This window comes from Luteibacter yeojuensis (assembly GCF_011742875.1).
GTDB classification, from domain to species: domain Bacteria; phylum Pseudomonadota; class Gammaproteobacteria; order Xanthomonadales; family Rhodanobacteraceae; genus Luteibacter; species Luteibacter yeojuensis.
Genome location: NZ_JAAQTL010000002.1, coordinates 1 through 226,112, shown reverse-complemented (window position 1 = coordinate 226,112; position 226,112 = coordinate 1). Strand labels below are relative to the sequence as shown.

Sequence of the window (226,112 nt, the reverse complement as noted above, 5' to 3'; positions counted from 1 at the left end):
GACCATCGGCGTGCGCCAGCCCGTGGCGATGCCCCAGAAGTAGAAGATCGCGCCCAGCACGGCGACCAGCGCGAGGTCGTAGCCGTACGGGATGTAATCGTGGCCGCCGAAGGTCTTGCTGCCCGCCCAGGAGACGAAGGCGATGACCGGCAGGTAGACGATCAGCCACCAGGCCCCCTTCATGTGCTTGCCGAATTCGTCCCAGCCGGTCTTGGCCGTGTAGTAGAAATACAGCGGCAGCGCGACGACCATCAGCAGGATGATCTCGCCGGTAAGCGGCCACTTCGCCCAGTACAGCAGTTCGGTGGCGAAGATGAAGGCGAGCGCGGCGAGGACCGGCAGCCCGGGGATGCGCAGCGGGCGCTTCAGTTCCGGCGCCGTACGACGCAGGGTCATCACGCTCACCGGTCCGGTGAGGTAGGAGATGATCGTCGAGACCGAGATCACCGCCGCCAGCGTGCCCCAGCCGCGGAAGAAGAACAGGAAGATGAAGCTGACGACGAGGTTCAGCCACATCGCCGGGCGCGGGATGCCGAAACGCGGATGGATGTGGCCGAAGATCTTCGGCAGGTGACCGTTGCGCTCCATGGCGTAGATCATGCGCGCGGTGGTGGCCGTGTAGGTGGCGCCGGTGCCGCTCGGGCTGACGAAGGCGTCGGCGTAGAGCAGGATGGCCATCCAGTTGATCATCAGCGCGGTGGCGAGCTGCGCGAAGGGCGAGGCGTAGTCGAGGCCGGCCCAGCCGTTGCCGAGCTGGTCGGGCGGGACGGCGCCGATGAAGGCCACCTGGAGCAGCACGTAGACCACCGTGGCCAGCAGGATCGAACCGATCACCGCCAGCGGCACGCTGCGCCCCGGGTTGCGTGCTTCGCCGGCGAGGTTCACCGGACTCTGGAAGCCGTTGAAGCTGAAGACGATGCCCGAGATGGCGACGGCGGTGAGGATCGAGGAGATGTTGATCGCATGCGCGCCGCCATGCGCGCCGATATGGAAGTTGCCCGGGTTGTAGCTGGTGGCGATGAGCGCGATGGCGGTGGCGGCGGGCACCACCAGCTTGAAGACCGTGATCGCCGTGTTGCTCTTGGCGAACATCTTCACGCTCCAGAAATTGAGGAAGAAATAGACCATCACCAGCACCACGGCGATGGCGAGGCCCGGCGGGGTCAGTTCGCCGTGGCCATTGGTGACCACATACAGGTCTTTCGTCCAGGACGCCCATTCCCACGGCCAGGAGGCCATGTACTGAACGGAGGCCTCGGCCTCGACCGGAATCACCGAGACGATGGCGATCCAGTTCGCCCAGCCGGCGATGAAGCCCACCAGGGAGCCGTGCGAGTAATGGCCGTAGCGGACCATGCCGCCCGATTCGGGGAACATCGCTCCCAATTCCGCGTAGGTGAGGGCGATGAAGAGGATGATGACGGCACCGATGATCCAGGCGTAGATCGCGCCGGGGCCGGCGAGCTGGGCGGCGTGCCAGGCGCCGAACAGCCAGCCTGAGCCGATGATCGAGCCCAGGCCGGTAAGCATGAGGGCAAAGGCGCCGACGTCGCGGCGGATAGCGCTATGAGACATGGTGACTCCGGTCGAACGGGACAGGGCGGAGCCCGGGCCCGGGGGCGGCACAAGGGCCGGATGATGACAGCCCCGGCTCTCCCTGTCAGCCCGTGGTTGCCGTCCCCATGTGTCGTCGCATCGATATACACTGACCGACGCGGTAGGGACGAAGGGGGTCGGATGCGTTCGAAGTGGGTCGCCATTGGCATGTTGTTCCTTGCCCTGTCGGCATGCGGCATCGCCGCAGCCGAAGAGCAATGGAGCGACAAGGGCCGGCTGATCGATTCCGAGTCGTACGACCGTACCGCCAAGGGTTTCTACTTCACGCTGTACCCCGGCGAGGATCCCGTGGAAGCCGTGCGGCGCTGCGCCATAACCATGCGCGAGCTCGGCCACCTGGCCTCGGTTTCATGTTTCGCCTACACGAGCAAGCAGCGCTTCGACACCCGTCGTGGGAAATTGCGGGTGTGCTATACGGCCGTCGCCAACTGGTGGGGGGAGGACGAACCGGTCCGCGTCGAGACGGTGGACCGGCTGCCGCGAATGTGTCCGGCCCGTTGATCAGGGGTATCCCTGTAGGAGCCGCTATAGCGGCGAGAGCGGTCTTGCGGCCAAGTCGCCAGGTTTTCTCGCCGCTATAGCGGCTCCTACACGAGGGGATTCGGCCTCGCCGCTTCATTGCTTCGTTGGCTTTTCGCCGCTATGGCGGCTCCCACATTCGCTTTGCAGGCGGCGGTTTCCAGGGTCAGCACTCGATGACGTTCACGGCCAGGCCGCCGCGCGAGGTTTCCTTGTACTTGTCCTTCATGTCGCGGCCCGTGTCGCGCATGGTGGCGATCACCTTGTCCAGCGACACGTGGTGCTTGCCGTCGCTCTTCAGCGCCATGCGGCTGGCGTTGATCGCCTTCACCGCGCCCATGGCGTTGCGCTCGATGCAGGGAATCTGTACCAGGCCGCCGATGGGATCGCAGGTCAGGCCGAGGTTGTGCTCCATGCCGATCTCCGCCGCGTTCTCCACCTGGGTGACAGTGCCGCCCAACGCGGCGGCGAGCCCTCCCGCGGCCATCGAGCAGGCCACGCCCACTTCTCCCTGGCAACCGACCTCGGCGCCCGAGATCGATGCGTTTTCCTTGTAGAGGATGCCGATGGCACCGGCGGTGAGCAGGAACTCGATCACGCCGTCTTCCGTCGCGCTCGGACAGAAATGCCGGTAGTAGTGGAGCACCGCCGGAACGATGCCCGCCGCGCCATTGGTCGGCGCGGTGACCACGCTGCCGCCGGCGGCGTTTTCCTCGTTCACGGCGAGGGCGTAGAGGTTCACCCAGTCGAGGATGGTGAGCGGATCGCGCAGCGAGGCTTCGGGCTGTGCGCGCAGTTCGGCGGCCATCGCAGGCGCGCGGCGGTTGACCTTCAGCCCGCCCGGCAGTACGCCGGGGGAGCGCAGGCCGCGGGCCACGCAATCCTGCATGGCTTTCCAGATCGTCAGCAGGCCCGCCCGCGTCTCGGCTTCCGGACGCCAGATGGCTTCGTTACGCATCATCAGCTGGGCGATGGTGAGCCCGTTCTCCTTGCACAGCGACATCAGCTGGTCGCCGGTGGAGAAGGGGAACGGCTGTTCGCTGGTGTCGGCGACGATGCGGTCTTCCGCCGCCTCGTCGGGGTTCACGACGAAGCCGCCGCCCACCGAGTAGTAGTCGCGCGTGGCCAGTTCGCTGCCTTCCGCGTCGTAGGCCGAGAAGCGCATGCCGTTCGTATGGAACGGGAGCTTCTGCCGCTTGTTGAAGACGAGGTCGCTTTTCTCGTCGAACGGGATCTCGTGGCGTCCGAGGATGCGGATGCGCTTGCTGGAGCGGATCCGCTCCAGGGTGGCCGGAATGGTGTCCGGATCCACGCGGTCGGGCCATTCGCCCTCGAAGCCCAGCAGCACGGCCTTGTCCGTGCCGTGGCCGCGGCCGGTCATCGCCAGTGAGCCGAACAGTTCGCAGCGCACGCGTGCCACGCGTTCCAGCACGCCTTTCTCCTCCAGCCAGTGCTCGGCGAAGCGCGCACCGGCGCGCATCGGGCCCACGGTGTGCGACGAGGACGGGCCGATGCCGATCTTGAAGAGGTCGAAGACGCTGACTGCCATGGCGGGTGCGGAGGTAGGCTGTGGGGTGACCGGTTATTCTACGCCTCCGCGCCTTGCGACCCCATACATCAGCGAATGTCCCGATTCATCCTCTTCCAGCGCGACGACTGTCACCTCTGCGACCAGGCCCTGGCCGTGCTCGCGGAGGCACGCTTCCCGGATTTCGACTCCGTCTGGATCGACGACGACGAGGCGCTCGAGGCGCGGTATGGGACGCGGGTGCCGGTGCTGAGGCGCAGCGACGGGGTGGAGCTGGACTGGCCGTTCGATGTGGCAGCCCTTCGTTCCTTTGACGGGACGCTGTAGGAGCCGCTATAGCGGCGAGGGGACCGCCTCACCGCTTTCATCGCTCCGCGGGCTTCTTGCCGCTATAGCGGCTCCTGCGGGAATCGTCAGCGGCTGGTCTTCAGGCGCCGCAGGATTTCCTCGCGCGCCTCGCGCAGGATCGAATCGCGGTCCAGGCTGGCCACGATGCCGGCGACCGCGCGTTTCGCGCCGTGCTCGCCCCACGATTTCCCGGAAACCAGGTAATGTTCGGCCGCGCGTCCGATCAGCACCGTGGCGTACCAGCCCAGGGCGCCCTGCGCCGCGGCGGTGACGACCACCGACAGGCCGCCGCTGATGCCTTTCAGTGCCGAGGCCACCAGCTGTACCCCCCACACCGCGCCCATCAGCGCGGCCAGCTGCGTGGTAATGACGGCGACGAGGCGTCCCGACTCGCTGCGGGTGAGCGGCAGGCCGTAGACGCGGCCGAGTTGGACCACCATCGCGGCGTCCAGGCCGCCGGCGAGCAGCAGGTCGGCCACGGGGACGGGGTTGAGCGCCACGGCCACCGCCTTGGCGATGCAGTACTGGCGAATGACGCCACCGGCGACCTCGCGCCGGGTGGCGGCGATGCGCTCGCTCACCTGGTCGGTGAGCCGGCCGGCGAACAGGCCGGCGTTGATCGCCGATAGCGCCTTGCCCTCGCGGTCGGCGATGGCGAGCAGTCGTGCCCGCAGCGCCGATACATCGGGCACCCGTGCTTCGCTGCTTCGCCGCTCGCGTCCCGTGGCGTCCACCTCGACGACGTCGCGCGGCGAGGGCCGGGCGGCGACGGCGATGACATCCTCGGCGCCGACCAGTCCGGCGGCGTGTTCGCGCAGGCGCGCCAGCAGGCCGTCACGCTCCTCGTCGCCGTAGCGGTCCGCCTTGTTGAGGACGAGCAGCAAGGGGCGCCGCGTCGCGGCGAGCGTGCGCAGGGCGTCGCGCTCGTCCCTCGTCAGGTCGCCGTCGGCGACGAAGACGACGAGGTCGCTGACTTCCGCGACCTCGAAGGCCAGCTTCTCCCGCGCCTCGCCGCCGAGTTCGTTGATCCCCGGCGTGTCGATGAGGACGAGCCCCGCGCTGGCCGCTTCGTCCAGGCGAGCCGCGTCGGCTTCCGTCGTGGTGCCGTGGAGCACACCGACCGCGAAGGCGTCGCGCCCGAGCAGCGCGTTGCCCAGCGCCGACTTGCCGGCCGATACGCGACCGAAGACGGCCACGTGCAGTTCCTCGTTCTCGAGCCGGTCGAGCATGCGTTCGACGCGCTGGAAATCGGAGGCCATCGATTCGCGCACGTCGGCGGGAATCGATGGATCCGCGAGCAGGTCGCGCAGGCTGGCGGCGACGGGACCGCCGCGCTGGTCGGTCGCGGGCACGGCGTCGCCGCCGCGGCGAAAGCGGCCGGCAAGACCGCGCAGACGTTCGCGCCAGGCCGCCATGCGCCGTTTACTTCGGCAGCAGGTTCAGCGTGCCGTTGACCAGCACCTCGTCGGCGATCGTCGAGGTGTCCTTGTAATCGCCGCTGCCCACGCCGAAGTCGAGGCGCTTGAGCGTGCCGGTGACGGACAGGCGCGCGCCACCGGCCGCCGGGTTGAAAACCACCTTGAGCGCCACCGGCTTCGTGATGCCGTGCAGGGTGAGGTTGCCGTTGGCGACGACGTTGCCCCTGGCGTCCTTGGTGAAGCCCGTGGTGACGTAATGCGCCTTCGGGAATTTCGCGGCGTCGAAGAAATCCGCGCCGGGCAGGGCGCCGTCGCGATCGTTGTCGCCGGTCTTCGCCGTGGCGACATCCACCGTCACGTCGAACTTCGCGGTGGCGAGGTTCGCCGGGTCGTAGCTGATGGCGGCATCGAACTTGCCGAAGCTGCCGTCGAACTGCTGGCCCTGGAACGTTCCGCTGAAACCGAGCGTGCTGCCGGGGCCGACCTTGTAATCCGCCGCGTTGGCGGCGAAGGGCAGGGCCAGCGCAAGGCCGAGGACGGACAGGCGGCGGATCGTCGGGGTCATGGGGTGTCTCCGGGAGAGGGGGAAGTGCTCCGCTTCGCGCGGCCGAAGGGCAGCATGCGGCGGAGGGTGTCGTCGCGATCGACGACGTGGTGCTTGATCGCACCGCCCACGTGGGCGACGAGCACGAGGAGCAGGAACCAGAACAGGGACTCGTGTACGGATTCGAGGATTTCCGACAGGCCGTCGTTCTTTCCGACCAGCGCAGGCAGGTTGAACAGCTTGAAGTACTGAAGCGGAAAGCCGTGGGCGGAGTTGAAGGCCCACCCGCTGAGCGGGATGCAGACGATCAGCAGATAGAGCAGGCCATGCACGATGTGCGCGGCCGTGCGTTGCCAGCCGGGCGCCGGTTCGTCCGGCGGGCGCCGGTCGAACGCGCGCCACAGCAGGCGCAGGAAGAACAGCGCGAGCACGGTGAGTCCGATCGACTTGTGCAGGGCGAACATGTCGATCTTGTGCAGCGATGGCTTCAGTCCATCCATCCAGAAGGCGAACGCGCCGTTGCCGAGGATCAGCAGCGCCATCGTCCAATGGAAGGTCTTGGCGACGGTACTCCAGCGGATAGGGTCACTGCGCAGTGGCATCGTGGGTCTCCTTGTCGTCGTTGCTGCCGGCTTCTCCGCCGCGGATGGCTTCGATCTCGAGCCATACTGCCACGTCGGAGCCTATCGATCCGCGATTGGCGGTCATGCCGTAAGCCGTGCGGTCGAGCGTCACGTACGCGGAGAACCCCGCGACGGTGTGCATGCCGAATATCGTCCTGCCCACGCGATTCACCCGGAAGGGAATATCCAGCGGAAGGGTGATGCCGCGCAGGGTGAGCTTGCCGTGCACCACGCCTTCGTCGTCGCCGCGCTTCTCCACCGCGTCGCTCACGTAACGCGCCGTGCCCGCACGCGCGCTGTCCAGCAGGTTCGAGCCCCGCACGGCCTTGTCCCAGTTGGGGTCGCCCATGTCCACGGAGCCGAGGTCGATGGTGGCCTCGACGGACGATTTCGACCAGTCGTCCCGATCGAACACCACCTTGCCTTCGGCGATCCGCAGGCGCCCGAACGAACGCGAGAACCCATTGTGGTCGACGTTGAAGACCACCTGGCTGTGCACGGGGTCCATGCGGTAAGTGACGGGCTCCGCACTGGCCAGCCCCGCCGCGAACGCGAGGACCGGGAGTGGCAGTAATCGGGCGTGACGCATACGTGATGGCCTGTCGCACGGGGCCGCGACGCGGCCTGGAGGAGTTAGTGTGGCGCGGACGGCGCCAGGTTGTCAGCCCACCCGCGGCGAACGCAGCGTTCGCTCAGCGGTCCCGAAGCGCCTCGCCGGTCAGTTCGGCGAGATGCCGGAGCCGGGAGGCGCCGGCTTCGCCGAGCAGTTCGCGCATGCGCTCCCCGGCGTCCTCCTGGTCGAGCGTCCGGCGTTCGGCGAGCGTGGCCGCCAGCGCGCGGCCGAAACTGTCGAAGATCAACGCATAGGCGAACGCATGCAGGACGCCGCCGCCGAGGGTGCCCAGCCCGGGGAAGGCCTTCAGCGCGTTGCCCGCCACGGCGAGCGCCACCGACGTGCCGGTACGCAAGGTCATGCGGACCTGGCGGAGAAGGTTGTCGATCTCCACGTCGGTGACGCGCACATCGTGGAGTGCCGCCAGGGCCCGCACCATGCCCGTGGCGAGCGCGCCCTGGATCACCAGGTCGCTGCCGGGCGCGACCGCGGCCATGGCGCCGACGACGGCGCGCCGCGCATAGCGACGGACGATGCGTTCCGCCTCCACGCCGCGCCATGCGCGCTCGCGCTCGCCGGTGCGCTCGTGAAGCCCGGCGAGCACGGCGTTCTGGCGTTGCGCTTCCAGCGCGGCGGAGCCGGGTGCGAGCAGCTGGCGCAGCGCGTCCAGCAGCGGCTGCACGTTGGCGGCACGGCGGCGCGTGACGTCCTCCGTGCTTCCATCGGGCAGGCGGCGCGTGAAACGCTCCTCGCCGCCGGCGCTGATCGCGAGCACCGCATCGGGAACGCCACCGGCCTGTTCGCGCACGCGCGACAGGATCCGTGCGAGTTCGTCGGGCGTCCACTGGTCGGCCTTGTTCACCGCAAGCAGCAACGGTTTGCCGAAATCGCCGAGCCAACGCAGTTCGTCCCCTTGCGTCCGGGTGAGGTCGCCGGCGCACACGTAGATCACCGCGTGCGCGCGCAGCGCTTCCTCGCGCGCCAGTCGCTCGCGGGTCTCGCCGTCGGCTTCCGACGAACCGGGTACGTCGGCGACGGTCCAGGGCGCGTCCCACGCGGAAGTCTCGTAAGTGACGACGTCGCGCGTCGTTCCGCCGCGCGCGTCCCGCTCCGGCGAGGCGCCTGGCACGAGCGCGGCGATGAGGGTGGACTTGCCGGTGGAGATCTCGCCGAACACGGCCAGGTAAGTGCGGTCGCTCTCGCGCCGGCGGTCGAGTTCGCCGAGCTCTTTGCGAAGTTCCTCAACGTCGGTGTCCGCTTCGCGCAGGCGTTCGATGCGCGCCTCGAGCGAAGCGCGGTCCGGTGCGACGACGGGCGTGCGCGGTTTGCGCGGACGCAGCCACCAGACGCCTAGACCCGCGCCGGCCAGCGCGACGAGCAGCAGGACCCCGCCCACGAGCCAGCGCATGCCTGTCGGGAGGCCCATGAAACGCTGGGCCAGGGCCAGCGCGCGATCGAGTGCGGCCAGCAGCAGCCAGGCGAGGGCGAGCAGGCCGACGGCGGCCAGGAGGAGACGGAGCCGGGAGGACATGCCCGCATTCTAGACGCATGCCGCCGGGGCGATGTCGGCGGATGCCTACATGCCGCTCCGGGTAGCGCCGATTGCCCGTGCCGGCCTGCATGGCATGATCGGGAACGCACCAGGAATCCGCGTATGCATGTCACGCTCCTCCCGAGATGGATCCTCGCGGTCGTGGTCGGTTCGATCATGGCGCTCACCGTGCAGGCCGCCACGATGCCGCCCGTGCCCACGCCGCAGTTCCGCAGTTATGGCCTGCTCGAAGGCCTCCCCAGCAGCAAGGTCCAGGTCGTGGCCCAGGACAGCCAGGGCTTCATCTGGGTCGGTACGTCGGTGGGGCTTTCCCGTTTCGACGGCGTGCAGTTCGCCAGCCCGGGCATCGGGCCCGACAAGGCCCATCCGATTCCCGCGGGGGGCGTAACGGCCCTGCTGGTGGATTCCATCGATCGCGTGTGGATCGGTGGGGCCGATTTCGGCCTCGGCCGCTACGATCCCGCCACGAGCACCTTCGTCCAATGGCGCGACGGCCTTGTGGACGACGACGTGCGCGCGATCGCGCAGGCACGCGACGGATCGATCTGGGTCGGCACCAGCGGCGGCCTCATGCACATGCAGGCGGACGGCAGCGACATGCAATACGTCGCGCCGGGTGCCGACAGTCCGGCGTCCGCCTCGGTGCACGCCTTGCACGCGTCCGACGATGGCCGCGTGTGGATCGGTACGGACGCGGGCGTCGACGTGGTCGATACGGAGGGCGGCATCTCTCGCGTGCCGTTCGAAGACGGAAGCCATCCGCGCGTGCAGCGCATCGACGGCCACGCCGCGGAACTGCGCTTCGCGACGGAGCGTGGCCTTTACCGCCTCGCTCCCGACGGGCTGCTGCACCGCGACCGCAGGCTTGGGGGATCGCCGGTGAACGCGTCGCTGGCGGACAGCCATGGCACCTTGTGGGTCGCCGGTTCCGACGGCCTCTCGATGCTCGACCGCTACGGACGCCTCCACGCGGTACGGGGAGCCTGGACCGCGCAGGGCGGTCTGCCCGGACGAACCGTGCGCGGCATGCTCGAGGACCGCGAGCACGGCCTCTGGTTCGCGTTGAGCGACGGCGGCCTCGCCTACCTGGGCCCCGCCTGGGAAGACTTCACGCGTTTCGCGCACGTGCCCACGGATCCCTTCAGTTTTCCCGGCCGCACCGTCACGGCGGTGGCGGCGCAGGGCAGCACCAAACTGTGGGTGGGCGGCATGCACGGCTGGATACGTGGCTTCGACCCGGCCACGGGCAGGACGTCCGAAGGATTCGACATCGCCCCCACCCGTATCCAGGCGCTGCTGGAAGTGCCGCGGGGCTTGCTGATCGGTACCGTGAAGGGCCTCTCCGTGGGGCGCCACGGACAGACCTGGCCGCTGCTGCGCGGACTCATCGATCATCCGGTGACGATGATGGCGCCCGGTCCCGACGGCACCGTGTACGTCGCGGCGCAGGGGCAGGGGCTGTTCCGCCTGGATGCGCACCTCGCCCGCGCGAAAGCCATTCCTTTTGCCGCGGCGCGCCGCGGCATGACCGAGACGCGGCAGATCGAGGTGGTGGGCGACGAACTCTGGCAGGCGAGCCTCGCGGGCCTCGCGCGGCTGGACCGCGCGTCGGGCGAAATGCGCTTCGTCACCGGCGTTCCCGCGGGGCGGATCAACGCCTTCGAGCCGGACGAGGACGGTTTCTGGATCGTCCGCCCGGACGGCATCGAGCATTACCGCTGGGACGGACGCATCGCCCAGCGCGACCGCTGTGTGAAAGGCGCGGACGGCTTTCCCTCCGCCGACATCCTCAACGTCCGCCGGGACGTGGCCGGACGGCTCTGGCTCAACGGCGAAACCGGCGTGTGGCGCTTCGATCCGGGCACCGACAAGTTCCGGCCGTTCGGCCTCGCCGACGGTCTCGCCAACGGCGAGTTCACGCATGCCGGCACGGTGCTCCTCGACGACGGCACCATGTACGGCGCCACGCTTGGCGGCCTCGTCGGCTTCCGTCCCGACCGCCAGCGCGATCATACCCGCAAGCCGGCGATCGTCGTCCTCGGTGCCACCGTGTCGCGCGGCGGAGCACGCGTGCCGCTGCCCATCGACGAAGACATGCTTCGCCTCGGGTGGAACGATCGCGAGCTGATCGTGCGTGCGCGTGCGCTCTCCTACGTCAATCCCGACCGCAACCACCTCGTGTTCTCGCTCGAACACGAGGGCGAAACCACGAAGCTGCGCACGGGCAAGGACGGTCTTCGCAGCTTCGGTCCGCTCGCCCCCGGCGTCTACCGGCTCTCGATTTCCGGGGCGGGACGCGACGATGTCAGCGGCGTGCTGGCCCACCCCCTTACGATCGTCGTCGACTCGCCACCGTGGCGGCGCTGGTGGGCGTGGCTCACGTACGCGCTGCTCCTCGTCGCGGTCGCCGTGGCCATCGTCGTGAACACGCGCCGTCGCGTGCGCCAGGCCATGCGGCTGAAGCTCGCGGAGCAGCAACGGCGGCTGGCCGAGGAAGCCAATGCCGCGAAAACGGATTTCATGGCTACGCTGGGCCACGAGATCCGGACGCCGATGACGGGCGTGCTCGGCATGGCCGAACTGATGGCGAGCACACCGCTGGACGACACGCAGCGCGCCTACGTCGAGGCGGTGCGCCGTTCAGGCACCACCTTGCTGCGGCTGGTGAACGACGCGCTCGACATCACGCGCATCGAGGCCCGCCGGCTGTTGCTCGAATCCGAATGCGTCGTGCTCCGGACGATGACGGACGAAGTGGTCGCCCTCGCGGCGGGCAATGCGAAGGAAAAGGCATTGAGCCTGTCCTCCGCGCTCGACGCCAACGTGCCGGTCGCGGTGCGCGGCGACGCGATCCGTCTTCGCCAGATCCTGCAGAACCTCGTGAACAATGCGATCAAGTTCACCGAGTGCGGCGGGGTGTCCCTGCACATGGCTTATGAGGGCGGGTCCCTCGTGATGACCGTGACCGACACTGGGCCGGGCATGTCGGCCGAACTCTGCGCGCGCGTTTTCTCGCGTTTCGAGCAGGGCGGTTCGCCGCAACGTTCGCAAGGCTCGGGGCTCGGCCTGGCGATCTGCTACGAACTCTGCACGCTGATGGGCGGGAGCATCCGCGTACGCAGCGAGCTGGGCAGGGGTACCGCCTTCGTCGTGCGCCTGCCGCTGGAACCGTGTCGCTGCGGCGATTGCAGCGCGCGCCTACCGCTACCCGCACCCACTGTCGCGGGCAGGCGCGTGCTGCTGGTCGAGGACGATCCGGTGGTCAGCGACGTGATCGCCGGCCTCTTGCGCGAACGCGGCCACATGGTGACGGCGGTCGGCGATGGCCTCGCCGCCATGATGGAACTTTCGCGCGAGCGCTTCGATGCCATGCTGCTCGACCTCGACCTGCCCGTGGTCGACGGTTTCCAGGTGGCACGCATGGTGCGGCGCATGGAAGCGGTGGGGGACATCCCGATCGTCGCCGTCACGGCCCGCTCGGCGGGCAACGAAGTGGCGACCGTGAGGGACGCAGGCATGGATGCCCTGCTGCGCAAACCGATGACGGGCAACGACCTCGACGCCACGCTGGAGCAGGTGTGCACGACGGCAGACGCCTGACACCCCCTGTGCCCCTGCGCAGGCGGGGGCCCAGCGGCTTTCCCCCTGCGCCACCCCGGCGTACGCCAGGGAAGCGCGCTACCCGAAGCGCCTGAAGTAAGCCAGCGCCCCTACGATCAGCAACGACGTCGGCAACAGGTTCGCGAGCAGCGGCGGCAGGCCATAGACCGTGCCGAAGTTCACCATCGCGCCTTGCAGGAAGTACCAGCCGATGGCGAGGATGATGCCGATGAAGAGGCGCTTGCCGAGGCCGCCGGAGCGCAGCGAGCCGAAGGCGAAGGGCATGGCGCAGAGCACGAGCACCAGTGTGTTTACCGCGAAAAGCGCGCGGCCCCAGAAGGCCACGGCATAGGCACCGGGGTTCTGCCCGTTGGCTTCGAGGTAGCGCATGTTGCGGCGCAGGTCGCTCATCGAGAGGTATTCGGGGTGGATCACCGATTGCTCGAGCACGTGCGGGTTGAGCTTGGAGGCCCAGGTCTGCGTGTCTTCATGCGTGGAGTGCGTGCCCGCGGCGTCGAGCGACGTGGTGCGCACGTTGCTCATCACCCAGTGGTTGCCGTCGTGGATGGCGCTGTCGCCGTGCGAAAAGGTCTTCACCTGGCCGTCGGGGGTGAAGTCGTAGACGCGCACGTCCACCAGTTTCACCGTGGCACGGTCGCCGTCCTGCGTGGCGATGGCCGACTTGGCGTTGATGATCTTGCCGCCGTCGCGCGCCCACAGGCCGCTGCTGGTGGAGCCGAGGTTGCTCGAGCGCATGCGTACCTGGATGGCCTGCGCGTGCTGGTCGCCGTAGGGCGCCACCGTCTCGCCCATGACGACCACGGCGAGAGTCAGCACGGCGACCACGCCCGCGGCGGACATGGCGATGCGCAGCTTGGACATGCCCGCCGCGCGCAGCGCGGTGAGTTCGCCGGTGGCAGCGAGGCCGCCCAGGCCCAGCAGGCCGCCGATGAGGGCCGCGTTGCTGAACATCTGGTACAGCCGCCGCGGCACCGTGAGCATGATGTAGGCGATGGCATCGTAGAGCGTGAAGCCGTTCTTGCCGATGTTGCCGAGCTGGCGCACGAACTGGGTCAGGGCGTCGAAGCCGGTGAGCACGAGCCACACGAGCAACAGGGTGCCCAGGACGCTGAAGCCGATCAGCCGGTCGGCGCGTTTGACGGTCAGCGTGGCCATCACGGGGCTCCCTTCACGCGTCGGGCGGTGTTCTGTCGCCAGAAGTACCAGGCGGCCACGCCGAAGACGATGGCATGCAGCAGCCAGATGGGCGCGGAGGTGTGCAGGTGGCCCTTGATGATCTGCGCGCGGGCGATCAGCTGCCATACGACGTAGAGGAAATAGGCCAGCACGGCGATGAGCAGGCGGCCGTAGCGGGCGTCGCGCGGCGCCTGCCGCGACATCGGCAGCACCATCATCATCAGCACGAGGGTGCTGACGGGGGCTGCGAAGCGGGACACCAGCTCGCCCAGGTTCTCCGGGCTGAGGGACTTGAACAGGTCGGTCGTGGACGCCTCGTGCGACGGATCGGTGTCCGCGTCGTCGTCCGCGATGTTGGAGAGCGAGATGTCGTTGCGCTCGTATTTCATCCGCCGCCAGTTGTCGCCCGTCAGCGGGATCTCGAACTGCCAGCCGTCGAACAGGGCCAGGAAACGGTTCTGGCCGTCGCTTTCCTGGTACATCCGGCCGTTCTTCGCGTTCACGACACGGACCTGCGGCCTGCCCTCGCTGTCGGTGCGGTCGGTGGCGAGGAAGGTCTTGCCCAGCACGGTGCCGTCGCGGCTCAGCGTGTCGACGAAGATGATGCCGCCCTTGCCGGGCAGCTCGGTGAAGCGGCCGGCATCGAGGCCGGCGGCGATCACGGATTTGTTGGCGGCGGCGATGACCTGGTCCGCCGTACGCGACGCGAGCGGCCCCAGCCATAGGGAGACCAGGCCGACCACGAGGGTGGCCGTCACGGCGAGCAGGGTGACCGGGCGGAGCATGCCGCGCGGGCCCATGCCGGAGGAGGCCAGCACATGCATCTCGCTCTCGCGGTACATGCGGCCCAGGGCGATCAGGGTGCCCAGGAAGGCGGACATGGGCAGGAGGGTGGAGAGCAGGTCCACCATCTGCAGGCCCAGCACCTCGAACATCACGCTTGGCTGGATGCTGCCGTTGGCGACCTTCTGCAGCACGGTCGCGAACGCGCCGCCGGCGAAGATCACCAGCAGCACGATGGCCGTCGCGAGGACCCCGTAGGCCAGCTCGCGCAGGAAATAACGGTCGAGGATGCTGAGCATTTGATAGAATTGGCGGTTCGTGCCGCGTCAGTCCCTGCCGGCAAACCCTAAGTCTAGCCTGTCCGGGCCCCGGCGGGCTTTCGCAGGACAGTTAGCTATGACGGTTCAGTTCAGCCTCGGTTCCCATGCTCCCGAAACGACCGCCACCCCGGTGGCCGTGGTCGGCGTCTATGAAAATGGGGTCCTGACCAGCGCGGCGGCGCGTATCGACACGGCCGCGGACGGCGCCATCAAGCGCCTGGTCGAGGCGGGCGACGTCACCGGAAAGGTGGGCAATGTCGTCACCCTGCTGCATCCCTCCGGCGTCGCCGCCGCCCGCGTGCTCATCCTCGGCCTGGGCGCGCAGAAGTCCTTCGATGCCGCCCGCTACCAGCGGGTGACCGCCGAGGCCGCCCGCGCCATCGGCCGCCTGCCGGTGACCGAGGCGGTCAGCTGGCTGCCCGAGATCGACGTTCCGGGGCGCGACGCCGCCTGGCGCGTACGCGTCGGCGCCCTCGTCACCGATCACGTGTCGTACCGCTACACCGCCACCGTGAAGCCGCGCGACAAGGCCCAGCCGGAGCTGGCCTCGATCGTCCTGGTCGGCCCGGCCGAGGGCGAGGCCGGCCTCGCCGAAGCGCGTGCGATCGCCGAGGGCGTGCGCTACGCCCGCGAGTTGGGCAACCTGCCGCCGAACATCTGCAACCCCGATTACATCGCCGACCAGGCCCGCGCCTTCGCCGACGCCCATGAAGGCGTCACTTTCGAGGCGCTTGACCGCGCCGACATGGAACGCGAGGGTTTCGGCTCGCTGCTCGCCGTGGCACGCGGTTCCGCCAACGCACCCCGCCTCGTGGTCCTGCAGTGGAACGGCGGCAAGGAGGGCGAGCGCCCCTACGCCTTCGTCGGCAAGGGCATCACCTTCGACACCGGCGGCGTCAGCCTCAAGCCCGGCCCGGGCATGGAGGAAATGAAGTTCGACATGTGCGGCGCGGCCGGTGTGCTCGGCGCCTTCGTGGCCGCCGTGAAGCTGCGCCTGCCGGTGAACCTGGTCTGCGTGGTGCCGGCGGTCGAGAACATGCCGGACGGCGCGGCCTATCGTCCCGGCGACGTGCTGACCAGCCTGTCGGGCATCACCATCGAAGTGCTCAACACCGACGCCGAGGGCCGCCTGATCCTCTGCGACGCGTTGACCTACACCGGCAAGCGCTTCGATCCGCACACCATCATCGACGCCGCCACGCTCACCGGCGCCTGCGTCGTCGCACTCGGCAAGCACGCCAGCGGCCTCATGACGAAGGACGAATCGCTGTCCGCCGAACTCCTTTCGGCCGGCGAAGCCACCCTCGACCGCGCCTGGCGCCTGCCGCTGTGGGACGACTACCAGAGCCAGCTCGACTCCGGCTTCGCCGACGTCGCCAACATCGGCGGCAAGTACGCCGGCGCGATCACCGCCGGCTGCTTCCTCGCCCGCTTCACGGAAGGCCGCCGCTGGGCGCACCTCGACATCGCCGGCACCGCCTGGGAGGAAGGCCGCAAGGGCCTCGCCACCGGCCGCCCGGTGCCGCTGCTGACGCAGTGGCTGCTCGATCGCGTCGCTTCGGCCGGCTGATCCCGCAACGATGCCGCGCGCCGATTTCTACCTGATCGACAAGCCGCGCTTCCGCGAGGATCCGCTGCTGCTGGTCTGCGAACTCGCGAAGCGCGCGTTCGGTGCCCAGCAGCCCACGCTGATCCTCACGCGCGACTTCGAGCAGGCCGAAGCGATCGACGAGTACCTGTGGGCGTTCGACGAGGACGCCTATATTCCGCACCAGCTGGCGGGCGACGACGAAGACGGGAACACGGCGGTGTTGATCGTGCCGCCAGGCGTGGAAACGCCGGACCGCCCCATGGTGATCAACCTGCGCGACACCTGCGCGCCCGGCCGGTTCGACCGCGTGCTCGAAGTGGTCGCGGCCGATCCCGCGGAGCGCGAAGGCTCACGCGCCCGCTGGACGCAGTACAAGCAGGCCGGCTTCGAAGTAAACAAGCACGACATGTAATCGTGCCGTGACGTATTGAGGCCATTCGTGTAGGAGCCGCTATAGCGGCGAGGAAATCTTGCCGTAGTGTCACGAGATTGCTCTCGCCGCTATAGCGGCTCCTACACGAAGCTTCAGCCCAGCTTGCGGGCCTGGTCGCGCATGGCATCCGCCTGGCGGGTCCAGTCGGCGATGCGCTGGCGTTCCTGGTCCACCACTTCGGCGGGCGCGTTCGCCACGAAGTTCGCATTGCCCAGCTTCGATTCGCACTTGCGGATCTCTCCTTCGACGCGCGCGATCTCCTTCGCCAGGCGCGCCTTCTCGGCGCCCACGTCGATGAGGCCTTCCAGCGGGATCAGCACGCGCATGCCGCCGACCACGGCGACCGCCGCGGCGGGTTCCTCGCCGGCGACCCACACCGGCGATTCCACGCGGCCGAGGAAGACGATCTGCGCGGCGAACTTGCCGGCGCGTTCGCGATCGGCGGCGTCACCGTCGGCGAACAGCAGCGGAATGACCTTGCCCGGCGCGATGTTCATCTCGGCACGGATGCGGCGCACGCCCGTGAGGACGTCCTTGACCCATTCGATCTCGGCCGTGGCGGCCTCGTCGGTGGGAACGTCGGCGGCCTCGGGGTAGGGGCGCAGCATGATCGTGTCGCCCTCGATGCCAAGCAGCGGACGCACGTACTGCCAGATCTCCTCGGTGACGAACGGGATCAGCGGGTGCAGCGCGCGCAGCAGCGTCTCCAGCACGTGCGCCAGCGTGTAGCGCGTCGACGCCACGGCCGCGGCGTCGCCGCCGTTGAGCGCGGGCTTGGACAGTTCGACGAACCAGTCGCAGAACTCGTTCCAGGTGAATTCGTACAGTGCCTGCGAGGCGAGGTCGAAACGGTACAGCGCCAGCTGCGCCTTCACCGTGGCGAGGGTCCGCTCCAGGCGGGTGAGGATCCAGCGCTCGGCTTCCGTCGAGGGGTTTGCGGGGGCGACCCGGCCTTCGCCGAGGTTCATCAGCACGAAGCGCGAAGCATTCCACAGCTTGTTGACGAAGGCCTTGTAGCCCGCGCAACGCTCCAGGTCGAACTTGATGTCGCGGCCGTGCGTGGCGAGCGAGGCGAAGGTGAAGCGCAGCGCGTCGGCGCCGAACGCCGGGATGCCCTCGGGGAATTCCTTCCGCGTGGCCTTCTCGATCTTCTCCGCCATCTTGGGCTGCATGAGTCCGCGCGTACGCTTTTCCAGCAGTTCGTCGAGGCCGATACCGTCGACGATGTCGAGCGGGTCGAGTACGTTGCCCTTGGACTTGGACATCTTCTGGCCGTCCTTGTCGCGGATGAGCCCCGTGACGTAGACGTCCTTGAACGGCACCTCGCCGGTGAAATGGTCGGTCATCATGATCATCCGGGCGACCCAGAAGAAGATGATGTCGAAGCCGGTGACCAGCACGTCGGTCGGCAGGTAGCGGTCGAAGCCGCGTTCGGCCTGCGCCTTCGGGTCGGGCCAGCCCAGCGTGGAGTGGCTCCAGATGGCGGACGAGAACCAGGTTTCCAGCACGTCGTCGTCGCGGCGCAGCGTGCCCGTATAACCTTGCGCGACGGCGGCGGCCTTCGCTTCCGCTTCGTCGCGGGCGACGATCAGCGCGCCGCCGTCGGTGTACCACGCGGGAATCCGGTGGCCCCAGGTGAGCTGTCGGCTGATGCACCAGTCCTGGATGTTGCCGAGCCAGTGGCGGTAGGTGTTGATCCAGTTCTCGGGCACGAACTTCACGTGGCCCTGCTCGACCAGCTCGAGGCCGCGGGCAGCCAGCGTGTCCATCTTCACGAACCACTGCCAGGTAAGGTAAGGCTCGATCACCTGGCCGGTGCGGTCGCCGCGCGGCACCTGCAGCTTGTGCTTCTTCGTCTCGACCAGCAGGCCCTGCGCTTCCAGATCGGCGAGCACGGCCTTGCGCGCGACGTAGCGGTCCATGCCGCGGTACTTCTCCGGTGCCGCGTCGTTGATCCGCGCGTCGTCGGTGAGGATGTTGATCATCGGCAGGTCGTGGCGCTGGCCGATGGCGTAGTCGTTGAAATCGTGTGCCGGCGTGATCTTCACGCAGCCCGTGCCGAAGTCCTTCTCGACATAGTCGTCCGCGATGATGGGGATCTGGCGGTTCGACAGCGGCAGCGTCAGCATGCGACCGACGAGGTGCGCGTAGCGCTCGTCTTCCGGATGCACGGCCACGGCCACGTCGCCGAGCATGGTCTCCGGACGCGTGGTGGCGACGACGAGCTCGCCCGAGCCGTCGGCCAGCGGATAGCGGATCGACCACAGCGAGCCGTCTTCCTCCTCGCTGACCACCTCGAGGTCGGAGATGGCGGTCTTCAGCACCGGGTCCCAGTTCACCAGCTTCTGGCCGCGGTAGATCAGGCCTTCCTCGTGCAGGCGCACGAAGGTCTCGACGACGGCCTTCGACGGGCCCTCGTCCATCGTGAAGACCTCGCGGCTCCAGTCGCCGGAAACGCCCAGGCGGCGCATCTGCCGGCCGATGGTGCCGCCGGATTCCTTTTTCCACTCCCACACGCGGGCGATGAACGACTCGCGGTCGAAATCGGAACGCTGCTTGCCCTCCGCGTTGAGCTGGCGGGTCACCACCATCTCGGTGGCGATGCCGGCGTGGTCCGTGCCGAGCTGCCACAGCGTGTCGAAGCCGCGCATGCGGTGATAGCGGACCAGCGTGTCCATGATGGTGTGCTGGAATCCATGGCCCATGTGCAGCGTGCCCGTCACATTGGGCGGCGGCAGCATGATCGTGTAGGGCGTGCCTTTGCCGGACGGCTTGAAATAACCGTTGGACTCCCAGTGGGCATACCACTTCGACTCGATCTGGCTGGGCTCGAAACTCTTGTCCATGCGTGGGCTCAGGGCGTAAAGACCGCCATTGTAGGCGATACTTGGCGGATGACTGAACTCGAAGCGGCCGCGATCCTCGGCGCGGAAGGCCCTTTCGCCCGCGAAGTGCCGGGTTTCGCGCCCCGCGAGGCCCAGCAGCGCATGGCCGCGGCCGTGGCCTCCGCCATCGCGGAGCGCGACCTGCTGGTGGCCGAGGCGGGGACGGGCACCGGCAAGACCTTCGCGTACCTCGTGCCGGCGCTGCTGTCGGGGCGCAAGGTCATCGTGTCCACCGGCACCAAGGCCTTGCAGGACCAGCTGTTCTTCCGCGATCTGCCGCGCGTGCACTCGGTGCTGGGCAGCCGTGCCCGGCTGAGCCTGCTGAAGGGGCGGGCCAACTACCTATGCCTCCACCGCCTGGACCAGGCCGTGCGCGAGGGCAATCCGGACCGCCAGCTCGTATCGCAGCTGTCCGCCATCCGCGCCTGGTCGGCGCGCACGCGGCGCGGCGACCGCATGGAAATGGCGGATATTCCCGAGGACTCCCCGGTCTGGCCGAGGGTGACGTCCACGCCGGAGAACTGCCTCGGCTCGGAATGCCCGTTCTTCGAGGACTGCCACGTCGTGAAGGCCCGCCGCGAGGCCATGGAAGCCGACCTCGTCGTGGTCAACCACCACTTGCTGATGGCCGACCTGGCACTGAAGCAGGAGGGTTTCGGCGAGATCCTGCCGGGCGCGGACGCCTTCATCCTCGACGAGGCGCACCAGATTCCCGAGCTGGCCGGACAGTTCTTCTCGCAAAGCGTCAGTTCGCGGCAGCTCGTCGACCTCGGTCAGGACGCGCTGGCCGAGGCGCAGGGCGTCACCGGCGCCATGAGCCAGCTGCTCGAGCCGGTGGAGGCGATCCAGGACCTGGTGAAGCGCCTGCGCCTCGCGATGGACCCGCTCCCTGCGCGGGGGCCGTTCGGCGCGCTCGATCGCGAGGCCGTCGTGCATGACCTGCTGGGCGAATTGCGCGACGTGATGGCCGCGATGGCGGACCTGCTGGCCTCCCTGGGCGAACGCTCGCGGGGGCTTGCCCATGTCTTCGAGCGCGCGCAGATGCTCAGCCTGCGGCTCGACCGCATCGCCGAGGAGCATTCCGCCAGCGATGTCCGCTGGTACGAGACCTGGCCGCGCGGCTTCGCCCTGCACGCCACGCCGCTGGACCTCGCCTCGCCGCTTCGCGCGATGCGGATGTCCACCGACGCGGCGTGGATCCACACCTCCGCCACGCTTTCCATCGCCGGCGATTTCGGCCACTTCTCGCGTCAGCTGGGTCTCGAGGATCCGCACACGCTGCACGTGGAAAGCCCGTTCGATTACAAGCGTCAGGCACTCGCCTATCTGCCGAAGGACCTGCCGGACCCTGCCGCGCGGGATTACACCGATCGCGTCGTCGCGGCCATCCGCCCCGTGCTGGATGCGTCCGACGGCCGTGCGTTCCTGCTGTTCACATCGCATCGCGCGTTGCGACGCGCTGCCGAGTTGCTGGAGGGGCGCGTGCCCTGGCCGCTGTTCGTGCAGGGCACGGCTCCGCGCCACCGGTTGCTCGAGGCATTCCGCGCCAGTGGGCGCGGCGTCCTGCTCGGGGCCGCGAGCTTCTGGGAGGGCGTGGACGTATCGGGCGAGGCGCTGAGCGTGGTCGTGATCGACAAGCTGCCTTTCGCGATGCCCGACGATCCGGTGTTGCAGGCACGCCTGGAGGCGCTGGAAGAAGCGGGCATCAATCCGTTCATGGGCTGGCAGGTGCCCACCGCCGTGATCGCGCTCAAGCAGGGGGCCGGCCGCCTGATCCGCGACGTGCACGATCGTGGCGTGCTGGTGCTGTGCGACCCTCGCCTGAGCACGAAGGGCTACGGCCGCCTGTTCCTCGCCAGCCTGCCGCCGATGCCGCGCACGCGGGAACTGGCGGAGGTGGTGAATTTTTTCGCGGCTCCCGCTGATTAGCTGCTTGCGGGCATCTCGTTCGCATAGAAAACCACCACCGTGGCGCCGCGCGGGCCGGCCGTGCCGCGGTGTATCGCGTCAAGGGTTTCCGTCAGGCAGTCTCCCGGCTTCATCACCTTGTGGCTGCCTTCCGGCGTCGACACGACCAGCTCCCCCTCGACCAGGTAACCCGCATTTGGCACGGCGTCCCGGTGCAAGGGCAGGGAGGCGCCCGGTTGGACGGAAATGCGCAGCATGCGCATGTCGCCGTGGCCGTCGTCGAGCAGGTGGGACGGTGTGCGGAGCGTCTGGTCGTGGAAGGCGACCTCGGGAGTGGTCGTGGCGGCGATGGCCGCGCCGACCATCAGGGCCAGGGGCATCGCTAGCTGGACGGGAAGCATCGTGCTCTCCTCGATGGGGGGTGACTGCATCCTCCACGGAACGCCGCGGCGCGTCATGAGAACACTCTCATTTCTCACTCGGGCGCATGCACCGCATTTCGCCAGTGCTTGCCCGCGTCGAGCCAGATTCGGACCACGCCCGCCGCCGTTCTCCGCGGGACCATCCGGGCACGACAGGCGATAAACGGGGAAGGCCATGTTCCGCTGGATGCAATCCATTACCGCGAAAGTGCTCGGCATCGGGGTGCTCGCGCTCATCATGCTCATTCCGCTCTCGCAGGCCGACGGCCTCGTGCGCGAGCGTCAGGCGATGCGCAGAGCCGCTTCCACGAGGGTCGCCGAAGGCTGGGGCGGGCACCAGACCATCGGTGGCCTGGTGCTGGGTGTGCCCACGCGGCGCGAGGTGCGCGGCAGCGACGGCAAGGTGGTGAGCGTGCGCGACGGCACGGAGATCGTGCTCGCCGACGAACTGACCACCGTGGCCGACCTCGCCGTCGAGGAGCGGCATGCCGGCATGTACAAGGTTCCCGTCTATACGGGCGAGGTGACCCTGCGCGGCCGCCTGTTGCCGGAAGACCTTCGTCGTTTCGCCGCGGACGGCGGTGCCGACTGGTATCCCGGCAAGGCCGAACTGCGCCTGCTCATCGCGGATACCCGCGGCCTCCAGGCGATCACCGCGCTGACCGTGGACGGGCACACGGCCAGGCTTTCCTCGTCCGCGGCGCGTATGGGGCCGTACACGGTCCTCGCCACACCGGTGGCGTTCGACCCGGACCGGCAGACGCCGATGGACTTCGCCGTGACATTGCGCATCGCCGGCACCGAGTCGTTCTCCGTACTGCCACTGGCGCGCACGAACAGCGTGCGCGTGCGTGCGCCGTGGCCCGATCCCAGCTTCACGGGCGCACTGCTGCCGGGCAGGCGCAGTATCGATGCGAAGGGCTTCGACGCCGCCTGGCAGGTGCTCGACCTCAACCGTACCTACGGCCAGCACTGGGACGCCGCGGATACCGACGTCTCCGACCGCCTCGCCGCATCGGCCGTCGGCGTGAAGCTGTACCAGCCCGGCGGCGTGTACCAGCAGAACGATCGCGCCGGGAAGTACGGCCTGCTGTTCATCGCGCTCACCTTCGTCGCCTTCTTCCTGTTCGAGGTGCTCAACGGGCTGCGTCTTCACCCCGTGCAATACCTCCTGGTAGGCGCCGCGATGATCAGCTTCTATGTCCTGCTGCTGGCCTTGTCCGAGCAGATCGGCTTCGGGGCGGCCTATGCGGTGGCCGCTGCCGCCGTGGTGCTGATCGTCGGCGGTTATGCGATGGCGGCGCTGCGCGCCCGCAAGGCGGGCATGGCCCTCGGCGGCGTGCTCGCCCTGGTTTACGCCATACTGTATGGCCTGATCGGTGCCGAGCAGTATGCGTTGCTGATCGGATCGGTGGTGCTCGTCACCGTCATCGGCCTGCTGATGTACCTCACCCGCCGCATCGACTGGTACGCGCAGACCACGCCGCCCCCCATGCCGGATACGCCATGAACTTCCTTGCCATCGAAACCTCCACGGAAGCCTGCTCGGTCGCCCTCGTCCACGGCGACGAAGTGATCGAGCGCAGTGAAGTGGCGCCGCGCCGCCACGCCGAGCTGGTGCTGCCGATGGCCGACGACCTGCTGGCCGAGGCGGGCCTGAAGCGACAGGCGCTCGACGGCATCGCGGTCGGTCGCGGTCCGGGTGCGTTCACCGGCGTGCGGCTCGGCGTGTCGCTGGCGCAGGGCATGGCGATGGCGCTGGACGTTCCGGTCGTCACCGTCTCTTCCTTGCAGGCGCTTGCGCTGGAAGCGCCGGAGGACGATGCGTCGATCCTGTCGATCATCGATGCGCGCATGGGCGAGATCTACGTGGCCGCGTGGCGCCGCGACGACGATGGCGGCATCGTCCTGCTGGATCGCGAACGCGTGGACACGGCCGCGATGCTGGCGCTGCCCGAGGCGACGGCATGGCATGTCGTCGGCACCGGTTGGGGCACCTACGAAGCGGTCCTGCGTGGGCGCATCGCCGCGCCGATCCGCTCGGCGGACGGCGCGCGTTATCCGCAGGCCCGGCATGTCGCCGAAGTGGCGGCACGCCGCTTCCGCGCCGGCGAGGCGGTGGCGCCGGAGCTGGCCCTGCCGGTCTACCTGCGCGACAAGGTGGCGCTCACCCTGGTCGAGCAAGGGAAGGCCTGAGGTCTCAGGCCGCGGTCCGCGCAATGCGCGCCTCGCGCGCGATGCGGTCGAAGAAATCCGCGCTGCGCTCGATCAGCGTGCGACGTTCGCGGTCGATCGTGATCCTGTGGTAGCTGTCGGCCAGGAGGAGCATCTCGACCGGCCCGCGCACGTGCCGGGCGACGAGGTCGGCGTTGCCCGGGCTGGCCACCTCGTCGTCGAGGGCGTGCGCGATGAAGCAGGGAGCCAACACGGCAGGCAGCCGTCGGCGCACGTCGCGCGCTAGCTTCACGGTTTCCGCCAGCGCGTGCCATGAGTCCCCGTCGCGGTCGATCGGGCCGGCGGGACCGGAGGGCATGCCGCGGCCGAACGACTCGCGCAGGCGCTCATCGCGAGGGCCCTGCGGCGGCCATTGAAGCAGGCGGCGATCGCGCCCGATGCCCAGCCGCTTGAACAGAGGGAGCAGGAAGGCGATGCGTGTGGCCCATCCGGCGGACCAGCCGTCGTAGCGGAACGTCGCGCCGTAGACGCCGACGCCTGCCACCCATGTGGGCTGCATGGCGGCAAGGCGCAGCGCGAGCAGGGCACCCATCGAGGAGCCAGCCACGAAGACGCGGTCCACCTGCCCGCGCAAATCGTCGGCGGCGGCCTCCACGCTGGCGTACCAGTCTTCCCAGCCCGAGGCCAGCAGCTCGTCCTCGTCGCCGCCGTGGCCCGCCAACTGCACGCCCACGACGGTGAAGCCGGCACGGTTCAGGCCCTTGCCGAGCAGGCGCATCTCGTCCGGGGTGCGGCCCAGGCCATGCACCAGCAGAACCCCTTCGCGCCCACCCTCGAACCGGAATGCCGGCGACCTTCCCACCTTGAACCTCGTCGTCTCCTCTACAAGGGGGAATGTTGCCCGCAGGCAGTTTCAGCCGCCTTTCTCCGCCCTCACACGGAACGGTCCTGGCCGGTGGACGACGTCGAAATCGCAGGAAAATGCAGTTCCACGCGCAGGCCGCCGGAGGCCGCGTGCAGGAACGTCACGCGCCCGCCGTGGCGCTCGGCGATGCTCTCGACGATGGCCAGCCCTAGGCCGGTGCCGTCCTCGTCGACGCCGGGCACGCGGAAGAAGCGCTCGCCGAGCTGGTCGAGGAAAGCGTCGTCGACGCCGGGCCCGTCGTCCTCGACGGCCAGCAGCACGTCGTTTTCTCCACAGGCGAGGGATACCGTGACGACGTGGCCGCGCCCCGCGTAATGGAAGGCGTTGTCCACGAGGTTGTCGATCGCTTCCTGCACCTGCAGCGCGTCGCCACGAATGAGGCACGGCACATCGGCACCTTCGTAACCCAGGTCCACGCCAGCGGCGAGCGCCTGGTGCACGCGCATGGCGACCGCTTCGGGAACCACCGTCGCGAGGTCGATCGTGGCCATCCCGTCGCTGTCGGGCAGGTCGGGGGACTGCGTCCGGGTGAGGGCGAGCAACTGCGCCGACGTACGCGCGGCGCGTGCGGCGAGGCGTTGCACGTGGGCCATCGCATCGTCGCGTTGCGCGGGATCGGTCGTATCGGCCAGCCGCTCGACGTGCAGTCGGATACCGGCCAGCGGCGTGCGCAGCTGGTGAGCGGCATCGGCGATGAATCGCTCCTGCAGGCCGAGCATGTTGCGCATGCGTGCGAACAGGTCGTCGATGGTGCGGGTCAGCGGCAGGATTTCCACCGGCACGTCTTCCTCGCCGATGGGGCCGAGGTCGTGCTCGCGGCGGGCGAGCCGCGAGGTCAGCGGCTCCAGCACACCCAGGCCGTGGCTGACCCCGAGCCAGACGAGGAAGAGCACCGCCACGATCAACAGCGCCTGCATCGGCAGGGTGAGCAGGAGGATCTCGCGTGCGCGCGCATGGCGGTCGCGCAGGTTCTCCGCCACGGTGATCGTGAGCGTGTCGCCCGCATCGTGCCGGTTCGGTACACGCATGGTCGCCGCGCGGAGGGGGCGATGGCCGAGTTCGGTATCGTAGAGCCTCGGCGGGGCGTCCACGGCGACGTCCGGACCGCCGAGGCTCGCGTTGCTGATCACCCGCCCATGGCGAGCGCTGGTCACCGTGTAGTAGTTGCGGCCGTTCGGATCGTATTCGAGGAGAAAGCGCGCCTGCTCGGTCAGCTCGCCGCGCAAGGCGTCGCTGTCGATCATTTCCGAGAGCGTGAGCGCGTTGTCGGAGAGCGTGGCGTCGTGCACGCGGTTGGAATACGCCAGCGCCACGAAGTAACCGATGACGGCGTCGAGCAGCAGCACGCCGAACACCGGGACGAGCAGGAAGGTGAGCAGGCGCCGCCGCAGGCTGGGGCGTGCCGGTCGCCGCGGCGCCGCGTTGCGGCGTTCAGGCATCTGCGGTTTCTTCGAGCAGGTAGCCCAGTCCGCGGATCGTGCGCACGTTGGTGCCCGAACCGTGAAGCTTCTTGCGCAGCCGGTGCAGGGCGATGTCCAGGCCGTTGTCGGTCAGGTCCTCGTCCCAGTTGCACAGCGCCTCCACCAGCTGGGCGCGACTGGTGACCTTGTCCGCGCGCATGGCCAGCGCCTCGACGAGACCGAACTCGCGGGCGGTGAGGTCCAGCGCGGTGTCGCCGATCCAGGCGCGGTGGCCAGGGATGTCGAGGCGCAGCTTGCCGATGCGGAATTCCGGCGTGCCCTGGCTCGTGAGGCGGCGGAGCAGGGCACGCACGCGGGCATCGAACTCCGCGAGGGCGAACGGTTTCACGAGGTAGTCGTCGGCACCGAGGTCGAGCACGCGCACGCGCTCCTTCAGGCCTTCGCGCGCCGTGATCACCAGCACCGACAGGCTCGCCCCGCGCTTGCGCGCGCGCGCCAGCACGTCGCTGCCGTCGAGCAGGGGCAGGCCGAGGTCGAGCACGAGCAGGTCGTAGTCGTGGTCGCGTAACGCGTGATCGGCGCTGGCGCCGTCGGTCACGTAGTCGACGGCATGGCCGCCTTGTTCGAGCGAGGCTCGTACCGCCGCGCCGATGGCGGCATCGTCTTCAGCAAGGAGGATGCGCATGGGGGGCAAGGATACGCTCCGGAAACGGACCTGCGCATCCTGTCGTGGCAGGCTTTCAGGCCGCTTTCCGACGAAACGAGCTTCCCGGAGCCTCCCGGCCCATGCGCGGTGCCGTCGCCACCGGCCGCTGCCGCAGCGAGTCTGCCGGACTCAGGACGCGATCAGGCGCACCCTGCCGCGGTGCACCCCGTCGAAGCCCAGCGTCGTCAGGTCTTTCACCCGTTCGACGTTGGCCGGCACGTCGCCTGGGTGATCGCCCGCGATCGCGATGACGCGCGCCCCTGCGGCGAGTCCCGCGTCGATGCCGGCCTTCGCATCCTCGAACACGAGGCAGTCGATCGGGGCGGCCCGCATGCGCCCGGCGCCCAGGAGATAACCCTCCGGGTCGGGTTTACCGCTGGTCACCATCTCGCCCGTCACCATGCGCGGCGGCGGAACGATGCCGGCCGCACCCAGGCGTGCCTCGGCCAGGGGTGTATCGGCGGAGGTCACGATGGTCCACGTGTCGGGCGGAAGCGCCGCGAGGAGTTGCCGCGCGCCGGGAATCGGGACGATGCCGTCCAGGTCCTCCAGTTCTTCGCGATACAGGCGTTCATACACGGCGTCGACATCCATGCCCGGCTTCGCGAACATCCTCACCGAGTCGAGCATGCGCACGCCGTGCAGGCGCGGCAGCACATAGTGCCAGTCGATGTCGTTTTCCTCGCACCAGCGCTTCCAGATCCTTTCGACCACCACGCGGGAATCGACCAGCGTGCCGTCCATATCGAAGAGCAGTGCCTTGGCTTCGACGACCGTTCCCGGTTCCAGTCGCATGGTGCCTCCGGTAGCGTGAATTCCTCCACGATACCGCATGCCCCAGGGAATGTAGGAGCCGCTATAGCGGCGAGAAGCCCCGCCCCCCTCGCCGCCATAGCGACTCCCATGGAACAAGGCTCAGTGGGACGTCTCGACCGCGTGGTTGCGGATCGCCTCGGCGACGATCGCCTGCACCTCCGCGTTGGCCTTCTGCGCGGCTTCCGCCTGGCGTCGCGCCGCGATCGCGCGCTTCTGGCCGATCGCGGCGCGCTGCTTGTCGAGTTCGGCAATGTCCTTTGCGATATCCGCCTGTTCCTTGCCGATGGCCGCATGGCCCGCGGCATAGGCGACCGGATCGCGCGAGCCCGAGGGATCGGCCTGCCGTGAAACCAGTTCCGCCTGTCGCATCGACAGCTTCGCCATTTGCGCGTTGAGCACCGCCTGGCGCTCATCGATCGCGGCCTGCTTCTCGGCGCCATCCCGCGCATCGTCGGCGGGTACCCTGGCGCGATCGTAGGCTTCGCGGATCCGCTTCACATAGGCGGGATCCTTCAATACCCAGGCCCGGCTGCCATCCCGGTACCACGCATAGTCGCCGGCGCCTTCGCGCTGTGCCCTCGCGCGACGGATGTCGTCGTCGCTGCCGTTCACCACGCGGGTGATGGCGTCGCTGAAGAAGATGAAGGTCTGGTCGTACGGATGCTCGCCGAACCCCGCGAGTTCCGGCACGGGCGGTGCGGCGGGGGGCGCCGGTGCCATCGGCGCCGCGGGTGCCGCGGGCGTGGGTGGCATCGGCGGCATCGGCGGCAGGGGTGTGGGCGAGAGGCGCGGCGTGGGCGGCATCGGCACCGGCGAGGGGCGGGAGGTCGGGGAAGGGCTTGCCGCGACGACGGTCGGGGCCGCCTTCGCGGCCGCCGTGGCCTTCGGCGCGGGTGCGGCCGCCAACGAGGGCCTCGCCGCCACGGCGGGCTGTTCCTGGGTGCCGTCCGCGGCGACGACCCGCCAGGGAGTGACACCGATAAGGGCGACGATCGCGACGAGTCCGAACGTGAGCAGGCGCGGCGGCGCGTCGGTGGCTTGGCCGAGCATGTCGATTCTCCTTTTCAGGGTACGGAAGGTTGGCGATGCACCGGGTAGCGCATGGTGCGGGTGGGGCGCCACGCCGAGGCGGAGCAACAGACGTCCATACGTCCGCGGGGCTTGCCTGCCGCGCGACACCACCAGGGCATCGCAGGCGGCCTCGCGGCACAGGGCGTATTCGCGCATGGCGACGTGGACGATGGGATGGAAGAAGAACAGCGTCCGCGCCAGCACCGGTATCCAGCCGAGCAGCAGGTCGCCGCGGCGCACGTGCGCCAGTTCGTGCATCAGCGCCATGTCGAGTTCCTCGTCGTCGAGGCGGTCGTCCAGTGGCAGCAGGATGGTCGGACGCCACAGGCCGATCACCTGCGGAGAATCGACCTCGGCCGAGACCGCGAGACGCGGCGAGCGGCGCAGGCCGAGTTCGCGGGCCCGGCGTGCGCACAGCGTGTCGACGCGGACGTCGTCGTGCGGCATCGCGCGGCGGACCACGCCGGCAAGGCGGTAACCCCGTATGGCCGCGATGCCGAACTGGACGAGGACCGCGGCTATCCACGCGGCGAGAAGCACCGAGGTCCAGGAGACGGTCGGGGCGGTCGCCACGTCGATGTCGGGCGTCCCGGCGGCGGCGACCGCGAAGCCGGTAGTGGCGACCGGTACCGGCGCGGCGGGCGCGGGCAAGAGCGGCAGGGCGACCGGCGTCGGACAGGCAAGCCCGATCACCAGCTGCGCGCCGAGCAGCCACCACAGCGCGCTGCGCGCGGCGGCCGACAGTGCCGGCATGAAGCGGCAGGCGGCATAGACCAGCGCGGCCAGCAGGATCGCCTGCAGCGACGCATAGGCGAGGCGGGAGAGGACGGTGTCGAGTAAGGCGTCCATGTCAGCGCCCCTTCCGTCGCGACTGGAGGGTGCCGACCAGCGCCTCGAGCTCCGCCAGCTCCGCGTCACTCACCTGGCCGCGCTCCGACATCCACGCGACGAAGGGCGATACCGAGCCCTGCAGGGTCTTCTCGACGAACCGGGCGACGGCACCGGTCATGACTTCGGCGGCGCCGTTGGTGGCGCTGTAACGGAAGCTGTTGTCGATCTTGCGGCGCGTGAGGTAACCCTTCGCACGCAGCCGTTCCATCATGGTGAGCACCGTGGACCGCGCCAGTCCGCGCGCCTCTCCATAGCCCGCGCATACCTCGGCCACGGAACTCTTCGGCGCCTCCTCGATGTATTGCAGGAGGGCCAGCTCCTGGTCGCCGATCGTCTTCTTGCTCATGCCGCCGCTCCTGACTACAGGTGTAGGCAGGATGCCCCTGACGACAGCTGTAGTCAAGCATGATTCGCGACGAGTATTTCGGAACAACAAAAACCCCCACCTCGCGGCGGGGGTTTTCGTTACCTCCTGGCTTGCGGTGGACGCTCCACCGCGAAGGATCAGGCGGCGGCGTCCTTCAGCTTCTTGAGCGGACGGACCTTGACCTTGACCGAAGCGGGCTTGGCGGCGAACCAGCGCTCTTCGCCCGTGAACGGGTCCTTGCCCTTGCGCTTCGGCTTGGCAGCGACGGCGACCGAGGTGATCTTGAGCAGGCCGGGCAGCGTGAACGTGCCGGCGCCCTTCTTGTGAACCGAGGCGGAGATCGCGCCTTCGAGCGAGGCCAGCACGGCCTTCACGCTCTTGCTGTCCACGCCGCTCTGCTCGACGATGTGCGAGACGAGCGAGGACTTCGACAGCGGATCCTTGATGGGCTTGAGGGCGGCCGGCGCCTTCGTAGCCTTGGCGGGAGCCTTGGCAGCCTTCTTCGCCGCCGGTTTGGTGGTCTTGGCCATGGTTATCCTTGTCACTTGATTCGAATGAGGCGGCCTTTCCGGCCGATGCCCAGCGGGCGACTCACTCTAGCGTTGCTTTCGTCCGCTGAAAATAGGGTCGACGAAGATTTTTCGCATTTGTCAGCCCCTTTTTACAGGGTTCCCGTGACGCAATGCGGAAAAAGGGCGGCCTGGGGCGTCCCTAGATGCCCGCATACCACTCGTAACCGTTGTCTTCCCAGTACCCGCCGTTGCCCTCGCCGATGTCCGCGAAACTGGCGACGACCTCGATCCGGCGGAGGTACTTGGCGTGCTTGTAGCCCAACTGCCGCTCCACGCGCAGTCGCAGCGGCGCGCCATTGCCGACGGGCAGCGACGCGCCGTTGAGCGCGTAGGCAAGCAGTGTCTGCGGGTGCCTGGCCTCGTCCAGGTCGATGCTCTCGTAGTACGGCGTGTCTGCTTCGTAGTTGTCGAAGCAATGGAAGACGACGTAACGGGCACCGTCCTTCGCGCCCACATGGTCGAGCAGGGCGGACAGGGGCGTACCCGTCCACTTGCCGATGGCGCTCCAGCCTTCCACGCAGTCGTGGCGCGTGATCTGCGTGCGCGTTCCCAGCGCCTTCAGCTCGTCGATCGAGAGCCGCGCGGGACGGTCCACCAGCCCGTCCACTTCGAGACGGTAATCGGCAAAGCCGTTGCGCAGGAGCGCCTGGTAGACCGGCGTGTCGGGCATCGTGCTGCCGTTGGGCTTGAAGACGGCCGAAATATCCGCTTCCGTGTATTCCTTCGCCAGTGCGCGCGAGGGCGAGAGGAAGCGCTGCACGCGCCGCGTCACGGCCTCGGCGGATTCGAGCACCCTGGTGCCGGTGTCGCTCTCGGAGATGCGGTCGCAGCCGGCGAGCGCGGCACCGCCGAGGGCGAGAAGGGTCTTGCGCATGAAACCGCGGCGGTCAGTCATGGCGTGTCGTCTCCTTGTCCTCGCTGATCCGGTACCAGCCCGTGATCATGCCGCGCAACTGGTTGAGGGGGCCGCTCACCAGCACTTCGAAGACGTGGACCAGCACGAAGGCGACGAAGGCGGTGGCGATGATGAAATGGATCGTCCGCGCGGACTGGCGTCCGCCGACCAGGTCGACGAGCCAGTGCAATACGGCATCCATGCGGGGCGACATGGCGATGCCCATGAGCACGATGCCGCCCCCGAAGACGAAGATGGCGACGAGGTAGGCGAGTCGCTGCAGCACGTTGTAGCGCACCGCTTCCTCCCCATGCGGATGCCGGAAACGCAGATGGTCGACGATCGAGCGTCCGATGCCGCGCCAGTCCCTGCGGGTGGGTACGAGGTCCTTCGCGAGATGCCGGCTGAGCAGCGACCAGGTCACGTAGGCGATGCCGTTGGCGACGAACAGCCAGGCGAAGAAGAAGTGCCAGCGCCGTCCCATGGCGAGCCAGCCGGGGCCGGGAATGGTCGCCCACGAGGGAAAGCCCCGGGAGCGCCACTCGCCATTCACCTTCGACGCGCCGAGCACGCCCGTGGTGTCGAAGGCGTGTTTGCCGATATGCGTGGTGCCGCGCGGGTCGCCTTGCGCGTCCGTACCGCCTTGCAAGGAGAGCACCGCCTTGCCGGGATCGGAACGTTCTCCCCAATACAGCGCGGGATGCGCGTTGAAAATCTGCAATCCGCTGCCGAGCAGCACGAAGAGACACACGACGTTGATCCAGTGCATTACCCGCACGGGCCAACGGTGGCGATAGACGAGTCGAGTAGCGGTCATGGGAACTCCCGGGGCGACTGACCTGGAGTATGACCGTATGTCGCCGGGTTTTCTTGCACGTCGTGTCCGAACGGCGCTTTCAGATCCCGGGTGGCTGTCCGGGGCGAGAGCGCAAGAATCTGCGGTCCGCGTCGCCGGCGGAGTCGTCCAGAAGGCCCGCCGCCACGGCGCGGCGCAGGTCCGTCTCGTCGTCCAGGTCCTCGCCCAGTTCGTCGGCATGGACGGTGCGCGGTGCCGTGCCCCTCCACAGGGCGCGGAATCCCGCGTCGCCTTCCAGTTCGATCGCGCGCGAGAGCGTCGATGCGCGGAGCATGACCGGCACGCCCGCTGCGTCGCCGTAGGCGGTGACGGTATCGCGGTCCTCTCGGTGGGCCGCGATCAGCGCGTCGAGGTGCCGTGTTTCCAGCGCCGGTTGGTCCACGACGCAGACGAGCGTCGCCCGCTCGCGACCCGCGAGTTCGGTGGCGGCGAGGCGCAGGCTCGACGCCATGCCGGTCGGCCAGAGGTCGTTGAGGACGAACTGCACGTCGAAGCCGGCAAGGGCCGCGACCACTTCGTTGCCGTGCGCACCCACCACGACGATCGTCCGTTCGGGGGCCGTCGCCAGCACCAGCCTCGCCACCCTCGCGACGAGCGTCTCGCCGTCGCGGGTCAGGAGTTGCTTGGGCCTGCCGAGGCGGCGGCTGCCGCCGGCGGCGAGGATCACCGCATCGTGCGGCATGGTCATGCCTGCCGCGCGCGGTCGCGCTGGCAGATCTGGGCGAGGATGGACAGCGCGATGCCATGCGGCGTCTGTGCGCCAATGGGAAGGCCCGCGGGCAATTGCAGGCGATCGAGCGCATCCTCGTCCACGCCGTGGTCGCGCAGGCGCTGGATGCGTGCGCCGATCTTGTTCCGGCTGCCGAGCACGCCGACGGCGAAGGCCGGCGAGTCGAGCGCATGCGCAGCGACCAGGTGATCCACCTCGGCGTCGTGGCTGAGGGAATAGACGGCGGTGCGGTCGTCCAGGACGAGGTCGGCCAACGCCACCGGCAGCGACCGCGCATCGTATGCGGCGAGGGTCGTATCCGGTGGCGGCGAAGCGGGCCCGTGTGGCCGGAGCAGCACGACGTCCACACCGACCAGCGGCGCCAGGCGTGCGACCGCCAGCGTCACCGGATCGCCGCCCACCGCCACCAGCCGCAACGGTGGCCGGTGGACGACCGCATAAGTGGCATCGTCGCCGGCCTGCGCGCCGTCCCCGATGCGCCAGTCGCCCGTTGCGGCGTCGACGAGCGACGTGACGGTGCGCCGCTCACGCCGCGCCGCGCCCAGCGCATGGACGTAAGCGGACGGTTCGCGCAGTTCACGGACGAAGATGCCGATACGTCCGCCACAACTGAGCTGGATGTCGACCACGTCGCTGCCTACACCGTAATCGAGCAGGCGGGGCCGTCCCTCCGCCAGCGCCAGCGCCGCCTCGCCCGCCACGGCGGCTTCCACGCAACCGCCCGACACATAGCCGGCGACGGTGCCGTCGGCCGCGATCGCCATCTCGCTGCCGACCGGGCGGGGCGATGGCCCCTGCACGGTCACCAGCGTCGCCAGCGCCACGCGTCCCCGGTGCGCGAATTCCCGCAGCAAGGGCAGCAGGTCCTCCGCGAGGGCATAGTCCGGCCAGGCCGGCCAGACGGGAGCGGTGGAGGTGTCCAAGGCACTCATGCGCGAAGTCTGGCACGATTGCGCCAGAAGGGGCGTGACATGACGGAAACACCCGTCTCACGCCCTCCATGTTCCCCTAAGGCGACCATGTCCCCACTCATCGACCGCCACGGACGTACCAAGCGCAAGCTGCGGATCTCGCTCACGGACCGCTGCAACTTCCGCTGCACCTATTGCATGCCGGAGCACCCGGACTGGCTGCCTCGCGCCAGCCTGCTCGCGCGCGACGAAATCGTGCGCCTGGCGGGGCTGTTCGTCGATCACGGCATCGACCAGATCCGCCTCACCGGCGGCGAGCCGCTGTTGCGCCACGACCTGCTCGAATGCGTGCGCGACATCGATGCGCTGCGCGAGCGCGGGCTTTCGCGGCTGTCCATGACCACCAATGCCTCGCGCATCGCCCCGAGGGCGCGCGAGCTGGTGGAAGCGGGCATCGACGACTTCAACGTGAGCCTCGACGCGATCGACCCCGGGACGTTCCGGCGCCTGACCCGGCGCGAGATCGCTCCGGTGCTCGACGGCATCGACGCGCTGGCGGATGCGGGCGCGAAGGTGAAGCTCAACGCCGTGGTCATCCGCGAGGACAACGAAAAGGACATCGTGCCCCTGCTCGAATGGGCGATGGCTCGCGGCCTGCCGCTGCGCTACATCGAGTACATGCCGCTGGATGCGCCGGGGCGGTGGAAGCGCGATGCCGTGCTGTCCGAGGCAGAGATCCTCGCCGCCATCGGCGCGTCGCATCGGGTCGAAGCGCTGCCGCGCGGCCACGACCCGGCCACCCCCTACGTCGTCGACGGACACTATCCGCTCGGCATCATCTCGACCGTCTCCAATCCTTTCTGTTCCACCTGCGACCGTCTGCGGATCACCGCGACGGGCGAGTTGTTCACCTGCCTCTTCTCGCCAGTGGGGGTGCCCCTCGGGGCGCGCCTGCGCGACGGTGCCGACGACGAGGCGCTGGGCGCGCAGATCGCCCGCGCCGTCTGGCTGAAGGACGCCGGTTATGCTTCGCGCCCCGGTCCGGTGGATCGCCCGCTGACCATGCACGCCATGGGTGGTTGAACCATGACACCGATCGTTTTCGAACTCTTCGCCAACCTCGAACGACTGGCCGGCGCGAAGGAGTGCCGCCTCGATGCCGTCGATGACGTCGCCACCATCGGCGATGCGCTGGCGCTGCTTGCCCGCGAGCGTCCGGAGCTCGCCGGCTCGCTGGATCGCTGCGCCTGCGTATCCGGCGACGCCATCGTGCGCCGCGCCGATGCCGTGCCGTCGGACGGACGGATCGCGCTGTTGCCGCCGGTGGCGGGAGGCTGAGCATGACGCACGAGGTTCTCTCCCATGATCCGGTCGCGGTCGAACCGCTGCTCGAACTCGATGCCCATCCGGAATGCGGCGGCCTGGCGCTGTTCGTGGGCACGGTGCGCGACCACCACGAGGGACGTGCGGTGCGCCACCTCAAGTACACGGCGCACGAACCGCTCGCGGCGAAGATAATTCGCGAGGTGGAACACGTTACGCGCGAGCGATACGGCGTACCGTACATACGAATCGTCCATCGCCTGGGCGATCTCGCCATCGGCGATATCGCCATCGTCTGCGTGGTCCGCGCGCCGCATCGCGCGGAAGCCTTCGATGCCTGCCGCTACGCGGTGGATGCCGTAAAGCACGGCGCGCCGATCTGGAAGGAAGAGTTCTACACGGACGGCAGCAGCGCGTTCGTCGAGGGTTGCTGCATCCGCGACGACCTGGAAGAGGACGCCCCGGCGGTGCATCGCCACCACTCCCATACGAGCCACGGATGAAAGACGTCAGCCAGAAACCGGATTCCCTGCGTATCGCCCGCGCCACCGCGACCCTGCATGCGCCCGCCGCGTGCATCGATCTCCTGCGCAGCGGCGAGACCGAGAAGGGCGATCCGCTGAAGACCGCGCGCGTCGCCGGCATCCTCGCCGCGAAGCGCACGGACGAGCTGATTCCCCTCTGCCACCCCCTGCCGATCCATCGCGCCGACGTCCACTACGAACTCGGTGAGACTTCCGTGCGCGTCGTCGCCGAGGTGCAGACCATCGGCCCCACCGGTGTGGAGATGGAAGCGCTCACCGCGGCGAGTCTCGCGGCGCTCACGCTCTACGACATGCTCAAGCCTTACGCCGAGCCGGAAGAGCTACACATCGAGGATTGCCGCCTGGAACGCAAGACGGGCGGCAAGTCGCATTACCGCCGCACGCTGGCGCAGGCACGCAGCGCCGCCGTCGTGGTGCTTTCCGACACCGTCGCCAGCGGCGCCAAGCGCGACACCGCGGGTGCCTACGTGCGGGATGCGCTGATCGACGCCAACTTCGATCCCGTCGAATACGCCGTCATCGCCGACGATGCCGACGTCCTCGGCAACCTGCTGCGCTCGCTGGTCGAGGGCGGCGTCTCGCTCGTCGTCACGGTAGGCGGCACGGGCCTGGGGCCGCGCGACATCACGGTGGACACCGTCCGTCCGATGCTCGAGGTGGAGATCCCCGGCATCATGGAAACCGCGCGGGCTTTCGGCCAGAAGCGCATGCCCTTCGCGATGCTGTCGCGCGGCGTGGCCGGCTACGTGCGCGACACGTTGCTCGTCACCTTCCCGGGCAGCCGCGGCGGTGCGAGCGAATCGCTGGCCGCGACGCTTCCCGGGCTGATCCACCTCCTCGAGACCGGCCGCGCCGGCGGCAGGCATCCGGGCGGTTACGGGGAGGGTCCCTGATGGCCCTCCTGCCCATCGTCGAGGCACTCGCGTGCTACCACTCCGCTGTACGCACGCTGCCGACGCATCGGGTACCCCTGGAACTCGCGCTCGGCTCGGTGCTCGCCGAGGCCCCCGAAGCCCGTATCTCGTTGCCGCGTTTCACGCAGAGCTCCATGGACGGCTACGCGGTGCGGTCGGCCGACGGCTGTTCCACCCGGGCGTTGGTCGGTACCGCCGCGGCGGGCGCGCCGGCGGAGGTCACCGTGGGCCCCGGGGAGGCCGTGCGTATCCTCACGGGCGGCATGCTGCCGGCCGGCGCCGATGCGGTGGCCCGTCAGGAGATCGTCGAGCGCACGGGCGATGGCATCCTGTTGCGTGAAGCCGTGCACAAGGGCGAGGCGATCCGTCGCGAAGGCGAGGAACTGGTCGCGGGTACGCCCATTGCGGAAGCCGGGCAGCGGATCACCGCTGGCCTCCTGGCCGCCTTCGCCATGGCCGGCATCGACTCGGTCGAGGTTCACCGCCGTCCGCGCGTGGCCGTGCTCGTGACCGGCGACGAGGTGATTCGCGTCGGCGAGCCGCTCGCTCCCGGCCAGGTCTACGATGCCAACGGCCCGCTGCTGCGCGCATGGTTCGTCGAGAACGGTTATGGCGAGCCGGTGGTGGCTTACGTTCGCGACGACGAGGTCGCGCTGGAAGAAGCCATGAGCGCGGCCCTGGACAGCGCCGACTTCATCGTCACCAGCGGCGGCGTCTCCGTCGGCGACCGCGACTTCGTGCCTGTGGTCGCGGACCGGCTGGGTGTGCGCGAGATCTTCTGGAAGGTGGCGCAAAAGCCGGGAAAACCGCTCTGGTTCGGCATGCGCGACGACAAGGTGCTGCTGGGCATGCCTGGCAATCCCGCCGCGGTGCTGGTCTGCCTGGCGGTCCACGCACGTGCCGTGCTGGCGCGTCTCGAAGGCGAGACGGCGGAACAGCCGGCGTGGCGCCGCGGCATGCTGGCTTCGGCCGTGGAAGCGGATAGCGAACGCGACCGGCTGGTGCGCATGCGCCTCGACATGAGCGGCGGCGTCGCCTCGCTCGAACTGCTGCCTCGCCAGGAATCGCACATGCTGAGCAACCTGGCTTCCGCACACGCCCTGGTCTGGCTGCCGGCGCGCCAGGAGACTTTCGCCGCGGGCGAAGAAGCGTCCTGGCTCTACATCTGAGCGCCACCGCCGGCGCGCTTCCGAAGGATCCGGGACGCGCGTCGGCGGGCAGGCGCGATTACCAGGCCTTCACGTCCGAAACGACCACCGTGTAGTCCTGCATATCGGCGGAATAGCGGAACAGCCGGCCGAGGTCGAAGTCCACGCTCTTGCCCGGCTCGATGTTCGAGGTGCCGGCGGGCCAGCCCTGCTTGCTGGCGATGACCTTGCCCGAGGCATCCTTGGCGTCGATGCGGATCTGCGCGGCGGCAGGCTCGGCGCACTTGTTGACCAGGTTGCCCTTCATGCTGAAGCGCGGCAGCCCCGAGCCCTGCGTCAGCTTCACGGCAAAGCCGTCGATGGCGAAATCCTTGGCGGCGCAGGCGGCCTGGGCGGACAGGGGAGCGGCTGCGAACAGCACGATGGCGATGGCGAGCTTCTTCATGGGGTGTTACCTGTCGATAGGGAAAGGGCTACACCCCCACGGGGAGGGCGTTAGCCTTCGTATCGGCAGGTCCCCGAAGGACTTTAGGCCAGGCCGTTTGGCCTATAGCGCCACGGCGGCGAACAGGTCGTCCATCGGGCTTTCGACGGCTTCCGGCTCGAACCAGCGCCGCACGGGCGCGAAGCTGCGCCTGTGGGCCTCGCAGGGGCCCAGGCGGTCCAGGGCCTCCAGGTGCTCCGGCACCGCGTAGCCCTTATGGCGGGCGAAGCCGTAACCGGGATGCAAGGCGTCCAGGGCCGTCATGTGCCGGTCGCGGCTGACCTTGGCGAGGATGGAGGCGGCGCTGATGGCCGGTTCCGCGCCGTCGCCGCCGATCACGGCCCGGCCCTGACAGGGCAGCGTGCGCGGAAGGCTGTTGCCGTCCACCAGCGCCATATGCGGCGTCAGCGACAGGCCCATCAGGGCGCGGGTCATTCCCAGCATGGTGGCCTGGAAGATGTTGACCCGGTCGATCTCTTCGCGCTCCACGAAGATCACGCAGTGGGCGAGGGCGCGCTCGACGATGCGGGCGTAGAGCTTCTCGCGCACGGCTTCGGCCAGTTGCTTGGAATCGTCGAGCCCCCGGATCGGGCGGGCGGGATCGAGGATCACCGCGGCGACCACCACGGGTCCGGCCAGCGGGCCGCGTCCGGCCTCGTCCACGCCGGCGACGACGAGATCGCGGGCGAGCTGGGAGGTGACGTTACGGCGGCGGGGCATGGCGGGGAGGGTACTGTCGGGGCGCAGCAGGAGCAAGTCGTGCAGGGGCCGCTACAGCGGCTCCTGCTGGGAGGAACGGGGCGCGACGAGGTCGGCCAACGCGTCGGCCGCGTGGTCGGACGCGCGGCCTTCGAGGCCGCCGCGAAGTTCCTGGTGGAGGTACTCGAACGCCGCCACGATGGCGCCACGCCGTTCGCTGTCGGCGAGCAGGTCGAGCGTGGCCCGGGCCAGGTTGTCCGGCGTGCATTCGTCCTGCATGAACTCCGGCACCAGCCGCTCGCGGCCGAGGCCGCAGGCGCGGGCCAGGATGTTCGGCAGGCTGTAGACATCGGTCTTCAGCATGTGCAGGGCCTTGGCGATGCGGTAGCTCGTGGGCGAAACCCGATAGCCGACCACCATCGGGCGCTTTGCCAGCATCGCTTCCAGCGTGGCCGTGCCGGAGGCGAGCAGCACGGCGTCGGCGGCGAGCATGGCCTCGTGCGCGCGGCCGTCGACGAGCAGGGGCGGCGTGCCGGGAAACCCCTGAAGGAGCGTGGCGAGACGTTCGTGCACGCGCTCATTGGCCGCGGGCACGACGATACGCAGGCCGGGCATGGACGCGGCAACGCGCCTGGCCGCATCGATGAAGGTGGCACCGATGCGCTCGATCTCGCTGGGCCGGCTGCCGGGCAGGACGGCGAGCACGGGCGCGTCATGGGGGAGTCCGAGCGCATCCCGCGGCTTGTCGCGCTCGGACACCATGGGAAAGCGGTCGGCCAGCGGATGGCCGACGAAACGCGCGTCCACGCCGTGCCGTGCATAGATGGGAGGCTCCATCGGGAACAGGCAGAGCACGCGGCGGGCGGAGTGGCCGATTTTCTCCGCGCGCTTCTCGCGCCACGCCCATACGGACGGACTGACGTAATGCGCGGTGACAAGGCCGGCTTCCTTGAGCTTGCGCTCGACGGCGAGGTTGAAATCCGGCGCGTCGATGCCGACGGTCAGTGCCGGCCTGGCGGCAAACAGCTTCGCCAGCAGGTCGCGGCGCAGACGGAGCAGGCGAGGAAGGTGCTTCACCACCTCGGCGAAGCCCATGACCGAGAGTTCGCGGATGTCGTACCAGGACTCGAAGCCCTGCGCGAGCATGCGCCTGCCACCGATGCCCACGAAGCGGGCGCCGGGGAAGCGGTGGCGGAGGGCCACGATAAGATCGGCGCCGAGCTGGTCGCCGGAATCCTCGCCGGCGATCAGCGCGATCAGCGGGGCGTCGGAAGGAGAACGGGTTTGCTGCATGGTGCTGGGTCTCCCGCAGCCTGTGGCCTCTCAGGCACTGGGCCCCTGCCTCGGCAGGGGCGACGGAATGGTGCTCGGCGGCGTCGGCGCCATGGTAGCGCCGGCGGTCGTTACCTCGCGAGCGCCCGTTCGCTGCGATCGATGAACTCGAGCATCTGGCGTACGTCCTCGCTGGCTTCCGCCTGCGTCATCAGCTGCTCGCGCGCCTCGGCCAGCGGCAGGCCGGCCATGTAAAGGGTGCGGTAGGCGCGCTTGATGGCCGCGATGCGCGCGGTGTCGAAGCCGCGGCGCTTGAGGCCCTCGCTGTTGATGCCGCGCGGACGGCCGCGCGTCTCGTTCGCCATCATCACGAACGGCGGCACGTCCGAACCGACGAGGCAGCCCATGCCGATGAACGCGTGGGCACCCACCTTGCAGAACTGGTGGACACCCGAGAAGCCGGAAAGGATCGTCCAGTCGCCGATTTCCGCGTGGCCGGCCAATGCCGAATAGTTGGAGAACACGACGTTGTTGCCGATCTGGCAGTCGTGTGCCACGTGCACGTAGGCAAGCAGCCAGTTGTCGTTGCCGATGCGGGTGATGCCGCCGCCGTCGCCCGTGCCGCGGTTGATCGTGACGAATTCGCGGATGAGGTTGCGGTCGCCGATGACCAGTTCCGTGCGCTCGCCCTTGAATTTCTTGTCCTGCGGCGGACCGCCGATGGAGGCGAACTGCGAGATGCGATTGTCCCGCCCGATGACGGTCGGACCCTCGATCACCACGTGCGGACCGACGGTCGTGCCCTCGCCGATGACCACGTCGGCACCGACGACGGTATAGGCACCGATGCTGACGTTGTCCGCGATGCGCGCGGACGGATCGATCTGCGCGGTGGCATGGATCATTTGTCGCTCCTGGCGGCGCACATCAGCTCGCAGCAGGCCACGACCTTGCCGTCTACCATGGCCTTGGCCTCGAACAGGCCCATGCCGCGGATGAGACGCTTGAGCGACACCTCCATCACCAGCTGGTCGCCCGGGGCGACCACGGCGGAGAAGCGCGCGTTGTCCACCTTCACGAGGTAGAAGAGCGGGCTGCCGGAATGGCCGTCGACCTGGCTGGTGATCTGCGTGAGCAGGCCGGCGGTCTGCGCCATGGCCTCGACGATGAGCACGCCCGGCATCACCGGGTGCCCGGGGAAATGGCCCTGGAAGAACGGCTCGTTGATGGTGACGTTCTTGATCGCCGTGATGGTCTTGCCGGGATCGATCGCGACCACCCGGTCCACGAGGAGGAACGGGTAGCGGTGCGGCAGGAGCCGCTGGATCTGCTCCACGTCCACGGGGAGCGTCACGGCAGCTTTCATTTCGGTCATTGCCCTTTGTCCTTTTCCAGCGCCGCCAGGCGGCGCACGTACTCGTCTAGATGTTTCATGCGCGCCGCGTTGCGCCGCCACAGGCGGTTCTCCTGCAACGGGGTGCCGGACGAATACTCGCCGGGCTCCCTGATGGATGCGGTCACGAGGCTTTTGGCCGTGATGGTAACCCGGTCGGCCACTTCGAGGTGCCCGAGGATCCCGGCGTTGCCCCCGATGAGGCAATACCTGCCGATTTTGGCGCTGCCCGCCACGGCGGAACAACCGGCCATGGCCGTATGCGCGCCGATGTGCACGTTGTGGGCGATCTGGATCTGGTTGTCGAGGCGTACGTCTTCCTCGAGCACGGTGTCTTCCAGCGCGCCGCGGTCGATGGTCGTGTTGGCGCCGATCTCGCAGTCGTCACCGATGCGTACGCCGCCCAGTTGCGGCAGCTTCACCCAGCGGTCGCGGTCGAAGGCGATGCCAAAGCCGTCGGCACCGATGACGGCGCCCGGATGGATCAGCACGCGCTTGCCGAGGGTGACGCGGATCACGAGCGTGACGCGGGCGACGAGGCGGGAATCCGCGCCGACGACGCAGCCCGGACCGATCGTGCAGTGCGGGCCGAGGATCGCGCCCTCCTCGATGACGGCGCCCTCCTCGATGACGCAGCACGGGCCCACGCTGGCCGTCGCATGCACGCGGGCCGAAGGCGAGACCACGGCGCTCATGTGGATGCCGTGCGGTGCCGCCGCGTGCTTCTCGAACAGCGCGGCGATCTTTGCGTAGGCGACGTACGGGTCCTTCGCCACCAGCGCGGCGCCCTTGCGCAGGGGCAGGGCGTCGGCGCCCAGCACCACGATGCCCGCCTGCGATTCGGCCAACTGCGAGGTGTATTTCGGATTGGACAGGAAGGTGAACTGGCTCGGCGTGGCGGTCGCCAGGGTTCCGACGCCGTCGACCGCCGTGGCGGGATCGCCGTGGGCTTCAAGGCCGAAGCGTTCGGCCAGTTCGGCAAGGGTGTATTGCGGACTTCCGCTCACGGAAAACTCCCAAAAGAAAGGGGTGGCGTTTGGGCCACCCCTCGATTCTACAAGGTCTTCGACTGAAGCCCTGTTTCTGTAGGAGCCGCTATCGCGGCGAGGGCAGCTTGCCTTACCGCTTCATCGCTTCGTTGGCTTCTCGCCGCTATAGCGGCTCCCACAGGGTCGTTAGAACGTGTTGCCGAAGGTGAACTGGATGCGCTCGACGAAGCGGCTGTCGGCATCCTTCTTACGGAACGGCACGGCGAAGTTGATGATCAGCGGACCGATCGGCGCCTGCCACTGCAGCGAGAGACCCGTGGAGGCACGCAGCTCGCTGGCGTTGAAGGCGCTGTAGTCCTTGTAGACGTTGCCGACGTCGACGAACCAGGAGACGCGGGCCGTGTTCACGTCCTTCAGGAAGGGCAGCGGCAGGAACACCTGCGCGGTGCCGAGCACCTTGAACGCGCCGCCGACCGGCTGGCCGTAGCTGTAATAACCGCCGGTGCAGCGACCCTTGCTGTCCGGCTCGCGGGTGCTGCTGGCGCCGTCGCAGAGGCGGGGACCCAGGGTGTTGTCCTGGAAGCCGCGCACGTCGCGCACGCCGCCGGCGTAGTAGTTCTCCCAGAAGGGGAAGTCGATCTTGTCGCCCTTCTTGTAGATCTGCGCGCCGCGGGTGCCGTCCGGGTTGATGACGTAGCCGTCGTGGTCGTAGGTCTGGCCGTAGGTCTTGCCGTAGCCCACCTGGCCGTCGAGGTAGAGCACGAAGCCCTTGCCGATGGGCCAGTAATGGTTGGCTTCGCCGAACAGCTTGTAGAACTGCACGGTGGAGCCTGGCAGCGCACCCGACACGGACGCCGTGAGCTGGCCGCCGCGGGTGGGCGCCCAGTAGCTGTTGCGGGTGTCGTGCGAGTAACCCAGGCTCGACGTCCACGAGTGGATCGTGCGGTTGCCCAGGGCATTCTGGTAGGCCACCAGCGCCGACGGCGTGTAGATCGACGTGTTGATGAGGTTCGAGCTGATGCCCAGGCTGGTCGACACGTTGTCGAAGTCGGTGATCGGAATCGATACCGTGGTTTCGAACGACTTGGTGCTGTACTGGTAGTTGGCGAGGTCGGTATCGCCGTAATCGAGCTTGCTGTAGCCCAGGTTGTAGCCGATCGCGATGTTCGAATCGGTGAGGTACGGGTTGGTGTAGCTCGCGTTGACGCGCTTGTAGTACGTGCTCGTCTCGGCCGCGATGGAGAAGCGGTCGCCCGTGCCCAGGAAGTTGTTCTGCGACACGGAGGCCGACAGGATGATGCCGGAGTACTGCGAGTAACCCACGCCGAACATCAGCGAGCCCGCGGACTGTTCTTCCACCTTGGCGGTGAGGTCCACCTGGTCGACGGTGCCGGGTACCAGCGCCTTGTCGATGTCCACCGTCTTGAAGTAGCCGAGGCGCTGCAGGCGGGTCTTCGAACGGTCGATGGCGCCCTGCGAGTACCACGCACCCTCGAGCTGTCGCATTTCGCGGCGGAGCACCTCGTCTTCCGTGCGGGTGTTGCCCTGGAAGACCACGCGGCGGACGTACACGCGCTTGCCCGGCTCGATGAAGAGCGTGAGGTCGGCCGTGCGCTTGTCCTTGTCGAGCTTCGGAATCGGCGTGACCTTCGCGAAGGCGTAACCGATGTTGGCGAGGATGCCCTTGATGGCATCGGTGCTGGCCTCGATGGCGCCGCGGTTGAAGGTGTCGCCCTTGTGGATGAAGACCAGCTTGCGCAGGGTCTCTTCCGGCAGGATGAGTTCGCCGAGCAGCTTCACGTCGGAGACGGTATAGACCTCGCCTTCCTTCACGCTGGCGTCCACGTACATGGCGCGCTTGTCCGGGCTGATCGCCACCTGCGTGGAATCGATGCCGAAGTCGGCGTAGCCGCGGTTCATGTAGTAATTGCTGAGCTTCTCCAGGTCGCCGGAAAGCTTCTCGCGCGAGTACTGGTCGTCCTTGGAATACCAGGACAGCCAGTTCGTGGTGTTCGACTCGAACCCGTCGCGAATGGCCTTGTCGGTGAAGGCCTTGTTGCCGATGACGTTGATCTCCTTGATCTTCGCCGCCTTGCCTTCGCGGATCTCGATGTCGATCGCCACGCGGTTGCGATCGAGCCGGGTCACGTGCGGGTCGACCGAGACGTTGTACTTGCCGCGGTTGTAGTACTGGCGGATCAGTTCCTGCTGCACGCGGTCGAGCGAGAGGCGGTCGAAGGTCTCGCCTTCGGCCAGGCCGATCTCCTTCAGGCCCTTGCGCAGGTCGTCTTCCTTGATGTCCTTGTTGCCGCGCAGCGTGAGCTTGGCGATGGCGGGACGCTCGACGACCTTGATCACCAGGATGTCGCCCTGGCGGTCGAGTTCCACGTCGCTGAAGAACTTGGTCTGGTAGAGGGCGCGAATGGCGGCCTGCGCCTTGTCGTCGCTGAGGGTCTCGCCCTTCTCGATCGGCAGGTAGCTCAGCACCGTGCCCTGCGCGATACGCGTCAGGCCGTCGATGCGGATGTCGGAGACGACGAACGGCTCGAAGGCGGCAAGCGCATTGGCGGACAGGGAGGCAAGCAGGATCAGGGCGGCGATACGCTTCATCGTCGATTCCGTTGGGTTAATTCCAGTCGACGGCGGACGAGGCCGGCAACCGAAGAGGAGCACGCGCGAGGCTCTGGCCTTGCGTCGTTCGGCGCAGGGCGCGGGTGCGCCAGGAGCCTGGGTGATACGGTTGCGTCGCGAGCGGGTGGCTCACGAGACAAGCATTCGTTGTATGTCGTTGAAGAACGCCAGCCCCATCAACGTGAACAGCAGGACGATCCCCACGTACTGGCCCGCGACCATGGTGCGCTCGCTGACCGGACTGCCCTTGATCAACTCGATAAGGTAATACAGCAGGTGTCCACCGTCCAAGACCGGGATCGGCAGCAGGTTCAGGATGGCCAGGCTGAGCGAGACCAGGGCGAGGAAGTTGAGGAACCAGCCCAGGCCGCGGTTGGCCGAATCGTTCGCGACCTGCGCGATGCCGATGACGCCGGAGAGGTTCTTGGTGGAGGCCTCGCCCGACAGCATCTTTCCGATGAGGTTGAAGGTGGAAGCGGTACCCGTCCAGGTCGCGCGCAGCGATTCGCTGAAGGCACGCACGGGTCCGTAGCGCAGGGTGGCCTCTTCCAGCGGCTGGCGGGCCACGCCGATCAGCCAGCGGGTGGGCTGGCCTTCTTCCGACTTCATCCGGGCCGTGATGTCGAAGACTTTCGTCTGTCCGTCGCGCTGGACGGCCACGGCCAGCTTGGGCGAGATGGCCGCCTGCGCCGGCACCAGCTTGGTGAAGTCGTCGAAATCCGACACCGGCTTGCCGTTGACGCTGAGGAGGCGGTCGCCTGGACGGATACCGGCGAGGGACGCCGGGTCGCCCTTGACCACCTCGCCGACCACGGGAGGCGCCTGCAGGTTCATGCCAAGCTGGGCGAAGCGCTTGCCGATGTCGCCGCTGGCGTCCAGGCGCTGGAGGGGCAGCACGACATCGCGCTGCGCGCCGTCGGTGCCTTTCACGCGAACGGGCAGGGGCTCGTTGCCCAGCAGCCCATTGGCGAGGACCTCGGTGGCCTCGCTCCAGTTGCCGACGGGATCGCCGTTCATGGCGATCAGCCGGTCGCCCGGGCGGATGCCCGCCACGGCGGCGACGGTGCCCGGGCCCGCGGTGACGATCGGCGCCACGTCGGGTTTTCCGATCATGTACATCGCCCAGAAGGCGGCGATGGTGAAGATGAGGTTGAACGCGGGGCCCGCGGCCACGATGGCGATGCGCTTCCAGACCGACTTGCCGGTGAATTCCTGGGCGCGTTCGGCGGCCGGGACATCGCCCTCGCGGGCGTCGAGCATCTTCACGTAGCCGCCGAGCGGAATGGCGGCGATCTGGTATTCGGTGCCGTCCTTCGCCACGCGGCGCCACAGCGGACGGCCGAAGCCCACGGAGAACCGCAGCACTCGCACGCCACAGCGTCGCGCGACCCAGTAATGGCCGAATTCATGGAAGGTCACCAGCACGCCAAGCGTGACCAGCAGCCAGAACACGGAACCTAGGACGGGGCTCATCGGGGAGGGAGGGTCTCGGTGGAAAAACGTTTGGGTGGAGCGAGTTTAGCAGTAAGCGCGATGGAGCACGCCCCTGGCGGCCCGACGCGCCTCGGCGTCGCGGGCGACGAGGGTCTGGACATCGACCACGGGTTGGGCCGGCAGTTCCGTGAGGACGCGCTCGACGATCTCGGCGATGCCGAGGAAGGGGAGGGAGCCGGCCAGGAAGGCCGCCACGGCCACCTCGTTGGCGGCGTTGAGGATGGCGGTGGCGTCGCCGCCTTCGCGCAGGGCCGCGAAGGCCAGGGCGAGGCAGCGGAAGGTGTCGGTGTCCGGCTTCTCGAAGTCGAGACGGGCATGGGCGGCCAGGTCCAGCGGGGCGACGCCTGCCTCGATCCGTTCGGGCCAGGCCAGGGCACAGGCAATGGCCGTGCGCATGTCGGGATTGCCCAACTGGGCCAGTACCGAGCCGTCGACGTAATCGACCAGCGAGTGGACCAGGCTTTGCGGATGGACGACCACCTCGATGGCATCCACCGGCGCGGCGAACAGGTGATGGGCCTCGATGACCTCGAGCCCCTTGTTCATCAGCGTGGCGGAATCCACCGAGATCTTCCGGCCCATCGACCATTTGGGATGCGCGCAGGCCTCGTCGGGCGTGATCCGGCCCAGCTCGGCGCGTGTGCGGCCGCGGAACGGACCGCCCGAGGCCGTGAGGATGATCCGCCGCACGCCGGCCCGGCCGAGGTCCGGCCGGCCGCCGGGCAGGCACTGGAAGATGGCGTTGTGCTCGGAATCGATGGGGATGAGGTCGCCGCCGCCCTGGCGCAGGGCCTCGAGCAGCAGGGCGCCGGCCATGACGATGGATTCCTTGTTGGCCAGCAGCAGGCGCTTGCCCGCGCGGGCCGCGGCCAGCGTCGAATCGAGGCCCGCCGCGCCCACGATGGCGGCGACCACGGTGTCGCAGAGCGGCCCGGCGGCCGCGGCGGTGACGGCGTCGGCGCCGCTGGCGACCTCGCAGCGCACGTTCGCGGCCGCGAGGCGGCGGGACAGGTCGGCCTCCATCGCAGGGTCGGCGACGATCGCGAGATCCGGGCGGAATCGCTCGCAGAGTGCGGCGAGTCCGGCGGTATCGCGGTTGGCCGCCAGCACGCTGGCGCGGAAGCGGCCGGGATGCCGCGCGATCACGTCGAGCGTGCTGCCGCCGATGGAGCCGGTGGCGCCGAGGACGGCGACCTGGCGCACGGCCATGGCTCAGAGTCCCAGCAGGAGCTTGCCGGCGGCGAACACCGGCAGGGCCGCGAACACGCTGTCGAGGCGGTCGAGCAGGCCGCCGTGGCCCGGGAAGAGGCTTCCGGAGTCCTTCACGGCCGCGTGGCGCTTCATCAGGCTTTCGAAGAGGTCGCCCACCACGGCGATGCCGACGGTGACGACGCCGAGCAGCACGAGGCCCACGAGCTGGCCGCCGCCGCGCACGCCGAGCAGGTAGCCACCGAGGAGGGCGACGAGGCTACCCGCCAGGATGGCGCCGTAGACGCCCGCCCAGGTTTTCCCCGGACTGATCCGCGGAGCGAGCTTGCGCCGACCGAAATGGCGGCCGCTGAAATAGGCGCCGGTATCGGCGGCCCAGACGATCACGAGGGCCAGCAGGGTCCACCAGTGACCCTTCGGCCCCGAGTGCAGCAGGATGGCCGATGCGAGCGTGGGGACGATCACCAGGGCGCCCGCGCCGAGCTTCAGCATGCGGTTCTCGGCATTGGGCGCGGCCGCGAACGTGAAGTGGCGAAGCCAGAAGCAGCAGCCGATCCACCAGGCCACGCCGGCCAGGGTCAGCACGGCAAGCAGGCCCGGCGTCCAGACGAGGAGCAGGGCTATGAAGATGGCGGCCGCCGCCGCGACCACGGTACCGCGGCCCGCCGGCGTGCGGCAGCCGGCCAGCAGGCTCCACTCCCAGGCGGCGCCGACGAAGACGAGGGCGACGACGGCCGCGAAGTAGACCGTCGGCGGCAGCAGGATGAGCGCCAGGACCAGCGGGATGAGGATCGCGGCAGTGGTGATGCGTTGCTTCAGCATGGGATTCCAGCGTCAACCCGTGACCTGTTCGCCGGTGCGCCCGTAACGGCGCTCGCGGCGGGCATAGTCGTCGATCGCCTCGGTGAGGCAGGCCTGGTCGACGTCGGGCCACAGGGTGTCGGTGAAGTAGAGCTCGGCATAGGCGATCTGCCAGAGCAGGAAGTTGCTGACCCGGCGCTCGCCGCCCGTCCGGATGAAAAGGTCGAGCGGGGGCTGGTCGGCGAGACAGGTATACCCGTGGAGGCGCTCCTCGTCGATCTCGTCGGCGCGGTACTCGCCGCGGCCGACGGCTTCGGCGGCGAGACGTGCGGCGTTCGCGATGTCCCAGCGGCCGCCGTAGTTCACCGCCACATTGAGATTGAGCGCGGTGTTGCCCGCCGTGCGCTCCATCGCACCGAGCATGCGCGCGCGCAACTCGGGTGCGAAGGCCGCGAGGTCGCCGACGAAGCGCACGCGCACGCCGTTGCCGTGCAGTTCGTCCACTTCCTTGTCGATCGCCTTGAGGAACAGTTCCATCAGCGCCGACACCTCGGTGGCGGGGCGCCGCCAGTTTTCGCTGGAGAATGCGAACAGCGTGAGCGAGGCGATGCCGCGGCGCAGGCAGAACTCCACCGCTTCCTTCACGGCCTTCTGTCCCGCGTGGTGGCCGAACGTGCGCGGGCGAAGACGCTGCTTCGCCCAGCGGCCGTTCCCATCCATCACGATGGCCAGGTGGCGTGGAACCCGGTCGACGGGCTTCGCTGCCATGGACGGCAACCGATGGCGCGTCAGAGCGCCATCAGCTCCTTTTCCTTTTCCTTGACCACGTCGTCCACTTCCTTGACGAACTTATCGGTCAGCTTCTGGATGTCGTCGTCGGCGCGCTTCTTGTCGTCTTCCGTGATCGTCTTGTCCTTCAGCAGCTTGTCGACGTGCTGGATGGCGTCGCGGCGTACGTTGCGGATGGCGATCTTGGCCTGCTCGCCTTCCTTCGCCACGCTCTTCGCGAGTTCCTTGCGGCGCTCCTCGGTCGGCGGCGGGAAGTTCAGGCGGATATCCATGCCCATGGTGGTGGGCGTGATGCCGAGGTCGGAGGCCATGATGGCCTTCTCGATCGGCCCGACCATGCTCTTGTCGAACGGCTTCACCGACAGCGAGCGCGCGTCCGGCGTCGTCACGTTGGCCACCTGGGCCAGCGGGGTATCGGTGCCGTAGTAGGGCACCTTGATGTTCTCGAGGATCGACGGATTGGCGCGACCGGTGCGGATGGTCTTCAGGTCGTGCTTCAGCGAGTCGATGCTCTTGCCCATGCGGGTCTCAGCATCTTTCTTGATGTCGTTGATCATGGGTTTCATCCGGTGGAGCGGGTCAGCAGGCGAGTATAGCAGTGCGCCCGGCAGGGGCCGTGGCGGCGGTTCAGCCGGCGTCGACGAGGGTGCCCACGGACTCCCCGCGCATGATCCGCATGAGGTTGCCCGGCTGGGTCATGTCGTAGATGCGCAGCGGGAGCTTGTTCTCGCGGCACAGTGCGATGGCGGCGGTATCCATCACCTCGAGGCGACGCTCGATCACCTGGTTGTAGGTAAGGTGTTCGTAACGTTCCGCGTCGGCGACGCGCTTCGGGTCGGCGGAATAGACCCCGTCCACCTTGGTCGCCTTCAGCAGCAGGTCGGCGCCCACTTCCACCGCGCGCAGGGCGGCGGCGGAGTCGGTCGTGAAGAAGGGATTGCCGATGCCGGCGGCGAACAGGGTCACGCGGCCTTTCTCGAGGTGGCGGATGGCACGGCGGCGGATGAAGTCCTCGCAGACCTCGTTGATCTTGATGGCGCTCATGGTGCGCGCTTCGCCGCCCAGCTTCTCGATGGCGTCCTGCATGGCCAGCGCGTTCATCACGGTGGCGAGCATGCCCATGTGGTCCCCGGTGACACGATCCATGCCCGCGGCGGCGAGGCCCGCGCCGCGGAAGATGTTGCCGCCGCCGATGACGACGCCGATTTGCACGCCCGCATCGTGGACTTCGAGGATTTCCTTCGCGAGACGGCCGATCACCTCGGGGTCGATGCCGTAGTCCTCGCTGCCCATCAGGGCTTCACCGGAGAGCTTGAGCAGGATGCGGCGGTGGTTCAGCGGGGTGCTCATGGGGAGTCTCCAGATTGTGTGGGGCAAAACGGGCGTAGTCTAACCTGACGTGGGTTGTTGCAGGAATGTGAAAAACCGTCGCGGATCGCAGTTTCAGGCGCTGGAGTCGCTGGGCTCCTGCCTCCGCGGGAGCGACGGATCGTCCCGTACACCTCCCGTCGTCCCTGCACAGGCAGGGGCCCGGCGTCTCCGCCCCGCACGACGAAAAAAAGGCCGCGATCGCTCGCGGCCTTTTTTCGTGACGCTCGAGGGTGGCTTACGCCAGACCCGCCTGCTTCATCACTTCGGCGGCGAAATCGTCCACCACCTTCTCGATGCCTTCGCCGACGGCGAGGCGCTCGACCTTGATGATCTCGGCGCCGGCCTTCTTCAGGGCCTCACCCACCGTGATATCGGTATCGATGACGTACGACTGACCCACGAGGGTCACGTCGGCAAGGATCTTGTTGACCTTGCCCGAGACGATCTTCTCGAGGATCTCGGCCGGCTTGGCCTTTTCCTTGTCCGTCATCTTCGAGAGCTCGATTTCCTTTTCCTTCTCGAGGAAATCGGCCGGGACGTCCTTCTCGCTGACGAACTTCGGATTCATCGCGGCGACGTGCATGGCGATGCCCTTGGCCAGCTCTTCCGAGCCGCCCTTGAGCGCCACGAGCACGCCGATGCGGCCGCTGTGCGAGTAGGCACCCAGCACGCCGTCGGTCTGCACGGTGGCGACGCGGCGGACGTCGAACTTCTCGCCGATCGTGAGCGTCAGCTCCTTCGCGCCTTCCTCGACCGTACCGCCGCCGAGCTTGGCGGCCTTCACCGCCTCGATGTCGGTGGCGCCGGAAGCGAGGGCGACGTCGGCGACGTCCTTGGTGAACTTGATGAACTGGTCGTTCTTCGCGGCGAAGTCGGTTTCGCTGTTGACTTCGACCATGACGCCCTTGCCACCCTGGGTGGCGACGGCGACGAGGCCTTCGGCGGCCACGCGGTCGGCCTTCTTGTCGGCCTTGGCCATGCCGTTCTTGCGCAGCCATTCCATCGCCGCTTCGATGTCGCCGTTGTTTTCGACGAGCGCCTTCTTGCACTCCATCATGCCGACGCCGGAACGCTCGCGCAGGTCCTTGACGAGGCTTGCGGTGATCTCAGCCATGGTAATTCCTCAAAGGTTTGATGGCGCCGCGGCGGTCTTGCCGCGGCGCCGGGGTGATGCGAAAGGTGCGGGGCGGGGCGCTTAAGCGCGGGCGCCGCGACCACCCTCACGGCCGCCTTCGCGGCGCGGTGCACCCTTCTTGGCCGGGGCGCCGCGACGCTCGCCGCGCGGGGCGTCGTCCTTGGCGACCGGGTTGCCTTCCTCGTCCAGCTCCACGAACTCGTTGGCATCGCCACGGGCGGCGTTCGGAGCGGCGGCCTTGCCTTCCAGGATGGAGTCGGCGGCGGCGCGGGCGTACAGCTGGATGGCGCGGATGGCGTCGTCGTTACCCGGGATGGCGTAGTCGACGAGGGCCGGGTCGTAGTTGGTATCGACGACGGCGACGACCGGGATGCCCAGCTTGCGGGCTTCCTGGACGGCGATGTCTTCGTGGCCGATGTCCACGATGAAGAGCGCGTCCGGCAGGCGGTTCATGTCCTTGATGCCGCCCAGCGAGTTCTGCAGCTTCTCGCGCTCGCGGCGACGGGCCAGCACTTCGTGCTTCACCAGGCGGTCGAACGAACCGTCGGTTTCGGCGGCTTCCAGTTCCTTCAGGCGGGCAACCGACTGCTTGACCGTGCGGAAGTTGGTCAGCATGCCGCCGAGCCAGCGGGCGGTGACGAACGGCTGGCCGGCGCGGCCGGCTTCCTCGGCGAGGGCCTCGCGGGCCGAACGCTTGGTGCCGACGAACAGGATGGTGCCGCCCTTCTGGGCCAGGCCCGAGAGGAAGTTCATCGCGTCGGTGAAGAGCGGAAGCGTCTTCTCGAGGTTGATGATGTGGATCTTGCCGCGGGCGCCAAAGATGTACGGAGCCATCTTGGGGTTCCAGTAACGGGTCTGGTGACCGAAATGGACGCCGGCTTCCAGCATCTCGCGCATGGTGACTTGTGCCATGGAATACTCCTGGGCGAACCGCCTTGGCGGTTCTATGGGGGTTGGGACCTCCACGCATCCCCGGCTTCGACCCGGCCCCTTGAGGACGGGCACCCCGAAGGCGGTGCCGATGCGTGTGTGGCGTTGAAGCGATCGCTTCGCGCCGGGACCAAGGGTGGCCCCGTGCGGTTACAATCGCGCTTCGATTTGCCGCCGTGGTCGTCCTCTGGACGACTGCGCCGGACAGCAAAACTCGCTAATTGTAGCCCGCGGAGCCTTCCGGTCGCAAGCCGAGGGTGGAATTCCGGCAGGGGCGCCGCCACCTCGGGTGGCAGGCCCAATCCCCTGAAGGGCAAAGGAAAAGAGAGATCGTATGGCCGTCGTACCGAAGACCCCCGAAGAAATCCAAGCCATGCGCGAGGCCGGCCGGCTGGCCGCCGAAGTGCTTGCCATGCTGGTGCCCCACGTGAAGCCGGGCGTCACCACCGAGGAACTGGACCAGCTCGCCCACGACCACATCGTGAATGTGCAGAAGGCCATTCCCGCGAACGTCGGCTACCGCGGCTACCCGAAAACCACCTGTACCTCGGTCAACCACGTGATCTGCCACGGAATTCCCAGCCCCAGCAAGGTCCTGAAGGACGGCGACATCGTGAACATCGATGTCACGGTGATCAAGGACGGCTGGCATGGCGACACCAGCCGCATGTACTTCGTGGGCACGCCCAGCGTGCTGGCGAAGCGCCTGGTGGAAACCACCTTCGAGGCGATGATGAAGGGCATCCAGGCGGTCAGGCCGGGGGCCACCCTGGGCGACGTGGGCGCCGCGATCCAGAAGCACGCCGAGGCGGCGGGTTTCTCGGTGGTGCGCGAGTACTGCGGCCACGGGATCGGCAAGGTCTACCATGACGAACCCCAGGTGCTGCACTACGGCCGTCCGGGTACCGGCCTGGCGTTGAAGCCCGGCATGACCTTCACCGTCGAGCCGATGATCAACGCCGGGAAGCCGCAGACGAAGTCCCTGCCGGACGGATGGACCGTGGTCACGAAGGACCATTCCCTGTCCGCGCAGTGGGAGCACACCATCGCCGTGACGGAAGACGGCTTCGAGATCCTGACACCCTGGCCCGACGCCGCCTGACTTATCCCTGTAGGAGCCGCTATAGCGGCGAGGGAACCTCGCGACACCGTGGCAAGATTCCCCTCGCCGCTATAGCGGCTCCTACAACGGCCCCATAGGATTCCGATGTGACGCTGCCATCGCTTCCGCGCCTTCCGAAAGTGGTACCGCGCTCCGGCGTGTCGCCCGAGGCCCGGCGTTCGCTGCGTCAGCTGCTGGGTGACGTGGACCGCGCGCTGGCCGTCGGCTTCCAGGAAGGTGAGGATGCTTCGGCGCTTGCCCGCCGCCGGGCGGAGATCGTCGACCGGGTCGTGGTCCACGCGTGGCACGCCAGCCTGGGCGACGGTGCCGAGGCCGCCTTGTTCGCCGTCGGCGGCTTCGGCCGCGGCATGCTGTTTCCGCGCTCCGATGTCGATCTGCTGGCGCTGGTCGACGGGAATTCTCCCGCGCTGGCGCGTGCGCTCGAGCACTTCTTCGCCTGCCTGTGGGACATCGGGCTGAAGCCCGGCCACGCGGTGCGCACGGTGGAGCAGTGCCGGGAACTGGCCATCCAGGACGCGAGCGTCTTTACCAGCCTGCTGGATGCCCGGCGCCTCGTCGGCCTGCCGTCCCTCGGCAACCGGCTGCGCGGCATCCTCGACGATCCGGCCATCTGGCCGCCGCGCGCCTACCTTGCGGCCCGCCTCGCCGAGCGCGACGCCCGCCACGCGCGTTACGACGATACGGCACAGAACCTCGAACCCAACCTCAAGGACGGGCCCGGCGGCCTGCGCACGCTCGACGCCATCCGCTGGCTGGGCCGGCGTCTCGCGAACGCGCCGGACTTCGACGCGATGGTGGCCGAGGGCCTGCTCGAACCGGTCGAGGCCACGCGGCTGACGCGTGCCGAGGAAACCCTCCGCCGCTACCGCTACGCCTTGCACCTGGAAGCCGGGCGCGCCGAGGAACGGCTGCTGTTCGACTACCAGCGCGCGCTCGCCGCGCGCCTCGGCTTCGAGGACGAGCACGCGAAGAACCTCGGTGTCGAGCAGTTCATGCAGGGTTATTACCGGGCGGCGACGCAGATCGAGCGCTCGGGTACCCAGCTGGTGGAGCGCTTCGAGGAAATGCTGGATCCGGCGACGGAACCGCAGCCGGTCGGCAGCGACTACGTCCGCTACGGATCGCGGATCGCGCCACGCAATCCGCACCTGTTCGTGCGTCGTCCCTCGTCGCTCGTGGACATCTTCATCGCGCGGCTCGACGAGCCCGGCATCACCGGCTTCACCGCGGAGACCATGCGCCGCATCCAGCACGCCGTATCGCAGCATGGCGAATCGCTTGCCGACGATCCGCAGGTGCTCGGCGCCTTCCTTTCGCTGCTGCGCCGTGGCGCGCCCGCCGTGGATGCGCTATGGCGGATGAACCGGCATGGTCTGCTCGCAGCCATCCTGCCCGCGTTCGGCAAGGTGGTCGGGCGGATGCAGTACGACCTGTTCCATGTCTATACCGTGGACGAACACACCACGCGCGTGCTGCGCACGGTGGCGCGCTTCGCCGATCCCGCGGCGCGGCGCGAGTTCCCCATCGCCTGCGAAGTGTGGCCGCACCTGGAGAAGCCCGAGCTGCTGCTGCTCGCCGCGCTGTTCCACGACATCGCGAAGGGACGCGGCGGCGATCACTCGGTGTTGGGCGAGGAGGAGGCGCGAGCCTTCTGCGCGCGGCTGGGGCTGCCGGAAGAGCAGGTGGAACTCGTGGCCTGGCTGGTCCGCCACCACCTGTCGATGAGCACCACCGCGCAGCGCCAGGACATCACCGATCCCGAGGTCGTGCACCGCTTCGGTGCCGAAGTGGGCGACTGGGAGCATCTCGACCATCTCTACCTGCTGACGATCGCCGACATCATCGGTACCAGCCCCAAGCTCTGGAACGCCTGGAAGGACCGTCTCCTGGCAGACCTCTATACGGCCACGCGCTTCGCCTTGCGCAGCGACCTCACGCCGCCCGCCGACTCCGCCGCGCGCGTGCGCGAGTGCCGCGAGAAGGCGATGAGCGTGCTCGCGACCGAGCGCGTCGATACGGACGACATCGCCCGCGTCTGGGCCGAGTTCCCCGATTCGAGCTTCCTGCGCCACCGTCCCGAGCAGATCGCATGGCAGACCGCCGCCATCCTGCGCGCCCACGGTGCGACGCCGCTGGTGGAGGTGCATCCCTTCTCCGTGCGCGGCAGCACGGAGCTCTTCATCTACACGCCCGACCGCGACGGCCTGTTCGCCACGGTGACGGCCGTGCTGGACCGCCTGCGTTTTTCCGTCATGGAGGCGCGCGTCCTGGTCTCGAGCACGGGCAAGGCGCTGGACACCTTCCTCCTGCTGGAATCGGATTCGCAGGCGCCAGCGTCGCTGCAGCGGGCGGAAGAGCTGCGCGCACGGATGCGTCACGCGCTCGCCCAGCCGGCCGGCCACGGCCCGGCGAAGCGCGGGATCTCCCGTCACCTGCGCCATTTCCAGATGGCGCCGCGGATCGAATTCGTCGACGCCGGCGAACGCACCCAGCTCGCCCTCGTGTGCACCGACCGGCCCGGCCTGCTTGCCGCCGTGGCCCAGGCGCTGGCCGAAGCGGAGGTGCGCGTGCATGATGCGCGCATCGCCACGTTCGGCGAACGTGTCGAAGACTTCTTCCAACTCACCGATCGCAGCAACGCGCCGCTCTCGCCCGACCGCCGGGATATCCTGCGGACGTGCCTGCTGCGCCACATCGGCCCCGAAAGCCCCAGGACTTCCGTACATGCAGATGCAAACGCTTGAATCCCTCATCGACGACGCCTTCGAGCGCCGCGCCGCGCTTACCCAGAACGAAATGGAGGGCGATCTGCGCGACGCGGTTGAGCAGGTTCTCAACCTGCTGGAGTCCGGAGAGCGCCGCGTGGCCGAACCGGACGGCAAGGGCGGCTGGACGGTCAACGCCTGGCTGAAGAAGGCGGTGCTGCTGTATTTCCGCATGAACGGCAACCGTGTGGTCGACGGCGGTCCGTCCAGCGCCTTCGACAAGGTGCCGCTGCGCTTCACCGAGGGCGACGCCAACGAATTCGCGAACCTCGGCGCGCGCGTCGTGCCCGGCGCGCTGGTTCGCCGCGGCGCCCACATCGCGAAGGACGCCGTGCTGATGCCGAGCTACACCAACATCGGTGCCTACGTCGGGTCCGGCTCGATGGTCGACACCTGGGCGACGGTCGGTTCCTGCGCGCAGATCGGCGCGAACGTGCACCTGTCCGGTGGCGTCGGCATCGGCGGCGTGCTGGAGCCGCTGCAGGCGAACCCCACCATCATCGAGGACAACTGCTTCATCGGCGCGCGTTCCGAGGTGGTCGAAGGCGTGGTGGTGGAGAAGGGCTCGGTGATCGGCATGGGCGTGTTCCTCGGCCAGTCCACGCGCATCTACAACCGCGCTACCGGCGAGATCAGCTATGGCCGCGTGCCGGCGGGCAGCGTCGTGGTGTCGGGGAGCCTGCCGGCGAAGGACGGCAGCCACAGCCTCTACGCGGCGGTGATCGTGAAGCAGGTGGACGAGAAGACCCGCGCCAAGACCGGCATCAACGAACTGCTGCGCAGCGGCGACTGAACCATGACCGTCATCGTGTATGGCCTGCCCACCTGCGATACCTGCAAGAAGGCGCGCAACTGGCTGACGCGCTTCGGCGTGGCCCACGACTTCGTGGATTACCGCGCGAACCCGGTACCGGCGGCGACGCTGAAAATCTGGGCGGAGAAGGTCGGCGGCTGGGAGAAGCTGGTGAACAAGGCGTCCACCACGTGGCGGACCTTGTTGCCGCAGCGGAAGGACCCTCGCACCGATCCGGAATGGACCTTGTTGCTGAAGGAGTATCCGGCGCTCATCAAGCGGCCGGTGGTGGTGGAGGGCGACGATGTATCCGTCGGCTTCACCGACAACGGCTTCAAGAAGCGCTTCGGCAAGTGACGTTTCGTCTTCTGCTTTTCCCTGCCCCCTGATCGGATCGAGCATGTCTCCCGTCCTCGCATTGACTCGCGACCTCATCCGCCGCCGCTCGGTCACCCCTCAAGACGCCGGCTGCCTGCCGCTGATCGCCAGCCGCCTGGAAGCCGCCGGCTTCCGCATCGAGCACCTGCGCTACGGCGACGTGGACAACCTCTGGGCGACGCACGGAAGCGACGGCCCCGTACTCGCCTTCCTCGGGCACACCGATGTCGTGCCGAGCGGTCCGGAAGAACGCTGGGTTTCGCCGCCGTTCGAGCCCACCGAGCGCGACGGCCTGCTTTACGGCCGCGGCGCGGCCGACATGAAGGGCTCGGTCGCGGCCATGGTCGTGGCGCTGGAGCGCTTCGTCGCCGCGAATCCCGGCCATGCCGGTACCGTCGGTCTGCTGTTGACCAGCGACGAGGAGGGCGTGGCACTGCACGGCGTGCGCGAAGTGGTCCGACATTTTGCCGCGACCGGCCAGCGGATCGACGCCTGCGTCGTCGGCGAGCCGTCGGCGAAGGCGCGGCTCGGCGACCTCATCCGCGTGGGGCGCCGCGGTTCGCTTTCCGGCACGCTCACCGTGCGCGGCGTGCAAGGCCACGTCGCTTATCCCGAAAAGGCCACGAATCCGATCCACGCCTTCGCCCCGGCGCTCGCCGCCCTGGTGGCGGAACGCTGGGACGACGGCAATGCCGACTTCCCGCCCACCTCGTTCCAGGTGTCCAACATCAACGCGGGGACCGGCGCCAACAACGTCATCCCCGGCGAACTCGTCGCGCTGATCAACTTCCGCCATGCCACCGCGAGCACCGCGGACGGGCTGCGCGAACGTGCCGAAGCCATCCTGCGCACGCACGGCGTGGACTTCGCCATCGACTGGCACCTCTCGGGCCACCCTTTCCTCGCACCGCCCGGCGGCCGCCTGCGCGAGGTCGTGGTGAACGTTTGCCGCGACCTCTGCGGCATCGATCCCGAGCAGAGCACGGGTGGCGGTACCTCGGACGGGCGCTTCATCGCACCGATGGGCGCCGAAGTCGTCGAACTCGGTCCGGTCAACGCCACGATCCACAAGGTGGACGAGTGCGTGTCGATCGCCGACCTCGAGCGGTTGCCGGACCTCTACGAGGCGATTTGCCAGCGCATGCTGGACTGAACCGGTCGTCAGCGTCGCTTCGGAAAGACGGCCACCATGCCGGCATAGGGCTTGGTCATGAAGGCGGGCGCACCGGCGTATCCCGTTTCCGGCGTATAGAACTGCGAGATCGTGCCGTCGAGGAAGAGCGCGTCGCGGCAGCCGATCTCGTCGCGGAAGAGGCGGGCGAAGCTGTGGAAGTTCACGGGTGCGCGGCTGACCACGAAGACCACCTCCCGGGGTGTCTTCGCGCAGACTCCGCTGCGCCACTTCATGCTGTCCGAGCCGTTCTCGAACTGCGTGTTGATCTCGCCGTCGATGACGAGCATGGGCCCGGACTGCGTGGCCCAACGCGGTTTGCGGCCCGCGGCGTGGAAATCCTCGCTGGTGCGCACTTCCGCGCTGCCGTCGTCGTACACGGCGAACACGCCGTTGGGCAGCAGCGAGAAATTGCCCGAGCGGGGGTTACCGTGCGTCCGGTTGAGCGGCACGATGGTCTTGCCGTTCTCCACATAGAGACCCAGCGGCCTGAATTCGCGGTCGTAAATGCCGGCATTGGCGGCGAAGGCGAGCGGGCGGCCCTTGGCGGACGTCCAGGTCTTCAGCGCCTCGAGGCCGCCGAACGGCTGTCCGTTGTCGGGGTTGCGCCAGTAGAACTCGATGTCTTCCTTGCGGGTGTCGACGGTGACGGCGAAGTAGGACTGGCTGTCGAACGTGAGTTCGCGGCCTTCGACGGCATCGGCCGGGTTCGCGCAACCCGCCAGCGCGGCGATGCAGCCGGTAGCGAGGAAGCGGAACGCGTGGCCGAGCGGGCGGGGGAGGAGAAGATGGAGCATCCGGGCATGTTCGCCGGGCCCGGCGGCTGGCGCAAGCTGCGCTGCGGCGCTGTCCGGGAACAAGGCGTAAACTTCAGGGTTTTTCCCCCACGCCTTCATCGCCATGCCCTATACGCCCATCGTTGCCACGCTCGGCTACGTGTTGTCGCCCGACGGCAAGCGTGTCCTCATGATCCATCGCAACGCCCGCGCCGACGACCAGCACCTGGGGAAGTACAACGGCCTGGGTGGCAAGATGGAGCCGGGCGAGGACATCGCCTCGTGCATGCGCCGCGAGATCCGCGAAGAGGCGGGCATCGAATGCCTGGAGATGAGCCTGCGCGGCACGCTGAACTGGCCGGGCTTCGGCAAGCAGGGCGAGGACTGGCTGGGCTTCATCTTCGTCGTCACCCGCTTCGACGGCGAACCGCTGGCGTCGAATCCCGAAGGCGCCCTCGAATGGGTGCCGGTCGACGCGCTGGACAGCCTCCCCATGTGGGAAGGCGACCGCCATTTCCTGCCGCTCGTGTTCGACGGCGACCCGAGACCGTTCCATGGCGTGATGCCCTATAAGGATGGCCGGATGGTCTCCTGGTCGGTCACGCGGCTGTAGGAGCCGCCATAGCGGTGAGGGTCTCGCCCTCTTGTAGGAGCCGCTATAGCGGCGAGGGAAACTGGCCTCGCCGCTTCTTCGCCCCGTTGGCTTCTCGCCGCTATAGCGGCTCCCACAGTTAGGGCGAGACCCTCGCCGCCATAGCGGCTCCTACAAGAGGGCGGCTCGTCAGCCGGTGGTCTCGATCCGCTCCACGCGCCGCAGTCCGCGCGGCAGGACGCCGCCCCGCGTGGCCCGATTGCCGCCGTATTCCACCAGGTCGGCCCACTTCAGCGTGAGCTTGCGCTGCCCCGCGTAGAGCGTGACCTCGCCCTTGCCCTCGGCGACCACGGCGACGCCGACCACGCGCTCCTCGCCGGAAGCGAGCTTCGCCTTGGGGATCTCGATGAGCTTGTTGCCCTTGCCCTTGTCGAGTTCCGGCAGTTCGGCGACGGAGAACATCAGCAGGTGGCCTTCGCTCGAGACGACCACGATGCGATCGCGCGACGGGTCGGCGGTGATCGCCGGTGCCACCACGCGCGCGCCGTCGCTGAGCGAGATGATCTGCTTGCCCGCCTTCTGCCGGCCGGTGAGGGCCTCGAAGCGGGTCACGAAGCCATAACCGAAGTCGGTGGCCAGGACGATGCGGGTATCGTTGTCCGCGGCCACCAGGGCGTCGAAGCGCGCGCCCGCCGGCGGACTGAAGCGGCCGGTGAGCGGCTCGCCGTTGCCGCGTGCCGAGGGCAGCGTATGCGCGGGCGTGGCATAGGCGCGACCGGTCGAATCGATGAAGGCGACCTGCTGGGTCGTGCGTGCACGGGAAATCGCCAGCAGGCTGTCGCCGTCGCGGTAGGACAGGGCCTCGCCGTCGATCTCGTGCCCCTTGCCGGCGCGCACCCAGCCCTTCTGCGACAGCACCACGGTAACCGGCTCGGAGGCGACCAGCGCGCTTTCGTCCAGCGCCTGGGCGACGCTGCGCTCGATCAGCGGCGAGCGGCGCTCGTCGCCGTACTTCTCGGCGTCGCCGCGCAGCTCTTCCTTGATGAGGCCCTTGAGCTTGGCCGGCGACTTCAGCAGCACGTTGATCCGCGCGCGCTCTTCCTCGAGCTTGTCGCGCTCCTCGTTGATCTTCATTTCCTCGAGGCGGGCCAGCTGGCGCAGCTTGGTTTCGAGGATGTAGTCGGCCTGTTCCTCGTCGAGGCGGAAGCGCGCGATGAGCACCGGCTTCGGCTCTTCCTCGGTACGGACGATGCGGATCACTTCGTCGATATTGAGGAAGGCGATGCGCAGCGCCTCGAGCATGTGCAGACGGCGCTCGACACGGCCCAGGCGGTGGTTGAGGCGGCGGGTGACCGTGTCCGTGCGGAAACGCAGCCACTCGGCCAGGATCATCTTCAGATCCTTGACCTGCGGACGACCGTCGAGGCCGATCATGTTCAGGTTGACGCGGAAGCTCTTCTCCAGGTCGGTCGTGGCAAAGAGGTGCTGCATCATTTCGTCCACGTCCACGCGGTTCGAACGCGGCACCAGCACGAGGCGGATGGGGTTCTCGTGATCGGACTCGTCGCGCAGGTCTTCCAGCATCGGCAGCTTCTTCGCGCGCATCTGCGCGGCGATCTGCTCGAGGATCTTCGACGGCGATACCTGGTGGGGCAGGGCGGTGATGACGATGTTGCCGTCGTCGCGCTCGTAGACCGCCCGGGCGCGGACCGAGCCCGTGCCGTTCTGGTACATCGCCAGGATTTCCTTGCGCGGCGTGATGATCTCCGCCGTGGTCGGGTAATCCGGACCCTGCACGTGCTCGCACAGGTCGGCGATCGTGGCATCGGGATCGTCGAGCAGGCGGATGCAGGCGCTGGCGACCTCGCGCAGGTTGTGCGGCGGGATGTCGGTGGCCATGCCCACGGCGATGCCCATGGAGCCGTTCAGCAGCACGTGCGGCACGCGCGCCGGCAGCCAGGAGGGCTCTTCCAGGGTGCCGTCGAAGTTCGGCACCCAGTCGGTGGTGCCGTGGCCCAGTTCGGACAGCAGCACCTCGGCGATCGGGGTGAGGCGCGATTCCGTGTAACGCATGGCCGCGAAGCTCTTCGGATCGTCCGGCGAACCGAAGTTGCCGTGGCCGTCCACCAGCGGATAGCGGTAGGAGAACGGCTGGGCCATGAGCACCATGGCCTCGTAGCAGGCCGAGTCGCCGTGCGGGTGGAACTTGCCGATCACGTCGCCGATGGTGCGCGCCGACTTCTTGGGCTTGGCGGTGGCACCGAGGGCCAGCTCGCTCATGGCGTACACGATGCGGCGCTGGACCGGCTTCAGCCCGTCGCCCACGAAGGGCAGGGCGCGGTCCAGCACCACGTACATGGAATAGTCGAGGTAGGCCCGCTCGGCGTACTCCTTGAGCGGGATCTGTTCGTAATTGGCTTGCAAATTCATGGGCTTGTGCATCCGGCAGGCGCGCCACGGCGCGTCGATAACCGGACGATGTTGCCAGAAAGCGGTCTCAGGAGCGAAGACCGGCAAGCGCGGGACAGCGGATCACCTGTGGGAGCCGGCTATGCCGGCGATCCCGCGGCAACGGGCAAGCTCGCCGCGGGCACTCATCGCCGCTGAAGCGGCTCCCACACAAGGCACTCAGTTCAGCGGCTTGCCCGCGTCCACGTCCTTCAGGAACGCGACCAGTCCGGTGAAATAGGTCTTCTGGTCGTCGTACATCGCCAGGTGCCCGCCCTGCGGGCAGAGCAGGAAGCGTGCATCGGGCATCTTCTTCGCCATGGCCGCCATGTACTTCGGGTCCATCGTGTCGTACTGCGCGCCGATGACCAGCGTCGGCACCTTGATCCTCCCGAGGTCGCGGCTGCGGTCCCAGTGCAGCAGCTTGCCGCTGGCGCCCAGTTCGCTGGGGCCCTGCATCGACACGTAGATCTGCTGGTTGATGTGCCCGAATGCGCGCTCGACGGGCTCCGGCCACTGCGCCGCGGGCATCCGGAGGATGTGCTTCTCGTAGTGCATCGGCATCAGGATGGCCATGTAGGCCGGGTCGTCGGTCCTGTGCTCCGCTTCGAGGCGCTTGATCTCGGCGAGCTTCTTCGGGTCCATGGAAGGCATCAGCACCTTCTGGGCGTATTCGTTGTACGCCGGGATGCTGTCCATCATGTTCGAGATGACCAGCCCCTTGAGGTGCTGCGGGTACTTCAGCGCGTACTCGATCGCGAGCACGCCGCCCCAGGAGTGGCCGAGGAGGTAGAAGTTGTCCTTGTCCAGGTGCAAGGCCTTGCGCACCTGCTCCACTTCGTCGACGAAGCGGGGGATTTCCCACAGCGAAGGATCGGTCGGCTTGTCGCTGAAGGCCGAGCCGAGCTGATCGTAGTAGTAGTACTCGATGCCCGCACCCGGGAAGTAACTGTCGAAGGCTTCGAAGTACTCGTGCGTGGCGCCCGGACCACCGTGCAGCAGGAGGACCTTGATCGTCGGATTGTTGCCGACCCGCTTTGTCCAGACCCGGAACTTGCCCTTGGGCGTGTCGATGACGATGGTCTTCTGGCCACCGGAGAGGACGTCGTCGCGGCCGGTGTTGTCGAAGTAGGAGGCAGGAGCGCTGGCAGGCGGCGTGGCGGCGTGTGCGCAGAAAGCGGCGAGGGCGAACAGGGCGGCAACGAGAAGTCGGCGCATGGGACGTACTCCGGCTAGGGTGCGGACATCATCCACGGCTCTGCCCCGCACGGGCAAGTCGAGGCCTCGAAGGCACCCGGACCGGTCACCCATGCAGGAACCGCTACGGCGGCGAGGAACCCTCGCGAAACCGCGGCGAGATTTCCCTCGCCGCCATGGCGGCTCCTACAACGCCGCAGCCGTCGTCAGAGGTCGAAATCGGCTTGCACGGGAAAGTGATCGGAAGGATAGCGGCCATCCTTCGACGTAGTGATCGTCTCGATGGACTTGGCGGTGACGCCGCTGGAGAGTATCCAGTCGATCCGCTTCGTCGCCTTGCCGGTGAAGTCGTGGAAGGTCTCGGCCGGACCCTCGCGCTTCGGGGCGGTATCCCATGCGTCTTTCAGCGATGCCGTGATCACCTTGTGCGATTCACCGCCCGGCACGGTGTTGAAATCGCCGGTCACGATCACCGGCACGCCTTTCGGCAGCTTGGCGATGAACTCCGCCAGGAGCCTGGTGCAGCGTGTGCGGACGTCTTCGTCCTGGTCGCGATAGGGTAGATGGGTGTCGAGCAGATAGAAGCGTTTGTGGTCGGACAGCCGCTCGAACAGGGCCCAGTTCACCATGCGCGGCATGATGTTGCCCCAATCCATGCTCGCGGGCTTGTCGGGCGTGCTCGAATACCAGAAGTCGCCGGACTTGACGAGTTTCAGGCTGTCCTTCCTGTAGAAGATGCCCATGTGTTCGTCGGTGTGCTTGCCGTAACGGTCGCGGCCGAACCATGTGTACTCGGGCAGGCGTTGCACCGTGTCGTCGCCCTGCTGCTTGTACAGCTCCTGCGTGCCGATCACGTCCGGATGCATCTGGCGGATGGTGTCCGCGAAGAGGTCGCGCCGGAATTCCCAGCCGTTGGGACCATCCTTGCCTGTCATCGTACGGACATTGAAGGTCATGACCTTGAGGTCCGCGGCGACGGAAGGCAGCGCCAGTGCGGCAAGGACGGCGGCCAGGGCGATTCGGGAAAGACGAGTCATGGGCATCGGCTTCTACTGGATGGTCTCGCGACTATAACGGCGCGCGGAAGCTGTTGTCGTGACGTTTCAGCCAAGTCGCAAGAAAATGCTTTCATCTTCATGCGATGCTCGCGCTTTTCACGACCAGGGAAGGAGGCGGTATGCGCGGTGGAGTGCAGGACGTGGGGGCTTACAACTTCGATGAAACGAAGACGCTGGTGTTCTCCGGTGGTGGGAATCGGTGCTGGTGGCAGGCGGGGGCGGTTCGACGACTGCTCGATCACGGCCTGGCGCTTCCGGGGCAACTCGTCGGCACCAGCGCCGGCGCCGCCGTGGCTGCATCGTTCCTCGCCCAGGGCGACGGGACGGCCCTCGAGGCCTGCCTGCGCTTGTTTGCCGGGAACCCAAGAATCTTCGACTGGTCTGGGCTCGCTCGGCTAACGTTGAAGTTCGCGCACCAGGAGGTCTACCCGGCATGGATCGATGCATTCATCAGTACGAAGACATTCGATACGCTGCGCCATGCGTCGTCGCGCCTCGTGGTCGGCTTGACGCGACCGGCACGCTTGTTGGGTACAGGGGGATCCGTCGTTGCCGGAACGCTCGCGTACTTGTTCGACAGATACCTGTGGAACAGCATCCATCCGCGGCTTCCCGCACGAATGGGCCTGCGCCAGGACTTCATGGTGCTCAACGACTGCGCGGATATCGAGTCGGCGCAGTCGTTGCTCGTCGCCGCCGCATCCGCGCCGCCCTTCATGTCGGCACGCCATGTGGGTGGAGCGCACGCCATTGATGGCGGCTACACCGATAATGCCCCGATTCCTCGTCAGTCTGACGGTGAGCGCGCCGGCACCCTGGTGCTGCTCACCCGCCACTATCCAGCGCTGCCCATGCTCTTCAAGTGGGAAGGTCGGACCTACTGGCAACCGAGCCGGCGAATTCCCGTATCGACCTGGGACTGCTCTCCAGGGACGACGGTGCGCGATGCGTACGCCTTGGGGGCGCAGGATGCGGCTTTTTTCCTGAGCCACAAGGTCGCGGACGGCTGATCGCCGGATGCGCATGACGAATTGGCCTTTCCCTGCGGTTATCATCGACGGTCGCGGACCGCGTTCATGCGGTCGGGAGGCTGGAATGACGAACGATCCGAGCGCGTGCACCGCACCGGCGAATGGCCGCAAGATCGTATTGGTCGTGGTCGCGGTGGCCTTCATCGCGTCGGCGACGACGGCGATGCTGGCCTTCACCGCCTCGCATCGTGCGCGCGACAGGGATGCGAAGGCGCTTGCGGCCGATACGGCGGACCTGCGTGGCGAATTGAACATCTGGCACGCGCAGCTGGCCGACGCCCGGGGTGCCGCACCGGCTTCGCGTGGTCCTTACCTCGACAGGCTGGTCAGCCGCACCAGGGAGCTGTCCGCGTGGAAGCCGCGCACTCCGTGCGGCCGGGATGCCCGCGATCGGTTGGTGAGGGCGATGGAGGATCGCGCGCGGGTCTTGCTGAGCGATGCCGCCGACGCGAGTCTGCCCGGGGAAGGCCAGGTGCTCGAGACGGCATTGAGCAAATGCGAGGCCGAAAGGGGCAGGGACGTCACGATCTGATCCTCTCGGCATGGGCTGTTACGCCCGCATAACATGGTTCGTGGTAACGGTGGCTCTCCAGCAGAGGCTACCCATGAACAGCGAGATTGTCGTTGCCGCGCCATCCGACCTGACACGCGTGAACGTGGCACTTCGATCCGATATCCGTTATTGGACCCGCGTTCTGGGCGTCAGCGAGCTGGCATTGCGCAGCGCCGTCAAATGCGTCGGTGAACACTCCTGGGACGTTAGGGCGGAACTTCGCCGCAGGCGCCGCCCGTGAACGACGAAGGCAGGCCGTTCCGCATCTTCATCTTCTATCCCGGCATGAACGAACGGGTGTGGCGAGTCGTCCTGCCCGGCGGTGCGAAGCATCTGTTTCCGACCGAGGGCAGGGCGGTGGAATTCGCCCTCGCTTCCGCGTCCTCGGTGACGACAGGACGCATGCGACGTGTGGAGGTACTGAAGGAAACGTTGTCGGGCGGCTGGATGGTTCTCGCGCGGCCGGCGGCCATATAGCGCGATGGGTTGACGCGCGCTCGCGATTCAGCCGCGGCACTGAATCATGATGTCCCGCTTGGGCATGATGCCGTGCGCCGGCGTGTAAGGCTTGGCGCTGTAATTGACCTGGGCCCCCTGGATGCGATCGACGATTTCATAGGATCCGTGGCACAGGCCGGCGGCCTTGTTGTAGCAGTCGCTCATGTCCTGCGAGCCGCTGTCGCAGGACACCAGGTAGCCCTGGTCGCCTTCGGGATGCGTCATATGTCTTGTTCCGGCGCAACCGGCCGAAAGAACGGCTACGAAGCCCAGTAGAGCGATTCGCATACTTCTTCCCCTGAATGTTTGCGCCAGCACGCGCGCAGATGAATGCGCGACGCGACGAAGATGCACGATTTTCCGTGAAAGGGGAAGTTGGGAAATGGTGGCTCGGGACGGAATCGAACCGCCGACACGGGGATTTTCAATCCCCTGCTCTACCAACTGAGCTACCGAGCCACAAGTGCCTGCAACGGTCGTTGCGGCGAGTGGAGCCGCGTATTAGACCGGAGTCGAAAAGGTTCGTCAAGGCTGTTCGGGCGTCCCGGCGGGGGGCTTCGGCTGCGACCGCATCAGCATGGCCGCGATGTAGGCATGGACGTCCGATTTGGTCACGAATCCGGTGTGGCTCTTGTCGATGGCGTCGAAGTTCGTGGCGATGAAGGCGACCGGGCCGGCCTGGGCTTCCTCCTTGCTGAGCTTCCCGTCGCGGTTCTTGTCCGCCACGTCGAAATTCTTGTCGAGGGCCATGACGCTGCGATGGATGCCGCTCAGGCCAGCCTGGGCGAACGCGAACGACGGCAGGGCCACGGCGAGCAGTGTGGCGACGGACAGCGAAATCGGTCGGATCACGACGAACTCCTCCAGTTGAGTATCACTTGCCCGATTCGGGCGGGACGTATCCGGCGGGCTGGGCGACATCGCCGCCGAAGAAATACTTTTCCATTTCGCCGCTCAGGAACTGGCGCGTCTTCGGATCGAGCGGCGAGAGGCGCATCTCGTTGATCAGCATGGTCTGGTGCGAGAGCCACCCGGCCCAGGCTTCCTTGGACACGTTATCGTAGATGCGCTTGCCGAGCTCACCCGGCCAGGGGGCGAAATCGAGGCCTTCGGCCTCGCGGCCGAGTTTTATGCAATGGACCGTGCGGGTCATGGGGCGATCTCCGGAAGATTGGCCAGCAGCGTCCGCACCGGGGCCGGCAGGCCGAGCGAGGCGAGTTCCTCGCGATCGCACCAGCGGCGGTCGTCGCGGTCCGCCACGGTGGCGAGCGGGGCCGCATGGTCGAACAGGATGGGCGATACGTCCAGCCTGTAATGGCTGAAGACGTGGGTGAAGGCGGGGAGCGGGTCGGCCTCGCCGATGCGCGCGAGGCCGGAGGCGACCATGCCGGCCGCATCGGGATCCGTCGCTTCAGGCAGGCTCCACAGGCCCGACCAGACGCCCTGCGGCCCACGCTTCTCGAGCAGCACGCGGCCCCGCGCGTCGCGCAGGAGCAACATGGCGAGCGAGCGGGTGGGAATCTTCTTCCCGGGTTTCGCGGTGGGCAGCACGCCGGTGAGTCCGTCGCGGTGGGCGACGCAGGTTGCCGCCTGCGGACACAGAAGGCAGAGCGGCTTCGCCCGCACGCACACGGTGGCGCCGAGGTCCATGATGGCCTGCGTGTAATCCGCGATACGCTCGGCCGGGGTGTGTTCGGCGGCGTGGCGCCAGAGTTGCTTCTCGATCGCGCTCTCGCCGGGGAATCCGGCGATGCCGTGGTAGCGAGAGAGCACCCGCTTGACGTTGCCGTCCAGGATCGGAAAGCGCAGCCCATGCGCCTGGGCGAGGATCGCGCCCGCCGTGGATCGCCCGATGCCGGGGAGGGCCATCAGGGCGTCGAGCTCGCGCGGCAGTTCGCCGCCATGCCGCTCGACGCACAGCTGCGCCGCGCGGTGCAGGAAGCGCGCGCGACGGTAATAACCGAGGCCGGACCAGAGGGCCAGCACGGTGTCCTCGTCGGCCGCGGCCAGCGAGGCGAGCGTGGGCAGGCGTTCCACGAAGCGCTGGAAGTAGCCGACGACGGTGACCACCTGTGTCTGCTGCAGCATGATCTCCGAGAGCCACACCCGATAGGCGTCGCGCGGATGCTGCCAGGGGAGGTCCTTGCGTCCGTGGTGGTCGTACCAGCGCAGCAGTTCGCGGGCGAAGACGTTCATGGCGCGCTCGCGGTGGAAGCGGCTTCCGCGGGTACCGACGGCGTTGCGCGGATGCGCAGGCCCTTCATGTGCACGCTGCCGATGTCGAGCGTCTTCGCCTCGATCGTGCCCAGCAGCGGCGGCAGCGTGGGCGGACCGCCGGACTGGATGCCGCTCCACCATTCGGTGAAGCCGATCGGGGGTACCCGGATATCGGTGCGGTCGTTCTCGCCGTCGAGCTTCAGGGCCACGTAGAGCGGGTCCCGCTGGTTCGCCGGGGTGATCTTGAGGAGCATCCCGTAAGGTGCGCCCGCCTGGCGCGTCACGCGCCCCGAGAGGGAGGCGCCCACGTCGGCGCCCCCGCGCCAGGTGGCGTCGCCGCGCAGGCTGGCGGTGAAACGCGGCTCGCTGGAGAGCCGCAGTTCGGCGTCTTCGAGCGTGAGGACGCCACGCGCGAGTACGGGTGTCGTCTCCAGTTCCAGGGCGTAGGAGGTGCCGTCCGCGGTCCTGGCCGCGAGGGCGACGGCGAAGGGAAGGCCATTCGCGAGCCGCCCCGCATCGATGTCCACGTCGGAGAGCAGCAGTTCATTGCCGCGCAGCAGGGTGCCGCGTTCGATGCGGAATCCCGCGTCGACCGCCGGCAGGATCGCGCCCGCGGTCGACGGACGCGAGGGCAGGGTATCGAGGTAAGCCGCGAGCGCGTCGAGGTCGATGCGCGCGCCTTCCACTTCGAGGCGCGAGATGCGTGCCTCGCCTCCCATCAGGGTGTGCCAGGGCAGCACGAGTTTGCCGCGCGAGGCCGCCAACAAGGGCGTGCCGGCGCCGCTGGCGCGCACGCTCACGCCTTCGAGTTCGAGCGCGGGCTTTGGCCACAAGGTGGGGCTGGCCGGATTGGCGAGGGTGAGTTCGAGCCCGACGGCGCGGGCGCGCGATTGCAGGAGCGACGTGAAGCGTTCCGGTTGCAGCAGCACGTACATGGCGACGAACGCCGCCAGCAGGACGACGACGATGAGACCGCCGCCGGCATAGAGCCCGATCCGCAGGGGGCGGGTCATCGCCGCGATCCTTGCATCGGCCGTCTCACTCAGCTTCCGATGCTGGCCGGAAGCAGGCCATCCACGAAAGCCTCGGCGTCGAACACGCGCAGGTCGGTCGCCGTCTCGCCAAGGCCCACGTACCGGATGGGAAGACCGAACTCGCGGGCCAGCGCGAACATCACGCCGCCCTTGGCCGTGCCATCGAGCTTCGTGACGACGAGGCCGGTGACGCCGGCGGTGTCGCGGAACTGGCGGACCTGGCTGATCGCGTTCTGCCCGGTCGTGCCGTCGATCACCATCAGCACCTCGTGCGGCGCGCTGGCGTCGAGCTTCTTCATGACACGGCCGATCTTGCCCAGCTCGTCCATCAGGCCGCCCTGCGTGTGCAGGCGGCCGGCCGTGTCCGCGATCAGCACCTGGGTGCCGCGCGAGCGCGAGGCCTGCAGCGCGTCGAAGATCACGCTGGCGGAGTCGGCATCCTGGCCCTGTGATACCACGGGTACCTTGTTGCGCTCGCCCCACGTCTTCAACTGCTCAACCGCCGCCGCGCGGAACGTGTCGCCCGCCGCGAGCATCACGCTGCGGCCTTCGTCGGCGTAGCGCCGGGCGAGCTTGCCGATGGTGGTGGTCTTGCCCACGCCGTTGATGCCCACCGTGAGGATCACGAAAGGCGTGGCGGTGGAGACATCGAGCGGCAGCTCGACGGGCTTCAGGAGGGCGACGAGCTCGGCGCGCAGGGCCTTGAGCAGGGCGCCGGCGTCGGCGAACTCGCGCTTGTGCATGCGCCGGCGCAGGTCCTCGACCAGCCGCGAGCTGGCCTCGACGCCCACATCGGCGGTGATCAGCGCGGTTTCCAGTTCGTCGAGGAGGTCGTCGTCGAGCTTCGGATGGCGGACGAAGAGGGACGTGAGGCTCTTCGCAAAACCGCTGCCGGACAGGCGCTCGCGCCAGCCGCGCCGCGCCGGCTGTTCCGCTTCGCGGGCGGCCTCGACGACGGCGGACTCCTCGGTCTCGGGCTCGACCTCGGGCGCATCGGGCTCGGGCTGCGCCGTTTCCGCCAGCGCCTCCGAGATGCCGGCGGTGGCCTCGGCGGAGGCGGGATCGGCCATGCGGTCGGCACGGTCTTCCGGTACCGCGGGCTCCATGGCCGCCGGTTCGGTGGTCTTCTTCTTCCAGAACTTGAGCATTGCGCGAGGGATTCAAAGACAATACGCGAATGCTATCACCCTCGCCCTCACTGGCCGCTGAGCGATGACCGCTCCCGGCCGCATCCGCGTCATCGGCGGATCCCTGCGCAATTCGCGGATCGAGGTGCCCGACCTGCCGGGACTCCGGCCCACGACCGACCGTGTGCGCGAAACACTGTTCAACTGGCTCCAGCCCGTGGTGGAAGGCGCCCGCTGCCTGGACCTGTTCGCCGGCACCGGCGCGCTTGGCCTCGAGGCGCTGTCGCGCGGCGCCGCGGCGGTCACCTTCGTCGAGCGCGAACCGCGCCTGGTCGCGGCGCTGAAGGCGAACCTCGTCCGGCTGAAGGTCGCCGCGGAGGTCGTGGGCGACGATGCCACGCGCTGGCTGCGCGGGCGCGCACAGCCTTTCGACCTCGTCCTGCTGGATCCGCCGTTCGCGCTCGATGCGTGGACCGATACGGCGCGGGCCCTCGAGGACGGCGGTTGGCTGGCCCCGCGCGCATGGATCTACGTGGAGGCGCCGCGTGGCGCAATCTTCGCGCTGCCCGACACCTGGCTTCCTCATCGCCAGGGTCAGGCTGGGGATGTCGCTTACACCCTCTATCGCCGCACACCGGCCGATCCGTTAAGCTAGCCCGCGTTTCCTCGACCCGCCCGTTCATGACTCCTTTGCCGGCCAATCCACGTCTCGCCGTCTATCCCGGCACGTTCGATCCCATCACGAACGGTCATGCCGACCTCGTGTCCCGCGCGGCGCCGCTGTTCGATCGGATCGTGGTGGCCGTGGCGGAAAGCCGGAGCAAGGGTCCCGGGTTCAGCCTCGGCGAGCGCATCGCGCTGGCGCGGCTGGCCCTGGCCGACCTGCCGAACGTGGAAGTACGCGGCTTCGATTGCCTGCTCGCCCACTTCGTCACGGAGATCGGCGCGGGGGTGATCCTGCGCGGACTGCGCGCGGTATCGGACTTCGAATACGAGTTCCAGCTTGCCAGCATGAACCGTCACCTGATTCCCCAGGCCGAGACGCTGTTCCTGACGCCGGCGGAACAATACAGCTTCATCTCCTCTTCGCTCGTGCGCGAAATCGGTCGTCTCGGTGGCGACATTTCCGGATTCGTGCATCCGGCGGTGCAGCAGGCCATGCGTCAACGCTGGCGCAACTCTTAACCTAAAGGTGATCATCATGCGTAAGCTCATCCTCGCCGCGTCCGTGGCCCTGACCGCCACGCTGGCCCTCTCGGCCTGCAACAAGTCCGAAGACACCGACCAGGCTGCCACGCAGCAGGAAGTGGCCGTCGCGAAGCCGACCAACCCGGCCGACACCAAGGCCTGGAGCCAGTACTTCGGCCAGATCGTGCGCAAGAACATGCAGGGCATGACGGCCGACCGCCCATTCCCGTACTTCGTGCCGGCCGGTGACGACCAGGCCGGGCAGGACGGCCGCGCCCGCCAGCTCGAGAACGTACAGGGCACCGTTGCCCGCGGCGTCACCCCGGGCAACATGCTCGTCTTCGGTGGCCCGGAGTCGGCCAAGACCGCCGATCTCATGGTCGAGGCCTTCAAGGGCGCGAACCCGGGCTCGTTCAAGAACGTGATCGTGCTCTTCATCGGCGACCAGGCCGACCAGCAGCGCGTGGCCGACGCGGTGGCCCCGAGCGGCGCCACCTTCCGCTTCGTCGCGATGTAATCGTTGGAGCCGCTATAGCGGCCGGAAGTCTACGGAGCGAATAGGCGGCGAGGCCGGTTTCCCTCGCCGCCCTGGCGGGTCCTGCCGTGGCGCAGGGCCCGGCGGGTGCTAAAATGCCCGCATGTCCTTGATGATCCTCGACACCTGCGTCAACTGCGACGTCTGCGAGCCTGTGTGCCCCAACAAGGCCATCTCGCTCGGCGAGCAGTATTACGTGATCGATCCCGACCTCTGCACGGAGTGCGTCGGCCACTTCGACAACCCCCAGTGCGTCGAGGTCTGCCCGGTGGAGTGCATCCCGCACGACCCCGACCGGATCGAGACCCGGGAACAGCTGATGCTCAAGTACGAGCACCTGATGGCGAAAGCCTCCTAACGGCCGCGGGTTCTCACGCTTCCACGCGCGTCATGGGTTAATCTCAGGGATAGAGATATCCCTTCCGGAGAGTTTCCCATGCTTCGTGCTCCGTCGTGGCGCGCGCTCGCCGCGAGCTTCCTTCTCGTCCTCGGTACCGGCCAGGCCGCCGCGCTCGAAGCGCCGGCCGCAGCCCCCAAGGGCCCCGGTCATGCCGCCATCGCCAGCGCCAATTACCTCGCCACGAATGCGGGCTTCGAGGTCCTGGGCAAGGGCGGCAACGCATTCGACGCCGCCATCGCGGTGGCGTCCACCCTGGCCGTGGTGGAGCAGCAGAGCTCCGGCATCGGCGGTGGCTTCCTGGCCCTGCTGCATCGTGCCTCCGACCGGCGCGACATCTTCATCGATGCGCGCGAGACGGCGCCGAAAGCGGTGGACATGAAGGTCTATGTCGGCAAGGACGGCAAGCCGAACCGCGACGTGTCCACCACCGGCCCGCTTTCGGCGGGCATTCCGGGCGAACCGGCCGGACTGGCCTGGATCGCCGCCCACTACGGCAAGCTGCCGCTGTCCGTGTCGCTGGCGCCCGCGATTCGCATCGCGAAGGAAGGCTACCGGCCCGACAAGCGCTTCATCGGCGCCATCGAGGACCGCATGGACGCCCTCGCGCGCTATCCGGCCTCGGCGGCGATCTACCTGCCCGGCGGCAAGCTGCCGTCGGAGGGTTGGACGCTGCGTCAGCCGGAACTGGCCCGGACGCTCGAACGCATCGCCGCCGGCGGCGCCGACGGCTTCTACAAGGGCGAGACGGCGAAGCTGCTGGTGTCCGCTTCGCGCAGCGCGGGCGGCAATTGGACGGCTGCCGACCTCGAAGCCTACAAGGTGAAGGAGCGCGAACCGCTCCGCGTGGACTACAAGGGCTATCGCATCGTCACGGCGCCGCCGCCGTCTTCCGGTGGCGTCGCGATCGCCGAGATCCTCAACATCCTCTCCGGCTACGACCTGACGAAGCTCGATGCCGCGCATGCCGCGCACCTCACCATCGAATCGATGCGCCGCGCGTTCCGCGACCACAACGAATACCTGGGCGATCCGGACTTCGTGAAGATGCCGCTCGACATGCTCCTGTCGAAGTATTACGCCGACGGCCTGCGCGCGACCATTTCCCCGGACAAGGCCACGCCCTCCGACCTGTTGCCGACGGCGATGGCGCCGGAACCGGGCATGCACACCACGCACTTCTCGGTGATCGACGCCGACGGCAACATGGTGGCCTCCACGCTTACCGTGAACCTCGAGTTCGGCTCGGCCTTCGTCGCCAAGGGCACCGGCGTCGTGCTCAACGACGAGATGGACGACTTCGCGCTGGTGCCCGGGCAGCCGAACGCCTTCGGCCTGCGCGGCGCGCTGGCGAATGCGCAGGAGCCGGGCAAGCGCATGCTGTCCTCGATGTCGCCGAGCTTCGTCTTCGGTGCCGACCGCACGGCGGTGATCGGTTCGCCCGGCGGTTCCACGATCATCACCCAGGTGCTCGAAGGCATCCTGGCCTTCGTGGACGGCAAGAGCGCGTCGGAAATCACGGCGCAGAAGCGCTTCCATCACCAGTACCTGCCCGACCGGGTCGACGTGGAGCCCGGTGTGTTCGACGAGGCCACGACCAAGGCCCTCACCGACATGGGTCACGTCTTGCGTAACCGCTCGCCTTGGGGCTTCATGAACGTCGTTACGTGGGACCACCGGACGAACACGCTGGACGCGGCAAGCGATCCGCGCCGTCCGTCGGGCCTCGGCAAGGTGCAGTGAGGCTGGCGGCATGAAACTCTGGTCACTGATCGGCAATTCCCAGCGGCTCGACGGCGGCGCCATGTTCGGCAACGCGCCGCGCGCCATGTGGTCGCGCTGGATCGAGCCGGACGCGCAGAACCGTATTCCGTTGGCATGCCGCTGCCTGCTGGTCACCGGCCTGGACGGGCGTAACGTGTTGTTCGAAACGGGCATCGGGGCGTTCTTCGATCCGGCCATGCGCGAGCGCTACGGCGTGGTCGAGGACCGCCATGTGCTGCTCGACTCGCTGGCGGAGGCCGGCCTGGGACACGAGGACATCGACGCGGTGGTGCTGTCGCACCTGCATTTCGACCACGCCGGCGGGCTGCTGGCGCCCTGGGCCGAAGGCGAGCCGGCACGCCTGCTGTTTCCCAAGGCGCGCTTCATCGTGGGTGCCTCGCATTGGCGACGCGCACGCGATCCGCATCCGCGCGACCGTGCCTCGTTCATTCCGGACATCGTGCGCCTGCTCGAAGAAAGCGGGCGGCTGGAACTCGTGGAAGAGGGCGGGCTGTCGTCGCTGGGCGACGCGGTGCGCTTCGCATTCTCCGAAGGCCATACGCCGGGACTGATGCTCGCCGAAGTAGGCGGCGTGGCGTTCTGTGCCGACCTCATTCCCGGCCGGCCCTGGGTGCACCTGCCGGTGACGATGGGTTACGACCGGTGGCCGGAGAAGCTCATCGACGAAAAGAAGGCCTTCCTCGACGACAAGATCGCCCGCGGCATCCGGTTGTTCTTCACCCACGACCACGGTTGCGCCGTGGCCGGCGTGACCAAGGACGACAAGGGCCGCTACGTCGCGGTCGATGCGATGGAACGCATGGCCGGCGTCGATGCCCGGGTGGCGGCATGAGGAACGGCGCGCGGCACACGGGGGTGGCCTGGAGCGCCCGGCTGGCCGGTGCGGCACTGCTGCTCGTCGGCCTCGGGCTCATCGCCTGGAACGAACGCCGCGTGATGGATTACACGGCCGCGATGACGCGTCACGGCGCGCCGATTCTCGACCTGGGTGCCGGTGGCCGTCCCGCGGCGGGGCAGTACGGCGCACTGACGAGGGTCAGCGGCATGCCGCTGATCGTCGACGCGCCGAACGATTCCGAATTCAACGTACGCGCCAACGCACCCATCCTCATCCGCCACGTGGAGATGTTCCAGTGGCGCGAGATCACCGTCGGCGGTGCCACGCACTATGAACTCGACTGGGTGGATCGTCCGATCGACGCATCGGACTTCGCCAGGCCCGCAGGGCATGTGAACCCGGGCGCGTTTCCTATCCAGGGGCGCGAGTTCGAGGCGGGCCAGGTGAAGCTGGGCAACTTCAAGCTCTCCGAGCGTATCCTGCGCGCCTTCCCTGGCCGCGTTGCCGTGCCGCCCGACGAGAAAGCGTTGCCGCCGAACCTCGCCGCCACGTTCCAGCGCTCGGGCGATGCCCTGGTCACCAGTGTGAAACCCGTCAATCCACGGCTCGGCGACCTCCGCATCAGCTGGGAAGCCGTTCCCCTTCAGCCGATGACCGTCCTGGCACGTATCGACGGCGACACGCTGGTGCCGGCGCCCGATCGCGACGGCGGCAACGGTTTCGATGTGCAGGTCGGCGAGCGCAGCCTGCTCGACGTGCTGCCCGCGCTGCCCGAACCACCGCAGGCGGTGCTGCTGGTGCGCCTCGCTTCGTTCCTGCTGGCGATCGCCGGCGCCTGGTTCCTGGCCGTCCACAGCCGGTTCGACCGCGACCTGCTTTTTTCCGTCGGTATCGGCGTGATAGTGGTGTCGGCAGTGGCCGGCGTCATGTGGCTCGGGGGCGATGCGATGTCGGCGAGCGTGTGGCTGCTCTTCGCGGTGCTCGGCGCCGGGTTGGCGATCTGGCGCGTGCAACAACGCACGGCGCCCCCTTAGGCGCCTTTGCGTGGGCGCCGCTTCAGCGGCGATGGGTGCTTGCGGCAAGCGTGCCCGCCAGCGCGAGATCGCCGGCATAGCCGGCTCCCACAAGGGGCCTGGTCTGGCTCTTACAAGGTACTTCAGGCTTCGGCGGTGGCCGTGCCGTCGGCGAACGAATAGACGTGGTCGGCCCAGGCGGCGGCTTCGACGTAGATCGTCGCCATGGCGGCCACGTGCTGTTCGCGCAGCGCCGAGTCGCTCTCCAGTTCGCCCTGTTCCCAGTGACGGATCTGGTCGAGGATCGATGCGAACGGACCGGTGCCGTCGAGCAACGCCTCGCGGATCTCGATGGCCAGCGGCAGGTGCTCCAGCACATAGGCCATCGACACGTTCATCAGTGTGTCGAGCAGCGAGAACAGGCCGGCCGTGAATGCCATTTCCTGGAGTTCGGGTTTCACCGCGCGAGCGAGCTTCTCGCACATGTGCGCGCGGATGAGCGCGAGGCGCAGCAGTTCCGGCGGACGTTCGTCCATGCCGGAGACGGCCATGGTGAATATCCAGTTGCGCATGCGGTTCACGCCGAAGAACACCGCCGCCTGTTCCACCGACTTCAGTTGGCGGGGCAGGGCGAAGTAGGCGGAGTTCACGCAACCCAGGAGCTTGTAGCTGAGGATGGCGTCGTCGCGGATGATCTTGCCCAGTTCCACCGGCCCGTTGTCCGGATCCTGCAGGGCGCCCATCAGGCGCAGGACGCCGAGCTTGCTCGGGGTGAGCCGCGGCATGTCGACCCGCTCCGGACGGAGCAGGTACTTGCCCTGGAAGCCGTCGACTTCCTGGTCGGCATAGTCGACGAAGGTTTCATGGGTGTCGACGCCGGTGACGATCACCTTGACGCCGAAAGCATGGACGTAATCCATGTGCGCGCGCGCCGCGAGCGGGTGGCGATGATCCACCGCCACCTTGGCGAACTGCACGATGCGCAGCAGCGCGTCCACGCCGGCCCGGTGTTCCGGGTCGGCGGGCAGGTTGAAGTCCTCGAGCATGAACAGGCAGCCGTGGCCCTTCAGCTCGCGCAGCTTCTCGAGGAGCTGTTCGTCGGTACCCACGTCGGCGCTGATGCTGGCACCCAGTCGGGCGTTGTGGCGCAGGATGTCGGCGTGTTGCAGGAGCAGGTCGCGCGACATGTGCAGGAAGGCGCGGTTGTCGCGCACCAGGCGCTTCAGGCTGCCATCGGCGATGGCGCTCAGCGTGGCCTGCGTATGCGCGAGTGCCGCGGCGTCGATGTCGCTGCCGATGGGGCGTGGGAACAACAACTCGTACGCGAACAGCGATTGCTTCCTGTCCAGGATCGGCACGCGGACGATGGGGAGGATGCCGTCGTCATTCACTGCGGTCAGCTGGGTTACTGCCATTGCCTACTTCTTGCATCGTGTGGGGGGATGGAGTGTCGCTGTTTCGTGGCGGTCAGACCTGTGCAAGCGTCGCGGAACGGAGTTTCACCTTCGCCACGCCGTTGGGGCCGTAGGTGGAGCCCCCTGGCGTCTCGCCGGTCAAGACCGCGAGCGCCTGGCGCACGTGACTCATCCGTTGGCCGACGATGCGGCCATTCACCTCGTTGATGTTCCTGCACTCGCGCAGGCGTTCGACCGCAGGTGCCCAGCGCGGATCGCCGAGGCTGTCGATACCGGCGGCTTCGCTCAGCTGCCGGCGCTCGACGTCGAGCTTCTCGATGCGGTCGAGCAGGTTGCCCTTGGCCCGGCCCGCGGTCTCGAGTGCCACGGTATCGCCCTGGTCGAGCGCCATGCGCTCGTCGATCAGGCTGGCATGCAGGGCGTCGACCTCACCGGCGAGTTCGCCCATGACGGCGGCGAGCGCCGTATCGAAGTCCTGGCCCAGCGGCCGGCTCATGCCTTGACACCGCCCATCTGGCCTTCCATCGCAAGAAACTTGCTGGCGATGGCCTGGGCGTCGGGCTTGTAGGTGCCATCGGCGAGGCGGGAGCGGATTTCCTCCACGCGCTTCGTATCGATGCCCTCGCCGCGGCTGGCGGCGTCGAGCGCCTTGGCCGAGTCGGTGATCTTGACGCTGTCGTCGCTTGGACGCACCGTGCCCGCGCCTTGCGCGGACCCGGCCGAGCCGGCGGCGGAGTGCTGGGAGCGCAGCTGGACCTGGGGCTGCGGCGCCTGGAGGCCGGGTTTGATGGTGTTCGTCATGGGTATATCCCTCGGAGCTTTGTTCCGTCAGAGCCTGTATCGGCGGTCCATCGGCGAACTTTAACCGGGCCTAGGCTGCGTAATGTGACAGGAGTCGGATTTCGTTCATGGCAGCACGGCGACCGTTCCCGGTCCGCTCACGATCGCGTCGAGCACCTTGCCCGAGGTCGCGTTGCGGACCTTGATCCTCGTCCCGGTGTCGCCGGCGCCCATGGCCACGCCGTCCGCGTGGATGGTGACGCCCTCCACGCTGGCCTCCATGCTCACCGCATCGCCGGTGCGTACGGCCTGGCGGCCGGCGAGCATCCCGGGGGTGAGCACGGTGCCGGCGTTGAGCGGGCGCGCGAGCGACCGGCCATCGACCTGGTCGAGCGCGGCCACGTAGCCATACGCCAGTCCGGCGACGTCGCGCTCCTCGATATGGACGTCGGCCGCGCCTATGCCGTCGCCACGGGCCAGCGGGCGGCTGGTGACCAGCACGTTGGTGAACATCTTCACCCGGACCGGCACCCGCACCGTCCAACCGCCGGCGACGGGGCAATGGACGGCGACGCTGACCCGCGCGGTGAGCCGGCGATTGCCGGACATGGAGGCTTCCAGTGGCGCCGGGCAGTCGGCCAGCTGCAGGCGGCTGTCCAGCGGCGCGGCTTCGGCCGTCATCCGCGCACCCGGCAGGGTGCGGTGCTGCTGCAGCCAGGTCACTGCCGTCGTGCTCACGGTGTCGAGCGACTGCGAGGCCGTCGCGGGAAGCGCCACGCAGAGCAGCGTGGCAAAGATCATGGCGCGCACCCGCACCGTCATTCCTGCGCAGGCAGGGATCCAGTGGCTCATCGCTCCGTAGAAGACAAAGGCACGGGATTCCTGCCTGCGCAGGAATGACGGGCGCGGGGGCGTGGTGGAGCGACGAATCACGCGGCGCGCTCGGCCATCGAAGCGGAGAGGCCCTGCACGATGGCGTCCAGCTCGCGGGTGAGGCCCGGGAGCATGTGGCTGGCGTCGGCGTGGCGGCCTTCGCCGAGGGTGATGGCGTACTGCGAGGCGAGGGCGGAGAAACGTTCGCCCGCGGCGCGCACCGCATCCGCCGAACCGTCGGTGCGAAGCGCCCGTAGCTGGTCGATACAACGCATCATCGGCGTGGTGTCGAGCCAGCGACGATCGAGGCTGGACGGATCGCGCGAGGCCAGTTCGAGCGCATAGCGCAGGCCCTGGCTGGCTTCGCGAATCATCTGGCTGAGGCTGGCGGCATCGAGGTTGCCCTCGGTTTCCAGGCGGGCGAGGCCGAGACGATGGGCGAGCACGACGGCACGCGCCGAGGCGTCGGCCTGGCGGCGGGCTTCGTTGCTGACGCGGCCGAGCGTGGATTGCGTCGCCTGGATGGCGGCGACCCGGCCCTGCAGCGTGCCCATGCCTTCGCGCGCCGACTCCAGGCTGCCGCGCGCGCCGCGCACGGCCTCGTCCACGCGGCCAAGCGACGCCTGCATGCCGGCGATGCCGGACTGCGACTGTTCGAGGCGGCGGAGGCTGGTCTGCACGGCATCGTCGAGCTGGCCGGAGAATTCGCCCACGGCCTGGGTCACTTCGTCGATCTCGGCGGTGGCCTGGGTGGTCTTTTCGGCGAGCTGCTTCACTTCGTCGGCCACGACCGCGAAGCCGCGGCCGGCTTCGCCGGCGCGCGCGGCCTCGATAGCGGCGTTGAGCGCCACGAGGTTGGTCTGATGGGCGATGTCCTGCACCGTGGCCGTGAGCTTGCGGATGGCGGTGAAGTATTCGGAGAACTGCGCGTGGTTGCGGCTCATGCCGGACAACGCGCTACGCAACAGTCGCAGCTGGCCGTCGAGCTCGGCGGAGGTCGCCTGACCCTGACCGCTGGCATCCGCCATGCCGGCGACACCGGCATGGGCCTGGTCGAGTGCCGTCGAAATCCTGGCGCTCGCGTCCGTCAAACGTCCGGCGGTATCGCGCGCGCCCTCGATGGCCGTGCCGAGTTCGAGCAGTGTCGTGCCGAGCGCCTGGGTGTTGGTCAGCGCCATACCCTGCTGCTCGATGGCCTGGATCGTCGTCGCCGCGACCGTGCGCGGTTCCGCGGGCTTGAGCAGGGCGCCGAGCGCGCTGGCGGCGGCAGGGTACTGTGCGGCCAACGTACGGACACGCGCCGTGTCGCCGCTGGCGGCGGCATGGGCGAGGAGGCGGACGTGCTGGCTCCAGAGGAGGGTCATGGTTTCGCTTTCGCTCTGCGGATGGTCGGCCCAATAGATCGGTCGGGGCCCGTCTTTCTTGAGCCATGCAATCCATATGCCATGGCAACAACCGCAGGAGCCGCTATAGCGGCGAGGCCTCTTTCCCTCGCCGCTATAGCGGCTCCTACAGAAAGCCGTCCCCTGGCCGATATGGTTCGCGACACTCCTTTAGATACCCGTGCAGCCCATGGCCCGACCGCTCCTCGACACCGTGGATACCTTTACCCGCCTGGCCGGGCACAACCGCGTGGCCATGCTGCTTTTCCGCCTGGGCGACCGACAGGCCTTCGGCATCAACGTGTTCAAGGTGCGCGAGGTACTGCGCCGGCCGCGGCTGGAACGGATGCCGAGCATGCACGAGCTGGTTTCCGGCAGCTTCGACTACCGCGGCAACACCATCCCGGTGATCGACCTTGCCGCGGCCATGGGTTATCCGCCCCTCGCCACGGTGGATACGGCGCACCTCATCGTCACCGAGTTCAACCGCTCGGTGCAGGGTTTCCTCGTCTCCGACGTCGATCGCATCGTGCATGTCGACGGCTCGCAGATGGCGGCGCCGCCGTCGGCCCTGGGCTACGGCACCCGTGTGAACGCGGTCACGCGCCTGGAGGGCGATCTCCTCGCCATCGTGGACGTGGAGCAGGTACTGGCCTTCGTCGATCCCCGCGCCGTGGAAGTATCCGACCGCGTGCAGCAGGCGGCCCAGGTCCAGCACGCCGGCAACCGGCGGCTGCTGGTGGTGGACGATTCCATGGTGGCGCGTGCCCAGCTGGTCGACCTGTTCCGCAAGCTGGACCTCGAGTGCGTGGTGGCGAAGGACGGCAGCGAGGGCCTCGAGCTTCTCCGTGCCCTCACCACGGGGCCCGTCGACGAGCGCGTGGCGCTCGTGGTCTCGGACATCGAGATGCCGTCGATGGACGGTTATGCCCTGACCCGCGCCATCCGCGAGGACGCCCAGTTGCGCCACCTCAAGGTCCTCCTGCACAGCTCCCTTAGCGGCGTATTCAACGAGGCGATGGTGGCGCGCGTGGGCGCCGACCGCTTCATCGCCAAGTTCCAGCCCGACATACTGGCGACCGCCGTCCTCGACCTCCTGCCGGCCTGACAAGACCCGGGATTCTGTAGGAGCCGCTATAGCGGCGAGGGCAATCTCGCCCGGGCGTCGCCAGATTTTCCGCCGCTACAGCGGCTCCTGCCGGCGGGGGCGGCGGTTACCCGTCGTTTCGGGCTGGTGCCGCGCGTCGGATTTCCGGCGCCTGCGCCCGCCGCCTGGCGATTCGCCGCCGGAAACGGCGCCACGAAGCCATTTCACCTCCGTGCCCCAAGCGTGGCACGCGAATTGCTCGAACCCCTCGCCAAGGTCACGAGGGGGATAGAGCCCATGATCGACAAACCCGATGCATTGTTCGGCGTTCACGCGCAGGCCCTCGGCCTGTGGCAGCGCCGTGCCGAGGTGATTTCCTCGAATCTCGCCAACGCCGACACCCCGGGGTTCCTCGCCCGCGACCTCGATTTCCGCAAGGTCATGCAGGCCGCCACCGGCGCCACCGAAGGCAACGCGCTGCCGATGACGGCCACCGAGCCCGGACACATCGGCGGCAATCCCGCCGTCGCCCTTGCCGAGGCCGACAAGCTCGCCTACCGGGCGGAGACCCAGCCGACGATGGACGGCAACACGGTCGATACCCAGGTCGAGCAGGCCCAGTTCGCCGCCAACGCCATCCACTACCAGGCGTCGCTCGGCTTCATCAACGGCCAGATCCATACGATGCGCCTGGCCATCACCGGATCCGCCTCATGAGCCTGCTCAGGATTTTCGACGTCGCCGGTTCCGGCATGGCCGCGCAGTCCGCGCGCCTCAACACCACCGCCAGCAACATGGCCAACGCCGACAGCCTCGCCAGCAGCGAAGCGGCCGCGTACCACGCGAAGCAACCGTTGTTCTCCGCGGTGCAGCAGCAGGTCAACGGGCAGATGGAAAACGCCGGCGTGCGCACGCTGGGCGTCACCGAGAGCCAGGCACCCATCCAGTCGCGCTACGAGCCGTCCAACCCGCTCGCGGACGCCAACGGCTACGTGTACTCGAGCAACGTCAATCCGGTCGACGAGCTGGTCAACATGATCTCCGCGTCGCGCTCCTATCAAAACAACGTCGAAGTCATGAACAGCGCCAAGCAGCTCATGCAGAAGACGCTGGACCTCGGCAAGTAAGGGCCCTCCCATGGCAGTCGACTCCGTCAACGGCAATGCCTCCTCCCAGCAATCCTCTTCGAGCCAGCTGCAGCAGCAGACCCTCAGCCAGTCGGATTTCCTCAAGCTCATGGTCACGCAGATGACCAACCAGGATCCGACCAAGCCGATGGACTCCACGCAGATGGTGGCCCAGATGGCGCAGTTCTCCCAGGTGGCCGCCACCCAGGAACTGCAGCAGTCGTTCGACTCGCTCGCCTCGAACCTCACCGGCGACCAGTTCGTGCGCGCCGCCTCGCTCGTCGGCCAGGAAGTGCTGGTGCCGTCCACGGCCGGGAAGCTCACCGACGGCGCGCTCGCCGGTGCCGTGAACGTCGGCAGTTCCGGTACCTACGTCAACGTGCAGATCAAGGACCAGGCCGGCAATGTCGTCCGCACGATCTCGCTCGGCCAGCCCGACGCGGGCCTGGTGAAGTTCTCCTGGGACGGCAAGTCCGACGACGGTACACAGCTCAACGATGGCGTTTACCAGATCTCCGCTACTTCCGGCGGAACCGCGATCGACACGTTCGTTCGCGGCAAGGTGGAAGGCGTGGGTGCCTCGGGCACCGACGGTACGTACCTGCAGGTGGCCGGCTACGGCGGCGCCCTGCTGAGCCAGATCGCGCAAATCCTGTAAGTCCAGCGAGGAATACCCACCATGCCATTCGAAATCGCCCTCAGCGGCATCAACGCGGCGTCTTCCGACCTGGAAGTCACCGCGAACAACATCGCCAACGTCAACACCGTAGGCTTCAAGGGCTCGCGCGCCGAGTTCTCCCAGGTCTATTCCGTGGCCGGCGAGAACCTTTCCGCCAACGCCGCGGGCAGCGGCGTGCGCCTGACCAACATCGCCCAGCAGTTCAGCGACGGCAACCTCACCCAGACGGGCAACTCATACGACTTCGGCCTCAGCGGCGCGGGCTTCTTCACCATCCGCGACGGTGCCGGTTACTCGTACACGCGCGCCGGCAACTTCCATCCGGACGACCAGGGCAACATCGTCACGTCCACCGGCCAGTACGTGCAGGCGTATCCGCCGTCGGCCGCCGGCGGCTTCGACATCAGCGCGCTCACCGACCTCAAGATCACCAGCGGCTCCAGCCCGGCCAAGGCCAGCACGAAGGTCACGCTCACCGCGAACCTTTCGGCCAGCGCCACGGCGCCGACCGGTGGCGCGTTCGATCCCACGAACGACAAGACCTATAACTACCTGTCGACGTTCCAGGCCTACGATTCGCTGGGTGCGACGCATACGACGAACATCTACTACGTGAAGGACGCGACCAACCCGAACACGTGGAACGCGTACATGACGGTGGACGGCACGCAGGTCGGTACGCAGCAGCCGATCGCCTTCAGCTCGGGCGGCGCGATCGTCACGCCGGCCAACGGCCAGCTCACCTTCGGCGCGGTGTCGCCCAATCCCGGCGCCGATCCGCTGAACGTTACCGTCGATGTCAACAAGATCACTCAGTTCGGGGACAACTACGCCACGACGGCGGCGCCGACCGACGGTTATGCCGCGGGCAAGTTCTCGAAGATCGACGTGGCGAAGGACGGCACCGTTTCGGCGATCTATTCCAACGGCGTGTCCACGCCACTGGGCCAGCTGGCGATCGCCACCTTCGCGAACAACCAGGGCCTGCGCCAGCTCAACGACACCAATTGGGTGCCGTCCTCCGAGTCCGGCCAGCCGATCCGCGGCGTGGCGAACTCCGGCGACGTCGGCACCGTGCAGGCCGGCCAGCTCGAAGCGTCGAACACGGCCGACCTGACCGCCCAGCTGGTCAACATGATCAAGGCGCAGCGCAACTACCAGGCGAACGCGCAGGTCATCTCGACCGACGACAAGCTGACCCAGACCATCATCAACATCCGCAACTAAACGAGCCCGCCATGGACCGCTCCGTATACGTCGCGATGACCGGTGCCACGCAGATCATGCGTGCGCAGGCCGAGGTGGCGCACAACCTGGCCAACGCCAATACCGCCGGCTTCAAGGCGGAACTGTCGGCGTTCCAGAGCCTTCCCGTGCAGGGCGATGGCCTGCAGACACGCATCAACGGCGTGGCGCAGGGCACGGGTTGGGACACCACCGCCGGCAACCAGATGGAAACCGGCAACGATCTCGACGTGGCGGTGCAGGGCGACGGATGGATCGCGGTGCAGACGCCGGACGGCACGGAAGGCTATACCCGTGCCGGCAACCTGCGCATCGACGCCGACGGTTTGTTGACGGATGCGAAGGGCAACGCCGTCCTGGGCGGCGGCGGTCCCATCACCATCCCCCAGGCGTCCAGCGTGAAGATCGGCGCCGACGGCACGATTTCAGTCGTGCCGCTTGGCGAATCGCCGGCCACCATCGCCACCACCGACCGGATCAAGCTGGTGAACCCGGGCAATGACCAGCTCGCCTATGCGCCGGACGGCCTGATGCACATGCGCGACGGCACCCAGGCGCCGGCCGACGCCGGCGTGAAGCTCGTTTCGGGCGCGCTGGAGGGCAGCAACGTCAATCCGTCCGACGTGCTGGTGAAGATGATCTCGCTCTCGCGCGAGTTCGAGATGCAGGTCCGCTCGATCAAGGCCGCCGACGAGAACGCCCAGTCGGCATCGAAATTGCTACAGGTGGGGTAACCACCGTCGCGCGACGCTATTCCGTCGCCGGCACGTAAAGCGCGTGCGCGCAGGAGTCAACGATGTTCACGTCCCTCTGGATCGCCAAGACCGGCCTCGATGCGCAGCAGACGCGCATGGACGTCGTGTCGAACAACCTCGCCAACACCAACACGACCGCCTTCAAGCGTTCGCGCGCCGAGTTCGAGGACCTGTCTTACCAGAACCGTGGGCAAGCCGGCGCGCAGACGACGGAGCAGACCCAGTCGCCCACCGGTTACATGATCGGCACGGGCGTGCGCGTGGTCGGCACCCAGAAGATGTTCGACCAGGGCGGCGTGCAGCAGACCGGCAATCCGCTGGACATACGCATCGAAGGCCGCGGCTTCCTCCAGGTCACGATGCCCGACGGCACCGTGGGCTATACGCGCGACGGCGGCCTCAAGCAGGACCAGGACGGCCAGATCGTCACCAACGACGGCTACCCGCTGGAACCGGCGATCACCATTCCGGCCAACGCGCAGACGGTCACCATCGGCAAGGACGGCACGGTGAGCGTCACCACCGCGGCCAATCCCGCCTCCCAGCAGATCGGCACCATCCAGCTCGCCGATTTCGTCAACCCGGCCGGCCTCGAGCCTCGCGGCGACAACCTTTACCTGGAAACGGCCGCCAGCGGCGCGCCGCAGACGGGCACCGCAGGCCTCAACGGACTCGGCACCGTCGAGCAGCACTCCCTCGAGACCTCCAACGTCAACGTCGTCGAGGAAATGGTGAACATGATCGAGACGCAGCGGGCCTACGAGATGAACTCGAAGGCCATCTCGGCGGCCGACCAGATGCTCCAGTTCATCTCCAACAAGACCTGAGACACCCCATGAACCGTCTCCTTGCCAGCTTCCTCGTCGCCGCGCCGGCGTTGCTCGCGCTCGGTGGCTGCGCCATGGTGCCGCCCACCCCGAAGCCGATGTACACGGCCACGCTGCCGGTCGAGCCGGCCGCGCAGCCCCAGGCCACCGGATCCATCTATGCCGATCAGCAGTCGATGGAACTGTTCGCCGATCCGCGCGCGCACCGCATCGGCGACATCCTGACGATTACCCTCGTCGAGGCCACCCAAGCCAGCAAGAAGGCGGCGACCAGCACGAGCAAGAAGAACGGCAACACCCTCTCGTCGCCGACCCTGCTCGGCCAGGGCCTGCGCATCGGCGGCAAGGCGGCCGACAGCTCGCTCGCCAGCAACAACGCGTTCGACGGCAACGGATCTTCTACCCAGAGCAACCAGCTGACCGGCGAGATCACCGTCACCGTGGCGCAGCGGCTGTCGAACGGCGCGCTGGTGGTGCGCGGCGAGAAGTGGCTCACGATCAACCAGGGCGAGGAACTGGTGCGCATTTCCGGCATCGTCCGTCCGCAGGACATCGGCAACGACAACATCGTCCCGTCGAGCCGCGTCGCCGACGCGCGCATCGAATACGTGGGCAAGGGCACGCTGGCGGACTCGAACACGCGCGGCTGGCTGTCGCGCTTCTTCGATTCGAAGTGGATGCCGTTCTGATGAACGCGCTCCGTTCCTTCCGTCGCATCCTCCATGTCGCCGTGGCCGTGCTGGCGCTCGGTGCCATCCTTCCCGCACACGCCGACCGTATCCGCGACCTCGTGCAGGTTGGCGGCGTGCGCAGCAACCAGCTGATCGGCTACGGTCTCGTCGTCGGCCTCGACGGCAGCGGCGACCAGACCAGCCAGTCGCCGTTCACCACGCAGAGCCTGGAGAACATGCTCCAGCAGTTCGGCGTGAACGTGCCGCCCAATGTGCGTCCGCAGCTGAAGAACGCCGCGGCCGTGACCATCACGGCCGAGCTGCCGCCGTTTGCCAAGCCGGGCCAGCGCATCGACGTGACCGTCGCCTCGATCGGCAACGCGAAGAGCATCCGCGGCGGCGAGCTTCTGATGTCGCCGCTCAAAGGTGCCGACGGGCAGGTCTATGCCATCGCCCAGGGCAGCGTGGTGGTGGGCGGCGTGAGCGCGCAGGGCAAGAGCGGCAGCAGCGTGCAGGTGAACATCTCCGCCAGCGGCCGCATTCCCGGCGGCGCCAGCATCGAGCGCGGCGTGGCGACGTCCTTCGACAAGGGCGGCGACATCATGCTGAACCTCAATACGGCCGACTTCACCACGGCGGCGCGCATTGCGCAGGCGGTGAACCAGTCGTTCGGCGCGGGCACGGCGAACGCCGTGGATGCCGCGTCGGTCGCCGTGCGCGCACCCATGGAACCGTCGCAGCGGGTGTCCTGGCTGTCGACCATCCAGGCGCTCGAGGTCACTCCGGGCGACGCGCCGGCTCGAATCATCGTGAATTCGCGCACGGGTACCGTCGTGATCGGTTCGGACGTGAAGGTCGGGGCCGCCGCAGTGGCACACGGTTCCATCCAGGTCACCATCAGCGAGCAACCCCAGGTCAGCCAGCCGGCGCCTTTCAGTCGCGGACAGACCGCCGTCGTGCCCAGCAGCCAGGTCGCGGTGAGCGAGGAGGGCGGCCACATGTTCAAGTTCGGCCCGGGCACCAGCCTGGACGCCATCGTGCGCGCCGTGAACCAGGTGGGCGCCTCGCCGAGCGACCTCATTTCCATCCTGCAGGCGCTGAAGGAATCCGGCGCGCTGCATGCCGAACTGGTGGTGATCTGACATGGTGGCGCCGGTCGACACCCAGAGGCTCGGCACCTACACGGACATGTCCGCGTTCGCCGGCTTGCGTGCGGCCGCGCAGAAGGATTCCAAGGCGGCGCTGCCGACCGTCGCGAAGCAGTTCGAATCGATCTTCACCCAGATGATGCTGAAGTCCATGCGCGACGCGAGTTCGGCGCTCGGCGACGACATCATGGGCTCGCAGGCGGGCAATGCTTATCGCGACATGTTCGACCACCAGTTGTCGCTCACGCTGTCGCAGGGCAGGGGCATCGGCATCGCCGATATGCTCATCCGCCAGCTCGGCGGCAGTCCGGCCCCGGCCGCGGCCTCCAACGACCCGTTCGCCGAGGTGACCGGCACCGCCGACACCGTCGCCGCGGTGTCTTCGCCGTCCGACCAGCAGAGTGGCCTCATGGATTCGCTCGAGCGCATGCTGGGCAAGGCCGGGCGCGCCGTGGGCGAGGGCGCCGAAGCTGTCGCGGGCGCGGTGGGAAAACTTTCGGTATCCAGCCCCGAGGAATTCGTGCAGAAGCTCGCCCCCCACGCGATCGAGGCGGCGAAGAAGCTCGGTGTCTCCGTCCGCGCGCTTCTTGCCCAGGCCGCGCTCGAAACCGGCTGGGGCAAGCACATGCCCGCGCAGGGCCATACCTCGAGCTTCAACATGTTCGGTATCAAGGCCGGCAGCAGTTGGGACGGCAAGCGCGTGAACGTGCCCACGCTCGAATACGAAGACGGTGTGGCGGTGCGGCGCAAGGACAGCTTCCGCGCCTACGACTCACCGTCCGACTCGTTCAAGGATTATGCCGACATGGTTTCCAGCAGCCCCCGCTACGCGGATGCCGTGGGCCGGGGCGACGATGTGGCCGGCTTCGCGCATGCGCTCGTGAAGGGTGGCTACGCCACCGACCCCAGCTACGCGCGAAAGCTCACCGACATCGCGAACGGACCGGTGATGAAGCAGGCGCTCGCCGCGCTGAAGCACATCGCGTCGGAACTGTGACCCGCGAGCCGACCAGGGATTAGAAGGGAATACGACGATGGCCGATCTGCTCTCCACAGGTATCTCGGGACTGCTTGCCTCTCAGGTAGGCCTCGCGACCGTGGGCCACAACATCAGCAACGTGAATACCGCCGGCTATACACGGCAGATCACGAATTTCAACGCGCGCACGCCGCAGTTCAACGGTGGCTACTACATCGGCCAGGGCGCGGATGCCACCAGCGTCCAGCGCGCCTATAGCCAGTTCCTCACGCAATCGGTGTGGTCGGCCAATTCCGGCCAGAGCCGTGCCCTGCAATATGCGGGGCTCACGGCCGCGGCGAACAACGCCGTCAGCGGCTCGGCCAACCTGCAGACCGCGCTCGACGGATTCTTCGGCGCGGTGAGCGACGTGGCCAACGCGCCGGTCGACACCGCCAGCCGCCAGGCGCTGCTCGGCAAGGCCAATTCGCTGGTTTCCACCTTCCGCTCGCTCTCGTCGCAATTCCAGCAGATCGACCAGCAGACCAACCAGGAAATCAGCAACTCGGTCGACAGCATCAACAGCCTGGCGAAGAGCATCGCCGACCTCAACGGCCAGATCGCGCGCGCGTCCATCGGCGGCGCCGCGCCAAACGACCTGCTCGACGCGCGCGACCAGGCCATCTCGCAGCTGTCGCAGATCGTCGGGGTCAACGTCAGCCAGGGCAGCGACAACATGGTCACCGTGTCGGTGGGCAACGGCCTGCCGCTGGTGAACGGCACCGATTCGACCAAGATCGCCACGGCCAATAATCCGTACGACAGTTCGCGCCTGGAAATCGTCGGGCCGACCGGATCGGTCATCAGCAACCAGCTGGGTTCCGGTTCGCTGGGGGCGACCTTCGATTTTCGCACCAATGTGCTGGATCCCGCGCGCAACCAGCTGGGCCGCGCGGCCATTGCGTTGTCCGACGCGTTCAACAAGCAGCACGCGCAAGGCATCGACCTCAACGGCGACGCGGGCGGCAACTTCTTCAACATCGGCGACCCGGCCGTCTTCGACAACACGGCCAACACCGGCAACGCGCAAGTTACGGCGAAGGTCACCGACGTCGGCAAGCTCGGGTCGTCCGACTACGTCATGCGTTTCGACGGTACGAACTGGTCGGTCACGACGACTGCCGGTGTCGTGGTGCCGTCCACCGGCACGGGCACGGCCGCGGATCCCATCCTCATCGACGGCCTCGCCATCACCGTGCCCTCCGGCACGCCCCAGGCCGGGGACAGCTTCCAGATCCAACCCACGCGCAACGCCGCGTCGAGCCTCAGCGTGGCGATCACCGACACGAACAAGATCGCGGCCTCCGGTCCGCTGTCGGCCGGCAAGGGGGCCTCGAACACGGGCAAGGGTACGCTCGGCAATCTTACGGTTACCGACCCGACCGACCCCGCGTTCAACACGCCGGTCAATATCGTCTTCACCTCGCCCACGACCTATACGGTCAATGGCGGTCCCCCGCAAACTTACGCGGACGGCGACACGATCACCGGCAACGGGTGGACGCTCAAGCTTTCCGGCGTGCCTGCCGCTAACGATACTTTCAGCGTGAAGCCGGCGGGATCGGCCAGCGGTGACAACGGAAACGCGCTTGCCCTGGCGGACGTCGCCAACAAGGGCGTGCTCGACAACGGCGTCACCACCGTGGGCAAGTCCTATAGCCAGCTCATCGCCCAGGTGGGCACGGCGGGCGCGCAGGCGAACACCGCGCTCGACGCGCAGCAGAGCATCCTCGACCAGGCCACGTCGGCACAGCAGAGTCTCTCCGGAGTGAACATGGACGAAGAAGCGGCCAATCTCCTGCGTTTCCAGCAGTCCTATGCGGCGGCGGCACAGGTCATCAACGCGGCGAACACCATCTTCGATTCCCTCCTGAGCGCGGTACGGGGCTGATCATGCGTATTTCCACTTCCTGGGGTCAGCAGCAGGCCGTCAATACGATGCTGGACCGGCAGTACTCGCTGTCGCAGACCCAGCTCGCGCTCGGCAACGGCAAGGCCATCCAGACTCCCGCGGACAATCCTTCCGCGGCCGCGCGCGCCGTCGACACCAACTCGGCCGCCGCGCAGAATGACCAGTACACACGCAACATCCAGTCGGCCACGACCCGGCTCTCGGTTGAGGAGCAGGCCCTGAACTCGGCCGGCGACATCCTCGACCGCATCCGGTCGCTCACGCTGGAAGGCATGAACGGCACGCAGACCGACGAGTCGCGCCAATCGATCGCCACCGAGCTGCGCCAGACGCTGAAGCAGCTGGTGGCGCTGGGCAACACGCGGGACGGGCAGGGCGAGTACATCTTCGCGGGCAGCCGGACCACGACGCAGCCGTTCACCATCGACGGCCTTACCGTGAACTACGGCGGCGACCAGAACCAGCGCATGGTCGCGGCGGCCGCCGGTCTGCAGGTCGCCACCGGCGACAGCGGATCCGACGTCTTCATGGCAATCCGTGGCGGCAACGGCAGCTTCGTCACCAGCGCGGGCGCCGCCAACACCGGCACGGCCGTGGTCGGTGCCACCTCCGTCACCGATGCCTCGGCATGGGACGGCGGCAACTACACGATCACCTTCACCTCTCCCACGGATTACGAGATCCGCGACAACGCCGCGCTTCCGACGGACCCGCCGCTTGCCACCGGTACTTATACCGGTGAAACCGGGACCATCAACTTCAAGGGCGCGCAGCTGAATATCACCGGCGTTCCCGCCGCGGGCGACACCTTCGCCGTGGGGCCGTCGTCGTCGCAGGACGTCTTCTCGACTGTCGCCGGCATCATCAACGCGTTCGAAGCCCCAGGCGGCGGCGCGCCGATGAACAACCAGATCAACGCGCAACTGCAGAACCTCGACCAGGCCTCGAGCAGCTTCCTCAACACGCGCACGAAAATCGGCGCGCGCATGAACACCCTCGACCAGCAGTCGCAGATCGGCGACGACGTGAAGCTGCAGTACCAGACCACACTGTCCAACCTGCAGGACCTCGACTACGCCAGCGCCACGAGTCAGTTCGTGCAGCAGCAGACGGCGCTGACCGCCGCGCAGCAGGCGTACGTCAAAATGCAGAACCTGACCCTCTTCAACTACCTCAAATAGGTAAGGAAGAAACTGTGGGAGCCGCTTCAGCGGCGATTGGGTGCTGGCAACAGGCATACATCAAGGCGGCCATCAGGCCGCCTTTTCTTTTGTCTCGTCGTTAAGTGCGGTCAACTCTCCGCGCCTACGTTGTCGATCGAAGAGTCATGACATTTCCGCGGATGGTTGAGCCCGTGGATATCCATGGACTGGCAAAGCGTCGCGTAGAGAAAACAGAGCGTATGTAGACCACTTCCGATCGTCATGTGGCTGCTATCCGCTGGGCGAACGCTTACGTTCGACCAACTGCGCCGCCCACGAAACTTCCAGTTTGCTCCGTCAAAAAGCCAGCAGCTTCCAGTCGATCACCTCTTACGGCAAATCACATGGCCGCGGGCACGCAACGCCGTCGCGTTTCATGCGGCGTGTTCGCCATAAGAGAAGGTATGAGATCGACATGGCGTTTCACATCAACACCAATATGGCATCGTTCAACGCGCAGCGTTCCCTTGGGCTCACCCAGAGCAGGCTGGCAACGGCTTATCAGCGTTTGGGCTCGGGCATGCGCATCAACAGCGCGAAGGACGATGCGGCGGGGCTCGCCATCGCCACTCGCTTCACGACCCAGATCAACGGGCTGGCGCAGGGCAGGCGCAACGCGAATGATGGCATTTCGCTGGCGCAGACCAGCGAAGGGGCGCTGGATGAGGTGACGAACAATTTGCAGCGAATCCGGCAACTGGCGTTGCAATCGCTCAATAGCTCGAATTCCCCGGAGGATCGGAAGGCGCTGAACAACGAGGTGGTAGTAAGACTTGCGGAGATCACGCGCATCGCCACCCAGACCAGCTTCAACGGCATGAAGGTACTCGATGGCAGTGGAGCCCGCCTGTCCTTCCAGGTGGGAGCAAATATCGGGGAAACCATCGAGATGGGTCTGGATCAGAACATGCGAGCCGATCATGTCGGGCATCTCGCCAGTGGCGCCGTCGATCTCGGTTCCTTCTTTTCCTCCAAGACTTCCCAAGCGGTGCCGACCGACTGGTCGACCGGCAATGGTGCGAGTTTGGCCGCGAAGACATACCTGGGCGTGGATGTGAATTGGGCAGGCTATACGGGAAATACCGTGCAGGATGCACGGGACTTCCTGGAAAAGGAGCTTGGTGCCGACTTCAAAGTGACTATCGAAGGTAACGGTACGGATCTGGGGGTCGAGCGCATTGCCGGCTCGCGGCTGGATCTGGTGCAAGGGCAACTCAGTTTCACCACCGGGTCCGGTGAGAAGGTGGACGTCGCCGGCTCTTTTCGCAGCGTGCAGCAGATTGCCGATGTGCTGAATGCGAATGGTCGAGCCGGACTGTCTGCCTTCGTAGGCGCGGACGGAAAGCTGCACTTCAATTCGAAGTCGGCAGTGACAGTTTCGGGCACGGAGGCGACGAAGCTCGGCTTTGCGTCGAACTATGATTTGAACATGTCGACTTCGCTGGCCGATGGCTCGGTACTTACCAATGACGATGCCTATGCGCTCATTGCGAGTACCGATGCGACCCTCGAGACCGTGAGCGCTGTGCGCTCGAAACTCGGCGCGGTGCAGAATCGTCTCGAATCGACGGTCCGCAATCTCGACAACATCCGGGAGAACCTCACCGAATCGCGTACCCGGATCAGGGAGGCGGATGTTGCGGAGGAAAGTTCCGAGAAAGTGATGGCGACGATTCTCCAGCAGTCGGGCATGTCGGTGCTCGCGCAGGCCAATGCGTCGCAGCAGTTGGTATTGAAGCTGCTCGAATAGGTTGCCGGAGCGATCGCTCGGAAAGGAGAAGAGGCCGGTGGCCTCTTTTCTTTTTTGTAGGAGCCGCCATGGCGGCGAGGGCACGGTGCGACGTGGCCGCGAGGTTTCCTCGCCGCCATGGCGGCTCCTACAAGGGGGCGGCGAAATTTTGAGGAGGGGCCTAAATCTGGATGGGATGCGGCCGATAACTTCCCCGACAGAGCCAAGGGCATCACGCCTACCCGGCCCTGATCAAGAAAGTTGTTGACAGGTAGAAAAAGTCCTCAAGTTTCTCTCCGGCGTGCCGTAAACCTCCCTGAGGCGGAAGGCTTCCCTAACGGAACCCCGCCGGACTACGCCGCACAACCTCCGGCAATTCGGTTCCGCTTACAAAGGATCAAAATCCCATGGCTCTGACCATCAACACCAACATCATGTCGCTGAACGCTCAGCGTAACCTGAGCACCTCGCAGACGAAGCTGTCGTCGGCGATCGAGCGTCTGTCGTCGGGTAACCGCATCAACAGCGCGAAGGACGACGCCGCCGGCCTCGCCATTTCGACCCGCTTCACCACCCAGATCAATGGCCTGACCCAGGCTGTCCGCAACGCCAACGACGGTATCTCGCTGTCGCAGACCACCGAGTCGGCGCTGGACGAAGTCACCAACAACCTGCAGCGCATCCGCGAGCTGGCCGTGCAGTCGACCAACGCGTCGAACTCCTCCAGCGACCGCGCCGCGCTCGACGCCGAAGTGCAGCAGCGTCTGTCGGAAGTGACCCGTATCGCCACGCAGACCAACTTCAACGGCATGAAGGTCCTCGACGGTTCGTCGAAGAACCTCAGCTTCCAGGTCGGCGCGAACGTCGGTGAAGTCATCACCGTCGGCCTCGACAAGGGCGTCAAGGCGAACCAGATCGGCCAGCTGGCGACGGACTCGGTCGACCTGAGCGGCAAGCTCGGCACGACGACCACCGAAGCCGTGGCCACCGACTGGACGGCCGCCAATGCCTCCGCCAAGGGCGTGGTCACGTACGGCAGCAAGAGCGTCGACTGGGGCACCTACACGGGCGCCACCCAAGCGGATGCCGTCTCCTTCCTGCAGGCGCAGCTGGGCAGCGACTTCACCGTTGCCAACAACACCACGACGGCCACGTCGATCGACGTGACGGACAACTCGGCCGGCAAGACGCTTGCCGCCGGTGACCTGACCATCTCGGTGGGTGGTGGTACCTCGTTCGACATCACGGGCAACTTCAAGTCCGCCCAGGATGTTGCCGACGCCGTGAACTCGCACTCCAGCGAAGGCATCACCGCCTACGTCGGTACCGATGGCAAGCTGAACATCGCCTCGGCCAAGACCATCGCCGTGTCGGGTGCCGAAGCGACCAACCTCGGCTTCGCCGCGACCGACGCCGTGAACGCGACCGACACCCTGGCCACCTCGAGCGTCAAGACGGTCGACGGCGCCAACGACACGATCAACCGCGTCGATGCCGCCCTGCAGTCGATCTCCGACCTCCGTTCGGACCTCGGCGCCGTGCAGAACCGCTTCGAGTCCACGATCTCCAACCTGCAGAACATCTCGCAGAACCTGACGGCCTCGCGTTCGGCCATCACGGACGCGGACTTCGCCCAGGAAACGGCCAACATGTCGTCGGCCCAGATCCTGCAGCAGGCCGGCGTCTCGGTCCTCGCCCAGGCGAACCAGAGCCAGCAGATCGTCCAGAAGCTGCTCCAGTAACAGGTGCAGGACCGCCGGGCCCGGGCTTTCCGGGTCTTGGCAGGGTAATTGCTTAGTTGTCACGGCTGGCGCTCGCGAGGGCGCCAGCCGTCGACAAATTGGCGCCCGGGGCAGTGAGGCGTCTTCAAGGAGAGCTTCATGGCCACGAATCCCGTCAACCTCGGCAGCAGTTCCATCGACGTCGCGTCGATCGTCAGCAACCTTGTCGCCAACAAGCGCAAGGCCACCGACGCCAAGAACGCGGCCGACACGCAGGCGAACGCCACCCAGATTTCGGCGGTGGGCAATTTCACTTCTTCGCTGACCAGCCTGCAGAGCGCCATCAAGGCCCTGACCGACGGCACGGCGTTCACGACGACGAAAGTTTCGGTCGGCGATTCGTCGATGCTCTCGGCCGCCGCGGACAGCACCGCACAGCCCAACACCTACAACATCGTGGTCACCCAGCTGGCGACCTCGCAGAAGACGACCTCCACTGCCTTCACCGACAGCAAGGCCGCGCTCGGTACCGGCAACCTCACCATCTCCATCGGCGACAAGTCGATGAGCGTGGACATCGCGAGCGGCGCGAATTCGCTGGAAAACATCCGCGACATCATCAACAAGTCCAAGGACAACCCCGGCGTCACCGCCAGCATCGTCACCGGCACCGATGGCGCGCACCTGGTGCTCACCTCCTCGGTCACCGGCAAGGACAACGCCTTCAAGGTCGTCACCAGCGGTGGCGACGGCGGGCTTTCCCAGCTGGATTTCGATCCGGCCACGGATACGCCGACGGTCAAGGCTCAGGACGCCCTGTTCACGATCGACAAGCTCCCTGCCAGCAGTCCGACCAACGTCGTCACGAAGGCGATCGACGGCGTGACCCTGACTCTTTCCAAGGTCTCCACCCAAAACCCCGATAATAGCTTCAACCCCACGACCGTCACCATCACCAACGACACCAGCGCCGTCTCCACCGCGCTCGGCGCCCTGGTGACCTCGTATAACGCCTTCATCTCGACCTACCAGCAGCTGACCAAGTACGACGCCACCAACCAGCAGGTGGGCGCGCTGATCGGCGATGCCACGGTCAACTCGATCAAGAGCCAGGTCTCGACCCTGCTCGGCTCGCAATTCACCGGCAACAGCAGCGGTCCGACCTCGCTGAGCGACCTCGGCGTCTCGTTCCAGGTCGACGGCTCGCTCAAGCTGGACACCACCAAGCTCAACAAGGTGCTGGCCGACAACCCCCGGGAATCGCAGAACCTTCTCAGCGGGGACAACGGCATCGCGCCGAAGCTGGACAAGCTGATCACCGGCTGGACGTCCACCACCGGCATCCTCACCCAGCGTACGAACAACCTGAACCAGAAGACGAAGGACCTGCAAGACCAGGCCGCCGACTTCGATAAACAGATCCAGGACTACACCGATCGCCTGACCAAGCAATACACGGCGCTCGACGCAATGATGACCAAGCTGGCCGGTACCAGCAGCTATCTCCAGCAGCAGTTCGACGCGCTGACGGCGAACAAGTAACGGCGGCCCCAGGAAACAGACATGGCACTCGGATATTCCCAGGGCGCAGGCGCCTACCAGCAGGTTCGTACGGCGGGCGGCGTCGAGACGGCCGACCCCCATGGCCTCATCACCATGCTCATGGACGGTGCGCTCGAGCGCATGCGTTTCGCCCGTGGCTGCATCGCGACGGGCAATGTCGCCGGCAAGGGCGAGGCGATTTCCAAGGCCATCGAGATTGTCGGTGGACTGCAATCCTCGTTGAATCACGAGGTGCCGACACCACTGGTCGGCCAGCTCGCGGGCCTTTACGACTACATGAGCCGCCGTCTGCTCCACGCCAATCTGTACAGCGACAGCGAAGCGATCGACGAAGTGACCCGCCTGCTCGGCCAGATCCGCGAAAGCTGGGTGGCCATCCCCGTCGAGGCACGTCAGCCCACCGGAGCCGGCGCGTGACCGAGGTCTGGTGCGACCTCGACCGCGTGCTGGACCTGACCGAGGCGATGCATGCTGCGGCCAGCGAAGCCCGCTGGGACGACCTCGCCGCGCTCGAAGCCGAACGCGAGCCGGTCCTGCGCCGCGGCACGATGCGGCCGGCGCCGGAGACGCTGGAATCGCTGAAGTCCATCATGCTGCTCGATGGACTCATCAAGGATCTCGTGTCCGTCGCCCGCGACGAAGCAGCGGTGGCGTGGGACGCCTCTCGCCGCGTGCGCCGCGCCGTGGCCGCGTATAGTTCGTTCTGAGCGGCGAACCTTCTTCCGTGAGGGCGGGGCATATGAGCGACGAGGGCTGGAAGGCATTTTCCGAGCGGGTGGCCTGGGACGCGACGTTCCACGCTACCTGCGAGATCGCATCGCGGCCCGATGCCACCGCACTGGCGCTCATCAACGACCGCAACGCCAACGTCCTGGTCGCCGTCTCGGCCCTGATGGAACGCCGCGCCGACAGCGCCGAGGACGATAGCCCGCTTTCGCAGGAAGTGGCCCGGCTCGACGCCAAGCTCAACGTGCTCATGGAGATCGTGAACCGGCTGCTGCTTCCGCAGTCGAGCCTGCCGCCGCGCATTCCTCTCCGCTTCAATGCCGCCGGGGCCGTGCTGCCCTGGGCCGGTCTGCCGCCGGTCGGCCAGTCCGTGATGCTGAAAATTCACTTCGACACCTGCCGGGCACTGCCGTTGGAACTGCCCGGGGTGCGCCTGGCCGGGCCTACCGACGGCAAGGGCTTCGTCGGCTTCGAGGGGCTTTCCGAGGCCGTTCGCGATGGCATCGAGCGCCTGGTTTTCCGTCAGCACCGGCGCCAGGTCGCCGAGGCGCGGGCCCAGTCACGACCCGCCGAAAGCGAATCCTGAGCCGATACGACAAGTTTGCCGGTGGGCTGGGACGCTGGCCTGGCCGGGTCCCGCAACGGGTCCTGCTTTATGTGGGAGCCGCTTCAGCGGCGATCCCGCGGCGGCGGGCAAGCTTGCCCTAAGCGAAGTGACCTTTTGCGTCACGTGACGTAAGAACGTCGCGTGGCGTCCCGCGTCACATTCGTGACGCCGACCGTCACGCTGGGCGCGACCCACATGCCGCGAGCACTCGCCGGACCTCTCCGGCGGGTTGCCCCACACCTCCGCGCGCCGCGCCACCACGTCAATTTCGGCTCGCGTGCGTCGGAATTCCGGCGTTGGCACGCTCCTTGATTGATACCTTGGCAATGAAGCCGACGGGATTCCATCGCGGAACCCGTTCGAGCCCTTCGATCCAAGGCATGAACGCGAGGTATTCACGGTGAAGTCTTCCCAGTTTCTCGTTGTCGAGTCCGACGCTTCCCGCGCCGAGAGCGTCGTTTCGGCGCTCGCTTTCCTGGGCTACCGCCCGGTGCTCGCCAACCGCCTCCAACCCGCCGAACTGGCCGAGAGCTGGCGCGGCGTGTACGTCGGCACCGTGGAGGACGAGACCGAACTGGAAGGGCACCTCGCCACCGTCAGCCGGGGCGGAAAGAGCCTGCCGATGCTGGTTGCCGCGGATTCCCCGCTGGCCACTTCCCTGATCGCCGACGACGCGCGCAGCAACAACGTGGAACTGATCGACATGCCGCTGCGTTACGAGCGCCTTTCCGAAGCGCTGCGCGCCCTGCAGTCGCGCATGGAACCGGTGCACGCCAGCCGCCGCTTCGTCGGCCAGTCGGGCCCGATGCAGCGCGTGAACGGGCTGATCCGCCAGGTGGCGCCGTTCGATTCCAGCGTGCTCGTGCTCGGCGAATCCGGGTCGGGCAAGGAACTGGTCGCCCGCACCATCCACGACTGCTCGCCGCGCCGCGACAAGCCGTTCGTCGCCATCAACTGCGGGGCCATTCCCGCCGAATTGCTCGAGAGCGAACTGTTCGGCCACGAGAAGGGCGCCTTCACGGGGGCCATCAATACCCGCAAGGGCCGTTTCGAGATGGCCGAGGGCGGTACCCTGTTCCTCGACGAGATCGGGGACATGAGCCTGCCGATGCAGGTGAAGCTGCTCCGCGTGCTGCAGGAGCGCGTGTTCGAGCGCGTGGGCGGCAACCGTCCGCAGCGCTGCGACGTGCGCATCATCGCCGCGACCCATCGCGACCTCGAGAGTGCGATCGAGCGGGGCAGCTTCCGTGAGGACCTGTTCTACCGCCTCAGCGTGTTCCCGCTGGAAATGCCACCGCTGCGCCAGCGGCTGGAAGACCTCCCGGCGCTCATCGCCGAGTTCAACCAGCGCCTCGTCCAGCGCGGCTTGTCCTCCGTCCGCTTCACCCCCAGCGCCATGGGTGCCCTGTGCCGCCATGCCTGGCCCGGCAATGTGCGCGAGCTGTCGAACCTGGTCGAGCGCATGGCCATCCTCATGCCGCACGGCGAAGTGCGCGCGGCGGACCTCCCCGAGAAATACCGCGGCGCGCTGCCGGTGGAAGAAGTCTCCGGTGCGGCGCTCATCGCGATGATGGAAGCCGAGCCCGAGGTGGTCGAGTCCTTCGGTTATGCGGGCGAGGGCGACCCCTCCGTCCTTCCGCAGGGCGGCCTGGACCTGAAGGACCACCTCGCCGGCATCGAGATCGGCCTTATTCGCCAGGCGCTGAACTCGGCCAACGGCGTCGTGGCCCACGCGGCCAAGCTGCTCCGCGTCCAGCGCACCACGCTGGTCGAGAAGCTGCGCAAGTACGGTCTGTCCGAGACCGTGCAGGCCGGCTGATCGCGGTCTTCATTGGCACAGGACGTGCATCGGGTGTCTGAAACCCGATAACGCGTTGGAAAACCGTCATGACCACGATCGACGTCAACAGCCTCCTGCTCCAGATGCGCCGCATCAGCGCGCAGACCGAGATGCCCGCCCTGCGCGGCGTGGGGGAGACGGCTCCGACGCAGAAGGGCACGTTCGGCGACCTGCTGAAGCAATCGATCGATGGCGTGGCGCAGAGCCAGGGCAAGGCCGCGACGATGGCCGCGGCGTTCGAACGCGGCGATCCGGGCGTCGATCTCGCCCAGGTCATGATCCAGGGGCAGAAGGCCGACCTCTCGTTCCGCGCGATGAACGAAGTGCGCAACAAGATGGTCGATGCCTACAAAGAAATCATGAACATGTCGATCTGACGACATGAGCGCAATGACAGGATTCGGGTTCAACCATGGCAGATAACGGCGTCGCCACCACGGATAGCAACGCGGCTTCGCGCATGCACTCGCTGAAATCGCTGGCGCAGACGCCCGCGGCGCGGCAGCTGTTCATGCTCGCGGGCATCGCCGGTGCCGTCGCCATCGGCATCGCCGCGGTGATGTGGTCGCGCGCGCCGAACTACGGGCTTCTTTACGGCGGCCTTGAACAGAAGGACGCCGCCGCTGTCACGCAGGCGCTGCAGGCCAGCAACACCCAGTACACCCTGAGCGCCGACGGCAGCTCGATCTTCGTGCCCGCCGCCGATGTCGCGGGTATCCGCCTGAAGCTCGCCGGCCAGGGCCTGCCGCAAGGCAGCGCCGCCAGCTCGATGCCGCAGACGGATTCGCCGTTCGGCATGAGCGATATGGCCGAGCGCACCCGCTACCAGTCGATGCTGGAGAACGACCTCTCCAATACCATCGCGGGCCTGCAGTCCGTGCGCGCCGCGCGCGTGCACCTCGCCCTGCCCAAGCCATCCGCCTTCATCCGCGACAACAAGCCGGCAAGCGCGTCGGTCGTCGTCACGCTCTACCCGGGCCGCCAGCTCGACCAGGGCCAGGTCGCCGCCATCGTCCACCTGATCGCGGCAAGCGTGCCGGGCCTGGACACGCGCCAGGTGTCGGTGATCGACCAGACCGGCAACCTGCTCACCGTGAGCGACCCGGACAGTGCCCAGGCCATCGGCGACAGCCGTCTGCGCCTGTCCAACCGCATCGAGGCTACCTACACGCAGCGCGTCGAAGACCTGCTCACGCCCCTCGTCGGCGCCGGCAAGGTACGCGCCCAGGTTTTCGCCGATCTCGATTTCTCGCAGACCGAAAAGGCCAGCGAAACCTTCAACCACGACAACCCGGCACTGCGCAGCGAGCAGACCAGCAGCGATACCCGCACCGAGCCGGCGAACAACGGCGGCGTGCCGGGTGCGCTCAGCAACCAGCCGCCCAATACCGGCGCCAACGCGACGGCCGCGAATCCCGCCGCCGGCGGCAAGCCCGGCGCACAGGCATCCGCGACGCAGACCGCCCAGCAGACGCCGACCCAGAAGACCGAGAGCGCCACGCGCAACTACGAACTCGATCGCACCGTGAGCCACGTGACCGATCCGGCCGGCAAGGTGGCGCGCCTGTCCGTGGCCGTGGTGGTCGACAACAAGCAAGTGCCCGACAAGGACGGCAAGTTCAAGAGCGTGCCTTTCACGCAGGAAGAATTGTCGCGCCTGACCGAACTCACGAAGAACGCCGTCGGCTTCAGTGCCGAGCGCGGCGACAGTGTCAGCGTCATCAACGAACCGTTCCGCGGAAATATCCTCGAGGAAGCGCCGCAGGCCACCCCGTTCTGGGAGCGCCCGGGCATGCTCGACCTCATCAAGCAGGGCCTCGGCGTGATGATCGCGCTGATCGTGGGCTTCTTCGTGCTGCGCCCGATCCTCAAGGGCCTGCTGAAGCCGGCGCCGCTGGCCATGAACAACGTCGCACTCGCCGGGCCGATGCCCACCGTCTCGGTGATGGTGGACGACGACGACATCGCACCGGACCGCGTGTCCACCTCGCAGGCCCAGCTCGGTTCCCCCGCGCTGCTGGCCTACGAACAGAAGGTAGGCCTTGCCAAGCGCATGGCCGCCGAAAACCCGAAGCAGGTGGCACAGGTCGTGAAGAGCTGGGTATCCGAAGATGGCAGCTGAGCAGAAAGAGGCCCTCACGGGCGCACAGAAGGCGGCGATCCTCCTCCTCACCCTGGGTGAAGAAGACGCGGCGTCCATCCTCAAGCACCTCGGCGCACGCGACGTGCAGGCCGTGGGCACGGCGATGGCCGCGCTGAAGAACGTCAGCAAGGAGCAGGTCGACCAGGTGCTCACCAAGCTCCAGGAAGACGTGGGCCAGCACACCGCCATCGGCGTCGGCACCGAGGAATACATCCGCCGCATCCTCGTCAACGCGCTGGGTGAGAACAAGGCCGGCGGCCTCATCGACCGCATCCTCCTGGGCCGCAGCAGCAAGGGCCTGGAATCGCTGAAGTGGATGGAGAGCCGCGCCATCGCCGAAATGATCGGCCAGGAACACCCGCAGATCATCGCGCTGGTGCTCGCCCACCTCGAGGCCGACCAGGCCGCGGAAGTCATCGGCTATATGCCGGCGCGCACGCGCAGCGACGTGGTGATGCGTATCGCCACGCTCGACGGCGTGCAGCCGCATGCGCTGAACGAGCTGGACGAGATCATGGAACGCCAGTTCTCCGGCAACTCCACCAAGCTGAAGTCGGCCACGGTCGGCGGGCTCAAGGCCGCGGCGGACATCCTCAACGCGATGGAAACCTCCCGCGAGGCCGAGCTGATGGCCTCGATCCGCGGTATCGACTCCGGCCTCGGCGAGCGCATCGAGGAACTGATGTTCGTCTTCGACGACCTGGCCGACCTCGACGACCGCAGCATGCAGACATTGCTGCGCGAAGTGCCGTCGGCGCGTCTCATCACCGCGCTCAAGGGTGCGGAAAGCGCCATCCGCGAGAAGATTTTCTCGAACATGTCCAAGCGTGCCGCCGACATGCTGCGCGACGACCTCGAGGTCAAGGGACCGGTCCGTCTCTCCGAGGTGGACGCGGCGCAGAAGGAAGTCCTTGCCACCGCGCGTCGCCTGGCTGACGCGGGCCAGATCAATCTCGCCGGCGGCGGGGAAGAGTTCGTCTGATGAGCCTCACCTCGATCCTCGCGCGCGAGCGCGTCGCCCAGTTCGAACGTTGGGAGTTGCCCGTCGTCGGCGCGGCCGAGGCGCAGGATGCCGAAGCGCCCGACGAAGGCCCGCCGCGGCCCACGGTCGCCGAGATCGAGGCGATCGAGCGGCAGGCGCGGGAGGAAGGTTTCAATGCCGGTCTCAACGAGGGCAGGGCGATGGCGAAACGCGAGCTGGCCGCGCAGGTGGCCCGGCTCGATGCCCTGTTCGCCGCCGTGGAGCGGCCCTTCGCGGACCTGGATAACGACGTGGCCGGCGACCTCGCCCTGCTGGCGACGACGATCGCCGAGCGCGTGCTCGGTTACGAACTGGCGACGCGTCCCGAGAAGATCGTCGAGGTGGTGCGCCAGGCCGTCGACGTGCTGCCGGCCGCCACGCGCCACCTGAAGATTCACCTGAATCCCGCCGACGCGGCCATCGTGCGCGAGCACCGCTCGTCGCTCGACCACGAGGGCACGATCGTCGACGATCCCGCATTGGAGCGGGGCGACGTGCGGCTGGAAAGCGAGCATTCCCGTCTCGACGCGCGTGTGCGCACCCGGCTCGCCGCCGTGGTCGACAGCGTGCTCCAGGGCCGCGACGGTTCCGGCGACGACGGCGAGGCGGAGGCGTCGTGAGCGCCGACCGCCACGTGGCCACGCGCAACGCGCACTGGCGCGAGACGCTGGCCGCGCAGCGCGCGAGCGCCGAGCACGTGCGGCCCCTGCAGGCCGAGGGCAAGCTGCGCCGCGTGGTCGGGCTCACGCTCGAAGCGGTCGGTTGCGAGGCGCCCGTGGGCGCCCGCTGCATGGTCGCGGGCGCCGACGGCAAGCAGTTGGAAACCGAAGTCGTCGGGTTTTCCGATGGCCGCCTCCTGCTCATGCCGACCGGCGAGATGCATGGCGTGTTGCCGAACGCGCGGGTCACGCCCGTTGCGGCGGTGTCCGGCATTCCGGTGGGCGATGCCCTGCTGGGCCGCGTGATCGGCTCCGACGGCGTGCCGCTCGACGGCCAGGGACCGCTGCTGGTGCGCGAGCGCGCGCCGCTCCGCCGCGAGCCGATCAATCCCATGCTGCGCCAGCCGATCGACACGCCGCTGGACACCGGTGTGCGTGCGATCAACTCCCTGCTTACCGTGGGACGCGGTCAGCGCATCGGCCTGTTCGCCGGTTCGGGCGTCGGCAAGTCCACTCTCATGGGCATGATGACCCGCTTCACGAATGCGGACGTCGTGGTGGTGGGCCTGATCGGCGAACGCGGCCGCGAAGTAAAGGAGTTCGTCGACCACACCCTGGGCGAAGAGGGCCGCCGCCGCGCGGTCGTCATCGCCGCGCCGGCGGACGCGCCGCCGCTGTCGCGCCTGCGTGGCGCACAGGTGGCGACTGCCGTCGCCGAGCATTTCCGCGATCAGGGCAAGCGCGTGCTGCTGCTGATGGATTCGCTCACGCGTTACGCGCAGGCGCAGCGCGAGATCGCGCTGGCCATCGGCGAGCCCCCGGCCACGAAGGGTTACCCGCCGTCGGTGTTCGCGATGCTGCCTGCGCTTGTCGAACGCGCGGGCAACGATGCGGAGGGGCGGGGCTCCATCACCGCCTTCTACACCGTGCTGACCGAGGGCGACGATTACCGCCACGATCCCATCGCCGATTCGGCCCGCGCGATCCTCGACGGCCATATCGTCCTCTCGCGCGACCTGGCCGAAGCCGGCCATTACCCGGCCATCGACATCGAGGCATCGATCAGCCGCGTCATGCCCGCCGTGGTGACGAAGGAGCACATGCGTTCGGCGCAACGCTTCCGGCAAGTCTATTCCGCCTACCGTCAGCAGCGCGACCTCATCGCGGTGGGTGCCTACCAGAAGGGCAGCGATCCGCGCACCGACGAGGCGATCGCGCTCTATCCGCGGCTTTCGGCTTTCCTCCAGCAGGAAACCGATGTGCCTGTGAACATCGAGGAAGCCGAAGCCGCCCTCGCCGAATCCACGCAGGTGGCCTGATGCCTTCGCGCGCCGACCGCCTGCAACCCGTCGTCGACCTCGCCGCCGAGAAGGCCGAGGACGCCACGCGCGCGCTCGCCGCACAGCAGCGCGCGTTGGCGGACGCCGAACGCCAGTTGACGGAACTGCGCCGTTATCGCAACGAGTACGCGGAGATGCCGAGCGGCATCGGCGTGAGCGCGCTGCTCAACCGGCAGCAGTTCCTGCAGAAGATCGACGTGGCGATCGTCCAGCAGCTGGGCGAGGTACAGCGGCGCGAGCGCGCGCTCGACCGCGCCCGCAAGGACTGGACCGACGCCCGCGGCCGCGCGAAGGCGCTGGACACGGTCACCACCAGATATCGCGAGCAGGAACGCAAGACGCAGGATCGCCGTGAGCAGGAGCAGGCCGACGAGCGCTCGCAATACCGCCGTCCGCCACGGAGCGAGGGCTGACGTGTCGCAACGTCGGCTCCTCCCATCGAACGCATCGAACCGGATCAATCGCATGAACAACGCCACCCTCGCCCTCAACGTCGCCCGCCCCCCCGCGCCGACCACGCCGCCGGTGACGGGGCATGGCCAGGACGACGTGCCGTCCTCGAAGCGCTTCGACGCCGCCCTCGCCGATGCGCGTGCGCCGCGCAAGCCGGCGGAAGGCGCCCCGAAGGACAAGGACGCGCCGCCGCCGGCGAAAGCCGCCGGCGCGAAGGCTGGCGCGAAACAGGACGACAAGTCCGAGAAGCACGACGACGAGTCCGCCGACGATGCCTCGATCGCCACGACGATGCTCTCGCTGATCGGCGTGCCGCCCGCCGTGACAGGGGGTGCCGCCAAGGCATTGGGCGCCGCGAAGGACGCGGCTGTCGGTGCCGCCGGTGCGGGTGCCGGGCTCGGTGTCGCCGGCCCGCTCGCGGGCATCCTTCCCGGTACCGCGGCGGCCGACGCCGAGGCGACGGCCGGCCTCAAGGATGCGACCGCCGCTTCGACCGGCCTCGCAGCCGACGCATTGCCGGCCGGCACCCTTGCGGGTGCGACGGCCACGGCGCCTTCGTTCGTCGCATTGCTCGCGACCCAGGTGGGTGCGAAGGCGGCGAAGGACGACGGCTCCTCCGTCGACGCGGCCAATGCCAGCCCGATGCCGTTCGCGCATGCGCAGGGCGCCGGGCAGGGCGCGCCCAGCGTGCAGCTGCAGGCCACGCAGCCGGCCACGTCGCCGCAATTCGCCCAGGAACTCGGCGAGCAGATCGCGTGGATGGGCTCGGGCCAGGTGAAGGAGGCGCGGATCAAGCTGCATCCGGAAGAACTCGGCAGCATGGACGTTCGCGTCAACGTGGACGGCGGCAAGGTCAATGTGGCCGTCATCGCCCAGCATCCGGCCGCCGTGCACGCCGTGCAGCAGACACTGTCCCAGCTCGACAGCATGCTCGCCCACCATGGCCTTTCGCTCGGTCAGGCCGACGTCGGCCAGCGGCAGGCGGGGCAGGGTGGGGAGGGCGGCAACGGAAACGCATCGGATCAGTCCGGCGATGCCGGTTCGGCCGGCGTCGAAACGATCGCCACCTCGCGCCTCTCCCGCGGCCTCGTCGATGAAGTTGCCTGATGGTGCGCAATCCATGTGGGAGCCGCTTCAGCGGCGATCCCGCGGCAGCGGGCAATCTTGCCGCAAGTCGCCATCGCCGCTGAAGCGGCTCCCACAGAAAAGTACGTCAAACTTCCGACGTTAAAGCTGGCACGACGATTGCACGTCACCTGTAAGCTCAACGCATCCACGCATTCCCAAGAGGTTTACCCCGCATGGCCGCAGCACCCACGGACGCCACCGAAGGCACCCCCAAGAAGAAAAAGAAGGGCAGCCTGCTGCTCATCGGTGCGCTCGTCGTGCTCGTGGCCGGCGGCGCGGGTGGCTGGGTGCTGATGAAGGGTGGCAAGGGCGGCCCCGAGGGCGCCGCGACCGCGGCCAAGTCGAAGCCGGCGATCTACCTGCAGCTCGATCCGGCCTTCGTCGTCAACTTCCAGGACGCCGCCGCCCTGCGCTTCCTCCAGGTCGGCGTGAACGTCATGTCGTACGATCCGGAAGCCATCGCCGCAGCGAAGGAAGCCGATCCGGAGATCCGCAACGCGCTGCTGATGCTCTTTTCGGCGCAGGACGTGAAGAGCCTCTCCGACGTGAAAGGCAAGCAGAAGCTCCAGGCGGCCGCGCTGGCGGAGATCCAGCGGATCCTGCAGCAGAAGATCGGCCGTCCGGGCGTCGACGCCGTCTTCTTCACCAGCTTCATCATGCAGTGAAGGGCTCGCGGCCATGAGCGACATCCTTACCCAGGAAGAAATCGATGCCCTGCTGGCGGGCGTGGAGGGCGGCGCGGTCGAGACCGAGGTCGAGCTTCCGCCCCCCGGCGGCATACTGGACTACGATTTCACCCAGCAGGACCGCATCGTTCGCGGCCGCCTGCCCACGCTGGAAATGGTCAACGACCGTTTCGCCCGCTACTTCCGCGCCAACCTGTTCAACGTGCTGCGCAAGGCGTGCGAGGTGTCGGTCCTCGGCGTGAAGATGACCAAGTTCAACGAGTACGTGCACTCGCTGGCCGTCCCGAGCAACCTCAACCTGATCCGTATCAAGCCGCTGCGCGGTACCGCGCTGATGGTGTTCGAGCCACGCCTGGTCTTCACCGTCATCGACAACTTCTTCGGTGGCGACGGACGCTACCACGCGCGCATCGAGGGCCGCGACTTCACGCCCACCGAGAACCGCGTGATCCAGATCGTGCTGCAGGAAGCCTTTGGCGCCATGGCCGAGGCCTGGGCGCCCGTGCTGAGGATGAACTTCGAGTTCCTGAATTCGGAGATCAACCCGCAGTTCGCGAACATCGTGAGCCCCACCGAGACGGTGGTGGTGTCCCGCTTCCATATCGAACTGGATGGCGGCGGCGGGGAAGTGCACCTGACCTTGCCGTATTCGATGGTGGAGCCGATCCGCGAACTCCTCGACGCGGGCGTACAGAGCGACCGCGCCGAGCGCGACGAGCGCTGGATCCAGAACCTGCACGAGGAAATCCTCGACGCGGAAGTGGAGATCACTTCGATGCTGGCCGAGGCGCGTCTGACCATCGGGGATTTCCTGCACCTGCGCAAGGGCGACGTGATTCCCATCAGCCTCCCTGAGACGGCCACGGTGTTCGCCGAGGACGTGCCGATTTTCCGCGGCCGCATGGCGAACTCCAACGGCAACAAGGCGATCCAGTTCGAGTCGCTGCTGCGGCGGAGCGCGCCCCGGCCGACGCCCGTGCCGACCCAGCCGGTGACCGAGCCGGCGTGAGGTCGAATGCTCCGCCGCGTCGCGGCGGGCTCGCCGCTATAGCGGCTCCTACAGGTCGGCGCCTCCCCCTTCGGGCGCTGCCCCCATTCCGACACGTCCCCCCCCTTTCGACACGCCCCCCCTTCCGACACGTCTCCCCCTTCCGACACGCCCCTCCCTTCCGACACGCCCCTCCCTTCCGACACGCCCCTCCCTTCCGACACGCCCCTCCCTTCCGACACGCCCCTCCCTTCCGACACGCCCCTCCCTTCCGACACGCCCCTTGTAGGAGCCGCTATAGCGGCGAGTCGCCGGCAGGCGGCATGCTCGGGACACCGTCAATGCCCCGTCACGGCGACTAACTGCCGTCGAGCGTCAGGTTTCCGTCTGCCCTCCCGCGTCACCTTCGTCCCGTTCCCGGAGTGGTCGCTCCAAGTGGTTGATGTGATGTGCAAATTGGCTCATCACAGAGCGCCGAGCGCATGGCACGCCGCTTGCTTCAAGAGCCATGCACCGCAGCTCTCGCCCTCTGTAGGAACGGAAATGAACGAAACCACCCTCGACGAACTGGAACCCGGCAGCGACGCTTCGCTGGCTTCCACCATTGGCCTCGGCAACGAAGTGAACCTTGACGTCATCCTCGACGTGCCGGTCACCATGGCCATGGAAGTCGGCCGCACCAAGATCAGCATCCGCAACCTGCTCCAGCTCAACCAGGGCTCGGTGGTCGAACTCGACCGCGCCGCCGGCGAACCCCTCGACGTGTTCGTCAACGGCACCCTCGTCGCCCACGGCGAAGTCGTCGTCATCAACGAGAAATTCGGTATCCGGCTGACCGACGTGATCAGCCCGGCCGAGCGCGTCCGCAAGCTGCGGTGATCCCGATGCGCCGTTTCGCCGCCGCCCTCGCTGGCGGCTTCCTTCCCTGCGCCCTGATGGCGGCCCCGGTCGCCGCGCCCGCCGTCGATTCGGGTGCGGAACTGCTCCGCGTCCTGGTCAGCCTGCTCGGCGTGGTGGCGCTCATCTTCTTCGTCGGCTGGCTCAGCCGTCGTGCCCAGGCGCGCGTGCGTCAGGGCGGCAGGAAGATCCGCGTGATCGAGTCGATGCCGGTGGGCGTCAAGGAAAAGATCGTGTTGCTCGAAGTAGGCGGCACCCAGCTCCTGGTCGGCGCCTCGCCGACGGGTGGCCTGCGCACGCTGCATGTGCTGGACACGCCGGTACAGGACGATCCGGCCGCTCCGGCCGCGCCGACGATTCGCGGTTTTCGCGACGTGCTGGCGCAGTGGAGGCGCCCATGAGGCTCGGGTTTTCCTGGCCCGGCCGCCGTCGTTCCCGCGAAGGCGGGAACCCCGCGCCTTCGTCAGCGCGGCGGAAGTCGCTGGGCTCCTGCCTGCGCAGGAGCGACGTGTGGGTGATGTTGCTGCTCTTCCTGTTTCCCGTCGTTGCTTTCGCCGCCGATCAGACCCAGCCGGGTATTCCTGTGCTGAACGTGCAACCCGGCGCGAACGGCGGCCAGACCTGGTCGCTGTCGATCCAGGTGCTGGCGCTGATGACGGCGCTCACCGCGCTGCCGGCGATCCTGCTCATGATGACCTCGTTCACCCGCATCGTCATCGTGCTGGGATTCCTGCGCCAGGCCCTCGGCACGAACAGCACGCCGCCGAACCAGGTGATCCTCGGCCTCTCGCTGTTCCTCACGCTGTTCGTGATGACGCCGGTGCTCAACAAGGCGTACGACGCGGGCATCAAGCCGTACATGGACGGCCAGATAAACGTACAGGAAGCCCTGCCGCTCGCCGCCGCGCCGTTCCGTCACTTCATGCTCGAGCAGACCCGCGAACCCGACCTCCAGCTGTTCACGAAGCTGGCCGGCGAGCAACCCTATGCCGACAAGGACGCCGTGCCGTATCGCGTCGCGCTGCCGGCCTTCGTGACCAGCGAACTGAAGACCGCGTTCCAGATGGGCTTCCTCCTGTTCATTCCCTTCCTCATCATCGACCTCGTGGTGGCCTCGGTGCTGATGTCGATGGGCATGATGATGGTCTCGCCCATGATCATCTCGCTGCCCTTCAAGATCATGCTGTTCGTGCTGGTCGACGGCTGGACCCTGCTGCTCGGTACCCTGGCGGGGAGCTTCTTCCAGTGACGCCCGAATCGGTCATTGGCTTCGGCCAGCAGGCCCTGCACATCGCGATGCTGATCGGCGCGCCGCTGCTGCTCACGGCGCTCGCCGTGGGTCTCATCATCGGCATGGTGCAGGCGGCCACGCAGATCAACGAACAGACGCTCAGCTTCATCCCGAAGCTGATCTCCATGGCCCTGGTGATGATCGTCGCCGGCCCCTGGATGCTGCGCACGCTGGTGGAATTCACCCGTACGCTCATCGAGAACCTGCCCCAGGCGGTGCGTTGATGCCGATCGATCTCGGCCAGCTCGAAGCCTGGGTCGGCAGCGCATGCTGGGCGTTGGCCCGCATCGCCGGCCTGCTGCTCGTGGCACCGGTGCTGGGCGCCACGACGATTCCGGCCCGGATCCGCATCGGCCTGGCCCTGCTGCTGACGATGGCCCTCGCTCCGCTGGCGCCGCTGGACATCCGTCCGCTGTCCGCGCAGGGCGTGGCGACGCTGGCCCAGCAGGTGCTGGTGGGCGCTTCCCTCGGTTTCGTCCTCAAGCTGGTGTTCGAGGCCGTGTCGTTCGGCGGGCAGATCGTGTCGCAGGCGATGAGCCTCGGCTTCGCGGAGACGGTCAACCCGGGTGTCGGCGGTACCACGCCGGTGCTCAGCCAGTTCTACATGATGTTGGTGACCCTGCTGTTCCTCGTGATGAACGGCCACCTGCAACTCATTTCCCTGCTAGCCGACAGCTTCCGCACGCTGCCGGTAGGCCAGCAGGGGATCGGCGCGGACGGCCTGTGGGGCGTGCTCGGATTCGCCGGCCACCTGTTCACCGGCGCGGTGCGCGTGGCGCTGCCCGCGCTCACCGCCACCCTGGTGGTGAACCTCGGTTTCGGCGCGATCAGCCGGTCCGCACCGTCGATGAACCTGTTCGCGGTGGGCTTCCCCATCACCATCTGCCTCGGCCTGCTGGCCGTGTGGCTCGCCTTGCGCGCCCTGCCGGGCGCGTTCGATTCGCTGCAGACCGACGCGTGGGAAACCATGCGCGGGCTTATCGGGAGGTAGCGCCATGAGCGAAACCGATAAGGAAGACCGCACCGAAGCCCCCAGCGAAAAACGCCTTCGCGAAGCCCGCGAGAAGGGCGACCTGCCGCGTTCGCGCGACCTCTCCACGGCCGTGGTGGTGCTCGCCGGCGTGACGACGATGATCGCCTCGCGCGACCAGATGGCCACGCATGCGGCCAACATCATGCGCGTCGGCCTGCGTTACTCGCGGGACGACCTGTTCGCCGTCGACGGCCTGCGCCATGCCTTGATGACTGCCGCCGCGGAAGGCCTGCGACTGCTCGGTCCGCTGTTCGCCGTGACCATGGTCGCCGCCATCGCCGCACCGGCCCTCATGGGTGGCCTCAATTTCTCCGGCCAGGCGCTTCTTCCGAAATTCGACCGCCTGGACCCGATCAAGGGTTTCTCCCGCCTCGTCTCGCTGAACGGTCTGGTCGAGCTGGGTAAGTCCCTGCTCAAGCTGGCGCTGATCGGCGGTGCCCTGGTCTGGTTCCTGAAGCGCTCCACGCAGGAGATGTACGCCGCAGGCACCGGGCCGGTGGCGAACGGCATCGCCCATGCGCTGGGCATCCTGGGCCACGCTTCGCTCGTCTTCGCCTGCGCCCTCGGCGCCATCGCCCTCGTCGATGCGCCGTGGCAGAAATTCAGCTTCACCAAGAAGATGAAGATGACCAAGCAGGAAGTGAAGGACGAGCACAAGGAAAACGAGGGCAGTCCGGAACTGAAGTCGAAGATCCGCCAGATGCAGCACCAGATGGCGCGGCGCCGGATGATGGAAGACGTGCCGACGGCGGACGTGATCGTGACCAACCCGACCCACTTCGCGGTGGCGCTCAAGTACGACGAAGACCGCATGGGCGCGCCGCGCGTGGTGGCCAAGGGCGTGGACGTGATCGCCCAGCAGATCCGCGACGTGGCCGGCGGCGCGAAGGTGCCGGTGGTCGAAGCCGCGCCGTTGGCACGCGCCTTGTATCACACGACGGAAATCGGACGCGAAATCCCCTCGGCGCTCTATATCGCCGTGGCGCAGATCCTGGCCTACGTGTTCCGGCTGAAGCAGGCGATCGCCGTGGGCGATCTCCCGCCCGATCTCCCGAAGCAGGACATCGACCCTGATCTCATGGGTCCCTACCGCATGGACAACTGACGATGGCAGCCAGCAGCACCACCCTCATGGGCACCTTCCGCCAGATCGGCCGCCGCGGCATCGCGGCGCCGCTGGCGATGCTGGTCATGCTCGGCATGATGATGTTGCCCTTGCCGCCCTTCGTGCTGGACCTGCTGTTCACCTTCAACATCGCGCTGTCGCTGGTGATCCTGCTGGCCACGATGTACGTGATGCGCCCGCTGGAACTGGCCTCGTTCCCCACCGTGGTGTTGTTCGCCACGCTGCTTCGCCTCGCGCTGAACATCGCCTCCACCCGCGTGGTGCTGCTGCATGGTCATAACGGCCCGGGCGCCGCCGGCAAGGTCATCGAGGCCTTCGGCGAGTTCGTCATCGGCGGCAACTTCGCCGTCGGCTTCGTGGTGTTCGCCATCCTCACCATCATCAACTTCGTGGTGGTGACCAAGGGTGCGACCCGCGTCTCCGAGGTGACGGCGCGCTTCACCCTCGACGCCATGCCCGGCAAGCAGATGGCCATCGACGCCGACCTCAACGCCGGCCTGCTGACGCAGGAACAGGCTCGCGAGCGCCGCCAGGAAGTGCGCGAGGAAGCGGATTTCTACGGCTCGATGGACGGTGCGTCCAAGTTCGTCCGCGGCGATGCCACGGCCGGCATGCTGATCCTCGCCATCAACATCATCGGCGGCTTCTTCATCGGCATGCTCCAGCACGGGCTTTCCGCCGCCGAAGCCGCGCGCACCTATACGCTGCTGACGATCGGCGACGGCCTCGTCGCCCAGGTGCCGGGACTCATGCTCTCGATCGCGACGGCGGTGATCGTCACCCGCGTGTCGAAATCGCAGGAAATGGGCAAGCAGGTGATGGGCCAGCTGTTCGGCCAGCCGAAGGCGCTGGCCGTGGCCGCCGCCGTGCTCGGCACCATGGGCCTCATCCCGGGCATGCCGAACCTGCCGTTCCTCATCCTGGCCGCGATCGCCGGCTTCGGTGCGTGGAAGCTCCACCAGCAGCAGATGGATGCCGCCGCCGGCGTCGCCGCCGGCACGGCCGGGCCGGGCACGGAGCTGGCGCTGGAATCGACGCCGCCGGCCGAGCGCCTTGAACTCTCCTGGGAGGACGTGGCCCAGGTCGACACCATCGGCCTGGAAGTGGGTTATCGCCTCATTCCCCTGGTGGACAAGGCACAGGGCGGCGAATTGATGGCGCGGATCAAGTCCGTCCGCCGCAAGCTGTCGCAGGAACTGGGTTTCCTGGTGCCCTCGGTGCACATCCGCGACAACCTCGACCTCGCCCCGCACGGCTACCGCATCTCGCTGATGGGCGTGCCGATGGGCGAGGCGGAAATCCATACCGAGCGCATGCTCGCGATCGACCCGGGCCGCGTGCATGGCACGATCAACGGCATCGCCACGCGCGACCCGGCCTTCGGCCTCGACGCCGTGTGGATCGAGCCGGGCATGCGCGAGCACGCGCAGACCCTCGGTTACACGGTGGTCGATCCGGCCACGGTGATCGCCACGCACCTTTCGCACATCCTGCAGAACCACGCCCACGAGCTCATCGGCCACCAGGACGTGCAGCAGCTGCTCGACCGCCTGGCCCAGCAGACGCCGAAGCTGGTGGAGGACCTCGTGCCGAAGCGCCTGTCGCTCGGCGCCGTGGTCAAGGTGCTGCAAAACCTGCTTGCCGAGCGCGTACCCATCCGCAACTTCCGCGGCATCGTGGAATCGCTGGCCGAGCACGCGGGGCAGAGCCAGGACCCGGGCGTGCTCGCCGCGGCGGTGCGCGTCACCCTCGGCCGACAGATCGTCCAGGAAATCGCCGGTCTGGGCACGGAAGTTCCCGTCATTACTTTGGCGCCGGAACTGGAGCAGATCCTTCTGCAGTCGCTGCAAGGCGGCGGTCCCGCTGGCGCGGCTGTCGAACCGGGGCTCGCCGATCGCCTGCAGCAGAGCGTCGCCGATGCGGCGCGGCGCCAGGAAGCGGCGGGCGAACCGGCTGTCCTGCTGGTCTCGCCGGCGCTTCGTCCCTGGCTTTCGCGCTTCACCCGTCATGTGGCCCAAAACCTGCATGTACTTGCTTACAACGAGGTTCCGGACAACCGACGCGTCAAGCTGGTGACGGCCCTCGGACGGTAAGACATGAACACCCGCGCGGTTGGGGCGCGGACCATCGAACAGGCAGCGCGCTTCGGGATGAGGGCGCCAGGATGAGGAAAGGATAGAGGCATGAAAATCAAACGATTCGTTGCGCCGGATATGCGCCAGGCCATGCGCCAGGTTCGGGACGAGCAGGGGCCGGACGCCGTGATCCTGTCCACCCGCCGGCTCGACGACGGCATCGAGATCATCGCCGCCCTCGACTACGACGAGGCGCTGGTGCGCGAGGCCGGCTTCGGCATCGAGTCGCCGAAGCGCGAGGAAGTCCCGGCGCGCGCCCTCCGCGACGAAGCCGAGCGTGCCGCGCGCATCGACCAGGCCCGCGCCGCCACGGCGGCCGCAGTGGAACGCGCCGCGAAGTCCGGTGCGCCGGCCAGCGCGAATGCGCCGCAGCGCCAGTCCAGCGCCGCGCTGGCCGCGAGCGTGGCCGACGTGGTGCGCGCGGCCACCGTCGTGCCGAACAACGATGCCGCCGTGAACGGCGTGCGCGCCGAGATCAACAACCTGCGCGAGATGCTCGAAGTCCAGCTCTCCACCCTCGCCTGGAACCAGATGGATCGCGAGCAGCCGCTGCGCGCCCGCGTGCTGCGCGAGATGACCCGCCTGGGCATCGACGGCGACGTCGCGCGTGCGCTGTGCGCCGAACTGCCGCCGGGCATGACCTCCGACCAGGCCCGCTACCTGCCGTTGGGGCTGCTCTCGCGCAACATCCGCACCAGCGGACGCCATTTCGACACGGCCGGCGGTGGCGTCACCGCGCTGGTCGGCACCACCGGTGTGGGCAAGACCACCACGATCGCCAAGCTCGCCGCGCGCGCCGTGCTGCGCCATGGCGCCTCGAACGTCGCGTTGATCAGCGCGGACCAGTACCGCATCGGCGCCGGCGCGCAGCTCGAGCATTACGGCCGCTTGCTCGGCGTGCGCGTGTTCAACGCCCACGATGCCACCAGCTTGCGCAATGTGCTCCTCCAGCTGCGCGGCAAGCACACCGTGCTGGTGGACACGGCCGGCCTGGCCGGCAACGACCCCAAGCTGCAGCAGCAGTTCGAGACGCTGCGCGCCACCTCCGACGTGCGCGTCTGCCTGGTGCTCGCGGCCAACGCGCAGGCCCAGGCCATCGACGGCGCCATCCGGGCCTACGCGCCGCTGGCGCCGCAGACCGCCATCCTCACCAAGCTCGACGAGGCGCCGCTCATCGGCGGCGCGCTCTCGGCCCTCATCCGCCACAACATGCCGCTGGACTACACGACGGACGGTCAGCGCGTACCCGAGGACATCGCCTCGGCCGATGCGCGCAAGCTCGTCTGCCTCGCGGCACAGCTGTTGAAGCAGCGCAACGAAGAACCCGACGACGCCTTGCTTGCCGAACGTTTCGGCACGGCTGCGCCGGCCCTGGCTTAAGCGGCCTAACGGACCATAGACAGAAACACACGGGCAGTGACTTCCTTCATGAGCACACACGTCGATTCCACCCAGGCCGCCGGACTCAACTGGCTCGCCGACCGTCGCCCCACCCGCAGCATCGCGATCGCCGGTGGAAAGGGTGGCGTGGGCAAGACCACGGTGGCGGTCAACCTCGGCATGGCGCTCGCGATGGGCGGCCGTGATGTCCTCCTGCTCGACGCCGACCTCGCCATGGCGAACATCGACGTCCTGCTCGGCCTGCAGCCCACCCGCCACCTGGGCCACATGCTGGAAGGGGAGTGCCGGATCGAGGACCTCATCCTCGAGGCCGCCCACGGCCTGAAGGTGATTCCGGCCACCTCCGGCGCGCGGCGCATGGCGCAGCTGCCGAACATCGAGCACGCGGCGGTCATCCGGGCCTTCGACGAATACCCGCTGGCGCCGGAGTACCTGATCGTGGACACCGCGGCCGGCATTTCCGACAGTGTGTCCATGTTCGCGGCGGCTTCCGACGAGGTGGTGGTGGTGGTCTGCGACGAGCCGGCCTCGCTCACCGACGCTTACGCCCTGATCAAGGTCATGAGCCGGGAATTCGACGTGAACCGCTTCCGCATCGTGGCCAACATGGTCCGCCACGCCCAGGAGGGCCGCCAGCTGTTCGAGAAGCTGGCGCGGGTGACCAACCGCTTCCTCGACGTGTCCCTGGATTTCATGGGCATGGTCCCGCACGACGAATACCTGCGCCAGGCCATCCGCCGCCAGTCGGCGGTGGTCGACGCCTGGCCGAGCAGCCGGTCCGCGGTCGGATTCAAGAATCTGGCCAGGTCGGTCGATACATGGGGTGAACCCGAGCCCCGGGCACAGGGCCGCATCGGCTTTTTCGCCGAGCGGTCCCACTTGGGAGGAGGGCTGCCACTGTGAGCGTCGCGACCGAATATCTCGAGATCACGCGTATCCCGGCGGATCAACTGGTAAAGACCCACGCGCCGCTGGTGCGCCGTATCGCCTATCACCTGATGGGCAGGCTGCCGCCGAGCGTGGACGCAAACGACCTCATGCAGGCCGGGATGATCGGACTGCTCGAGGCCGCAAGAAATTACTCGCCGACTCGCGCGGCCAGCTTCGAAACCTATGCGGGTATCCGCATACGTGGCGCCATGCTGGACGAACTGCGCAAGACGGACTGGACCCCGCGTTCCGTCCATCGGAAGTTGCGCGAGGTCGCGGAGGTGACGAGGCAGATCGAAAACGAGACGGGTGGCGACGCCGACGACGCGGAAGTGATGAAGCGGCTGGGCATCGACGCCATGGAATACAACCAGATCCTGGCCGACGCGGCGAGCGCGCGGTTGCTGAGCCTGACGGCGCCCGAAGGCGACGAAGGCGCCGCGATCGACGTGGCCGACCCGGATGCCGCGGGTCCGGACGGATTGTTTGAACAGGAAGGCCTGCGCGACGCGCTGGCGCAGTCCATCGACGGGCTGCCCGAGCGCGAAAAGCTGGTCATGTCGCTGTACTACGATGAAGAACTCAACCTGAAGGAAATCGGCGCGGTGCTGGGTGTGAGCGAATCGCGGGTGTGCCAGATCCACGGCCAGGCCCTCATCCGCCTCCGCGCACGCATGTCGGGTTGGAAAGAAAAGCATTGACGAACGCGCAGCAGCAAGGCGGAGAGAAGTTTTGGACAAGAACATGAAGATCCTCGTGGTGGACGATTTCTCCACCATGCGACGCATCGTCAGGAACCTCCTGGTGGAGCTGGGGTTCACCAACACCCTGATCCAGGAGGCCGAGGACGGCAATGCCGCCCTGGCGGTGTTGCGCGCGCAGCCGTTCGACCTGGTGGTCACCGACTGGAACATGCCGAACATGACCGGCATCGACCTGCTCCGCGCGATTCGCGCCGACGCCGCGCTCAAGGCCCTGCCGGTGCTGATGGTCACGGCGGAGAACAACCGCGACCAGATCATCGCCGCCGCGCAGAGCGGCGTGAACGGCTATGTCGTCAAGCCGTTCACCGCGGTCACGCTGAAGGAAAAACTCGACAAGATCTTCGAACGTCTCGCTGCGGCCGCGGGCTAAGGAACGACCCATGAACACGATGCTTTCCACCGGCCACGACGTGGCTCCCGAACTGCGCGAGCTGCTCGACGCAGATGACCCGGCCGCCTTCGAGCAGGCGCTCGACAACCTCCTCCGCACCCGCGAGCAGCACCTGTTCCTGGCCCTGGGTCATCTCGCCCGCGACCTGCACGAATCCGCACGCCGCCTCGCCGCCGACATCTCGCACGACGGTGTGCCGGGCAACATGAGCGACGCGCGCAAGCACCTGCGCGACGTACTCGAGATGAGTTCGCAGGCCGCGCATCGCACGCTCGACTTCAGCGAGAAGCTGCGCCCCCAGGCCCAGGCGCTCGCCCGCCAGGCCGACGAGGTGCTGGTGCTCGACCAGGCCGACCCGGCCTTCGCCGGCAACGCCACGGCGCTGGCCGTGCGCGTGGGCGACTTCGCGCAGAGCTGCGACATCGGCTTCGGCGAAATGGTGGAGGCCCAGTCGTGGCAGGACCTCTCCGGCCAGCGCGTCGCGCAGGTCGAGGCGTTCATGGCCAAGGTCGAATCCTCGCTGGTGGAACTGGTACGCCTGACCGGCTCCCTCGCGGGCGGGGCGGCGCCAGCCGCCGACAAGGTAAGCCAGGACGAAGTGGATCGCCTCCTCAGCGAATTCGGCTTCTGAGCGCCCTATGAGCGTGGAGCTGGACAACGAGCTGCTCAACGTCTTCCTGATCGAGGCACGCGAACTGCTCGAGAGCCTGGGCGAACAGCTCGTGGACCTCGAGTCGTCGCCGGGCGACGTCGACCTGCTGAACGCGGTGTTCCGCGCCTTCCACACCGTGAAGGGCGGCGCGGGCTTCCTCGGCCTGAACCCGATGGTGGAGCTGTGCCATCGCGCCGAGGATCTGCTCAACGAAGCGCGCAACGGGGCCGTCGTGCTCAACGCCGGCTTCATGGACGCGCTGCTGGAGTCGCTCGATCTCCTCAACGACATGATGCGCGCCGCCGACGGTGGCGTGCCGATCGACGCCGCGCCGCGTTCGCTGCTCGACCGCCTGCTGATCCCGGGCCGTGCCGCCTCGGCGCCGCCCGTGGCGCTGGCCGCGCCGATCGCCGCTCCCGCGGCGGCGGTGCCCTCGCGTCCGTACGATCCCATCGAGGACGAATTCGAGGCGATGCTCGACGCCGCGCGCAACGAGCGCGACCCGGCACCCACCTCCTCGGGCACGATCTCCGACGACGAGTTCGAGGCGCTGCTGGATTCGCTCTACGGCACCGGCGCGCCTGGCGCCGAGCCGGATGCCGCCGCCCCCGAGCCGGCGCCGGTGCCCGCACCGGCACCCGCGGCGGCGGCCGGCAACACCATCAGCGACGACGAATTCGAGGCGTTGCTCGACAGCCTTCACGGTGCCGCCGCCCCCGGTGTCGCGGTTGCCGTCGCGCCCGCGGGAACGGACCCGTCCGCGGCGCCTTCGCTCCCGGTATCCGCGCCGGAGCCTGCAAAACCGGCGCCGAAGCCTCAGCCCGAAAAGCGCGCCGCTTCCGCTGCCGAAACTACCGTCCGCGTCGACACGCACCGTCTCGACGGCCTCGTCGACGCAGCCGGCGAACTCGTGCTGGTCCGCAACCGCCTCACCAACCTCGCCCCGCGCGGCACGAACGATCCGATGGAACGCGCCATCGGCGAACTCGAGCGCGTGGCCGAGGACCTGCAGAACGCCGTGCTGCGCATGCGCATGCAGCCGGTGGGCAAGCTGTTCTCGCGTTTCCCGCGCATCGTCCGCGATCTTGCCCGCCAGCTCGGCAAGGAGATCGAGCTGGTCACGGAAGGCGAAGAAACCGATATCGACCGCACCGTGGTGGAAGCACTGGCCGATCCGCTGGTGCACCTGCTGCGCAACTCGGTGGATCACGGCATCGAGATGCCCGACGTGCGCGAGCGCGAGGGGAAGCCGCGCTCCGGCACGGTCCGTCTCGCCGCCGGCCAGTTCGGCGACCGCATCGTCATCACCGTCACCGACGACGGCAAGGGCATGGACCCCGAGGTCCTGCGCCGCAAGGCCGTCGAAAAGGGCCTGATGGACGAGGAGCAGGCGGCGCGCCTCGACGAGCGCGAGTGCTACGAGATCGTCTTCCGTCCGGGCTTCTCCACCGCCAGCCAGGTGTCCGACATCTCCGGGCGCGGTGTCGGCATGGACGTGGTCAAGACGAAGATCGTCGAACTCGGCGGCACGTTGTCCATCGACTCGCGGGTGGGCCACGGCAGCACCGTGCGCCTTTCGGTGCCGCTCACCCTGGCCATCCTGCGCGTGCTCATGGTGCGCGTGGGCAACCGCCTGCTTTCGCTGCCACTGTCCAACGTGGCCGAAGTGTTCGAACTCGTGCCGGGACAGATCCAGGAACTCGACGGTCGCATCGTCGCGTCGCATCGCCAACGTGCGCTGCCCCTCGCGGACCTCGGCCGCTGGGCCGGCGCGGCGGGGAAGGGCGGTCACGTCGTCGTGGTGCAGATCGGCCACCAGACGCTCGGCTGCCTCGTCGACGAAGTGCTCGGTCGCGAGGACGTCATGGCCAAGCCGCTCGGCCCTTTCCTCAAGGACGTGCCCGGCGTGGCCGGGGCCACGATCACCGGCGACGGCCGGATCTCGCTCGTGCTCGATCTCTCCGGTCTTGCCGACGATGGCGGCCAGGTCCTGCCCACGTTGAGGATGGCCGTCTGATATGGATATCGTGAGCGTCGTCGGAACGATCCTGGCCTTCGTGGTCATCATCCTGGGCACCATCCTGAAGGGCTCGAGCCTCGACGCCCTGTGGAATCCGGCCGCGTTCATCATCGTCTTCGTCGGTACCTTCGCGGCCCTGCTCGTGCAGACGCCGGGTACCGTCCTCAAGCGGGCCTGGGGCATGCTGCCCTGGGTCTACCGTCCGCCGGATATCGAGTCCGAAGACCTGGTCAGCCGTATCGTCGGGTGGAGCGAGATCTCGCGCCGCACCGGCCTGCTCGGCCTGGAGCCCGCGATCGAGCGCGAAGGGGATCCCTTCATCCGCAAGGGCCTCCAGTTGCTCGTCGACGGTACCGAACCCGACGCCATGCGTTCCGTCCTCGAGGTGGAAGTGTTCGCGCGCGAGCACAACGACATCGAAGGGGCCAAGGTATTCGAGAACGCCGGCGCGTATTCGCCGACCATGGGCATCATCGGCGCCGTCATGGGCCTTATGTCGGTCATGCAGAACCTCGCCGATCCGAGCAAGCTCGGCCATGGCATCGCGGCGGCCTTCGTCGCCACCATTTACGGTATCGGCCTCGCCAACCTGCTGGCGTTACCGATGGCCTCGCGCCTCAAGGGACTCGCGCGGCGCCGTTCGCAGATGCGCGAGATCCTGGTCGAAGGCCTGGTCTCCATCGCGCAGGGCGACAACCCACGCCACATCGAGAGCAAGCTGCAGGGATTCCTGTCGTGAAGCGCCGCCACCACGAGGAACACATCAATCACGAGCGCTGGGCGATCCCTTACGGGGACCTGATCACCCTGCTGCTCGCGTTGTTCGTCGTGATGTATGCGGTGTCGGCGGTGAACGAGACGAAGTTCCGGGTCATGGCGCAGTCCATCAACGAGGCCTTCAACGGCACCGGCAAGGTGATCGAGCCGATCCGCGAGGCCACGCCTGCCGCCCAGGTGCCGCTGCCGAACCAGTCGCGCGCACCCTCGGCCGCGCCGATCGCGAAGATCGACGTACCCATCCCCCCGCGCAACCTGCCGCTGCCCGGGCACGAGGGCGCGGCACCCGAGCGCCAGGAGACGGCGAGCATCAACACGGCTCCCGCGGCGAACACCTCGATCGGCAAGACCGAGGATGCCAGCCTCAGCCAGATTTCCTCGGAAGTGCAGCGGGCCATGAAGCCGCTGATCGACAAGAGCCTGGTCAGCGTCCGCCAGACGCCCGACTGGCTCGAGATCGAAGTGCGCACGGACATCCTGTTCCCGGTCGGGGTAGCGAAGCTGCAGGCGCCCGCGGAAGAGGTGCTGCGCAAGCTGGCGGGCATCCTCGCGCCGTTTCCGAACGCCATGCGCATCGAGGGTTATACGGACAACACGCCCATCGCGACGACGACCTTCCCCTCGAACTGGGAATTGTCGGCCGCGCGAGCGGCCACGGTTGCGCGCCTGCTGACCATCACCGGGGTCGACCCGCATCGAGTCGGCATCATCGGCTGGGGCGAATTCCGTCCCACCGCGAACAACGCCACGGAAGACGGCCGTAACCGGAATCGCCGCGTGCTGATCGTGGTGATGAGCGACAAGGCTGCCCCGGCGCGTTTCTATAGCGACGCCGATCGCGTCGACCTGGCCGCGAGGCCCGCCGCCTCGGGCGGCTCCGCCCCGACGGCGAGCGCGTCCCGCGGCATCGTGGCGCCCACGGCAGGCGCCGCCCGTTTCGCGCCCACCGCGGAGGCCCGCTGATGCGCGTATGGGCGGTGTCCAACCAGAAGGGTGGCGTCGGCAAGACGACGACAACGGTCGCGCTCGGCAGCCTGCTGGCCGGTGCCGGGAAGCGCACGCTGCTGGTGGACATGGATCCGCACGCGTCGCTGTCCGGCTATGTCGGCGTCGAAGGCGGAGCGCACGGCAGCGTGTACGACCTGTTCGGCGTGGGCGGCAATCCGTTGCCGGTGCGCACGCTCGTGCACGCCACGCAGTGGGACCGTCTGAGCGTGTTGCCGGCCTCCGCCGCCATGATCACGCTCGACCGCCAGCTTGGCACACGGCCCGGCATGGGTCTGGTCCTCAGCCAGGCGCTGGCGGAACTCGCGTCCGATTTCGACAACGTGTTGCTGGACTGCCCGCCGACACTTGGCGTGCTGATGGTCAACGCGCTCGCCGCCAGCGATCGCCTGCTCGTGCCGACGCAGACAGAAGCGCTGGCGCTGGCCGGTCTCGAGCGGATGCTGCGCAGCCTCTCGATGATCGAGCGCTCCCGCGGCAAGCCGATGCCGCGCACCATCGTGCCCACCTTGTACGACGCGCGTACGCACGCATCGCGCGCCTGCCTGGCGCAGCTGCGCGAGCAATACGGCGACGACGTGAGCCAGTCGGTGATTCCCACCGATACCCAGATTCGCGAAGCGAGCGCCGCCGGCGTGCCGCTCGCCGCATGGCCGGCGGCGCGACGTGGCGGACTGGCGTATCGCCAGCTGCTGGACGAACTGCTGGCCATGCCCGTGCCGTCCGTGACGGACGCCGCCGCGTGATGCGCGCCATGCAAGACGCCGAACAGATCGTCGCCGACTACCTCGCCGAACTGCTGACCCCGGTCGTCGCGCCCGTGCAGGCGCCCGCGCCCGAGGTAAAGGTGGTAGCGTTCGAGCCCTGGCGCAACACGCCGACCTCGGCTCCTGCGCGCGAGATGGATTGCCGCTACCTGTTGTGCGTGGCCGCGGGTGTGAAGCTCGCAGTGCCGATGGCGGATGTCACCCACGTGATTCCGATGCCACCGCTGACACCCCCGAATTCGAGCAATCCGATCTGCCTCGGGCGCTGGCGTCATCCGAGCGGGGAGGCGCGTGCCGCCGACCTCGCGGCGATCCTTTCGCCCGACCTGAGCGGCGCTCCGACCGTCACGCTGGTGATCCTCCGCGACCGCACCTGGGCGTTGGCCTGTGTGGTGGACGAAGAGCCCGTGGAACTGTCGACGGACATGATCCAGTGGCGCAGCGGCGCCGCGACGCGTCCCTGGCTGGCGGGCATGTCGCTGGAACCCAAATGCGGCGTGGTCGACGTGACCGCGCTGATCGATTGGCTGGAAAAGGAGCTGGGCCCATGACCCATCCTCAACACGACGCGCAAGGCGCGTGGCTCGGCTTCTCCCTGAAAGGGCAGCGCTACGCGGTGTCGCTCGCCAGCGTGCGCGAGGTGATCCGCCCCGGCGACATCACACCGGTGCCGGGTGCCCCCGACGACGTGCTCGGCATCGTGAACCTGCGCGGCCAGATCGTGCCGGTACTCGACGGCCGCCGCCGCTTCGGGCTGGACGGCGCGATGGAAGAGGGGGCGGAAGACGCACGCCGCGTCATCGTCTTCGACGACAGCGGTGGCGTGGTCGGCATGCGCATCGACGTCATCGGCGACATGCTCACCTTCGACGCCGACGATGTGGCCCCGCCACCCCCGGGCCGCGCCGAACGCCGCGACGACCCCGTGAGTGGCGTCATCACCCGCGAGGACGGCTTCATCGCGCTGGTCGACGTCCAGAAGCTATGCCGCGCCTGACCGACATCGGATAACCCGCTGCGCGGGTTCATGTCTTAAGCGGCTACCGGCCTCCGAACGGTACGAAGAACTTGTAGGAGCGCACCTGGGCGCGACCGGGTGCTCGCGAAAGACATGCATACTGCGCTACCGTGTCCCGCGACCCAACGGAGTCCCCCACGCATGAACGCCGCCATCGGATACGTGCTGATCGCCCTCGCGATCCTCAACCTCGTCGGCCTGCTGTTCCTGTTTCGCCGGATCGGCGGCACGGCGCAAACGGCATCGCGTAAGGAACCGGCGGCAACCGTCGCAACGGCCCCCGCACAGGCTCCGTCCGAGCCGGCGATCCCCGCCGATGCCCTCGCCAACATGCTGCGCCGCCTCGACCATCGCCTGGGCGACATCGAAGACCAGGTTCGCCGGCAACCGGCTGTGACCGTCGCCAGCGAACCCGGCGCCACCAACGATCGTGCGCTCGCGCTCGCCCAGCGTCTCGCGCGCCAGGGCGCCACCCCACAGAACATCGCCGAAACCTGCGGTATCTCGATGACGGAAGCCGAACTCCTGCACCGTCTTCACGCGCCGAGGTAAGCGCCCCGGCGCGCCGTCGTGTACGCTCTGCGGCCGGCATCGACCTCAAGCACTACTCATGGCCCTCAAATCCACGGTCTTCAAGGCCGACCTGCAGGTCAGCGACATGGACCGGCATTACTACCAGTCCCACGCCCTGACCATCGCCCAGCATCCGTCGGAAACCGACGACCGGATGATGGTGCGGGTGCTCGCCTTCGCGCTGAATGCCGACGAGGCGCTGGCGTTCGGCAAGGGCATCAGTTCGGACGACGAGCCGGATCTCTGGCGCAAGGAACTGACCGGCGACGTGGACCTGTGGATCGAGATCGGCCAGCCCGACGAGCAGCGCATCCGCCGCGCCGCCGGCCGCGCCAACCGGGTGATCGTCTACAGCTACAGCGGACGCAGCGCCGAAGTCTGGTGGAAGAAGACGGCTGCCGCCGTGGCCCGGACGAAGAACGTCTCGGTGGTCGATATCGCCCCCGCCACGGTCGAAGCGCTCGCTGCGCTCACGCAGCGCACGATGCAGATCCAGTTCATGGTGCAGGACGGCCAGGCCCAGGTCATCAGCGGCGACACCATCGTGCCGGTCGAGCTGACGACGCTGTCGTAATCCTCCCGCAACCGGTGCGAGGCCTGTAGGAGTCGCTACAGCGGCGAGGGAAACTTGCCGCGGTGTCGCGAGACTTCCTCGCCGCCACGGCGGCTCTACAGCGCTTCGATCGAACGGGTGCGCTTCATCCGCGCGAACACCCGGACGATCAGCGGCATGAGCATCAACGGAAGGTTGCTCGGCCCCGGCCACCAGATAGCCAGGATGCCCGCGAGGATCGCCATCGACGGCAGTGCCAGGGCCCGGCGCCGCAGCATGGCGACGACCTCGTCGGTGACGTCTTCCCGGAGGAAGGGGGCCTTCATGACGCGCCGTATCAGCCGGTACTGGAGCAACCCTGCGATCAGCAGGGTGCCCGTGTAGAACCATTCCGGCACCCGCTCCGTCGGGTGCGCGCTCATCAAGGCCGACGAAAACGGCATGAACGCGATGGCCATCAAGAGGAACAGATTCGGCCACACGATCGACGCGTCATAGTGGCGAAGCATCCCGAACACGCGATGGTGGGCAGCCCAGAGCGCACCGATGACGACGAAGCTGAGGATGAAGCCGACGAAATGCGGGGCAAGCTCGATAAGCGCCTGCAGCCAGGCCTCGTCGCTCCGATCCTCCGGATGCGGCACATGAATCTCGATCACCAGCAAGGTGATGGCGATGGCGAAGACGGCGTCCGAAAAGAACGTCAGCCGCTCGAGCTGCTGATCCTGCGCGTGAGACATGCGTTACACCCCTTTTCTCCCGGGGCGATCATCGCGCGAGCCGGTGCGGAGGGGAAGGGGGCGGGGCTATTTCGGTGGTGGACCCCGCTCCAGACAGCCCCTGACCCGGTAGTGCCGAATCCGGTATTCGACGCTCACCTTGGTTGCCTGAAGTATCGAAGTGAAATCAGGCAGCAAAGCAAGTAACAAGATCCTCCTACGGTGAAAAACAGGAGGTCATGCTCCATGGTGTCGTACTGCCCGATATGAAAATCCAAAATAATCACGAGCGCAAAGACCGTGCAGCACGAGATCCATTCGGCCATCCATTTCGGATTTCGGTCCGAACATTTCGATAGGATTTCTTGGTCAACGAGCTTGGATCGAAGGTGTCACTCATGCTGCTCTCGTTCGTCACGGTTGTTACCTATACCGTCCAATGAGAGGGGCGATGACGTGATCGACGTGCAGGCAGCCAGTTGTCGAATCCGGGTGAGAACGCCTTCTTCGTGTCGCTAAGGTGCGACAGCGAGGACGACGCGCACGCTCCGGAACGCGCTGGGCGAAGGCGGCACCGTGCTCGAGCCCATGCCCCCTCGCCGTGGTCGCTTCTGTACGGCACGCTCGAGGAACGGTTTGTTGTCATCTGGTTGATCGATGTGGCGGTGGCTTACCGCTGATCGGCGCGTGGCCCTAGGTCAGCACGATCCTCGGCAACCGCCCCAGCATCCGCTGGAAGATATTCGTATCGGCCATGCCACGTGACAGGATGAGCGCGCCGTGCAGCTCCACGAGGGCTTGCTCGGCGCGTACCTTCGCCTGGCGTTTCGGTGCACCGGCTTCTTCGGCCACGCGCGTGAGCGCGTCGGCCAGGCGCTGGAAGATCGAGGCGATGGCTACGGAGCGTCCGTTCTCGTGGCCGCGCGGCGGCGCCAGCATGTTGAGCAGGCACGACTCGTTGCCGCTCGCGTAGAACGCATCGATGGTCTTCACGAACGCGGCCATCTTCCGCTCGGGCGATGAATCGTCCGCCAGCGCGGGGAACAGGTGTTCGTCGAGGATGTCGCGGGTGGCCGCGAGCACTTCCTCCGCCATCTGTTCCTTGCCGCCCGGGAACCGGTGGTAGAGGCTCGCTTTCTTCAGACCCGTGGCCTCGGAGAGGCTGGCCAGCGACGCGGCGTCATAACCGACCTCCTTGAAAATGGCGGTCAGCTTGCGGGTGAGCTCGTCGTCTTCGATCTTGCGCGGCTTCGGCATAGTGCCCTCCTGCGACCATTGTAACCGAACATTCGGTCAAATAGGTCTTGACAGCCGACCCGTGCCGTAGCGATCCTATATTTACCGAACGATCGGTAAATTACTAGGAGAGTCACCCATGTCACGCATCCCCGTCCTCACCCCCGAGACCGCCACGCCCGCGCAGGCGGAAATCTTCGCCAAGACTGTCGCGAAGTTCGGTAAGAACCCGCTGCTGATGTCGACCATGACCAACTCGCCGGCCATGATGAACAGCTATCTCACCCTGTTCCAGAACCTCACGGACGGCCGCTTCGACAAGAAGCTGGCTCGCAAGATCGGCCTGGCCATCGGCGAAGAGAACGGCTGCGAATACTGCATCTCGTTGCTGGCGGCCATCGCGAAGCTGCAGAAGCTCACCGACGAAGACATCGAACTCGCCCGCCACGGCAAGTCCACCGATGCGAAGGAAGAAGCCCTGCTTACCTTCGTCCTGCTGCTCGTCCGGCACAAGGGCGACCTGACGAACGCCGAAGTGCAGGCGGTGAAGGATGCGGGCTGGAGCGATGAGGACGTGTCCGAAGTGTTTGGCCACCTCATCCTCAACTTCCTCACGAATTACTTCTGGAAGGTAGCCCGCACCGACATCGACTTCCCGGTGCTGCGCCTGTACGACCAGTCGAAGATCGCCCGCGGCAACCACTGACGTGGTGGTGGCGGGTGCATGCCCGCCGCTATCCTCCCACGCACTTAGTACTTCGCGGCAGGGCCTTCCGCCTCGATGGCGGCGATGACGGCCGGCCGCTGCTCCATGCGGCGCATATAGGCCTGAATGCCGGCGAAGACCGAGATATCAACGTTCACACGCACCGGCCAGCGCAACACGTTATACAGGTAGCCGTCGACCGCCGAGAACTGATCGCCCAGCACGTAGTCGTTGTTGGCCAGGTGGTCGTCGACGTATTCGAAGCGGCTGGCGAGATTACCCTCGGCGAACCGCACTTTCGAATCGCGGTCGATGAAGCCCGAGAACATCACCGCCATGCCCTTGTGCAAGTCGGTCGCCACGTAGTTCAGCCACTCCAGCGCGCGGTAGCGCTCCATGCTCCCCATGGGAGGCAGGAGCGAGGCGCCGGGATACGCGTCCGCGATCCACTGCAGGATCACGGCGTTCTCGGTCACCACCTCGCCGCTCTCGAGCTTCAGCGAAGGGATGAAACCCTTTGGATTCACCTGCAGGTAATCGCCTTCGGCCGTGCGCTTCGTGCCGAAGTCCACTTTCACGAGGTCGACCGCTACCCCAGCCTCGCGCAGCGCGATCTGGGCGGCGAGGCCGCAGGAGCCAGGGGTGAAATACAGTTTCATGCGTGGTGCCTTCTAACGGGTGAGGGAGAGGAAATCACTGGCGTCATGGCGTTCGCGCAGCATGGTGCCGGGCTCGCCATTGATCCGGTTGACAACGCGCCCGCGTGCGACGGCGGAGCGCGCGGCGATGGCGTGGTGCCAACGCAGGAGGTGCGTGTATTGCTCGACGGCGAGGAACTCCGCGGTGCCGTACACGCCATAGATGCTGGCCGGGTACCACGGCCACACGGCCATGTCGGCGATGGTGTATTCGTCGCCCGCGAGGAATTCATGCGTGGCAAGGTGTGTATTCAGCACGTGGAGCTGCCGCTTGGTCTCCATGGCGTAGCGGTCTATCGCGTACTCGACCTTCACGGGCGCGTACCTGAGGAAGTGGCCGAGGCCACCGCCGACGAAGGGTGCCGCCCCCATCTGCCACATCAGCCAGTTGAAGGTCTCGGTTCGCTTCCTGTGTTCGGTCGGCAGGAAGGCGCCAAAACGCTCGGCGAGATAAACCAGGATCGATCCACTCTCGAATACACGCGTCGTCGGGTCCTTCGTGTGGTCTACCAGCGCGGGGATCTTCGAGTTCGGGTTGATGTCGACGAAGCCGCTGCCGAACTGGTCACCGTCGAAGATGTTGACCAGCCAGGCGTCATACTCCGCCCCAGCGTGTCCGGCCTCCAGCAGCTCCTCGAGCAGGATGGTCACCTTCTGGCCGTTGGGCGTGCCCTGTGAATACAGCTGGAAGGGGTGCTTACCCACGGGCAGTTCGCGGTCGAAGCGCGCGCCGGACACGGGACGGTTGATGCTGCCGAACTGGCCGCCGTAAGCCGCCTTGGGCGCCCACACGGCCGGCGGCTCGTAACCTGCGGGGAAGCTCTCGCTAGGGTCGTTGCTCATTGCGCTCTCCTCGGGTCGTCTCAGGGGCTGCCCGGCACCACGAACTGTGGCCAGCCGCGCATGTGGTTGATGAAGCGTTCGCTCAGGCCGCCGCGCCGCAGGTAGTCGGCCGTGACGGGGAGCGCGGGACTGTCGTACAGCGGGTTATCCATCACCTGTAACGGGAAGTCGCTCTGCAGTATCCCCGCGCGGCCGATGAGGACGAAGTCGCACCCCTCGTCCAGCAACTGCGCCGCACGTTGGGCCCCCATGATCTTGCCGGCAGTGCCGACGCGGACGCGCTTGCGGGGAATGCTGGTGAACACGCTGAGCATCGACTGGCCGCGGTACGCGCCTTCGCGTACCACTTGCGCGGAATCCCACAGCGCCAGGTCGAGGTAGTCGATGAGCTCGCGGTCGAGGATGCACGCGGTGATCTCACGAAGCTGTTCCAGCTGGTGGCCGTAACGCTCCACCGACAGGCGCCACCCGATCTGGAAGTCGGGGCCCGTCGCCTTGCGTATGCCTTCGATCACTTCGATGGTGAGCCGCGCGCGGTTCTCGACGCTGCCGCCGTACCGGTCGTCACGGTCATTCAATAGTGGCGACATGAATTCCGACAGGATCCAGCCGAAGGCGCCGTGCAACGCCACGCCATCAAAACCCGCCAACTCGGCGCGCCGGGCAGCCGCGATGAAGTTGTCACGGATGCGCTCGACCTGTTCGGTCGTTAGCGCCCGCGTGTTGTTGAGCGTGCGGCTGGAAGCCGGCGCGGGTACGCCACCCACTTCCGGCCGGGCCCGGTGGCCACCGTGGTGCAGCTGTACGGCAGAGAGGCCGCCACCGTCGCGAATGGACGAGGCCATCTCCCTCAGCCCGACCATGAGGTAGTCGTTATGCACGCCCAGCTGGCGTGCATAAGCGATGCCGCCCGCCTCCACCGTGGCCGCGCCGGTCTGGATCAGGCCATAGCCGCCGTTCGCCACCTGGCGAATCCAGTTCTGGTCGTAGATCGATGGGGCGCCGTCAAGCTCGCTTTGCTGGTTCGTCAACGGCGCGAGCATGAAGCGGTTCCGCATGGCTGGCCCATGCATGAGGGTGAGGGGCTTGAACAGGTCTGATACGTTCATTGGACGGATCCTTTGGATTCAGGGGCATGCCAACCACCGCCGAGCGCGCGGACGAGATCAACCGAAGCGCGAACACGCGCGCCCTCGGATTGAAGGCGTGCCTGGCGGTTCCTGAGCAGGGTGCGTTCGGCGTCGACGACGGCGAGGTAGTCCACGTCGCCCTCGTCAAACCGTGTTTTGACCGATGACGCGACGCGGGCGGCGGCCTCTTCGGCATCGCGTTCGTTCGCCAGCCGCGTATCGAGTGAACGCGTGGAGGCCAGGGCATCCTCGACCTCACGGAAGGCGTTCAAGACCGTCTTGCGATACGCGCCCACGCTCTCTTCGTAGTCCGCACGGGCACGCGCCACGTCAGCCTTGCGCTTGCCGCCGTCGAAGATCGGCAAGCTCAGGGCGGTACCCACCAGGGGTCCGAGAAGGAACGTCCGCTGCGACCAATTCGTGAGATTGCCGAGCTCGCTGGACTCATAGCCAAAGGCCCCGGTGAGCGACAGCGACGGAAAATACGCGGCTCGGGCAACGCCGATGCGTGCGTTGTCGGCAGCCATGGAACGCTCCGCCGCGGCCACGTCAGGGCGGCGCTCGAGAAGCGTGGACGGCAGCCCTTCAGCCACATGCACCGAGACGTTTTCCAGTGGCGCGGCCGCGAAGGTGAACGCGGCGGGCGCCTGGCCAAGCAACACGGCCAGGGCGTGGTGCGCGAGGGCCGCGTCCTGTTCCACCGTGGCCTGCTCCGCACGCGCGGCGGAGAGCTCCGCCTGGGCCTGGTCGACAACGACGGCGGCCGCGGCACCAAGGTCACGCTTGCGCTCAAGCAACGCGACACCGGCCTCGCGAATCGCCACGGTGTCGGCGAGCAGACGCCGCTCACCTTCCAGCTGCCGCAAGGTGAAATACGTGCTCGCCACATCGGCCTGCACGATAAGCAGCATCTGGTGCGACAGCGCCTGCTGCTCGGCCGACGACGCCCGTGCCGCGGCGACGTCCGACGCGACGCGGCCGAACACATCCGCCTCATACGCGACTGTGCCTTGCGCACGCCACAGCGTCTGCTCGATGCCAGGCGCACCGTCGCCACGGAAGGCCGCCGCGCCACTCGTGCGCTGACGGGTCGGGCCGAAGCCCACGTCGAGGCTCGGATAGCGTGCCGACTCGGCGCGTGAGCTCAGCGCCCGCGCCCGCTTGATCCGCGCCATGGCGATGGCCACGTCCGGGTTTGCCGTGAGCGCCCGCTCCTCGAGCTGGACGAGGACGGGATCGCCGAACGTCGTCCACCAGGGCGAGGGCTTCTGCTCGTCAGCCGGCTGGGCGGGAACCCACTGGCCGAGTTCCTCGCCCGGCATGGGCTTGATCGCCGCATCGGCTTCGCGATAGGTCGCCGACACGTCGATCGTCGGCCGGTGCTCGGTGGGCGCGAGGGAGCACGCCGTGAGTACCAGCATCGTGCTTGCAGCGAGGACGGTACGAGCAAGCGTCGAAAGGGTGTTCATGCATCACCTCCCACGCGGCCCGGGGCCACGTGATGCGGGACGAGGGCAGGCGCATCGTGGTGCGCGGCGGAATGCAGGGGCCGGCCGCCACTGAGCGCCCTGGCCAGCACGTAGAACAGCGGCGTGAGGAACAAGCCGAAGAGCGTGACGCCGAGCATGCCGAAGAACACCGAGATACCCATCGCGTGGCGCATCTCGGCGCCAGCACCGGTCGAGAGCACCAGCGGGATCACGCCCATGATGAACGCCATCGACGTCATCAGGATGGGGCGAAGGCGCAGGCGCGATGCTTCGATCACGGCCTTCAACGTGGGCATGCCCGCCATCTCGAGCTCACGGGCGAACTCCACGATGAGGATGGCGTTCTTTGTCGCCAGGCCTACCAGCACGATGAGGCCGATCTGGGTAAAGATGTTGTTGTCGCCATGCGTTAGCCACACACCCAGTAGCGCCGAAAAAATGCTCATGGGCACGATGAGGATGATGGCCAGCGGCAGCGTCACGCTTTCGTACTGCGCGGCGAGCACGAAGAAGACGAGCAACACGCTCAGCGGAAGGATCCACACCGCGCTGTTGCCGGCGATGATCTGCTGATAGGTAAGGTCGGTCCATTCATACGCCATGCCCGGTGGCAGCGTCTCCGCCGCGATGCGCTTGATGGCGGCCATGGCCTGGTCCGAGGAATACCCCGGCGCCGGGCTGCCACCGACATCGGCCGAGGTAAAGCCGTTGTAGCGCTGTACCTGGTCGGGGCCATAGGTCTGCGATACCTGGGCTACGGAGGCCAGCGGGATCATCTCGCCACTCGCGCTGCGAACGTGCAGTTGGCCGATATCGTCCGGCCGTGAGCGGTACTTGCCATCCGCCTGCATGCGTACCTGGTACACGCGGCCCAAGAAGTTGAAGTCATTCACGTAATACGAGCCGAGGAACGCCTGCAACGTACCGAAGATGGCCGGCGTGTCGACGCCCAGCTGCTGCGCCTTCGCACGGTCGATGTCCACCTTCAGCTGCGGCACGTTCACCGTATAGGTGGAGAACAGTGGGCCCAGTTCCGGCGCGGTCGAGGCTTTCTTGATGAAGGCCTGCGTGGCCTTATACAGCGCCTCGTAGCCCAGATCGGCCCGGTCCTCGATCTGCAGCTTGAAACCGCCAAGGGTGCCCAGCCCGTAGACCGGCGGCGCGGGGAACACCGCGGCGAAGGCATGGCCGATGCTGCCGTAATCGCGGTTGAGGTCGGCGGCCACCTGGTCGGCGCTGATGCCCGGGCGGTCCTTGAACGGCTTGAGCAACACGAAGGTCAATGCCGTGCTGGAGCTCTTCGTCACGCCATTGATCGAGAGCCCGCTGTAGGTGGACGTGCCCATGACGGCAGGGTGTTTCATGGCCACGGCGTTCATCTGGTTCATCGTGGCCTCGGTGCGGTCAAGCGTGGATCCCTCCGGCAGCTGCGCCATGCTCACGATGTATTCCTTGTCCTGCGCGGGGACAAAGCCGCCTGGTACATGATCCGTGAGCCACCAGGTTGCGGCGAGCAACAGGGCGTACACGCCGAGCATCGTGCCCTTGTGCTTGACGAGCCGACCAACACCGCCGCCGTAGCCTTCGGAGGCCCGCTCGAACGTACGGTTGAACGCGCCGAAAAAGCGGCCGAACACGCGGTGCATTACGCGCGTAAGCGCATCGGGCGCGTCGCCGTGGCCCTTCAGCAGCATCGCCGAGAGCGAGGGGGAAAGCGTGAGCGAGTTGATGGCCGAGATCAGGGTCGAAATCGCGATGGTGACGGCGAACTGCTTGTAGAACTCGCCCGTGAGACCGCTGAGGAACGCCAGCGGCAGGAATACGGCCGAAAGGGTCAGCGCGATGGCGATGATCGGCCCGCTCACCTCGCGCATTGCCTGGTAGGTCGCTTCGCGCGGCGCCAGACCACGGGCGATGTTGCGCTCGACGTTCTCGACCACCACGATCGCATCGTCGACGACGATACCGATGGCGACCACCAACCCGAACAGCGAAAGGGTGTTGATGGAATAGCCCGCGAGGAGCAGGAAGGTGAAGGTACCGACGATGGACACCGGCACGGCCAGCAGCGGGATGATCGAGGCGCGCCACGTCTGCAGGAACAGGAATACCACTAGCACCACCAGGCTTACCGATTCCAGCAATGTCTTGACCACCGCGTCGATGCCGGTCTGGACAGCGCGGCTGGGCTCGTACACCACGCGGTAGGTGAGGTCCTGCGGGAACTCCTTCGCGAGCTCCTCCATCGCCGAGTGGACGTCGTGCGATATGTCCAGCGAGTTCGCGCCGGGCGCTTCCTGCACTGCCAGCGCGATGGCGGGCTGGTTGCTGAGCGTGGCGCGGATGCCGTAGTCCTCGGCGCCCAGTTCCACGCGGGCCACATCGCCCAGGCGGGTAATGGCGCCATGGGCGTCGGATTTGACGATGATGCCCCGGAATTCATCGGGCGTCTTGAGCCGGCCGTCCGCGTTGACCGTTAGCTGGAAGGCGGCATCGGGTGCCGACGGCGAGCTGCCGATGGTACCCACGGCCGCCTGGATGTTCTGGCGGCGGATCGCATCGGCGACATCACTGGCCGCCAGGCCCCGTTCGGCGAGGGCCGCCGGGTCGAGCCACACCCGCATGGCGTAGCCACCCGGGCCCCACAGCACGACGTCGCCCACGCCCGCGATGCGGGCGAGGCGATCCTTCACGTGGAGCACGGCGTAGTTGCTGATGTAGTTGTTGTCGTACGTGCCCTTCGGCGAAACCATGTGCACGGCGATGGTGATGATCGGCGAACTCTTAACCGCGGTGACACCAAGGCGCTGCACATCCTCGGGCAGGCGGGGCAAGGCTTGCGACACGCGCGTCTGCACGAACTGCTGTGCCCTGGCCGGGTCGGTCCCGAGCTTGAACGTCACCGTCAGGTAAAGGTGCCCGTCGCCGCTGGCCTTGGAGTCCATGTAAAGCATGTCCTCCACGCCGTTGACGGATTGTTCCAGCGGCGCAGCGACCGTCTCGGCGATCGTCTTCGCATTGGCGCCTGGATACTGCGCGTGCACCACCACCGACGGCGGGATAACCTGCGGGTACTCCGATACCGGCATGTGGAAGGCGGCGACGACACCGGCGAGCAGGATCAACGCGGAGAGCACGCACGCGAAGATGGGTCGATCAATGAAGAACTTCGAAATGTTCATGGCCGTGCCCCGGCATCGGCGACGGTCGCCTTCACGGTGGTTCCCGGCGGTGCCTTGAAGGCACCATCAATGACGACGCGCGCGCCGGGTTCGATGCCACTGCGCAACACGCGCTCGCGGCCCTGCAGCACGCCGGGCTCCACGACGCGGCGCTCGATCGTGTCCTTCGCGTTCACGACGAGGACGAACTTGCGGTCCTGATCGGTGCCCACGGCGGCATCGTCGACGACGACGGCGTGGTAAGGCTGCCCGCCATGCAGGCGCACACGAGCCTGCAAGCCCGGAAGCATCGCCGGTGATACCGCGTTGATGCGTGCGCGCACGCGGACCGTACCCGAGCGCGTGTCCATCTGGTTGTCGATCCCCTGCACCGTCGCTGCGTATGGGTACGCGTCATCGTCGGCAAGACCGACCGCCACCGTGGGCAGCACGCCCGCTCGCAGCGAGGGTGCGATGAGTCGGAGATAGCTCTGCTCGTCGACATTGAACGAGGCGTAGAGCGCACCGTCAGAGACGATGCGGGTCAGCGGCGTGGCGTCACCACCCGCACCGACGACATTGCCGGTGGTGATCTCGGCGCGGGAGATGCGCCCCGCGATGGGTGCGCGCACCTGCGAGTACGCCAGCTGCAGCCGTGCCTGCGCCAGCGCGGCGTCGGCACCTTTCAGCGACGCCGCGGCTTCGCGCGCCGTGTTGTCGAGTACATCGAATTCCTTGCGTGAGATCGCGTTGGCTTCGACCAGCTTCTGGCCGCGGGCCAGTTCGCTGCCTGCAAGGCGGCGACGCTCTTCCGCCACCGCGAGGCTTGCCTGCGCCTGGTTGACCTGCGCCCGGTAGGGCGCGGGATCGATGGTGAACAGCAGGTCGCCCGCGGCCACGTGCTGGCCATCGGTGAAATGCACGGCGAGGAGGGTGCCGGGCACCCGTGGGCGGACATCGACGACATCCACCGCCTCGAGGCGGCCGGTGTAGTCCTGGTAGTCGAAAACCGTGCGCTCTTCCGCGGCGCGGAATGTGACGGTGGGGAGGGGCGCGGGCCTGGCGCCGTGCGCGACGGGGCCACCCTTCCAGAAGGCGCTGCCGGCGACCGCGAGGGCGACGGCAGCCGCGAGGACGGCTAGGCGGGGTGGGGTAAGGCGGTTCATGGGCGTGACCGGCAGGGTTAGGTAGCCGCCAGTCTGTGGTCGCTGCCGGGCGCCATCTAGGCAAGAAAATGGGTAACATTCTTGCCTCCGATAGAATTGTCAGGCGTCGTGGGGCCGATTCGCCTCGAGATGAGCCTGTGTTACTGCCCGTTTGGGCAATAAAAGCTACCGAGGGTCGCGCCCCATGGATCGCCTCCAGTCGATGCAGATCTACACCCGCGTGGTGGAGATGCAGAGCTTCAGCCGGGCAGCAGGAAGCCTTTCGCTGCCGCCATCCCGCGTCACCCGCGTGGTGAAGGAGCTGGAAGCTTTCCTCGGCGTTCGCCTGCTCCAGCGGACAACCCGCCACATCAGCCTCACCCCCGATGGCCTGGTGTACTTCGACGAGTGCAAGCGCCTGCTGGCGGATATCGAATCCGTCGAGGCCAGCTTCCCCGGCAGCGCCGGCAAGCCGCGCGGCCGGCTCCGCGTCGACATGACCCTCTCCCTTGCCCGTCTCGTCGTGCTGCCGCGGGTCAGTGAGTTCCTCGATTGCTTTCCCGAAGTGCAGCTCACGTTGTCGGCGAGTGACCGCACCGTTGAACTGGTGCAGGAAGGCATCGACTGCGTGATCCGTGCCGGTACGCCGGAAGATTCACCCACGCTGGTGGCGAAACGCATTGGTGCTTTCGAGTGGATCACATGCGCGTCGCCAGCGTATCTCGCGCGCCACGGCACGCCGCAGACGCTGGAGGACCTCGCGAACCACCACGCCGTCGGCTATCTCTCCAGCCGCACGGCGCGTTCGCTGGAATGGAATTTCGTCATGGACGGCGAGAGCCGCTGCATCTCGATGCCCGAGCGCCTCATCGTGAACGACACCGATGCCTACGTGACGTCTGCGATTGAAGGCCTCGGCATCATCCGTGCCGGTAGCTACATGGTGCGGCAGCACCTGCAGAGCGGGCAGCTGCAACGCATCCTGGCGAACTATGCGGCACCTTCCGCACCGCTGTCGGTGCTCTACCCGCGCAACCGCCACCTGTCGCCCACCGTGCGCGCCTTCGTCGACTGGGTCGCGGGCGTGGTGGGTGAAGCCGAGCCCGGGTGGCGGTTCGGATAACGCCATTGCAACCGATCCTCGATTCGTTGCCGCCTATGGGAACCACCATGCGTGCATGCCAAGCGCTCGGACCGACGTGCGGGGCTAAGAACCGGGGTCGGGAGAAGCATTTGGGCCAGCGATTAAACTGCCAGGGTTCCGGAAAATTCGCCGTATCCGTTGCCATGCCGGGCCGGGAGCCATCCGTGCCGGGGCCAGCCCTAATCCCGTTGCCGACGCCTTACCAGGCTCTGACCGTGATTGTTTTTGCAGTGGCGTCAAACTGCCGGTATCGAGATTGGTGTGCGCGCTTACGGTGCGGTTCTACACCAGTGACGCAATGGAGCGAACTCATTTGCTTCGCGGCTTGTTCCGCACGTAGGGATGCTTGGCGTTGCCGATCTGGCGGTCTTCGATGTCGAACAGTCCAAGCGCGTTGATGAGGCCGCTGAACTTCGAATAGCCGTAATCGCGCGAATCGAAATCGGGCGAACGCTTGTTGACGATGCCGCCGACGGTGCTCAGCGCGGCCCATCCGTTCTCGTCGGAGGCGGCGTCGATGGCGTTTCGCAACAGGTTGGTGAGCTTGGTGTCGCCGCGCAGTTCGCTTGGCGACTTGCGTGCCTTCGGTTCTTCCGGCTCGCTGTCGACGGTGCCGACAAGGCGATCGGTATAGATGAATTTGTCGCACGCGGAAACGAATGGAAGCGGTGTCTTGCGTTCGCCGAACCCGTAGACGATCAGGCCCGCTTCGCGGATGCGCGAGGCGAGCCTCGTGAAATCGCTGTCGCTGGAGACGATGCAGAAGCCGTCGAAGCGCTCGGCGTAGAGCAGGTCCATCGCATCGATGATCATCGCCGAGTCGGTGGCGTTCTTGCCGCTGGTATAGGCGAATTGCTGGATGGGCTGGATCGAATGATCGAGCAGGGCCGCCTTCCATCCGCCGAGATTCGGCCCTGTCCAGTCGCCGTAGATCCGCTTCACGTGTGCGGTGCCGTACTTCGCGACTTCGGCCAGCAACCCGTCGACGATCATGGGGCGTGCATTGTCGGCATCGATCAGGACGGCGAGCTTGGCGGTGTTTTCGTTGGCCATCGAGGGGGCTCCGGAGGCAGCGGATGTCCGATGGTACGCGTTCTACCCGGGGTTATAGGGTGGGGAACGACGTCTTGGGGATGACGCGGCAGCGATCAGCCGGCGAAATTCAGCTCGATCGCGATGCCGGCAGGGTCTCTCGTGAATACCTGGGCCGCGCCCGAGGCGGGCACGCGCTCGACCCGGTAGGCCACGCCGTGCGCCTCGAGCCGCGCCAGGCTGGCTTCGAGGTCGTTGGCGGTGAAGGCGACATGATCCAGCCAGCCGGTGCGCGCGGGTGCGTCGTCGTCCATCGACGGATCGACGGTGAGGTGCATCACGTCGAGCGAGCCCGCATAGAGCCAGTAACCCCGCGATCGGAACGGTGGGCGCGGGCCCTCCGTCAGGCCCAGCACGTCCGCATGGAAGCGACGCACGCGCTCGATCATGGCCTCGGAGGCGCGAACGTTCACATGCGCGAGGCCCGTGATCGCCATGGCTCAGCCTTCGGTGAAGGCGCCGTAGCCACGCAGGCGCCGGTAGCGCTTCTCCAGCAGTTCCTCGACCGGCAGGGCCTCGAGTTCGTCGAGCTGGTTGAGCAGCACGGCCTTGAGGCGGACGGCCATGGACTGCGGATTGCGGTGCGCGCCGCCGAGCGGTTCGCGCACGATCTTGTCGATCAGGCCGTTCTCCAGCAGGCGCGGCGCGGTGAGGCCCATGACCTCGGCGGCGTCCTTGGCCTTGTCGGCGCTCTTCCAGAGGATGGAGGCGCAGCCTTCGGGCGTGATGACCGAGTAGGTGGAGTACTGGAGCATCAGTGTGCGGTCGCCCACGCCGATGGCTAGCGCACCGCCGGAACCGCCTTCGCCCGTGACCGTGCAGATGACCGGCACGCGCAGTTCGGCCATCTCGAGCAGGTTGCGCGCGATCGCTTCGGACTGGCCGCGCTCCTCCGCGTTGATGCCCGGCCACGCGCCCGCGGTGTCGATGAAGGTGAAGACGGGGATGCCGAAGCGCTCGGCCAGCTTGAACAGGCGCAGCGCCTTGCGGTAGCCCTCCGGGCGCGGCATGCCGAAGTTGCGCTTGACCTTGGTCTTGGTGTCGCGGCCCTTCTGGTGGCCGACGATCATGATCGAGCGGCCATTGATGCGCGCAAGGCCGCCCACGATGGCCTGGTCGTCCGCGAACATGCGGTCGCCCTTCAGCTCGTGGAACTCCTCGCACATGCCCTGGATGTAGTCGAGCGTGTACGGACGCGCCGGATGGCGCGACACCTGGCTGATCTGCCACGGGGTGAGGTTGCGGAAGATCTCGGCCGTCTTGACCTTCAGCTTCTCGCGCAGACGAGCGACTTCCTCGTCGATGTTGAACGCCTGCCCGCTGCTGGCATGGCGCAATTCCTCGATCTTGGCTTCCAGTTCGGCGATGGGTTGTTCGAAATCGAGGAAGTTGGGATTCATGAAGTCGCGTGATCCGGGCAAGACCGCTGATTATACCGAGTGGCGGGCTGGCGGGTGTGCGTAAGGGTATGGATCGCGCGCCGACGGGCTAAGTAGCTGAATCGACACGAGCCGCAGGTGGGCCACGCCCCTGCTGCGCCATGCCTTGACACCGGTGTCAGTCCCGTTACACCCTGATGACCAATCCGGTGCGGGGGCACCTGGACGGGGTGATTCACCCGTGGATCAAAAGGGGTGGGGGACATCGGGGATGCACTTTCTCGCGGGCGATATCGGCGGCACGAACGGCCACGTCGCGCTCATGCGCGTCGCCACCGACGGGCGGCCGGGCGGTATCGAGACGCTCGCCTACCGCGTCTTCCGCTGCGCCGCGTTCCCCTCGCTCGCCGCCTTGCTGCAAGCATTCATCGAGGCCGAGGTACACGTGCCGGTCTCGCACTGCGTGCTGGCATGCGCCGGCCAGGTGATGGGCGACGAGGTAGTGAACGACAACCTCGCCTGGCCCGTCCGGTCCGATGTCCTGCGCGCGACGTTCGGCCTGGCCGAGGTCGCGCTGCTCAATGACTTCGAAGCCCTGGCCTACGCCATCGAGGGGCCGTTGGCCGCCAGCGCCAGGCATCTGTGCGGTCCGTCGGTTCCTGGCCGGGGACCGTCGCTGGTGGTCGGCCCGGGCACGGGGTTGGGCGCGGCCGTGCACGTGCCCGGCGCGCCCCATGCGGCGGTCTTCGCGACCGAAGCCGGCCAGATGGACTTCGCGCCGCACTCGCTGCGCGAGCGCGAGGTGCTGGCGTGGCTTGCGCCGCGCGGCGGATACGTACCGGTCGAGCACATCGTATCGGGACCGGGCCTGCTGACCGTATACGAGGCGCTGTGCGCCATCGATGGCAGGGTCCCCGGACTCGCGACGCCACAGGCCGTCACGGCCGCGGCCGCGGCGCACGCCGACCTGCACGCGGTGGAGGCGGTGGCGCTGTTCTGCGCGGCCCTCGGCAGCTTCACCGGCAATCTCGCCATGACGACCATGCCGACCGGCGGCATTTTCCTTGCCGGCGGCTTCCTGTCCTCCCTTTTCGACCTGCTCGAGCGCAGTGCTTTTGAAGAGCGCTTCCTGCATGGCCGCAGCGTGCGGGCCTTGCTGGCGCAGGTGCCGGTATGGGTCACCGAGCATGGTTGCCATGGTGTGCAGGGCGCAGCCCGTTGGTACATGCGCCAACGGGCGCTATCCGGTGCCGCGCCCACGGAGGGCGCTGCCGCATGAGGCCGGGCATGCCGGGAAGGCGTAGCCGCCGCTTCCTCCTCGCGTGGGCGGCCGTGGCCGTCGGCGTGCTCGCGACCTGCGCTTCCGCCACATCCGTACCCGCACCCGCCTGGTCGCTGCTGCCGATGCCCGCGATGGCGAAGCCGGCCGGGACAGGCATCGTCGAGATCGGCGACGGTGCGGGTGTCGCCGTGCGCGGAACGGCCGACGCCGCCGTGGCGGCTGTCGTGGACAACTTCATCCAGCGCATCGCCGGCGTTCGCGGCCTGAGGATGCGCAAGGTCGCGAGCGGAGCGCCGGCCGCGGTGACGTTCGATGTGCGTCCCGACGCGGCCGTCGTCGGCGAGGAAGGCTATGCGCTTGCCGTTACCGGGCAGGGCATCGTCGTTACCGCGCGCACCGCGCGTGGCGCGTTCTACGGCAGCGTGACGGCATGGCAGCTGATGACGCCGCCGGGCTGGAGGCCTGGCACCGCGGCGCGTGTGCCCTATGGCAGCATCGAGGACCATCCGCGCTTCGCGTGGCGCGCCCTGCTGCTCGACTCCAGCCGGCATGAGCAGAGCGCCGACGAGATCAAGCGGCTGATCGACTGGATGTCGCTCGACAAGCTCAACGTGCTCGTGTGGCACCTCACCGACGACCAGGGCTGGCGCCTTCCGGTTCCGGCCTATCCCGAGCTCTCCACGAAAGCCGCCTGCCGCGAGGCGGTGGGCAACGACAGCGAAGTGTCGGGTGGCCGGGCCAGGCCGTACTGCAAGGTCTATACGGCTGCCGAAATCCGCGACATCGTGCGCTACGCCGCCGCGCGCTATGTCGAGGTCGTGCCGGAGATCGATCTTCCCGGACACTCGCAGGCCGCCATCGCCGCCTATCCGTGGCTGGGGGTGACGGGCAGGCGCCCGCCCGTGTGGACCGACTGGGGCGTGAGTCCCTGGCTGCTGAAGCCGAATGCGAAGACCCTGCGCTTCGTCGACGACGTGATGGACGAGACGATGCGCCTGTTCCCGTCGCGCTACATCTCCATCGGGGGCGACGAGGCGGACAAGCAGCAGTGGAACGCCTCGTCCGAGGTCAAGGCGCAGATGAAGGCGTTGAAGCTCGCCAACATGGACGAGCTGCAAGGCTGGTTCATGCAGCAGGTCGCCACGTACCTTCTCGACCATGGGCGCACGCCGGTGGGCTGGGATGACGAAGTCGCCGCCGGCGTCGCGCTGCCCCGCGCTCAGGTAGTGATGTCCTGGCACGGCGACCACGACGAGCGCGTGGCGCTCGCTGCCTTGCGGCAGGGTCACGACGTGGTCATGACGCCGCAGGAGTCCTTGTACTTCGATCATCGGCAGTCCGGGCATCCGGACGAATGGGCGGGGCCGCCGCCCGAAGTGACGCTGCGCCAGGCTTATGACACGCAGCTGGTGCCTCCGGGCACCGGCCCGGAGGAAGCGAAACACGTCGTCGGCGTGCAGGCCGGCCTCTGGGCCGAGCAGATGCAGACGTTCGCGCACACGCAGCATGCCGCCTTCCCGCGCATCGCCGCACTGGCGGAACTGGGCTGGTCGCCGCCCGGGGCCCGCGACTGGAACGGATTCCTGGCGAGACTTCCCGCGGAAATGGTCCGCTATCGCGCGCTGGGCATCGGCGCCGCGGACAGCGCGTTCGCGCCGACGTTCGGGATATCGCGCGCGGCGGACGGCGGAATGCGCGTCGTGCTTGCCAACCAGGTGGATGGCGGCGACATCCGGTTCACCACCGACGGCACGGAACCTGTCGCGACCTCCGCGACGTATACGCAGCCACTCACGTTGCCCATGGGCAGCACTTTGCGAGCCGCCACCTTCGCAGCCGACGGCAGCATGCTCGCCGCGGCCCGTTCGATCTCGCTGGACGAGGCCACGCTATGGCGTCGCGACAGCAGCGCGCTCGAGACCTGCTCGGGCGAACCGCCGTCGCGCCTGCAAGGTGCCCGGCCGGCGCATGGCCCGAGCCCGGTCTACGCGGTCGAGATCGGCAACGCCTGCTGGATGTGGCCGAAGGTGGACGTGCAGGGCGCCCTGAGCGTCGCCGTGACGGCCGAAGAGCTGCCGTGGCGCTACGGCGACGAAGCCCGTGGCGCGGTGGTGCGTGGCAACCGTCGCACGGACGATGCCATCGAGATCCACGCGGGCCGTTGCGACGGTCCGCGGCTTGCGACGTTGCCGCTTGGCCGCGTCACGTCATCGGAGGGGCAAAGGCACCTGGAGACGAGACTCTCCGCGCCGATCGCGGCGGATGTGCATGCCTTATGTGTGTTTGCAACAGGCGATCCGCGCGAAGGGCAGTGGGCGCTGGGAAAGATTTCGTTTTCGAAGTAGGCGTTCCCGAAAGGCAACAGTCACGAGGTCACGGCTCATGTCCACAGCACTTCGCAAGCATCCCTTGTCGTTCGCCATCACGGCGACACTGCTCGCCGTCGCCGCGACGTCGGCAGGCGCTTCCACCTTCTTCGACGTGCAGCAGGACGCGCCACCCGCCCAGGCGACGGCCACCCAGGCAGCGCCGCCCTCGGCACCGGCGAAGAACGCCCCGAAGAGCGCTGTCGATCTCTCCGGCGTCACGGTCACCGGCGTCCGCGCGTCGCAGATGAAGGCGATCGACGTGAAGCGCGACGCCGACAGGATCCAGGACAGCATCACCGCCGAGAACATAGGCGCGCTGCCCGATACGACGATCACCGATTCGCTCCAGCGCATCACCGGCGTGCAGATCAACCGCGACGCGGGCGTGGGTACGTCGGTGGACGTTCGCGGCTTGCCGCAGGTGGGCACCATGCTCAACGGCGAGGTGTTCATCACCGCGGACCAGATCGATTCCCAGCAACCCGACTTCAGCATGCTGCCGTCGACGCTGTTCCACGGCGCGGACGTGGTCAAATCGTCCACCGCCAACGAAACCGATTCGGGTATCAGCGGTGCGATCGACCTGCATACCTACCGGCCCTGGGACCTGCCTTCCGGCTTCACGTACAGTTACTCGGCCAACGGCGAGCGCGGCTCGACCACGAAGCACACGGGGCCCGAAGCGAACGGTCTCTTCGCCTATAACGACAATGGCCGCTGGGGTTTCCTCATATCGGGCGACTACTCCGATACCCGGCGCATGAACTCCACCGAAGGCCTGGACCAGTACGGCGTGGTGCTCAACGGCGAGAACGCCGCGAGCGCCGGCGGCTACAACGGCTTCCTCACGCCATGGAACGACGCGCCCATCCCGTCGCAGATCGTGCAGAACGCCGATGGCAGCGTGGACGTGAACGGCGACGGCCGGTCGAACGGCGTGTTCATGGGGAGCCAGAACTTCGGCATCAACCAGATCATCACCCAGCGCCAGCGGAAGTCCGGCAATGCGTCCTTCCAGTTCGACATCGGCAACGGCTTCAGCCTGACCAGCGATTACTTCTACTCGCAGCAGCACCAGTTCGACCGGAACGTCGGTGTCCAGTTCAACTCCACCAACTGGCAAGGCGCGACGTACGTGCCGCTGCAGTCGAGGGATACCGGCCGGCCGGCGCTCGGTTCGTACGGCACGCCCGAGCCCGGCTGGGAAGGGTCGAATATCTACACCACGCAGGTCTACCGGAAGTGGCCGGGGGACGTCGAATCGTATTCGTCGATGATCCGCAAGTTCTCCGTGGCGAAGAACCTGAACCTGCAGCTGGACTACGACAACGGCGGTCCCTTCACCGCCTCGCTCCGCGGCATCCATGACACGGCGTCGCAGTCCCTGCAGGAAACCGACGTCAATATCTCCGATTCGGACGGCGCCCTGTGGCCCAACGTGCTGAAGGACGGCGTGCCCGACGACGCGGTGCCGCCCGGGACGATGGTGTATCCCGAGGAACTGGGCGGCAACCGCGTGTTCAATCCCAGGGGCATCCCGCAGAACACCCTTCCCATCGTGGCCGACTTCCGTGGCCGATACCTCAAGATCAGCACGCCGGCGGAACTGGCGGCGGCGTTCGCGGACCCTGCCGCCTGGACCATGAAGACGCTCGAATCGTCCGGCAACTATGACCGCAAGGTGGCCCTCAACGCCTTGCGCTTCGACGGCAAGTTCGACTTCAACGATGGGTTCAAGCTCGAGTTCGGCGTGCGCAACAGCATCCGCGATGCGGGCAACAAGGGCTGGACGTTCGAAACGCCGGTATATGCCGGGATGGGTGCGAGCGATCCGAACGGCTGCCTGGTGCGCTACGTCGGCGCCGACGTGGTGTTGAACAGTGGTTCGTGTACCGCCGGTAACGACCAGGGCTACTTCCGTGCGGGCCCGTTGTCGGCCATCTCCATGCCGAATACCGCCGGGCCGCTGGCAAACAATTTCAAGGCTTATCGCAACCTGCTCGGTTCCGGCATCGACTTCTGGGCGATCGACCCCGATGCCATGAAGAACCCGGAGGCTTACTGGAAGTCGCTGTACCCGGATACCGTGCGGGTGGGCGAACCCGGTACCACCTGGGGCGTGCGACTCAAGGAACTATCGGGTTACCTGCAGGGCGACTTCAACGGGATGATCGGCGACATGCCCTACAGCGGCAACGTGGGCGTGCGCCTCATCCGCAGCAAGCTCGACGTGACGCAGCACCTCAGCGGCGACCCGGGTGCCTATGGCGACGAACCGGAGGACGTGGGCAGGGATATCACCAAACGCTCGTACCAGGACGTGCTGCCCTCGGCGAACTTCGCCCTGGACGTGACCGACAGCCTGAAATTCCGCCTGGCGTATTCGAAGAACATGATGCCGCTGGACCTGAGCACCTGGGGCGGCGGCCTGCAATTGAACTACTCGCTGGCCGAGACGCCCGATGGGCCCGTGTTCCGCGTCGCCAACGGTACGTCCTCCGGCAACCCGAACCTCGACCCCTGGCGCTCCACCAACTTCGGCGCCTCGGCGGAGTGGTACATCAATCCCACCAGCATGGTCAGCCTGGCGCTGTTCCGCATCAACGTGGACAGCTTCATCAAGAACGGCAGCGTGACCAACTGCACGCTGCCCGACGAGGACGGCGTGGTGCGCAATCACTGCATCGTCATCACCGAGCCCGTGCAGGGCACGGGCAACAGCATCAAGGGTGCTGAGTTCGATTACCGCCAGGGCTTCACTTTCCTGCCGGGCATCCTCTCGAAGACGGGCATGGAACTGAATGCCACGTACGCGCCCAGCAACTCCGGCGAGAAGGATCTGGCCGGCAAGAAGATCCCGTTCCAGGACAATTCGACCAAATCCGGTAACGTCATTCTTTGGTACCAGGACGATCGCTTCCAGGCCCGCGTGGCGTACAACTACCGCTCGCGACGCGCAGTGGCCGATAGTGTCGGCGGCATCACGGGCCTCGAGATGTACGAGGCTCCGCAGGAATACATCGATGCGTCCATCTCGTATAAATTCGCCAAGCAGCTGGAAGTATTCCTCAACGGCACGAACCTGACGAACGAATACCAGCGTTATTACCTGACGTGGAAGGACCAGCCCGGGCACTCGACATTCTCCGAGCGCATGTTCATGTTCGGCATCCGCGGCCAGTGGTAGGGGAACCCATGAGCGAGCGTCACTTCCATCGGTCGATCGGTGTCTTCTCGGGCACCGCCATCAACATGACGCAGATGTGCGGGATCGGCCCGTTCATCACCATTCCGCTGATGGTGGCGGCGATGGGCGGTCCGCAGGCCATCGTCGGGTGGATCGTGGGCGCCCTGCTGGCCATGGCCGACGGGCTGGTGTGGGCCGAGCTGGGCGCGGCCATGCCAGGCTCCGGCGGCACCTATGTGTATCTCCGGAGGGCCTTCCAGGAACGTACCGGCAAGCTCATGCCGTTCCTCTTCATCTGGACGATGCTGCTCGCCATCCCCCTGCTGATGTCCACGGGCATCATCGGCATGGTGGAGTACCTGCAATTCTTCTTTCCCGGCATGGGCTGGTGGACCTCGCACCTCGTCGGCGTGGCGGCGACGGTGCTGGTGACGTGGATGCTGTACCGCCGGATCGAATCGGTGCGTGTCATCACCATCGCCCTGTGGGCGATCATGCTGGTCTCGATCGTCGGCGTGGCGGCCGCCGGGTTCTCGCACTTCGACGCCAGGCTCGCCTTCGACTTCCCGCCGGGCGCGTTCGGCCCCCGCTTCTTCGCCGGGCTCGGGGCAGGCCTCATCATCGGTGTCTACGACTACCTGGGCTACAACACGACGGCGTATATCGGCGACGAGTTGCGCGATCCCGGGCATACCATGCCGCGTACCATCATCATCTCGATCACGGCGATGATGGTGGTCTACCTGCTCCTCAACATCAGCGTGCTCGGGGTGGCCCCGTGGCAGGAGATCGCGACGTCCAAGTCCGTCGCGTCGCTGGTGGTGGAACGCAGCTGGGGGCACGCGGCCGCCTCGGTGATGACCGCCCTCATCATCGTCACCGCGCTTGCCTCGGTCTTCACCGGCCTGCTCGGCGGCTCGCGCGTGCCGTTCGAGGCGGCGCGGGACAAGGTCTTCCTTTCGACGTTCGGCCGGCTCCATGCGAAGGACGGCTTCCCTCACGTCGCCTTGCTGACCATGGGCACGGTCACGGCCATCGGCACCTTCTTCGACCTGACCGAGGTCATCAACATGCTGCTGACCGCGACCATCCTGGTGCAGTCCCTCGCCCAGATCGTCGCCCTCGTCGTCCTGCGCCGCAGGGAGCCACAGTTGCATCGGCCTTACAGGCAATGGCTTTATCCGGTACCTTGCATCATCGCGCTGGTGGGCTGGGTGTACGTCTACGTGTCCGCTTCGGCGCTGTCGCTGCTGCTTTCGGGTGCATGGATCGTCGCCGGCCTGGTGGTCTTCGCGCTGTGGGCGCGGGTGAACGACGCATGGCCTTTCGCATCGCTCGATATCCAGCGCACTGCCACCGGGGAGCATTGACGCCATGCAGAGAATCGTCCTTGCCGCCGTCGTCGCGATGGGCCTGGGCTCCGGCCCGGTGGCGATGGCCCGCACCACCTATGCCGATACGCGCGTCGCCGCGGAGGCGGGCACCGTCAGTCCGATCGGCCACTGGCAGATCCAGGACATCGCGAAAGCGCAGGAGGACGGCGCGGCGATTTCCGCCAGCGGCTTCGCCACGAAGGACTGGTACCCGGTGACGGGCCGCGCGACGGTCATGGCCGGGTTGCTGGAGAACGACGTCTTCAAGTTCGACGTGTTCCACAGCGACAACCTTCGCGCCGTGCAGGTACCCGACGCGAGCGGCAACCTGTTCGTGACGCCGTGGTGGTACCGCGCGGGCTTTACCCTGGCGAAGGCCGCCGGGACGCGACACACCTTGCTGCGCACCCGCGGCATCATCGCGAGCGCGGACCTCTGGGTGAACGGGCAGAAGGTCGCCGACCATGCGGACCTCGCGGGAGCCTATCCCGTGCACGACATCGACGTGACGCATTGGGTGCGCGCCGGCGCCAATGCCGTCGCCCTGAAGGTTTACCCCGGCGACCCGCGAATGAGCCTGTCCATCGGCTGGGTGGACTGGAACCCCACGCCGCCGGACAACAACATGGGCCCCTGGCGCGGCGTGGATGTCGTCCAGACCGGCCCCGTGGCGCTGAGTGCGCCGTACGTCGCCCCGACGTTGTCGGCAGACCTCGGGCAGGCGACCCTGGCCGTGACCGTCACGGCGACGAACCTGGATACGGTGCCGCACGAAACCACCGTCTCGGGTACGGTCGCCGATGCGCCGGTGCGGCAGACGGTGCGTCTCGCCCCAGGCGAGGCGAAGGTCGTGTCCTTCGCCTCCGGATCGACACCGGCCGTGACGCTGGACCGTCCCAAGGTGTGGTGGCCCATCGGCATGGGCGAGCACCCCCTGTACCGGATGGCGGTGACCGCGACGGTCGACGGCGCACTGTCGGATCGGGCGGAGACGAGCTTCGGCGTGCGCCGTGTCGAGTCCACGCTCACCCGCCAGGGCTATCGCCAGTTCATCGTGAACGGGCAGCCCCTGCTGATACGCGGCGGCGGCTGGGCGCCCGACATGTTCCTGCGCGACGATCCCGCGCGCATGGAGGCCGAGTTCGGCTATGTGGCGAACCTCGGCATCAACGCCATCCGTAGCGAAGGCAAGCTGGAGAGCGACCGGTTCTACGACCTGGCCGACCGTCACGGCATCCTCGTCCTGCCCGGCTGGGAATGTTGCGACAAATGGGAAGCCGCCGCGAAGACGGGCGGCGAGCCCTGGACCGATGCCGACATGCGCGTGGCGCAGGCTTCCATGGCCAGCGAGGCCCGCCTGCTGCGCAACCATCCCTCGGTGATCGGCTTCTACATCGGCAGCGACCACGCACCGCCGCCGAAGCTCGCGAAGATGTACACGGACACGCTCCGCGCCGAAGGCTGGTCGTTGCCCATCATCTCCGCCGCCGTGGACGAGAAGACGGCCGAGGCCGGCCCGTCCGGCATGAAGATGGCGGGCCCGTACGACTGGATTCCGCCGTCGTACTGGTACGCGGACAAGCTCGGCGCGGCGTTCGGCTTCGATTCGGAAGTCAGCGCCGGCGCGGTTATTCCGCGGCTCGAGGACGTGCAGCGCATGCTCTCGGCGCAAGAGCAGGAGGCCCTATGGAAGTATCCCGAGGCCCGGCAGTATCACGCCTCGGCCGACTGGTCGACGTTCGCCGTGCTCACCCCGTTCGACACAGCGCTGGCGGAGCGCTACGGCGCGCCCACCGGCCTCGCCGACTACGTGGCGAAGGCCCAGCTCGACAACTACGACAACGTGCGCGCGCAATTCGAAGCCTTCAACGCACGCATGGGGGCGGCGAACCCCGCCACCGGGGTCATCTACTGGATGCTCAACAACGCCTGGCCGTCGCTGCATTGGCACCTTTACGACTACTACCTGAATCCGGCCGGTGCGTACTACGGTGCCAAGAAGGCCAACGAACCGGTGCACATCCAGTACTCGTACGACTCGCGTTCCATCGTGGTGGTGAACCACACGCTGGACGAACGCCATGGGCTGCGGGCTTCGGTAAAGGTCCGCAACCTCGACGGGAGCGTGCGCTATGAGAAGCAGGTGCCGCGTATCGAACTCCCGGGCAATCGTGCGCAGCCGGTGCTCGACCTGCCGCCGGTCGCGGGATTGTCCCCGGTCTATTTCGTCGAGCTGGAACTCGCCGCCGCCGACGGGAAGCCCGTGAGCCGGAATGTCTACTGGCTGTCCACGCGCCAGGACGAACTCGACTGGGCGACGTCGAACTGGTATCTCACGCCGGTGACGCAGTACGGCGATTTCACCGCCCTGGCGTCCTTGCCGAAGGCGACCCGCGAGGTCCATGCCTCCGTTGCTCGCGAGGGTGCCGACGAGGTCGCCACGGTGACGCTTTCCATCCCCTCGTCGTCGCCCTCGGCCGCCGTGCAGGAGCACCTGGCCATTCGCCGCGGCGCGAAGGGCGAGCTTGCGCTGCCCGTGAGGTGGTCTGACAATGACGTCACGCTCTGGCCCGGCGAGTCCGTCGTGCTCACGGCGCGCTACCCGGCGCAAGGCACGGCCGGTACGGTGGTCGAGGTATCCGGTTGGAACACGCCCGCGGAGCAGGTCGCCGCGGGAGTCGTCCGGGGAACGAAGCATTGAAGAGGCCTTCATGTCGCGCGTGACCATCAACGATGTGGCTCGTGCGTCCGATACGTCGAAGAAGACCGTCTCACGCGTGCTCAACCAGGAACCGGGCGTGCGCAGGGAAGTGCGCGACCGCGTGATGGCCGCCGTCGCCGAACTGAAGTACCGTCCGCTGACGTCGGCGCGCAGCCTGGCGTCCAATCGGTCCTTCATGATCGGGCTGCTCTACGACAACCTGTCCCCCAGCTACATCATGGAGGTGCAGGCCGGCGTACAGGAGGCCTGCGAGGCGCAGCAGTACAGCATGATGGTGCAGCCCCTGGACTCCACGGCGCGGGATTTCATGGAACGCGTCGAGGGCATCCTGTGGCGGCACCGCCCCGACGGCCTGATCCTCACGCCGCCCATCACGGACCATCCGGCGCTGCTTGCGCACCTGCGTGACACGGGACTGCCATTCGCTTCCATCGCGCCGCGCAAGCCCAAGGGCATCGCGGGCGTCATCCTTCAGGAACGCGAGGCCGCCGCGGCGATGGTGGACCACCTCGTCGCGCTGGGACACCGTCGCATCGCGCACATCATCGGCGACCCGAAGCATGGCGCGGGCGTGTGGCGCCTCGCGGGATACCGCGACGGACTGAAGCGCGCGGGCCTGGCGGAACGGGCCGACTACATGGTCCAGGGCCAGTTCTCGTTCGAATCGGGCGTGAAGGCCGCTCGTCAGCTCCTGCGCCTGAAAGAGCGTCCCACGGCCATCTTCGCGGCCGACGACGACATGGCCGTCGGTGCCATATGGGCCGCCGCCGAAGCCGGCGTGGCGGTACCGGCGGAGGTATCCATCTGCGGTTTCGACGACACCACGATCGCGACACAGGTGTGGCCCCTGCTCACGACCGTTCACCAGCCGGTGCGCGACATGGGCAAGCGAGCCACGGAGGAGCTTCTGCTCGGTCTGCTGGGCAAGGGCGAACCCCGCATGGTCCAAGTGGACTACCAGATGCGCCTGCGTGCATCCACGGCACCCGCACCCCGATAGAGGAAAGCACCGCATGTCAGCACAGCGCCGGTTCCATTTCATCTCCGGTCTGCCACGCGCGGGCACCACCTTGCTCGCCGCCATCCTGAACCAGAACCCGCGCTTCCGCGCCGGCATGACCAGTCCCGTGGCCGACATCATGGGCGTCGTCATGGCCGAGGCCAGCAGCAAGAACGACTTCGCCTTCGACGTCACGGACGAACAGCGCGTGGCCATGCTGCGGGGCCTGGTGGAGAATTTCTATGCCGTCGATACCCGCGCCGAAGCGGTGTTCGACATGAGCCGTCTGTGGTGTAGCCGCATGGGGCTGCTCAACACCCTGTTCCCCGGGGTGAAAGTCGTCGCCTGCGTGCGCCAGCTGGCCTGGGTGCTCGACAGCATGGAGCGGCTGGTCCTCAAGCAACCGGTGAGCGTCAGCAAGGTGTTCCGCTTCGACACCAATACGACGGTGTATTCGCGGATCGAAGCGCTGACCGATCCGCGCGGCATGGTCGGTTTCGCCTACCAGGCGACCAAGGAAGCGTTCTACGGCGAGCACGCGCGCGATCACCTGTTGCTGCTGACCTACGAGAGCCTGGTACGCGATCCCGAAGCGGCCATGCGCTCGGTGTACCGGTTCCTTGGCGAGCCCTGGTTCGAGCACGACTTCGACGACATCGCGTACAGCGCCGACGAATTCGATGCGCGCGTGGGCATGCCGGGATTGCACGCCGTCCGCGCCAGGGTCGAGGCCGTCGAGCGCGCGCCTGTCCTGCCACGCGAGGTTTTCGGGCGTTTTGCCAACGAAGCGTTCTGGGCGGATCCGAAGAACAACGTCAACCAGGTGACCATCGTTTGACTACGCCGGTCGAGCCGCATGGCGGCGTGCTCAAGGAACTGTACCTGCCGGAGGCGGAGGCGCTCGAGGCGAGGCGCGCATCCGGCACGCTGCCCGGCGTGCTGCTCGATCATCGGCACCTTTGCGATCTGGAACTGCTTCTCGACGGTGCGTTCTCGCCGCTCGAAGGCTTCATGGGGGAGGCCGACTACGACGCCGTGCTCGACGGCCTCCGTCTGGAAGACGGCACCCTCTGGCCCATGCCGATCGTGCTCGATGTCTCCGAAGACGCCGCGGCATCGTTATCGGTAGGGCAGGATGTCGTGCTGCGTGACGTCCAGGGTACGGCGCTCGCGGTGCTCACCCTCTCCGATATCTTCCGTCCGGACAAGGTCCGGGAAGCCTTCCAGGTCTACGGCACGCTGGACCGCCACCATCCCGGCGTCGCCGATCTGCTGCGTCGGGGCGAGGTCTACCTCGGCGGTCGCCTTCGCGGCTTGCAGCGCCCGGCCCACCACGACTTCACCGACCTGCGTGCCTCCCCGCGCGAAATGCGAGCCTGGTTCGCCGGCAGGGGGTGGGAGCGCATCGTCGCCTTCCAGACACGCAACCCGTTGCATCGTGCGCACGGGGAGCTTGTGCGGCGGGCCATGGAGGCTGTCGGCGGCAGACTCCTGCTGCACCCCGTCGTCGGGCGTACACGGGACGGCGATATCGATATGTACACCCGCGTCCGCTGCTACCGTGCGCTGCTGGCGCACTACCCGCCGGAAGCGGTAAAGCTGTCGGTGCTGCCGCTGGCCATGCGCATGGCTGGCCCACGCGAAGCGCTCTGGCACGCGATCATCCGAAAGAACTTCGGCGCGAACTTCTTCATCGTCGGGCGCGATCATTCCGGCCCCGGGAAGGATGCATCGGGGCGGCCGTTCTACCAGCCGCTGGCCGCGCAGGCCCTGGTCCAGGCGCACGCCGAGGAGCTGGGCATCGCTGTCGTCCCCTTTGCGCCCATGGTGTATTCGCCGGGACGGCAGGCTTATGTCTCCACCGATGAGCTGCACGCGGGCGAAGCCGTGAGCGACGTCTCGGGAACCGAGCTGCGCAGGCATCTCCGTGAGGGCAGCACCCTCCCGGAATGGTTCACCTATCCGGAAGTGGAAGCCATCCTCCGGCAGCGGTTCCCGCGTCCGGAGAACCGGGGGTGCGCCATCTTTTTCACCGGGCTTTCCGGCGCAGGCAAATCGACCATCGCGCAAGCGCTCATGGCGGTCATCCTCGAAAACACCGCACGGCAGGTGAGCATGCTCGACGGTGACGAGGTACGTAAAACCTTGTCGGCGGGCCTCGGGTTTTCGCGTGCCGACCGTTCCGCCAATATCCTCAGGATCGCCTACGTCGCATCGGAAGTCGTCCGCCATGGCGGCATCGCCATCTGCGCGCCGATCGCTCCCTATGCCGAAGACCGCGCGGCGGCCCGCGCGCTGGTCGAAGCGCACGGCGACTTCATCGAGGTGCATGTCAGTACCGCTCTCGATGTTTGCGAAGCGCGCGATAGCAAGGGGCTGTATGCGCAGGCACGTGCGGGCGTGCTCAAGCACTTCACCGGCATCAGCGATCCTTATGAAGTGCCCGAAGCCCCCGACCTTCGCCTGGACGGTGCGGAGCAGAGGCCGGCATCCCTCGCGGCGCGGATCGTCGACGTGCTTCGGGAGCGTCAGCTGATCGCTTAGCCTTGTAGGAATGGCTCTTGCTCTATGTAAGCCCAATCACCCTGACGATTGAAGTCAAATGGCGACGCGACCTTCTGAGCTTGCGCCACCGCCGTCCGTGCGAAGCGGGCGGCGGTCTTCAGTCGGAGGGACGCACCATGCGCAGCTCGGTACCCAGCACACCCGGCAACGTGCGCAGCGTGCGCAGCAGGTCGGGCAGGGCACGCACCCGCCAGGCGTCGCCGAGTTCGAAGCTGGCCTGGCCCGTGTCGTTGCGATAGCCCGCGAGCAGCAGCGGCGTGCGCCCTCCGCGGTAGCCCATGAGGGCCTGGCGCAGGTGCTGCGGGAAGTCCGGCCCGATGCCATTGAGCTTTACGGTGAGTAGCTTGCCGAAATGCTCCATCGCGTCGGAGAGGGCGTATGCCTTGCGTGCACGCAGCTGGTAGCCGCCGGCGAAGTCGTCGATGCGCAGGCCGCCTTCCACGACGATCAGGTTGCCGCGCGTGAGCAGCGGAGCGGCGTCGGTGAACACCTCCCGGAAAAAGCTGGTTTCGAGCAGGCCGGTGGCGTCCTCGATCTGCACGAAGGCGTCGCTGTCGCCGCGCTTGCGCATGCCGACCACCATGCCGGCGACCGTCCAGGGCGTTTCCGGTCCGCGGCGGAAGCGGCTGGCGTTATCGTCGTCGTCCCCGCGCCGCGGCTTCGGCGGCTGGTAGCGCTGCGGGATCTCGCCGATGGGGCAGCTGGACAGCTGCGCCAGTTCGGCCTTCCATGGATCGGTGGGATGGCCGGACAGGTAATGGCCCAGCGTATCGTGTTCGCCTTGCAGCAGTTGTTCGAGCGGCCATTCCGGGACCGAGCCCGAGAGTTCGATGATGCTCGGTGCCTCCGCGGCGCCGAACGCGTTGCCGAAGATGTCGACCTGGCCGGAAGCGCGGTTCTTCGCTTCCTGGTCGGCGGCGCGCATCGCCTCGGGAATGTGCATGAGCAGCGTGGCGCGGTTCGCGCCCAGCGCGTCCAGCGCGCCCGACTGCACCAGCGCTTCCATCGTGCGCTTGTTGAGTTTGTTCGAGCCGACGCGCTGGCAGAAATCGACCAGGCCGCGGAACGGACCGCGTGCCTTGCGTTCGGCCACGATCTCTTCGCAGATGCCCTGGCCCACGCCCTTGATGGCGCCGAGACCGTAACGCACGACCTTTGGCTCCACGGCCTCGAACATCCACTCGGACGCGTTTACGTCCGGGGGCAGCACCTTGATGCCGATGGCGCGGGTTTCTTCGAGGAAGGTGACCGCCTTCTCGGTGTTGTCCATGTCCGACGAGATGGTCGCGGCCATGAACTCGGCGGGATAGTGGGCCTTCAGCCAGGCGGTCTGGTAGGACACCAACGCGTAGGCGGCGGCGTGCGACTTGTTGAAGCCGTAGCCCGCGAACTTCTCCATGAGGTCGAAGATCGCATCGGCCTTGTCGCCGTCGATCCCGTCCTTGGCGGCGCCTTCGCGGAAGGTGGCGCGGTGCTTGATCATCTCCTCGGGCTTTTTCTTGCCCATCGCGCGGCGCAGCAGGTCGGCGCCGCCGAGCGTGTAGCCGCCGACGATCTGCGCCATCTGCATCACCTGCTCCTGGTAGACCATGATGCCGTAGGTCTCTTTCAGGATGGGTTCGACGCGCGGATCGGGATAGTCCACCGCCTCCTTGCCGTGCTTGCGCGCGCAGAAACTGGGGATGAGGTCCATGGGGCCGGGGCGGTACAGCGCCACGAGCGCGATGATGTCCTCGAAGCGGTCGGCCTGGGCATCCTTGAGCATGCCCTGCATGCCGCGGGATTCGAGCTGGAAGACGGCGACGGTCTGCGCCTTCTTCAGGAGGTCGTAGACCTTGGGATCGTCCAGCGGCAGCGATTCGATCACCAGCGGCTCGACGCCTTCGCGCTCGCGCCGCTTGTTGATCGCCTTGACGGCCCAGTCGATGATCGTGAGAGTGCGCAGGCCGAGGAAGTCGAACTTCACGAGGCCCACGGCCTCCACGTCGTCCTTGTCGTATTGCGTGACGACGCCTTCGCCGCTCGGTTCGCAGTACAGCGGCGCGAAGTCGGTCAGCGGCGTGGGCGCGATGACGACGCCGCCCGCGTGCTTGCCGGCGTTGCGCGTGAGGCCTTCGAGGCTCAGCGCGAGGTCGATGAGTGCGCGCGCCTCTTCCTCGGCATCGTAGATATCGCAGAAATCCTTGACGACGCGATCCGGCTCCTTCTTCGATTTTTCGGAGCGGCCGAGCGCGTCGGACAGCGTAAGGTCGAGCGGCCGGTTCGGAATGAGCTTCGCGAGGCGATCGACCTGGCCGTAACCCATGCCGAGCACGCGGCCGGAGTCGCGTAGCACGGCCTTCGCCGCCATCGAGCCGTAGGTGATGATCTGGCTGACGTGGTCGCGGCCGTACTTGCGCGCGACGTAGTCGATGACCTCGTCGCGGCGATCCATGCAGAAGTCGATGTCGAAGTCGGGCATCGACACGCGTTCGGGATTCAGGAAGCGCTCGAACAGCAGTTCGAACTGGAGCGGATCCAGATCGGTGATCTTGAGTACCCACGCAACCAGCGAGCCGGCGCCCGAGCCGCGTCCCGGACCGACCGGGATGCCATTCTGCTTACCCCAGTTGATGAAGTCGGCCACGATCAGGAAGTAGCCGGGGAAGCCCATGCGGATGATGACGTCGACCTCGCGGTCGAGCCGGGCCTGGTAGTCCTCGAGCGTCTTGCCCGGTGCGAGCGGGTTGGTGGCCAGGCGCTCCTCGAGGCCCTTCTGCGCCTGTTCGCGGATGAAGGTATCGAGCGTGTGCCCCTCGGGCACCGGGAAGTTCGGCAGGTAATACGTGCCGAAGGACAGCTCCAGGTTGCAGCGCCGCGCCAGTTCGACGGTATTCTCCAACGCCTCGGGGATGTCGGCGAACAGCGCTTCCATCTCTTCCGGGGACTTGAAGTACTGCTCCTCGCTGTAGTCGCGCGGACGCTTGGGATCGGCAAGGACGCGACCCTGGTTGATGCAGGTGCGTGCCTCGTGGGCCTCGAAGCCTTCGCGTTCGAGGAAGCGCACGTCGTTGCTGGCGATGACCGGCAGCGCGTAGTCGCCGGCCAGCGCCATCGCCGCGCGCACCCAGAGCTCCTCGTTCTCGCGGCCGGTGCGGGTGAGTTCGAGGTAGAGCCGGTCGGGGAAGAGCCGCCGCAGCGATTCGAGGCGTTGTCCGGCGGCGGGCAGGCCCGAGCCGAGCGCCGCGCGCGCAACCTCGCTTTCGCGTCCGGCGATGGCGATGAGGCCGCGCACGCTTTCCGGATGCATCCAGGTGGCCTCGACCAGCGCCCGCCCGGAGCCCTGGCCCTCGCGCCAGGCGCGCGAGACGAGACGCGAGAGGTTCAGGTACCCGTCGCGGTCCTGACAGAGCAGGGTGAGTCGCCAGGGACGGGGATCGTCGGGGCTCGACACCCAGATGTCGCAGCCCGCGATCGGCTTGATGCCGGCCGCCGTACACTGTTTGTAGAACTTCACCAGGCCGAAGAGGTTGTTCTCATCCGTCAGCGCGACGGCCGGCATACCCGCGCGCGCGCACGCGGCGACCAGCTGCTTGATGCGGATGGTCGAATCGACCAGCGAATATTCGCTGTGCAGATGGAGATGGGCGAAGCGGACGGGCATGGACGCGGCCGGATGAGGCAAAGGGAAGGCTACCCCGACGGGTGCGCGCAGGACAAGATTGACAGGCGTGTTTCCGCCCCGCTCACCGCATGTGCGCGTCGGGATGCTCGATGAACCACAGTCCCGCGAACAGCTTCGCATCGATCGAAAACCCCTCCTTGGCCCGTTCGAACAACCACCGCCCCGCTTCAGCCCGCGGTACTTCATGCACCACGATGTTCTCGGTTTCGTCGCCGCCGCCCGCGCCGACCTTCACGAGATCCCAGGCCCGCGCGAAGGCGATCATCTCCGTGCTCATCCCTGCCGAGGAGGGGCCCTCGTGCACGAATTCGATGCGACCGCAGGCGTAGCCGGTTTCCTCTTCCAGCTCCCGGCGTGCCGCGAGCAGCACGTCCTCGTCCTCGGAGCCGCTGACGTCGCCGACGAGTCCGGCGGGCATCTCGATGGTGTTGGCGAGGACGGAGACGCGGTACTGCTCGACGAAGACCACCTTGTCCTCCGGCGTGACCGCCAGGATGATCACCGCGCCGCGCGGATTGTTGCGCACCGCGTATTCCCACCGCCCGCGCTTCTTGAGCGTCAGCCATTTGCCCGTGCAGAGCGTCTCCTCGGGTGCGGAAGCGTCGTCGGGAATGGGCGAGGCGTGGGGCAGCGGGCTGTGCTTCATGAGCGGCTCCTTGGCGGGACGGCAAAGTATCCCGTCAAGGGTATCGCGTCGGTGTGACGCTGCGGTGCTTCGGGGGCTCGCCGGTACGATTACTCCCGCCGCTACGATATCGCTGTAGGAGCCGCTATAGCGGCGAGAGCACGCTTGCGACCTCATCGCCAGCTTTCCTCGCCGCTATAGCGGCTCCTACAGGGTAGGCCCGTTGCGGTCCGCCCTCAGATCAGGGCTTTGAGGCGGGTGCGGGTCAGCGGTCCGAAGCGGATTCGTTCGCAGAGGTCGTCGACGGCGCTGGCGTCGCCCGCGCGCCGGCTGAGCGCGTCGGCGGTCTCGGCCACGGCGATATCCAGCGCGATGCGGGTGAGGCGGCGGCAGAGCAGGGCCTGCTCCGCGTGCTCGCGCAGGCGTGCCGCACACGCGGCGGCACCACGGATGCGCAGGTACGGCACTTCGTCGATGCGCTCGAGGATATCGTCCAGGCTGCCGAAGTGCGCGAGCAGCGCCGCGGCCGTCTTGGCGCCGATGCCGGGTACGCCGGGGATGTTGTCCACCGCGTCGCCACACAAGGCCAGGTAGTCGGCCACCTGGTGGGGGTGTACCCCCATGCGTTCGAACACGCCGGCGGCGCCCCAGCGTACGTTCTTCGCGAAATCCCACTGCTCGTCGAATTCGCCGAGCAACTGCCCGAAATCCTTGTCCGCCGATACGATCACGCCGCGGAAGCCGTGCGAACGCAGCCCCCACAACGCGCTGCCGATAAGGTCGTCGGCTTCGTATTGATGGTCGTTGAGGACGGTGAGGCCGAGCGCGGCGGCGATCTCGCGGCACAGTGCGAACTGGCGCACCAGCTGCGGCGGCGGCAGTTCGCGGTTGGCCTTGTAGGCGGGGTAGATCGCGTTGCGGAACGACGTGGTCAGCGAGGCGTCGAACGCCACCGCGATGTGCTCCGCACGGCTGCGCTCGAGCAGCTCGCAGAGGAACCGCGTGAACCCATGAACCGCGTTGACCGGCTCGCCGTCATGGTCGTGGAACTCGTCCGGCATGGAATGCCAGGCACGGAATACGTAAAGGCTGCCATCCACCAGGTGGACGAGCGAATCGCCGCTCACGGTTCCCACACGCTTGCGACGTCGCCGTAGGACGGACGGTCGCGCTCGGGGGCTTCCATCGCGGGCGTGCCGACGTGGATGAATCCGACGATGTGCTCGCTCTTCTTCATGCCGAGCAGCTTCGCCACGTCGCGGTCGTACGCCGCCCATCCGGTGAGCCACTGCGCGCCGTAGCCAAGCGCCTGGGCACCGAGCAGGAGGTTGTAGGCAACGCAGCCGGCGGCGAGTCTCTGTTCGATCTCGGGCACCTTGCTGTCGTCGTCGATCTTCGCCGAGACGACGAGCACCAGCGGAGCGTGTTCGTAGCGGTGCCGCTCCTTCTCGCGCTTCGCCTCCGACAGGCCGGGGTTCGCTTCCTCGGCGATCTTCGCCAGCTTGCGGCCGAAGGCGAGCTTCGCGTCGCCGCGGAGGATGCGGATGCGGAAGGGAACGAGCTTGCCGTGGTCGGGCACGCGCAGCGCCGCCTCGATCAGGCGGCGCAGGGTGGCTTCGTCGGGTGCCGGCTCTCCGAGCTGGCGCGACGGCACCGAACGGCGGGCATGGAGGAAGGCGAGATCGGTCATCCGGACAGTTTACCGGACTTTGGAAGCGCTCCCTGTGGGAGCCGGCTAAGCCGGCGATCCCGCGGCAGCGGGCAAGCTTGCTGCAAGCACCCATCGCCGCTGAAAGCGGCTCCCACAGGTGCTGCCGGTGGCGCTTACGGATGACCCGGCGGCGGTTGGTGGTCGTCCGGCGGAGGCGGCAGCGCGTCGTTCGGGCCGAGGTGGTCGACTGCTTCGCGCTGCTGCTCGGGCGACTGGCGTTCCCACTTGTCCATCAGTGCCTGGCGCTGCGCGGGCGGCAGGCTGCGGAAGCGTTCGAACGCATCGTGCAGCCTGTCGCGCTGCTCGGGCGTGAGGTCCTGGAACTTCTTCCGGTTCCGGCGCGCCTCGGCGCGCTCTTCGGGCGTCATGTGCTGCCAGCGCTCGATGCGCTCGCGGATCTGCGCGCGGCGTTCGGGTGGCAGGCCGCGCCAGCGCTGCGCCTTGTCCAGCATCTTCGATTGGCGCTCGGGCGGGAAGGTGTCCCAGTCGTGGGCCAGCGGGGCCAGGATGTCCTTCTCGTCGTCGGTCAGCGCCTTCCAGGGACGGGGCGACGGCATGGGGGCCTGCTGCTGGCCCGGAGGCGGCGGGGGGCGATCCTGCGCCGACGTGGCGAACGGTGCCGTCAGGGCGAGCAGCAGGGCGAGGACGAGTGGAGCGCGGCGCATGGCGGTCATTTGCGGGAGGAGGACGGGGTGTCGTTGTAGGCCAGCCAGCTGTAGAACTGGAGGTCCCTGTAAAGGGCCGGATCGGCGCTGTCGGCATCCGGCGGCAAGTCGTTCGGATCGTTGTCGCCCGGCTGGGCGACCGCCGTGGGCGACGGCGGCGCGCCGCCCGGCTGCCAGACCGTCAGCGTGGCCAGGGCCAGTACCGCGAAGGCGCCGGCGGGCAGCAGCAGCCGCCGCGCGGCGGAGTGCTGCGGGCGGGCCAGCGCCGTGCGCCGCGCGGCGCGCAGGCGGCCGGCGGTGGCCGGATCCACGTCACGGCTGGCGCGCAGGTACAAATCCCTGGCGCGACGTTCGAGTTCCCGATCGTGCTGGCTCATCGCCATGCCTCCAGTTGATCGCGCAGCGCATGCATCGCGCGCGAAAGATGGGTCTTCACACTGCCGTCGGAGCAGCCCATGGCCGCTGCCGTCTCGGCGACGTCGAGGCCTTCCATGACGCGAAGCGTGAATGCCTCGCGCTGGCGCCGCGGCAGGTTGCGCAGGGCCGCGACGATGTCCGCGTAAGCCTGCGAATCCTGCAGTCGCGCCGCCGGGTCGGGGCTGTCGTCGGCGGGCTCCCATTGGGGGAGCTCGTCGCCGTCGTCGTCCTTGCCGCCGCCCAGCCATCCGACCACGATCGAGCGCACCTTGCGGCGGCGCTGCAGATCGACGATACGCCGGCGGAGGATGCCCCAGAACAGCGGCGTCCATTCGCCGGCCGGCTTGTCGCCGTAATGGTGCGCCAGCCTCAGCATGGCGTCCTGCACGGCGTCCAGCGCGTCCTCGCGATTGCCGAGGTGGATCTCGGCCATGCGCCAGGCCCGCCGTTCGATGGCCGCCAGGAAGGCGTCCATGCTCGCCGGTACCTCGCGCAGGTCCTCCAGGGATGCGCTGTCGAGCGCGAGCGAGGCGTTCACGGCCTTCTCCGCTTCGTCGGTCTCGGCATCCTCGTGCTCCATACGGCCTGGTTCACTCCGGTAAACGCGGTCGGCGACCGCCGGTTGACTGCCCGTTCGACGCAATATCTTCGGGGCATTGATATTTATGGGTTATGAAGTCACCCGGCGCGCCCACCCCGGGCCCGCAGCGGCCAGGCGACCATCGCGGCGAGCGCGGCGCCGGCAAGGGCCAGCGCCAGGTCTCCCGGCGTCTGCGCCAGGTGGGCAAGTTCGATCAGCATGCCGGGGCCGGCGTCGCTCATGGCCTGGGCCAGCCCGATTCCCATCATGCCGGAAATGGTCGCGGCGGCCACCAGGCAGGCTGTGTAGGCCGCGGCCAGCAGGGTGGCGCCCGCCGCGAGCAGGGCGCCAGCAAGGCCCTGGAAGTGCAGCCAGCGCCGGACGACCACGCCCAGTACCCAGCCCGCCGGCAGCACCAGGGCCGGCAGTGCGCGGCCAAACATCATCGACGGCAGCATCCAGACCGCGCCCACGGCGAGACCGAACATCGCGGCGCACAGCACGCCGAAGAGGAAGCCGGGGAGCCGGAAACGCTCGGCCGGGGGAGGTTGGCTCGGATCGGGCATCGGAGTGTGGGGCCGGGCAAAGCGGCCATGATAGCGGCCATGACAGTTTCGCGCTCTTGAGCGGGCGGGCGGGAGCCCCGACGTATGGCCGGTGGGGCATAATCGACAACTTTGCGGCCGCGCCCCCGGCCCTCACAGGACAGCAATGAGCGGTTTCAGCCTCAGCAGCGAGCCTTTCACCCTCGAGCGTGACTGCCAGGCGGTCATGGTGCCGCAGGGCGAGACGGTGACGCTTCCGGCCGGGCAGATCGGCTACATCACCCAGGCCCTCGGGGGCAGCTTCACCGTCTACGTGGAAGGCAACCTGTTCCGCATTGCCGGCAACGATGCCGACGCGCTGGGCAAGGAGCCGCCGAAGCCGATCGAGCTGCCGGACGACGCGTCCGACGACGATGTCGAAAAGCTGGTCTGGCAGCAGCTGCGCACCTGTTTCGATCCGGAGATCCCCATCAACGTGGTGGAACTCGGCCTCGTCTACGACGTGAGCCTCGAAGCCGGCGACGAGGGAAGCCGCAAGGTGTACGTCAAGATGACCCTCACCGCGCCCGGCTGCGGCATGGGCGACATCCTCGTCGACGACGTGCGCACCAAGCTGGAAATCATCCCGACCGTGCTGGAAGCCGATGTCGATCTCGTATTCGACCCGCCGTGGAACCATTCGATGATGTCGGATGCGGCGAAGCTCGAGACAGGGATGCTCTAGCGTCCCTGGCTCGGTTCGTACGTCATCGGTACGACACCGGCATCGAGCGACGCACCATAGCCTGCGATCGCCTTTACGTTGGCCGGAGAGAGGTAGCCGGCGGGAACCCGGTTCTCGTACATGCGCGTCTCGAGCGAGAAGTGCGCATCCAGGTCCAGGGCCTTGGTCAGGTTGAGGATCTCGTCGCGGTGCGGGGCGAGCGCCCTCAACAGAAGGGCCAGGGCATCGTCCAGCATGTACGTGCGCTGCCAGGGCAGCTCGAAGCACCAGCCGTTCGTTCGCCGTTGCAACTCGGAGCTGGCGATGCTCTCGCCCTTCTGCCACGTGGTGGCCCCGTCCAGCCCGATGTCGGCCACGAGATGGTCCAGGGTCTGTCGTTCCGAGGTCAGGCGGAAGGCGGCGCGCACGGAAGGGGTCAGGTGACGGAGGTCCGAGTCGATATCGGCAGGGTCGCTCATCCGGGATCCTTTCGCAGGTTCATGAGGTCTTGGCGTGCGTAGCATCGCGTTTTTCCTGGCCCTAGGGAAATCCCTAGGTAGTCGACCGTCATAACTTGCGATAGGTTGACTGCGACTTTTCGTAGGGGCGAGAGGTCATAACGGGCATCGCGCTAAGGCGCGTACTTCATATCGTTCGGAATGTGGTCCTCACGGCCGCAATGGCTTCGTGCGGCCCATTCCTGGAGGAGGAACGTAATGGCAAACCATGTTCGCTTGAAACTCCTGGCCGCTTCGCTGGCCATCGTGGCCGCGTCGACGGCAGGGGCGGCTACCCAGCAGGCCCTGCGCGCGCAGAGTCTCGGCGCCACGCCGACCCCGCAACTTGCGACCAGGCTCGGCCTCACCGCCGACTACGGGTTCGTCGCAAAGGCCTCGGCGGAGACCGTACGGGGTACCCGCACGGTGCGCATGCAACAGACCTTCAAGGGCGTGCCGGTTTTCGGCCAGAGCATCGCCGTGGAGCAGGACGCGCAGGGAAATGCGCTGGTCGCCAACGGCATGGTCTCGTCCAACCTCCAGGTGGACATCGCCTCGGTGACGCCGCGCCTCAACCAGGCGCAGATCGTGGGCTTGCTGGTGAAGCAGTCCAGTTCGTTCGTCAACGGACTGGCGAAGCCCCAAAGCAGCAAGGCGGACCTGTACATCTACCCGCAGGAAGGCGCTCCGGCACGCCTTGTCTATCTCGCTTCGTTCTTCTCGGGCGGCGACCATCCGACCCGGCCGACGGCGATCATCGACGCGAACACGGGGCAGATCATCAAGCAGTGGGACGGCCTCGCCTATGCGAATGCCACGGGTCCCGGCGGCAACCAGAAGACCGGCCAGTACACCTGGGGCGCCAACGGGCTTCCCTACCTCAACGTGACGCAGTCGGGTAGCACCTGCACCATGCAGAACACCTACGTGCGCACGTACAACATGAACCACGCGACCTCGGGCAGCGGCACGCTGTGGAGCTTCACCTGTCCGAACTCGAACGGCTCCCCCATCAATGGCGGCTACGGCCCCATCAACGACGCCCACCATTTCGGCGGCGTCGTGCACGACATGTATCAGGCGTACATGAACGTGCCGCCGCTGGACAACAACCAGGTGCTGATCATGAAGGTGCACTACGGCACCAATTATGAAAACGCCTTCTGGGACGGCAGCTCGATGACGTTCGGCGACGGTGCCAGCACGTTCTATCCGCTGGTGTCCCTCGACGTCACCTCGCACGAGATCAGCCACGGCTTCACCGAGCAGAACTCGAACCTCACCTATAGCGGCCAGTCGGGCGGCATGAACGAGGCATTCTCGGACATGGCCGGCGAAACCGCCGAGTACTACGACCGAAACGGCGTGAACGACTGGCTGGTGGGTGCCGAGATCTTCAAGGGCAACGGTGCCCTTCGCTATATGTGCAACCCGACGCAGGACGGTGCGTCGATCGATGACGCCGCCGACTACTACAACGGGCTCGACGTGCACTATTCGTCCGGTGTGTACAACAAGGCGTTCTGCCTGCTGGCGCAGAAGACCGGTTGGAACACGCAGAAGGCCTTCCAGGCTTTCGCCCGTGCGAACCAGCTGTACTGGCAGCCGAACTCCACGTTCGTCAGTGGCGCCTGCGACGTTGAAGATGCGGCCGACGACCTGGGCTTCAGCACCGCCGATGTCGTTTCCGCGTTCAGCGGCGTGGGCGTGAGCTGCTCGGGCGGCGGTGGCGGCACGGTACTGCTGAACCTGACAAACCTGTCCGGTGCGAGCGGCTCCTTCACCAGTCCCGCCTACACGGTCTCGGCAGCGGCGGGTACGTTGACGGTAACCATCAGCGGCGGGACCGGCGATGCCGACCTGTATGTGCGGCGCGGTTCGTCTCCGACCACGACGGCGTACACCTGCCGCCCGTACCTCACGGGCAACAACGAGACCTGCACCATCAATGTCTCGAGCGCCGCCACGTACTACATCCGGATCCGTGGCTACACCGCGTACTCCGGCGTGTCGCTGAAGGCCGTGCAGTGACGGGTAAGCGATAGTGTTGGAAGGGCCCGGTCGGCGACGCCCGGGCCTTTTTTCTTCAGGCGCCGCGTACCCCGCGTCGCGGGCGCCGACGCGTACCCCTGGCGCGTGAGCGAACCTAGGTTTGTCGAACCCGCGGCGTGACCGCGATTCGAAGGAACCCACCATGCGACTCATGCCTCTCGTGGCGTTGGCCTCGCTCGTCGTGTCGACGACACTCGTTGCCGCCACACCCGCTCGCTATATCGTCCATTTCGCCGATGCCGCATCGGCGCATGCCGCCGGCGGGCAGTCCCGCCATGCCCGGATGGCGCGCGCGGATATGCCGCGCCATGTGCGCTCGCTCGCGGCCGGTGGCGAGGTCTTCCAGCTGGCCAGCGGCAACGAGGCGAGGTTCGCCGCGTTTCCCGGAGTGATCTCCGTCGAGGAAGATCGGCTGCTCGTACCCACGGCGATCGTCGATTCGCTGTGGAAGCGACAGTGGTACATGCACGATCCGAAAGTGGGCGTGGACGCGGAAGTGGCGTGGAAGTACACGCGCGGCGCCGGCGCCGTGGTCGCCGTCCTCGACACCGGGATCACGCCGCACCCGGAGTTCGACGGCCAGTTGCTTCCGGGTTACGACTTCATCAGCGACGCGGCCGCGGCCCGCGACGGTGACGGTCGCGATGCGGATCCGACGGACATGGGCAACTGGAGCGACCCAGGCGACTGCCTGTCGCCGCAGGGCAAGCCCTCGACGTGGCACGGCACGCACATGGCGGGCCTGGTCGTTGCGCGGGCGGGCAACCCGCCGGGCATCGTCGGGCTCGCTCCGGAAGCGAAGCTGGTTCCGGTTCGTGTCCTCGGCCGCTGCGGTGGCCGCACGTCCGATATCGCCGACGCGATCGTCTGGGCCAGCGGTGGCGACGTGCCCGGGGTGCCACGCATCGAGAGGCGCGTCGATGTGATCAATCTCAGCATGGGCGCCACCGGCGCCTGCGGCCAAGCGTTGCGGCAAGCCATCGAACAGGCACGGTCGCGCGGCACCGTGGTCGTCACTTCGGCGGGGAACGATCGGAAGAACGTCAATACGAACACGCCGGCGAACTGCCCCGGCGTGGTGAGCGTCGCCGCGTTGGGAAGGGATGGCGGCATGGCGCCGTATTCCAACTTCGGGCAACAGATCACGCTGTCGGCGCCCGGCGGCAACCTCGGCGAACGAGGGTTCGACGACATCCTGTCCACCTGGAATACCGGCAAGCGAGGGCAGGAGCGCTCCGTGTTCGGCTATCGCGGCGGTACGTCGGTGGCTTCGCCGCAAGTCGCCGCGCTCGTGGCGCTGATGCGTTCCGCCGATCCGGACATCGGCGTGGACGAGGTCGCGAGCCAGTTGGTCGACAACGCGCGCCCGCTCCCGGGCCGGTGCCCGAAGGGCTGCGGCGCAGGGCTGATGGACGCGGGAGCGACGGTGGACGCCGTGGTCGAGGACCGCGGCCGCCGCCCCTGAGGGGCTGGATCAGATCGCTTCGAAGCGGTTCGCGTCGCGGTTCTTGCGGACCGTGGCCGGGTCCCAGACGCGGCCGTTCATGGCGATGTAGACGCCGTCGGCCAGCGTCTGCACGGCGCCCACGGCGCAGCCGATGTTGAAGACCGCGTCCGAACCCTGGAACCGCGCCGGATTGAGCGCGCCGGTGAGCACGATGACCTTCCCGGGAATGCCGGCGAGCACGCGCGCGGTTTCCACCATGGTGTCCGTCCCGTGGGTGACCAGCACGTGCCGGTGCGGCTGCGCCTCGATCGTGCTGCGGATCAGCGCGCGGTCCTCGTCGGTCACGTGCAGGCTGTCCTTGCGCAGGATGGGGATCACGTCGAAACGGAACGCGACTCCCAGCTGGTGGAGGATCTCGCCGATCTGCGGAGAGCCGATCTGGTAGTCCGACTTGTCGTCGAAATACACCTTGTCGATCGTGCCGCCGGTGGTCACGATGGTCAGTTGCTGCATGGTCAGGCCTGGAAAGCGGGTGGCGCGGACCGTCATTCTACATGCCACGGTCCGTGGCCAGCAGGGCGTCGTCGTCGTTCTCCGGCAACGCGAGACGGTCCAGGCCTCTTGCCAGGAAGCGACGGCTGGCGGCACCGGGCCGCGGATCGCCGTCGGCGGCGCCCCAGCGCGCCGATCGCAGGAGGAGGGCCGCAGCCATCGTCCGGGCCAGGGTGAAGGCAAGGCCGCGCGCCGAGGCTTCAAGCGACGCCCGGTCGGCCGCGATGTCGGCGAGCAGGGATTCCGCCGCGTCGAGCGTGGCGGCCAGCGCGGCACGCTCCGGCGTGCCGTCTTCCGGGACCAGGTCGTCCACGGCCTCACGGATCGGCGCGACGCCGCCGGAAAGCGCGCGAAGCATGTCCAGCGACAGGATGTTCGTCGTGCCTTCCCATATCGCGTAGACCTGCGCGTCGCGCAGCAGCTGGGGCAGGCCCGTGTCCTCGATGTAGCCCGCGCCGCCGAAGCATTCCAGCGCCTCGGAAACCACGCGGATGGACACCTTGGCCGTCCACAGTTTGGCCAGCGGCGTCAGCAGGCGAAGGAGGGCTGTTTCGTGTACTTCGCCTTCGCCATGCTCGACGCGGCCGAGCAGTTCGGCGACGAAGAAGGTGAGCGAGAACGCGGCTTCGTATTCGGCCTGCATGTCGGCGAGGGTGCGCGCATGCAGTGGCTGGTCGATAAGGCGCGTACCGAAGGCGCTGCGCCGGGTGGCGTAATCGCGGGCCAGGGAAATGGCCCGGGCCATGCTCGCCACGGCGCAGACGGCGTTCCAGGTGCGCGTGACGTTGAGCATCGGCGCGATCTGGCGCACGCCGTGATCGAGCGGGCCGACGGGCGTCGCCGCCAGTCCGTCGAGATGGATCTCGGCGGTGGGCAGTTCGTGCGTGCCCAGCTTCTTCTTGAGCCTGTCGATGGCGATGCCGCGCCACGCGCCGTGCTCGTCTTTCGTTTCCACGTAGAAGAGCGCGAGCGCCGCGGTGCCCGTGCCGGCGCCTTCGGGGCGTGCGAGCGCGAGCGCCGCTTCGCCCACCACGGCCGAGCTGAACCATTTGCGGCCGTAGAGCCGCCATTGCCCGTCGGCATCCTGCCGGGCGACCGTTTCGGTGCGTCCCACATCCGAACCGCCCGGAGTTTCCGTCATCCACTGCCCGGACAGCCAGAACGTGGCCGGATCGCGGCTCAGGAAATGCGGCAGGGCGCGCTCGATAAGCGCCCTGTTGCCCGATGCGTGGAGCGCCGTGGCCGCGCCGTCGGTCATTGCCAGCGGGCAGCAATAGAACTCGCTGGCGATGTGATAGAGGTAGACGCGGGCGAATTCCTCCACGCGGGCCCAGGGCGAGCCGGCATGCCCCGCGGCGAGTACCGCATGCTTCGTGGTGATGCCGGGGCCTTCTTCCCATGCGGGCGTGAGCGCGATGCGGTCGACGCGCGAACCCCAGGCATCCCATTGGGTGAGCACGGGCTCGGTGCGGGGCGTACGGCCGCGGCGATCCCAGGCCATGACGGCATAGTCCGCGAGCGCCTCGAGGTCCGGCCGCATCGCCGCCAGCCGTTCGGCGGGCAGCGTGCGCGCCAGCCAGGCATTCAGCACGCGGTCGTCGCGGAAGGGATGCGCCAGGCGTGGCGCGTCCTGCACAAAACCCATCGTGGCGTCCTCGCTGAAGGCATCGGTGAGGTCTAGCCTGCACCCGGGCCGGGGCCGAATCAACGTCGCCGGCGCACACCGGCACCGAGGGTCCCGATCAGCAGCAGGGTGATGGCGATCTCGACGAACGCCAGCCAGCGGTCGCCCGTGGAGCTCCACGCTTCCGAGACGCCATGGCAGAAATAGAACAGCGCAAGGATGCCGACCCAGAGCAGGGCGCGGGTGACGTTCGGCAACGAAAACAGGGGAAGGAGCAGGGGTGGAACGGTGAGCGCCAGCGCCACCCACGTCGGAATGGAAACAGGCGGATAGACCGTGTACCAGAGCACTTGCACCAGGAGCAGGCCGGCCCAGGCCGCCAGGCCGGTCTTCTGCATGCGGCTCACGCGGGGGTGCCCAGCCGGCGGGCGACATCGGCAAGGCGCTTGCCCAGCGCGCGCGCCAGTTCGCGCTCGTGGTCGCTGATGCCGTTGTCGCCCCTTGCGCCCGATACATGGCTCGCGCCGTAAGGCGTACCGCCGGTGAGGGTGCTGCTGAGCGCCGGTTCCGTATAGGGAATGCCCACGATCAGCATGCCGTGGTGGAGCAGCGGCAGGGCCATCGACAACAGCGTGGCCTCCTGTCCGCCATGCATCGTGCTGGTGGATGTGAACAGCGCGGCCGGCTTGCCGGCGAGCGCGCCCGAGGCCCATTCGGCGCCGGTCGTGTCGAGGAAATATTTGAGCGGCGCGGCCATGTTGCCGAACCGGGTGGGGCTGCCCATGGCGAGCGCCACGCACTCGAGCAGATCGGCACGCGTGACGTACGGCGCTCCGTCTTCGGGCTCGGGCGGCATGGCCGTTTCGGTGACCGGGGCCACCGGAGGCACCTGGCGCAGCCTCGCGCGCATGCCCGGCACTTCCTCCACGCCGCGGGCGACGAAGCGGGCGAGCTGGGCCGTGTGGCCACTGCGGCTGTAGTAGAGTACGAGGATGTCGTGGGACATGGATGGACGCCTTCTGGAAGGCGCTAGTCTCGCAGAACTGCCACGCGTTCCCAATCGTTCGGGACTTCGATGAGGATGGACATGCCGCTGCGCATCGACCGCGACCGCGCGCTGAGCTTCACGCGCTTCACCTGGCTGCGCTTCGTCGACGACAAGTGCTTCGAGACAGCGGGCGCCCTGTCGTACACCACCCTGGTTTCGCTGGTGCCGCTTACCGTGGCGGTCTTCGCGATCCTCTCGGCGTTTCCCGTGTTCGCCGAGTGGCGCGGTTCGCTGGCGAACTACGCTTTCCAGAACTTCGTGCCCGCCACCGGCCTGAAGATCCAGGAATACATGCTGGCCTTCGCCGACAAGGCCAGCCAGCTCACCGGCATTTCCATCCTCGTGATGCTGTTCAGCGCCGTCTCGATGATGATCAGCATCGAGGATCGCCTCAACCGCATCTGGCGCGTGCGCAAGCCGCGCGGCTGGACATCGCGCCTGCTGCTGTACTGGGCCGCCCTGACGCTGGGGCCCATCCTCGTCGTCGGCGGGCTCGCGCTGTCCTCGTACATCGCGGCGTTTCCGCTCCTGCACCAGGCGGCCGACCAGATCGCCACGCAGAGCCGCCTGCTCAGCCTGGCGCCCTTCCTCATCACCTTCGTCACCCTGGTGCTCATGTACACCATGGTGCCGAACCGGCGCGTGTCGTGGCGGCATGCGGCGATCGGCGCGATCCTCGGCGCGATGCTGTTCGAATTCGCCCGCTGGGGTTTTGCCGAATTCATCCGCAACTCGCCGAACTACGAGGAAATCTACGGCGCGCTTGCCGCTATCCCGATTTTCCTCCTGTGGATCTACCTGTCCTGGATCATCGTGATCCTGGGCGCTTCGATCGCCGCGTCCATCTCCGCGTTCGAGTACACCGTGCCGCACGAAGCCCTGCCCGACGGCGCGGAATTCATCGGCCTGCTGGTAGTGCTGCAGCATTTCGTCGATGCCCAGCGGACGGGCGAGAACGTGGACCCTGCCACGGTCCGCCTGCGCGAGTCCTACCTACCGTCGAGCGCCATCGCATGTTATTTCGACGACCTGCAACGGGCCGACATGATCCAGCGCTGCGAGTCCGGGGGCTGGGTGCTCAGCCGCAGCCTCGACGCCACGGAACTCCTGCGGGTGTACTGTTGTACCCAGTACCGTCTCCCGCTGCATCCGCGCGAGCAGGTGCAGCGGCTCGGCATCCAGCTGCCGCCGGAGTTGCTGGGCTTGTTGGATAATCTGGCCGAAGCGCTCGACGCCACGCTCGGCGCGCGCCTCGACAAGCTGTTCCCGCCCCCGCCGGTCCCCGTCCCCACCGAGGATAGTCCCGCATGATCGCCCGTCTGCTCGCCGTTGCCGCCCTGGCCCTTTCCGCGCCGGTGGTCGCCGCCACGGCCGCGAAACCCGAACTCAAGGTCACCACCCTCGACGGCAAGCCGTTCGACCTCGCCGCACAGCGTGGCAAATGGGTCATCGTCAATTACTGGGCCACCTGGTGCGTGCCCTGCATCAAGGAAATGCCGGACATCTCCGCTTTCGTGAAGAGCCGCAAGGACGTCGCGGCCATCGGTCTCGCCTTCGAAGACACCGAGAAGAAGGACATCGAGGCATTCGTCGGCAAGCATCCGGTGGCGTATCCGATCGCGCAGGTCGACGTCACCGCGCCACCGAAGGATTTCGACGCGCCGACGGGCCTGCCCACCACCTACCTGATCGCGCCGGACGGCCATGTGGCCCATCGCTTCGTCGGCCCCGTCGACGAAGCGAAGCTGTCCGCCGCCATGGCGAAGGGGGAATGACATGAATGCCGCGCGCTTCATCGTGAGGGGCAGGGTGCAAGGCGTGTTCTTCCGCGCCTCGACGCGCGAGCAGGCGCTCGCGCTGAAACTCACGGGGCACGCGCGGAACCTCGAGGATGGCAGCGTCGAGGTCGTCGTCCATGGCGATACCGCGGCCATCGACCGTATGGAGACGTGGCTGCACGATGGGCCGCGGGAAGCCGAAGTAAACGAACTTTATCGCGAGGATATCGGTACGCACGATATCCCCGCGGATTTCGCTATCCGCTGACCCGGCCCGACCTGTAGGAGCCGCTATAGCGGCGAGGAAAGCTCGCGATAACCGATCCGTCGCGCGAGATTCCTCGCCGCTATAGCGGCTCCTACAGGAGGTGCTTCAGTCGGTCGGCCCGGTGGCGTTCGCAGGCCGCGCCACCAGCGTCGCCGGGATCTTTTCCCCGTCCGAGAGCGTGAAGGTCACCGTCACCTTGTCGCCCGGGGTCACCGTGTGTTTCGGCTGCATCAGCATCACGTGGTAACCGCCGGGGGCGAAGGCGAGCTTGCCCTTCGCCGGGATAGCCACGCTCTCGACCATTTCCATGCGGCCCATGCCACCTTCCGTGCTGCTGCGATGGATCATCGCGCTGGCGTAGTCGGGGCTATCGGCGGCGACAATGGACACGGCGCGGTCGGAGCGGTTCTCGAAGGTGAGGTAACCGCCTGCCGGCAGGCTACCCGGCAGCACGCGAATCCAGCCGCCCGTCACGCCGACACTCGCGGCATCCGCGGCGAACGCCGCGCCGCAGGCGAGCAGGGCGCCGATGGCGAGGGAACGAACGATCATGGGCGAGCCTCCAGCGAAGTGAGCAGGTGCAGGTCGTGGACGATATCGTCCTGCGAGGCGGACGGCGTGGCGAGCAGGCGCGCCTTGCCCTCGGCGTCGAAGAAGTAGATGGCGGAACTGTGGCTGACCTCGTAATTGCCGTCGCCGCGATCCGGCTCGCGGGTGAACGCGGAGCGATAACGCTTGGCCAGCGCTTCGACGGCCGCATCGGAGCCGGACAGGCCGACCGCGCGCTTGTCGAAGGCATTCACGTAGGCGTGCATCACGGCGGGCGTGTCGCGCGCGGGATCGACGCTGACGAACAGGATACGCACGTTGTCCGCCGCCGGCCCAAGGCGATCCAGCACCACGTGCAGCTGGGTGAGGGTCAGCGGGCAGACGTCCGGGCAATGCGTGTAGCCGAAGTACATGAGCGCGACCTTGCCCTTGTAGTCGGCGCCGGTCACCGTCTTGCCGTTGTCGTCGGTGAGCTTGAAGTCCAGGTCGGGCAGGTGTCCCGTGACATCGTTGAGCCGCCATTCCGGCTGCGGCTCGCGCTGGCACGCGGCGAGCGACGCCATGGCGACGAAGGCGAACAGGACCATGAGGGCCCGGCGGCAGATGGATGGCTTCATGCGAGGCTCCGCGAGATATCCTGTGCAGGATACGCCACCCGTGCCGGCGAGCAGGCGCGTCCGCAGAGGAAAAGCGTACATGCGACAACCTGTCAGCAAGGCCGCGTCCGTTCTCGTCGGCCTGGCCGGCGCTTCGGCCGTGGCCTTCGGCGCATTCGGTGCCCACGCCCTTCGCGCCACGCTCGACGCGGCGGCGCTGGCTACCTGGCACACGGGCGTCGAGTACCACTTCTGGCATGCCCTGGCGCTGTTCGTGGCGGTCGCCGGCCTGCCGGAAGGACGGGCGCGCAAGTTCGCGATCGCCTCGTTCGCGGCCGGCATCGTGCTCTTCTCGGGAAGCCTCTACGCGCTGGCCCTGGGTGCGCCGCGCATGGTCGGTGCCATCACGCCGATCGGCGGCGTGGCGTTCATCGCGGGATGGCTGGCGCTCGTATCCGCGTTGCGCGGGAAACCTCCGCCGTTGTAGGAGCCGCTATAGCGGTGAGAGAAATCTTGCCGCGCGGCTTATCCCTCCCTGGGCTTCTCGCCGCCAGAGCGGCTCCTGCCGGGCTGCAAACGGCGTCAGTCATCAGGGTCTTCCACCGGCTCGACCTTGCCAGGTTTCAACCGTCCCGCCCGCCGCAGCGCGTCGCGCAAGACGTATTCGATCTGCGAGTTGAGCGAACGCAGCTCGTCCTCGGACCATGCCTGCATGGCCTCGAGGACAGCCGCGTTGATGCGCAGCGGATAGGCTTTCTTTTCGGCCGCCACGCGAAGCTCAGCTATACAGCGAGCCGGCATTGACGACCGGCTGCGTGGCGCGATCGCCGCAGAGGACCACCAGGAGGTTGGAGACCATGGCCGCCTTGCGCTCCTCGTCCAGATCCACCACGCCTTGCGCGCGCAGCTCGTCCAGCGCCATGGCCACCATACCCACCGCGCCCTCCACGATGCGCTCGCGCGCAGCCACGATGGCGCTGGCCTGTTGGCGCTGGAGCATCGCCTGGGCGATTTCCTGCGCATAGGCGAGGTGGCTGATCCGCGATTCGATCACCTGCACGCCGGCCTTCTGCAGGCGCGCCTCGACCTCCTGGCGAAGGTGATTGTTCACTTCCTCGCCGTGGCTGCGCAGCGAGGGTTTCGTATCGTCGTGCGAATCGTAGGCGTAGCTTTGTGCCATCTGCCGCAGCGCGGACTCGCTCTGGATCTGCACGAAGTTCTCGTAGTCGTCGACGCAGAACACGGCCTCGGCGGTGTCCACGACCTGCCAGACGACGATGGCCGCGATCTCGATCGGGTTGCCGTCGTTGTCGTTGACCTTCAGCCGGCTGCTTTCGAAGTTGCGCACGCGCAGGCTCACCGGGCGGCGCGAGTAGAAGGGGTTGGTCCAGCGCAGGCCTTCGCGGCGCTCCGTGCCGGCGTACTTGCCGAACAGCTGCATGACCTGGCCCTGGTTCGGCTGGACCTGGAAGAAACCCTTGGCGAGGAAGGCGAACAGGGGAACGAACACGAGCCCGCTGGCGGCGAGTGGATTGCCGTCGTGGACCACCCCGCTCACGATGCCCCCGGCGAACAGCAGGATCAGCGCGATGAAGACGACGAGGGCGGGAATGCCCGGAAGTGACCCGGCAGGACGTTCGTTCATGACGGCTTGACCCCTGGTGTGGAGGAGTCACGATATCATTCTGATATCAGTTTTCAATAGGCCGTATGGCCGGTGTCACGGGGCTCCGCGCCCGCCTGGCGGTGGTCCCGAGGCATCGCTCGGCGCCGGCATGTCCATCAGGTTGGACCCGGGCATGGCCCGGTCGATGCGGATCTTGTTCAGCGCGTTCATGGCGGAAAAGAACCGCCACGGTTCGCCGCTGCCCGTTCCCAGTGCGATGTGCGAAGAGTCGAAGCGGCGCTGCGCCGAGTCGAAACTTATCCAGCGATTGTCGATCCACGCCTGCGTCCAGGCATGCGGTACGAAGACACGCGTCGCTCCGCCCAGGCGTTCCGCATAGACGATGCCGGTCACGACGCGCGCGGGAATGCCGAGCGAGCGTGCCATCGCCGTCAGCAAGACCGCGTGCTCCGTGCAATCGCCCTTGCGCGTGGCCACAGTCTCCAGGGCGGAGGCATAGCCGACGTCCAGTCCCTTGGCGTCGATGTAATCGGAAAGGAACGAGCGCAGCCGGCGCATGCGTTGCAGATCGGTCTGCGCATTGCCGACGGCACGTTTCGCCAGGGCGATCACTTCAGGACTTTCGGATTGCACCCAGGCGTTCGGTTCGGTGTCCTCCGGAAGCGGGCCCGCTTCGTCGCCGTGCCGCATGGCGAAGCCGACGTCCACGATGTAGACCCCGTCGCCGATAGGCCGCACCACTTGTTCGTCGGTGTCTATGAAGGGATTGGGGCCGCCACCGCGCACGGTCATCGTGTAGCGCACGGGTGCAACGCGCAGCGCGGCCACCATGGGCCGCGGCGACGAGATCATCGCGGCGCGGAGCAGGTCGATGTCCTGGTTGGGAGCCTGCGCACAGGCTGCGCTGCACTCCGCCATTTCCAGCCGGAAACCGAGCAGGGGAGCGAGGCTGCGACGAATGAAACCGTTGTCGTCCACCCAGATGTCGACCGCATGGCCGGCACCCGGGTTGGCGATCGACTCGCGCAAGTGGTGAAGGGTCTCGCGCTGTTCGTCGGGCATGACGACCACCTCGTCGCCGACCACTTCCACGTCGACGTTCGCGACCTGTTGCCTGACCGAATCGAAGTTCCTCAGGCGATACGTGGTGCCCGGCTTGAAGCCCCTCGCCACCATCGCCAGGCGCTGGCCCTCGGCCAGCGTCGCGCCGGTCGGCCAGATCAGGAGGTTGATCTTGGATTGTCCACCCACGGTGTTGGCCACCTGGAACAGACCGTCGTCGCGCACCTCGCCGGTGGCCAGGTTTTCCTGCGACGACATGCGGGTGCTGGCGTAGAACGCGAGCGGGGCGCCGGCTTCCGATTCGGTGGAGCGAAGCTCGGTGCGCAGCGCAAGCGGCGTGCGCGAGCGCGTCATCCGGAAATCCAGTACCTGCCAGGTCACGACCTTGCCGCTTTCCATCTGGCGGTCGATCTGCAGGCTTCCCACTTTCCGGCCGTCCAGGAGTACGGTCATCCAGCGCTCTTCCGCCATGGAGACGGCGGGAATGGCGCACAGTACGGCGAGGACGGCAAGAAGGCGTCTCATGAGCGTACTTCCGGATTGTTGGGGACATCTCCATCACACCACGTTCGCGGCACGAGTCAAGCCCCCCCTTGGTCACGGGCGGGTGGTGCTCGGCGAACGTGCGCGCCAGCTAGAATTCGAGAGACGCCCTGGAGACTGCTAACGTGAAAACTTTCGGCACGCCGAACACCCATACCGCCTTCAAGGTGCTGCTGCTGGGCTCGGGAGAGCTCGGCAAGGAGGTCGCCATCGAGTTGCAGCGTTTCGCCGTCGAGGTGGTGGCCGTCGACCGATATGAAAACGCCCCGGCGATGCAGGTGGCGCATCGCAGCCATGTCGTCGACATGCTGGACGGCGCCGCGCTGCGGGCACTCATCGAGGAAGAAAAGCCAGACCTCGTCGTGCCGGAGGTCGAGGCCATCCATACGCCGACGCTCGTGGCGATGGAGAAGGAAGGCCTGAAGGTGATCCCCACCGCGAAGGCCGCATGGCTCACCATGGACCGGGAGGGCATCCGTCGCCTCGCCGCGGAGGAACTGGGCCTGCCCACATCGCCGTACCGCTTCTGCGACGACCGCGAGAGCTTCCTCGCGGCCGTGGCGGAACTGGGCACGCCGTGCGTGGTGAAGCCGGTGATGAGTTCCTCCGGCAAGGGGCAAAGTCTCGTGCGCGTTCCGGCGGAAGCCGACGCGGCATGGGAGTACGCGCAGTCCGGCGGCAGGGCCGGCAGGGGGCGCGTGATCGTCGAGGGCTTCGTCGATTTCGACTACGAGATCACGCTGCTCACCGTGCGCCATCGCGACGGCGTGTCGTTCTGTGCGCCCATCGGCCATCGCCAGGAGGACGGCGATTATCGGGAGTCGTGGCAGCCGCAGCCCATGAGCGAGGCGGCACGCGCGTCCGCCGAACGCCAGGCCGACGCGATCACCGCGGCGCTCGGCGGACGCGGCGTGTTCGGCGTCGAGTTCTTCGTGCGCGGCGACGAGGTGATCTTTTCGGAAGTCAGCCCGCGGCCGCACGACACCGGCCTCGTCACCCTGATCTCGCAGGACCTGTCCGAGTTCGCGCTTCACGCGCGTGCGATCCTCGGCCTGCCGGTGCCCGAGATCCACCTGTTCGCTCCCGCCGCTTCCTGCGCGGTACTGGTGGAGGGGGAGGGAAGGGCGCCCACGTACCATGGCGTCGCCGAAGCCCTGGCCGAGACGGGCACCATGCTCCGGATCTTCGGCAAGCCCGAGGTGCGCGGCCGGCGCCGTATGGCGGTGACCCTCGCCCGGGCCTCTTCCGTGGAAGAAGCCCTGGCGAAAGCGAAGCGCGCGGCCAGCCGGATACGCGTGGAGCTGTGAGACGGCCTACAACGTCCGTTCACGCCCGAATGTTAAGCTGCAACGCTCCTATGGACGATTCAGCCCCATGAGCGGACGCAGAGACAATAATGACCGCGACGCCCGCGGCCGCACCGAACCTACCCTTGGCCGGCTCGACGACCTCGACAAGCCGGTGCTGCCGCCGGCCGACGACGGCCTGCCGCACATTGTCGTCGACGATTTCCGCCGCCGTGGCGCCGCGCCGCCGGTTTCGCCGCGTGCACCACGAGGCCCGCGCAAGCGCGGCTGGCTCATTCCCGTGCTGGTGCTGGTGCTGATCGGCACGGTCACGGGCCTGTGGTTGCAGCAAGACCGCCTGCGCAACCTGGTGCCCGCGACGGAACTCAACGACACCCTGGCCCAGGCGAACCATGCGCTGGACGAAGGTCGCCTCGACGGCACGAACGGCGACAGCGCGCGCGAACTTTTCGAAAAGGCGCGCGACCAGCAGCCCGACAGCGATCAGGCGCGCGACGGTCTGCGTCGGGTCGGCCTTGCCGAGGTGGCGAAGGCGGATGCGGCGCTTAACGCCGGTCGTCTCGACGAAGCCGAGGCCGCGCTCAATGTCGCCCGCGAGCTGCTCGGCGGCGGCAGCGACGTGGAACGCCTCTCCCAGCGCCTTTCCCAGGCGCGCAACCCCGAAAACCGCACCGAGGCGCTGATCGATCAGGCGCAGAAGGCGTTCGCCGCCGGCCGTTTCGACGGCGACGACGGCGCAGGCGCGCTGTACCGCCGGGTGCTCGATGCCGACAAGACCAACGCCGTGGCAGCGCGCGGGCTGGACAAGGTCGGCGACGCACTGGCGGCGCAGGCGCGCCAGGCCATCGCCGACAACGACAAGGCGAAGGCAAATGCCATCGTCGACCGCATCGCCATCCTCGTCCCCCGTTACGGCGACCTCCCGTCGCTGCGTGCCGCACTGGCGGAAACGAAGAAGCAGGACGGCCAGGCCGTCGCCGCACTCATCCAGCAAGGCAATGACGCCCTGCGCGCAGGCCGCTTCACCGGCGACGGCGACGACAATGCCCAGTCGCGCTTCCAGGCGGCGCTCGCCGCCGACCCGGATAACACCGATGCGAAAGCCGGCCTCGGCCGCGTGGCGCAGGCACTGATCGTGCAGGCGAATGCCGCGATCGACAGCGAGGACGATGCGCAGGCGACGCGCCTGCTCGACCGCGCCGCGAAGCTCGCGCCGAAGTCGGCCGAACTGGCCGCCGCACGTGCGCGTATCGGCGGAGGCGAGACGAGAGCCGCGACAGGCGACGCGGCGCGTCCCCCGGCCGGCGACGATGCCGTACCGGAAGCGTCGATGGCCGTGAGCCCGGAACAGAAAGCCAAGGTGGCCGACCTGGTCCGCCGCGCGCAGGCTGCGGCGTCGCGCGGCGACATCATGGATCCTCCCGGCGACAGCGCCTACGACCTCTACCGCAACGCCCTCGCCATCGACGGCAACGATCCCGCGGCCCGGGCCGGCCTGCAGGGCCTTCCCGCGCAGGTGGAGAGACAGATGCAGCAGGCGGTGGCCAGCGGCAACGTGCAGCGCGCGGAAAACCTGTACGGCACGTTGGCCGATCTCGCGCCTGGCGACACCACCCAGGGCGAGTTGCGGCACCGGCTCGGCAGCGCCTGGATCGACAACGCGCTGCAGCGTGCCGGCCAGGGCGATCGTCAGGGTGCTTTCCAGGCGCTCGACCACGCGCGCCGCTACGCCCCGGACGATCCGCGTCTGCAAAGCGCCTACGAGCGCATCGCGACGGGACGTTGACTGGCGGCATGAAGGTCCTGGTGATCGGGGCATCCGGCCAGATCGGCCGGTTCCTGCTGCCCCGGCTGGACGCGGAAGGCATCGAGTACCTGGCCCTGAGCAGGAACGCCGTTTCCGGCGATCCACGCTGGCTTCGTGGCGAATTGCCCGGCGCCATGCCGGAGCTTCCGCCCCTGCGCGCCGTCATCAGCCTCGGTCCGCTCGACCACCTCGCTCCCTGGCTGTCGGCCACGCGGCTGGTGGGCACGCCGCACCTCATCGCCACATCGTCGATGAGCGCGGAAACGAAGCGCGATTCCGACGTGCCCGCCGAGCGCGAGCTCTCCCGGCGCCTGCGCGACGCGGAAACCACGCTGATCGCCACCTGCGCCTCGCGCGGTATGCCCTGGACGCTGTTCCGTCCGACCCTCATTTACGGGGCGGGCGAGGACAAGAGCCTGACGCCCATCGTTCAAGCCGCGCTGCGGCGGCGGATATTTCCCCTTCCGGCAGGCCGCGGAGAGCGTCAGCCGGTGCATGCCGACGACATTGCGGCGGCTGTCGTCGCCGCCCTCATTTCCCCCTTCGCCCGCGGACGAACCTTTCCGATCGGCGGCGGCGAGCGGATGAGCGCCGCGGAAATGTTCCGGCGCGCACGTCTCAGCGCGGGTGGAACGACCTTGCCGCTGCCGATTCCCCGCATGGCACTCCAGCTTGCGGCGCGTGCCCTGCCGGCGCTGCGCGGGGCCGTCCAGCGCCTCGATAGCGACCTGATCGCCGACAATAGCGAGCTGGAGCGGGTTCTCGACGTGCATCCGCGCCCGTTCCGGCCCGATTCGGCGACCTGGCGCCCGGCGAACTGACGGCCATCGCCATCGCTTTGCCAGCATCCGTTCAGATGGGCGCCGGGGGACTGCCCCTATCATCCCCGGACGTCTTCCTCTCCAGGACTTCCCCGCGTTGGCTTTCCTGAATCGTCTCGGCTCCCTCCTGCGCGTCAGCTGGCCTTGGCTGCGCATTCCCTTCTGGCTGATGATGGGGCTCGTGTTCGGCTTCCTCCTGCCTTACACGCTGATCCTCAACGCGCGCCTGCAAGATCGCTTCAACGACCTCGTCTTCGCGGTGCCCACGCGCGTATACGCGCGTCCGTTGCCGCTGGCACAAGGCATTCCGATGACGCCGGCCTCGCTGGAGCTGGAACTCACCTTCGCGGGGTACACCACGGAAGGCGGCGGCAAGATCCAGGGCAGCTACTCGAAGAACGGTTCGCGCTTTCTCATCGCCTCGCACGGTTACGCCGGTCCGGACGGCGGCGAACTGCCGCACCGCATCCGCGTGTCGTTGTCGAACGGGCAGGTCGCTTCGCTGGTGGACGATGCGAACGGCAAGCCGATCAAGGCGATCCACCTCGATCCGGCACGCATCGCCACGTTTTACGGCGCACAGCAGGAGGAACGCCGCATCGTCCGCCTCGAAAACGTGCCGCCGCTGCTCGTGCAGGGCCTGCAGGCCGTCGAGGACCGCGATTTCAAGAACCATATCGGCCTCGATTTCTCGGCGATCCTGCGCGCGTCCTTCGCCAACCTGCGCGCGGGGCACACCGTGCAGGGCGGCTCCACGCTTACCCAGCAGCTTGTCCGCAACCTCTTCCTCGACCGCAGCCAGAACATGCTGCGCAAGGTGAACGAGGCGATCCTCTCGCTGCTCATGGAAGCGCATTACTCGAAGGGACGGATCCTCGAGGCTTACGTCAACGAGGTGTTCCTCGGCCAGCAGGGCAACCAGGCCGTGCACGGCTTCGCCGCGGGCGGCGAGTTCTTCTTCGGCCGCCGTCTGGAAGATCTGCGTCCGCAGGAGATCGCCCTGCTCATCGGACTGGTCAAAGGTCCGAGCTACTACGATCCGCGCCGTTATCCGGACCGCGCGCTGGCCCGCCGCAACCTCGTGCTCCAGCAGTTCCACGACACCGGCCTCCTGGACGACGCGCAGACGAAGGCCGCGCAGGCCACGCCGCTGGGCATTGCCGCCAACGCGCAGCTTCCGCACAACCGCTTCCCGGCGTTCATGCAGCTCGTCCGCTCGCAGATCACCGCCGACTTCGACGAAGCGGCCCTGCGCGACGGCAGCCTGTCGATCTTCACCACACTCGATCCGGCGGCGCAGCTGTACACCGAGCAGGCGATCCTGACCACGGCCAAGGCACTGGGCAAGCGCGGCGCCGCCGCGCAGGCGGCGGCGGTGGTGGCCGACACGACCAACGGCAGCGTGCTCGCCGTGGTCGGCTCGCGCGAGCCGGGCGACCAGGGCTTCAACCGCGCGCTGGACGCCCGCCGGCCGATCGGCTCGCTGGTGAAGCCGCTCGTTTACCTCGTGGCGCTGGCGCAGCCCTCGCGGTGGTCGCTGGCGTCGATCGTGGACGATTCGCCGATCAACATGCGCCAGCCCGACGGCAAGCCGTGGACACCGCAGAACGACGACCGGGAGATCCATGGGCAGGTGCCGATGCTGGACGCGCTGGTCCACTCGTGGAACCTCGCCACGGTGAATCTCGGCTTGCAGGTGGGCGTGCCACGGATCAAGGGCTTCCTCGAATCCTTCGGGCTCGAGGACGTGAATCCCAGCCCGTCGCTGCTGCTCGGCGCGGTGGACCTTTCGCCGTTGCAGGTCGCGCAGCTGTACGAATACATCGCGGCCGACGGCCATGCGCTGCCGCTGGTTGCAGTGCGCGGCGTGATGGATGCCAGGGGCCAGGCGATCAAGCGTTACGAAGTGAAGGGCGGCGAAGGCGAGTACCAGACCGCCACGCGACTCACCACCTGGGCCATGCAGCAGGTGGTCACGAGCGGCACCGCCGCGGCCATCGGCAACTCGGGCCTCTCGTGGCTGCACGCGGCGGGCAAGACGGGCACGAGCGACAGCCAGCGCGACAGCTGGTTCGCCGGCTTCACCGGCGACCGTCTCGCCGTCGTCTGGATGGGCCGCGACGACAACAAGCCGACGGGCCTCTACGGCGCCACCGGCAGCATGCGGGTGTGGCAGGAACTGTTCCGCAAGATGCCCACCCGGCCGCTGTCCACCGCGCTGGGCGATGGCCTCGAAATGGCCTATGTGAATCCCCAGACCGGCAAGCGCACGGACCCGTCGTGCGAAGGCGCGCGCCCGTTCCCGTTCGTGTCGGGTTACGCACCCGAAGCGGAGGAGGGCTGTTTCTGGCAGCGATTCAAGGGTATGTTCGGCGGCGACGCCGAGCCATCCGCCCCGGCGGTTCCCAGTAATCCTACGGATTGACCCATGTATCGCCTTCGTTTCTGTGCCATCGCCGCCGTCACGCTTGTCGCCGCCTGCAGCCAGCCCGCCCCGCCGCAGGCCACCCGCCCCAGCAAGCCCGCCTACGACATCGTCGCCCAGGTCCGCGCCGCGGGCGAACGCGAAAAATCCGCGATCGAGGTCGCGCCGCTGCGCGATCCGGGCGTCCAGGGTCTCGAGCACGCGGCGCAGGCGGACGAGCGCGCCGGCAAATACGACGAGGCCGATGCGAAGCTGGTGCAGGCACTGAAGATGGCTCCCGAGGCGCCGGAACTCATTCAGGACCGCGCCGAGATCGCCATCCGCCGCCAGGCATACCCGCTGGCGGAGAAGCTGGCCAAGCAGTCGTACGAGATGGGTCCGAAGTCGGGCAGCCTGTGTGCCCGCAACTGGCAGACCGTCGTGGAGATGCGCCTGCAGGCCGGCGACGGCAACGGCGCGAACGCGGCCCGCGGCGAACTGGCGAAGTGCCATATCGCGGGGCCCAATCGCTTCTGAGTTCGGGCTCTCGCCGCTATGGCGGCGAGGGCAGGCCCCTCAACGGCTCAAGCGCGAAGGGCGCGCCCGTGCTCGTGCACGGTATCCACCAGCACCTTCACGTTTTCCGGATCCACTTCCGGCGTGATCCCGTGGCCCAGGTTGAACACGTGCCCCGGGTGGTTGCCGAAGGCATCCAGTACCGCGCGGGCTTCGCGTGCCACGACCTCGGGTGAGGCGCGCAGTACCGCCGGGTCGAGGTTGCCCTGCAGTGCCACGCGGTCGCCCACGCGGCGGCGGGCTTCGCCGATGTCCAGCGTCCAGTCGACGCCCAGCCCCGCGCAGCCGGTGTCGGCCAGTGCTTCCAGCTGACCGCCCGCGCCCTTGGAAAAGAGGATCACCGGCAGGTCCCGGCTGACCGGATCGGCCTTCAGCGCTTCGACCACCTGGGCCATGTAGCGCAGGGAAAACTCGCGGAACGGTCCCGGACCGAGCAGGCCGCCCCAGGTGTCGAACACCATCAGCGCCTGCGCGCCGGCATGGGCCTGGGCAACGAGGTATGCGGCGACCGAGCGGGCCACGGTATCCAGTAGCCGGTGCGCGAGGGCAGGCTGGTCCCACGCCAGGGCCTTCACCCGCGCGAAGTCGCGCGAGCCCTCGCCTTCGACCATGTAGCAGGCGAGCGTCCACGGGCTGCCGGAGAAGCCGATCAGCGGGACGCGTCCGTCCAGTTCCTTGCGGATCAGGCGTACCGCGTCCATCACGTAACGCAGTTCCCCGTCCATGTCCGGTACGGCCAGTGCCTCGATGGCGGCAGCGTCGCGCAACGGACGCGCGAAGCGCGGACCCTCGCCCTGTTCGAACGAAAGGCCGAGGCCCATCGCGTCGGGAATGGTGAGGATGTCCGAGAACAGGATGGCGGCATCCAGCGCGAAGCGTCGCAGCGGTTGCAGCGTGACTTCGCAGGCGTATTCGGGGTGGGTCGCCAGCCCCATGAAGCTGCCGGCCCGGGCGCGCGTGGCGCGGTATTCCGGGAGGTAGCGACCGGCCTGGCGCATCACCCAGATGGGCGTGGTGTCGGTCGGTTCGCGGCGGAGGGCGCGGAGGAAACGGTCGTTGCGGAGTTCAGCGGCCATGCGCCGACTCCTGTCCCTGGCTGAACATGACCTTGAAACCTTTCTTGATCTGGGCGTCGCGCGCCTTGGTGAATGCGGCCAGCGCAGCGTCGCGGTCGACGTACACCTCGCGCTTGAGCATGGCCTTGCCGCCCTGCACGCCGCTCTCGCGGTACAGGGTCCAGCCGCCGAGCAGATCCTGCTCGAGCGTGATCTGGACGTAACGGGGCGACTCCGCCCCCGCTTCGGGCATGGTTTGCAGGTAGATCCGCATCAGCGATCCGTGACAGGCGCAGGGCCGATCATTGTAGGAGGTTTGCTGGTGCAGATGGCGGTCAGCCGGGTAGCAGCACGTCGAGCACCGCGGCCTCGGGGACATGGGCCACGATTTCGGCCTTGCCGATGCCGCGCCAGAGGATCAGGCGCTGGGTACCGGCGCTGTTCTTCTTGTCCAGGCGCATCAGCTCCAGCAGGCGGCTGGCCGGATGCTGGCCCGAGGGCTCCGTAGGCAGTCCCAGGCGGCCGAGCAGGGCGACCAGGCGAGCCGTATCCCCGGCGCCGGCCATGCCCAGCCGCTCGGACAGACGGGCGGCGAGCACCATGCCGATGGCCACGGCTTCGCCGTGCAGCATCTCGCTGTAGTTGCCGGCGGTTTCGATCGCATGGCCGAAGGTGTGCCCGAGGTTGAGCAGGGCGCGCTCGCCCTGTTCGGTTTCGTCGCGCGACACCACGCCCGCCTTGTAGGCGCACTTGCGCGCGATCGCCTCGATCAGCGGTGCCTGTTCACGCGCGGCGAGCGCGTCGGCGTTCGCTTCCAGCCACGCGAAGAAGTCGGGGTCGCCGATGGCGGCGCCCTTCACGACCTCGGCCATGCCTGCGCGGTATTCGCGCTGCGGCAGCGTGCGGAGCAGATCGGTGTCCGCCACCACGCCGCGCGGCTGGTGGAACGCACCGGCCAGGTTCTTGCCCACCGGCAGGTTCACGCCGGTCTTGCCGCCCACCGAGGAATCGACCATCGCCAGCAGGGTGGTCGGCATCTGGATGAAGTCGATCCCGCGCATCCAGCAGGCGGCGGCGAATCCGGCGAGGTCGCCGACCACGCCGCCGCCGAGCGCGACGATGCAGGCATCGCGCCTGGCGCCGAGTTCGCCCAGGGCTTCCAGGACGCGGCCCACGTTGGCGAAGGTCTTGTGCGTCTCGCCGTCGTCCAGCAGGAATGACGACCAGTGCAAGCCTTCCAGACCCTTCGCCAGCGAGTGGAGATAAAGGGGGGCGACGGTGGTGTTGCTTACGACGAGCACCTGTCTGCCGCGGATGAGCGCACGCCAGCGTGCGCTGTCGCCGAGAAGGCCGGGGCCGATCCAGATCGGGTAGCTGCGACCCGCGAGGTCGACATGCAGGGTTTCCATCAGGTGCGTTTCCAGTGACGGTCGAGGAGGGCGATGGCGCGGGGCACGGCATCGTCGACGCTTTCGCGCCGTCCGCGGAAGATCAGGTCCGCGATCTCCTCGTACAGGTGGTTGCGGTGTTCGGCCAGCGATTCAAGGCGGCCTCGGCGGTCGTCGACGGCGAGCAGGGGGCGCGCGGTGTCCCCCTGGAGACGGTCGAGCTGTTCGTCCACATCCACGCCGAGCATCAGCACGGTGCCGCGCGACATCAGCGCCTCGCGGCTGGCCGGGTCGAGCACGGCGCCGGCTCCCGTGGCGAGCACGATGCCTTCGCGCAGACTAAACTCGTCCAGGTGCGCGCGTTCATGCGCGCGGAAACCCGCCTCGCCTTCGTTCGCGAAGAGTTCGGCGATCGTCGTGCCGCAGCGCCTTTCGATCTCCACGTCGAGGTCGACAAAGGGCAGGCCGTAATGCGCCGCGAGGCGCTGTCCGATCGAGGTCTTGCCGGCGCCCGTAGGGCCGACGAGGAACAGGTTGGGCGAAGGATTCATCGCGCTCATGCTAGCAACAAGCCTTTCCCGGAGATACGAAACGGTGCTGGTGGCCGGTGCCGGCGACGTTGGCACGCGGCTGGCGCGGCGCCTGGTAGCGGAGGGGCGGCAAGTGTTCGCCCTGCGCCGCGGCGAGGCGGCCGGCGGCGACGGTATCGCGTGGCTGCGCGGCGACCTGACGCGGCCGGAAACGCTTGCCGGGCTGCCCCGGGTGGACGCCCTGGTGTTCGCACCCGCGCCGGACGCGCGCGACGAGGCCGCTTACCGCGCCGTGTTCGTCGACGGCCTGCGTCACCTGTGGGAGGCGCTACCGGCACCGCCGGAACGGACGATCTTCGTGTCGTCCTCGGCCGTCTATGGCGAACACGGCGGCGCCTGGGTGGACGAGGATACGCCGCCCGATCCGCCGGGCTTCAACGGACGGGTGCTGCTCGAGGCGGAACGCTGGCTGGCCTCGCGCGGTGCGGGTGGGGTATCGCTGCGGCTCGCCGGCCTCTACGGGCCCGGGCGGACGCAGTTGTTCGAACGGCTGCGCGAAGGCAAGGCGGCGGTGCCGCGCGGACGGCGTGTCTACGCCAACCGCATCCATGTCGACGATGCGGCGGCGGCGCTGGCGTTTCTCCTGGACCTCGACGCAACGGAGGCAGTCTATGTGGGCGTCGACGATACGCCCCTGCCGATCGACGAACTCTATGACGCCATCGCCCGCCTTCTCGGTGCGCCGTTACCGTCCGATGGCCCCGGTCCGACCGGGGTGGGAAACAAACGGCTCTCCAACGCGCGGCTGCGCGCCGCGGGCTTCCGCTGCGAATGGCCCGACGCCCGCGAAGGCTACGCTTCGCTCGTGTAGGAGCCGCTATAGCGGCGAGGAAACCTCGCGACGACGCGGCAAGATTGCTCTCGCCGCTACAGCGGCTCCTACAAGTTTGTGGCGCGCCTGCTTTTATCGAGGTGGATCGTCAAACCGGCTTTTTGCTCGAGCGTCTCCAACGCCCGCCGGCTGATCCGTTCGTAATGCTGGAGGAATCGCGAAAGCGCCGCATCGTCCATCGCCCCCGGTTCGCCACGCTCGCGCAAGGGCTTTTCGGCTTCCGCACGCCACGTCGCCACGACATCCCACGACGGCGCGCGCAACAGCGTCAGCGCGTCGATGCGCTTCCAGACGGGAAGGTATTCGGCGAGGCGCGCGTCGACCCATCGCCGCCAGCGGCCGTCCGGGTCTTCGCATCGCTCCAGTGCATTCATCGGCTCGGTCAGGTCGGCCGGATCGACCGCCGGTTCCACGCCAAGACACCATCCCTCGAGCACGACGAGCTTCGGCGGTTCGGCGATCGCGGGCCAGAGGGCCGGTTCACGGCGATCGTCCCGTCCTTTGTCGAAACGCGGGATGGCTACCGGCTTCCCAGGCGACGCCTTGGCGAGCGCGTCGAGCGTCGAGGCGAGCAGGGCGAGGTCGTGCGTGCCCGGGACGCCGCGGGTACGCAGGAGGGGATGCACTTCGACGGCGAGCACCGCGCGCTCCGCACGGGTGAGGTAGACATCGTCGAGGGACAGCGCCACCGCAGCCCAGCCACGCTCCCGTGCCGCATCGACGAGCGCGGCGGCGAGCGTGCTCTTGCCGCTGCCCTGCAGCCCCGAGAGGCCGAGGACGAAAGGCTGTTCCGCCTGCGCCACGGCGCCCTCGAAACGTCCGAGGACGGTAGCGGCCAGCGTGCTAGCATCGGCGGATTCCATGGCCGACAGCATAGCCCCCTCGTCATGCTCACCCCACCGATCCTCGATACCTTCCGCGGCCTGCTCGCCGAGGCCAGGGCCAGCGGCGACCGCGAACCCACCGCCATGAACCTCTCCACCGTGGACAGCGGCGGCCGGGTCCATTCACGCATCGTGCTGCTCAAGGCCATCGACGAGAAAGGCCTGCGCTTCTTCACCAACTACGAAAGCGCCAAGGCCGGCGAGATCGCGCAGCATGCGCAGGTGGCGCTGTGCTTCCATTGGAAGCAGATCCGCGAAGGCATCCAGGTCCGCTTCGAAGGCCGTGCCACGAAGACGGACGCCGACGAGTCGGATGCCTATTTCGCCACCCGCGCCCGCGGCAGCCAGATCGGAGCGTGGGCGTCGAAGCAGAGCCGGGAGCTTCCGGACCGGCAGACCTTCGAGGACCGCGTGGCGCATTACGAGAATGAATTCGCGGGCCGCGACGTGCCGCGTCCGCCGCACTGGGGCGGATACCTCGTGGAGCCGGACCGCGTGGAATTCTGGTACGGCGCCACGTTCCGCCTCCACGAACGCATCGTGCACGCCGCCGACGGTACAAGCTGGACGAGCCGTCTGCTTTATCCCTAGGAGTCGACCATGAGCCGAGCCCAGCCCGTCCAGCACATCGCGCAGACCACGTTCACCGTGCACACGCGCGGACGGTCGCTCAGCGAGATCACCGACCGCATCGCGGAGGCGGTGGTCGCGAGCGGGGTCGGCACCGGCGTCGCGCATGTCTTCGTGCAGCACACCAGCGCCTCGCTGCTCGTCGGCGAGAACGCGGACCCGGTCGTCGTGGCCGACCTGGAGCGGTTCTTCGCGCGTCTCGTGCCCGACGGCGATCCGCTGTTCCGGCATCGCGACGAAGGCCCCGACGACATGCCCGCCCATGTGCGCGCGGTGCTCACCGGCGTCTCGCTCTCGCTCCCCGTGCACGGCGGCAAGCCCTTGCTCGGGACGTGGCAGGGCGTGTTCCTCTACGAGCACCGTCACGAAGCGCACCAGCGCAAGATCACAGTAACCGTCTCAGGCCACTGATGTCCGACGCCTATCCGCAGCGAATCGTCTGCCTCACCGAAGAACCGACCGAAGTCCTCTACGCCATCGGCGAGGAGCATCGCATCGTCGGTATTTCCGGCTTCACCGTGCGGCCGCCGAGGGCACGCAAGGAAAAGCCGAAAGTCTCCGCTTTCACCAGCGCGAAGATCGGCCAGATCCTCGACCTGAAACCCGATCTCGCCATTGGCTTCTCCGACCTGCAGGCCGACATCGCACAGGAGCTTATCCGGGCGGGCGTGGAGGTATGGATCAGCAACCACCGCAGCGTGGATGGCATCGTGGCCTATATCCGCCGTCTGGGCGCCATGGTCGGCGCCACGGCGAAAGCCGAGGAGCTGGCCCGGCGGGTCGAAGCGCAGCTGGCCCGGATCGCCGCGCAGGCGACCGCCTTGCCACGTCGGCCGCGGGTGTATTTCGAGGAGTGGGACGAGCCGCTCATCACCGGCATCCGCTGGGTGGGCGAGTTGGTGCGCATCGCCGGCGGCGACGACGTGTTTCCGGAACTGCTCGAGGAGCCGTTGGCGAAGCAGCGTATCCTCGCGGACCCGATGGAAGTGGTCCGGCGTGCGCCGGACATCGTCTTCGGCTCCTGGTGCGGCAAGCGCTTCCGGCCGGAACGCGTGGCCGCCCGTCCAGGCTGGGCCGACATGCCCGCCGTCCGCGACGGCGAGTTGCACGAGATCAAGTCGCCGATCATCCTGCAGCCCGGCCCGGCGGCGCTGTTCGACGGCATCGAGGCGATGCACGAGGTGATCGCGCGCTGGGCAAGGCGCTGACCTGCCCCTGTAGGAGCCGCTATAGCGGCGAGAGCAATCTTGCCGCGTTATCGCAAGGTTTCCTCGCCGCTATAGCGGCTCCTACAGGGCTGCGAAATCATGGCATCGGGATCCAGCGCCCATGCTTGCGGATTTCCAGCGGCTTGAAGTGCCGCTTGTAATCCATCTTCGGGTGCCCGGCGATCCAGAAGCCCAGGTAGACATACGGCACGCCGCGCCGCTTCGCCAGTTCCACCTGTTGCAGGATCCCGAAGGTGCCGAGGCTCCGCGCCTGCTCGTCCGGATCGAAGAATGTATAGACGGCCGAAAGGCCGGCCAGCGCCATGTCGGTCACCGCGACGCCAAGCAGCCGCCGCCCCTTGCGGAATTCCAGGAACAGCGTGGGACTCCAGGGTGCCGCGAGGAAGCGCTGGAAATCCTCCGCGTCCGCCGCGTCCATGCCGCCGCCGCTGTGCCGCGCATGCAGGTAGCGCTGGTAGAGCGCGTGCCGCTCGTGGGTGAAACCCGGCATCTGCTCGTTTACCGTCAGGTCGGCGTTGCGCTTCAGGCAGCGCCGCTGGCCGCGGTCGATGGAAAAGCCGTCGACATCGATACGGCAGGGCACGCAGGCCTGGCATGCGGTGCACTGCGGAAGGTAGAGGTGGCCGCCCGCCCGGCGGAATCCCTTGGCGAGCGCGGGTCCGTAGAGCCTGTCGAGATGCGGCGCACCGGGATCGACCACGAGGTTCTGCGCCGTCCGCTCGGCGAAATAGCCGCAGGTGTGCGGCAAGGTCTGGAACAGGCGGACACGGTCGGTCATGCCCCGATGTTATAGCGCCACGGCGGGCGGCGCGTCACCGCGATTGTTCGATCAGTTCACGCAATGCACGCGCCGAGTCCAGGTGCTGGCGCGACCAGGGCCGTGAGCGGCCGCGCACGGTTTCCTGCCATGCTTCGAAACTCTGCCGGGGCGACAGCCTCGCGCCCGGAATCGTCTCCAGCTTGGCCAGCGAGGGGTTGCCGCCCCAGCGAACCTGACGGACCTGCTCGGTACGCGTCCAGATCACGGCATCGCCGGGACCGGATGGCAGGGGCAGGTAGACGAGGCCGGCGGCCAGTTCCGTGATCGCGGGGTCGGCCAGCTCCGCGTGCCACGAGCCGGCCTCGTCGGTATGCACCACGCCGCCGGCGTCGATCGCGTCCTTGCTGGCGATGTCGCGGATACGCAGCAGCGCGGCTTCGCCGGGCACCTGGCCGTGGCGTACCACGCGGCCGCCGGCGAGGATGGCCACACCGTCGGCATCGACCACTTCGAGCAGTTCGGGTGCGAGCCGGGCGAGCATGCCGGGATCGATCCGGTCGCTCTCGTTGAACGCGGTGATCAGCTTTTCGCGCACCGTGAGCAGCGTGCTCTCGATGTCGATCTCCGCCAGTTCCTCGATCTCGGCCACGCGCATGGCGAACGCCCGGGCCAGCGCATCCGCGGCCTCGCGCATGCGGTGGTCCGCGAAGAAGGGGCTGTAGTGGTGGCAGGAAACAAGGCCCCAGAGCCGGCCGTCGACGATGATGGAGGCGACCAGGGTCGCGGTGACGCCCATGTTGCCGAGGTATTCGAGATGCACCGGCGAGACGCTGCGCAGCGATACGTCGCTGAGGTCGGTGGCGGTCGCGGTCACCGGGTCGTAAGCCGGCAGGATGCGGGCGGGCACGTATTTGCAGTCGCTGATCTGGCGCACACGATTGCGCAGGTAGAGGGCGCGCGCCTGTGCCGGAATATCGGTCGCCGGATAGTGCAGTCCGAGGTACGCCTCCAGGTCGTCGCGACGGGCTTCGGCGATGATCTCGCCGTGCCAGTCGCGATCGAAACGGTAGACCATGACGCGGTCGTAGCCGAGCAGGCTGCGGATGGTGCGTGCGGTGCGCGCGGCGGCGCGCTCCACGTTGGGATCGCCCTCCAGCCTGCGCGCCATGTCCTGGGCGGTGCGGGCCGGATCGTCCTCGAAGTAGCTTTCGCGCGGCTCGATCTCGATGAGCCAGCGGGTGTCGTAGGCATGCACGGCCGCGTGCCACGCGCCGGTCTTTTTCGCATGGGGAAAATCGACCGGCACCCAGGCGCTATGCGCGGGGCGCGTGGCGCCGAAGAGTTCGCCCGGAAGGTCGATCAGCTCGTGCAGCGGCGCGTCGAGTGCCGTCTCTACCTCGATGCCGACGATGTCGCCTATGTTTTCGCTGGCCTGAAGGACGGTCCGTGTGACGGCGTCGACGACGATCAGGGCGCCGTGGGGCTGGATGGAGCCCGGGATGTGGATGGGCTCGCGATCGCAGGCGGTCAGATCGGGAAGGTCAGACATGCGGGGCGTCGTCCTGTAGCGTCTGGTGAAAGCGCGCGAACATCCGCAGCGCGCCGGCGACGGCGGACTGCAACGCGGCCCGATCGGTCAGCTCGCGATCGAGCACCGACTGGAAGCGGGGCCACGGTTCGTCGGCGTTTTCGCCGATGGCGTAGAAATGATGGGAAAGGGTGGGGAACCGCTCGCGCAGGCGCTTCACGATGACGCGCCCGCCGAGGGCCGAGCCTTCGATGACGTAAAGCTCGCCCCAGGCTTCGTGCAGGAGCGCGGCCTTATGGGAACCGGCTGCTGCCGGCGATCCCGCGGCAGCGGGCAAGCCCGAGTCGAGCACCTTTCGCCGCTTTAGCGGCTCGTTCACGGAGCACGCGCCGTGGATATCCATGGCGAGACGGCTTGCCCGGGAGAGGTATCGCCAGCCTGCATCCGCGACATGGCCCATGAGCCACCGGCCGCGTTGCTCCTCCCAGTCGCGGAACAAGTCCCAGTGCGCCCCGAGCAAGCCGAGGTAACCCGTCTCGCCAAGCTCCCCCGCCAACAGCCGCCGCATCGCGGGGGAGTCCTCGGCCGCCTCGTGCGCGGCGCGCGTGGACTCGCGAAGGACGATGTGGGCCGGCGAAGGGACTGCGCGGGCGCCGTCCACTCAGAGCACCTGTGTGGCCCTGAGCACCGCGATGAGCATCACCCCGGCGACGATGGCGAGCACCATGAGGCGCACGCGGGAGGCGGTGCGCTGGGGCCGCGGACGGTTGTCCGGCTGGCGGTGCAGCTGCAATTCTTCCTGGAACCGGACCACCGGCTCGATGCCGATCTCCTTCAGCAGGCCGCGCGCCTTCGGGAAATCGTCGGCATGCTTTACCCAGACCTGCGGCCAGGCGTTGCGATCGTCCTGGCGCTGCGAATAACTGAACCGCTGGTAGGTCGGTCGGTTCCAGGTCGAGCGGTTGGTCACCGTCGTCTCGATGCCGTGCTCGTCGAGCAGGGCCACGATGCGGTCGATGTTGTCCTGGCGGGGCGATGTATAGATCTGGCGCATGCCCCGATTCTACGGGAATTGGCGCGCCGGGGCCCCCGTCGCGCGCAACGCGCCCTTCACGTCGTCGAGGTTGCCGTCGTTCGGGAGCGGTTCCAGGCCGAGCAAGTGGGCCAGGAGCGGATAGACGTCCACGTTGGGGAAGGGCGCGATCGTCACGCCGCGCCCGATATCGGGCCCGCGCGCGACGAAGAGGGCGCGCATGCTGGGGTCCAGGTTGTCGTAGCCATGCTCGCCGCGCGACATCGGGTCCTTGCGTTTCGCCAGGGTCGCGTGGCTGGTGATCGACCAGCCCGTTTCCGCCAGGCAGAGATAGGCGGGCACGCGCGGGTTCCTGCCGTAATCCAGGCGGGCGGGCAGATCTTCCTTCCGATAGCAGCGCATGTGCGCGTGCGGACCCAGCAGGCGTGCGACCGCGTGCGAGGCGTCCACCCCGGGCTTCGCGTTGAAGGTAGCCATCACGCCGTAGGACACGGCATCCAGCGCATCGAGGTCGGTTTCCTCGTCGGCGAACACGATGTTGCCGCGCGGCACGTCGGCCATGCCGTGATCGGAGACGACGACGAGGTTCGTCGTGTCGTACAGCCCGCGCCGGCGCAGTTGCGCGACGAGGTAGCCGAGCGCGTCGTCGACCTTGCGCAGGGCATCGTTCACCTCCTGCGAATCCGGTCCGAACGCGTGACCCGCGTGGTCCACGTCGTCGAAGTAGAGCGTATCGAATACGGGCTTCGGACTGTCGCCGTCGATCCAGGAAAGCAGTTTGTCCACGCGCTGTCGCGGTGTCAGCGCGTCGTCGAACGGCATCCAGTGATCCGGCCGTACGCCATGGATCTCCGCTTCCGTTCCCGGCCAGAACATGGTTGCCGTGCGCAGCCCGTGTTTCTGGGCGGTGACCCAGATCGGCTCGGCTTCAGCCCACCAGCGGCCGTCGGCCGTGGCGTCGCGGTTGCCCAGGCTGAACCTGCCCAGCCGCTCGTCCCGCATGGTGTTGTTGACGATGCCGTTGCGATCCGGGACCCGGCCGGTCACCAGCGTGTAGTGGTTGGGGAAGGTCAGCGAAGGGAACGACGGCAGCATATACGGCGTCGTGGTGCCGTCATGCGCGAGCGCCACGAGGTTCGGCGTGAGGCCGCGGTCGATGTAGTCGGCGCGGAAAGCGTCGATCGACACCAGGAGGACGGCGTGCGGCGTCGCGGCGGGCGCGGCAGGGCGAACGGCGCAGCCGGCCAGCGGCATCAGGAGCAGGAGCAACGCGAGCAGGGCGCTCCGGCGGGAAAACGTGGCGTTCATGGGCGAAGACGTAGGCTCTGGAGCAGACAATCCTTCCATGATGGACGAGTCCCATGACCAATTCATCACGCAAAATCCTGCTGGGCCTGCTGGCTGCGGCGCTTCCCGCGCTGGTGGCCGCGCAGACCCAGCCAGCGAAACCCGCGCCGCCTCCGCGCCCGAAGCCCATCGTCATCACCACGCCGAGTCCCAGCCAGCAATGGCAGCGGCAGGTGGACAGGCAGCAGTTCCAGGACCGCCAGAACCAGAACGCGCTGCGCGAGCAGCTGCGCCAGGGCAACCTGGACCGGCAGCGCGCCAACACGACGGATCCGGCGCTGCGCAATCAGCTGGACAGCGCCGACCGCAGCGAGCAGCAGTTGTACCGTGCACGCCAGGACGCGGCCGCGCGGCGCTACCAGACCCTGCCGCAGCCGGCGACCACGGAAAACGCGCCGGCGCGTTCGGGTACGGCGGGCCGCTAGGGCGGCCAAGCCCACACTGGCGACGGGTCGCGGGGCGGGACCATAATCGGGGATTCCCTGGATCGACGGAGTCCCACCCGATGACCGCCTTCACGCGCATCGACACCACCCGCACCGTCCGCGCCCCGCGCGGCAGCGAGCTCACCTGCCGCAGCTGGCTCACGGAAGCGCCGTTCCGCATGCTGCAGAACAACCTCGATCCGGAAGTGGCCGAAAACCCGGCCGAACTGGTGGTGTACGGCGGTATCGGCCGCGCGGCCAGGAACTGGGAGTGCTTCGATGCCATCCTGCGCAGCCTGCGCGAACTGCGCGACGACGAGACCCTGCTGGTGCAGTCGGGCAAGCCGGTGGGCGTGTTCCCGTCGCACCCGGACGCGCCGCGCGTGCTCATCGCCAACTCGAACCTCGTTCCCGCCTGGGCGAACTGGGAGCACTTCAACGAACTCGATCGCAAGGGCCTCATGATGTACGGCCAGATGACGGCCGGCTCCTGGATCTACATCGGTTCGCAGGGCATCGTGCAGGGCACGTACGAGACCTTCGTGGAAATGGGGCGCCAGCATTACGGCGGCAGTCTCGCCGGCCGCTGGATACTCACCGCGGGTCTGGGCGGCATGGGCGGCGCGCAGCCGCTGGCCGCGAGCCTCGCCGGCGCGTCCTCGCTCACGATCGAATGCCAGCAGAGCCGTATCGATTTCCGCCTCAAGACGCGCTACGTGGACGAACAGGCCACCGACCTCGACGACGCGCTGGCCCGTCTGGACCGCTACGCGAAGGAAGGCCGCGCGGTGTCCGTGGCCCTCCTGGGCAACGCGGCCGACGTGCTGCCCGAACTCGTCCGCCGCGGCGTCCGTCCGGACGCGGTGACCGACCAGACCAGCGCCCACGATCCGGTCAACGGCTACCTGCCGTCCGGCTGGACGGTGGAGGAGTGGTTCGAGCGGCGCAAGAGCGATCCGGCCGGCACCGCACGCGCGGCGAAGGCCTCCATGCGCCGCCATGTCGAGGCGATGCTGGCTTTCCACGCCAAGGGCGTGCCCACGTTCGACTATGGCAACAATATCCGCCAGATGGCCAAGGACGAGGGCCTCGCCGAAGCCTTCGCCTTCCCCGGTTTCGTGCCGGCGTTCGTCCGCCCGCTGTTCTGCCGTGGCGTGGGACCGTTCCGCTGGGTGGCGCTCTCGGGCGATCCGGAGGACATCTACAAGACCGACGCGAAGGTGAAGGAGCTGATCCCCGACGATCCGCACCTGCACCGCTGGCTCGACATGGCCCGTGAGCGGATCAGCTTCCAGGGCTTGCCGGCGCGCATCTGCTGGGTGGGCCTGGGGCAGCGTCATCGACTCGGGCTGGCTTTCAACGAGATGGTGCGCAACGGCGAACTGAAGGCGCCGGTGGTGATCGGCCGCGATCACCTGGACTCCGGTTCGGTCGCGAGCCCGAACCGCGAAACCGAGGCCATGCGCGACGGCAGCGACGCCGTGAGCGACTGGCCGCTGCTCAACGCCATGCTCAACGTGGCCGGCGGCGCCACCTGGGTCAGCCTGCACCACGGCGGCGGCGTCGGCATGGGTTACAGCCAGCACAGCGGCGTGGTGATCGTCTGCGACGGCAGCGAGGCGGCGGACAAGCGGATTGCCCGCGTGCTGTGGAACGATCCGGGCACCGGCGTGATGCGCCACGCCGATGCCGGCTACCCCGAGGCGATCGCCTGCGCGAAGGAGCAAGGCCTGAACCTGCCGATGCTCTGACTCTGTAGGAGCCGCTATAGCGGCGAGGGGAATCTGCCTCGCCGCTTCATCGCTCCGTTGGTTTCTCGCCGCTATAGCGGCTCCCACAGTCCGGTTTCTACCGGCCGTTTGCCCAAGTGGCTACATACCGCTCCGGATAAAGGCGCTGCAACGCCAGCACCTTCGGCCGGTCGTTGATCGCGATGTACAGCGAGTCTGGATTCAGGTGCATATAGTCCTGGTGCTCGCTTTCCGCCGGATAGAATCCCTTCAGCGGCGTCACCTGGGTGACGATCGGCGCCGCGAAGGCATGGGCGGCCTTGAGTTGGGCCACGTACGCCTCGGCCACCTTCTTCTGCTCCGGATTGGCGTAGAAGATCGCCGACCGGTACTGCGTGCCGACGTCGGGCCCTTGCCGGTTCAGGAGGGTGGGATCCTGCGCCACCGAGAAGAACACCTGCAGCAGCTGGCCATAGCTGACCTGCGCGGGGTCGTATACGACCCGGACAGACTCGGCGTGGCCGGTGTCGCCGTCGCTCACGTCGTCGTAGTTCGCGTGGGCGGCGTCGCCGCCCGAGTAGCCGGAGCGGACGCTCTTCACGCCCCGCACATGCTGGAAGACGCCCTGGACGCCCCAGAAGCAGCCGCCGGCGAAGACGGCGGAGGCCTCGCCCCCGGCGGTGGCCGTGGCGTCGACGGTGGGGGCGGGCAGCTTGACGCCTTCCTCGCCGGCGGAGGCGGTGGAGCAGGCGGTGAGGGCCATGAACAGGGAGGGAAGCAGACGGAGGCGCATGGGAGAGGCTCCAGGGAGTGGGCTACTCCATAAGACCGGCGATCCGCCGGTTACCTCACACATTCCATGCCGGTGTCCCTAAAGATCCGGTGAAGACCGCCGATATCCCAACGGATGTGCAGTAGTCGGACGGAGGCGGGGGCTGTGGTTTACGACCTGGTGGAGAGACGCGTGTTCGTGGCCGACCTGGAGGTCGGCATGTACGTGAGCCGTCTCGATTGCGAATGGTCGGACACCACGTTCCCGATCCAGGGCGTGCCGATCACGTCGCAGGACGACATCGACAGGCTGGCGAAGTTCTGCAAGTTCGTATTCGTGGACCTGCACCGCCAGGCCACGCCCGAACGGACGATCATGCGGCCTTCCCATGTCGTCGCCCAGGCGCCTCCCGCCCCCGCGGCCAAGCCCCGGCCGGCGGTCAACCCCCGCCTCGTGGCGCGGCATGCGTACCGGGACAGCGTAGCGTTCGATGACGAAGTGCCGCGGGCCCAGGAGGCCTTCGAGGGGGTGGCACGTTTTGCGGAGCACCTCGTGGACGACCTGCGGCAGGGGCGCGCCATCGAACCGGGCGCCGTCGAGAAAGCCGTGCGACCGATGGTGGCGAGCCTCTTGCGCAGCAGCGACGCCTTCTTCTGGATCGAGAGCCTCCGCCACCGCGACAGCTATACGTATCAGCACGCGGTCGGGTGCAGCACGCTCGCCGCCGCCTTCGGGCGGCACATGGGTTTCGCCGATGACGTGATCGTCAGCCTCGCCGCCGGCGGCCTCCTCATGGACGTGGGCAAGGTGCAGATGCCCGAGGAACTGCTCTCGCGCGACGGCCCGTTGAACGACGATGAATGGGGCCTGGCGCGCCAGCACGTTGGCGAAGGCATGGCCATCCTCGATCATTCCGGTGTCGTCGACCCGGAGGTTCGCGACATGGTGCTTACCCACCACGAGCGCTTCGACGGCAGCGGCTATCCGGGCGGCCTGGCCGGCAACGAGATCCCGCTTCCCGGCCGCATGGCGGCGATCATCGACACTTACCACGCGATGTCCTCGCCCCGGCCCTACCGGCCGGCGGTTTCCCAGCATCTTGCGCTGCGCCAGCTCTACGCGGGGCGCGACACCGCGTTCCAGGGCGAACTGGTCGAACAGTTCCAGGCTTGCCTGGGTGTGTACCCCACCGGATCGCTCGTGGAACTCAACACGGGTGAAGTCGCGGTCGTGATGGTGCAGAATCAGGCCCGCCGCCTGCAGCCGCGGGTGGCCGTTCTGACGCGTGCGGACAAGGGGCCGCGCGAGGATTTCCTCATCGTCGACCTGATGAACCAGGCGGACCCCGTTCGCCGCGAAATCCTGCGCACCCTGCCGGCCGGCAGCCATGGCATCGATCCCAGGGAGTTTTTCATTCAATGAGTGAGCGTGCCGACATCCTGCCCGCCGTGCAGATCATCCTCGACCGGGTGGTCCCGGATTCGGGGTGGCGCGCCGTGCTCGTCGTGAGGCTGCAAGGCATGCGCGAGGCGCAGTTGCGTTTCGGCTACGAGTTCGGCAACCAGATCATGCTGGCCGCGCGCGAGCGCCTCGTCGAGGCCGTGCGCCACTTCGACACGGTGTTCGTCGCCGGCGACGATACGTTCGTGGTCGTGCTGCCGTCGGTGCGCAATCGTACCCATGCGCTCCTGGCGGCCACACGCATCGTCGGCGCCTTCGATACGCCGGTGCTGCGTGGCGAGCGCCCCTGGCACGGCCGCCCTGTCGTGGGCGTGGCGGTACACCCCGAGCACGGCACGACGGCGGAGCTGCTCTATCGCCGCGCGGAGCTGGCCCACGACGAGGCCCTTCGCGTGGGCGAATCCTTCGCCCTTTACCAGCCCGATGCCACGCCCGTGGAGATCCTCTACGGCGAGCTCCGCGAGGACATCGAGGCCAACCGCCTGCACGTGGCCTTCCAGCCGCTGCGCGACCTTCGGTCCGGCGAAATCGTGCGGGTGGAGTCGCTCTCCCGCTGGACCACCACGGCGCAGATTCACGTGGCGCCCGCCGACTTCATCCAGTTCGCCGAGCGCAGCGACCTCATCGTGCCGTTGACGCGCTGGAGCCTCAACGCCTCGCTGCGCCACGCCGCCGCGCTGCATCGCGGCGGCTGCCCGCTGGATGTGGCGATCAATCTTTCGCCGCGCGTCTTCGCCGAGCCGGGCTTCGCCGAGCAGATGCTGGGCGCCATGGACATCTGGGGCGTGCCGCCCACCGCCGTGATCGTGGAGATCACCGAGACGGCGCTGCTTACCGACCTGGACATGAGCGTGCGCGTGCTGCGCTGCCTGCGCGATCGCGGTGTCCGTGTGGCGATCGACGACTTCGGTACCGGGTATGCCTCGTTCGCCTACCTGCGGCACTTTCCTGCGACGGAACTGAAGATCGACCGCAGCTTCGTGGATGCCATGAACACCGACAGCCGCACGGAGTTGCTGGTGCAGGCCATGGTCGACGTGGCGCACCGTCTGGGTATGGAAGCCGTCGCGGAAGGCGTGGAAAACGAAGCGACCCTGCTGCGCCTGGTGGAAATGGACTGCGACCTCGTCCAGGGCTACCACATCGCCGAACCGATGAAGGCCGAGGATTTCGTGGCCGAACGCATCGCGGCGGCGTCATTGATCTAGCCGCCAGTGCCCTTGTAGGAGCCGCTATAGCGGCGAGAGCAATCTTGCGACCATGCCGCGAGATTCCCTCGCCGCTATAGCGGCTCCTACAATCGATTGCCGGCAAGCGTCCTGTAGCGCCGGTCCAGCGCCGCCACGGCCTCATCCAACGCCGCCTCGTCCCCATCGTTGACGATCACATCGTCCGCGATGGCCAGCCTTTCCTCGCGCGAGGCCTGCGCCGCGACCATCTTCGCCGCCAGCACGGCATCGATGCCGTCGCGGCGGGTAAGCCGCTCGATCCGCACCGCTTCGGGCGCATCCACCACCAGCACCCGATCCACCCAGGCGTAATGGGCGCGGTTCTCCACCAGCAGGGGAATGGAGAGGATGCAGTAAGGACCACGGTCGGCCGCCACCGCGTCGCGCAGCCAGGTGCGGATGCGCGGGTGCAGGATGCCTTCGAGGGTGGCGCGTGCCGAGGGATCCTCGAACACGCGCTGGCGCATCGCCGCCCGGTCGAGCCGGCCTTCGCCGTCCAGCACCGCGGTGCCGAAGACGCGCGCGACCTCGGCCAGCGCCTCCGATCCCGGCTCGACGACGGCGCGTGCCGCGACGTCCGCGTCGTAGGCACGGATGCCCAGCGCCTCGAAGCGGCGTTCCACGGCGCTCTTGCCCGAAGCGATGCCGCCCGTGAGCGCGACGACGAAGCTCATTGCAGCCCGGCGATCCGCAGGTAACCCGCCAGCAACCTGTCGCCGGCGAGGAACCATACCCAGCCGGCAGCCGCGATGTACGGGCCGAAGGGAATCGGCACGTCGCGCCGATGGTTGCGGAACAGCATGAGGCCGCCGCCGACGAGCGCGCCGATGAGGGAGGACAGCAGGATGATCGGCAGCAGCGACACCGGACCCATCCACGCGCCGAGCGCGGCGAGCAACTTGAAATCCCCGTAGCCCATGCCTTCCTTGCCGGTGAGCAGCTTGAACAGCCAGTACACGCTCCAGAGGCTCAGGTAACCGATGAGCGCGGCCAGGATCGCAGAGGACGGGGCCACGGGCAACGGCTGCCAGGCCGGGATCAGCGTGAGGCCCAGGCCGATCCAGAGCAGGGGGTAGTTGAGCTCGTCCGGCAGCAGCTGGGTACGGGTGTCGATGCCGGAAAGGGCGATCAGGAAGAAGGTGAGCACGAGTCCCGCCAGGGCGGCCGGAGTGGGGCCGAAGTGCCAGACCACCAGCGCGCTCGCTATGCCCGTGAACAGTTCGACCAGGGGGTATTGCGCCGAGATCTTCGTGCCGCAGTAGCGGCAGCGCCCACGCAGGAACAGCCAACCGAAGACGGGGATGTTGTCGTGGGCCGCCAGCCGGTGCCGGCACTGCGGGCAATGCGAGGATTCCAGCGCGATACCCGGCGGCCTGGGCTCGTCCACCGGTTCCAGCTCCAGTACCTCGCGGGCCTGCTTGCGCCATTCCCACTGCATGCGCGGCGGCGTGCGCAGGATCACCACGTTGAGGAAGCTGCCCACGAGCATGCCGAAGACGGCGGCGAAGGCGATCCAGAAGGCGAGGGGGAGTTCGGGCATGGGCGCTTGGTCGGAAGTCAAAGAAAAGCCCTCCACCCGCGAGGGGGAGGGCTCGTATTGTGCACTGGCTATGCGATCAGGTCGTTCCGGCGATCTTGAAGATGGGCAAGTACAGCGAGATGACCATGCCGCCGACCAGGCCACCGAGGATCACCATGATGAAGGGCTCGAGCAGGCTGCTGAGCGTGTCCACCGCGTTGTTCACTTCTTCCTCGTAGAACTCCGCCACCTTGAACAGCATGTGGTCGAGGGAGCCCGACTCTTCGCCGATGGCGGTCATCTGCACCACCATGTTCGGGAACAGGTTGGTCTGGCGCATGGCCAGCTGCAGCTGGTGGCCGACCGAGACGTCGTCGCGCATCTGCAACACGGCTTCGCCATAGACGATGCTGCCCGTGGCGCCGGACACCGCTTCCAGCGCTTCCACCAGGGGGACGCCGGCCTGGAAGGTGACGCCCAGCGTACGGGCGAAGCGGGCCAGGGCCGACTGCCGCAGGATGTTGCCGATGACCGGAATCTTCAGCGACATGCGGTCGAGGAAGTGGGCGAACTTGGCCGAGCGTTTCTTCGCGGCCACGAAGACGAAACCGGCGGCCACGACGGCGCCGATGATGGCCCACCAATAGGCCTGTACGAACTCGGACGCCTTGACGACCACCATCGTCGGCACGGGCAGTTCGGCGCCCGCGTCCTTGAAGGTCTGCTGGAAGACCGGCACCACGAACAGCAGCAGGATCATCGTGACCAGGAAAGCCACCACCATGACCATGGCCGGATAGAACAGAGCCTTCTTGATCTTGGACTTGATGCCCTCGACGCGTTCCTTATATGTCGCGACGGTATCCAGGATCGTGTCGAGCACACCGGCCGATTCGCCCGCGTGCACCAGGTTGCGATAAAGCTCGTCGAACTGGACGGGATACTGTCCCAGCGCTTCGTGCAACGACGCACCGCCCTCGATGTTCGACTTGACGTCGATCAGCATGTTCTTGAAGCGGACGTTCTTCTGTCCGTTCGCGATGATGTCGAAGGCCTGCACCATGGGCACGCCCGACGCCATCATGGTGGCGATCTGGCGGCTGAAGATGGCGACGTCGCGCGGCTTTACCGTGCTGCCGGAGGAGCCGAACAGCGGCTTGGCCCGTTCGCGCACGGTCTGCGGGTTCATGCCCTGGCGGCGCAGCTCGGCCTTGACCAGGGCGGCATTCTTGGCCTGCAGCTCGCCGGACATGCGCTTGCCGCGCTTGTCCAGCGCCGTCCAGTCGTACATGGTCAGCTTGTTGACCTGTGCCCTGGCGGCACCCAAGGCCCGCGTGTTCTTGTTTGCGGTGGCTACTGCCATGGCGCGATGTTCCCCCCGGATTCAACTTTTTTGCGGGGGCGCCCAGGCGCCCCCGCACCGGCGGATAGTCTGAACGACTTTCCGCTTATTTTTCTGCCATCTGGCGCACATCCTGACGTTGCTCCCGCGGAACATCAATCCTTGGTGACGCGATTGATCTCCGCCAGGCTGGTGACCCCGTTCCGCACCTTGAGCAGGGCGGACGCCCGGAGGTCGTTGATCCCGGCCTTCTTGGCCACCTCGGCGATCTGCAGGGCGTTGCCGCCTTCGAGGACGATCTTCTGGATATCCTCGACCATGGGCATGACCTGGTAGATGCCTACTCGGCCTTTGTAGCCCTCGTTGCAGCTGTCGCAGCCCACGGCCTCGTAGATGGTGATCCCGGCGTCGATTTCTTCCTGGGTAAAACCCTCGGCCAGCAGGGCGGCCGGCGGCAGCTGAATCGCCCGTTTGCAGTCGTGCAGCCGGCGGGCCAGGCGCTGGGCGATGATCAGGGTGACCGACGAGGTGATGTTGTAGGGCGCGATGCCCATGTTCATCAGGCGCGAGATGGTCTGCGGGGCGTCATTGGTGTGCAGGGTGGAAAGCACCATGTGGCCGGTCTGCGCGGCCTTCACGGCGATCTCGGCGGTTTCCAGGTCGCGGATTTCGCCGACCATGATCACGTCCGGATCCTGGCGCAGGAAGGAGCGCAGGGCCGCCGCGAAGGTCATGCCGCGTTTGACGTTCTGCTGGACCTGGTTGATGCCCTCGACGCGGATTTCGACCGGATCTTCCACCGTGGAGATGTTGCGCCCCTCGGTGTTGAGGATGTTGAGGGCGGTGTACAGCGACACCGTCTTGCCGGAACCCGTGGGGCCGGTGACCAGCACCATGCCGTAGGGCTTGTCGATGGCGTCGAGGTAGAGCTTCTTTTGCGCTTCCTCGTAGCCGAGCTTGTCGATGCCCAGCTTGGCCGAGGAACCGTCGAGGATACGCAGTACGATCTTCTCGCCGAACAGCGTGGGCAGGGTGCTGACGCGGAAGTCGATGGCGCGGGTCTTGGTCAGGTTGAGCTTGATGCGGCCGTCCTGGGGAACGCGGCGCTCGGCGATGTCCAGGCCGCTCATGACCTTGATGCGCGAGGCGATGCGGTTGCCCAGCTTGATCGGGGCCGTGGCCACGATGCGCAGGATGCCGTCCATGCGCAGGCGTACCCGGTAGACCGACTCGAAGGGCTCGAAGTGGATGTCCGACGCGCCGCGCTTGATGGCATCGACCAGGATCTTGTTGACGAATTTGACGACGGGGGCGTCATCGTTGGCGTTGGCATCGATGCCGGTGGTGCCGTCGCCGTCCTCGTCACCGTGCTCCATCACCAGTTCGTCGAGGCCGCCATCCTCGAAGCCCGGCACGCTGGCGCTCATTGCCGAAAGTGCGCTGTCAATGATCCGGCGCAACTGGCCCCGCTCGACCAGGACCGGCTCGACCATGTGGTTCGAGTGGAACTTGATCTCGTCCAGCGCGTGCGATTGCATGGGGTCGGCGATGCCGACGAAGAGACGTTTGCCGCGCTTGAAGAGGGGGAGGGCCTGGTGCTTGGTGACCAGGGCCTCGGTCACCAGGTCCAGCGGCATGTTGGCCGGGGCCATGCCGCCGATATCCATGAGGGGCATGCCGAATTCGGCCGAGGCCACCTGGGAGAGCTTGGCGCTGTCCACGAGGTTGTGGTCGACCAGCCAGGCGGAGAGGGAGATGCGCTTCTCCGCGGAGTCCTGCACGGCCTTGCGGACGTCGGCCTCAGGCAGGACGTTCTCGCTGACGAGGCGTCGGGCCATGCCGGTCAGGCCAGCGAGCATGGGCTGATGCATTTGTGAAGCCATGTGGACGTTTCCCCGAGATACGCGCCTGAATCTACTCCAGATTATAAGATTGGTCACGCAAGGTCATGTGACGGGGCGGGTATTTCCTGCACGAACCCACTCCGCGGTGTCCTTCTCGTTTCCTGTCGCGGATATCCCTTATGATTCAACGACCATGGGGGAGCTACCTTGAGTCGTCTAAGCATCATCCTGCCCGCCAAGAACGAGGCGGCCGCTCTGAAAAATCTGTTGCCTCGATTGACCGCCGCCCAGCCGGGCGCGGAGATCATCGTGGTGGACGACGGATCGACCGACGATACGAAGGCCGTATGTGCCGATAGCGGTGTGACATGCCTCTCTTCGCCGTATTCCATGGGAAATGGAGCGGCCATCAAGCGTGGAGCGCGAGCCGCCATTGGGGACATCCTGGTGTTCATGGATGGTGATGGGCAGCATGATCCCGCCGACATTGAGAGGTTGGTTGCCCGGCTTGAGGAGGGCTACGACATGGTCATCGGTGCCCGCGACTGGGAAAGCCAGGCCGGGGTAGGGCGAGGGCTTGCGAACACACTCTATAACTGGCTTGCCAGTCGGATGACAGGGCACGTCGTCGCCGACCTGACCTCTGGCTTTCGCGTCACCCGTGCGCATCGCTTTCGCGAATTCCTCCATCTCCTGCCGAACGGATTCTCGTATCCCACCACCAGTACAATGGCCTTCTTTCGCAGTGCTTATGGTGTGGCCTATGAGCCCATCAAGGCAGCGGAGCGGATAGGCAAGAGCCATATCAAGCCACTCAAGGACGGCATCCGTTTTCTGTTGATCATCTTCAAGATCGCCACCCTTTACTCGCCGTTGAAGCTCTTCGCGCCCGTCAGCCTCGCATTTATCGGGCTGGGGTTTGTCAACTACGCCTTCACTTATGTTGCTTCCGGTCGTCTGACCAACGGAAGCACGCTGATGTGGAGCGCGGGAGTGATCGTGTTTCTCATCGGACTCGTGTCCGAACAGATCACTTCGTTGACCTATCGCCGCGATGAGTGAGGGCGGTGGCCTCCCAAGGCTCGTCGTGCTCGCATCGACCTACCCGCGCTGGCAGCACGATCACGAGCCATCATTCGTGCATGAGCTGTCGCGCCGCCTGACGCAGTGGTTCGAGGTCGTGGTCATCTGCCCTCATGCCGCAGGCGCAAAACGCCGGGAGGTGCTCGATGGGGTCCGCGTGGAACGCTATCGATATGGCTGGGACGGTCTGGAGACCCTGGTCAACGATGGGGGCATAGTCACTAACCTGCGGCGCGCACCGTGGAAATGGTTGCTCGTTCCCGGCTTCGTCGCCATGCAATGGCTGGCCGCCCGGCGCGAGCTAGAAGGCGACGTAGTAGTCCATGCGCATTGGATTCTCACACCTGGATTCGTTGCGCGCATGCTTCGTGCTCCGTTTGTCGTCACGTCTCATGGGGCCGATCTGTTTGCCCTGCGCAGCAAGTTTCCGATGGCGCTGAAGCGCTTCGTGCTGAAGCGCGCTCGATCCATGACCGTGGTAAGCCACGCCATGCTGGGTGAAGCCGCGAAGCTGCTCGACGGCAGTAAGATCGCTGTTTCCCCTATGGGCGTGGACCTCCGCGAGCGCTTCGTTCCTAAAGTTGGCGCTTTGCGTGAGTCAGGGAAGATTCTATTCGTCGGCAGATTGGTGGAGAAGAAGGGGGTAGAGGTGTTGCTTCGCGCAATGCCTATGGTGCTCGCCCGGATACCTTCCGCTACCTTGACGATAGTTGGCTTCGGTCCCCTTGAAGAATCGCTGAAATCCGAATGTGCCGAGCTTGGACTTGGCGGTGTCGTGACCTTCGTAGGCGCCGCCCCACAGATCAATCTTGTCGATTACTACCGGGCCGCGAGCGTATTCGCCGCGCCTTTTCGGGCAGCATCGTCGGGGGATCAGGAAGGACTTGGCCTGGTTCTCGTCGAAGCCCTGGGCTGCGGCTGCCCGGTCGTGACGTCGGACATTCCCGCCATTCGAGATGTTGCTGCAGGTATGCCTGGAATGCGCGTCGTGGTACCGGAAGATCCACGTGTGCTGGCAGACGGACTCGTCGCTTCTCTGTCAGAAGAAATGTCGGACGCCTCGAAGCCGGATCATGCGCAACTTATGGAGCGCTTCGATTGGGACCTCGTAGCCGCGCGATATGCGAGGTTGCTCCTGTCGGCTCGCCTTGAGGAAACGCGGAAGTGAATACTGGTGTCGAAAGGGAAGGTCACGCAACCCTGGATCTTGGCACTCGCGCAGCGAAGGCCCGCAAGATCGAGCGTTTGCTCGACCTTCCTTCATGTCACCAAAAAATACTGGAAGTGGGGACGGGGGCGGGCGGCATCGCGCATTACTTTGCGATGCATACGGACGCGCCGCGCACGGTAGAGGCGGTCGACGTAAAGGATCAGCGACAGGTCATGGAGGGCTACGGCTTCACCGTGGTGTCCTCTACCTCGCTTCCTTTTACCGAAGCGGAGTTCGACGCCGTGATTTCCAATCACGTGATCGAGCATGTCGGCGATCGTGCGGATCAGCTTCACCACCTCATGGAGATTGGCCGCGTTCTAAAGGCGGACGGGTGCGCGTATCTAGCGGTGCCTAGCCGATGGATGCTTGTCGAACCGCATTATGGGTTGCCATTTCTCAGCTGGCTTCCCCGGGCTTGGCGATCCCCTTATCTGCGGCTGGCGAAGAAGGGCAGTTATTACGACTGCGAGCCTTTGCAGCTGCACGAACTCGAGGATCTAGCCAGAAAGGCGGGCTTGCTCTGCGAGAATATCTCACTCCGGGCCTTTCGCACGTTGGTCGAATTGGAGCACCCAGGCGGCCTCCTCGCTCGACTGGCGCGCTTGCCCGATCGTTGGCTTGAATGGCTGAATCCGCTGGCGCCGACTCACGTCTGCCTGTTGCGGCGGGAAGCGTGACGTTGAACGGTAGGCCGCTCCGCATCTGGTTGCCCGCGATCCGCGCTGGTAGCGGCGCCGACGTATTCACGAACCGTCTTGCGACCGGACTACGAAGGGCAGGCCATGAAGCTGACGTGCACTGGTTTGCACACCAGTGGGAGTTTGCGACTTGGTCGCTTCGTGCGGCTAGGATTCCGCCGGATGTCGACATAGTGCATGCGAGTTCAGTATTGGCGCATGCCTTTGCGGGGCGCGGTATTCCATGCGTGGTGACGGAGCACCAGTTCATACGCCACCCCGAATTTATGCCATGGCGCGGTCGCTTGCAGTCGCTCTATCACGACATCGTCCTGGCCCCAATGGTGACTCGCTCATTGCGGCGCGCCGATCGCATCGTCTCGGTCAGTCGGCATGTCGCCGACGCCATTGAAGCAGATATTCGACGGCCGGTTCGCGTCATCCACAACTGGGTGGACACGCAGGTATTTCGTCCTCGCGAAGGATTCGTTCGCGATGGCGATGGCCCCCTCCGTGTTCTGTTTGTCGGCAACCCATCTCGATGGAAAGGAGCCGATGTCATCCCGGTTCTTTCGTCTATGTTAGGCGATGAGGTGGAAGTCCACTGTGTGGGAGGCTTGCGTCGTGCCTTTCCCAGCGACTGGGTACGACATAAGAATATTCGTGTGCTGCAAAGCGTTCCCCCGGAGCGAATGCTGGAAATATATGCATCCGTCGATACCGTGCTTGTTCCAACACGTTACGAGGCATTTGGGTTCGTGGCGCTCGAAGCCATGTCCTGCGGACTTCCCGTGATTGGATTCGATACCACGGGGACGGCGGAAGTGTGTGCCAATGGAGAGACGGCACTGCTGGTTCCGCGTGACGATATCGATGGTCTGGCGAAGAGTATTCGCGCTCTGGCCGACCCGGACTTGCGCGCGACCATGGGGCGCGCGGGGAGGGAGCGGGCATTATCGTGTTTTACGGAAGACCAGGGAGTCTCGGCGTATCTTTCGCTCTACGGTGAGGTGCTGGGAGGACGAGCCTGATGTCGCATGCTGCGAACGTGTGGTCCGCCGAAGATCTGTTGATCCCCAGTCAGTGCCCGGCTTGTTTGGGGGAGTTGGCTGGTCATGCCTCGATAGACGGAGTCGAGGACTTCTGGGAGGGCGTTCCCGGCACCTGGGGGTTTGAGACGTGTCCGTCTTGCGCGAGCCTCGTACTCAACCCCCGTCCGGCGCCGCATGCTATGTCGCGCGCTTATTCGAGCTACTACACGCACGGGTCGGCAACCGAGAGTTATGCGGCAGATAATGGGACTGGCGTGGCGTGGTCGATGGTGAATGGGTATCTGGCCCATCGTTACGGCGCCGATCGACAGCCGGTCAACTCGGTAGGGCGCTGGGTTATTCCGCTATATGCCCCCTTGAGGAGGCAGCTGGATTTTTTCTATCGCGAACTTCCTCGTCGTCCCGGTACCGTCCTGGACGTCGGTTGCGGCAATGGTGTATTTCTTCTTCGGGCGAAAGCTGCAGGCTGGCAGGTTGCTGGTGTAGAGCCCGACGAGGCGGCTGCGGCCAGAGCCTCCCAAGCTGGCGTACATGTTCTGGCAACCGATCTCAGAGCCATCGACAAATCCTCGCGCTTTGATGTCATAACGTCATCCAACGTAATTGAGCACGTTCCAGATCCACTCGATTTTCTTGCGCGCATCTACAAGGCGCTTTCTCCCGGGGGGCTGCTCTGGCTGGCGACACCTAACGCGTCCAGTCCGGGACGTAAGGCGTTCGGCAGGTATTGGCGCGGCCTCGAGGCACCTAGGCACTGTCTCGTTTTCTCCCCCAGCGCACTGCTTGCGGCGGTGACAGATGCCGGATTCGAGCAGGCACGCTTGCGGCCAAGGGGGCGTGGATCGCACTTCGTCATCGAAGAGTCGAGGCGGTATGCGTCTCAGCACAATGTGGGCGTCGCCGGTCGACCGAGTCCGCGATGGATCGATATGTGCGCTACGTTCGATACCGAGGGTGGCGAGGAACTCATTCTCGTTGCGAGAAAGCCGTTGTGAAGGTAAGCAAACCCCAGATTATCGGCATTCTGCTCAACTATCGCGATGCGACACGAAGCCTTCGGTGTGTGAGGTCGCTTCTCGACGAGGGAGTGGACGGCGTTGTCCTCTGGGACAACTCCGCCGATCATGGCGCGTCAGCGAGCTCTATCTCGGCATCGATTGACGATCGTGTCGAGCTTTTCGTCAGTGAGCAGAATCTTGGCTTCGCCGCCGGCATGAATGCCGCTCTTTCGATCATGCAGAACCGATGGGCTGGCGCGAGCGCTCTGCTAATAAATAACGATGCGACGCTGAGGAAAGGGGCGTTGGCGGCGATGAGCGCCTTGGCGGATGCCGGCACGATTGTGGCGCCCGTTATCGATCATTCTGGGGATGTCGTGGAATTCCGGTATAGCCATCGATGGCTCGGTATTCAGACCAAGCGTCCGTTTCCCGGTGCCTTTCCGTTCGCCAGTGGCGCCTGCCTGCTCCTGCCTCCCTCCATTTCTCACGCCCCGTTGTTCGACGAGGCCTTCTTCATGTATGGCGAGGACGTCGATCTTGGTTGGCGCCTATGCGTAACCAAGCGTTGGTCTATCAAGCTGACGGAGAAGCCCCAGGTCGATCATGAAGTGGGAGCGAGCAGCGGCAAGGGATCGATGTTCTACGAGACTCAGATGGCGGCGGCGCATTGGCTTCTAGCGGATCGCCTGGCGAAGGGCTCGATTGACCGGTGCTTACTTCATGCATCCCGTGGTGCGTACTTGGTTGTTCGGGCCGTCATTCGCAGCGTGCGATCAAAGAGTCTTGTTCCTTGGCGAGGCCTTGCCTCGGGTATCCGCCAGGCTCGTGCCATTAGTCGCGGCGAGGTAGGAACAGGATGGCAAGCCATCCTACGACAGCCATGACCGTTTCCGCGATGAACAGTCCCGCACTGGCTCCGGGAAGCCCGTAGAGGCGTCCAAGCACCACCAATCCCAGGAGCAGCACTAGCGTGCCTGTTAGTTCGAACGCGAGGCGCACCATCGGATGGCCTTCCGCCATGAGGACAGTGCCGGCGGCCTGCCGGAGCGCGAGAATTGGAGCGACAGGTGTTACCCAGAAGAGAGTCTGGCGAATGGATTCGAAGCTCGGGCCGAGTATCGACACGATCGCGCCTGAAATGGCGGCTACGCATGCAGCGGCCACTATTCCACAAGCGAATGCGGCTGCTGCGGTCACGCGAATCAGATGCCGCCGACTCGCCCGGGACTCGACACCGGCACGGAAGAGCCGGGGCTGAAGGGTAAGGAGTACAGCCATCACCGGCGTGACCGCGGCAGCCATAAGACGGGTTGCCGCTGCGTAAACGCCTGCCTCGGTCCCGAGTGCCTGAACGCCGGCGATCTTGTCGATTTCCGATGGGTTAGCCGAGACCAGGTGCATAGGTACATAAGCTGCACCATCTCGAAGTTCGGAGCGGGTGGGAGCGCGAGGGCGTAACTGTATCGGGTGCGTGCGTGAAGTGATGCGCCAGCCTATGTAGAGTCCGATCGCCGCGAAGAACAGCTGCGTCGTGGCATAGACGACAAGTCGGTGCGGGGCGGGAGCAAGCCAGGCCATGAGTGCTGCAACTACCTTCATTCCCGCCGGCAGCCACTGCACGAACTGCCCCGTCGGAACCCGGTCGTCCGCATGGAGCGTATAGGTTGCCAGCATGGCTAACGGAGCGATCAAGAGCTCCGCGACGCCGATGCAGGCGACGACAAAACTCGATACGCTCGTTCCGGTCAGCCACGGGGCTACTACCGTATAGATGGCGGCAAGGACAACTCCGATGGCTAATGTGGTGGGAACGGAATAGTCGAGTACCTCTTTCCAGGCGGAACGATCGTGCGATCGGCGAAGCAATACGAAGCCCGCGCCGAAGTTCGGCAATACGCCGAGGACCACCGCCAACGACGACAGGGCCGCAAGGGCGCCGTAATTGCCGGATCCCAAGGCGCGGGCAAGCACGAGCAGGACAATGCCCTGGCTCAGGATGCGCAAGCCGAGGACGGCAGTGGTGTTTGCGCTGCTTGTCAGGAGTCGACGATACATCCCTGCGTCACGGCTCGCTGGAGGATGCGGGTGGCTCGCTCATGCTGTCCCGCTCCGCTTTTAGTGGGCCCAGTTCGGCGTCGAGACGCCCTCCTATGTTCATGGATTCCAAGCAGTCGATCTGCTTTTTCAATTCGGTGTCGTCGTGGACCTGAAGGGCGTATCTCGCAAGACTTACTCGATAGGCAGCTTCGTCGGGTGCGGTAGCTACTGCCTCTCGCTGGGTATGCATGGCGAGATCGGTGTCTTGCAAGGTCTGCCAGGCGAATGTCGCATACATCGCCAGTAGCCTGGCGCTCCGTCGCTCATGCGACAGGGCCGCGGAAAACGCCGCCGAAAGGCGATCCGATGGGAACTTGCATAACGATTGCCTGAGACAAACCGAGAGCGAATCGAGGGAACTTTCGTCTTGCACAGTGGCAGGACGCGCCTCCAGCTTCTGGACCATGCTGGCCCACCACTCATCCTTCACCGGAAGATTCATCCGGGAATTCATGAAGATGAGCGCTTGCTGGGGCAGTATGGATGAGGCGGGAAGGCTGGCCGCGTATTCAAGTGGCTCATAGGCCAGCCTGGTGTAGATGGAATTCCGATCGTAGTGCGATGCGATGATGTAGGCACGGCCAAGTTCGTACTGAGCGCGTGGTGACTCCGGTCCACGTGCCGCGAGTTCCTCGGCGAGTCCAAGGGAGGTTGACCAGGCTGCCGAGGTAGATGCGGTAATGTAAGCCGACCAAGTCGCCGCGACGAACGATGCGAGGACAACCGCGTAGCGGCGCTTCCGCATATGCGGTGGGATCGACTTGAAAGCCCATAGGAAGATATCCGTCACCGCCATCACCACACCGATGCTGGCGAAGTAGTTCCGATGCTCATACACCAACTCGAGAGGAAGCACGGTTCCCGTCAAGGTATGGCAGGCAAAGAACCAGGCTATGCCCAATGCGAAGATTGGACGCTTGTGTCGCAGGATCCATCCGCTCGAGGCGAGAAGCGCGAGGAACGCCATTGATGGGACCGTGGTCCACGGCGTGAACCACCCGGTGCTTTGCACGAAATCGTCGTGGTAGAACGAGAGCCCTCTCTCGGTCGGAAACACGGTCCAATGCAGGTAGTCGACAAGAATACGGGGCTCACTGAGCAGGCGGGTAGCAAGCGTAAAATCCCGGGTGGTCCAGGTGAGAGGGTTCAAAACCTGGGGACCAAGCCAGGCAGCTGCAATCAGGAGGGGTGGAACGAGCAAGCAGGCGAAAGCCCACCCGAGGCTCCGGGCTATGGTTCCGTCACGCCACCGGAAGCGAAAGACTATCGCTTCGAGAAGGGCGGCATAGAGAGGAAGGAGGATTGCGGTCTCCTTCGCCAGCACTCCCACCATGGCAGGTAGGGCAATCCAGGCGATTGCTTTCGCGATGTGATGCCATCCACTTGATGTTCCCGTTCGTACGCTTGCGTAGCCCAGCAGTCCGAGCAAGACGAACAGATTGGCAAGGGCCTCCATGCGTTGCACGACATAGAGGACCGAGGTGAGGTTTATTGGAAGCAGGAGCCACGCCAAGGTCATGGCCGCTGCAAGCCATCTCAGCCGAGACTCCACAAAGGCGAGGCCGCTCGCAGAGAGGAGGACTCTCAATAGGGCGAAAAGCAACATGCCATTCGCAAGATGAATTACCAGATTCGTCAGCTTCATCGCACCGGCATCCATGCCCGTCATCAGGAAGTTGGCAGCGAAGGTCAGTGACGCCAGCGGACGCTTGAGTTCGCTGGACGGTGACGAGAATGCGGCGGCAACAAGGCTTGCGAGAGAGGCCTCTTTGGGCTGGACAGCCGGGTTGTCGACGATGTTTGGGTAATCGTCGAAAAGGAACCCCCCCTTCAAGCCAGGGGCATAGATCGCGGTCGTGACAGCGGTGAGGATGACCAGAACGAGGGCGCTCCAGACGTACGAACCTCGATTAGCGGACGCGGTCATCGCGCCGGGCCTCCGATCTCACCTGAGTCGATGGCTTTGCGAAATGTCCGGATTGCCTCGGTGAGCCTCAGATCCGAGCCGCCTTCCGAGCGAGAGAGGTAAGTGAGGACGTCACGACAGCTCTCGATGTCACCCAATGAGGCATCCAACTGAAACAGCGTCACACCAATGCCGTTGTTGTGATCGCTATCGATCCATGCGCGGCGCACGATCGCACGCGCGTTCTCGATGTCGCCCGATTCGGCCAGCATGCGGCCCGTGTTGAAGCGCGTTCGCCAGATGGGCTGTGCGCTTGCTGGTTGAGGGGCGTCATTCAGCCAGCGCATGGCGATTGTTGTCAAGCGACCGCTGTCCAGGCCTTTGCAGCCCTCGCTTAGGCGTCTGGCGAGCAGTTCCCAGCCCACCATGGAGTACGTTGTCACCCGTCCCCGGGCGCGATCGCCGAACTCTTCGTATAGATTGTCGGGAGCTGGCGCGCCGCCAACTTCGCAATAGGCAAGGAAGCGCCATATGGTCGATGTGACACGTTCGGAATCTGGGCTGTTGGACTCACTCTTCTCGATGAACCAGAGCGCGCTAGGCAGGTCGTGCGCCAACATCGCGCGACCTGTCAGATTGGAAAGCAAGCGCGGTGAGTCGGGGTTGTAGCCGTACTGGGTTGCATAGAAGGTATCTTCGTCTTTCCAGCCGCTGGCCTGGCTCCATGTACCCATGGCAAAGATCGCGACACAGGCGAATGCGCTGGCGATCACTATCCATCGTACCCGCTGTCTCGCCCCGCTAACTTCAAGCATGCCTCGAACAAGTCCGACCACGGCGATGAGGGCGAAGAGCGCGGCTCCGTAATTGCGATGTTCGAAATACAGCTCGAGGCTGATCGGACCGGCTTCCAACGAATGTGCGACCAGATATCCAGCCACTCCGAGCGCAAAGAGAGGCATCCGGCGGCGCCACACGATAGCTGCGGTGCAGATCGTGAGCCAGGCGAATGCGGCAAGGACCGTGGTCCATGGTTTCCATGGCGATGTAGAAATGGGGTAGGTGTCGTGGAATAGCCCCATGTGCGAACCGACCGGGAAGAACGTCGTCTGAAGATAACTCCACAAGACGCGCGGTTCGGTCATCAATCTCTGATCAAGCGTGAAGTCGCGACCGAAATAGCCGCGTAGAATCCACTGGGGCCGGACAGCAATGAACAAGAGTCCAAAGCATACGGGTAGTGCTACGGTCAGGCCAAAAAACGCTGTGACCTGGCGAGGGCGGGTGGCGCGGTCAAACAGCGTGTACTCGAGTACCGCTGCCAAGGGAAGGGCGAGCAAGCCTGTTTCTTTGGCAGAAGCTGCCAACAACGTCAGTACTGGCAGGCCGAACCACAGTGCAAGAGTGGCGGCGCGAGAGCCGCGTTCAATGGCGGGTCGGACACTCAAGTAAAGAGTGAGGGCCACAAACATTAACAACGTAGCCAGTTGGGCCATGCGCTGAATGACGTAGAGCACCGTGCTTACCTGCATCGGTAGCCATAGCCATGTGACTGCTGCGAAGGCTGCCAACCAGCGAGCGCGAGATCGATCGATGCCTGAACGCAGAAAGATGAGTGAAGCCAGGGCGAAAGCTATCACCCCCGTGGCGATGTGTATGCCTAGGTTTACCGCCTTGAAGCCAAACGTGTGGAGATGCGGATCCAGCCAGCCGTTAGCCAGAAACGTCAGCATGCTCAGTGGTCTGCCGCCCGGCCCGGACCGGTTGTCGAATACGACTCCTTGCCAACCCAGGTAACCGTCAGCCCAGCGCTTCAACGGCTCCAGATTGCCTATATCATCAAGAAGGAACGGGCCGTGCAGCCCAGGAGTGTAGATGACAATGGTCAGCGCGAGGACCGCGACTACGGCCAACCAGGGAAAGGTGCGCTGAAAAGCGGCTATGGGTGTGTTGTGCGTGTACAAGCGTACTCCGACGTGGCTGGCACGTCGAAGTCGTTGTATCAACTACGACAGGTGCCTGGAAGATACTTTGCTGTGAGATTGCCGGGCGTACCGAATCCCGCCGCGCCATTACAGCTCCACGTGATAATGCCACCTGCAGCTGTGGGCGTCAGCGTAAACGTTTTTCCGTCGATGTTGACGGCGTCGATATTCCGATAGGTCACCTCGATGACGCCGTTACCAGTAACGGTGACCTGGCTAACGTAGGTGCTCGACGCGGTCTGGTAGCCCGCTTCCACGGACGTGCCCGGAAACGACCCTCTCGAGCCATAGGTCTCGGCGACGGCGTATTTCGCCGCATCTGCCAATACCAGACCTTCGGATACCTTTGCGCGTTTCGTATAGTCTTGGTATTGCGGAATGGCGATTGCCGCGAGGATCGCGATGATCGCCACGACTATCATCAATTCGATGAGGGTGAAGCCCTTCGTTGCCCTGGCCATAGTACATGCCCCCTGTAGGCATCGTGCGGGATAAAAAGAAGGCTCCCGAGGGAGCCTTCCCGGGTCGCCCGGGCCCGTTGGCCCGAGCGACGTGTGGCGGAACGTCAATTAGGCGCGGCAGTTCGCCGGGACGAACTTCGAACCGATGGTGCCGGCAGTGCCGCCGAGGCCAGCAGCGCCGTTGCAATCCCACTGGACCGAGCCCTTCGTCGCGGTCGGCGTCAGGATGATCGTCTTGCCGTCGATGTTCGGATCCTTGATATTGTTGCTGTAGGTCACCTTGATCACGCCCTGATTCGTAACTTCGACGCTCGTGACGTAGGTGCTGGTCGCGGTCTGGTAGCCGGCCGCAGCGGAGGTATCCGGCCAATCACCCTTAGCCTGATACGTCTCCGAAACCGCCAGCTTGGCAGCGTCGGCCAGCACGAGGCCTTCCGAGACCTTGGCGCGCTTGGTGTAATCCTGGTACTGCGGAATCGCGATGGCGGCCAGGATGGCGATGATCGCGACGACGATCATCAGTTCGATGAGCGTAAAGCCCTTCTGCATGGTCTTCATGGAACAGTTCCTCAATGTGGTTAGCTAACCGTAGTGTTTGACGCCCCCTGAGCCCTAGCACCGGACCCCTAGGCTGGCCCGGCTCCCCCTCGCCAAATCGCTGAGGAAAACGACCAGGAAGCTCACCGCTTAATGAAGCACGTTACATGCCACGGTCTGCGGCGGCTCGCCCCGAATAGCAGGCGAGACGATTTTCCATACCCACGGCGGTTACACAATAGACGTCTTTCCGGTATTGCCTAGCGCGTCACGAACGCCTGCCTGATAGTGACAAAGAGCGTCACTATGTGACGCGAATGGGCAGGTAATTTTTCGACAATTCAAGCGGATATGCGGCGCCAGCGGGTTGCCAGGAGGTGGCCGAGTACCGCTATTCCCCATGCTGCTAGCAGAAATTCGAGCCCCCGGTAGGGTACCGCGTAGCGTGGTTCCGCCTGGAGCAGGCAGAACACCGCCGTGGCCATGGCGACGATGGCGGCGGCCCATCGAAGCGCCAAAGGAGCCTTGTTCGAGAGCAAGGCATGGATGGTGCCAATCAGCGCCAACAGGGCAATCAGCGGGTTCAGCAGGAAACAGATGCCAGCCCAGGCATGAAAGACGGCGTTGTCCTCGAAGAGGGAGTGGAAGGTGGGAAAGACGTAGATATCGCCCTGACCCACGGCGACGTCCCAGCCCCAGAGCAGGGCGGGTTTGCTCGCATACCAGCGCGCATAGCGCAGGGGATCGGCGGCCATGCGCTGCGACATGAGCGACCAGCCCTCTCTAGGGCTAGCCTGCATTGCATGCGTTTCCCGATCGATCTCATCCATCACCGCCTTCGCTGCCGGATCGCCCAGCTGGATCGCCCGGAATGCCGCTGTGTGGTATTCAGGCCAGGAGCCTTGTACGAAGTTGATCGAGGCCCTTCCGCCGGCGCTGTTTTCCGCGGGTAGGGTGAGATTTCGAACCATCCAGGCGCCCGAAGGCAGTGCGGCGGCCAGCAGGAGGGCTACCCAGAAGGTGCGTCTGGGTGCATCCCGCCGCACCATGACGATGGCCAGTAGCGGTGCCATGGGCAACAGCACGGCATTCGTCAGCGCGGCTCCGGCGAACCCCAGTCCGGCTCCGATAGCCATGGCCCGGGATTCGCGACGCAATGCGGTATCCAGCAGCCATATCGCCAGCATGATCAGGAATCCCAGCAGGGTTTCGCTGAGGACGTAACCCGCAAAGCCGACGAGATGCGGCCAAAACGCCCCAAGAACGCCCGCAGCGCACGCCGCGCCAAATCCCATCCATCGGCACGCCAGGGAGGTGACGAAGCCCACGCTTGCGGCGCCAAGCAGGCATTGGGTCAGCAGAAGCGTGTCGTAAACCTCGCGACCGGTACCCCGGACGGCCATCAGGATGGCGAGCAGGGTCGGATACCCGGGATCCCGGAAGCTGTCCGGTACGACGTTCTCGGCCATCGGCCGAGCCAGCGAAAAGGTGCCGTGCTTGAGAAGGTTCCATGCGTAACAGAAGTACTGCCACGCATCGCCACGCAAGGGGCTGTCGACCACGGCGATGCGCACATAGCTGTAACGCATGACGAAAGCGGCAAGAACGATAGCCGCGAGCACCAGCGTTCGCCCACGGGTCGTCGAAAAGGAATCGGTGCCGGACAAAGGTTTCCCCCGATGCCGGCCCATCCGGCCGGCGAGCCCGCGAGCTTAGCCCATGCCGGCCCGGGTCTCACGGTTGACGACGCTTGCACCCACGCCAGCCGCCCCGTACCGTGCCCGGGCAGACACACCAAGGGAGTCCCATCGATGAAGCCTCTTTTCGCCGCGCTGGCCCTCGCGCTGGCCGCCGGCCCCGTTATGGCCGCGGATGCCGACAGTGCCACCCCGCATCCTTTCTCCATCCGCGACCTGGTCATGATGGACCGCGTGAGCGACCCGCAGCTTTCGCCGGACGGCCGTTATGCGCTGTTCTCGGTCAGGGCCACCGACTATGCGGCGAACAAGGGCGTCACCTCGCTTTACATGGTCGATCTCAACAAGCCGCCGCAGCCGGTGATGGTGGTGGAGAAGGGCTCCTCCCCGCGTTGGGCTCCCGACGGCAAGTCCATCTACTACACCGCGGCGAAGGACGGCACGACCCAGGTCTGGCATCGCGCCTTCGACGCCGACGCATCGGCTAAGAGTCTTTCGCTGAGCGTCCGTACGGGAGAGGCGGTGACCGCAGGCCCCCTCGATGTCAACGCCTTCAAGCTCTCGCCGGACGGCTCGAAGCTGCTCCTCAGCTACGACGTGTTTACCGATTGCGCCGACCTGGCCTGTACCAAGGAGCGCCTGGACGGACGCGAGAAAGACAAGTCCACCGGCACCGTCTACGACAAGCTGTTCGTCCGCCACTGGGACACCTGGGCCGACGGCCGCCGCTCGCAGCTGTACATCGCCGATGCCAGCGCGCCCTCGCAGCCTGTGCTGCTGAGCCGCGACATCGACGGCGATGTCCCGAGCAAGCCGTTCGGCGGCGACGACGAATTCTCGTTCTCGCCGGACGGCAAGACGGTCTACTTCGATGTACGCATCGCCGGTAAGACGGAGCCCTGGTCGACCAACTTCGATATCTATAGTGTGCCGGCCGACGGCTCAGCGGTTCCGGTGAATCTCACGGCCGAGAACCTCGCATGGGACGCGAACCCGCTGGTGTCGCCGGACGGGAAGACTCTGTATTACACGGCCATGAAGGAGCCGGGTTCCGAGGCGGATCGTTTCGGCATCATGGCGTTGGACCTGGCGTCGGGCAACAAGCGCGAAGTGGCACCGTCGTGGGACCGTTCCGCGGGCTCCCTCCAGGTCTCGCGCGATGGCAAGACCCTCTACACGACCACGGACGATAATGGTCAGCATCCGCTGTTCGCGATCGACGTGGCGACCGGCAAGGCCACCACGCTCGTCACCGACGGTTCGGTGGCTTCGTTCTCCGCAGGCGACAAGAAGTTCCTCCTCGCCCGCGACGACCTGAAGCGCCCGGCCGACCTCTACACGGCCGACCTGAAGGGCAAGGGCCTCAAGCAGGTCACCCACTTCAACGCGAAGCGCATCAAGAATGCGCAGACCGGCGACTTCGAGTTCTTTACCTTCAAGGGCTGGAACAACGAAACCGTGCAGGGCTACGTAGTCAAGCCGGTGGGCTTCAAGCGCGGCAAGACCTATCCCGTGGCCTTCATCATCCACGGCGGCCCGCAGGGCGCGATGACCAACAGCTGGAGCTACCGCTGGAACGCGCAGACCTATGCGGGGCAGGGCTTCGCCGTGGTGACCGTCAACTTCCATGGCTCCACCGGCTACGGCCAGGCCTTCACCGACTCCATCTCGGGCGACTGGGGCGGCAAACCGCTGGACGACCTGAAGGCCGGCTGGGATGCGGCGCTGTCGAAGTACAAGTTCCTCGACGGTGATCGTGCCTGCGCGCTCGGTGCCAGCTACGGCGGCTACATGGTCTATTGGATGGCCGGCAACTGGAACCAGCCGTGGAAGTGCTTCGTCGATCACGACGGCGTGTTCGACGCGCGTGCGATGTACTACGACACGGAAGAGCTCTGGTTCGAAGAGAAGGAAAACGGTGGCACGCAGTTCGACCATCCGGAAAACTACGAGCGCTTCAATCCGGTCAACCATGTGAAGGACTGGCGCGTGCCGATGCTGATCGTTCACAGCGGGAAGGACTTCCGCATTCCTGATACTCAGGGCCTGGGGGCGTTTACTGCGCTGCAGCGTCGCGGCATCCCCAGTAAGCTCCTGCACTTCCCGGACGAGAACCACTGGGTGCTGAAGCCGCAGAACAGCGTGCAGTGGCATGAGACGGTGAATGCTTGGTTGAAGGAGTGGACGGCTCCGGAAGCTAAGTAGCGATTGAGGGGGTAGCGGTAGCGCCAAGAGCCGCCGCTATCTCGCTTCTATCAGAGCGTTTCCAGAAACACCCTCAGACGTCAGGACGATATACGCGGATACCCACGAGTTTACCGGTTGGCGTCGTGAAGACCCGCGTTGTCGGTGCCGAGAACGGCCGACTGGCTTTCGTCCAGCTTCCCGACGAACTATATCCATCGGCGCGCTATACGATTTTCGTACAGGGATTGCATACGGCAAAGGGGCAATCAGTCCCTTATGACGCGATTGGATTCACCACGAAAGCGGCGCGAAATGGTGTCGTGCTGGCGGGCGAAGGCAACCGTCCAGGAACGCCAGAGTCGTCTACCGCGGAACCTCCCCTATTCGTCATGGCCGGCCAGGGAAAGGTAAAGGCCTGTAAGCCGGCCGACGCGTTCCATCTGTGCCGCGACAAGGGCTTGGTGAGAGATGGCGCGTTCTATCCCGGTCAAGATAATGTAGCGACGTCGTCGGGTGGTCACTGGCGCTTGTACCACGATCGCCAGGAATTGCCGGATACCCGCGCGCTCGAAGCAAACCTTTCGAAAGGCGATACGGCGCTGATCGGCCAGGTGCGCCGAATCGACGAGACGCCGGTCGCGAACGTGGCTATCCAGGTAGACGGGCAGACCGTTCGCACAGATGCACGGGGCGTGTTCGTACTGTCGCACCTGCGATCCGGGCGTCGTGAACTCTTTGTCGATGGTGGTCCGGCGGGAACCAAAGATGTGGAGTATGGCCGCTTCGTGGTAGGGGCCGATGTCACCGCATCGAAGGTCAACCACATGCCCTATGTGATGTACCTGCCACGGGTGCTGGACCGTGACAAGATCGCTCTCCCGTCGCCGACCACTCGCGAAACGGTGCTGACTCATCCGGATATGCCAGGCCTCGAGCTGCGTATTCCTGCAGGAGCGGTGCTTAAGGATCGGAATGGCAAGGTGCTGAACGAGATTGCTATCGTTCCTACGCCTGTGGACCACGCACCATTCCCATTGCCCGATAATTTCCCAATGTATTTCACCATTCAGCCGGGTGATGCTGTGGTGCAGGGCATGACGCCGGAAGCGGCAAAGGGTATACAAGTCGTCTATCCGAACTACGGCAAACAAAAGTCAGCGGACAAGGCTGACTTTTGGGTGTACTCAGCTGAGAAAGGCTGGGAGATGTATGGCGCGGGACATGTGTCCGCGGATGCGGGACAGTTGGTTGCCGACAAAGACACGAGGTTGGTTTGGGCACTTGGAGCTGGTGCTTCGACAAATCCCCCTTTACCCGATAATGGGATGCCTCCTTGCAACGTCAAAGATGGCGATCCAGTGGACCTACAGACCGGAATTTTCTACGAAACGAATACCGATCTAAAGTTGCGTGACACGGCCAATCTGCAGGTCGACAGATCTATCAACGGTCTTTATACGCCGACCTCGCCATTTGGCCTCGGTACTGGAAGCTCGCTCTTTATGACGTTGTCAGGGCAGGATTTCTCGCGCCCAAAGCTGGTGCTCTCTTGCGGTGAACCGATCTACTTTGATCTCGTGGCGGGCGCGGCAGTGTGGCCACTTGTTGGAACGGTATGGCGTCACACGGACTCAGACTCGGGTTTTTACGGCGCAACCCTGCAATTCGTCAACGACAGCACGCCGGAGGGTGCTCATTGGGTCGTGTCGACGGTCGACGGCGATGAATATTGGTTCGATCGTCACGCGCCGAATAAGCTCTACTTGTTCAAGGATAAGCACGGAAACACCATTCGTTACCAATATTCGAGTGGCCTTCTCGCACGCATTGACCTGCCCCCACTGAGCCGTACCACATGAAGCTGTAAAGTCCGTCAATCACGAGGACGGATATGAAGAAGAGTCGTTTCACCACCGAGCAGATCATCGGGTTTATCAAGCAGGCTGAGGCAGGCATGGCGGTTTCGGAGC

General features: G+C 66.9%; 218 protein-coding genes, 1 tRNA gene and 1 pseudogene (1 of these 220 running past the window's edge). 117 read left to right on the top strand and 103 right to left on the bottom strand.

Translation table 11 applies throughout. The annotated features are described in order from the left end of the window. Window positions 1-1,575 carry the 5' portion of an APC family permease gene (locus HBF32_RS15960; RefSeq protein ID WP_166700776.1) on the bottom strand. The gene continues 96 nt to the left of window position 1, outside the view, so 1,575 of the gene's 1,671 nt are visible here — the first part of the coding sequence; it begins with the start codon at window positions 1,573-1,575; the stop codon falls past the left edge of the window. A 162-nt stretch (window positions 1,576-1,737) separates the two neighbouring features. On the opposite strand from HBF32_RS15960, the gene HBF32_RS15955 reads away from it, so the two are divergent. Beyond that, complete coding sequence (locus tag HBF32_RS15955; protein ID WP_166700775.1) at window positions 1,738-2,118, top strand: hypothetical protein; 381 nt, start codon at window positions 1,738-1,740, stop codon at window positions 2,116-2,118. A 184-nt stretch (window positions 2,119-2,302) separates the two neighbouring features. Here HBF32_RS15955 and HBF32_RS15950 read toward each other — a convergent pair whose 3' ends face one another. Beyond that, complete coding sequence (locus tag HBF32_RS15950; RefSeq protein WP_166700774.1) at window positions 2,303-3,685, bottom strand: L-serine ammonia-lyase; 1,383 nt, start codon at window positions 3,683-3,685, stop codon at window positions 2,303-2,305. Window positions 3,686-3,760: 75 nt separating this feature from the next. On the opposite strand from HBF32_RS15950, the gene HBF32_RS15945 reads away from it, so the two are divergent. After that, on the top strand, window positions 3,761-3,991 hold the full coding sequence (locus tag HBF32_RS15945) for a glutaredoxin family protein (RefSeq protein WP_166700773.1): 231 nt from the start codon (window positions 3,761-3,763) through the stop codon (window positions 3,989-3,991). 86 nt (window positions 3,992-4,077) lie between these two features. Here the strand turns inward: HBF32_RS15945 and HBF32_RS15940 are convergent, their stop codons facing one another. The 5 genes from HBF32_RS15940 to HBF32_RS15920 all read right to left on the bottom strand — a co-directional run bounded on the left by HBF32_RS15940 (window position 4,078) and on the right by HBF32_RS15920 (window position 8,741). Continuing rightward, complete coding sequence (locus HBF32_RS15940; protein ID WP_166700772.1) at window positions 4,078-5,427, bottom strand: GTP-binding protein; 1,350 nt, start codon at window positions 5,425-5,427, stop codon at window positions 4,078-4,080. A 7-nt stretch (window positions 5,428-5,434) separates the two neighbouring features. Continuing rightward, window positions 5,435-5,995 (bottom strand): YceI family protein, encoded by a 561-nt coding sequence (locus HBF32_RS15935; protein ID WP_193570513.1) that lies wholly within the window; start codon window positions 5,993-5,995, stop codon window positions 5,435-5,437. After that, entirely contained in the window at window positions 5,992-6,576 is a 585-nt protein-coding gene (locus HBF32_RS15930) for a cytochrome b (protein WP_166700771.1), read from the bottom strand. The genes HBF32_RS15935 and HBF32_RS15930 overlap by 4 nt, the downstream gene beginning before the upstream one ends. Next, window positions 6,560-7,186: a YceI family protein gene (locus HBF32_RS15925; protein WP_166700770.1), complete on the bottom strand. Its 627-nt coding sequence runs from the start codon at window positions 7,184-7,186 to the stop codon at window positions 6,560-6,562. Before HBF32_RS15925 ends, HBF32_RS15930 begins: the two co-directional genes overlap by 17 nt. 103 nt (window positions 7,187-7,289) lie before the next feature. After that, window positions 7,290-8,741 carry a GTPase gene (locus HBF32_RS15920; protein ID WP_166700769.1) on the bottom strand — a complete coding sequence of 484 codons (1,452 nt, stop codon included), beginning with the start codon at window positions 8,739-8,741 and terminating at the stop codon, window positions 7,290-7,292. Window positions 8,742-8,864: 123 nt separating this feature from the next. On the opposite strand from HBF32_RS15920, the gene HBF32_RS15915 reads away from it, so the two are divergent. Next, window positions 8,865-12,362 carry a hybrid sensor histidine kinase/response regulator gene (locus HBF32_RS15915; protein WP_166700768.1) on the top strand — a complete coding sequence of 1,166 codons (3,498 nt, stop codon included), beginning with the start codon at window positions 8,865-8,867 and terminating at the stop codon, window positions 12,360-12,362. Between the two features lie 78 nt (window positions 12,363-12,440). Here the strand turns inward: HBF32_RS15915 and lptG are convergent, their stop codons facing one another. Together lptG and lptF are read right to left on the bottom strand one after the other, a co-directional pair. Further along, window positions 12,441-13,538 carry an LPS export ABC transporter permease LptG gene (gene lptG, locus HBF32_RS15910; RefSeq protein ID WP_166700767.1) on the bottom strand — a complete coding sequence of 366 codons (1,098 nt, stop codon included), beginning with the start codon at window positions 13,536-13,538 and terminating at the stop codon, window positions 12,441-12,443. Beyond that, entirely contained in the window at window positions 13,538-14,641 is a 1,104-nt protein-coding gene (lptF, locus tag HBF32_RS15905; RefSeq protein ID WP_166700766.1) for an LPS export ABC transporter permease LptF, read from the bottom strand. The genes lptG and lptF overlap by 1 nt, the downstream gene beginning before the upstream one ends. Before the next feature lie 97 nt (window positions 14,642-14,738). Between lptF and HBF32_RS15900 the strand changes: the two genes are divergently transcribed. Both HBF32_RS15900 and HBF32_RS15895 read left to right on the top strand, forming a co-directional pair. After that, window positions 14,739-16,232 (top strand): leucyl aminopeptidase, encoded by a 1,494-nt coding sequence (locus tag HBF32_RS15900; RefSeq protein WP_166700765.1) that lies wholly within the window; start codon window positions 14,739-14,741, stop codon window positions 16,230-16,232. A 10-nt stretch (window positions 16,233-16,242) separates the two neighbouring features. Then, the gene (locus tag HBF32_RS15895) at window positions 16,243-16,665 is read left to right on the top strand and encodes a DNA polymerase III subunit chi (protein ID WP_166700764.1); all 423 of its coding nucleotides are present in this window, start codon (window positions 16,243-16,245) and stop codon (window positions 16,663-16,665) included. A gap of 113 nt (window positions 16,666-16,778) precedes the next feature. Here the strand turns inward: HBF32_RS15895 and HBF32_RS15890 are convergent, their stop codons facing one another. Next, complete coding sequence (locus HBF32_RS15890; RefSeq protein WP_166700763.1) at window positions 16,779-19,532, bottom strand: valine--tRNA ligase; 2,754 nt, start codon at window positions 19,530-19,532, stop codon at window positions 16,779-16,781. A gap of 48 nt (window positions 19,533-19,580) precedes the next feature. Here HBF32_RS15890 and yoaA point away from each other — a divergent pair, with 48 nt between their 5' ends. After that, the gene (yoaA, locus tag HBF32_RS15885; RefSeq protein ID WP_166700762.1) at window positions 19,581-21,500 is read left to right on the top strand and encodes a DNA repair helicase YoaA; all 1,920 of its coding nucleotides are present in this window, start codon (window positions 19,581-19,583) and stop codon (window positions 21,498-21,500) included. Here the strand turns inward: yoaA and HBF32_RS15880 are convergent. Continuing rightward, complete coding sequence (locus HBF32_RS15880; protein ID WP_166700761.1) at window positions 21,497-21,880, bottom strand: cupin domain-containing protein; 384 nt, start codon at window positions 21,878-21,880, stop codon at window positions 21,497-21,499. The two genes, yoaA and HBF32_RS15880, sit on opposite strands and share 4 nt — an antisense overlap. A 196-nt stretch (window positions 21,881-22,076) precedes the next feature. On the opposite strand from HBF32_RS15880, the gene creD reads away from it, so the two are divergent. Together creD and tsaB are read left to right on the top strand one after the other, a co-directional pair. Further along, window positions 22,077-23,411 carry a cell envelope integrity protein CreD gene (creD, locus tag HBF32_RS15875; RefSeq protein ID WP_166700760.1) on the top strand — a complete coding sequence of 445 codons (1,335 nt, stop codon included), beginning with the start codon at window positions 22,077-22,079 and terminating at the stop codon, window positions 23,409-23,411. Then, entirely contained in the window at window positions 23,408-24,097 is a 690-nt protein-coding gene (tsaB, locus tag HBF32_RS15870) for a tRNA (adenosine(37)-N6)-threonylcarbamoyltransferase complex dimerization subunit type 1 TsaB (RefSeq protein ID WP_166700759.1), read from the top strand. Before creD ends, tsaB begins: the two co-directional genes overlap by 4 nt. Before the next feature lie 4 nt (window positions 24,098-24,101). Here the strand turns inward: tsaB and HBF32_RS15865 are convergent, their stop codons facing one another. From HBF32_RS15865 to HBF32_RS15815, 11 genes are all read right to left on the bottom strand, one after another. Beyond that, window positions 24,102-24,884, bottom strand: coding sequence for an alpha/beta hydrolase (locus HBF32_RS15865; protein WP_425482242.1), 783 nt, complete (start codon window positions 24,882-24,884; stop codon window positions 24,102-24,104). Between the two features lie 125 nt (window positions 24,885-25,009). Beyond that, window positions 25,010-26,440, bottom strand: coding sequence for a sensor histidine kinase (locus HBF32_RS15860; protein WP_166700757.1), 1,431 nt, complete (start codon window positions 26,438-26,440; stop codon window positions 25,010-25,012). After that, complete coding sequence (locus HBF32_RS15855; RefSeq protein ID WP_166701092.1) at window positions 26,433-27,107, bottom strand: response regulator; 675 nt, start codon at window positions 27,105-27,107, stop codon at window positions 26,433-26,435. The genes HBF32_RS15860 and HBF32_RS15855 overlap by 8 nt, the downstream gene beginning before the upstream one ends. 150 nt (window positions 27,108-27,257) lie before the next feature. Further along, window positions 27,258-27,923 (bottom strand): HAD-IA family hydrolase, encoded by a 666-nt coding sequence (locus tag HBF32_RS15850; protein ID WP_166700756.1) that lies wholly within the window; start codon window positions 27,921-27,923, stop codon window positions 27,258-27,260. A 120-nt stretch (window positions 27,924-28,043) separates the two neighbouring features. Further along, the gene (locus HBF32_RS15845; protein WP_166700755.1) at window positions 28,044-29,864 is read right to left on the bottom strand and encodes a M56 family metallopeptidase; all 1,821 of its coding nucleotides are present in this window, start codon (window positions 29,862-29,864) and stop codon (window positions 28,044-28,046) included. A 1-nt stretch (window position 29,865) separates the two neighbouring features. Beyond that, window positions 29,866-30,252 (bottom strand): BlaI/MecI/CopY family transcriptional regulator, encoded by a 387-nt coding sequence (locus HBF32_RS15840; protein ID WP_166700754.1) that lies wholly within the window; start codon window positions 30,250-30,252, stop codon window positions 29,866-29,868. 158 nt (window positions 30,253-30,410) lie between these two features. Continuing rightward, complete coding sequence (locus tag HBF32_RS15835; RefSeq protein ID WP_166700753.1) at window positions 30,411-30,803, bottom strand: HU family DNA-binding protein; 393 nt, start codon at window positions 30,801-30,803, stop codon at window positions 30,411-30,413. Between the two features lie 181 nt (window positions 30,804-30,984). Beyond that, a complete protein-coding gene (locus HBF32_RS15830; protein WP_166700752.1) occupies window positions 30,985-31,740 on the bottom strand; it encodes a molybdopterin-binding protein in 756 nt (251 codons plus the stop codon). Next, a complete protein-coding gene (locus HBF32_RS15825; protein ID WP_166700751.1) occupies window positions 31,733-32,557 on the bottom strand; it encodes a cytochrome b/b6 domain-containing protein in 825 nt (274 codons plus the stop codon). The genes HBF32_RS15830 and HBF32_RS15825 overlap by 8 nt, the downstream gene beginning before the upstream one ends. Window positions 32,558-32,636: 79 nt before the next feature. Continuing rightward, complete coding sequence (locus HBF32_RS15820) at window positions 32,637-33,284, bottom strand: nucleotidyltransferase family protein (RefSeq protein WP_205287764.1); 648 nt, start codon at window positions 33,282-33,284, stop codon at window positions 32,637-32,639. Continuing rightward, a complete protein-coding gene (locus HBF32_RS15815; RefSeq protein ID WP_166700750.1) occupies window positions 33,281-34,258 on the bottom strand; it encodes an XdhC family protein in 978 nt (325 codons plus the stop codon). The genes HBF32_RS15820 and HBF32_RS15815 overlap by 4 nt, the downstream gene beginning before the upstream one ends. Before the next feature lie 87 nt (window positions 34,259-34,345). Here HBF32_RS15815 and moaA point away from each other — a divergent pair, with 87 nt between their 5' ends. From moaA to HBF32_RS15790, 5 genes are read left to right on the top strand one after another with little or no spacing between them, the layout of a single operon-like run. Next, on the top strand, window positions 34,346-35,320 hold the full coding sequence (gene moaA, locus HBF32_RS15810; RefSeq protein ID WP_166700749.1) for a GTP 3',8-cyclase MoaA: 975 nt from the start codon (window positions 34,346-34,348) through the stop codon (window positions 35,318-35,320). Window positions 35,321-35,323: 3 nt separating this feature from the next. Continuing rightward, window positions 35,324-35,575, top strand: a complete 252-nt coding sequence (locus HBF32_RS15805; protein WP_166700748.1) for a MoaD/ThiS family protein — start codon at window positions 35,324-35,326, stop codon at window positions 35,573-35,575. A gap of 2 nt (window positions 35,576-35,577) precedes the next feature. Then, complete coding sequence (locus HBF32_RS15800) at window positions 35,578-36,063, top strand: molybdenum cofactor biosynthesis protein MoaE (protein ID WP_166700747.1); 486 nt, start codon at window positions 35,578-35,580, stop codon at window positions 36,061-36,063. Next, window positions 36,060-36,998 (top strand): bifunctional molybdenum cofactor biosynthesis protein MoaC/MoaB, encoded by a 939-nt coding sequence (gene moaCB, locus HBF32_RS15795; RefSeq protein ID WP_166700746.1) that lies wholly within the window; start codon window positions 36,060-36,062, stop codon window positions 36,996-36,998. The genes HBF32_RS15800 and moaCB overlap by 4 nt, the downstream gene beginning before the upstream one ends. Continuing rightward, window positions 36,998-38,188 (top strand): molybdopterin molybdotransferase MoeA, encoded by a 1,191-nt coding sequence (locus HBF32_RS15790; protein WP_166700745.1) that lies wholly within the window; start codon window positions 36,998-37,000, stop codon window positions 38,186-38,188. Before moaCB ends, HBF32_RS15790 begins: the two co-directional genes overlap by 1 nt. A gap of 58 nt (window positions 38,189-38,246) precedes the next feature. Here HBF32_RS15790 and HBF32_RS15785 read toward each other — a convergent pair whose 3' ends face one another. The 15 genes from HBF32_RS15785 to rpsB form a co-directional block, all read right to left on the bottom strand. After that, window positions 38,247-38,612, bottom strand: coding sequence for a hypothetical protein (locus HBF32_RS15785; RefSeq protein WP_166700744.1), 366 nt, complete (start codon window positions 38,610-38,612; stop codon window positions 38,247-38,249). A 102-nt stretch (window positions 38,613-38,714) separates the two neighbouring features. After that, entirely contained in the window at window positions 38,715-39,371 is a 657-nt protein-coding gene (gene rnhB, locus HBF32_RS15780) for a ribonuclease HII (protein ID WP_166700743.1), read from the bottom strand. 51 nt (window positions 39,372-39,422) lie between these two features. Beyond that, window positions 39,423-40,643: a lipid-A-disaccharide synthase gene (lpxB, locus tag HBF32_RS15775; protein ID WP_166700742.1), complete on the bottom strand. Its 1,221-nt coding sequence runs from the start codon at window positions 40,641-40,643 to the stop codon at window positions 39,423-39,425. Between the two features lie 110 nt (window positions 40,644-40,753). Beyond that, on the bottom strand, window positions 40,754-41,527 hold the full coding sequence (gene lpxA / locus HBF32_RS15770; RefSeq protein ID WP_166700741.1) for an acyl-ACP--UDP-N-acetylglucosamine O-acyltransferase: 774 nt from the start codon (window positions 41,525-41,527) through the stop codon (window positions 40,754-40,756). Continuing rightward, window positions 41,524-41,988 carry a 3-hydroxyacyl-ACP dehydratase FabZ gene (gene fabZ / locus HBF32_RS15765; RefSeq protein WP_166701090.1) on the bottom strand — a complete coding sequence of 155 codons (465 nt, stop codon included), beginning with the start codon at window positions 41,986-41,988 and terminating at the stop codon, window positions 41,524-41,526. Before fabZ ends, lpxA begins: the two co-directional genes overlap by 4 nt. A 5-nt stretch (window positions 41,989-41,993) precedes the next feature. Further along, window positions 41,994-43,022 (bottom strand): UDP-3-O-(3-hydroxymyristoyl)glucosamine N-acyltransferase, encoded by a 1,029-nt coding sequence (gene lpxD / locus HBF32_RS15760; RefSeq protein WP_166700740.1) that lies wholly within the window; start codon window positions 43,020-43,022, stop codon window positions 41,994-41,996. Between the two features lie 168 nt (window positions 43,023-43,190). Further along, a complete protein-coding gene (gene bamA, locus HBF32_RS15755) occupies window positions 43,191-45,614 on the bottom strand; it encodes an outer membrane protein assembly factor BamA (protein ID WP_166700739.1) in 2,424 nt (807 codons plus the stop codon). A 150-nt stretch (window positions 45,615-45,764) separates the two neighbouring features. Next, on the bottom strand, window positions 45,765-47,108 hold the full coding sequence (gene rseP / locus HBF32_RS15750; RefSeq protein WP_166700738.1) for an RIP metalloprotease RseP: 1,344 nt from the start codon (window positions 47,106-47,108) through the stop codon (window positions 45,765-45,767). Window positions 47,109-47,153: 45 nt separating this feature from the next. Beyond that, a complete protein-coding gene (locus tag HBF32_RS15745) occupies window positions 47,154-48,338 on the bottom strand; it encodes a 1-deoxy-D-xylulose-5-phosphate reductoisomerase (protein WP_166700737.1) in 1,185 nt (394 codons plus the stop codon). 3 nt (window positions 48,339-48,341) lie between these two features. Continuing rightward, window positions 48,342-49,160 (bottom strand): phosphatidate cytidylyltransferase, encoded by an 819-nt coding sequence (locus HBF32_RS15740; protein ID WP_166700736.1) that lies wholly within the window; start codon window positions 49,158-49,160, stop codon window positions 48,342-48,344. 12 nt (window positions 49,161-49,172) lie between these two features. Beyond that, window positions 49,173-49,907, bottom strand: coding sequence for a polyprenyl diphosphate synthase (gene uppS / locus HBF32_RS15735; RefSeq protein ID WP_166700735.1), 735 nt, complete (start codon window positions 49,905-49,907; stop codon window positions 49,173-49,175). A gap of 20 nt (window positions 49,908-49,927) precedes the next feature. After that, on the bottom strand, window positions 49,928-50,485 hold the full coding sequence (frr, locus tag HBF32_RS15730; RefSeq protein WP_166700734.1) for a ribosome recycling factor: 558 nt from the start codon (window positions 50,483-50,485) through the stop codon (window positions 49,928-49,930). Window positions 50,486-50,555: 70 nt separating this feature from the next. After that, complete coding sequence (gene pyrH, locus HBF32_RS15725) at window positions 50,556-51,278, bottom strand: UMP kinase (protein ID WP_166700733.1); 723 nt, start codon at window positions 51,276-51,278, stop codon at window positions 50,556-50,558. 256 nt (window positions 51,279-51,534) lie between these two features. Beyond that, complete coding sequence (gene tsf, locus HBF32_RS15720; RefSeq protein ID WP_166700732.1) at window positions 51,535-52,413, bottom strand: translation elongation factor Ts; 879 nt, start codon at window positions 52,411-52,413, stop codon at window positions 51,535-51,537. An 81-nt stretch (window positions 52,414-52,494) separates the two neighbouring features. Then, window positions 52,495-53,346, bottom strand: coding sequence for a 30S ribosomal protein S2 (gene rpsB, locus HBF32_RS15715; RefSeq protein ID WP_166700731.1), 852 nt, complete (start codon window positions 53,344-53,346; stop codon window positions 52,495-52,497). 352 nt (window positions 53,347-53,698) lie between these two features. On the opposite strand from rpsB, the gene map reads away from it, so the two are divergent. From map to dapE, 5 genes and pseudogenes are all read left to right on the top strand, one after another. Further along, window positions 53,699-54,466 carry a type I methionyl aminopeptidase gene (gene map, locus HBF32_RS15710; protein WP_166700730.1) on the top strand — a complete coding sequence of 256 codons (768 nt, stop codon included), beginning with the start codon at window positions 53,699-53,701 and terminating at the stop codon, window positions 54,464-54,466. Window positions 54,467-54,573: 107 nt separating this feature from the next. Further along, a pseudogene (gene glnD, locus HBF32_RS15705) lies at window positions 54,574-57,117 on the top strand ([protein-PII] uridylyltransferase); the annotation flags it as partial. Beyond that, on the top strand, window positions 57,059-58,045 hold the full coding sequence (gene dapD, locus HBF32_RS15700; RefSeq protein ID WP_240148015.1) for a 2,3,4,5-tetrahydropyridine-2,6-dicarboxylate N-succinyltransferase: 987 nt from the start codon (window positions 57,059-57,061) through the stop codon (window positions 58,043-58,045). The pseudogene glnD and the gene dapD, both read left to right, overlap by 59 nt. A gap of 3 nt (window positions 58,046-58,048) precedes the next feature. Next, window positions 58,049-58,402, top strand: coding sequence for a Spx/MgsR family RNA polymerase-binding regulatory protein (locus HBF32_RS15695; RefSeq protein ID WP_166700728.1), 354 nt, complete (start codon window positions 58,049-58,051; stop codon window positions 58,400-58,402). A 43-nt stretch (window positions 58,403-58,445) separates the two neighbouring features. Next, a complete protein-coding gene (dapE, locus tag HBF32_RS15690; protein ID WP_166700727.1) occupies window positions 58,446-59,576 on the top strand; it encodes a succinyl-diaminopimelate desuccinylase in 1,131 nt (376 codons plus the stop codon). 8 nt (window positions 59,577-59,584) lie between these two features. Here the strand turns inward: dapE and HBF32_RS15685 are convergent, their stop codons facing one another. Continuing rightward, window positions 59,585-60,391, bottom strand: coding sequence for a phosphodiester glycosidase family protein (locus HBF32_RS15685; RefSeq protein WP_166700726.1), 807 nt, complete (start codon window positions 60,389-60,391; stop codon window positions 59,585-59,587). A 103-nt stretch (window positions 60,392-60,494) separates the two neighbouring features. On the opposite strand from HBF32_RS15685, the gene HBF32_RS15680 reads away from it, so the two are divergent. Next, window positions 60,495-60,983 carry an NUDIX hydrolase gene (locus HBF32_RS15680; protein ID WP_166700725.1) on the top strand — a complete coding sequence of 163 codons (489 nt, stop codon included), beginning with the start codon at window positions 60,495-60,497 and terminating at the stop codon, window positions 60,981-60,983. A 168-nt stretch (window positions 60,984-61,151) separates the two neighbouring features. Here HBF32_RS15680 and parC read toward each other — a convergent pair whose 3' ends face one another. From parC to HBF32_RS15665, 3 genes are all read right to left on the bottom strand, one after another. Continuing rightward, on the bottom strand, window positions 61,152-63,392 hold the full coding sequence (gene parC, locus HBF32_RS15675; RefSeq protein ID WP_166700724.1) for a DNA topoisomerase IV subunit A: 2,241 nt from the start codon (window positions 63,390-63,392) through the stop codon (window positions 61,152-61,154). A gap of 198 nt (window positions 63,393-63,590) precedes the next feature. After that, the gene (locus tag HBF32_RS15670) at window positions 63,591-64,628 is read right to left on the bottom strand and encodes a proline iminopeptidase-family hydrolase (RefSeq protein WP_166700723.1); all 1,038 of its coding nucleotides are present in this window, start codon (window positions 64,626-64,628) and stop codon (window positions 63,591-63,593) included. A 185-nt stretch (window positions 64,629-64,813) separates the two neighbouring features. Beyond that, window positions 64,814-65,644 (bottom strand): endonuclease/exonuclease/phosphatase family protein, encoded by an 831-nt coding sequence (locus HBF32_RS15665; protein WP_166700722.1) that lies wholly within the window; start codon window positions 65,642-65,644, stop codon window positions 64,814-64,816. Window positions 65,645-65,784: 140 nt separating this feature from the next. Between HBF32_RS15665 and HBF32_RS15660 the strand changes: the two genes are divergently transcribed. The 4 genes from HBF32_RS15660 to HBF32_RS15645 all read left to right on the top strand — a co-directional run bounded on the left by HBF32_RS15660 (window position 65,785) and on the right by HBF32_RS15645 (window position 67,726). Continuing rightward, window positions 65,785-66,675, top strand: a complete 891-nt coding sequence (locus HBF32_RS15660; RefSeq protein WP_166700721.1) for a patatin-like phospholipase family protein — start codon at window positions 65,785-65,787, stop codon at window positions 66,673-66,675. An 85-nt stretch (window positions 66,676-66,760) separates the two neighbouring features. Continuing rightward, window positions 66,761-67,228, top strand: coding sequence for a hypothetical protein (locus HBF32_RS15655; RefSeq protein ID WP_166700720.1), 468 nt, complete (start codon window positions 66,761-66,763; stop codon window positions 67,226-67,228). 10 nt (window positions 67,229-67,238) lie between these two features. After that, entirely contained in the window at window positions 67,239-67,490 is a 252-nt protein-coding gene (locus HBF32_RS15650) for a DUF3606 domain-containing protein (RefSeq protein ID WP_338039813.1), read from the top strand. Then, entirely contained in the window at window positions 67,487-67,726 is a 240-nt protein-coding gene (locus HBF32_RS15645) for a hypothetical protein (RefSeq protein ID WP_166700718.1), read from the top strand. The genes HBF32_RS15650 and HBF32_RS15645 overlap by 4 nt, the downstream gene beginning before the upstream one ends. A 27-nt stretch (window positions 67,727-67,753) precedes the next feature. Here HBF32_RS15645 and HBF32_RS15640 read toward each other — a convergent pair whose 3' ends face one another. The 7 genes from HBF32_RS15640 to ftsY all read right to left on the bottom strand — a co-directional run bounded on the left by HBF32_RS15640 (window position 67,754) and on the right by ftsY (window position 72,146). After that, the gene (locus HBF32_RS15640; protein WP_166700717.1) at window positions 67,754-67,972 is read right to left on the bottom strand and encodes a hypothetical protein; all 219 of its coding nucleotides are present in this window, start codon (window positions 67,970-67,972) and stop codon (window positions 67,754-67,756) included. Window positions 67,973-68,130: 158 nt separating this feature from the next. After that, window positions 68,131-68,206, bottom strand: a tRNA-Phe gene (locus HBF32_RS15635). A gap of 66 nt (window positions 68,207-68,272) precedes the next feature. Further along, window positions 68,273-68,599: an EF-hand domain-containing protein gene (locus tag HBF32_RS19155; protein WP_338039812.1), complete on the bottom strand. Its 327-nt coding sequence runs from the start codon at window positions 68,597-68,599 to the stop codon at window positions 68,273-68,275. 22 nt (window positions 68,600-68,621) lie between these two features. Then, a complete protein-coding gene (locus HBF32_RS15625; RefSeq protein ID WP_166700715.1) occupies window positions 68,622-68,900 on the bottom strand; it encodes an oxidative damage protection protein in 279 nt (92 codons plus the stop codon). Beyond that, window positions 68,897-69,943: an A/G-specific adenine glycosylase gene (gene mutY / locus HBF32_RS15620; protein WP_166700714.1), complete on the bottom strand. Its 1,047-nt coding sequence runs from the start codon at window positions 69,941-69,943 to the stop codon at window positions 68,897-68,899. The genes HBF32_RS15625 and mutY overlap by 4 nt, the downstream gene beginning before the upstream one ends. Continuing rightward, window positions 69,940-70,977, bottom strand: coding sequence for an AsmA family protein (locus tag HBF32_RS15615; protein ID WP_166700713.1), 1,038 nt, complete (start codon window positions 70,975-70,977; stop codon window positions 69,940-69,942). The genes mutY and HBF32_RS15615 overlap by 4 nt, the downstream gene beginning before the upstream one ends. A 29-nt stretch (window positions 70,978-71,006) precedes the next feature. Continuing rightward, on the bottom strand, window positions 71,007-72,146 hold the full coding sequence (gene ftsY, locus HBF32_RS15610; RefSeq protein WP_166700712.1) for a signal recognition particle-docking protein FtsY: 1,140 nt from the start codon (window positions 72,144-72,146) through the stop codon (window positions 71,007-71,009). A gap of 64 nt (window positions 72,147-72,210) precedes the next feature. Here ftsY and rsmD point away from each other — a divergent pair, with 64 nt between their 5' ends. From rsmD to HBF32_RS15575, 7 genes are all read left to right on the top strand, one after another. Continuing rightward, window positions 72,211-72,780 carry a 16S rRNA (guanine(966)-N(2))-methyltransferase RsmD gene (rsmD, locus tag HBF32_RS15605; RefSeq protein ID WP_166700711.1) on the top strand — a complete coding sequence of 190 codons (570 nt, stop codon included), beginning with the start codon at window positions 72,211-72,213 and terminating at the stop codon, window positions 72,778-72,780. Between the two features lie 26 nt (window positions 72,781-72,806). Further along, the gene (gene coaD, locus HBF32_RS15600) at window positions 72,807-73,310 is read left to right on the top strand and encodes a pantetheine-phosphate adenylyltransferase (protein ID WP_166700710.1); all 504 of its coding nucleotides are present in this window, start codon (window positions 72,807-72,809) and stop codon (window positions 73,308-73,310) included. Between the two features lie 16 nt (window positions 73,311-73,326). Beyond that, on the top strand, window positions 73,327-73,830 hold the full coding sequence (locus HBF32_RS15595) for a hypothetical protein (RefSeq protein WP_166700709.1): 504 nt from the start codon (window positions 73,327-73,329) through the stop codon (window positions 73,828-73,830). A gap of 121 nt (window positions 73,831-73,951) precedes the next feature. Beyond that, entirely contained in the window at window positions 73,952-74,206 is a 255-nt protein-coding gene (locus HBF32_RS15590) for a YfhL family 4Fe-4S dicluster ferredoxin (RefSeq protein WP_166700708.1), read from the top strand. A gap of 78 nt (window positions 74,207-74,284) precedes the next feature. Beyond that, window positions 74,285-75,988 carry a gamma-glutamyltransferase gene (gene ggt, locus HBF32_RS15585; protein WP_166700707.1) on the top strand — a complete coding sequence of 568 codons (1,704 nt, stop codon included), beginning with the start codon at window positions 74,285-74,287 and terminating at the stop codon, window positions 75,986-75,988. A 10-nt stretch (window positions 75,989-75,998) separates the two neighbouring features. Further along, complete coding sequence (locus HBF32_RS15580) at window positions 75,999-76,862, top strand: MBL fold metallo-hydrolase (protein ID WP_166700706.1); 864 nt, start codon at window positions 75,999-76,001, stop codon at window positions 76,860-76,862. Next, window positions 76,859-77,902, top strand: a complete 1,044-nt coding sequence (locus HBF32_RS15575; RefSeq protein ID WP_166700705.1) for a TMEM43 family protein — start codon at window positions 76,859-76,861, stop codon at window positions 77,900-77,902. The genes HBF32_RS15580 and HBF32_RS15575 overlap by 4 nt, the downstream gene beginning before the upstream one ends. Before the next feature lie 122 nt (window positions 77,903-78,024). On the opposite strand, the gene HBF32_RS15570 is transcribed toward HBF32_RS15575, so the two are convergent. The 5 genes from HBF32_RS15570 to HBF32_RS15550 all read right to left on the bottom strand — a co-directional run bounded on the left by HBF32_RS15570 (window position 78,025) and on the right by HBF32_RS15550 (window position 82,313). Continuing rightward, window positions 78,025-79,296, bottom strand: a complete 1,272-nt coding sequence (locus HBF32_RS15570; protein WP_166700704.1) for an EAL and HDOD domain-containing protein — start codon at window positions 79,294-79,296, stop codon at window positions 78,025-78,027. Window positions 79,297-79,348: 52 nt separating this feature from the next. Next, on the bottom strand, window positions 79,349-79,792 hold the full coding sequence (locus HBF32_RS15565) for a flagella synthesis protein FlgN (RefSeq protein ID WP_166700703.1): 444 nt from the start codon (window positions 79,790-79,792) through the stop codon (window positions 79,349-79,351). Continuing rightward, entirely contained in the window at window positions 79,789-80,097 is a 309-nt protein-coding gene (gene flgM, locus HBF32_RS15560) for a flagellar biosynthesis anti-sigma factor FlgM (protein WP_166700702.1), read from the bottom strand. Before flgM ends, HBF32_RS15565 begins: the two co-directional genes overlap by 4 nt. A 105-nt stretch (window positions 80,098-80,202) precedes the next feature. Further along, on the bottom strand, window positions 80,203-81,009 hold the full coding sequence (gene flgA, locus HBF32_RS15555; protein ID WP_338039811.1) for a flagellar basal body P-ring formation chaperone FlgA: 807 nt from the start codon (window positions 81,007-81,009) through the stop codon (window positions 80,203-80,205). After that, on the bottom strand, window positions 81,006-82,313 hold the full coding sequence (locus HBF32_RS15550) for a methyl-accepting chemotaxis protein (protein ID WP_166700701.1): 1,308 nt from the start codon (window positions 82,311-82,313) through the stop codon (window positions 81,006-81,008). The genes flgA and HBF32_RS15550 overlap by 4 nt, the downstream gene beginning before the upstream one ends. Window positions 82,314-82,521: 208 nt before the next feature. Here HBF32_RS15550 and HBF32_RS15545 point away from each other — a divergent pair, with 208 nt between their 5' ends. From HBF32_RS15545 to HBF32_RS15310, 48 genes are all read left to right on the top strand, one after another. After that, window positions 82,522-83,439 carry a chemotaxis protein gene (locus HBF32_RS15545; RefSeq protein ID WP_166700700.1) on the top strand — a complete coding sequence of 306 codons (918 nt, stop codon included), beginning with the start codon at window positions 82,522-82,524 and terminating at the stop codon, window positions 83,437-83,439. Window positions 83,440-83,715: 276 nt separating this feature from the next. Beyond that, window positions 83,716-84,135 carry a flagellar basal body rod protein FlgB gene (gene flgB / locus HBF32_RS15540; protein WP_166700699.1) on the top strand — a complete coding sequence of 140 codons (420 nt, stop codon included), beginning with the start codon at window positions 83,716-83,718 and terminating at the stop codon, window positions 84,133-84,135. Beyond that, entirely contained in the window at window positions 84,132-84,545 is a 414-nt protein-coding gene (flgC, locus tag HBF32_RS15535; protein WP_166700698.1) for a flagellar basal body rod protein FlgC, read from the top strand. The genes flgB and flgC overlap by 4 nt, the downstream gene beginning before the upstream one ends. 10 nt (window positions 84,546-84,555) lie before the next feature. Then, the gene (locus HBF32_RS15530; protein ID WP_166700697.1) at window positions 84,556-85,203 is read left to right on the top strand and encodes a flagellar hook assembly protein FlgD; all 648 of its coding nucleotides are present in this window, start codon (window positions 84,556-84,558) and stop codon (window positions 85,201-85,203) included. A gap of 21 nt (window positions 85,204-85,224) precedes the next feature. Then, window positions 85,225-86,451, top strand: a complete 1,227-nt coding sequence (gene flgE, locus HBF32_RS15525; protein WP_166700696.1) for a flagellar hook protein FlgE — start codon at window positions 85,225-85,227, stop codon at window positions 86,449-86,451. Between the two features lie 11 nt (window positions 86,452-86,462). Next, window positions 86,463-87,203: a flagellar basal-body rod protein FlgF gene (flgF, locus tag HBF32_RS15520; protein ID WP_166700695.1), complete on the top strand. Its 741-nt coding sequence runs from the start codon at window positions 86,463-86,465 to the stop codon at window positions 87,201-87,203. 62 nt (window positions 87,204-87,265) lie between these two features. Beyond that, on the top strand, window positions 87,266-88,051 hold the full coding sequence (gene flgG / locus HBF32_RS15515) for a flagellar basal-body rod protein FlgG (RefSeq protein ID WP_166700694.1): 786 nt from the start codon (window positions 87,266-87,268) through the stop codon (window positions 88,049-88,051). 8 nt (window positions 88,052-88,059) lie between these two features. Beyond that, window positions 88,060-88,740 carry a flagellar basal body L-ring protein FlgH gene (flgH, locus tag HBF32_RS15510; RefSeq protein ID WP_166700693.1) on the top strand — a complete coding sequence of 227 codons (681 nt, stop codon included), beginning with the start codon at window positions 88,060-88,062 and terminating at the stop codon, window positions 88,738-88,740. Continuing rightward, window positions 88,740-89,864: a flagellar basal body P-ring protein FlgI gene (locus HBF32_RS15505; RefSeq protein ID WP_166700692.1), complete on the top strand. Its 1,125-nt coding sequence runs from the start codon at window positions 88,740-88,742 to the stop codon at window positions 89,862-89,864. Before flgH ends, HBF32_RS15505 begins: the two co-directional genes overlap by 1 nt. Window position 89,865: 1 nt before the next feature. Continuing rightward, window positions 89,866-90,867: a flagellar assembly peptidoglycan hydrolase FlgJ gene (gene flgJ, locus HBF32_RS15500; protein WP_166700691.1), complete on the top strand. Its 1,002-nt coding sequence runs from the start codon at window positions 89,866-89,868 to the stop codon at window positions 90,865-90,867. 37 nt (window positions 90,868-90,904) lie between these two features. Continuing rightward, window positions 90,905-92,779: a flagellar hook-associated protein FlgK gene (gene flgK / locus HBF32_RS15495; RefSeq protein WP_166700690.1), complete on the top strand. Its 1,875-nt coding sequence runs from the start codon at window positions 90,905-90,907 to the stop codon at window positions 92,777-92,779. A gap of 2 nt (window positions 92,780-92,781) precedes the next feature. After that, window positions 92,782-93,981, top strand: coding sequence for a flagellar hook-associated protein FlgL (gene flgL, locus HBF32_RS15490; RefSeq protein WP_166700689.1), 1,200 nt, complete (start codon window positions 92,782-92,784; stop codon window positions 93,979-93,981). A 436-nt stretch (window positions 93,982-94,417) separates the two neighbouring features. Continuing rightward, window positions 94,418-95,752 (top strand): flagellin N-terminal helical domain-containing protein, encoded by a 1,335-nt coding sequence (locus tag HBF32_RS19535; protein ID WP_166700688.1) that lies wholly within the window; start codon window positions 94,418-94,420, stop codon window positions 95,750-95,752. 386 nt (window positions 95,753-96,138) lie between these two features. Then, a complete protein-coding gene (locus HBF32_RS15480) occupies window positions 96,139-97,473 on the top strand; it encodes a flagellin N-terminal helical domain-containing protein (protein WP_166700687.1) in 1,335 nt (444 codons plus the stop codon). Window positions 97,474-97,611: 138 nt separating this feature from the next. Then, the gene (gene fliD, locus HBF32_RS15475; RefSeq protein WP_166700686.1) at window positions 97,612-98,994 is read left to right on the top strand and encodes a flagellar filament capping protein FliD; all 1,383 of its coding nucleotides are present in this window, start codon (window positions 97,612-97,614) and stop codon (window positions 98,992-98,994) included. 21 nt (window positions 98,995-99,015) lie between these two features. Then, complete coding sequence (gene fliS, locus HBF32_RS15470) at window positions 99,016-99,432, top strand: flagellar export chaperone FliS (protein WP_166700685.1); 417 nt, start codon at window positions 99,016-99,018, stop codon at window positions 99,430-99,432. After that, on the top strand, window positions 99,429-99,722 hold the full coding sequence (locus HBF32_RS15465) for a flagellar protein FliT (RefSeq protein ID WP_166700684.1): 294 nt from the start codon (window positions 99,429-99,431) through the stop codon (window positions 99,720-99,722). The genes fliS and HBF32_RS15465 overlap by 4 nt, the downstream gene beginning before the upstream one ends. Before the next feature lie 32 nt (window positions 99,723-99,754). Next, the gene (locus HBF32_RS15460) at window positions 99,755-100,327 is read left to right on the top strand and encodes a PilZ domain-containing protein (protein WP_166700683.1); all 573 of its coding nucleotides are present in this window, start codon (window positions 99,755-99,757) and stop codon (window positions 100,325-100,327) included. A 421-nt stretch (window positions 100,328-100,748) separates the two neighbouring features. Next, a complete protein-coding gene (locus tag HBF32_RS15455) occupies window positions 100,749-102,167 on the top strand; it encodes a sigma 54-interacting transcriptional regulator (protein WP_166700682.1) in 1,419 nt (472 codons plus the stop codon). A 68-nt stretch (window positions 102,168-102,235) separates the two neighbouring features. Continuing rightward, a complete protein-coding gene (fliE, locus tag HBF32_RS15450) occupies window positions 102,236-102,565 on the top strand; it encodes a flagellar hook-basal body complex protein FliE (protein WP_166700681.1) in 330 nt (109 codons plus the stop codon). Window positions 102,566-102,600: 35 nt separating this feature from the next. Next, a complete protein-coding gene (gene fliF / locus HBF32_RS15445) occupies window positions 102,601-104,310 on the top strand; it encodes a flagellar basal-body MS-ring/collar protein FliF (RefSeq protein ID WP_166700680.1) in 1,710 nt (569 codons plus the stop codon). Beyond that, window positions 104,300-105,313, top strand: a complete 1,014-nt coding sequence (gene fliG, locus HBF32_RS15440; protein ID WP_166700679.1) for a flagellar motor switch protein FliG — start codon at window positions 104,300-104,302, stop codon at window positions 105,311-105,313. The genes fliF and fliG overlap by 11 nt, the downstream gene beginning before the upstream one ends. Beyond that, a complete protein-coding gene (locus HBF32_RS15435; protein WP_166700678.1) occupies window positions 105,313-105,972 on the top strand; it encodes a flagellar assembly protein FliH in 660 nt (219 codons plus the stop codon). Before fliG ends, HBF32_RS15435 begins: the two co-directional genes overlap by 1 nt. Then, complete coding sequence (gene fliI, locus HBF32_RS15430) at window positions 105,969-107,330, top strand: flagellar protein export ATPase FliI (protein WP_166700677.1); 1,362 nt, start codon at window positions 105,969-105,971, stop codon at window positions 107,328-107,330. The genes HBF32_RS15435 and fliI overlap by 4 nt, the downstream gene beginning before the upstream one ends. Further along, window positions 107,330-107,764, top strand: coding sequence for a flagellar export protein FliJ (gene fliJ, locus HBF32_RS15425; protein ID WP_166700676.1), 435 nt, complete (start codon window positions 107,330-107,332; stop codon window positions 107,762-107,764). The genes fliI and fliJ overlap by 1 nt, the downstream gene beginning before the upstream one ends. A 52-nt stretch (window positions 107,765-107,816) precedes the next feature. Continuing rightward, a complete protein-coding gene (locus HBF32_RS15420) occupies window positions 107,817-108,911 on the top strand; it encodes a flagellar hook-length control protein FliK (protein ID WP_166700675.1) in 1,095 nt (364 codons plus the stop codon). A 194-nt stretch (window positions 108,912-109,105) separates the two neighbouring features. After that, window positions 109,106-109,597, top strand: coding sequence for a flagellar basal body-associated FliL family protein (locus HBF32_RS15415; RefSeq protein ID WP_166700674.1), 492 nt, complete (start codon window positions 109,106-109,108; stop codon window positions 109,595-109,597). A gap of 13 nt (window positions 109,598-109,610) precedes the next feature. Further along, entirely contained in the window at window positions 109,611-110,627 is a 1,017-nt protein-coding gene (gene fliM, locus HBF32_RS15410) for a flagellar motor switch protein FliM (RefSeq protein WP_166700673.1), read from the top strand. 522 nt (window positions 110,628-111,149) lie between these two features. Beyond that, the gene (gene fliN, locus HBF32_RS15405) at window positions 111,150-111,485 is read left to right on the top strand and encodes a flagellar motor switch protein FliN (protein ID WP_166700672.1); all 336 of its coding nucleotides are present in this window, start codon (window positions 111,150-111,152) and stop codon (window positions 111,483-111,485) included. A gap of 5 nt (window positions 111,486-111,490) precedes the next feature. Continuing rightward, window positions 111,491-111,904 carry a flagellar biosynthetic protein FliO gene (gene fliO, locus HBF32_RS15400; RefSeq protein ID WP_240148014.1) on the top strand — a complete coding sequence of 138 codons (414 nt, stop codon included), beginning with the start codon at window positions 111,491-111,493 and terminating at the stop codon, window positions 111,902-111,904. A 116-nt stretch (window positions 111,905-112,020) separates the two neighbouring features. Next, window positions 112,021-112,752, top strand: coding sequence for a flagellar type III secretion system pore protein FliP (gene fliP, locus HBF32_RS15395; RefSeq protein WP_166701086.1), 732 nt, complete (start codon window positions 112,021-112,023; stop codon window positions 112,750-112,752). Then, complete coding sequence (gene fliQ, locus HBF32_RS15390; RefSeq protein ID WP_166700671.1) at window positions 112,749-113,018, top strand: flagellar biosynthesis protein FliQ; 270 nt, start codon at window positions 112,749-112,751, stop codon at window positions 113,016-113,018. Before fliP ends, fliQ begins: the two co-directional genes overlap by 4 nt. Further along, on the top strand, window positions 113,018-113,785 hold the full coding sequence (gene fliR / locus HBF32_RS15385) for a flagellar biosynthetic protein FliR (RefSeq protein ID WP_240148013.1): 768 nt from the start codon (window positions 113,018-113,020) through the stop codon (window positions 113,783-113,785). Before fliQ ends, fliR begins: the two co-directional genes overlap by 1 nt. Before the next feature lie 4 nt (window positions 113,786-113,789). After that, on the top strand, window positions 113,790-114,932 hold the full coding sequence (flhB, locus tag HBF32_RS15380; RefSeq protein ID WP_166700669.1) for a flagellar biosynthesis protein FlhB: 1,143 nt from the start codon (window positions 113,790-113,792) through the stop codon (window positions 114,930-114,932). A gap of 2 nt (window positions 114,933-114,934) precedes the next feature. Next, on the top strand, window positions 114,935-117,046 hold the full coding sequence (gene flhA, locus HBF32_RS15375; protein ID WP_166700668.1) for a flagellar biosynthesis protein FlhA: 2,112 nt from the start codon (window positions 114,935-114,937) through the stop codon (window positions 117,044-117,046). A gap of 90 nt (window positions 117,047-117,136) precedes the next feature. Further along, window positions 117,137-118,468: a flagellar biosynthesis GTPase FlhF gene (gene flhF, locus HBF32_RS15370; protein ID WP_166700667.1), complete on the top strand. Its 1,332-nt coding sequence runs from the start codon at window positions 117,137-117,139 to the stop codon at window positions 118,466-118,468. Between the two features lie 48 nt (window positions 118,469-118,516). Further along, window positions 118,517-119,392: a P-loop NTPase gene (locus HBF32_RS15365; RefSeq protein WP_166700666.1), complete on the top strand. Its 876-nt coding sequence runs from the start codon at window positions 118,517-118,519 to the stop codon at window positions 119,390-119,392. Then, window positions 119,389-120,120, top strand: coding sequence for an RNA polymerase sigma factor FliA (locus HBF32_RS15360; RefSeq protein WP_166700665.1), 732 nt, complete (start codon window positions 119,389-119,391; stop codon window positions 120,118-120,120). The genes HBF32_RS15365 and HBF32_RS15360 overlap by 4 nt, the downstream gene beginning before the upstream one ends. Window positions 120,121-120,151: 31 nt before the next feature. Continuing rightward, on the top strand, window positions 120,152-120,553 hold the full coding sequence (gene cheY / locus HBF32_RS15355) for a chemotaxis response regulator CheY (protein ID WP_166700664.1): 402 nt from the start codon (window positions 120,152-120,154) through the stop codon (window positions 120,551-120,553). Between the two features lie 10 nt (window positions 120,554-120,563). Continuing rightward, window positions 120,564-121,205: a protein phosphatase CheZ gene (locus HBF32_RS15350; RefSeq protein ID WP_166700663.1), complete on the top strand. Its 642-nt coding sequence runs from the start codon at window positions 120,564-120,566 to the stop codon at window positions 121,203-121,205. A 7-nt stretch (window positions 121,206-121,212) separates the two neighbouring features. Then, the gene (locus HBF32_RS15345) at window positions 121,213-123,243 is read left to right on the top strand and encodes a chemotaxis protein CheA (RefSeq protein WP_166700662.1); all 2,031 of its coding nucleotides are present in this window, start codon (window positions 121,213-121,215) and stop codon (window positions 123,241-123,243) included. 1 nt (window position 123,244) lies between these two features. After that, window positions 123,245-123,985 carry a flagellar motor protein gene (locus HBF32_RS15340; RefSeq protein ID WP_166700661.1) on the top strand — a complete coding sequence of 247 codons (741 nt, stop codon included), beginning with the start codon at window positions 123,245-123,247 and terminating at the stop codon, window positions 123,983-123,985. Continuing rightward, window positions 123,982-124,986: a flagellar motor protein MotD gene (gene motD / locus HBF32_RS15335; RefSeq protein WP_166700660.1), complete on the top strand. Its 1,005-nt coding sequence runs from the start codon at window positions 123,982-123,984 to the stop codon at window positions 124,984-124,986. The genes HBF32_RS15340 and motD overlap by 4 nt, the downstream gene beginning before the upstream one ends. Then, on the top strand, window positions 124,986-125,774 hold the full coding sequence (locus HBF32_RS15330) for a ParA family protein (RefSeq protein WP_166700659.1): 789 nt from the start codon (window positions 124,986-124,988) through the stop codon (window positions 125,772-125,774). The genes motD and HBF32_RS15330 overlap by 1 nt, the downstream gene beginning before the upstream one ends. Next, window positions 125,774-126,346: a chemotaxis protein CheW gene (locus HBF32_RS15325; protein ID WP_205287763.1), complete on the top strand. Its 573-nt coding sequence runs from the start codon at window positions 125,774-125,776 to the stop codon at window positions 126,344-126,346. The genes HBF32_RS15330 and HBF32_RS15325 overlap by 1 nt, the downstream gene beginning before the upstream one ends. Further along, the gene (locus HBF32_RS15320; RefSeq protein ID WP_166700657.1) at window positions 126,343-126,792 is read left to right on the top strand and encodes a chemotaxis protein CheW; all 450 of its coding nucleotides are present in this window, start codon (window positions 126,343-126,345) and stop codon (window positions 126,790-126,792) included. The genes HBF32_RS15325 and HBF32_RS15320 overlap by 4 nt, the downstream gene beginning before the upstream one ends. 162 nt (window positions 126,793-126,954) lie before the next feature. Next, window positions 126,955-127,365, top strand: coding sequence for a DUF2802 domain-containing protein (locus HBF32_RS15315; protein WP_166700656.1), 411 nt, complete (start codon window positions 126,955-126,957; stop codon window positions 127,363-127,365). A gap of 58 nt (window positions 127,366-127,423) precedes the next feature. Then, on the top strand, window positions 127,424-127,960 hold the full coding sequence (locus HBF32_RS15310; protein WP_166700655.1) for a YaeQ family protein: 537 nt from the start codon (window positions 127,424-127,426) through the stop codon (window positions 127,958-127,960). Window positions 127,961-128,055: 95 nt separating this feature from the next. Here the strand turns inward: HBF32_RS15310 and HBF32_RS15305 are convergent, their stop codons facing one another. Beyond that, window positions 128,056-128,679 (bottom strand): TMEM175 family protein, encoded by a 624-nt coding sequence (locus HBF32_RS15305; protein WP_166700654.1) that lies wholly within the window; start codon window positions 128,677-128,679, stop codon window positions 128,056-128,058. A gap of 672 nt (window positions 128,680-129,351) precedes the next feature. Beyond that, entirely contained in the window at window positions 129,352-129,915 is a 564-nt protein-coding gene (locus tag HBF32_RS15300; protein ID WP_166700653.1) for a TetR/AcrR family transcriptional regulator, read from the bottom strand. A gap of 118 nt (window positions 129,916-130,033) precedes the next feature. Here HBF32_RS15300 and HBF32_RS15295 point away from each other — a divergent pair, with 118 nt between their 5' ends. Next, a complete protein-coding gene (locus HBF32_RS15295) occupies window positions 130,034-130,600 on the top strand; it encodes a carboxymuconolactone decarboxylase family protein (protein ID WP_166700652.1) in 567 nt (188 codons plus the stop codon). Between the two features lie 44 nt (window positions 130,601-130,644). Here HBF32_RS15295 and gstA read toward each other — a convergent pair whose 3' ends face one another. The 6 genes from gstA to HBF32_RS15265 are packed head-to-tail and all read right to left on the bottom strand — an operon-like array spanning window position 130,645 to window position 139,088. Beyond that, complete coding sequence (gstA, locus tag HBF32_RS15290; protein ID WP_166700651.1) at window positions 130,645-131,259, bottom strand: glutathione transferase GstA; 615 nt, start codon at window positions 131,257-131,259, stop codon at window positions 130,645-130,647. Between the two features lie 12 nt (window positions 131,260-131,271). Next, window positions 131,272-132,141, bottom strand: a complete 870-nt coding sequence (yghU, locus tag HBF32_RS15285; RefSeq protein ID WP_166700650.1) for a glutathione-dependent disulfide-bond oxidoreductase — start codon at window positions 132,139-132,141, stop codon at window positions 131,272-131,274. Window positions 132,142-132,161: 20 nt separating this feature from the next. Beyond that, window positions 132,162-133,250 carry an NADH:flavin oxidoreductase gene (locus tag HBF32_RS15280; protein ID WP_166700649.1) on the bottom strand — a complete coding sequence of 363 codons (1,089 nt, stop codon included), beginning with the start codon at window positions 133,248-133,250 and terminating at the stop codon, window positions 132,162-132,164. Further along, window positions 133,247-134,740, bottom strand: coding sequence for an efflux transporter outer membrane subunit (locus HBF32_RS15275; RefSeq protein ID WP_166700648.1), 1,494 nt, complete (start codon window positions 134,738-134,740; stop codon window positions 133,247-133,249). Before HBF32_RS15275 ends, HBF32_RS15280 begins: the two co-directional genes overlap by 4 nt. After that, entirely contained in the window at window positions 134,737-137,943 is a 3,207-nt protein-coding gene (locus tag HBF32_RS15270; RefSeq protein WP_166700647.1) for an efflux RND transporter permease subunit, read from the bottom strand. Before HBF32_RS15270 ends, HBF32_RS15275 begins: the two co-directional genes overlap by 4 nt. Further along, complete coding sequence (locus HBF32_RS15265; protein ID WP_166700646.1) at window positions 137,940-139,088, bottom strand: efflux RND transporter periplasmic adaptor subunit; 1,149 nt, start codon at window positions 139,086-139,088, stop codon at window positions 137,940-137,942. Before HBF32_RS15265 ends, HBF32_RS15270 begins: the two co-directional genes overlap by 4 nt. A 184-nt stretch (window positions 139,089-139,272) precedes the next feature. Here HBF32_RS15265 and HBF32_RS15260 point away from each other — a divergent pair, with 184 nt between their 5' ends. Continuing rightward, the gene (locus tag HBF32_RS15260) at window positions 139,273-140,190 is read left to right on the top strand and encodes a LysR family transcriptional regulator (RefSeq protein ID WP_166700645.1); all 918 of its coding nucleotides are present in this window, start codon (window positions 139,273-139,275) and stop codon (window positions 140,188-140,190) included. Between the two features lie 330 nt (window positions 140,191-140,520). Here the strand turns inward: HBF32_RS15260 and HBF32_RS15255 are convergent, their stop codons facing one another. The 3 genes from HBF32_RS15255 to HBF32_RS15245 form a co-directional block, all read right to left on the bottom strand. Further along, complete coding sequence (locus HBF32_RS15255; RefSeq protein ID WP_166700644.1) at window positions 140,521-141,264, bottom strand: NYN domain-containing protein; 744 nt, start codon at window positions 141,262-141,264, stop codon at window positions 140,521-140,523. A 95-nt stretch (window positions 141,265-141,359) separates the two neighbouring features. Beyond that, entirely contained in the window at window positions 141,360-141,740 is a 381-nt protein-coding gene (locus tag HBF32_RS15250; protein ID WP_166700643.1) for a VOC family protein, read from the bottom strand. Window positions 141,741-141,743: 3 nt separating this feature from the next. After that, window positions 141,744-142,703: an acetyl-CoA carboxylase carboxyltransferase subunit alpha gene (locus HBF32_RS15245; RefSeq protein ID WP_166700642.1), complete on the bottom strand. Its 960-nt coding sequence runs from the start codon at window positions 142,701-142,703 to the stop codon at window positions 141,744-141,746. Between the two features lie 250 nt (window positions 142,704-142,953). On the opposite strand from HBF32_RS15245, the gene HBF32_RS15240 reads away from it, so the two are divergent. The 8 genes from HBF32_RS15240 to HBF32_RS15205 are packed head-to-tail and all read left to right on the top strand — an operon-like array spanning window position 142,954 to window position 157,159. After that, complete coding sequence (locus HBF32_RS15240; RefSeq protein ID WP_166700641.1) at window positions 142,954-143,961, top strand: glucokinase; 1,008 nt, start codon at window positions 142,954-142,956, stop codon at window positions 143,959-143,961. Between the two features lie 8 nt (window positions 143,962-143,969). Continuing rightward, on the top strand, window positions 143,970-146,309 hold the full coding sequence (locus HBF32_RS15235) for a beta-N-acetylhexosaminidase (RefSeq protein ID WP_166700640.1): 2,340 nt from the start codon (window positions 143,970-143,972) through the stop codon (window positions 146,307-146,309). A gap of 37 nt (window positions 146,310-146,346) precedes the next feature. Continuing rightward, complete coding sequence (locus HBF32_RS15230; protein ID WP_166700639.1) at window positions 146,347-149,520, top strand: TonB-dependent receptor; 3,174 nt, start codon at window positions 146,347-146,349, stop codon at window positions 149,518-149,520. 8 nt (window positions 149,521-149,528) lie between these two features. Continuing rightward, complete coding sequence (locus HBF32_RS15225) at window positions 149,529-150,890, top strand: APC family permease (protein ID WP_166700638.1); 1,362 nt, start codon at window positions 149,529-149,531, stop codon at window positions 150,888-150,890. Window positions 150,891-150,894: 4 nt separating this feature from the next. Next, the gene (locus tag HBF32_RS15220; protein WP_240148012.1) at window positions 150,895-153,594 is read left to right on the top strand and encodes a glycoside hydrolase family 2 protein; all 2,700 of its coding nucleotides are present in this window, start codon (window positions 150,895-150,897) and stop codon (window positions 153,592-153,594) included. A gap of 10 nt (window positions 153,595-153,604) precedes the next feature. Next, window positions 153,605-154,615 (top strand): LacI family DNA-binding transcriptional regulator, encoded by a 1,011-nt coding sequence (locus HBF32_RS15215; RefSeq protein WP_166700637.1) that lies wholly within the window; start codon window positions 153,605-153,607, stop codon window positions 154,613-154,615. Window positions 154,616-154,628: 13 nt separating this feature from the next. Beyond that, window positions 154,629-155,453 carry a sulfotransferase family protein gene (locus HBF32_RS15210; RefSeq protein ID WP_166700636.1) on the top strand — a complete coding sequence of 275 codons (825 nt, stop codon included), beginning with the start codon at window positions 154,629-154,631 and terminating at the stop codon, window positions 155,451-155,453. Next, window positions 155,450-157,159 (top strand): bifunctional sulfate adenylyltransferase/adenylylsulfate kinase, encoded by a 1,710-nt coding sequence (locus HBF32_RS15205; RefSeq protein ID WP_240148011.1) that lies wholly within the window; start codon window positions 155,450-155,452, stop codon window positions 157,157-157,159. Before HBF32_RS15210 ends, HBF32_RS15205 begins: the two co-directional genes overlap by 4 nt. Before the next feature lie 118 nt (window positions 157,160-157,277). Here the strand turns inward: HBF32_RS15205 and dnaE are convergent, their stop codons facing one another. From dnaE to HBF32_RS15165, 8 genes are all read right to left on the bottom strand, one after another. Further along, window positions 157,278-160,823, bottom strand: coding sequence for a DNA polymerase III subunit alpha (gene dnaE / locus HBF32_RS15200; protein WP_166700635.1), 3,546 nt, complete (start codon window positions 160,821-160,823; stop codon window positions 157,278-157,280). Window positions 160,824-160,905: 82 nt separating this feature from the next. Next, the gene (locus HBF32_RS15195; protein WP_193570511.1) at window positions 160,906-161,490 is read right to left on the bottom strand and encodes an NUDIX hydrolase; all 585 of its coding nucleotides are present in this window, start codon (window positions 161,488-161,490) and stop codon (window positions 160,906-160,908) included. A 215-nt stretch (window positions 161,491-161,705) separates the two neighbouring features. Further along, entirely contained in the window at window positions 161,706-162,530 is an 825-nt protein-coding gene (locus tag HBF32_RS15190; RefSeq protein ID WP_240148026.1) for a 5'-3' exonuclease, read from the bottom strand. Window positions 162,531-162,592: 62 nt separating this feature from the next. Further along, the gene (locus HBF32_RS15185) at window positions 162,593-163,159 is read right to left on the bottom strand and encodes a nitroreductase family protein (RefSeq protein WP_166700633.1); all 567 of its coding nucleotides are present in this window, start codon (window positions 163,157-163,159) and stop codon (window positions 162,593-162,595) included. A gap of 134 nt (window positions 163,160-163,293) precedes the next feature. Beyond that, on the bottom strand, window positions 163,294-163,845 hold the full coding sequence (locus tag HBF32_RS15180) for a DUF3106 domain-containing protein (RefSeq protein ID WP_166700632.1): 552 nt from the start codon (window positions 163,843-163,845) through the stop codon (window positions 163,294-163,296). Window positions 163,846-163,850: 5 nt separating this feature from the next. Then, window positions 163,851-164,222, bottom strand: a complete 372-nt coding sequence (locus HBF32_RS15175; RefSeq protein WP_166700631.1) for a hypothetical protein — start codon at window positions 164,220-164,222, stop codon at window positions 163,851-163,853. Beyond that, a complete protein-coding gene (locus HBF32_RS15170; RefSeq protein WP_193570510.1) occupies window positions 164,219-164,842 on the bottom strand; it encodes an RNA polymerase sigma factor in 624 nt (207 codons plus the stop codon). The genes HBF32_RS15175 and HBF32_RS15170 overlap by 4 nt, the downstream gene beginning before the upstream one ends. 98 nt (window positions 164,843-164,940) lie before the next feature. Continuing rightward, window positions 164,941-165,408, bottom strand: a complete 468-nt coding sequence (locus tag HBF32_RS15165; RefSeq protein ID WP_166700630.1) for a hypothetical protein — start codon at window positions 165,406-165,408, stop codon at window positions 164,941-164,943. Between the two features lie 145 nt (window positions 165,409-165,553). Here HBF32_RS15165 and sufT point away from each other — a divergent pair, with 145 nt between their 5' ends. After that, entirely contained in the window at window positions 165,554-166,111 is a 558-nt protein-coding gene (sufT, locus tag HBF32_RS15160) for a putative Fe-S cluster assembly protein SufT (protein WP_166700629.1), read from the top strand. Here the strand turns inward: sufT and HBF32_RS15155 are convergent. Continuing rightward, the gene (locus HBF32_RS15155) at window positions 166,108-166,569 is read right to left on the bottom strand and encodes a DUF4279 domain-containing protein (protein ID WP_166700628.1); all 462 of its coding nucleotides are present in this window, start codon (window positions 166,567-166,569) and stop codon (window positions 166,108-166,110) included. The two genes, sufT and HBF32_RS15155, sit on opposite strands and share 4 nt — an antisense overlap. A 237-nt stretch (window positions 166,570-166,806) precedes the next feature. Here HBF32_RS15155 and HBF32_RS15150 point away from each other — a divergent pair, with 237 nt between their 5' ends. After that, complete coding sequence (locus HBF32_RS15150; protein ID WP_166700627.1) at window positions 166,807-168,618, top strand: M4 family metallopeptidase; 1,812 nt, start codon at window positions 166,807-166,809, stop codon at window positions 168,616-168,618. 163 nt (window positions 168,619-168,781) lie between these two features. Beyond that, entirely contained in the window at window positions 168,782-170,104 is a 1,323-nt protein-coding gene (locus tag HBF32_RS15145; RefSeq protein WP_166700626.1) for a S8 family peptidase, read from the top strand. A 9-nt stretch (window positions 170,105-170,113) separates the two neighbouring features. On the opposite strand, the gene HBF32_RS15140 is transcribed toward HBF32_RS15145, so the two are convergent. Genes HBF32_RS15140 through wrbA form a run of 4 tightly spaced genes read right to left on the bottom strand, consistent with a single transcriptional unit; the run spans window position 170,114 to window position 173,268 of the window. Beyond that, complete coding sequence (locus HBF32_RS15140) at window positions 170,114-170,599, bottom strand: asparaginase domain-containing protein (RefSeq protein WP_166701081.1); 486 nt, start codon at window positions 170,597-170,599, stop codon at window positions 170,114-170,116. Window positions 170,600-170,636: 37 nt separating this feature from the next. Then, on the bottom strand, window positions 170,637-172,283 hold the full coding sequence (locus tag HBF32_RS15135) for an acyl-CoA dehydrogenase family protein (protein WP_166700625.1): 1,647 nt from the start codon (window positions 172,281-172,283) through the stop codon (window positions 170,637-170,639). 59 nt (window positions 172,284-172,342) lie between these two features. After that, window positions 172,343-172,660: a DUF2069 domain-containing protein gene (locus tag HBF32_RS15130; RefSeq protein WP_166701080.1), complete on the bottom strand. Its 318-nt coding sequence runs from the start codon at window positions 172,658-172,660 to the stop codon at window positions 172,343-172,345. A 5-nt stretch (window positions 172,661-172,665) separates the two neighbouring features. Further along, entirely contained in the window at window positions 172,666-173,268 is a 603-nt protein-coding gene (wrbA, locus tag HBF32_RS15125; protein ID WP_166700624.1) for an NAD(P)H:quinone oxidoreductase, read from the bottom strand. A gap of 81 nt (window positions 173,269-173,349) precedes the next feature. Here wrbA and HBF32_RS15120 point away from each other — a divergent pair, with 81 nt between their 5' ends. The 3 genes from HBF32_RS15120 to HBF32_RS15110 are packed head-to-tail and all read left to right on the top strand — an operon-like array spanning window position 173,350 to window position 175,356. Further along, window positions 173,350-174,621, top strand: a complete 1,272-nt coding sequence (locus HBF32_RS15120; RefSeq protein WP_166700623.1) for a YihY family inner membrane protein — start codon at window positions 173,350-173,352, stop codon at window positions 174,619-174,621. Beyond that, window positions 174,618-175,085, top strand: coding sequence for a TlpA family protein disulfide reductase (locus HBF32_RS15115; RefSeq protein WP_166700622.1), 468 nt, complete (start codon window positions 174,618-174,620; stop codon window positions 175,083-175,085). The genes HBF32_RS15120 and HBF32_RS15115 overlap by 4 nt, the downstream gene beginning before the upstream one ends. 1 nt (window position 175,086) lies before the next feature. Further along, complete coding sequence (locus HBF32_RS15110; RefSeq protein WP_166700621.1) at window positions 175,087-175,356, top strand: acylphosphatase; 270 nt, start codon at window positions 175,087-175,089, stop codon at window positions 175,354-175,356. A gap of 105 nt (window positions 175,357-175,461) precedes the next feature. Here the strand turns inward: HBF32_RS15110 and HBF32_RS15105 are convergent, their stop codons facing one another. Both HBF32_RS15105 and HBF32_RS15100 read right to left on the bottom strand, forming a co-directional pair. Further along, the gene (locus HBF32_RS15105; protein WP_166700620.1) at window positions 175,462-175,908 is read right to left on the bottom strand and encodes a copper chaperone PCu(A)C; all 447 of its coding nucleotides are present in this window, start codon (window positions 175,906-175,908) and stop codon (window positions 175,462-175,464) included. Beyond that, a complete protein-coding gene (locus HBF32_RS15100) occupies window positions 175,905-176,522 on the bottom strand; it encodes an SCO family protein (RefSeq protein WP_166700619.1) in 618 nt (205 codons plus the stop codon). The genes HBF32_RS15105 and HBF32_RS15100 overlap by 4 nt, the downstream gene beginning before the upstream one ends. A 79-nt stretch (window positions 176,523-176,601) precedes the next feature. Between HBF32_RS15100 and HBF32_RS15095 the strand changes: the two genes are divergently transcribed. Beyond that, window positions 176,602-176,988, top strand: a complete 387-nt coding sequence (locus tag HBF32_RS15095) for a DUF423 domain-containing protein (protein WP_166700618.1) — start codon at window positions 176,602-176,604, stop codon at window positions 176,986-176,988. Between the two features lie 95 nt (window positions 176,989-177,083). Here HBF32_RS15095 and HBF32_RS15090 read toward each other — a convergent pair whose 3' ends face one another. From HBF32_RS15090 to HBF32_RS15080, 3 genes are all read right to left on the bottom strand, one after another. Next, complete coding sequence (locus HBF32_RS15090; RefSeq protein ID WP_338039809.1) at window positions 177,084-177,272, bottom strand: type II toxin-antitoxin system antitoxin; 189 nt, start codon at window positions 177,270-177,272, stop codon at window positions 177,084-177,086. Between the two features lie 7 nt (window positions 177,273-177,279). Beyond that, the gene (locus HBF32_RS15085; RefSeq protein WP_166700616.1) at window positions 177,280-178,146 is read right to left on the bottom strand and encodes an SPFH domain-containing protein; all 867 of its coding nucleotides are present in this window, start codon (window positions 178,144-178,146) and stop codon (window positions 177,280-177,282) included. Window positions 178,147-178,221: 75 nt separating this feature from the next. Further along, window positions 178,222-179,715 carry a transglutaminase-like domain-containing protein gene (locus tag HBF32_RS15080; RefSeq protein WP_166700615.1) on the bottom strand — a complete coding sequence of 498 codons (1,494 nt, stop codon included), beginning with the start codon at window positions 179,713-179,715 and terminating at the stop codon, window positions 178,222-178,224. Window positions 179,716-179,858: 143 nt separating this feature from the next. On the opposite strand from HBF32_RS15080, the gene purT reads away from it, so the two are divergent. From purT to HBF32_RS15055, 5 genes are all read left to right on the top strand, one after another. Continuing rightward, window positions 179,859-181,040, top strand: a complete 1,182-nt coding sequence (gene purT, locus HBF32_RS15075) for a formate-dependent phosphoribosylglycinamide formyltransferase (RefSeq protein ID WP_166700614.1) — start codon at window positions 179,859-179,861, stop codon at window positions 181,038-181,040. Between the two features lie 67 nt (window positions 181,041-181,107). Then, a complete protein-coding gene (locus HBF32_RS15070) occupies window positions 181,108-182,826 on the top strand; it encodes a hypothetical protein (RefSeq protein ID WP_166700613.1) in 1,719 nt (572 codons plus the stop codon). Window positions 182,827-182,834: 8 nt separating this feature from the next. Further along, entirely contained in the window at window positions 182,835-183,668 is an 834-nt protein-coding gene (locus HBF32_RS15065) for an SDR family oxidoreductase (RefSeq protein WP_166700612.1), read from the top strand. 97 nt (window positions 183,669-183,765) lie between these two features. Beyond that, window positions 183,766-186,093 carry a penicillin-binding protein 1B gene (gene mrcB / locus HBF32_RS15060; protein WP_166700611.1) on the top strand — a complete coding sequence of 776 codons (2,328 nt, stop codon included), beginning with the start codon at window positions 183,766-183,768 and terminating at the stop codon, window positions 186,091-186,093. Between the two features lie 3 nt (window positions 186,094-186,096). Continuing rightward, a complete protein-coding gene (locus tag HBF32_RS15055; RefSeq protein ID WP_166700610.1) occupies window positions 186,097-186,609 on the top strand; it encodes a tetratricopeptide repeat protein in 513 nt (170 codons plus the stop codon). A 47-nt stretch (window positions 186,610-186,656) separates the two neighbouring features. On the opposite strand, the gene hemE is transcribed toward HBF32_RS15055, so the two are convergent. From hemE to HBF32_RS15035, 4 genes are all read right to left on the bottom strand, one after another. Continuing rightward, a complete protein-coding gene (gene hemE, locus HBF32_RS15050; RefSeq protein WP_166700609.1) occupies window positions 186,657-187,724 on the bottom strand; it encodes a uroporphyrinogen decarboxylase in 1,068 nt (355 codons plus the stop codon). After that, window positions 187,714-187,977 (bottom strand): WGR domain-containing protein, encoded by a 264-nt coding sequence (locus HBF32_RS15045; RefSeq protein ID WP_166700608.1) that lies wholly within the window; start codon window positions 187,975-187,977, stop codon window positions 187,714-187,716. The genes hemE and HBF32_RS15045 overlap by 11 nt, the downstream gene beginning before the upstream one ends. A gap of 61 nt (window positions 187,978-188,038) precedes the next feature. Next, window positions 188,039-189,112, bottom strand: a complete 1,074-nt coding sequence (aroB, locus tag HBF32_RS15040) for a 3-dehydroquinate synthase (RefSeq protein ID WP_166700607.1) — start codon at window positions 189,110-189,112, stop codon at window positions 188,039-188,041. Then, on the bottom strand, window positions 189,112-189,651 hold the full coding sequence (locus tag HBF32_RS15035) for a shikimate kinase (RefSeq protein WP_338039808.1): 540 nt from the start codon (window positions 189,649-189,651) through the stop codon (window positions 189,112-189,114). Before HBF32_RS15035 ends, aroB begins: the two co-directional genes overlap by 1 nt. On the opposite strand from HBF32_RS15035, the gene HBF32_RS15030 reads away from it, so the two are divergent. Further along, a complete protein-coding gene (locus tag HBF32_RS15030; protein ID WP_166700606.1) occupies window positions 189,650-190,492 on the top strand; it encodes an NAD-dependent epimerase/dehydratase family protein in 843 nt (280 codons plus the stop codon). The genes HBF32_RS15035 and HBF32_RS15030 overlap by 2 nt on opposite strands. 68 nt (window positions 190,493-190,560) lie before the next feature. On the opposite strand, the gene HBF32_RS15025 is transcribed toward HBF32_RS15030, so the two are convergent. Continuing rightward, entirely contained in the window at window positions 190,561-191,376 is an 816-nt protein-coding gene (locus HBF32_RS15025; protein WP_166700605.1) for a kinase, read from the bottom strand. Between the two features lie 24 nt (window positions 191,377-191,400). Between HBF32_RS15025 and pdxH the strand changes: the two genes are divergently transcribed. The 3 genes from pdxH to HBF32_RS15010 are packed head-to-tail and all read left to right on the top strand — an operon-like array spanning window position 191,401 to window position 193,235. After that, a complete protein-coding gene (pdxH, locus tag HBF32_RS15020) occupies window positions 191,401-191,988 on the top strand; it encodes a pyridoxamine 5'-phosphate oxidase (protein ID WP_166700604.1) in 588 nt (195 codons plus the stop codon). Between the two features lie 9 nt (window positions 191,989-191,997). Further along, window positions 191,998-192,438: a secondary thiamine-phosphate synthase enzyme YjbQ gene (locus HBF32_RS15015; RefSeq protein WP_166700603.1), complete on the top strand. Its 441-nt coding sequence runs from the start codon at window positions 191,998-192,000 to the stop codon at window positions 192,436-192,438. Further along, the gene (locus HBF32_RS15010) at window positions 192,438-193,235 is read left to right on the top strand and encodes a cobalamin-binding protein (protein WP_166700602.1); all 798 of its coding nucleotides are present in this window, start codon (window positions 192,438-192,440) and stop codon (window positions 193,233-193,235) included. Before HBF32_RS15015 ends, HBF32_RS15010 begins: the two co-directional genes overlap by 1 nt. 97 nt (window positions 193,236-193,332) lie before the next feature. Here HBF32_RS15010 and HBF32_RS15005 read toward each other — a convergent pair whose 3' ends face one another. From HBF32_RS15005 to HBF32_RS14985, 5 genes are read right to left on the bottom strand one after another with little or no spacing between them, the layout of a single operon-like run. Beyond that, the gene (locus tag HBF32_RS15005) at window positions 193,333-194,034 is read right to left on the bottom strand and encodes an arginyltransferase (RefSeq protein WP_166700601.1); all 702 of its coding nucleotides are present in this window, start codon (window positions 194,032-194,034) and stop codon (window positions 193,333-193,335) included. A 34-nt stretch (window positions 194,035-194,068) separates the two neighbouring features. Then, a complete protein-coding gene (locus tag HBF32_RS15000) occupies window positions 194,069-195,565 on the bottom strand; it encodes a GAF domain-containing protein (RefSeq protein ID WP_166700600.1) in 1,497 nt (498 codons plus the stop codon). Then, the gene (locus HBF32_RS14995; RefSeq protein WP_166700599.1) at window positions 195,558-196,205 is read right to left on the bottom strand and encodes a biliverdin-producing heme oxygenase; all 648 of its coding nucleotides are present in this window, start codon (window positions 196,203-196,205) and stop codon (window positions 195,558-195,560) included. The genes HBF32_RS15000 and HBF32_RS14995 overlap by 8 nt, the downstream gene beginning before the upstream one ends. Beyond that, window positions 196,206-196,598 (bottom strand): putative signal transducing protein, encoded by a 393-nt coding sequence (locus HBF32_RS14990; RefSeq protein ID WP_166700598.1) that lies wholly within the window; start codon window positions 196,596-196,598, stop codon window positions 196,206-196,208. A 9-nt stretch (window positions 196,599-196,607) separates the two neighbouring features. Next, on the bottom strand, window positions 196,608-197,885 hold the full coding sequence (locus HBF32_RS14985) for an alkaline phosphatase family protein (RefSeq protein ID WP_193570509.1): 1,278 nt from the start codon (window positions 197,883-197,885) through the stop codon (window positions 196,608-196,610). Between the two features lie 53 nt (window positions 197,886-197,938). Here HBF32_RS14985 and HBF32_RS14980 point away from each other — a divergent pair, with 53 nt between their 5' ends. Both HBF32_RS14980 and hutU read left to right on the top strand, forming a co-directional pair. Further along, entirely contained in the window at window positions 197,939-198,349 is a 411-nt protein-coding gene (locus tag HBF32_RS14980) for a hypothetical protein (RefSeq protein ID WP_166700597.1), read from the top strand. Window positions 198,350-198,429: 80 nt separating this feature from the next. Further along, window positions 198,430-200,100: a urocanate hydratase gene (gene hutU, locus HBF32_RS14975; RefSeq protein ID WP_166700596.1), complete on the top strand. Its 1,671-nt coding sequence runs from the start codon at window positions 198,430-198,432 to the stop codon at window positions 200,098-200,100. A gap of 97 nt (window positions 200,101-200,197) precedes the next feature. On the opposite strand, the gene msrA is transcribed toward hutU, so the two are convergent. Further along, window positions 200,198-200,872, bottom strand: coding sequence for a peptide-methionine (S)-S-oxide reductase MsrA (msrA, locus tag HBF32_RS14970; protein ID WP_166700595.1), 675 nt, complete (start codon window positions 200,870-200,872; stop codon window positions 200,198-200,200). A 144-nt stretch (window positions 200,873-201,016) separates the two neighbouring features. Here msrA and HBF32_RS14965 point away from each other — a divergent pair, with 144 nt between their 5' ends. Further along, window positions 201,017-202,273, top strand: a complete 1,257-nt coding sequence (locus HBF32_RS14965; protein ID WP_338039807.1) for an HD-GYP domain-containing protein — start codon at window positions 201,017-201,019, stop codon at window positions 202,271-202,273. Further along, on the top strand, window positions 202,270-203,520 hold the full coding sequence (locus HBF32_RS14960; protein WP_166700593.1) for a putative bifunctional diguanylate cyclase/phosphodiesterase: 1,251 nt from the start codon (window positions 202,270-202,272) through the stop codon (window positions 203,518-203,520). The genes HBF32_RS14965 and HBF32_RS14960 overlap by 4 nt, the downstream gene beginning before the upstream one ends. 86 nt (window positions 203,521-203,606) lie before the next feature. On the opposite strand, the gene coaE is transcribed toward HBF32_RS14960, so the two are convergent. The 4 genes from coaE to pilB form a co-directional block, all read right to left on the bottom strand. Next, on the bottom strand, window positions 203,607-204,215 hold the full coding sequence (coaE, locus tag HBF32_RS14955; protein ID WP_166700592.1) for a dephospho-CoA kinase: 609 nt from the start codon (window positions 204,213-204,215) through the stop codon (window positions 203,607-203,609). Next, window positions 204,212-205,081 carry a prepilin peptidase gene (locus HBF32_RS14950; protein WP_166700591.1) on the bottom strand — a complete coding sequence of 290 codons (870 nt, stop codon included), beginning with the start codon at window positions 205,079-205,081 and terminating at the stop codon, window positions 204,212-204,214. The genes coaE and HBF32_RS14950 overlap by 4 nt, the downstream gene beginning before the upstream one ends. Before the next feature lie 76 nt (window positions 205,082-205,157). After that, complete coding sequence (locus HBF32_RS14945) at window positions 205,158-206,423, bottom strand: type II secretion system F family protein (RefSeq protein ID WP_166700590.1); 1,266 nt, start codon at window positions 206,421-206,423, stop codon at window positions 205,158-205,160. Window positions 206,424-206,557: 134 nt separating this feature from the next. After that, entirely contained in the window at window positions 206,558-208,285 is a 1,728-nt protein-coding gene (gene pilB, locus HBF32_RS14940; protein ID WP_166700589.1) for a type IV-A pilus assembly ATPase PilB, read from the bottom strand. A 168-nt stretch (window positions 208,286-208,453) separates the two neighbouring features. Here pilB and HBF32_RS14935 point away from each other — a divergent pair, with 168 nt between their 5' ends. The 6 genes from HBF32_RS14935 (at window position 208,454) to HBF32_RS14910 (ending at window position 214,156) form a co-directional block, all read left to right on the top strand. Beyond that, window positions 208,454-209,308, top strand: coding sequence for a glycosyltransferase family 2 protein (locus HBF32_RS14935; RefSeq protein WP_166700588.1), 855 nt, complete (start codon window positions 208,454-208,456; stop codon window positions 209,306-209,308). A gap of 25 nt (window positions 209,309-209,333) precedes the next feature. After that, window positions 209,334-210,497, top strand: coding sequence for a glycosyltransferase (locus HBF32_RS14930; protein WP_338039806.1), 1,164 nt, complete (start codon window positions 209,334-209,336; stop codon window positions 210,495-210,497). Then, a complete protein-coding gene (locus HBF32_RS14925; RefSeq protein WP_166700586.1) occupies window positions 210,494-211,219 on the top strand; it encodes a methyltransferase domain-containing protein in 726 nt (241 codons plus the stop codon). Before HBF32_RS14930 ends, HBF32_RS14925 begins: the two co-directional genes overlap by 4 nt. Further along, window positions 211,165-212,250, top strand: a complete 1,086-nt coding sequence (locus tag HBF32_RS14920; protein WP_240148010.1) for a glycosyltransferase family 4 protein — start codon at window positions 211,165-211,167, stop codon at window positions 212,248-212,250. Before HBF32_RS14925 ends, HBF32_RS14920 begins: the two co-directional genes overlap by 55 nt. Window positions 212,251-212,450: 200 nt before the next feature. Then, on the top strand, window positions 212,451-213,266 hold the full coding sequence (locus tag HBF32_RS14915) for a class I SAM-dependent methyltransferase (RefSeq protein ID WP_166700584.1): 816 nt from the start codon (window positions 212,451-212,453) through the stop codon (window positions 213,264-213,266). Further along, window positions 213,263-214,156 carry a glycosyltransferase gene (locus tag HBF32_RS14910; protein ID WP_166700583.1) on the top strand — a complete coding sequence of 298 codons (894 nt, stop codon included), beginning with the start codon at window positions 213,263-213,265 and terminating at the stop codon, window positions 214,154-214,156. Before HBF32_RS14915 ends, HBF32_RS14910 begins: the two co-directional genes overlap by 4 nt. Here the strand turns inward: HBF32_RS14910 and HBF32_RS14905 are convergent. The 6 genes from HBF32_RS14905 to HBF32_RS14880 form a co-directional block, all read right to left on the bottom strand. Next, complete coding sequence (locus tag HBF32_RS14905) at window positions 214,104-215,327, bottom strand: lipopolysaccharide biosynthesis protein (RefSeq protein WP_166700582.1); 1,224 nt, start codon at window positions 215,325-215,327, stop codon at window positions 214,104-214,106. The two genes, HBF32_RS14910 and HBF32_RS14905, sit on opposite strands and share 53 nt — an antisense overlap. Window positions 215,328-215,334: 7 nt before the next feature. Then, window positions 215,335-217,296: a hypothetical protein gene (locus HBF32_RS14900; protein WP_240148008.1), complete on the bottom strand. Its 1,962-nt coding sequence runs from the start codon at window positions 217,294-217,296 to the stop codon at window positions 215,335-215,337. Then, complete coding sequence (locus HBF32_RS14895) at window positions 217,293-219,239, bottom strand: hypothetical protein (RefSeq protein ID WP_166700581.1); 1,947 nt, start codon at window positions 219,237-219,239, stop codon at window positions 217,293-217,295. The genes HBF32_RS14900 and HBF32_RS14895 overlap by 4 nt, the downstream gene beginning before the upstream one ends. 38 nt (window positions 219,240-219,277) lie before the next feature. After that, entirely contained in the window at window positions 219,278-219,721 is a 444-nt protein-coding gene (locus HBF32_RS14890) for a pilin (RefSeq protein ID WP_166700580.1), read from the bottom strand. A gap of 108 nt (window positions 219,722-219,829) precedes the next feature. Continuing rightward, the gene (locus tag HBF32_RS14885; RefSeq protein WP_166700579.1) at window positions 219,830-220,279 is read right to left on the bottom strand and encodes a pilin; all 450 of its coding nucleotides are present in this window, start codon (window positions 220,277-220,279) and stop codon (window positions 219,830-219,832) included. 320 nt (window positions 220,280-220,599) lie between these two features. Continuing rightward, on the bottom strand, window positions 220,600-221,925 hold the full coding sequence (locus HBF32_RS14880; RefSeq protein WP_166700578.1) for a glycosyltransferase family 39 protein: 1,326 nt from the start codon (window positions 221,923-221,925) through the stop codon (window positions 220,600-220,602). Between the two features lie 144 nt (window positions 221,926-222,069). On the opposite strand from HBF32_RS14880, the gene HBF32_RS14875 reads away from it, so the two are divergent. The 3 genes from HBF32_RS14875 to HBF32_RS19740 form a co-directional block, all read left to right on the top strand. Then, entirely contained in the window at window positions 222,070-224,160 is a 2,091-nt protein-coding gene (locus HBF32_RS14875) for an alpha/beta hydrolase family protein (protein WP_166700577.1), read from the top strand. A 125-nt stretch (window positions 224,161-224,285) separates the two neighbouring features. Further along, window positions 224,286-226,001, top strand: a complete 1,716-nt coding sequence (locus HBF32_RS14870) for a DUF6531 domain-containing protein (RefSeq protein ID WP_166700576.1) — start codon at window positions 224,286-224,288, stop codon at window positions 225,999-226,001. Between the two features lie 32 nt (window positions 226,002-226,033). Beyond that, a partial coding sequence (locus tag HBF32_RS19740; RefSeq protein WP_425482251.1) for a transposase occupies window positions 226,034-226,112 on the top strand: 79 nt, incomplete at its 3' end.

Coding starts and splice junctions, on each gene's coding strand:
- HBF32_RS15955 (WP_166700775.1), top strand. CDS start 1,738: ATGCGTTCGAAGTGGGTCGCCATTGGCATGTTGTTCCTTGCCCTGTCG.
- HBF32_RS15950 (WP_166700774.1), bottom strand. CDS start 3,685: ATGGCAGTCAGCGTCTTCGACCTCTTCAAGATCGGCATCGGCCCGTCC.
- HBF32_RS15945 (WP_166700773.1), top strand. CDS start 3,761: ATGTCCCGATTCATCCTCTTCCAGCGCGACGACTGTCACCTCTGCGAC.
- HBF32_RS15940 (WP_166700772.1), bottom strand. CDS start 5,427: ATGGCGGCCTGGCGCGAACGTCTGCGCGGTCTTGCCGGCCGCTTTCGC.
- HBF32_RS15935 (WP_193570513.1), bottom strand. CDS start 5,995: ATGACCCCGACGATCCGCCGCCTGTCCGTCCTCGGCCTTGCGCTGGCC.
- HBF32_RS15930 (WP_166700771.1), bottom strand. CDS start 6,576: ATGCCACTGCGCAGTGACCCTATCCGCTGGAGTACCGTCGCCAAGACC.
- HBF32_RS15925 (WP_166700770.1), bottom strand. CDS start 7,186: ATGCGTCACGCCCGATTACTGCCACTCCCGGTCCTCGCGTTCGCGGCG.
- HBF32_RS15920 (WP_166700769.1), bottom strand. CDS start 8,741: ATGTCCTCCCGGCTCCGTCTCCTCCTGGCCGCCGTCGGCCTGCTCGCC.
- HBF32_RS15915 (WP_166700768.1), top strand. CDS start 8,865: ATGCATGTCACGCTCCTCCCGAGATGGATCCTCGCGGTCGTGGTCGGT.
- lptG (WP_166700767.1), bottom strand. CDS start 13,538: ATGGCCACGCTGACCGTCAAACGCGCCGACCGGCTGATCGGCTTCAGC.
- lptF (WP_166700766.1), bottom strand. CDS start 14,641: ATGCTCAGCATCCTCGACCGTTATTTCCTGCGCGAGCTGGCCTACGGG.
- HBF32_RS15900 (WP_166700765.1), top strand. CDS start 14,739: ATGACGGTTCAGTTCAGCCTCGGTTCCCATGCTCCCGAAACGACCGCC.
- HBF32_RS15895 (WP_166700764.1), top strand. CDS start 16,243: ATGCCGCGCGCCGATTTCTACCTGATCGACAAGCCGCGCTTCCGCGAG.
- HBF32_RS15890 (WP_166700763.1), bottom strand. CDS start 19,532: ATGGACAAGAGTTTCGAGCCCAGCCAGATCGAGTCGAAGTGGTATGCC.
- yoaA (WP_166700762.1), top strand. CDS start 19,581: ATGACTGAACTCGAAGCGGCCGCGATCCTCGGCGCGGAAGGCCCTTTC.
- HBF32_RS15880 (WP_166700761.1), bottom strand. CDS start 21,880: ATGCTTCCCGTCCAGCTAGCGATGCCCCTGGCCCTGATGGTCGGCGCG.
- creD (WP_166700760.1), top strand. CDS start 22,077: ATGTTCCGCTGGATGCAATCCATTACCGCGAAAGTGCTCGGCATCGGG.
- tsaB (WP_166700759.1), top strand. CDS start 23,408: ATGAACTTCCTTGCCATCGAAACCTCCACGGAAGCCTGCTCGGTCGCC.
- HBF32_RS15860 (WP_166700757.1), bottom strand. CDS start 26,440: ATGCCTGAACGCCGCAACGCGGCGCCGCGGCGACCGGCACGCCCCAGC.
- HBF32_RS15855 (WP_166701092.1), bottom strand. CDS start 27,107: ATGCGCATCCTCCTTGCTGAAGACGATGCCGCCATCGGCGCGGCGGTA.
- HBF32_RS15850 (WP_166700756.1), bottom strand. CDS start 27,923: ATGCGACTGGAACCGGGAACGGTCGTCGAAGCCAAGGCACTGCTCTTC.
- HBF32_RS15845 (WP_166700755.1), bottom strand. CDS start 29,864: ATGGACGCCTTACTCGACACCGTCCTCTCCCGCCTCGCCTATGCGTCG.
- HBF32_RS15840 (WP_166700754.1), bottom strand. CDS start 30,252: ATGAGCAAGAAGACGATCGGCGACCAGGAGCTGGCCCTCCTGCAATAC.
- HBF32_RS15835 (WP_166700753.1), bottom strand. CDS start 30,803: ATGGCCAAGACCACCAAACCGGCGGCGAAGAAGGCTGCCAAGGCTCCC.
- HBF32_RS15830 (WP_166700752.1), bottom strand. CDS start 31,740: ATGACTGACCGCCGCGGTTTCATGCGCAAGACCCTTCTCGCCCTCGGC.
- HBF32_RS15825 (WP_166700751.1), bottom strand. CDS start 32,557: ATGACCGCTACTCGACTCGTCTATCGCCACCGTTGGCCCGTGCGGGTA.
- HBF32_RS15820 (WP_205287764.1), bottom strand. CDS start 33,284: ATGACCATGCCGCACGATGCGGTGATCCTCGCCGCCGGCGGCAGCCGC.
- HBF32_RS15815 (WP_166700750.1), bottom strand. CDS start 34,258: ATGAGTGCCTTGGACACCTCCACCGCTCCCGTCTGGCCGGCCTGGCCG.
- moaA (WP_166700749.1), top strand. CDS start 34,346: ATGTCCCCACTCATCGACCGCCACGGACGTACCAAGCGCAAGCTGCGG.
- HBF32_RS15805 (WP_166700748.1), top strand. CDS start 35,324: ATGACACCGATCGTTTTCGAACTCTTCGCCAACCTCGAACGACTGGCC.
- HBF32_RS15800 (WP_166700747.1), top strand. CDS start 35,578: ATGACGCACGAGGTTCTCTCCCATGATCCGGTCGCGGTCGAACCGCTG.
- moaCB (WP_166700746.1), top strand. CDS start 36,060: ATGAAAGACGTCAGCCAGAAACCGGATTCCCTGCGTATCGCCCGCGCC.
- HBF32_RS15790 (WP_166700745.1), top strand. CDS start 36,998: ATGGCCCTCCTGCCCATCGTCGAGGCACTCGCGTGCTACCACTCCGCT.
- HBF32_RS15785 (WP_166700744.1), bottom strand. CDS start 38,612: ATGAAGAAGCTCGCCATCGCCATCGTGCTGTTCGCAGCCGCTCCCCTG.
- rnhB (WP_166700743.1), bottom strand. CDS start 39,371: ATGCCCCGCCGCCGTAACGTCACCTCCCAGCTCGCCCGCGATCTCGTC.
- lpxB (WP_166700742.1), bottom strand. CDS start 40,643: ATGCAGCAAACCCGTTCTCCTTCCGACGCCCCGCTGATCGCGCTGATC.
- lpxA (WP_166700741.1), bottom strand. CDS start 41,527: ATGATCCATGCCACCGCGCAGATCGATCCGTCCGCGCGCATCGCGGAC.
- fabZ (WP_166701090.1), bottom strand. CDS start 41,988: ATGAAAGCTGCCGTGACGCTCCCCGTGGACGTGGAGCAGATCCAGCGG.
- bamA (WP_166700739.1), bottom strand. CDS start 45,614: ATGAAGCGTATCGCCGCCCTGATCCTGCTTGCCTCCCTGTCCGCCAAT.
- rseP (WP_166700738.1), bottom strand. CDS start 47,108: ATGAGCCCCGTCCTAGGTTCCGTGTTCTGGCTGCTGGTCACGCTTGGC.
- HBF32_RS15745 (WP_166700737.1), bottom strand. CDS start 48,338: ATGGCCGTGCGCCAGGTCGCCGTCCTCGGCGCCACCGGCTCCATCGGC.
- HBF32_RS15740 (WP_166700736.1), bottom strand. CDS start 49,160: ATGCTGAAGCAACGCATCACCACTGCCGCGATCCTCATCCCGCTGGTC.
- uppS (WP_166700735.1), bottom strand. CDS start 49,907: ATGGCAGCGAAGCCCGTCGACCGGGTTCCACGCCACCTGGCCATCGTG.
- frr (WP_166700734.1), bottom strand. CDS start 50,485: ATGATCAACGACATCAAGAAAGATGCTGAGACCCGCATGGGCAAGAGC.
- pyrH (WP_166700733.1), bottom strand. CDS start 51,278: ATGAGCACCCCGCTGAACCACCGCCGCATCCTGCTCAAGCTCTCCGGT.
- tsf (WP_166700732.1), bottom strand. CDS start 52,413: ATGGCTGAGATCACCGCAAGCCTCGTCAAGGACCTGCGCGAGCGTTCC.
- rpsB (WP_166700731.1), bottom strand. CDS start 53,346: ATGGCACAAGTCACCATGCGCGAGATGCTGGAAGCCGGCGTCCATTTC.
- map (WP_166700730.1), top strand. CDS start 53,699: ATGGCCGTCGTACCGAAGACCCCCGAAGAAATCCAAGCCATGCGCGAG.
- dapD (WP_240148015.1), top strand. CDS start 57,059: ATGATGCGCGCATCGCCACGTTCGGCGAACGTGTCGAAGACTTCTTCC.
- HBF32_RS15695 (WP_166700728.1), top strand. CDS start 58,049: ATGACCGTCATCGTGTATGGCCTGCCCACCTGCGATACCTGCAAGAAG.
- dapE (WP_166700727.1), top strand. CDS start 58,446: ATGTCTCCCGTCCTCGCATTGACTCGCGACCTCATCCGCCGCCGCTCG.
- HBF32_RS15685 (WP_166700726.1), bottom strand. CDS start 60,391: ATGCTCCATCTTCTCCTCCCCCGCCCGCTCGGCCACGCGTTCCGCTTC.
- HBF32_RS15680 (WP_166700725.1), top strand. CDS start 60,495: ATGCCCTATACGCCCATCGTTGCCACGCTCGGCTACGTGTTGTCGCCC.
- parC (WP_166700724.1), bottom strand. CDS start 63,392: ATGAATTTGCAAGCCAATTACGAACAGATCCCGCTCAAGGAGTACGCC.
- HBF32_RS15670 (WP_166700723.1), bottom strand. CDS start 64,628: ATGCGCCGACTTCTCGTTGCCGCCCTGTTCGCCCTCGCCGCTTTCTGC.
- HBF32_RS15665 (WP_166700722.1), bottom strand. CDS start 65,644: ATGACTCGTCTTTCCCGAATCGCCCTGGCCGCCGTCCTTGCCGCACTG.
- HBF32_RS15660 (WP_166700721.1), top strand. CDS start 65,785: ATGCGCGGTGGAGTGCAGGACGTGGGGGCTTACAACTTCGATGAAACG.
- HBF32_RS15655 (WP_166700720.1), top strand. CDS start 66,761: ATGACGAACGATCCGAGCGCGTGCACCGCACCGGCGAATGGCCGCAAG.
- HBF32_RS15650 (WP_338039813.1), top strand. CDS start 67,239: ATGGGCTGTTACGCCCGCATAACATGGTTCGTGGTAACGGTGGCTCTC.
- HBF32_RS15640 (WP_166700717.1), bottom strand. CDS start 67,972: ATGACGCATCCCGAAGGCGACCAGGGCTACCTGGTGTCCTGCGACAGC.
- HBF32_RS15625 (WP_166700715.1), bottom strand. CDS start 68,900: ATGACCCGCACGGTCCATTGCATAAAACTCGGCCGCGAGGCCGAAGGC.
- mutY (WP_166700714.1), bottom strand. CDS start 69,943: ATGAACGTCTTCGCCCGCGAACTGCTGCGCTGGTACGACCACCACGGA.
- HBF32_RS15615 (WP_166700713.1), bottom strand. CDS start 70,977: ATGACCCGCCCCCTGCGGATCGGGCTCTATGCCGGCGGCGGTCTCATC.
- ftsY (WP_166700712.1), bottom strand. CDS start 72,146: ATGCTCAAGTTCTGGAAGAAGAAGACCACCGAACCGGCGGCCATGGAG.
- rsmD (WP_166700711.1), top strand. CDS start 72,211: ATGACCGCTCCCGGCCGCATCCGCGTCATCGGCGGATCCCTGCGCAAT.
- coaD (WP_166700710.1), top strand. CDS start 72,807: ATGACTCCTTTGCCGGCCAATCCACGTCTCGCCGTCTATCCCGGCACG.
- HBF32_RS15595 (WP_166700709.1), top strand. CDS start 73,327: ATGCGTAAGCTCATCCTCGCCGCGTCCGTGGCCCTGACCGCCACGCTG.
- HBF32_RS15590 (WP_166700708.1), top strand. CDS start 73,952: ATGTCCTTGATGATCCTCGACACCTGCGTCAACTGCGACGTCTGCGAG.
- ggt (WP_166700707.1), top strand. CDS start 74,285: ATGCTTCGTGCTCCGTCGTGGCGCGCGCTCGCCGCGAGCTTCCTTCTC.
- HBF32_RS15580 (WP_166700706.1), top strand. CDS start 75,999: ATGAAACTCTGGTCACTGATCGGCAATTCCCAGCGGCTCGACGGCGGC.
- HBF32_RS15575 (WP_166700705.1), top strand. CDS start 76,859: ATGAGGAACGGCGCGCGGCACACGGGGGTGGCCTGGAGCGCCCGGCTG.
- HBF32_RS15570 (WP_166700704.1), bottom strand. CDS start 79,296: ATGGCAGTAACCCAGCTGACCGCAGTGAATGACGACGGCATCCTCCCC.
- HBF32_RS15565 (WP_166700703.1), bottom strand. CDS start 79,792: ATGAGCCGGCCGCTGGGCCAGGACTTCGATACGGCGCTCGCCGCCGTC.
- flgM (WP_166700702.1), bottom strand. CDS start 80,097: ATGACGAACACCATCAAACCCGGCCTCCAGGCGCCGCAGCCCCAGGTC.
- HBF32_RS15550 (WP_166700701.1), bottom strand. CDS start 82,313: ATGACCCTCCTCTGGAGCCAGCACGTCCGCCTCCTCGCCCATGCCGCC.
- HBF32_RS15545 (WP_166700700.1), top strand. CDS start 82,522: ATGGCCCGACCGCTCCTCGACACCGTGGATACCTTTACCCGCCTGGCC.
- flgB (WP_166700699.1), top strand. CDS start 83,716: ATGATCGACAAACCCGATGCATTGTTCGGCGTTCACGCGCAGGCCCTC.
- flgC (WP_166700698.1), top strand. CDS start 84,132: ATGAGCCTGCTCAGGATTTTCGACGTCGCCGGTTCCGGCATGGCCGCG.
- HBF32_RS15530 (WP_166700697.1), top strand. CDS start 84,556: ATGGCAGTCGACTCCGTCAACGGCAATGCCTCCTCCCAGCAATCCTCT.
- flgE (WP_166700696.1), top strand. CDS start 85,225: ATGCCATTCGAAATCGCCCTCAGCGGCATCAACGCGGCGTCTTCCGAC.
- flgF (WP_166700695.1), top strand. CDS start 86,463: ATGGACCGCTCCGTATACGTCGCGATGACCGGTGCCACGCAGATCATG.
- flgG (WP_166700694.1), top strand. CDS start 87,266: ATGTTCACGTCCCTCTGGATCGCCAAGACCGGCCTCGATGCGCAGCAG.
- flgH (WP_166700693.1), top strand. CDS start 88,060: ATGAACCGTCTCCTTGCCAGCTTCCTCGTCGCCGCGCCGGCGTTGCTC.
- HBF32_RS15505 (WP_166700692.1), top strand. CDS start 88,740: ATGAACGCGCTCCGTTCCTTCCGTCGCATCCTCCATGTCGCCGTGGCC.
- flgJ (WP_166700691.1), top strand. CDS start 89,866: ATGGTGGCGCCGGTCGACACCCAGAGGCTCGGCACCTACACGGACATG.
- flgK (WP_166700690.1), top strand. CDS start 90,905: ATGGCCGATCTGCTCTCCACAGGTATCTCGGGACTGCTTGCCTCTCAG.
- flgL (WP_166700689.1), top strand. CDS start 92,782: ATGCGTATTTCCACTTCCTGGGGTCAGCAGCAGGCCGTCAATACGATG.
- HBF32_RS19535 (WP_166700688.1), top strand. CDS start 94,418: ATGGCGTTTCACATCAACACCAATATGGCATCGTTCAACGCGCAGCGT.
- HBF32_RS15480 (WP_166700687.1), top strand. CDS start 96,139: ATGGCTCTGACCATCAACACCAACATCATGTCGCTGAACGCTCAGCGT.
- fliD (WP_166700686.1), top strand. CDS start 97,612: ATGGCCACGAATCCCGTCAACCTCGGCAGCAGTTCCATCGACGTCGCG.
- fliS (WP_166700685.1), top strand. CDS start 99,016: ATGGCACTCGGATATTCCCAGGGCGCAGGCGCCTACCAGCAGGTTCGT.
- HBF32_RS15460 (WP_166700683.1), top strand. CDS start 99,755: ATGAGCGACGAGGGCTGGAAGGCATTTTCCGAGCGGGTGGCCTGGGAC.
- fliE (WP_166700681.1), top strand. CDS start 102,236: ATGACCACGATCGACGTCAACAGCCTCCTGCTCCAGATGCGCCGCATC.
- fliF (WP_166700680.1), top strand. CDS start 102,601: ATGGCAGATAACGGCGTCGCCACCACGGATAGCAACGCGGCTTCGCGC.
- fliG (WP_166700679.1), top strand. CDS start 104,300: ATGGCAGCTGAGCAGAAAGAGGCCCTCACGGGCGCACAGAAGGCGGCG.
- HBF32_RS15435 (WP_166700678.1), top strand. CDS start 105,313: ATGAGCCTCACCTCGATCCTCGCGCGCGAGCGCGTCGCCCAGTTCGAA.
- fliJ (WP_166700676.1), top strand. CDS start 107,330: ATGCCTTCGCGCGCCGACCGCCTGCAACCCGTCGTCGACCTCGCCGCC.
- HBF32_RS15420 (WP_166700675.1), top strand. CDS start 107,817: ATGAACAACGCCACCCTCGCCCTCAACGTCGCCCGCCCCCCCGCGCCG.
- HBF32_RS15415 (WP_166700674.1), top strand. CDS start 109,106: ATGGCCGCAGCACCCACGGACGCCACCGAAGGCACCCCCAAGAAGAAA.
- fliM (WP_166700673.1), top strand. CDS start 109,611: ATGAGCGACATCCTTACCCAGGAAGAAATCGATGCCCTGCTGGCGGGC.
- fliN (WP_166700672.1), top strand. CDS start 111,150: ATGAACGAAACCACCCTCGACGAACTGGAACCCGGCAGCGACGCTTCG.
- fliO (WP_240148014.1), top strand. CDS start 111,491: ATGCGCCGTTTCGCCGCCGCCCTCGCTGGCGGCTTCCTTCCCTGCGCC.
- fliP (WP_166701086.1), top strand. CDS start 112,021: ATGTTGCTGCTCTTCCTGTTTCCCGTCGTTGCTTTCGCCGCCGATCAG.
- fliR (WP_240148013.1), top strand. CDS start 113,018: ATGCCGATCGATCTCGGCCAGCTCGAAGCCTGGGTCGGCAGCGCATGC.
- flhB (WP_166700669.1), top strand. CDS start 113,790: ATGAGCGAAACCGATAAGGAAGACCGCACCGAAGCCCCCAGCGAAAAA.
- flhA (WP_166700668.1), top strand. CDS start 114,935: ATGGCAGCCAGCAGCACCACCCTCATGGGCACCTTCCGCCAGATCGGC.
- flhF (WP_166700667.1), top strand. CDS start 117,137: ATGAAAATCAAACGATTCGTTGCGCCGGATATGCGCCAGGCCATGCGC.
- HBF32_RS15365 (WP_166700666.1), top strand. CDS start 118,517: ATGAGCACACACGTCGATTCCACCCAGGCCGCCGGACTCAACTGGCTC.
- HBF32_RS15350 (WP_166700663.1), top strand. CDS start 120,564: ATGAACACGATGCTTTCCACCGGCCACGACGTGGCTCCCGAACTGCGC.
- HBF32_RS15345 (WP_166700662.1), top strand. CDS start 121,213: ATGAGCGTGGAGCTGGACAACGAGCTGCTCAACGTCTTCCTGATCGAG.
- HBF32_RS15340 (WP_166700661.1), top strand. CDS start 123,245: ATGGATATCGTGAGCGTCGTCGGAACGATCCTGGCCTTCGTGGTCATC.
- HBF32_RS15330 (WP_166700659.1), top strand. CDS start 124,986: ATGCGCGTATGGGCGGTGTCCAACCAGAAGGGTGGCGTCGGCAAGACG.
- HBF32_RS15325 (WP_205287763.1), top strand. CDS start 125,774: ATGCGCGCCATGCAAGACGCCGAACAGATCGTCGCCGACTACCTCGCC.
- HBF32_RS15320 (WP_166700657.1), top strand. CDS start 126,343: ATGACCCATCCTCAACACGACGCGCAAGGCGCGTGGCTCGGCTTCTCC.
- HBF32_RS15315 (WP_166700656.1), top strand. CDS start 126,955: ATGAACGCCGCCATCGGATACGTGCTGATCGCCCTCGCGATCCTCAAC.
- HBF32_RS15310 (WP_166700655.1), top strand. CDS start 127,424: ATGGCCCTCAAATCCACGGTCTTCAAGGCCGACCTGCAGGTCAGCGAC.
- HBF32_RS15305 (WP_166700654.1), bottom strand. CDS start 128,679: ATGTCTCACGCGCAGGATCAGCAGCTCGAGCGGCTGACGTTCTTTTCG.
- HBF32_RS15300 (WP_166700653.1), bottom strand. CDS start 129,915: ATGCCGAAGCCGCGCAAGATCGAAGACGACGAGCTCACCCGCAAGCTG.
- HBF32_RS15295 (WP_166700652.1), top strand. CDS start 130,034: ATGTCACGCATCCCCGTCCTCACCCCCGAGACCGCCACGCCCGCGCAG.
- gstA (WP_166700651.1), bottom strand. CDS start 131,259: ATGAAACTGTATTTCACCCCTGGCTCCTGCGGCCTCGCCGCCCAGATC.
- yghU (WP_166700650.1), bottom strand. CDS start 132,141: ATGAGCAACGACCCTAGCGAGAGCTTCCCCGCAGGTTACGAGCCGCCG.
- HBF32_RS15280 (WP_166700649.1), bottom strand. CDS start 133,250: ATGAACGTATCAGACCTGTTCAAGCCCCTCACCCTCATGCATGGGCCA.
- HBF32_RS15275 (WP_166700648.1), bottom strand. CDS start 134,740: ATGAACACCCTTTCGACGCTTGCTCGTACCGTCCTCGCTGCAAGCACG.
- HBF32_RS15270 (WP_166700647.1), bottom strand. CDS start 137,943: ATGAACATTTCGAAGTTCTTCATTGATCGACCCATCTTCGCGTGCGTG.
- HBF32_RS15265 (WP_166700646.1), bottom strand. CDS start 139,088: ATGAACCGCCTTACCCCACCCCGCCTAGCCGTCCTCGCGGCTGCCGTC.
- HBF32_RS15260 (WP_166700645.1), top strand. CDS start 139,273: ATGGATCGCCTCCAGTCGATGCAGATCTACACCCGCGTGGTGGAGATG.
- HBF32_RS15255 (WP_166700644.1), bottom strand. CDS start 141,264: ATGGCCAACGAAAACACCGCCAAGCTCGCCGTCCTGATCGATGCCGAC.
- HBF32_RS15250 (WP_166700643.1), bottom strand. CDS start 141,740: ATGGCGATCACGGGCCTCGCGCATGTGAACGTTCGCGCCTCCGAGGCC.
- HBF32_RS15245 (WP_166700642.1), bottom strand. CDS start 142,703: ATGAATCCCAACTTCCTCGATTTCGAACAACCCATCGCCGAACTGGAA.
- HBF32_RS15240 (WP_166700641.1), top strand. CDS start 142,954: ATGCACTTTCTCGCGGGCGATATCGGCGGCACGAACGGCCACGTCGCG.
- HBF32_RS15235 (WP_166700640.1), top strand. CDS start 143,970: ATGCCGGGAAGGCGTAGCCGCCGCTTCCTCCTCGCGTGGGCGGCCGTG.
- HBF32_RS15230 (WP_166700639.1), top strand. CDS start 146,347: ATGTCCACAGCACTTCGCAAGCATCCCTTGTCGTTCGCCATCACGGCG.
- HBF32_RS15225 (WP_166700638.1), top strand. CDS start 149,529: ATGAGCGAGCGTCACTTCCATCGGTCGATCGGTGTCTTCTCGGGCACC.
- HBF32_RS15220 (WP_240148012.1), top strand. CDS start 150,895: ATGCAGAGAATCGTCCTTGCCGCCGTCGTCGCGATGGGCCTGGGCTCC.
- HBF32_RS15215 (WP_166700637.1), top strand. CDS start 153,605: ATGTCGCGCGTGACCATCAACGATGTGGCTCGTGCGTCCGATACGTCG.
- HBF32_RS15210 (WP_166700636.1), top strand. CDS start 154,629: ATGTCAGCACAGCGCCGGTTCCATTTCATCTCCGGTCTGCCACGCGCG.
- dnaE (WP_166700635.1), bottom strand. CDS start 160,823: ATGCCCGTCCGCTTCGCCCATCTCCATCTGCACAGCGAATATTCGCTG.
- HBF32_RS15195 (WP_193570511.1), bottom strand. CDS start 161,490: ATGAAGCACAGCCCGCTGCCCCACGCCTCGCCCATTCCCGACGACGCT.
- HBF32_RS15190 (WP_240148026.1), bottom strand. CDS start 162,530: ATGCCGGACGAGTTCCACGACCATGACGGCGAGCCGGTCAACGCGGTT.
- HBF32_RS15185 (WP_166700633.1), bottom strand. CDS start 163,159: ATGACCGATCTCGCCTTCCTCCATGCCCGCCGTTCGGTGCCGTCGCGC.
- HBF32_RS15180 (WP_166700632.1), bottom strand. CDS start 163,845: ATGCGCCGCGCTCCACTCGTCCTCGCCCTGCTGCTCGCCCTGACGGCA.
- HBF32_RS15175 (WP_166700631.1), bottom strand. CDS start 164,222: ATGAGCCAGCACGATCGGGAACTCGAACGTCGCGCCAGGGATTTGTAC.
- HBF32_RS15170 (WP_193570510.1), bottom strand. CDS start 164,842: ATGGAGCACGAGGATGCCGAGACCGACGAAGCGGAGAAGGCCGTGAAC.
- HBF32_RS15165 (WP_166700630.1), bottom strand. CDS start 165,408: ATGCCCGATCCGAGCCAACCTCCCCCGGCCGAGCGTTTCCGGCTCCCC.
- sufT (WP_166700629.1), top strand. CDS start 165,554: ATGAGCGGTTTCAGCCTCAGCAGCGAGCCTTTCACCCTCGAGCGTGAC.
- HBF32_RS15155 (WP_166700628.1), bottom strand. CDS start 166,569: ATGAGCGACCCTGCCGATATCGACTCGGACCTCCGTCACCTGACCCCT.
- HBF32_RS15150 (WP_166700627.1), top strand. CDS start 166,807: ATGGCAAACCATGTTCGCTTGAAACTCCTGGCCGCTTCGCTGGCCATC.
- HBF32_RS15145 (WP_166700626.1), top strand. CDS start 168,782: ATGCGACTCATGCCTCTCGTGGCGTTGGCCTCGCTCGTCGTGTCGACG.
- HBF32_RS15140 (WP_166701081.1), bottom strand. CDS start 170,599: ATGCAGCAACTGACCATCGTGACCACCGGCGGCACGATCGACAAGGTG.
- HBF32_RS15135 (WP_166700625.1), bottom strand. CDS start 172,283: ATGGGTTTTGTGCAGGACGCGCCACGCCTGGCGCATCCCTTCCGCGAC.
- HBF32_RS15130 (WP_166701080.1), bottom strand. CDS start 172,660: ATGCAGAAGACCGGCCTGGCGGCCTGGGCCGGCCTGCTCCTGGTGCAA.
- wrbA (WP_166700624.1), bottom strand. CDS start 173,268: ATGTCCCACGACATCCTCGTACTCTACTACAGCCGCAGTGGCCACACG.
- HBF32_RS15120 (WP_166700623.1), top strand. CDS start 173,350: ATGCCGCTGCGCATCGACCGCGACCGCGCGCTGAGCTTCACGCGCTTC.
- HBF32_RS15115 (WP_166700622.1), top strand. CDS start 174,618: ATGATCGCCCGTCTGCTCGCCGTTGCCGCCCTGGCCCTTTCCGCGCCG.
- HBF32_RS15110 (WP_166700621.1), top strand. CDS start 175,087: ATGAATGCCGCGCGCTTCATCGTGAGGGGCAGGGTGCAAGGCGTGTTC.
- HBF32_RS15105 (WP_166700620.1), bottom strand. CDS start 175,908: ATGATCGTTCGTTCCCTCGCCATCGGCGCCCTGCTCGCCTGCGGCGCG.
- HBF32_RS15100 (WP_166700619.1), bottom strand. CDS start 176,522: ATGAAGCCATCCATCTGCCGCCGGGCCCTCATGGTCCTGTTCGCCTTC.
- HBF32_RS15095 (WP_166700618.1), top strand. CDS start 176,602: ATGCGACAACCTGTCAGCAAGGCCGCGTCCGTTCTCGTCGGCCTGGCC.
- HBF32_RS15085 (WP_166700616.1), bottom strand. CDS start 178,146: ATGAACGAACGTCCTGCCGGGTCACTTCCGGGCATTCCCGCCCTCGTC.
- HBF32_RS15080 (WP_166700615.1), bottom strand. CDS start 179,715: ATGAGACGCCTTCTTGCCGTCCTCGCCGTACTGTGCGCCATTCCCGCC.
- HBF32_RS15070 (WP_166700613.1), top strand. CDS start 181,108: ATGAGCGGACGCAGAGACAATAATGACCGCGACGCCCGCGGCCGCACC.
- HBF32_RS15065 (WP_166700612.1), top strand. CDS start 182,835: ATGAAGGTCCTGGTGATCGGGGCATCCGGCCAGATCGGCCGGTTCCTG.
- HBF32_RS15055 (WP_166700610.1), top strand. CDS start 186,097: ATGTATCGCCTTCGTTTCTGTGCCATCGCCGCCGTCACGCTTGTCGCC.
- hemE (WP_166700609.1), bottom strand. CDS start 187,724: ATGGCCGCTGAACTCCGCAACGACCGTTTCCTCCGCGCCCTCCGCCGC.
- HBF32_RS15045 (WP_166700608.1), bottom strand. CDS start 187,977: ATGCGGATCTACCTGCAAACCATGCCCGAAGCGGGGGCGGAGTCGCCC.
- aroB (WP_166700607.1), bottom strand. CDS start 189,112: ATGGAAACCCTGCATGTCGACCTCGCGGGTCGCAGCTACCCGATCTGG.
- HBF32_RS15030 (WP_166700606.1), top strand. CDS start 189,650: ATGCTAGCAACAAGCCTTTCCCGGAGATACGAAACGGTGCTGGTGGCC.
- HBF32_RS15035 (WP_338039808.1), bottom strand. CDS start 189,651: ATGAGCGCGATGAATCCTTCGCCCAACCTGTTCCTCGTCGGCCCTACG.
- HBF32_RS15025 (WP_166700605.1), bottom strand. CDS start 191,376: ATGGAATCCGCCGATGCTAGCACGCTGGCCGCTACCGTCCTCGGACGT.
- pdxH (WP_166700604.1), top strand. CDS start 191,401: ATGCTCACCCCACCGATCCTCGATACCTTCCGCGGCCTGCTCGCCGAG.
- HBF32_RS15015 (WP_166700603.1), top strand. CDS start 191,998: ATGAGCCGAGCCCAGCCCGTCCAGCACATCGCGCAGACCACGTTCACC.
- HBF32_RS15010 (WP_166700602.1), top strand. CDS start 192,438: ATGTCCGACGCCTATCCGCAGCGAATCGTCTGCCTCACCGAAGAACCG.
- HBF32_RS15005 (WP_166700601.1), bottom strand. CDS start 194,034: ATGACCGACCGTGTCCGCCTGTTCCAGACCTTGCCGCACACCTGCGGC.
- HBF32_RS15000 (WP_166700600.1), bottom strand. CDS start 195,565: ATGTCTGACCTTCCCGATCTGACCGCCTGCGATCGCGAGCCCATCCAC.
- HBF32_RS14990 (WP_166700598.1), bottom strand. CDS start 196,598: ATGCGCCAGATCTATACATCGCCCCGCCAGGACAACATCGACCGCATC.
- HBF32_RS14985 (WP_193570509.1), bottom strand. CDS start 197,885: ATGAACGCCACGTTTTCCCGCCGGAGCGCCCTGCTCGCGTTGCTCCTG.
- HBF32_RS14980 (WP_166700597.1), top strand. CDS start 197,939: ATGACCAATTCATCACGCAAAATCCTGCTGGGCCTGCTGGCTGCGGCG.
- hutU (WP_166700596.1), top strand. CDS start 198,430: ATGACCGCCTTCACGCGCATCGACACCACCCGCACCGTCCGCGCCCCG.
- msrA (WP_166700595.1), bottom strand. CDS start 200,872: ATGCGCCTCCGTCTGCTTCCCTCCCTGTTCATGGCCCTCACCGCCTGC.
- HBF32_RS14960 (WP_166700593.1), top strand. CDS start 202,270: ATGAGTGAGCGTGCCGACATCCTGCCCGCCGTGCAGATCATCCTCGAC.
- coaE (WP_166700592.1), bottom strand. CDS start 204,215: ATGAGCTTCGTCGTCGCGCTCACGGGCGGCATCGCTTCGGGCAAGAGC.
- HBF32_RS14950 (WP_166700591.1), bottom strand. CDS start 205,081: ATGCCCGAACTCCCCCTCGCCTTCTGGATCGCCTTCGCCGCCGTCTTC.
- HBF32_RS14945 (WP_166700590.1), bottom strand. CDS start 206,423: ATGGCAGTAGCCACCGCAAACAAGAACACGCGGGCCTTGGGTGCCGCC.
- pilB (WP_166700589.1), bottom strand. CDS start 208,285: ATGGCTTCACAAATGCATCAGCCCATGCTCGCTGGCCTGACCGGCATG.
- HBF32_RS14920 (WP_240148010.1), top strand. CDS start 211,165: ATGGCTGAATCCGCTGGCGCCGACTCACGTCTGCCTGTTGCGGCGGGA.
- HBF32_RS14915 (WP_166700584.1), top strand. CDS start 212,451: ATGTCGCGCGCTTATTCGAGCTACTACACGCACGGGTCGGCAACCGAG.
- HBF32_RS14905 (WP_166700582.1), bottom strand. CDS start 215,327: ATGTATCGTCGACTCCTGACAAGCAGCGCAAACACCACTGCCGTCCTC.
- HBF32_RS14900 (WP_240148008.1), bottom strand. CDS start 217,296: ATGACCGCGTCCGCTAATCGAGGTTCGTACGTCTGGAGCGCCCTCGTT.
- HBF32_RS14890 (WP_166700580.1), bottom strand. CDS start 219,721: ATGGCCAGGGCAACGAAGGGCTTCACCCTCATCGAATTGATGATAGTC.
- HBF32_RS14885 (WP_166700579.1), bottom strand. CDS start 220,279: ATGAAGACCATGCAGAAGGGCTTTACGCTCATCGAACTGATGATCGTC.
- HBF32_RS14875 (WP_166700577.1), top strand. CDS start 222,070: ATGAAGCCTCTTTTCGCCGCGCTGGCCCTCGCGCTGGCCGCCGGCCCC.